Here is a 230,686-nt window from a genome sequence, read left to right as displayed (position 1 = left end):
CGCCTTCACCTAATGCACCTGCTTTTCTCTTTCTCATCACGGGACCGGATCTGCCCGAAGAGGGGATACAATATCTGTACTTTGCGAAGCAGATTGATAAACAACGGTTTCAACAGGATGCGATTAACCAACAGCTGATTGGAGCTGATATTCCTTTACAGCTGGAAGTAGACAGCATGGACAAGGTCGATATTATTCAGTCCGTAAGTTATCTCAATATAAGAGTGGATAAGGCAATGCCTTTTGTGTGGGTAGGAGCCGGTATTGTTATGTTGGGTCTGGTCATGGGTTTTTATTGGCATCATCGCCGCATCTGGATTCGTTTTGATGATAAACAGCTCACCTTGGGTGGACATACCAACAAAAACTGGTTTGGCTTCAGGCGTGAAGTTGCGGCCGTTTTGAAACAGATGAATCTGGAAGTTGAAGAGAAGTCGTTGGATAACGGGGGGAACCAGGCATGAGATTATTGGATTTCAGCAGCGACGCATTTATCGTATCTTTCTTTCTCTATTGTGCTGCATTCTTGTTATATGCTGTCGCGGTCATGGGCAAAAAATGGAGTAATCGTGATCCTCTGGACCATATGAATCGCTGGGGTAAAAGAGCTTTTATCGCTTCGACTGTCGCCTTGGCGGCACATATCGTATTTTTTGTAACCCGATGGGCTGGGGCAGGTCATATCCCGGTTAGTAACATGTATGAGTTCATGTCTTTTCTGTCCATGATGATCATGGTTGCATTTATTGTTGTATATGCCATATACCGCAAGTCATTACTGGGTTTGTTTGCTTTACCACTTACCATTATTATTATGGCGTACGCCGCTGTATTTCCTCAGGAGGTACAACCATTAATCCCGGCGCTTCAGTCCATCTGGCTGAAAATTCACGTGACGTTGGCGGCGCTTGGTGAAGCATTCTTCGCCGTGGGTTTTGCCGCAGGGTTCATGTATTTGCTCCGTACTGTTGATTTCAGTGGTAAGGACAAATCTTCAAGACGTCAACGAGGATGGGTTGAATTCACCCTGGTTACGATTGTTGTAGTCATCGGATTCATCGGAACGGTATTTGCCTTTCGTACAGCTGGTTACGAGGCGGTTTTTGTACAGAAAACGGTCAGCATTGACACAGAGGTACAGGAAAATAGTACAATAGAGAAAGTGATTTATCGCATGCCTCCGATTTTTGCACCATATAATAGCGAAGTGGAGAGCATGACACCGTTTCTTGGCATAAAAAAACCTTTACTTGAGACGCCTTCCTGGATGAACGGGGTAAATGCCGGGCGCAAGCTGAATACGGTGGTTTGGTCACTTATTGTAGGTCTGATCCTGTATGGAATTGTACGACTTCTTGTGCGCAGACCACTGGGACAAGCGTTACAGCCAATGATGGATGGAATCGATGCCGATGATCTGGATGAGATAAGTTATCGCGCGATTGCCATTGGTTTTCCGATATTTACGCTGGGAGCATTAATTTTTGCCATGATCTGGGCTCAGATTGCCTGGAGTCGCTTTTGGGGTTGGGACCCCAAAGAGGTGTGGGCATTGATTACATGGCTATATTATAGTGTGTATCTGCATTTGCGTTTATCCAGAGGTTGGCAAGGTCAGAAGTCTGCATGGCTTGCAGTTCTTGGTTTCCTGGTGGTTATGTTTACGCTGGTTGGAGTGAATCTGATCATTGCCGGATTACATTCTTATGCTGGAGCTGACTAGGACAGACTCGTATTGCAAAGGTTGAGTTTAGAAGCGGGAAACACAAACGTACCTTTTTATTGAAGGGTATTCAAATATTGTTCGTCAGATCGAACATAATAGAAGTGATGAGGAGTTATTGCAAAGGGGCTGGAGAGGCATGGCTGAACATGAGAATCGAATACTGGTCGTGGATGACGAAGAGAGAATCCGCAGGCTTTTGAAAATGTATCTTGAAAAAGAAGGTTATGAAATCGATGAAGCTGAGGATGGGGAAACTGCGCTGCGTAAAGCAACAGCAGGGGACTACGGTCTGATTTTGCTTGATGTGATGTTGCCGGGTATGGATGGAGTTGAAGTGTGTACCCGTCTTCGTCAGGTGAAATCAACGCCGGTTTTGATGCTCACTGCAAAAGGTGAAGAGATTAACCGGGTTCAAGGCTTCGAAGTTGGCGCTGATGATTATGTTGTAAAACCATTCAGCCCGCGTGAAGTGATTTATCGCGTCAAAGCGATTTTGCGTCGATCTTCCGCGACAGCTTATCTCTCCAAAGAGAGCAATTCGAGTAACAACATCGTGTTCCCGCATCTGGTTATTGAGCATGATGCCCACCGGGTAACCGCTGGTGGCGAAGAGATTAGTCTTACACCAAAAGAATATGAATTGCTGCACTACCTGGCAACATCTCCCGACAAAGTTTTCTCCAGAGAAGAATTGCTCAAAGATGTATGGAATTACGAATTCTTTGGCGATCTTCGTACCGTGGATACGCACGTGAAGCGTCTTCGCGAGAAACTTAACAAGGTATCGCCTGAATCGGCGGCCATGATTACGACGGTGTGGGGTGTGGGTTATAAACTGGAAGTACCGAAGTAGTTTTAGTTTCTGGAGATCACTGGTCGGGAAGTTATGGATCACTATTATCTGCCTTGTGGGTTGTGTACTTATAGCGCTGGGTCTTTTTTTGCTGCCCTACATTGATACGAACTTTGCAGAATCCGAATCCAGAGATATTAAGCGGTTGTTCACCTATATCTGTATAATCGGATTCAGTTTAACCACGTTTTTTGCATTGTTTCTATTCACTAAAATAACGCAGCCCATGCAGCAATTGATTCAGGCAGCCAATGCGATTCGCAAAGGGAACTACGGAACACGTCTCTCCCTGGTAACGAGTGATGAGATTGGTGAACTTGCCAACACATTTAATCATATGGCTGCCCAACTGGAAGATAATATTCGAAACCTTAACCATGAGAAGGAACATTTGGCGAGTGTGCTTCGCAGCATGACCGATGCGGTGGTTACATTTGATGGTGAAGGCAAAGTTATTCTGACGAATCCGCCTGGAGAGAAGATCATGCAGGCATGGTATGATCTCGATTGGGCAAAAATGGACGAAGGACAAGAATCCGAGCAGTCTGACAAGACTTCGCGTGATGTACCTGAGCCCCTTCTTCCTTTGTTCAGAATGGTGATGGAGCAAGGTGGGGACCAGAACTCCAATGTTCACGTACAGCAAGGTGTCTGGTCTGTTCAGATGGCACCGTTGTACGCTGACAGTGTTGTCAGAGGGGCTGTGGCTGTCTTAAGAGATGTAACAGAAGAAGTGCGACTGGAGAAAATGCGGCGTGATTTCGTAGCTAACGTATCTCATGAGATACGAACTCCGCTATCCATGATGCAAGGCTACAGTGAAGCCCTTCTGGACGGCATGGCAACCTCACCGGAAGAGAGCGAAGAACTGATCCAGGTCATTCATGATGAGTCCCTGCGGATGGGCAGACTGGTTAAAGACTTGCTTGATCTGGCACGGATGGAAGCTGGACACACGGACATGGTGATGAAGGAAGTTGACCTCGGAGAGCTACTTGAACGTGTATATCGGAAGTTCTCTGTGCGTTCAAAAGAACAGGGAATTCAACTGCACTTTGAGTTCGAACAATCAACCATTGAACTTCAACAAGCAGATGAGGATCGACTTGAGCAAGTATTTACGAATTTGCTGGATAATGCGTTCAGACATACACCTACTGGCAAAAATGTAATGATCTCAGCCGAGCGGGTCACTTATCTTCGTGCTCCATTTGTCAGAGTTTCTGTAAAGGATCAGGGTGTAGGCATCCCTTCATCCGACTTGCCATTTATTTTTGAACGATTCTACAAAGCAGACAAGGCTCGTGTTCGGGGAGAAAGTGCAGGTACGGGGCTTGGGTTAGCGATTGTGAAAAATATTGTTGATGCGCATCAAGGCATGATTACTGTCAATAGTGTACTTGGCGAAGGAACAGAGTTTATTTTGCAATTTCCTTTGGATTCATCGAAATAGCCTGAATTTCATACAAAAAGTGCGGAAACACCCTCTTAAGGAGGGTGTTTTTTTGTTGAAGACTACCGTTTAATCTTGTTCAACGTGGAACATGAATGGTCTTTTTTTGACTAAAAAGAGTGTCCAAGATAAATTTCCTTCTTATGTTACATAAGCTTGAAAAGCAAGCAAGATAGAGGAGGATTGAGTAAAGCATGTCCGATGATCGAAAAAGGGTCAATATTAAAGCATTCCTGGAAGGCAGATCTTTTAGAGCGGGCTCTCCGTTTATTCCAATAACCACAATAGAACTGGAGCAGTTTGAATCCATACTTCGTTCTTTGGCTGTGGCTATTCCTGCTGCAATCAGTCAGCCGACTTCAGCCAATATAATGTCTTTGCAGAACGCATTACGTCAGTTACTTACTTTTGTGAATCAATCCGGATTTCGTGCCGGGGTAAAGGCAGAATTACAAGCCGTATTGGAATTAACGATTGCAGGGTCAGAGGTTGTCCCTGTTCCTCTTATTAATCTCGCAGGTAACTTGCAAAACTTACTGGATGACTTGTTAAGTGTGACGTTGCTTCTGGAAGCACCACCTGCAGAAAAAGATAAACTTGTGGGATTAATTCGATCAATCTCCATATCATTAGGCCGGGCGACGACAACTCTTGGAACTGGAGGGATTACCGGACCAGCTGGTCCACAGGGAGTGCCAGGAGTTCCGGGGGTACCCGGTGTCCCGGGAGTCCCTGGGGTGAAAGGGGCTACTGGAACACCTGGAGGAATTGGCCCAGTCGGTCCACAGGGAGCACAGGGGTCGGCAGGAGCACCTGGTGTTGGCTTGAACAATATTACTGCATATGATCCTGCACTGGGACCAACTTATGCTCAAGGTCAAGTAGTAAGCTACGAGGGCAGTCTTTATGTTGCCAACGCAAACGGTCCCTTGGGTACACCCGGAAGTTCTCCAGACTACACTCTTTTGCTGTCAGGTGGAACGACGGGAGCAACCGGAGCTGGTTTGACAGGAGCCGTGGCATTTAATCCAGCACTCGCCCCGGGTTATCCAGCAGGTCAAGTCATTACGTATAACGGTAGTACTTACATTGCGAGTGTAGCTGGCCCTCTAGGAACACCAGGATCTTCATCAGATTACACATTAATCGCTGCTGCGGGGGCGAGTGGTGTAACTGGAGCCACAGGTGCAGGATTAAGTGGCATCGTGCCATTCGATCCCGCATTAGCCCCAACATATCCATCTGGACAGATCGTCACGTTTGGTGGCAGTACTTACATTACAAATGTCGCTTCGCCAACGGGTACGCCAGGAAGTTCGCCAGATTATACGTTGTTAGCAGGATCGGGAGTTACAGGTGCGACCGGAGCTACGGGCATCGGTCTCAATGGTGCAGTTCCGTTTGACCCTGCAGTAGCTCCAACGTACCCAGCAGGTCAGGTCGTTACCTTTAATGGCAGTACGTATATAACGACTGTGGCTTCTCCTACGGGTACGCCAGGTACTTCGCCAGACTATACATTGCTTGCAGGTGCAGGACCTACAGGAGCCACAGGTGCGTCAGGTGAAACGGGAGCTACAGGCGTAGGTTTGAGTGGCATTGTACCATTCGATCCAGCCGTAGCCCCAACTTATCCAGCGGGTCAAGTAGTAACGTTCAACGGCAGTACGTATATTACGAATGTAGCATCGCCAACCGGAACGCCGAGGACTTCACAGGATTACAGATTGCTTGCTGGAGCAGGAGCAACGGGAGTTACGGGAGCAACTGGAGTTGGAGTAACGGGAAGTACCGGAATCACAGGAGCATCGGGCGTAACAGGAGCGACAGGCGTAGGTTTGAGTGGTATCGTACCATTCGATCCAGCCGTAGCCCCGACGTATTCATCGGGTCAGGTCGTCACTTTCAATGGCAGTACGTATATTGCAAATGTGGCATCGCCAACCGGAACGCCGGGCACATCGCCGGATTACACGTTGCTTGCTGGGGTGGGAGCAACGGGTGTGACGGGTGCAACTGGCGTTGGAGTGACAGGAAGTACTGGTGAAACAGGAGCGACTGGTCTTGTGGGGTTGACTGGGGCGACAGGTGTAGGTTTAAGTGGTATCGTACCATTCGATCCAGCCGTAGCCCCGACGTTTTCATCGGGTCAGGTTGTAACGTTCAATGGCAGTACGTATATTGCAAATGTGGCATCGCCAACCGGAACGCCGGGCACATCACCGGATTACACGTTGCTTGCTGGGGTGGGAGCAACGGGTGATACAGGAGCAACCGGCGTTGGAGTGACAGGAAGTACTGGTGAAACAGGAGCATCAGGGGTAACGGGAGCGACAGGCGTAGGTTTGAGTGGCATTGTACCATTCGATCCAGCCGTAGCCCCAACTTATCCAGCGGGTCAAGTAGTAACGTTCAACGGCAGTACGTATATTACGAATGTAGCATCGCCAACCGGAACGCCGAGGACTTCACAGGATTACAGATTGCTTGCTGGAGCAGGAGCAACGGGAGTTACGGGAGCAACTGGAGTTGGAGTAACGGGAAGTACCGGAATCACAGGAGCATCGGGCGTAACAGGAGCGACAGGCGTAGGTTTGAGTGGTATCGTACCATTCGATCCAGCCGTAGCCCCGACGTATTCATCGGGTCAGGTCGTCACTTTCAATGGCAGTACGTATATTGCGAATGTGGCATCGCCAACCGGAACGCCGGGCACATCGCCGGATTACACGTTGCTTGCTGGGGTGGGAGCAACGGGTGTGACGGGTGCAACTGGAGTTGGAGTGACAGGAAGTACTGGTGAAACAGGAGCGACTGGTCTTGTGGGGTTGACTGGGGCGACAGGTGTAGGTTTAAGTGGTATCGTACCATTCGATCCAGCCGTAGCCCCAACGTATCCAGCGGGTCAAGTAGTAACGTTCAACGGCAGTACGTATATTGCGAATGTAGCATCGCCAACCGGAACGCCAGGGACTTCATCGGATTACACATTGCTTGCGGGCGCAGGAGCGACAGGTGTGACCGGTGCAACTGGCGTTGGAGTGACAGGAAGTACCGGAGCTACAGGAGCATCAGGGGTAACAGGAGCGACAGGCGTAGGTTTGAGTGGCATTGTACCATTCGATCCAGCCGTAGCCCCGACGTATCCAGCAGACCAGGTTGTAACGTTCAATGGCAGTACGTATATTGCGAATGTGGCATCGCCAACCGGAACGCCGGGCACATCGCCGGATTACACGTTGCTTGCTGGGGTGGGAGCAACGGGTGTGACGGGTGCAACTGGAGTTGGAGTGACAGGAAGTACTGGTGAAACAGGAGCGACTGGTCTTGTGGGGTTGACTGGGGCGACAGGTGTAGGTTTGAGTGGCATTGTACCATTTGATCCAGCCGCAGCCCCAACGTATCCATCGGGTCAGGTCGTTACTTTCAATGGTAGTACGTATATTGCGAATGTGGCATCGCCAACCGGAACGCCGGGCACATCACCGGATTACACATTGCTTGCGGACGCAGGAGCTACGGGAGTTACGGGTGCAACTGGAGTTGGAGTAACGGGTAGTACTGGAGCGACAGGTGAAACAGGAGCAACAGGCGTAACGGGATTGACTGGCGCAACGGGAGTAGGCGTAACAGGTGAAACAGGAGCCACGGGAGTCGGCATAACGGGAATAACCGGAGCAACTGGTGTCACGGGGGAAACCGGGGCCACGGGAGTGGGCGTAACAGGAAGTACCGGGGCAACAGGTGCGACTGGGGAAACAGGAGCCACAGGTATAACTGGAGCCACAGGAGTCGGTGTAACGGGAATTACCGGGGCAACAGGTGCGACTGGGGAAACAGGAGCCACAGGTATAACCGGAGCCACGGGAGTCGGCGTAACAGGAATTACCGGCTCAACAGGTGCGACTGGGGAAACAGGAGTTACAGGTATAACTGGAGCAACAGGAGTCGGTGTAACGGGAATTACCGGGCCAACAGGTGCGACTGGGGAAACAGGAGCTACAGGTATAACCGGAGCCACGGGAGTCGGCGTAACGGGAAGTACCGGAGCAACCGGTGTTACGGGGGAAACCGGAGCAACTGGTGCTACAGGTATAACCGGAGCCACGGGAGTCGGTGTAACGGGAATTACCGGAGCAACTGGTATCACTGGGGAAACAGGAGCCACAGGTATAACGGGAGCAACGGGAGTTGGCCTAACGGGAAGCACCGGAGCAACTGGTGCGACTGGGGAAACAGGAGCTACAGGAGCCACGGGAGTGGGCGTAACCGGAAGTACAGGAGTTACCGGAGCAACAGGTGCAACAGGAACATCTGTAACATCTAACTCGGCTTTTGCTGAGAACACTAATGGTACGATTGTTGTAATATTGGGTGGTACACTCGTTCCATTACCGAATAACCAAAATATTGGCACAGGTATAACCGTCAATGGGGCTAATGACACCTTCACGCTGACCAATGCAGGTCGTTACTATATCTCATACAAAATAAGTCTGACAGCTGCACTTGCTATCCAATCTCGGGTTTTACTTAACGGTACAGCTATTCCAGCGAGTGTAGTATCTCCAGTACTTTCTCTCAGTCAGCTGCAGTCTGACTTTATGGTCACCGTTACCGCTGGTTCAACAATACAGTTACAATTATTCGGGCTCGTTGGCACAGCTATTCTTTCTCCTCCGGGAGCTACACTAAACATTATTCAGTTAAGTTAAATTTTGTTTGCAAGCTTCATCACCGATATTTCAGCGGGTACACAACAAAAAAAGACGGGAACCACGAGGGTCCCGTCTTTCCTTTTACATATAGAAATATGTTTGATTATTCCAGAACAATTTCAACAGCAGTATTGATTTCTGGCAGCGCAGCAAGCTGCACAAGCACATCTTTTGGAACAGCTTTATCTACGGTCAGAATCATGATCGCTGCACCACCAATAATTTTACGTCCAACTTGCATGGATGCGATGTTGACATCGTTTTGTCCAAGCAGGGTCCCTACACGTCCGATAATACCTGGTTTATCGTTGTGGGAGATCAAAATTTGATGACTTTCCGGTGCGATATCTACCGGGAATTTGTCCAGACGAACGATACGCTCTCCATAACCTGCAAGCAATGTACCCGCTACACGACGTTCCTCAGCATCCTGAGTTGTAACCAATGTTACGGTAATCAGGTTAGTAAATCCTTTAGTTGCTGAGGTTTGGCTTACAACCACATTCAGATCACGGATTTTGGCCAGATGCATGGAGTTAACGATGTTGGCTTCCCCACCCAAATGTCTGGCGAGAATACCCTTCACAATGTAACGTGTGAGAGGAGAAGTATCTACTTCAGAAAGTTCACCAGCATAGTCAATCCGAATCTCCTGCACTGCATTTTGTGTAATCTGTGCTGCAAAACTACCCAACGTTTCACCCAGTTTGAAATACGGCTGCAATTTGTTCATCACGGTTGGTGCAACAGCCGGCATGTTAACTGCGTTTTTAAACGGTTCGTTACGCAAAATGTGAAGCACCTGTTCCGACACATCGATAGCCACGTTCTCTTGTGCTTCTACTGTGGATGCACCAAGGTGAGGCGTAACGATAATGCTTGGGTGATTCAGGAACGGGTGGTCAGCGGCTGGCGGCTCGCTTTCAAATACGTCAAAAGCTGCACCAGCAACAATACCTTGATCAATGGCTTCCACAAGTGCCATTTCGTCAACTACACCACCACGCGCACAGTTGATGATACGCATGCCTTTTTTCATCACTTCGAATTGTGGACGTGAAATCATATGCCGTGTTTCCGGTGTTAATGGCGTGTGAACGGTCATGAAGTCCGCATTCCGAATGATATCATCTACACTAGCAAGTTTCACTTGCAGCTTCTCGGCACGCTCCTCCGTGAGGAACGGGTCGTAAGCAAGAATGTCCATTCCGAATGCTTTGGCGCGCTTGGCAACTTCACTACCGATCCGTCCCATACCCAGTACACCGAGCGTTTTATTTCTTAATTCCACACCCAGGAAGGTTTTACGATCCCACGTACCCTGAATTGTTTTGGCATATGCCTGAGGAATGTGTCGTGCCAATGCCATCATCATGGCAAACGTGTGCTCACAGGTTGTGATGGTATTGCCATCAGGTGCATTAATAACGATGATACCGCGCTGTGTAGCAGCTTCCAGATCAATGTTATCTACACCAACACCTGCACGTCCGATCACCTTAAGGTTGGTACCAGCCGTCATAATACGATCTGTAACACGAGTCTGGCTGCGAACCAAGAGGGCATCATAATCACCAATAATGGCAACAAGTTCATCTTCACTAAGACCGGTTTTCTTCTCAACAACAACATCATTTGCATCCACCAGTTGCTGGATTCCCAGATCACTGATTGGGTCCGACACTAACACTTTGTACATGGTTTCTTCCTCCTTAGGTATGTGTATCTATATCGTCAAGGTCTGACCTCAGCGAAGAGGTATTCCTTAAAACCAGGTTGATTCTTCCGCCCAACAACGCGGTGTCGCAACAGAGGGGGAAGGTGAAGCAAATAGAGTGATCCCACAGATATCCTTTAAAATAAATCAAAAAACTCTCAATCCACATACTGCTTGCGCAATAAGGGACGAGAGTTGTCGTGGTACCACCCTAATTCACCGCCGTTTCGCAACGACAGTCTTAGCGGTCAATGAAGACCGAAGAGGATAACGGGTCTAAACCGATTGCACCTACTCCAATTTCAATGCAATAACTCAGGAGCGCTCAAGACCATTTGCCTGCCACCGATTCACACCTACCATCGGCTCTCTGTAAGACGAAGCAACGTCTTTTTTCCATCATCGTGTTTAACGTGACTAATTTTTTCATAATGTATCATGGCTGACATGAGCATGTCAATAGGCTTAAATGTTTTAAAATGTTTTGCAGATGTCTTTAGATTCACACATAAACAGAGTCACCATAAGTAATACAATAGTTAATATACCTACGACAAGAAGATGGACAGTAAGCTGTTTGGTGAACTGAATTTTACTGCTTTAATGAAGTAATGGCACGGACATAAAACCAGGACTTGGGGCAGGTCTTGAACCTATTTGGTTTTTTGGCTATCATTTAGTATACTATCCGATTGGACAACGTAATTGTTATCCATCAAATTTAACTCAAGAGGACAGACGCATCCGATGAAAAAATTCAAGTTTCCCAAGTTCAAGATTCAGAAGGCTGAGCCACAGCAGCTTACCGAGCGTTTGCTTTTAATCAATCTATACTTTACACAAGGTCTGACACTGATTATCGGAGTTGTGTGGATCTTATTGCAGAAACGAAACTTGTTAGATGTACTCGCTTGGCCTGATAATTACCAATTTATATGGTGGGGTCTTGGTCTTGCAGGAATTATGCTTGTTATGGACTTGGTACTGTCGTATGTTATACCTCAGGAAAGCATGGATGACGGTGGAATTAACGAGATGTTGTTCCGTGGGCGTCCCATCTGGCACATTGTATGTATAGCAGCCATTGTTGCTGTGTGTGAGGAATTATTATTCCGTGGAGCCATCCAACATGCCATCGGTCCTTACTGGACAAGTATTTTATTTGCAGTTATCCATATTCGTTATTTGCGCCACTGGATTCCAACAGGCTGGGTGTTTGTCTCAAGTTATGGATTGGGTTGGATTTACTTGCAGTCCGGCACATTATGGGCGCCTATATTGTGTCACTTTATTATTGATTTGGTGTCCGGATTAGCGATACGTTTTCGGAGGGGATCATGAATCAGCCATTAAGTAGAATGAAGACATATGGCAGTCAGCGCCATCGTCAATCGGATAAAAAAGAGAAATCCGAGCGTCAGGTGGCTTCTCAAGTAAGCATCGTTGCTGAAACGGCAGCAGCTGCTGAGGTTGGCGGAATCACACCAATTACTTCCGTTTCTTTACCTAGATCACAGCGCAAGCCTTATACAGAAAAACTGGAAAGTCCAGTACTTCCTCAAAGGGCACCATCACGCTCCAAAAAAACGTCAAATTCAACGGAAGAATCGATCCCCGAAGCGGGTTCGCTTCCTACACGAACAGAATTACATCCTTCACGTCGGTTAAAATTGAGCAAGAGGTTTGTCAATTCACTCATTTTTATTTTTGTCATGTTAACGATTAGTCTGGTTTGGTGGGGGGTTGAAGGGGCACCCGCTCTGAATACGTTCCTTCCCTTGCCGTGGTAATGCTTTTACTCACAGGTTTAATCATTTTGATGGGAGTTTTACTACTTTTTCATATGTGGTGTGAAGCCCACGTTCATCAAATGATTGAAGAAGAGGTTGAAGTGCCTCATCTGCCAACATCCTTTGATGGGGCTAAGATTTTGTATGTATCCGACACGCACAAGCGCAAGCTGAACCAGAAGGATCTGGCAAACGTTAAAAACAAGGTGGACTGGGTTCTGATCGGCGGGGATGTTGCGGAAAAAGGAATCTCATGGTCTCTAGTTAGACATAACATGAAAATTTTATCGAACATTGCTCCTTCATTTACGGTGTATGGCAACCATGACAAGAGGGCTGGTACCGCTCAACTTGCGCGTATCCTTCGGGAATCGGATGTTAAGCTCCTGCAGGATAATGTGGAATATCTGCAAAGGGGCAACGACAGATTGAGCCTGATCGGCATAGACTATCGTTCCAAACAGGGCGATGTATTACTACAGCAGATCGATAACCGTTTTTGCAAAATTGCTATCGTTCATGATCCTTTGCAGGCCCTGCGCTTGGAAGAAAATGCAGATCTTATTTTAAGCGGTCATACACATGGCGGACAATTGGTTGTACCATTTTTCGGACCTGTGTTCCTTAGCAAAGCGTATCGTCCCGTATCGAACGGGTGGTACTCCCTGAAGCGAAGTCCGGAGGACGTTTACCAAGAAGGCAAAATGCTTGTTAGCAGAGGATACGGTACAAATCATCTTCCTCTCCGACTAGGTTGTCCTGCGGAGATGCATATCATCACGTTAAGAGTGCCCACGGAAAAAGCACTCACAGAGAAACAGCCTTAATCCATTGGATCAAGGCTGTTTCATTTTAATGCGCAAAAGTACAATTTAACGAGCTTCCAATTCAATTGCACGCGGATCAACAAAGGAATATCCTTTCTTCTCGAGCTTGGTCAGCAATTCATCCAATGCTTCAACCGTCCATGGCAACTCGTGCATCAAAATGTTGCTGCCGGGATTTAACTGGTCCAGTACATTTTGGATGACTTTTTCCGGTTTGTCTTTGGTGCTTTTATCCCAATCGAGCGAACCATTAGACCAAGTCATATATAACATGCCATTTTTCTTCACAGCAGCCTTCAGTGCATCATTTCCCGACCCAAAAGGTGGACGGAAGAATTGCGGTTCCTCACCAATGGTATCCTTCACTATTTTTTGGACATCTGTAACCTGTTTTGCCGCCTCAGCGTTGGAGATTTTTTTGAGATCCTCATGATCCCAGGCATGATTGCCTACAATCTGACCCCGTTCATGTATGAGTTTGAGCAATTCCGGATGGCTTTTCACCCGGTAACCATTGACGAAAAATATCGCTTTAGCGTTATGTTTATCTAAAGTGTCGATTAGAGAAGTAATCATTTTTTCTTCTTTAGGTCCATCATCAAAAGTTAACAAGACCACTTTGTTTGGGCTCGCTTCATCGTTTGGTTTAATATAATAATTTTCATTCATATGATACGTTTTATCCACTTTCTCTTCTGTAGAAACCTTCTCCGAAGATTCAGGTTCTTCCTCTGTCGCAGTTGAATCTTCCGTGGAAGGTTCGGGCACACCAGTTTCGGGTTCTTCTGTTTCAGTAGGGTTAGAGTTATCTTGCTCTTCTTGAACCGTGGTAGTTGATTCGCCCGCTGGTGCTGAATTATCAGATGGTTTTTCTTCCGCTGTCCCACAAGCTGACAGCAGCAAACTTGCAGCAATGATCAATGCGGCTGTATGTCTGAACATGATTTCAACTCGCTTTCCTGTATTTATACGGAATGAGATCGCTCACTACCGCAAACACTAAATATGATTTTAACACTTGAAGGAGGTTGGTGTAATGAAGACGTCATCCTTTTTTTGGGGCATTGTCATTGGTGTTGCAGCCAGTTCATGGCTGTCCAAAGGCAAATTGCCCATGATGTCATCGGGTTCATCAAGAAATATGATGGATCAGGCAAAACATAAGATGATGGAAATGACTTTCCCGGGTATGGACGGGTTCACAAGCAAGCAAAATCAACATGGTGAATCCCACAAAAATCCGGCAGCAAAGACCGCAAGAGCAATCACACCGCAGGAAAAAGAAGCGAATATGAGCATGCTCAAAGATTTTATTCGCACCAATCCCGATGTGAAGCATGAAGTTGAGCAAATTTTAAGCCAAACAAACACAACAGTACCGGGTTTATAAACCAAAACCTCCAATTAGAATCATCCACAGTCTAGATTGGCTGTGGAATGATTCTTTTTTTGTCGATTTTACTTCGTGCATTTAGAGGTATAAAATGATAACATAACTACATAGATTTATTTTCAGCACATATTGTTTTGTGCTTCATAATCTGTTATAAGACTTGCTTATAAAGGGGAGATCCTGTATGAAAATAGAACGACTAAGTCACGATAAGATACGGATTTTCCTGACCTTTGACGATCTGAGCGAGCGCGGAATACAAAAAGAAGATATGTGGCAGGAAATACCTAAGGTTCATGAACTGTTCACTGAAATGATGGATCAGGCCTATTCCGAACTTGGATTTGATGCCACAGGTCCACTCGCTGTCGAAGTATTCGCACTTCCCGCTCAAGGGATGGTTGTCATTGTCACACGTGGAAAATATGATCCGCAACAATATGGTTCAGGTCATGAAGATGATCTTCCTGAAGAAGTATATGAAATGGAAGTTACACTCGAGCAAAGCGATTCCATCGTTTATGCATTCAAGGACTTTGAAGTGCTCATTGAAGCTGCACATATGTTGCGTCAGCATGTTACGGATGCTGGGAGACTTTATTCTTATAAAGACAAGTGGTTCTTGCATTTGGAGCCAGATGAGGTAGATTCCACCAAACATGCGGCATTGATTGCCTTGCTTGCTGAATTTGGCGAAGGATCCTCAGTTACTCCGGCAGTTATGGAAGAGTATGGTAAGGTTGTTATTCCTGCACAAGCGATTGATGTTATCTGCACCCACTTCAAACGCCAGGATTAATCTCTAGTTGTAATCGCGTCTTTAGTCAGAGGAGGGAATTTCGGTGCTTTTGTTTTCGGTCTTAGCGGCAGCAGTTGCTCCGGGTCTCGCCTTGTTAACATACTTTTACCTGAAAGACCGTTATGATTATGAGCCACTTCATATGGTATTGCGGGTTTTCCTCATGGGGATTCTGATGGTACTGCCTGTGATGATTATTCAGCGTGGCATGATGATATGGCTCGGGGATAATCCTTATCTTGAGGCCATTATGATCTCAGGTGGTGTGGAGGAATTCGTTAAATGGTTCGTACTTTATCATATCATCTATAATCACACCGAATTTGATGAGCCGTATGATGGGATCTTATATGCGGTCGCTGTTTCACTTGGATTTGCCACTGTTGAGAATGTGTTGTATGCCTTTGGGGGGAATGCATCCGTCTCAGCCATGTTCCTTCGGGCACTGCTCCCTGTTTCAGGGCACGCTATGTTTGCGGTAATCATGGGTTATTATATGGGTAAAGCCAAGTTTATCGGTGGTAAGAAAAAGCGGTGGTACCTGGTTCTTTCTCTGGTTTTACCTTTTTTCTGGCATGCATTGTACGATGTCATCATGAACACCATGCTGAACAATTGGTTGTGGTTTATAGCGCCGCTAATGGCGGGCCTGTGGTATGGGGCAATGGGTAAAATCACACGAGCTAATAACCGTTCTCCTTTTCGTTTTGTGAAGCGGGAGGAAGAGGTTAAATTATAAAAATAGGGACACACTGGTGGACATAAAGTGCATATTGCGCCTATGGCTCCGGTGTGTTTTTATTTTTACGGATAAACTCCCGGGGAATGACCAACAGAAACGGAGATCGTTGTGATGAGAATTAAAATTAAAATCAGATGCAAACAATGCGGTGAACGATTTACATTACGAGGCAAGAAAGAGCGGGGCCGAATTGAGACGGGATTCAAGCAGTGCCTATGTGATAACAGAGACCAGTTCGAAATTGAAGAAGAGGGCATGGCAACTGGGATTCAGCTGAATTAAAAGGAGGACCCAAACGGGACTTTAGCAGCCTGCTTGTGTAAGGACTGGAAATCGCATGCATAAGAGATCTTTCTTCGATCCACAATAGAGGTAGTGGTTTAGAAGAAAGGAGACTCTACGGATGTATAAACGTTTAAGTTCAGTTATGTTTCCGATATTTGCGGTTCTGCTGGTCGGTGCGCTCGTGTGGGGTTATCAGGAGAATCAGGAGAAGAATGCAATTCTGATCAAGGCAGAGAACCAATATCAGCGTGCCTTTCACGATTTATCTTTTCATATGGACAAATTGCATTCGGAGATTGGTAACACCTTGGCGGTTCACTCTACATCACAGGGGATGCATCGCAAAGGTTTGATGAATGTATGGCGACTCACCAGTGAAGCACAGAATGAGATCAACCAACTGCCACTCACCATGCTGCCATTTAACGAGACAGAGGAGTTTCTCTCACGTATTTCCAACTTTGCCTATCGGGCGTCGATGCGTGACTTGACGAACGAACCGCTAAGTGAGAAGGAAATGGGCAACCTGAAAAAGCTGTATCAGAATTCATCCGAGATTACCAAGAATCTGCAGGATGTGCAGCAGAAAGTCCTGACGGACCGATTGCGCTGGATGGATGCAGAGACTGCCATGGCAACGCAAGAGCAAACCATGGACAACACGATCGTTGATGGTTTTCGTACTGTGAACAAAAAGGTACAGGAATACCCGGAGCTTGATTGGGGGCCTTCCGTATCCAATATCTATGCAAAACGATCAGTCAAGAAACTGGGCGGTTTGCCGGTGACCAAAGAACAGATCCAGAGCAAGGCTGCAAAATTTTCTAATGCGGATAGTAGCAAAATCCAAGTGCAGGAGAACGGCAAAGGAACTGACTGGGAGTCCTACACTGCCACAATTGATCATGCCAACAATGGCAAACTGATGATGGATTTCACCCGTAATGGCGGAATGCTGATCTCTTACAGTGATACCCGTCCAATCGGAACCAAAAAAGTGTCTCGTCAGAATGCCATGGCTAAAGCAGATCAATTTCTAATGAACAAAGGTTATAAGGATATGAAGGCCGTAAACTACGACGAATATGGTAATCTGGGTAACCTTACTTATGTACGTAAGCAAGGAGACACTTTGATCTATCCTGAGAAAATGTCAGTTCGTGTAGGTTTGGATACAGGTGAAGTAACCGGCTTCCAGGCGAGTGACTTTGTCTACGAACATAATGACAAGCGCAAAATTCCGAAAGCAACGCTTACGGAGCAACAGGCGCGGAAAAAGCTTAACTCGGAGTTCGAAGAAAATTATGTTCGCAAATCCCTGATTGAGAATGATTACAGCAAAGAAGTATTGTGTTATGAATTCGGAGGGAAAATTAACGGTTCTCGTTACCGGATATACATTAATGCGAATACAGGAATGGAAGAAGCGGTTGAAGAGATCAAACCGGTCAATGCAACCTCATAAAAAGATGGATAATTTGAATTTTAAGCTGAGCGAATAACTGCGGCAGACCACGATGTGGTCTGTTTTTTCTTGTTCAATGTGAGAAAGGTCATGGTATAATAGTCCTCGTACATACGAAGATAAATACATAAAGTGGCGGTGAACAGCTTGTTTCCTAAAATAAATGAAATTTTATACATCCAGATTGCTTCTGCAGATGAAAAAGAGGAACACAAAGAATACAAATCACGCATTGCAGATATGGATGACACCAGTTTTCTGATTGAGGTCCCGATGCAACAAGGAAGCAGCCGTCTGAAAAGGCTCTTTTTCGGAGAAGAATTGTCCATTTCATATATTACGGAGGATGGGGTCCGGCATTATTTTAATACCTATGTCACGGGATTTGAGGAAGATGTGGTCCGTCTTGTCCGTATCCGCAAACCGCTTCCGAGCGATATATCCAAAATACAACGGCGCAGCTTTCTTCGTGTTCACGCAAATCTCGAACTGGCCATCCAGAGTGAAGATCTGACCCGTGCCGTCGGATTGACTGAAGATATTGGTGGCGGTGGATTGTCCATCTACGGCGAAACAGGGTTTTCAATAGCTGAAGGTCAAAAATTGAAATGCTGGTTGCTTGTTCCCTACCGGAATTCAACTATTGAACATGTGAATTTTGAAGCTGAAGTTGTGCGGATCAAAACCCTGGAAACCGGCAGACAGCTATGCATGCTGAAATTTGTCCAGATTTCAGATTCGGAGCGCCAAAAAATTATCAAGTTTTGTTTTGAACGGCAACTTGACTATCGCACGAAATAGGAATGTCGTGGCATAAAGAGAGGGAACTGCGGGTACCGTAATGAAAAAAACGGAGGTATTGCCTTGAATCATCGTCATGCAACCCGCAGATATGAACGACTTTATTATGTTTTCTCCAGGAGAATGGAACGAAAGGTTACGATTCTGATTACAGCCCTTCTAATCCTGCTTGTGCTATATCAATTGCTACTGTTGGTACCAGGCTTCAAAAAGAATTTGACCACCATTGACCGCCTGGAAGGAACGCCAATTGAAGTGCAAGCGGTGAATGATTACAAATGTCGTTGATTTGTCTGTTTTTGCATCCATGTGTAGAGTGTGGTATAATTTTCACGATGCAGGCAATGCCTGTTTTTTTATTGAGGTTTATCGTTTGAGGAGGAATGCCCCGTTGGCAAGCCAGAACACATCAGAGAACGGGAAAATGAACGTTGCAATTGACGGACCTGCCGGTGCCGGGAAAAGCACGGTGGCCCGATTGGTTGCAGAGGCGCTCGCGTATGTATACGTCGATACAGGCGCAATGTACCGTGCGGTAACCTTGCACATGCTTCGGAAAGATATTGCGCCGGAAGAAGTGGCACAGGTACTTCAGGAAGCCCAAAAGCTGGTCATTGATTTACAACCGGATCCCGACGGACAGAAAGTGTTCTGTAATGGGGAAGAAGTAACCTCGGAAATCCGCTCCCGTGAAGTGACGGGAATCGTGTCCCGATATGCGCAAATCGAGGGGCTGCGTACGCAATTAGTGGATACTCAGCGGCAAATGGCTTTGCGCAAGGGCGTCGTCATGGATGGACGCGATATCGGAACGACAGTACTGCCCGATGCGGAAGTGAAAATCTTCATGACTGCCAGTGTCGAAGAGCGTGCGCTTCGCCGCTTCAAAGAACTGGACCCCTCTGAAGGACTGACGTTGCAACAGCTGGAGCGAGACATTGCCACCCGTGACAGATTGGATGAGAATCGGGAAATTTCCCCATTGCGTTGTGCTGAGGATGCTATCGTCCTTGATACAACGGAGATGAACATTCATGAAGTGGTTGACAAAATCGTATCTTATTGCACAATGGTCAGAGGAGAGATCGGTCTATGATTTACACATTTTGCAGCACATTACTGCGGATCATTTATACCATTCTTTTCCGCTTGGAGGCCGTTGGACGGGAGAATATTCCGAAAGAAGGCGGCGTACTTTTATGTTCCAATCATATTAGTAACTTCGATCCTCCAACCGTTGGTATCAAAATTCGCCGTCAGGTGCGTTTCATGGCCAAAAGCGAATTGTTTGACATTCCGGTACTCGGCCGAATTATTAAAGCCGTGGGTGCTTTCCCCGTTAAACGTGGAGGTGTCAGCAAGGAATCCATCAAAACCTCACTCAATATTTTGCGTGATGGGCAAGTGCTTGGAATCTTCCCCTCGGGAAGCCGTCACAATGATGGAGGTATCGGCAAAAAAGGGGCAGCGAGTTTTGCTCTCCGCAGTGGCGCTACAGTTATTCCTACTGCTATTATCGGTAACTACAAAGTTTTTCGTAAGATGAAAGTTGTATATGGAGCACCAGTAAGTTTGGACGAGTTCAAGGAAGACCCATCTGGAGAAGCTCTGGAGAAGGCGACTGAAAAGATTATGTCCAAGATTAACGAAATGGTGCAAACGGGCGTGCCAAGCAAGTAATGGCTTCGTCGGTAGCTGAGTGCATGTTTCCATATTTTTGAGGGAGACTAAAGCTTGAGCACTCAGTGATGAAAGTGTTTTGAACTCTGCTACAGGCAGGTTTGAATATAATGGGGTTTTTGAATTGAGGAGGGTATTTGACATGTCGGAAGAAATGAAAAATCAAGAAGCAACCCAAGATGAGTTGGATCAATTCGTTTCCTTGAAAAAAGGAGATACCGTAAAAGGAACCATCGTCAAATTGGAAGATAACCAAGCCTATGTGAGCATTGGATATAAATATGACGGTGTCATTCCAATTCGTGAACTGTCTTCATTACATGTTGACAGCGCGTCTGACGCAGTAGAAGTTGGACAAGAAGTTGAAGCTAAAGTTCTTAGCATCGACGACGAGAAAGAAAAACTCGTTCTGTCCAAACGTGCAATCGACAGCGAAAACGCATGGGATCAATTGCAAAAGCATTTTGAAGACCAAGACGTATTCGAAGTTGTTGTAGGTGATGTTGTTAAAGGCGGTCTGGTAGCAGACGTGGGCGTACGTGGATTTATCCCGGCTTCCATGGTTGAACGCCATTTCGTTGAAGACTTCAGCGACTACAAAGGACGCACACTGCGTGTTAAAGTGAAAGAGATCGACCGTGAGAACAACAAAGTGATCCTTTCCCAAAAAGACGTACTGGAGCAAGAATTCGAAGCAAACAAAGCTACAGTAATGGCTGGTTTGCAAGAAGGTCAAGTAATCGAAGGTACAGTACAACGTTTGACTCAATTCGGTGCATTCGTTGATGTGGGCGGAGTTGACGGTTTGGTTCACGTATCCGAGCTGGCTTGGACACACGTTGAAAAACCATCCGATGTACTGTCTGAAGGTGATAAAGTTAGTGTGAAAGTGCTGAAAGTTGACCCTGAAAAAGGCAAAATCAGCCTGAGCATGAAAGCTGTTCAACCAGGTCCTTGGGAAACAGCAAGCGAAAAATTCAATTCCAGCGATATCGTAACAGGTGTTGTAAAACGTCTGGTAGACTTCGGTGCATTTGTTGAAATCGCTCCTGGTGTTGAGGGACTTGTGCATATCTCGCAAATCTCCCACAAACACATCGGCACTCCTCATGAAGTGCTGAAAGAAGGACAAGAAGTTCAAGTTAAAATCTTGGACATGAACCCTTCTGAGCAACGTGTAAGCTTGAGCATCAAAGAAACAGAAGAAGCTCCAGCTCAACCACAAAAATCAGAAAGACCTTCAAGAAACAACGCTCCGCGTGAAGAAATCAACAATCCAAACGTTTCCTTGAACAATCAAGGTATGAGCACTACGCTTGGCGAACTGTTTGGAGACAAACTCAGCAAATTCAAATAAGTTAACAATGCATGGTTCTAAGTTATATACTGCATATTTTGCTGAATAACAAAAGCAAGATCGGCGAGCCCAAGGCGGGTTCGCCGATTGTTTTTATTGCGAGTAATTTGGCATGAAACGTTAGCCAAGACATATCTTTTTTGCTATGATGAGTATCGTAAGTATGGACAGGAGGAGTGGAATGTATGGCAAGACCCGTTGTGGCAATTGTCGGACGACCGAACGTGGGTAAATCCACCATTTTCAATCGGATCATCGGCGACAGACTGGCCATTGTGGAAGACAAGCCGGGCATTACCCGTGACCGCATATATGGAATCGGTGAATGGAACGGTAAACCATTTAGTATCATTGATACAGGTGGTATCGAAATTGATGGTGAAGATGTAATCTTAAAATCGATTCGGATGCAAGCAGAGCTCGCTATTGAAGAAGCGGATGTTATTGTATTCATGTGTGATGCAAAAGCAGGTATTACGCAATCGGATGAAGAGGTAGCAGAGATGCTCTACCGCTCAGGCAAGCCTATTGTTGTAGCCGTTAACAAAGTGGATAATATCGGACGAAGTGAGCTCATTTATGAGTTTTATGGATTTGGTTTCGGTGATCCCATCGGCGTATCCGGAAGTCACGGTACAGGTGTAGGTGATTTGCTTGATGCAATTGTGGAGAAGCTACCAGAACTTGAGGAAGAGACTTACGATGAAGATGTCATTCGTGTAGCTCTGATCGGACGTCCTAATGTGGGTAAATCTTCACTGGTGAACGCTATTCTGGGTGAAGAGCGTGTCATTGTAAGTGATGTGGCTGGAACGACCCGGGATGCAATTGATACACCTTTTGAAAAAGACGGCCAACGTTACGTGCTGATTGATACAGCAGGTATGCGTAAGCGTGGTAAAGTATATGAAACAACTGAGAAATACAGTGTAATGCGTGCGATGCGTGCGATTGAGCGTGCAGATGTTGTTCTGATTGTCATTAATGGTGAAGAAGGCATTATTGAACAGGACAAGCATATTGCAGGATATGCATTCGAAGCGGGTAAAGCGTCATTGTTTGTTGTGAACAAATGGGACGTGGTAGAGAAGCATGACAAAACGATGAAAGAGTTTGAGAGAAAAATTCGGGATCACTTCCTGTTTATGACTTATGCTCCGGTCGTATTTTTGTCGGCCCTCACAAAACAACGCTTACAAAAATTGTTGCCGGTTGTGCAACGTGTAGCAGAGCAACACTCGTTACGTGTGCAGACCCATCTGCTTAACGATGTGGTGTCTGATGCGGTTGCCATTAATCCTCCGCCAACAGATAAAGGACGGAGAATGAGAATTAACTATGTGACTCAGGTTGCAGTTAAACCGCCGACCATGGTTATTTTTGTGAACGATCCTGAGTTGATGCACTTCTCATATGAGCGCTATCTGGAGAATAAAATCCGTGCAGCGTTTGATTTCGAAGGAACACCAATTCGCATATTTACTCGGAAGAAGTCCGACGAAAGTTAGGGGAGAAGTGTGTGATTTTACAAATCGCAGCGATTGTACTGAGTTATCTGCTCGGTTCGATCAGCTTTAGTGTCCTCCTTGCCAAAGCGATACGGGGGATCGATATTCGTCAGCACGGAAGCGGAAACGCGGGAGCTACCAATACATTGCGTATTTTGGGTAAAGGACCGGCAATTGCTGTTCTTTTACTTGACGTACTTAAAGGTGTTGCAGCTGTATGGATTGGAATCTGGCTGAGTGACGGTTCTGCCTGGATTCCTGCACTCAGTGGTATAGCAGCCATTGCAGGACATAACTGGCCGCTTTACTTCCATTTTCGTGGAGGAAAAGGCATTGCCACAGCCATTGGTGTTCTGGTGAGTCTTGCTTTCCTGCCTGCGTTATGTGCTGGGGTGATCGCCATTCTGTCTATTGTATTGACACGCTATGTTTCATTGGGGTCTCTGATTTTTGTAGCATTTACACCCATCTTTATCCTGGTATTACCCGGATATTCAATGAATATCTTCTGGGGGAGTCTGATTATTTGTCTGTTTGCGTTCTGGAGACATCGTACCAATATTGCGAAGCTCGCCAAAGGACAGGAAAATAAATTGGGATCGAAAAACCCTGGAGGGGGTAAACGAGTTGTCTAAAAAAGTTGCTGTTCTGGTCGCTGGAAGCTGGGGGACAGCTCTCGCCAGTGTACTCGCCGCCAATCAGTTGGACGTGATGATGTGGACACGTGGTGAAGACCAGGCTAACGAAATCAATAACAAACACACCAATACTCGCTATCTTCCGGATGCGGAGCTTTCAACACGGATTGAAGCAACAACTGATATGGAAGCTGCGGTGGAAGGTGCTATAGCTGTGTTAATTGTTGCGCCTTCATCAGCCATGCGTGCAGTTACGAACCAGCTTAAGGCGTATTACAAGCCTGAGATGTTAGTCATTCATGCAACCAAAGGTTTCGAGACAGAAAGCCTGAAACGGATGTCCACAGTCATTTCAGAAGAGCTTGAATGTGAGGAAGGACGTGTGGTTGTTCTTTCTGGCCCAAGCCATGCGGAAGAAGTGGTGAAGCGTTGTCCAACGACAGTGGTTGTAGCTTCACTGGATAAGGCATCTGCCGAGTCTGCCCAAGCTTTGTTTATGAATGCCTATTTCCGGGTTTACACGAATCGGGACATGATCGGCGTTGAGCTTGCAGGCGCATTCAAAAATATCATTGCTCTTGGTGCAGGCATGTCCGATGGTCTGCAATTTGGTGATAATGCCAAAGCCGCTTTGCTAACACGCGGTTTGGCAGAGATCACACGTATTGGTGTTGAGATGGGAGCAAATCCGCTAACGTTTTCGGGACTTGCCGGAATCGGGGATCTGGTTGTAACGGCTACAAGTCAGCACAGTCGGAACTGGAGAGCAGGTTCCATGTTGGGCCAGGGACAGAAGCTGGATGATGTACTGAAGTCCATGGGCATGGTGGTAGAAGGCATTCGAACTACGCAAGCTGCCTATTTCATCTCACAAAAATACGGTGTGCAAATGCCAATTGCGGATCAGTTATATCACGTTTTATTCCAGGAGAGACAGCCGCGTGATGCGGTTGAAGCCTTGATGGGACGTGACCCGAAGACTGAAATGGAAGTCATGAAGCTTGAAACCTGGGAGCAGTGGCATTCCTGATTGTAATCAGCCTAAACGTACCTTGTGAAATAAGAAGCTTATTCACCTTTTCTGTCGCAGACTCATACTATACACATGAGTATTGCCGGAGGAGGGGAGACGAATGGGTAACAACATTTCCAAAGATGCATTGAATGCAATCAACAAGAAAACGGGTAAAACGATAACGGAAGGTGCCGTTAAGAAATTGGCAAGCACGGTGAAACCAACGACGATTCAGAATGAAGCTCAGTTGCGCCAATTGATCAAACAAGTATCCGCCATGGCGAAAGTTCCGGTATCTGAGGATACGGTTAAGGATATTGTGAGTGCGGTCAAGAAAAGCGGATTGAATCCGAGCAGTATGGAATCGTTAATGAAAATGATGATGAAAAAATAATAGATCACACCTGCATGTGCAGGTGATCCAGTAAGACAAAAAGACGAGTCGGCTTCTGCCGGCTTGCTTTTTTGTCTTTTTTTTGGAAAGTTGAGCTGAATTTCGTGTTATAATGGTTGCAATTGTCACAGTGTCAGTGATGAATATCGGACTGAAGGGGAGACTGCTGGATTATGAGCGCAATGGACAAGATGTGGCTGTCATTGGTGGCCATCCTCATTATGGGATTATCTGTATTCCTGATTACGTTTGCTCGTGCCAAAACAAAGGGTATTGTACGGGGGATTCTTTCTCTGATTGCATTTTTGATTATGCTGATTGGCTTGTTCGGTGGAATCGCTTCTCTGACCTGATTTCCCATGCCTGAAGGATAACATCCGCATAAGCACATCATAAGAACTGACACAATGAACACGGATGAGGGGAGTGTGAGCCTATGGGGCCGCATGATACGGAGGGTCGGACAGAGCGTTATCCGGAATTACACGCGGCTTTGCTGGAAACGGCCAAAGCCTGGAACACACAGCCGCAGACATGGTTACTTGGAGGAAGTTGTGGGTTGCTGCTTCAAGGGGTGGAGTTGCAACAGGCTCCGAGAGATATTGATATCTATGCGGATGTTGCTGCTGCTAAGGAACTTCACCGAATCGCTCCGGGGGAAATGCTTGACGAGCCTACAGTGGACAAGACAGGACCTTATGCTTCTCTGCTAAGCCACTATCAGGTGGGTGAATGTGCGCTGGAACTGGTGGGTGGTTTCGAAATATGGGCTCGCAAAAGTTGGTACCGTATTGAGATTGAACATGTACTTGCTCCGCATGCACCAGTAGCACAAGTGGGTTCATATAGCCTGCGACTGATGCCGCTTGCGCATGAGCTGTTGTTTAATCTGCTGCGAGGTCGTGAAGATCGTTATGTCCCCATTGCGACACAGATGCGCGAGCAGCCAGATGCACATCAACCTATAATGATGCTTTTAAGTCAACAGAATGTATGGACAAGCCGCTTCAGAGCCGAAGTGGAAGAGCTTGTTGGCTTTACATGGCCCCAGTAGGTTGAGGGAGGAAAATGATGGACTATAAAGTTACTTTTTTACCTATGAACAAATCGATAGTGCTCAAACCAGGAGCAACACTTCTGCATGCAGCACGACGTGCTGGTGTCAAGATTACGACCCGATGTGATGGTAAAGCGGCTTGCCTGATGTGCAAAGTGAATGTGGATGAAGAACATCGGGCGGAACTGTATCCACCAACAGATGCAGAAAAGCGCAAGCTGGGTTCACTGTTGGAAGCAGGTACACGACTGTCCTGTCAGGCCAAGGTGTGTGGATCTCTATCGGTTCATGTTCCAGAGGACCCGCTGAAGGCAGCCATTCGGAAACAACTGGAACGTCAACAACAGGAAGACGACTGGTTCTGAGCGTTATGACATTGATTCTCTAATGAGTTATTCAAGGAGGACACGAATGATTAAGAACAAGCCAAAATGTGTGGAAGGAAGCAGACGGCAGCGTCTGAAACATCAGACGGGCGGTCTGCTGTTATTCCTGTTGTTTGCTTTTACAGCAAGTGGTTGTATGTATCCATCCCAGAGTAATTCGGACCCTAAGATAGCCTATCGGGAAAGCGTGAGCCGTATCCAGAGTGCGGTCGAGGCATTCCAGCAAGATGAGGGGATTTTGCCAATCATCAATGCAGATATGGAAACGCCAAAATATGAAAAGTTCAGAGTGGATCTGCCCAAGTTGAAACAACTGGGGTATCTGGATGAAATACCAGGGACTGCTTTTGAAAGTGGTGGGAGCGCTTACTTCCTTATTCAGGACGAAGAAGTGAATCCGACTGTTAAAGTGATGGATCTTCTGACCATACAGAAAGTAAACGATGTGCAACGAATGGTTAATCAATATAAGTCCGTACATAACAATAAGCTGCCAAGCGGGGAAGAACTGTATCCGGGGTTATATGCTGTGGATATGGAGCAGGCTGCTCAGGCAGGTACTCCTTCCATTACGCTGAATAGTGTATATTCAGGTCAGGCGTTACCTTTTATGATGGATGACGAAGGCAAGGTCTATGTGGATTATGCTTTTGACATTATGCAGGCGGTGGAAAAGTCTGACGTGTCTCCAACAGACACTGAAGATGTTCGGGATTTACTGGTGGAACACTCCTACTTCGTACCTGTAAAATCCGTTTTCTACGCTTGGAAAAATAATGCGCCGGTTGCCCAGCCCATAAAATAAGCATGGTTGCAATTCAAATGATTTAGCTGTATGACCACCATGCCTCTAATGGTTCAAAAAGAGATATTCCAAATAAGGGATATCTCTTTTTCTTTTGTCAGTATGAGCAATAACCGTCATAAAAGCTTCACGGATCACATAAAGTAGATTGAAATAAAGACGCGCAGTCCGAGATCGGGGGATTCTCCTAATGTCATCACCATAAGATAAAAAAACAAAAATACGCGTCATATTGCCGCATACGGATACATAAGATGATACTAGTCCAATTGCATGTACGAGTTAACGCCGCTCTCGCCGGTTTCATCAGAATGCAACGTTCGGCGGCGGACGACTTCCGGGCACTCACAAAGGCGGCTCTACCGTTGCAGGGATTTCAGTCTTCTGATTGAAAAAACGAAGCGGATGCTCTTTAGCATTTTTCCTTCGGAGTAATTTAGGGAGGGGATTTCATTGGAGAAAGTGGACATTTTTAAGGACATAGCTGAGCGGACCGGAGGGGATATTTATCTCGGGGTTGTCGGCGCAGTCCGGACGGGAAAATCAACATTTATTAAACGATTCATGGAAACCATCGTGTTGCCAAACATCACTAACGAGGCTGACCGTGGTCGAGCGGTGGATGAACTTCCACAGAGTGCAGCAGGTAAAACCATCATGACTACCGAACCAAAATTCGTACCAAATAACGCAGTCCAGATCAAGGTGGCAGAAGGACTTGATGTCAATGTGCGTCTTGTGGATTGTGTAGGTTACGCGGTGGAAGGAGCCAAGGGATACGAGGATGAGAATGGTCCACGCATGATCTCCACGCCTTGGTTCGAGGAACCAATTCCATTCCAGGAAGCCGCCGAGATTGGTACTCGCAAAGTCATTCAGGAGCATTCTACACTGGGTGTTGTGGTAACAACAGACGGCACAATCGCCGAAATTGCCCGCAGCTCCTATGTGGAATCTGAAGAACGGGTCATTGCGGAATTAAAAGAAGTGGGTAAACCATTTGTCCTGGTTATCAACTCCACTCGTCCTCGCAGTGAAGAAGCCCTGCAATTGCGGAGTGAGCTTGCTGCCAAATACGACATTCCGGTGATGACACTCAGTGCAGCGACCATGACGGAAGATGATGTGACGGGTGTACTTCGTGAAGTGCTCTATGAGTTCCCTGTGCATGAAGTGAATGTAAACTTGCCGAGCTGGGTTATGGTACTCAATGAGACTCACTGGCTGCGTAGCAACTACGAAAACTCCGTACGTGATACCGTTAAGGATATTCGCAGACTTCGTGACGTGGATCGGGTTGTCGCACAGTTCATGGAATATGAATTCATTGATCGCGCAGGCCTGAGTGGCATGAATATGGGGCAGGGTGTAGCCGAAATTGACCTGTACGCGCCAGATGAACTGTATGATCAGATTCTCGTGGAAGTGGTTGGCATCGAGATTCGCGGTAAGGATCATCTGCTGCAATTGATGCAGGAATTCTCGCATGCGAAGAGAGAGTATGACCGCTTTGCAGAAGCGCTGGAGATGGTCAAAACGACCGGATACGGCATTGCCGCTCCATCTCTCGCCGAGATGGCTCTGGATGAACCTGAGCTCATTCGTCAGGGTACCAAATTTGGCGTACGTCTGAAAGCAACGGCACCGTCCATTCACATGATCCGGGTTGATGTGGAATCGGAGTTCGCTCCAATCATCGGTACGGAGAAACAAAGTGAGGAACTGGTGAGATACCTGATGCAGGACTTCGAGAACGATCCGATCAAGGTATGGGATTCAGACATGTTTGGTCGTTCCCTGCACTCCATTGTGCGAGAAGGTATTCAGGGCAAGATTGCCATGATGCCGGATAATGCAAGGTACAAATTGCAAGAGACGCTGGGAAGAATCATTAACGAAGGTTCGGGCGGCTTGATCGCCATCATTCTGTAAGACATCAAAAGACCGTAAGGGGGCATCCCCTCGCGGTCTTTTTTACGTGATTTCTTTATTTTGGATGAAATGGATGGGAAGAATAGTACTTTTGAAAAAACTTAGCGAGTTTTAGCTTTAAATTGTTAAAACCCATTTACATACTAGGGATTAGCCGTTATATTAATATTCAACTATTGTGATCGAGATCACAGAGAGTGGACAGGGGGATACAGAGATGAAAAGAAAAGAGACAAAATGGGTATGGTTGAGTGTGTTATTAGTATTTGCATTGGCGTTGTCCGCTTGCGGAATCAAAAAAGAACCGGCAGCCACTCCGGCTTCGGGTGCATCAGATGATACACCAAAAACGGAAGCAGTCACAGGCCCTCTTAGTGGCAAACGGATCGCACTTATTATGGAATTCAATACAGGTACTTTCTCTCAGCAATATGTACAGGGTGTAAAAGAAGAAATCGAAAAATTCGGTGGAGAACTGACAACGTTTGTTGCCGATAATGACAAAGCAAAGATGGTATCCTTGCTTGATAGCGCTATTAACCAGAAGTTCGATGCCATTCTCACGGATCACGGGGATTCCCTATTAGAGCCAGGTGTGAAGAAGGCAGTAGAACAGAACATTCCAGTGGTTGTGTTCGACGCAGCTATTAGTGTTCCGGGAGCCACAGTCCTGTCGCAGGATGATCAGAAGATGGCTGAGCTGACACTGGAGCAAATGAAAAAAGATATCAATGGACAAGGCAATATTGTCAAAGTATGGGTAGCTGGTTTCGCACCGATGGAACGCCGTCAGATCGCATACGGTGAATTCATGAAAGCAAATCCGGACATCAAGGAAATAGCTACATTCGGTTCTGCACAGAACCCGGCGCTGGATACTCAAGCCAAAATGGAAGCTATTCTCAAGCAGTATCCAAAAGGTGAGATTACAGCTGTATGGACTGCATGGGATGAGTTCGCCAAAGGTGCAGCACGTGCGATTCAACAAGCTGGACGTGATGAGATCAAAGTGTATGGTATCGATATGAGTGACGAGGACCTGCAAATGATTCAGGACCCGAAAAATCCTTGGGTTGCTTCTGCTGCTGTTGATCCAACGGATATTGGACGCGTCCAGGTACGTTATGCTTATCAAAAACTGAACGGGGACGAGACGGAAGACGCAGTTGTTCTTAACCCGGTCTATGTTCAACGTGAAGCTCTTCCAGATAAACAAATCTCCACTTCGGAGCTGTCAGAGTTCGTTGAAGGTTGGGGTGGCAGCACACAAGGAATCAAGGACTGGATGAGCGAATACGGAATTACTGCTAAATAAGCAGCGTAAGGGAAGCGCGCCGCAAGGCGCGCTTTTTCAAACATAAATGAAGATATATGTGGTCTGGATGAAAAAAGGGATGCTCCCGGAAGGGAACGATTGGAGGTTAACATCATGAGCACTGCACCGATTCTGCTTCAAATGGAACATATCCACAAGCAGTTTTCAGGTATTCCTGCACTGAAGGATGTGAATTTCTCTGTAAAAGGTGGGGAGATTCATGCGCTGTTGGGTGCCAATGGTGCCGGTAAGAGCACGTTAATGAAAATTTTGTCCGGTGCCTATCCATTGGATCAGGGTACGATTCAGTTGAGTGGACAAGCGCTACATTTAAGTTCTCCAGGAGACGCAAAGGCAAGTGGGATTCACTGTGTCTATCAGGAAGTGGATGCAGCACTGGTGCCACAGCTGACGGCTGCGGAGAACATTATGTTGGATCAGTTGGCTTCATCTGCCGGGGGTTGGTGGAAAAGTCCACGAAAACTGCAACAGCGTGCGGTTGAGGCGTTGAAGCAATTAGGGGCGGACATATCTGTTCACCAGAAAGTGGCCGATCTGACACTTGCAGAAAAACAGATGATTTTGCTGGCACGGATTTTGATTCAGGATGCCAAAGTCATCATTTTTGATGAACCGACTGCACCGCTGAGCCAGGAAGAAACGGATGCATTTTTCCGGATTGTACATCTGCTGAAGGAACGGGGCGTAGCCTGCATTTTCATTACCCATCGTCTTGCGGAAGTGACAGGTCACTGTGATCGCGTTACGGTTATGAGAGATGGGCAACATGTATTTACCGGTGAAGCAAAGGGTCTGACGATCAACGATTTGGTTACACAGATGCTGGGCAAACCATTCGAAGAAGAATTTCCAAAGACAGAAGCGCCCGTGGGGGAAATGCTGTTGGAGGCGCGTGGGCTTCGTCGTGGAGTGAAGGTTAAAGGTGTTAACCTCTCTGTAAGCCGAGGTGAAGTCCTCGCTGTGGTGGGTCTGGTAGGCGCGGGTAAAACGGAAAGCTCTCGTTTGCTGATTGGTGCAGATCGGCTGGAGGGAGGCGAGATCCGGCTTAACAACCGTAATCTCCGTCTGTCTCAGCCTGCGGATGCGGCGGCTCTGGGGATTGTTTCTGTACCCGAGGAGCGACGTAAACAAGGAATCCTGATTCAGGAGAACGTGGAACGGAATTTAAGTCTACCTTTGCTAAGCCGTCTTAGTACATTAGGTTTCGTAAGCCGCAAGCGGGAACGTCTGAATGCAGAGTCATTGGTGAAACAACTTGGAATTAAAACATCGTCCGTGAAACAGGAAGTGAAATATCTAAGCGGTGGTAATCAGCAAAAGGTAGCGATTGGTAAATGGCTTAATGCGGATGCGGATGTATTTATATTTGATGAGCCAACCAAAGGCGTAGATATTGGGGCAAAAAGTGACATTTTCCGCATCATCAATGAACTGGCTTTGGCGGGCAAGGGTGTCATCTATTTCACCTGTGAACTGGATGAAGGCATGGGAATTGGTGACCGAATCGCTGTCATGTGCGAGGGTGTTATCGTAAAAGAGTTCAAACGAGGCGAGACTAACCAAGAACAGCTGCTATACTATGCAAGCGGTGGACAAGAGGTGCAATCATGAAGGATAAATCACTGGATTTTGCGTTCCGTTACGGGGCGATTATTGTCATCATAGGTGTTATCGCATTTTTCGGCATTAAATTGCCTTATTTCTTTACGTACAGTAACTTGACCGATATTTTGGGCTCGATCTCTATCGTTACGTTTGTAGCAATCGGTGTTACGTTATCTCTCATTGTTGATGGATTTGATCTCTCCGTAGGGGCGACTGTCTCATTAACTACCGTCGTTACGGCTTCGTTAATGATTTGGTATCAACAACCACTGGCAATCGTCATTATCGTGCCATTGATTATCGGGGCTGTAATTGGTTTACTGAACGCTTTGCTGATCGTAAAATTGCGTATTCCGGATTTGCTCGCAACCCTCGCCACGATGTACATCATCGGAGGTATTCACAAAACGTATGCACAGGGATACACCATTTATAATCACATGCAGTTCCCTGATGGAAGCAAAGCTGCGGGAGAGATGGACCCGACATTCCTGCTAATAGGGCAGGGTAAATGGCTTGGTATGCCGATATCGGTTATCATGCTACTTATTGCGGTAATAGGTGTGCATATCTTTTTGACGTATACGAAATATGGTCGCCAGATGTACATTACAGGTGGTAATGAGGAAGCTGCACGGTTGTCTGGAATCAAGGTGAAAAAGGTGCGTACACTCGCCTATGTAGCCGCTGGAGTGTTTGCAGCAATCGGGGGTATTATCTATGCTTCCAAAGTAGGATCTGGGCAAATTGATGCGGGATCACCGTTGTTAATGGAATCCGTAGCTGCAGTATTTGTCGGTTTCTCTGTGTTTGGTGCGGGTAAACCCAATGTCATCGGAACCTTCATTGGTTCGGTTCTGATTGGTGTACTTGTGAATGGTTTAACGATGATGAACGTACAGTATTTCACACATGATATTGTAAAAGGTGGGGTTCTCGTGCTTGCCCTGGCGGTTACATTTTACGTCTTAAACCGCAACCGGACTTGAAATTGTGGGCTGTCTGTATTAGTATGAAATTTGTTCGGCGTCTGAAATGCCCGTGGTTTCAGACGACATTCTGCCGAAAATGACTGTTGACCGCAGGCGGAGATTTGTGTTCAGCGCTCAAGATGTACGTAGATTTTTTGCGTATGAACGTATATTTCGCTATAAAACGGAAACACAGTATAACATTCAGGACATTGATACAGGAGGTGAAAAACAAATGAACAAATCAGACTTGATTACACACGTATCTGAAGCAACTGAATTGTCCAAGAAAGATGTAACGAAAGCGGTTGATGCCGTATTCGAAGCAATCTCTGAGGCTCTTCAAAGCGGAGATAAAGTACAATTGGTTGGTTTTGGGAACTTCGAAGTTCGCGAGCGCTCTGCACGTAAAGGACGCAACCCGCAAACAGGTGAAGAAATCGAAATTCCTGCGAGCAAAATTCCTGCATTCAAACCAGGTAAAGCGCTCAAAGACGGAATTAAATAAGATTTCTACATATTCCATATGTCGACAAAAAGACCGTGACTTGTTCACGGCCTTTTCTTTTGCCCTTTAACGATGATTTTTGCGGTTCATTCGTATAAGGCACAGGTTGACAAATGAAACAATCTTTATCATCATTAACGCTATCGAACGAAAGAAGGGGACATGCGTGATGGATCATCCAACCGGCAATGATTATATTGTAATTAAGGCAGAGGAAAATGGTGTCCAGGTGATCGGATTAACCCGAGGTCAGGATACACGTTTTCACCACACCGAGAAATTGGACAAGGGTGAAGTGATGTTTGCCCAATTTACCACCCATACTTCAGCTATTAAAATCCGGGGCAAAGCCACGCTGATTACCAAGCATGGACAGATTGAATCGGAGTAATGTACAGATTGAATATATTCAAATGAAGATTGCAGGCATAGCCTGCTTTTTTTCATTGTACAATGAGGTATGAGCCTTTACCGGACAGACTACACTAACAGGTAAAGGCAGGGAGGCGTATATGAAACCGCGGATGATTGTTACTGCTTCAATGCTGGCAACGGTTGCGGCGGTCTTTCTGCTTGTTGCGATACAAACCTTACATATGCGTACATGGGGCGGGGACAACGTACAGCCTGCCTCTGCATCACATCATCCAGTTCAGCTAACGAATGACAATCTGGTTGATGTGCTAAGTTCCATGCAACTATCAACGCCCATTGCAAGAGTGGAATGGAAACAGTCTATTTTGACGCTGGACCTCAAAGTTAAAGGAACGGGTACAAGTTACACTGAAATCTATGAGAACATGGCAGCTGTGGCGGATCTGGGCTTTCGGAGCTTGGATAACGTGGATCAGGTGTTGCTGCGTGTGATGGCAGAAGATGAATGGATGCATAAACGACATCTGTTACTTGCTGCTGATATTCGGCGTGGAGAGTGGCCTCTGTATGCGATTGAAACATTACGGAACTGGAAAAGTGCGGCCTTTTCAGATGAATTGAAGGACTGGTTTCATTTGATGGAGACCGAACTCTGGAAGAAGCAATTCGAAATGACAAGTCAGGGGTAATAGAATAGCAGGATTCAGTGCGTGCCCGTTCAACATATGCTATAATATATAAGATTGTAGTGCAGAAATGGTTTAACAATGTTAAGGCTCGGAGGCTGAGAATGAATTCATATCGCGTACCCCAACTAGCAAAGAAATATACGGATTACGACATGATTCGACAACATACGGAAATCCCATCATTTCCGGATAGCCGGGCACGTCTGTTGCAGGTATTTGTGGGCCGCACAGACGAAAAGGTGCATCAAGAGTTATATGCTCTTGCAACTTCGCTCGTTCAGCTGGCCATGGATACGCATGATCGAATCGATACCATTTCCGGTGAGCGGAGAGAGCAGGAGATGCGTTCACGCCAGTTGAATGTACTCGCCGGGGATTATTTGAGTAGCCGTTTTTACCAATTGCTTGCCCAAGCGGGCAGAATTGAAATGATTGGCAAACTCAGTGGTGCTGTATCCGGAGTGAACGCACGCAAGATGACGCTGTATGAACGGATGAAGAAGCTTCTCGTTTCGGCTGATGAATACTTGCGTGAAACGGTACAGCTGAGGATGCAGCTGTTTCTTTCATTTACAGGCATGATTCAACATAACGAAGAGTCATTATGGAACAGCCTGTTGACCGAATTCAGCTCCTGCGAAACGATCGTGGAAGAACTGAAGCGGATGAATGACGCAAAACAATATCTTCATAGCTATGCATACTGGCACATATACGAGCATGGTAATGACGATGAACGCAATGTGTTGCGTCAGTCTGAACCGGATGCACGTGCATGGAACGCTATGGTGCTGAAGCATAGGGTTGGTGAGGTTTTGCTGGACAAGCTTCGCGAGTGTACACACCGCATTCAACTGTTGTTGCAAGACGAGGAAGGGCGGATGGGCTTGCATGAGATACATGCAATTCTAGAGCCTTACCTGGCATATTTGCAGCCTTCACATGCGGCAGTAAGGGAAGATTGAGGGGGAGACAGACGAATGGGGAGCGGAGAGACCAAACCGAAAGAAGAATATGTCCATTCGGTTTTTCAGAGTATAGCCGGAAAATATGATGTCATGAATGATATTCTAAGTTTCCGCAGGCATAAGGCTTGGCGTAAATTCACCATGAAAAAGATGAATATGTCCAAAGGCGATACCGGTCTTGATTTGTGCTGCGGCACATGTGACTGGACGCTTGCTATGGCAGAGGCAAGTGAAACGGGGCACATGCACGGACTTGATTTCAGTAGCAACATGCTGGAGGTCGGCCAGACAAAGATCAATGCGGTGCAACGTCAAAAGCAGATTACCCTGACACAGGGAAATGCCATGTCACTTCCTTTTGAAGACAATTCATTTGATTATGTGACGATCGGGTTTGGGCTGCGTAATGTACCTGATCTCAGACAAGTGTTGTCTGAAATGAAACGTGTGGTCAAACCGGGTGGTATGGTTGTGTGCCTGGAATTGTCCAAGCCAACATGGCAGCCGTTCAAAGGCATTTATTATTTTTATTTTGAGAAGGTTTTACCGAATCTTGCGAAAGTGTTTGCTAAAAGTTTTGAGCAGTACAAATGGCTACCGGACTCACTGGCCATTTTTCCGGGAAGGCAGGAACTGGCAGATATCTTTGCAGAAACTGGATTACAACAAGTGCAGGCCTACCCTCTGACCGGAGGTATCGCGGCACTGCATATTGGAACCAAGGAGAATCAGCATGTTTAGGAAAATTCGCATTTTTTTAGAAATGATCAAGATTGAACACACGCTTTTTGCTTTACCTTTTGCATTTATGGGGGCGATCCTCGGCTCCATGGTAGTGAATGATACCTTCCCAAGCTGGATGCAGATCATGTGGGTATTGCTTGCGATGATCGGTGCACGTAGTGCGGCTTTTGGTTTGAACCGAATTATCGACCAAGCGATTGATGGCAAAAACCCGCGTACCGCGATGAGAGCCATCCCGGCAGGGCTGTTGAAAAATGGGGAAGTTGTTATATTTGTCATTATCTCATTTATATTGTTATTCTGGGCCTCATCCAATCTTAATGTATTATCGATGCAGCTGTTGCCTATTGCTGTGTTTATGTTGGTACTGTATTCGTACACCAAACGATTCACATGGTTATGCCACGTTGTTCTCGGAATGACGATTGGTTTGGCACCACTTGGTGGCTGGGTAGCTGTAACAGGAACGATGGATTGGACAGCGATTGTGCTGTACGTTACGATTGTGTTCTGGACAGCGGGTTTTGATATTATCTATGCATGTCAGGATCTGGATTTCGATCAGGGAGAGGGGCTTCACTCCATACCTTCCCGTTTTGGCTTGGTTAAATCCTTGCAGATCGCCAAGTTCTTCCATGTGATTACTGCAATTGGTTTTCTTGCGTTATTGTTGATGACAGATCTGAGCTGGTGGTATGGTGCAGGCATGTTGGTGACGTATGGAATTCTGTTCTACCAACACTATATTGTATCGCCTAATGATATGAGCCGTGTTCAAACGGCGTTTTTTACCATGAACAGTTTGCTTAGTTTAATTGTATTTACGTTCACTCTAATTGATCTGGCGGTGAAATAAATGGTGCAGCAGCCGGACAATAAACGACTGGTTGTCGGAATTACCGGAGCGAGTGGCAGCATATATGGCGTTCGATTAATTGAAACACTGCTTGATTTGGAATATAACGTTCATCTGGTCATATCCAATGCAGGGTGGCGTGTACTGAAAGAAGAATTGGACTGGGATGTGACGAATCGGGACGCGGTGCTGGAAGAAAAATTCGGCAACCGTGCCGGTTCTCTGACCTATCATCCTGTGAGTGATATAGGAGCCTCCATTGCAAGTGGTTCTTATCTGGCCGACGGCATGATTATCATGCCATGTTCGATGGGAACTCTTTCGTCCATCGCGCAGGGATCGTCGGATAATCTGATGTCTCGCGCAGCCGATGTTATGATGAAAGAGGGAAGAACATTGATCCTCGTACCACGTGAGACACCTCTTCATGCAATCCATCTGGAGAACATGCTGAAGCTTTCTCGTCTTGGTGTACGAATGATACCGGCTATGCCTGCTTTTTATTACAAACCTCAGACTATGGATGAGTTGATTCTGTTTTTGGTGGGGAAAGTGCTGGATAGCTTGCGCATCCCACATCAACTGTTTACAAGATGGGGAGAACCGGATGAACGGGGATAACGACTGAGTTCGATACAAGGCTGTTTTTTGCCAACGTGTTGCTCGGTTTATTTGTCCCCCGAATCCCGGGGTATTGGTGAGTGCTGATGGTGAGTCTTCATGAACCACAGTCTTGACCCATGCTCCGGCAACTTCTGTATTTTGTTTCAGAACAAGTCGCAGAGTTTAATTTTCGGGTGTCGGCTATGACATTCGGAGAAGAAAAACACGTTAGATTACCTTATAGAACAACACAAGCAAGAACGGTAAGCCGGGTTTTTCGTAATGCCTGCAGGCCCGACTTGCTGGAGGGGAAGGTAAGCATGAATTTATGGACTGACAATACGCTGATACGGGTGAACGAATGAAACTATTGGATATTTTCGGGTTGTTAAAAAAGGACATGGATTACATTGAGAAAGAATTGTATCGCAGTGTTCGAGGAGAACAGAAGCTGCTGAGTGAAACGTCACTTCATTTGCTCAAAGCAGGAGGAAAACGGTTGCGGCCCGTTTTTGTGTTACTTGGCGGGAAATTTGGTACATACGACATTGAACGTCTGAAGTTGGTTGCGGTTCCGTTGGAACTCATTCATTCCGCATCTCTCGTTCATGATGATGTTATTGATAATGCGGAGACACGCCGAGGCAAACCTACGGTGAAGTCAAAATGGGATAATCGGATTGCCATGTATACTGGAGACTATATCTACGGTAAGGCACTTGAAATGACTGCCGGATTATCCGATCCAGCGATTCATCGTATCCTTGCCAAAGCTATGGTACAGATGTCCATTGGTGAGATGGAGCAAATTCGCGACTTTTTCAATACGGGACAAAGTGTTCGTAACTATCTGCTGCGGATTCGCCGCAAAACAGCACTTTTGATTGCGGTTAGCTGTCAGTTAGGGGCATTGGCTACACGTGCGCCTGAACATGTATCTTCCCTGCTGTATACGTACGGATACAATGTGGGGATGGCTTTCCAGATTCAAGATGATGTACTTGATCTGGTAGGTACTGAGAAACAACTTGGCAAGCCACCTGGCAGTGACATGAAGCAAGGGAATATCACTCTTCCTGTACTTTATGCCTTGGAAGAATCCGATCTGCGGGAACCTTTGCTTAAGGAGATTTCCCGTGTCCAGCATGAAGAAGGACGGGCAAGTGCATCGGATGCAATTGGAATGATTCGCCAAAGTCAAGGAATTGCTAAAGCAGAAGCCCTTGCTGACCGATATATGAAGAAAGCGCTCGATGCTCTCGATCAGCTACCTAACATCAAGACGACCAAAAACCTGCGTGACATCGCTCATTTTGTGGTTAAACGTACGCATTAAACTTTGTATGACCTTCAACTCTCGGATTGCTCACACCCAAAGATGAACAGAACTGTGATATTCCTCATTGGGAGGATTTGGACATGTATGTTACAATCAGAGGGATTGCGTTTACATAGTGATTAACTTTGAACCGTGAGTGAGGAGTGAGCTGATGGATCGTACATTTTTGATGGTGAAGCCGGATGGTGTGCAGCGTGGATTGATCGGTCGAATTATTAGCCGTCTGGAAGACAAAGGATTTAAGTTGGTGGCAGGCAAATTGGTGCAGATGTCTGAGGATCAGGCAAAACGCCATTATGCTGAACATGAAGGTAAACCGTTTTTCGATGATCTGGTTCGTTTTATCACATCTGGGCCTGTATTTGCCATGGTGTGGGAAGGGGACGATATTGTGGCGCTTGCGCGCATCGTCATCGGAAAAACCAATGTGAAGGAAGCAGCTCCGGGTACCATTCGCGGAGACTTCGCCAGCCACACACCACACAATCTGATTCATGGGGCAGATTCACCGGAAAGTGCTTCCCGTGAAGCAGCAAATTTCTTTGCTTCAGATGAACTGGTGGTATACGACAAGAGCATCGCAGCCTGGTTGTAATTATTAGCCAAAAGGGTGATACACGATGCTGGAGCAAGAACAACTACTAGACCCGGATTACACCGGATTCATTCGTAAAATCAAAGAGAGCACAGGCATTGATCTTGCTCAATACAAGGAAGGCCAGATGAAAAGAAGGCTGACCACACTTCGCAACAAAAACGGGTTTCATACATTTTCTAACTTTTTTGAAGCTATGCAGAAAGATAAATCATTGTTTTACGAGTTCCTTGATCGTATGACGATTAACGTGTCGGAATTCTGGCGTAATCCCAATCGTTGGGAAGTGTTGCGGGACGAGATCCTGCCTGAGCTGCTGGGGTCCAAGCGTCGTGCTAAAGTTTGGAGTGCAGCCTGTTCAACAGGTGAAGAACCTTATACACTCGCCATGATTCTGGACACGATGGGCATTTTGAAGGACAGCTCCATTACGGCAAGTGATCTGGATGAAGGTGCATTGGCCAAAGCCAAGGAAGGGCGTTATATGGAACGCTCACTTAAGGATGTGCCAAAGGAAACGGCGAATCGTTACTTCAAGCAGGATGGCTTGGTATACCGTATTGATGAGCAACTCAAAAATTCGATCAAGTTCATGAAACAAAATTTGCTGGTGGACCGTTTTGACGATGGGTACGATCTGATTGTGTGCCGAAATGTCATGATCTATTTTACCGAGGAAGCCAAAAACCTGTTGTATCACAAATTTGCAGCAAGTTTGCGTCCAGGCGGTATTTTGTTTGTGGGCAGTACGGAGCAGATCTTCTCCCCGGGACAATATGGTCTGGAGACAGCAGAGACATTCTTCTATCGGAAAAAATAATGATAATGGTTGTTGAGCCGTCTGAAGCACATGTACATGTGTTCAGGCGGTTATTTGTATACCAAGTACAAGAAAGAGCCGACTTTCTTGTCAAAGCGGGTCAGCTATACTATAATAAGCAAAGAAATTATGGGATTTTAGCAATGTGAAGTTTAACAGTTTAAAGGGGGAACGTATTATGAGTTTACGCTATTTAACCGCAGGGGAGACGCACGGACCCCAATTGACCGCTATTATTGAAGGATTGCCAAGTAATTTGACGATTGATTTTGAAGAACTGAATTTCCAGCTTCACCGCCGTCAAAAGGGATATGGCCGTGGACGCCGGATGCAGATCGAGAAAGATCAGGCGAATTTTGTTGGTGGTATCCGTCATGGATATACAACAGGTGCTCCGGTAGCGCTGGTTGTTCAAAATAATGACTGGAAACATTGGCAGAATATTATGAATATTGAGCCGATTGAAGGCAGTGACGAAGAGAAACGTCGCGTTCATCGTCCTCGTCCTGGACACGCTGACTTGAACGGTGGACTCAAGTATAATCTCAAAGACTTGCGGAACGTACTGGAGCGCTCCAGTGCGCGTGAGACAACGGTACGTGTGGCATGTGGCGCCATTGCACGTCAATTCCTGGCTGAATTCGGAATCAAGGTAGCTGGACGTGTACTTCGTATTGGAGAGATCGAAGCTCCGTATCAGGACCTTCCGATTGATGAACTGATCGCAGTAACAGAAGCTTCCTCTGTACGTGTTACGGATGCTGAGACAGAAAAGAAGATGGAAGCTTACATCGACCAGATTAAACAAGAAGGCGATTCCATCGGAGGAATAGTGGAATGTATCGTTGAAGGTGTACCTATTGGCCTGGGTAGTTATGTTCAATACGATCGCAAGCTGGATGCACGAATCGCTCAGGGCGTAATGTCCATTAATGCATTCAAAGGTGTAGAGATTGGTATCGGATTCGAAGCCGGAGTCATTCGAGGATCACAGGTGCATGATGAAATCATGCATACGGACGAGCGCGGCTACCACCGGGCAACCAACCGTCTGGGTGGATTCGAAGGTGGTATGACAAACGGTATGCCAGTCGTTGTACGTGGTGTGATGAAGCCGATCCCAACGTTGTATAAGCCACTGCAAAGTGTTGATATTGATACAAAAGAAGCATTTACGGCTCAGGTTGAGCGCTCGGACGCTTGTGCTGTACCAGCAGCGAGTGTGGTTATGGAGCATGTTGTAGCTTGGGAAATTGCCAAAGCATTCCTGGAGAAATTCGGCGGCGATTCCATGGAAGAGATCCGTGCCAATGTTGCAAGTTATAACGCTCAACTGGAGAATTACTAATATGCGTCAGCTGACGGTACAGTTGGAGGAACGCTCATATCCGATTCTGATTGGCAGCGGCCTATTGGCACAAGCCCCTCAATATTTTGAGCAATATGGCTTGACCAAAAAAAGTCCGCTACTCATCATTACAGATGAAAATGTGGCTCCCAAATACTTGTCAGGTTTGGAGCAAACGCTACGTACGGCTGGTTATACAGTCGTATCGGCGGTTGTGCCCTCTGGTGAAACATCGAAATCTCTTTCGGTGTACCAGGATATGATGACCGTTGCGATCGAAGGTAAGTTGGATCGGAGTTCTGCGATTCTGGCCCTAGGTGGTGGGGTCGTAGGTGATCTGGCTGGCTTTGTTGCCGCTACATATATGCGTGGAATCAAGTTTGTTCAAGTACCTACAACGATTTTGGCGCATGACAGCAGTGTGGGCGGTAAAGTAGCTGTCAATCATCCGCTGGCCAAAAATATGATCGGTGCGTTCCACCAGCCCGAGCTAGTGCTCTATGATGTGGACACACTTCAATCCTTGCCACCACGAGATGTTTCGGCAGGTTTGTCAGAGATGCTGAAGCACGGGCTGATCCGTGATGCGGCTTTTGCACACTGGTGTGAGGAACATGCAGAGGAGTTGCTAGCGCTCAATCCCGAAGCGTTGGGATATGGTCTGGAGCGAGGTTGTGGTATCAAGGCAGAGATAGTATCCAGAGACGAGCGTGAAAATGGAGAACGTGCATTGTTGAACCTTGGACATACGATTGGTCATGCCATTGAAGCGATTGCCGGTTATGGAGAATTCCTGCACGGAGAAGCAATTTCCATCGGTATGGCTGGATCGGCATTGCTTGGTGAGAAGCTTGGTGCGCCAGCAGGGCTGTATGAAGATACGGTCCGCATGTTGCGTTCACTTCGCCTTCCAACAACGATGCCTGCTCATCTCGACACGGATGCATTAATGGAAGCGATGATGCATGACAAAAAGTTCCGTGAAGGTCATATGGTGTTTATCATTCCCGATCGGATTGGGGCTGCAAGAATTGTGAAGGACGTACCTGTGTCGGCAGTTCGGGACGTCATTGAAATGCTCAGGAAGGGAGAATAACAGCAATGGTCACACGGGGAATTCGCGGGGCTACAACAGTCACGCAGAACAACGAAGAACAGATTTTGAAAGAAACGGCTGTATTGCTGCAGGAGATCGTGGATCGCAATGAGATCCAACCGGAAGATATCTGTAGTGTGTGGATTACGTTAACTGGGGATCTGGATGCTGCTTTTCCGGCAAAAGCTATTCGCCAACTGGATGGCTGGGAACTCGTACCACTGATGTGTGCACTGGAGGTTCCTGTTAAAGGTGCCTTGGCGCAGTGCATTCGTTTCATGGTGCATGTGAATACAAACAAAGCTCAGAATGAAATCAACCATGTGTATCTGAACGGTGCACAGGCATTACGTCCGGATTTGGCAACACCTTCTGGCTCTTAAGTAGTGGGTTGTCAAACCGATCATAATGATGTATAGTGAGAACCAGTTGAGTAGAGTAGAGATTGAGCTGAGAGCAGCTGAGCTAGTGGAGTATATAGCAGAGTCCAGTGGGTGGTAACCGGGGCAACAGAAACCGGTCAACTGATTCACGGTACGTCGTGCTACGGAATAGGTAACAGGAACAGGGAAAACAAACGTGTCATAGGACATCTTGTTTTGATATATTTTGGTACAAACACAATCAATGTACTCTCCCATATTTTACGAAATATTGGAATGAGTAGTTGAAGTGTTATAACTAATTTATTTTCCCGATTGAATGATGTGAAATGCATCAATTCAGCGACCTGTGAATTAACCGAGAGCGAAGTATAGGGACTTGTTATTTATGAAGCATCACCCTGTTAAATACAGCTTATAACCAAACCTCTACCTGATGGTAGAGGTTTTTTTCGTATATTGAATTGCTTCTTCTACCCCTATAAGTTCAACTAAACTTTTACACAAAAACGGAGAGGACAGAAATAACCTGAAGAAGCGGAGCGTTCACATTTATCACCGGATTTTCCCTTTTGAAAGGGAATCAAAAAAATCTGGGGATAACAGTGATCGGAAGGTTGTTCTGTCATCGAAGTGCTCAGTGTAAACAATCTTTAGTTGAACTTACCTAAATCTGAAAGGACGTGATCTGATGATAACGCCAAACGTTAATCAAGTACTGAAAATGTCGAATGAGTATAATCTGATTCCGGTAGTCAAACGGATTCTGGCAGATATGGAGACTCCGATTCGAATATTCCGCCGTTATGCTGACAATGACCGTGCATTCCTGTTGGAAAGTGTAGAGGGGGGTATCCAATGGGCGAGATACTCGTTCATCGGTACAGATCCGTTCCTGATGATTTCGGCCAAGAAGGGTCGGATCGTTGTAGAAGAAGCAGGGGAAACTCGTGAATTGCCAGGCAAACCGATTGAAGAACTGAAAGCACTGCTGCGTAAGTATCGCAGTCCAAAAGATGATGAACTGCCACCATTCACAGGTGGGGCAATTGGTTTCTTTGGATATGATCTGCTCTCCTATTATGAGAAGCTTCCAGCCCACGCGCTGGATGACCTGAATATGGATGACATTCGTTTTATGTTCTGTGACCAGATTATCGTGTTTGACCATGTGAAGCAGCAGATGCTGCTCGTTGGTAACGTACACGTCAAGGACGGTGCAACGGATGACGAGATACGTCAAGCGTATGCAGTGACTTCGGAGAAGCTGGAGCAGACCGCAGAACGTTTGCAGCAGCAAGGACCAGGGGAGAACCTGAATCCGCGTTCCATTCCGGGAGACGTGGAACTGGGGGATATTCGCTCCAACCTCACGAAGGAGCAATTTATCGGTAATGTGGAACAAGCCAAAGATTACATTCGCGCAGGTGATATTTTTCAAGTGGTATTGTCCCAGCGTTTCCACATTGATACGGAAGTTTCTCCGCTCCACGTGTATCGTGTGCTCCGGACCCTGAATCCGTCACCTTATATGTACTACCTCAAAATGGATGATGAGATTATCGTGGGTACTTCGCCTGAAGCGCTGGTCAAGGTGGACGGGAATCGTGTGGAGACACGACCGATTGCAGGTACACGTCCAAGGGGGGCAACAGAAGCGGAAGATCGTGCACTCGCTGCTGATCTGCTCCAGGATGAGAAGGAACGCGCGGAGCATCTGATGCTGGTTGATCTGGGTCGTAACGATCTGGGCCGGGTATCCAGCTTCGGCAGTGTGAAGTGTGACATGTTCATGGAGATTGAACGGTATTCTCACGTTATGCATATGGTGTCCAACGTTACCGGCGAGCTTAGAGACGACAAGGATTTCTTCGATGCATTCCTCTCATGTTTGCCTGCGGGTACCGTATCCGGTGCACCGAAATTGCGTGCGATGGAGATTATCGCAGAACTGGAGAAAGAGGCACGGGGTGCATATGCAGGAGCGATCGGATACCTCGGATTCTCGGGTAACATGGATTCCTGTATTACGATTCGTACGATTATTTTCAAAAAAGGAAAAGCTTATGTACAGGCCGGAGCGGGAATCGTATGGGATTCTGTACCTGAGAATGAATATGAGGAAACGGTTAACAAAGCTAAAGCGTTGCTCAAAGCGATTCGAACAGCAGAAGCAATGTTTCCTGCCAAAGAAAAGGACAGCACGTTGAGACTGGCGAATGCAGACTACTTTGTCACACCAGCGGCCGCTAAGAACTGAGAGAGGAGAGACCGGAGATGAACATAAACCCAATAATGAATGAGAACCCTGTAACCCCCATTGCTGAGATTACTCGTGAGGAAGGCATGAAGAATGGCCTGGCGAAGATTTTGGAGGGCAGCCATCTGGAGCAAGCCGAAGCAAGAGATTTGATGTACTCGATTATGAGAGGTGAGGCAACGCCGGCTCAAATCGGAGGTTTGCTGATGGCGCTGCGGATGAAGGGGGAAACGGTGGATGAGATCACCGGTTTTGCTGAAGCCATGCGTGGTCAGGGTGGACGGATTCTAACGGATGGCAGCGGCTTGCTGGACACGTGTGGAACAGGTGGATCGGGTATTCACAAATTCAACATTTCCACAGCATCCGCCATTATTGCTTCGGCCGTCTCGGTTCGGGTCGCCAAACATGGCAACCGTTCAGCTTCAGGCAAAGCGGGTAGTGCAGATGTATTAGAGGCACTCGGTGTAAATATCCATCTGAACGGGGAGCAGGCCAGACAATGTCTGGATGATATCGGAATCTGCTTCTGTTTTGCCCAAGTATATCACCCTTCCATGCGACATGCGGCAGGACCAAGAAAAGAGCTGGGTGTTCGTACCATTTTCAACATGCTCGGACCTTTAACGAATCCTGCGGGAGCAGATCGCCAATTGCTTGGCCTGTATGATCGTTCCCGGACGCCGATGATTGCTGAAGTACTGAATCGTCTTGGTCTCAAAAGAGCGTTGGTTGTGGCCAGCCATGATGGTCTGGATGAAATCAGTATCTCGGCACCAACTCAGGTATCTGAACTTCGCAATGGTGAAGTGCACACCTACGATATTGATCCACGTGATATGGGTTTGTCTCTGCATCCGCTCGAAGCGGTGCTTGGAGGAGATGCGGCACAGAATGCCGAAATTATTAAGAGGATCTTCCAGGGTGAGCAGAGTGCCTATCGCGATGTCGTTCTGTTGAACGCCGGAGCGTGCATCTATGTATCCGGTCTTGCAGATAGCATTGCTGAAGGGGTGACACTTGCCGCAGAAGCGGTAGATTCGGGCAAAGCTGCCGGGAAGCTTGAACAGTTAATTCATACAACGGAGGCGTACAGTCATGTATCTTGATCGAATCGTTGCAACCAAACATAAAGAAGTTGAAGTTCTGGCACAGACATTTCGCATGGATGAAGCTATCCAAAAAATCGAACAACTACCTGCAACCCGGGGGTTTGAAAAAGCACTATCAAGCGGACGCAATCGCAAACTCGGCCTTATTGCTGAAGTGAAGAAGGCTTCGCCGTCCAAAGGGTTGATCCGTCCGGATTTTCATCCGGTAGAGATTGCTGCCGCTTATGAACGAGCAGGTGCAGACTGCATCTCCGTATTAACAGATGTGTCGTATTTTCAAGGGAGCAATGAGTACTTGCAGGCGATTCATCAAGCGGTGAACATTCCGCTATTGCGCAAGGATTTTATTATAGATGAACGACAGATTGCCGAGGCAAGATTGCTGGGTGCGGACGCGGTATTGCTGATTGCCAGTATTCTGACACCTGAACAGATTCGTCAATATCTGGAATTCGCCAAAAGTTTGGGGCTGGATGCCTTGATTGAAGTCCATGATCGAACAGAACTGGAGCAGGTATTGGAGATTCCGCAGGCAACACTTGTGGGCATCAACAATCGTAATTTGAAAACATTCGAAACCAGTCTGAACACAACACTGGATTTGATGGAATTGATTCCAAGTGGCGTTACCTTGATTAGCGAAAGTGGTATTGACGGACCAGAATCAACAGTACCTCTGATCCAGGCCGGTGTTCATGGTATTCTCGTAGGTGAGCATCTCATGCGCAAGGATGATGTCGAGGCGGCTGTATATGATCTGATGGGACCCAAATGATGAATACTTCCATACACGATGGCACAGGCGAAAGTATGTCAGAACTGAGAAACCCGCTGCCAGCGGCCGTAAAAATATGTGGACTTCAGGACGTTGAAGTGCTAAAATCGATGATAAACTTGCCTGTGGATTACATTGGTGTTGTTTTTGCCAAATCACGCCGCCGAATCGAACCCGAGCAGGCTGCTGCATTAAGAACGGTGTTGTTCGAATGGTCTACTTATGATCGGCCGAAGCTTGCGGGTGTATTTGTGAATCCTACGCTCGAAGAACTGGAACACATTATGGACATTGCTCAGCTGGATGTTATTCAACTGCATGGACAGGAGACTGCGGAATTTTGCCAGCAGGTGAAGCAGCGGTGGAATGCCAAAGTGTTCAAAGTTTTCTCTTTTCCCAAAGATGAAACGGGACCGGAAGCTGATGATGCAGCAATAAGGGCTCTTGATACTTATGATAAATTCGTGGATGCGATATTGCTCGATACCCATGATCCTCTATATGGAGGGGGCTCCGGCAAAACGTTTGCCTGGGAGCGAATCCCTGCCTATGCTGAATGGGCAAAAAGTCGCGAAATTGCTCTGTTCGTTGCAGGAGGTTTGCAGCCGGACAATGTACAACAACTAATACAGACATATGCACCTTTCGGCGTCGATGTATCCAGCGGCGTGGAGACTGAAGGTGTGAAGGATATTGCCAAGATTACAGCATTCGTAGAAAGGGTGAAGCAGGCATGACACATCAATTGCCGGATCAACACGGGCGTTTCGGTCACTTCGGAGGCCGCTTTGTACCTGAGACACTAATGAACGCACTTATTGAGTTGGAGGAGGCATACAGCCACTTCTCTGAAGATGAGGAATTTAACAAGGAACTGAACTATCTGCTAAGCGAGTATTCTGGACGTGAAACGCCATTGTATCATGCAGAGCAATTGTCACGCCGATTGGGCGGACCGAAAATTTATCTGAAACGTGAAGATCTCAATCATACAGGCGCGCACAAAATTAATAACGCCATTGGACAAGGTTTGCTTGCCAAACGGATGGGCAAAAAGAAAGTTATTGCCGAAACGGGTGCAGGTCAACATGGCGTTGCAACGGCAACCGTAGCCGCATTGCTTGGATTGGAATGCAAAGTATTTATGGGCGAAGAAGATACAGAGCGTCAACAGTTAAACGTATTTCGGATGAAGCTGCTCGGAGCAGAAGTGATTCCGGTTACGTCCGGAACACGGACACTGAAGGATGCTGGTAACGAAGCACTTCGCTACTGGGTCAGTAATGTGGAGGATACATTCTATGTGCTCGGATCAGTGGTTGGTCCTCATCCATATCCGATGATGGTGCGGAATTTCCAACGTGTGATTGGTGATGAGACCCGTCGTCAGATTCAGGAGATCGAAGGGCGTTTGCCGGATGTAATTGTAGCAGCTGTTGGTGGAGGAAGTAATGCGATCGGTATGTTCTATCCATTTATCGGCGATCAGGATGTGAAACTTGTTGGTGTTGAAGCCGCAGGCAAAGGGGTCGAAACCGAGTATCACGCTGCGACGATGACCAAAGGTACGCATGGTGTATTCCAGGGATCTATGAGTTACCTGTTGCAGGATGAGTATGGACAGGTTCAGCCAGCACATTCCATCTCGGCCGGACTTGATTATCCGGGTGTTGGTCCGGAGCATTCCTATCTCAAGGATATTGAACGGGCAAAATATGTACCGATCACGGATCAGGAAGCACTGGATGCCCTGCAACTCCTATGTCGGACGGAGGGAATCATTCCTGCTCTGGAGTCTGCACATGCGGTAGCCCAAGTTGTCAAACTGGCGCCTGAACTTACAGCAGATGATATTGTAGTCATTTGTCTGTCGGGACGTGGAGACAAGGATGTTGAATCGATCATGAAATACACGGGAGGTGACTTGGGATGAATCTGATGGACCAGACCTTCCAGCAATTGAAGGAACAGAATCGCACGGCACTTATTCCATTCTTAACCGTGGGAGACCCGGATGTGGATACAACGATTGATATCATCAAGGAGCTTGAACAGGCTGGAGCGGACATTTTGGAACTGGGTGTTCCCTATTCAGATCCGCTTGCAGATGGCCCAGTCATTCAGCGTGCTTCCGAACGTGCGCTGAAAAGCCAGATTACCATTCGTACTGTTATGGAAACTGCTGCAAAAGCTCGTAAGGCAGGTGTGAAACTGCCGTTTGTACTGTTCACCTATTATAATCCGGTATTGCAGACAGGACTGGATGTATTCTTTGATGAATTGGTCAAACACGATATTAGTGGCATGATCATTCCGGACCTGCCGATTGAGGAAGCGGAAGAGATGCGTGAACGGGCAAATCGTGCGGGTGTGCATCTGGTGCCGCTTGTTGCACCTACCTCTAATGCCCGGATTGAGCGGATTGTAACGGGAGCGAGTGGCTTTATCTATTGTGTATCATCCCTAGGGGTAACCGGAGAGAGAGCTTCTTTCTTTGATGGCGTTGAAAGCTTCATTGAGACGGTGAAAAGTCTGACAGACCTCCCTGTAGCGGTAGGTTTTGGTATCTCCAGTCATGAGCAGGTGGCACATTTCTCCCGCATCTGCGATGGCGTTGTTGTAGGTAGTGCCATTGTTCGTCAGGTGGAAGATTCGATTCCTCTGCTTGAAAATCCGGATACGCGTGCAGCGGGACTGTTGCAAATTCGCAACTTTGTGGCACAATTAAAGGGATAGAGATGTCCTGAAAGGACATCTTTTGGACACATGAGGTGCACGCTGATTCGTGTCTAACATTATTTCAATAACAGGAGGCGGTCGGGTTGAAACCGAAATCCCAGATTGTCAATCTGCCTGTGTACCAGCCGGGCAAACCGATTGAAGAAGTGAAACGTGAACTGGGGCTTGAACAAGTCATCAAGCTGGCCTCCAACGAAAACCCGTACGGCAGTTCTCCTGCCGCTCTGGAAGCCATTACGAAAGAAATGACTAATATAAGCATATACCCAGATGGTAGCTCGGTTGAGCTGACGGGAGTTCTTGCCAAGCATCTTGGCGTTGAACGGAACAACTTAATATTTGGTTGTGGTTCCGATGAGATTATTGCTTTGATCACAAGAGCTTTCTTCTTGCCGGGTGACGAGACCATCATGGCAGATCAGACATTTTCTGTATATAAAAGCAATGCAGATATTGAGGGTGCCGTGTCCATCGAAGTGCCTCTGAAAAATGGCACGCATGATCTGAGCGCGATGCTCGCGCAAATTAACGACAAAACCAAAGCAGTATGGGTGTGTAATCCAAATAATCCGACAGGTACGATTATCTCCGAGCAGGAACTTACAGCCTTTATGGACCGTGTGCCTGCTCATGTGATGGTCATACTGGACGAAGCTTATTATGAATTCGTAACCGATGAAGCATACCCGCAAAGTATACCATTGATCGAACGGTATCCGAACTTGGTCATCCTGCGGACATTCTCCAAAATTTACGGTTTGGCTTCGCTTCGGATCGGATATGGTATTGCACGTCCCGAAATTATTGATTTGATTAACCGTGTACGTGAACCGTTTAACACCTCCCGTTTTGGACAGGTTGCGGCAACCGCTGCACTACTGGATCAGGATTTTGTTCAAGAGTGCTCGAAGCGGAATGCAACGGATCGGGATTACCTGCAAAATGAATTTACACGGCTCGGATTGTCGTATTTCCCTTCACAGGGTAATTTCATTATGGTTGACCTGAATATGCCTTCGGCAATTGCGTTCCAATCCTTGCTCAAACAAGGCATTATCGTTCGCTCAGGATTCCACGTATACCCAACTTACATTCGTGTGTCCGTCGGAACATCAGAACAGAACCGTGCATTTGTCACGGCACTGGAGAACACGCTGGCTGAGAAGGCGGTAGCACGCCCTTAATACTGGCGATGAAAGAGTGAGGACCCATGAAACTAAAAATTGCAATGATTGGTGTAGGACTCATCGGCGGTTCACTGGCGCTCTGCTTCAAAGGCAAGCCAGATGTAACCGTGATGGGCTACGCCCACTTGGATGAACTGAAGGACAAGTACATAGCGAGCGGTGTAGTGGATGATGCTACGCTCTCTCTGGAAGAAGCGGTAGAGGATGCCGACTTTATTTTTTTGTGCGTTCCCGTAGGTTTGCTTGAATCCTATTTTGAAAAGCTCTCCAAGCTGCCATTGAAAAAAGGATGTATCATCACGGACGTAGGAAGCACTAAAGCTTCCATTGCCGCTTGTGCCGAGCATGTGCGGTTGACTGACGCTTACTTCATTGGTGGTCACCCTATGGCGGGGTCGGAGCGTGCAGGCGTAGATGCGGCCTCAGCCGTGTTATTTGAGAATGCATACTATGTCTTAACCCCTTCAGAACATGTACCTGAGGAAGCCTACAGCAGGTTGTCTGAGCTGCTTGCGTATACGCGGGCACAGATCGTGCGTGTGGAGCCTCTGCTGCACGATGACATCGTGGGGGCGATTAGTCATCTGCCACATGTTATTGCTGTTGCGCTGGTGAATCAGGTACGTGAATATAATGAGTCGAATCCACTGTATAAAATGCTGGCTGCAGGCGGTTTTCGGGATATTACCCGGATTGCGTCCAGTGATGCGATTGTGTGGAGAGATATCTTGCTTAGCAACCGTGATGTACTGCTGGGCTTGCTTAAGGACTGGAATAGCCAGATGACGGCCTTTACGGATATGCTGGAACATAAGAACGGTGAAGGTATAGAGGAGGCATTCCGTCAGGCCCGCGAGTTCCGCAGTATATTACCAGAACGACGCAAAGGCATGATTTCGCCGTTATTTGATCTATATACTGATGTTCAGGATGCACCGGGTATGATCGGTAAGATTGCAACTGAGCTTGGGGCGAATGATATCAACTTGAGCAACTTGGAGATTATCGAAAACCGGGTGGATGTGCCGGGCATTATGCGTCTGTCTTTCCGTCAGGAAGAAGATATGGAACGAGCCAAGACGTTATTGGATTCCTTAGGCTATCAAGTGTGGATATAAGACGAGAAAGAGGGCGAAAGCCCTCTTTTTTGTGAGGTTATATTGGAGTTGTTATTTGATTTTCAGTCACACAAAAAAAGGATGTATTATCCTGATTTACCGAAAGATATAATTAATTCAAACAATTTTACTGAAAGTGTTGACAAAATGAAAACGTATACATATAATAAGGGTACAGTATGGTTTCTCTCCACTCCTATCCAATAACTGTATTGCTCCACGTGAGCAATGGCCGCTTATGTAAGCGGTCTTTTTTTTGTCTTAAAAAGTTATGGGAAAGGCATTGATATGTTAATAGTTACATTTGAACTTACATCCTCTATTTACATCTCCCTCCTTAATCTGTTAGGATACCTTAGATCCAATAAATATCACATTTTTGTAACCTTTTCAGTATATCGTCCGTCTATATAAGCAAGGGTTACCAAAAAGGCTCAAAATGAAGTCATGAACGTGAAAATGACCGCATATGAATGACAGGTCGGGTTTTGCGGATGCCAATGGATTTGCCAGGATGATGCAGACCGTTGTACAATAAATACTGTTAATGTAGAAACGTTGGGGAAATTGCCATTACATAGGGGAATTTGGCGGGAAGGCCAGTTATGGCGCTGAACGCTTTTTATATGCGGTGAGAACCGCAACTTTTTTGTGCCTGTTCGGTAATACATGGATAGAGTCGAACGGGGAGAAGCACATGGATGGGCGAGGAGGGGTCGCACTCAAATGACGGATTCCCAGTTGATTCGAGAGATCAAGGAAGGTAACCTGGAGTTATATTCCGAGCTGATGAGTCGTTATCAGCGTAAAATACTGGCTTTCGTATATCATATGTTGAAAAGTTCCAATATGGAGCTGCTTGCGGAAGATCTCTGTTCTGAGACTTTCTATAAGGCGTTCCGCAGTCTGCACTCTTTCCGTGAGGTGGATGCCTCATTCTCAACCTGGTTATATACCATTGCGAGAAATACGGTACTGAGTGAGCTTCGCAAACAGCGCAGCGGAAATGTCCCACTTGAAGAGAGCGGGATTGTTCCCGTTGCTCCTTCGGAGAATGCACCGGAGTATGCTGTACTACGCAGCGAGCGGGTGATGCTGGTTAGGGATGCGATTAACAATTTGCCGGAGAAGCAGCGTTCTGCGATTATACTCCGCGAGTATGATCAACTAGACTACCAAGAGATTGCGAATATTCTTGGGCAGAGCGTCAGTTCTGTGAAATCGCTATTATTCAGAGCAAGATCAAGCGTAAAAACTCAATTGGAACCTTATTTCTTCGAACCGGTGTACGAGCCATATGAAGGGATGAAGAACCGATGAATTGCAATGAAGCCCAGGAACTGTTTGCACTGGTCTGGGACTTGCCGGAAACTCATCCTCAGCGGATTGCATTTCATGCTCATCTCGCTGGTTGTGATGAGTGCTCCGAGCAGTTTGAGGTCTGGGAAGAAGCTCAGATCTTGCTGCACAGCATTCCGGTTCCAGTGACAGAACAACAGGCAGAGAGAGTGAACCGTAACGTTATGGACCGGATCTACGCGGAGTCTCCATGGCTTCTGCCGGAAGAGGTAAAGGTTAATCGTTTCTCTGCTGTGATCCGCAAGCATATGTCTTTGTGGATCGCCGCGTTCCTGGCTATTTTTTTATGCAGCTTTCTGTATATGGCAATGTTTAAGCCAGACGTATCAGAAGCTGAGCAAACCAAGGTTGTTGCTACGGGTATTCTGGAGACAGGGGTTGCCGGAAGCGGACCATCGTCCTCTGGAATGTATCAGTACAACATGACTGGAGCGGACAGAGGAAGTATCATAGAACCTTTTGTTGTGAGCATGGGACCTGCTTATCCGCAGTATTGGATGGCCCTCTCTTTACTTGCAATAGGAATGGCGTTATTTTCTCTTGGACGTATGCATCGAACAACGAATAAACGCAAACAAGGTGCGAGTGCATAGGTAATAACCTTTCGTTCGCCGTGTGGAGAAATGAGGGATGTAAGTGCGAATCGGGCTTATTCGTCACGGTCTTACAGACTGGAATGCGGCGGGCCGTATACAGGGTCAGACGGATATTCCTCTGAATGGAGAAGGTCGTGAACAGGCAGAGCGCCTGGGAAGACGTCTGCTGACGGAAGAATACCAATGGGACTATATCATCACAAGTGGATTATCGCGGGCACAGGAAACAGGGGAGATTATCTCAAAGCTGTTGAATGTACCTTTGCTTGAGCCGGACGCACGGTTGAAAGAAAGGGCTTTTGGTCAGATTGAAGGTCTGACTTCAGAAGAACGGGTTGCCCGTTGGGGCCAAGCCTGGGAGACATTGGACTTGGGACAGGAGCAGGTAGCGGATATCCAGATTCGTGCACTGGCGTTTCTGGAAGATCTATGGTCTGCCTATCCGGACCAAAACGTGCTCATTGTCACTCACGGAGCTTTCTTGGCCAACCTGTTAACAGCTTTGTTTAAAGATCGGTATACAGAACGGATTGGAAACCTGTCACTGACGATCCTGGAAAAGGAACGTGATGACTGGAGTCCGCTGTTATATAATTGCACACGACATCTGTCTTTGGACACAGCGAAACAACCTGAGTAAGTTAACTTGGGTTGTTTTTTTGCGTTTTATGGGGAAATAAAGACTGTATATGATTTCAAACCTCTCATTTTTCTTCTGATTGACCAACTTGAGGCATAGTATGTTTTAAAACATAAAAGATTTCCAAAAAGAGGTTTAGATTATGGGAATTCCGTCAACGATGTTTACAAAACCAAACTATTTCAGGCTCCGAATCAGCAGTCGAAGTAGTTAACGGGCGAGGCGATGGACCCATGAATCTAGCGGATATGCTTACTTTTGCCGATATTGGCCAGCTTAATCGAATAGCAGACTATTACCAATGTGAATGCAAGCCCAATTCCAAACATGAACTCATCCAGAGTATTCTCACTACATTGGGCAGCAGACCTTTTTTTGAGCAGCAGGTACGTCAACTGAATCAAGCAGATCAGCGTTTTTTGAACAACTTGTTGTTTGACCCTCGCCAGTATTATGGTATGGAAGAACTCATTGCCATAGCCCGTCAATCGATGGACAAAAAGGAGAGTGAGGCTGGCGCGAGTCCACGTGATCTCATCGTTCGCTTCAATAAGAGTGGATGGTTGTTCAATGGGACAACGCAGCAGACCAGGTATTTGTATCAGGTACCCCAGGATCTGAAACTAAGATTCAGGGATGTGTTATCCACACGTCTGCGAGCAGGGATTACCAAAACAACAGAACCACCCATGTATCGGGATGAATATCATCTCTTAGCGGATGATCTCAAGTTGTTCCTGCAGTTTGTCCAGCAGCACGAAATTGCCCTTAACGCTGAAGGCATGATGTACCGTCGCTCTCAACAGCAGATTATGGAGCATCTGCACATTAGTGAGGAATTGGTGGGCAAAGGTGGATGGAGATTCGGATATGGCCGTTCCTTCAAGGATTACCCGGATCGTTTCGCACTTCTCTACGACTATGCATTTCACCATCGGCTGGTTCGTGAGGAGCAAGGCACGCTGAAGTTATCACCAGCTGGAGAAGACAAGCTGGGAGCTGAGAAAACAGCCGAAATGATACAGCTATTTAGGTTTTGGTTAAGATTGTATAAAGGTGCTATTCCCAATCTGTCCTCTATTGTATATTGGACAGGCGAATGTGCCCAAGAATGGTCAACCGCCGAGTCGCTGTTTCGTCAGATCGGTCCGTTCATTCAGCCGTTTTACTATGATACGGCCGAGGCCATCTATGATAACAGAATTGTTAAAATGATGTTGCATCTCGGCATGGTCCGTATTGGGGAACATGAGGAAGGCAGGACTATACAAATGACAGCCTGGGGCACACGTCTTGCTGCATCCTGTCGCTCTATCTCAGGAGACATTACGCCTATTATGTTTGACAAGTGAAGGACAAGTTGCTAAAATCACTCCCAAATTAAGGAGTGATAATAATGATAATTCCATACAAAGGTCTACAACCTCAGTTACACCCTTCGGTATATATGGCTGAAGGTGCAAAACTGATCGGTGATTTGAGAATGGGAGAAGAGTCTTCCGTCTGGTTCAATGCAGTCCTGCGGGCTGATTTGGCTCCTATTATCATTGGAAAGCGCTGTAATATTCAAGATAACGTTGTCGGGCATGTCAATACTGATCAACCTTTGATTGTGGGAGATGATGTCTCAGTAGGACATACAGCGATCATTCATGGTTGTTGTATTGGAACAGGATCATTAATCGGCATGGGAGCCATTCTGCTGAATGGAGCCGATATTGGCGAATATACGCTGATTGGAGCCGGTTCTGTTGTTACTGAGAATAGTAAAATTCCGCCCTATACTCTTGCTTTGGGGACACCTGCCAAAGTGATACGTGAGCTGACTGATGCCGATCTGGAGCGGATGTCCAGAACTTCACTGGGTTATGTTACCAAAGGAAAAGAATATAGGAGCTCTTAAATCCGTTTTGGAGGTGCATCCTATTGGATAAAATGAAAGTTACGTATGAAGTCATGTTGGGGCTGGCAGCTGAGATGGTGTGGGACGAAGCGCTTCGCAAACAGCGCAGCGAGAAGCTCTATTTGGAAATCGATAAAGCGTTAGCTACCGGAGACGAAGTAGCTTTCCGGAGTCTGACGGATGAACTGAGGACCATAAACTGATAGGCAAAATAGTTCCTTTCTGATATAAAAGGGAATGCGCAAAGGCGTATTTCCTTTTTTGATATGTGTAATTCCAAAATGAATGTCTGGATTTATAAGATATGGTCATATATAATATGGGAATAAAATGGATAGAGAGGGGATATAGGGAATTGAAATTCAGTGAGATGACTCAAGACAGCTGGGCTGAACTGCAACTCTATCTGGATACATGCCTTATTCCATACACAGCTCTTAGCGGTGAGCAGTCGCCAGTTGAAGCTACCGAGGCATTGGAGCGGCTGAGAGATTTTCTGGATCTGGTCGAAATTCCTTTCAAAGGGAGAATCATGACTTATCCAGCCTTTCATTATGCTAATTCGGAATTGTCAATGACATTAAATTCCTTGTCCGCACAGCTTAAATCCTCAGGATTCAAATATGTGGTTATTATGTCATCAGATGGTCATTTGGATGGCATGGAAATTCCAGCTGCTGATCTGGTTTTGAGTCGGTCCGTGTTAACTCGTGAGGTCGGAGAAGAAGGGATTGCGAGATTTGTAGGGGAAAAGATACGAGAGTTGTGGAAAAAATAGTTTTTAGCGACAAATGTGACAATTTTACAACAATTTTTTAATAACGCTTACAATTGAACCTTAAAAATGTGTGACAAATTCTTGACGGTGTTCTAGGGCTACTATATGATTATGTATGTTCTAGTAAGTCGTGGAATTTATGAAAATGAAAACGTTTGAGAGAGTTGGCTGAAAAAGGGGGTTGGAGACAGTATGAGCAGTGAGCATGACCACCACGAAGCTTCATTGAAATTGCCAAGCCGCATGGAGATGTCACGCAGGCAGTTTTTGACGTACACGCTTGGTGGAGCTACAGCCTACATGGCCGCCGGTGCAATCCTTCCTATGGTCCGTTTTGCGGTGGACCCGATTTTGCAACATAAGGGAGAAGGCACCTCTGTCAAAGTAGCTGAAATCAGCAAAATTACGAATGAGCCTCAAGAATTCACCTTTGAACTTAAACAACAGGATGGTTGGTATCTGAGTAATGCATCGTTAGTGGCGTGGATTCGCAAAGACGAGCAGGGTAAAATTTATGCACTCTCACCTATCTGTAAACATCTGGGATGTACAGTAGGCTGGAATAGTGACAAGCAGTACCCTGACGAGTATCATTGCCCCTGCCATGGCGCGCACTATGACAAGGAAGGGAAGAATCTTGCCGTAGCCCCCAAACCGCTGGATGAGTACGTAGTCAAGGAAGAGCAGGGTTGGGTATATCTGGGCGACATTGTTCCGAACACCCGAGTGAATTAGGAGGCGTGAACGCAGATGTTTAAAAATGTCTATGACTGGATTGACGAGCGTCTTGACATCACGCCAATCTGGCGGGACGTTGCGGATCATGAAGTTCCAGAGCATGTAAATCCGGCTCATCACTTTTCCGCATTCGTGTACTGCTTTGGTGGATTGACGTTCTTTATTACTGTTATTCAGATTCTGTCAGGCATGTTCCTGACCATGTATTATGTACCTGATATTATCAATGCCTACGCAAGTGTGGAGTACCTGCAGACCAAAGTAGCCTTCGGCCAAATTGTTCGCGGCATGCACCACTGGGGAGCCAGTCTGGTTATCGTAATGATGTTCTTACATACGATGCGTGTGTTCTTTACAGGCTCTTACAAGGCACCGCGTGAAATGAACTGGGTTGTCGGCATGCTGATCTTTTTCGTCATGTTGGGCCTGGGGCTCACAGGGTACTTGTTGCCATGGGATAACAAAGCCTATTTTGCAACAAAAGTAACATTGGAGATTGCTAACACGGTTCCTTGGCTAGGACCGATTATTAAAGAATTCCTGCAAGGCGGTACGATTGTTGGTGCACAGACACTAACCCGATTCTTTGCCCTGCACGTATTCTTCCTCCCCGCTGTGCTTCTGGTGCTTCTGGTCGGACACTTTATCATGATCCGCAGACAGGGCATTTCGGGACCACTATAAACTGAGAAGGGAGGAATCGCAATGGCTCACGGACATAAGAAGGATGATGAGGAAAAGGTTATCTTTGTCGGTGATTCACGGGTCCGTAAAGGGGCGGGATTCATTACCCCTCCTGATTACACGGCGTATCCCGGCAAATCAGAAGCCTTTATTCCCAACTTCCTGCTGAAAGAATGGATGGTTGGTGTCGTTGTATTGGTGGGGATTCTGGTACTAACGATCTCAGAACCTGCACCTTTGGGCTATCCGGCCAATCCGAGCGCATCCGTAATTCCCATGCCGGACTGGTACTTCCTTTTTCTGTATCAGTACTTGAAGTATCCATACGCATCGGGCGATTACGTTCTGCTCGGGGTACTGGGGGTCAGCGGAGTCGCTTTTGGAGCTTTGCTGCTGGCACCATTCCTGGACACAGGCAAGGAGCGGCGTTTCTATAAACGCCCAATTGCTTCATCACTGATGATTTTGTCGGTCATTTCTGTATTCTACCTGACAAATGTAGCGTGGACGCACTACGAGCATGAGTTGGAAGCAAGTGGACAGAAGCCTGAACATATTCAACGTGAAGAAGAAGCGCTGGAGAGGCGTGAACAGGGGCTCCCACCCGTTTCCAATGCACCTGGACAGCAAGAAGAAGTTGCGATCGTGGAACAGGATGATCCTGCAATGGAAACGTACAAGAAGGCCGGTTGTATTGGCTGCCATGCGGCTGATATGAAGGGCGCAAGTGGACCTTCACTTCGGGGTGTGGGTGACAAGCACAGCCAGGAAGAGATTCTGACCATTATCAAAGAAGGCTACAATGCAATGCAGCCTCAGTATAATAATGCTATTGCTCAAGGTGTTACGGATGAAGAGATTACTCATCTGACCGAATGGCTTGCGAAACAGAAAGCAGAACAGTAAAATCGAAATAACCAATGAAACCTGATCGTTTATGCGGTCAGGTTTTTTTGAAGTGTTTTTTTGGACAGCACTGTATCGTGCACAATATTGATGAAGGAAGGGGCAGGGAATGTGGCTTTATCGTATTTCTGGAGTAGAGAATTTCTAACCAATCGTTATTTCCTGTGGCTATTATTTTGGTGTAATGCGGTAGGAACGGTATACGGATACATCTGGTACGGAGAGCAAATGAAATTGACGCTGGCTGAGCAGCCGATGTGGCAGATCGTATTTGTGCCAGATAGCCCAACAGCGAGCTTGTTTTTTACTTTAGCGTTGTTATGGGTCTTGTACCCGCCACGGTCCATCATTATCAAACGGATCGGACATGTGATTCAGGCGCTTGCCGTGGTTACATCTGTGAAATATGGCGTGTGGGCCGTGTCCATTATTTTCGCTGGCTGGATGCAAGGCGGTACACAGCACTGGCAAGACTGGATGTTGATTGCTTCGCATAGTGCGATGGCCATTGAAGCTCTTATTTATGTACGCTTTTTCGGCTTCCGCTGGGCTTCCCTTGTCGTTGCAGGTCTTTGGACGCTGTTGAACGATACGATGGATTATACATATGATATTTACCCTTGGTTACCCGCTTCCCTCTATGATCATGTAGATGGTGTGCGTAATTTCACATTCGGACTGACACTGGTGAGCATTCTGTGCGCGTGGCTGGCCTTAAGACAAGCGAAACGAACCTGATATCCGATCTTGAGCTTGTTCTAACGAACTGTTTCCCGCCATACATTGGTGGTGGGAGGGATGTCCATGAAGAGAACGTTTGGGGTCAAAACTGGCTTATTGGTGGTATCGTTCATGGCTCTGCTGCTTTGGACGAACTTAGCATATCGTGTATCCGCGCAAAGTGAAGCATTAAATTCGAATTCAGATCAGCAAGTGTCCACAAGCAATTCAATTGCACAACTGAATGAGGAAGCAGCCATATTGTATCGTCAGGCGCTCGAGAATAATATTGAAGAAGTGCGAGGAAGCATTCTGCGTATCAGTAAAAGTTTGGAGCATATCTCCTTTGAGGGACAAACAACAGTCGAGGGCATTCACGCCTTGTCCGAAACCATAGTTGAAGTGAAACAAGCCGTTGTGAAGGTGAAAAATGACGACGCTTCTCTTCAACAGTCCTCTGCCAAGCTCAGACTTGCAGCAGATAGTCTCGCGAATCCAACCAAGCCTTTATGGCTTCAGTATTATAAAATCGTGAAAAACGATCTGGACGCTTTATCCGCTGCTACAAATCAAGGGCAAACTGCCGCCGTACTGGCAAACCGCTACACCGTTCTGGAGGAGCATTATGAGACGATTCGTCCTGCCGCACTGATTCGCCGTGAACCGTATGAAATTGCTCAGATGGACGCTTGGTTATCTCATACCAAAGGGCTTACCAATGCAAAGCAGCCAGATCTGGCTCAGTTAAAGAGCATGGTGGGCCATGGGGAGGAACTGGTGAACCAGTTGTTTGGTCGCGAGAAGGACGAGAGTGCCTTTGTACCGTTTGTACAGGGTCCTGATCGCAGGGCAGCCGGGCTGCTCATTAGTTCGGTCATTGTGGCGACGTTAAGTTACGCCGGATATCGTAAATATCGTGCGCAGCAGCAGGGGATTTTTCCTTTTCGGCGCTAATCGGATATGAACTTGATCCTAGTCTATAAATGGTATATAAAAAAAGACCTCTTTCCGCATGAATAGCCACGCTAACGGCTCTTCATGTAAAAAGAGGTTTTCTTATAGTTTCTGAGTACGTACATCAGCTTTCTTTGAAACCTTCGCCATGTACATCGTGAACATCGTTGATGATGACAAAAGCTCTCGGGTCAATGGAACGTACAATGGTCTGCAGACGCCTGAACTCTTGCCTGGAGATCACGCAGTAGGCCATGTGTTTGGCCTGTTTAGAGTACGCGCCAATGGCTGGAATGAGGGTGACGCCACGATCCATATCCCGTGTGATCTGGTCCGCAATCTCGGGTGCATGGTCACTAATGATCATAAATGCCCGGGCAGAATATGCACCTTCCTGAATAAAGTCAATGACTTTGGAGGCGATGAATACAGCTACAAGCGTATACAGAATTTTTTCTTTGGGGATGTAGATGAGAGAGAGCCCGATAATCACAAAATCGATGCCCAGTAATACTCGTCCCATACTCCACCCGTACTTCCGATTGAGAATACGAGCAATGATGTCTGAACCGCCCGTCGTTCCACCCCAACGAAATACGATGCCAAGACCGGCTCCAAGGGTAACACCTGCATATAGTGCTGCTAACAGGAGGTCATTCTCGGTATGTAATGGTTCAATCCAGCCCAAGTGAATCAACTTCTCAAACAACCATAGAAAAACGGTCAGTGCCCCAATTCCGATACCCGTATAGATCATCTGTCTGCCGCCCAAAATTTTGAGCCCGATCAGAAAGAGGGGAACATTCAGAATCAAGGTTGTAAGTGAAGGTGAGATGCCAAAAGCGTAATTGATCAGCACCGTAACCCCGGTGAGGCCACCTTCCATAAGCTGGTTGGGGATAATGAAATAGAGGAGCCCAAAGGCATATAAGGCTGTCCCCAGTACGATGGGAAGAACCAGTTTAACTTGAACCCAGGTTTTGGCAGTGCTCATAAGATCCCTCGCTGTAGATAAATTAGAATGAAGAACTAATCATTCCCATCTAGTATACCTGTTTATTGAATCTTTAAAAATGATTTGTCGCTGATGATGGTGGAAGTGAATCTAAATAACTGATATTATTAGGAACAAATACGACATCATTTCAAAAGGAGAATCCGTTCTCATGGAGAAAAGCATCGCAGAAATGCAGCGTGAGGTTGATCAGTATATCTCCCAGTTCAAGGAGGGGTATTTCAGTCCTCTGGCCATGTTGGCCCGGATGTCTGAAGAGGTTGGGGAGCTTGCAAGGGAAGTGAATCATGAGTTCGGTGAAAAGCCGAAGAAGTCTTCCGAAGCAGCCAATTCCATTGAACTTGAGCTTGGAGATATTTTATTTATCACGATTTGTTTTGCGAACTCGCTGGGAATTGATCTGGCCGAGGCACACGACAAAGTCATGCATAAATTTAACACCCGCGATGCCAATCGGTGGACTCCCAAAAACACCGATTAGGCGTAGATTACATATGCTGTACCATCACCCGATCGGGGAGGGTCAGCTTAATGATGAAACCGGAAGAATATATGCAGCAGGCTTACCGCTGTATATTGCAAAATGATTTTGAACAGGCGATTCGTTGGTTCGAGTCAGCCATTCACGCTCATCCAAAACATGCGGAGTTATATTACCGCTGTTCCATTACACACGCCCGCAGCAAGCATTTGGTTCCAGCGCTTGAATTCGCGCGCAAAGCAGTCGAATTGTCGCCAGGAACCGAAGAGTATATTTTGCATCTGCAGACGTTGGAAGCGAAACAATTGACCTCCAGAGCGAAGTTGTTGTTGGAGCAGGCGGGTATTGCAACACAGGAGCGCTATGTGGAAGCGTCTACGCTTCTGCAAGAAGCGGTCAAACTTGATCCGCTCTCAGTGGAGGCTCATGTTATGCTTGCGCTGGCTTACAGTGATTTGAATGAATTTGACTATGCAATTCAGGCGCTGCGTGAGGCAATTTTGCTGGACCCGCAGAATGGGCAACTGCATCAGATGTTACAGGAAATCAAGCAACGTATGAAATCCATTCAATAAGAATTCATTCTGCAAAGATTTCTTTCGAGTTGAAATGGATTCTACGATATGATCCAACATAGTGAGGAGATGCAGTCAATATGAGTGAAGTAATCAGAGTTGCCGTGATCGGAGCGGCTGGCCGTATGGGCCGTGAAGTTGTGAAATTGGTACTTCAGGACCCGGAATTGGAGCTTGCAGCGGCTGTCAACCGCTCCGGAGCAGGCACGGATGCAGGAACCCTTGTTGGTTTGCCAGCGTGCGGGGTGCTGGTGACTGATGATATCGAAATGGCTTTTGCCGAAACAAAACCTCAGGTTATGGTTGATTTTACAGTGCCGCAATATGCTTTTACACATACCGAGATCGCGATCCGTCATGGAGTCAGACCTGTCATGGGTGTTACCGGCTTTACGCCGGAGCAGATTGAACAGTTGGACAAGCAATGCCAGGACAAAGGAATTGGAGGGCTTATTGCCCCTAACTTCTCGATTGGTGCCATTCTGATGATGCGATTCGCAGCACAGGCTGCCAAACATATGCCAAATGTGGAGATTATCGAATATCACGGGGATCAGAAGCTGGATGCTCCTTCCGGAACTGCGATCAAAACTGCCGAACTGATTGCTGCCAATCGGGAAGAACTTCGTCAGGGTAATCCGAATGAGGAAGAAACGATTGAAGGATCACGCGGCGGTTATTACAACGGCTTCCGAATTCACAGTGTACGATTGCCTGGCGTATTCGCGCAGCAGGAAGTTGTTTTCGGAGACTATGGACAGTCACTCAAAATTCGGCATGACTCCTACGAGCGCGCAGGTTATATGCCTGGTGTTAAGATTGGTGTTCAAAAGGTTATGGAATATACAGGAATGATCTACGGATTTGACCACTTTATCGACTAAAGGAGATTGTCATGTTGAAAATAGCATTTATTGCCCATGATCGTAAAAAAGAAGAGATGGTTAACTTCGTGACGGCATATGAGCCTGTTTTTACGGACCATCAATTGTATTCTACAGGAACAACAGGCCTTCGTATTATGGAAGGAACGTCTCTGAAGATTCATCGATTCGAATCAGGCCCACTGGGCGGAGATCAGCAGATTGGAGCTTTGGTTGCGCAAAATGAGATGGATCTGATTATTTTCCTGCGCGATCCACTGATGGCACAACCTCACGAGCCGGATATTAATGCGTTGCTGCGTCTTTGTGATGTGCAGGGAATTCCACTTGCCACCAATATCGCTACCGCTGAGATTCTGGTTAAGGCTCTGGATCGTGGTGATTTTGCCTGGAGAGAGCTGGTACATAAATACAAGCCGGAGGCTGGATTGAATTCGGGTGATTCCGAATGAGTCTGGATATTCTCATCTTTGGAGCACATGCAGACGATGCGGAGATTGGTATGGGTGGAACGATTGCCAAACATACCGCTGCTGGCTTGAAAGTAGGCGTGTGTGATCTGACTCGTGCTGAGATGTCTTCCAACGGAACAGTAGAGCGCAGAACCGAGGAAGCGGAGCAAGCCTCCCGCATCCTCGGTCTTTCGTGTCGAACGAATCTGGGGCTTCCTGATCGTGGCTTGTATCTTACTCCTGAACATGTACAGGCGGTAACGGCTGAGATACGGCGTCATGCCCCTCGGATGGTGTTTGCTCCGTATTGGGAAGATCGTCATCCGGATCATGTCAATTGCAGTAAGCTTGTGCAGGAGGCTGTATTTAACGCCAAGCTTCGCAACTACATGCCGGACATGCCTGCCGTGCAGGTGAAGGAACTTTATTTTTACTTTATTAATGACATCGGGCCTACGGATTTGATTGTTGATATTACGGAACACTATGAGCAAAAAGAAACATCATTGCTCTCTTATCGTTCCCAATTCGAACTGGGAGACGGAGCGGTCTCGACGCCATTGAATCAAGGGTATATTGAACGTGTAAGAGCCCGTGATTCCTTGCTCGGACAACGCAGTCTCATCCCGTTTGCAGAAGGTTTTGCTACAATTACACCTTACGTGGTTCCTCAATTTGGCCCGGGTGCCCAATAAGCGATTTCACATTTTACGTTTAATGAAACGAAGGGTTTCATTATTCCATTGCATTATATCAACCTGCATGAAGCGGGAGATCAAAGGAGCGTCCACAGGATGGATAAAAAGCTAAAAATCGGCATCACCTGTTATCCGTCCCTCGGCGGGTCTGGCGTTGTCGCAACGGAACTGGGCAAATTACTTGCCGAACAGGGGCATCAGGTTCATTTTATTGCCAACAGTATCCCGTTCAGACTGGGTACGTTCCAGAAAAATATTTTTTATCACGAAGTTGAAGTAAATGATTATTATGTTTTCCGTTACCCTCCGTATGACCTGTCCCTGGCAACAAAGATGGCTCAGGTGGCTAAGTCACAGCAGCTGGATCTGCTGCATGTTCATTACGCCGTTCCACACGCAGTATGTGCCTTTCTTGCGAAACAGATGGTAGGGGACGGCCTTAAAGTGGTTACCACGTTACATGGAACAGATATTACGGTTCTGGCTCAAGATGAATCTCTGAAGGATCTGATCCGTCTAGCCATTAATGAAAGTGACGCGGTTACTGCCGTATCACAAGATTTGATTCGGGAAACGGTCGAATTGCTGGATATTCAGCGTCCAATCGATCTAACCTATAATTTTATTGACAAACGAATATATTATCCGCGGGATGCTGCCAGTCTGCGAAGAGACTTTGCTGCGCCCGACGAAAAAATATTAATGCACATCTCCAATTTCCGACCGGTGAAGAGAACTCAGGATGTGGTAGAGGTCTTCCGTCAGGTACAGGAGCAGGTTCCTGCCAAACTGTTATTTGTTGGTGAAGGACCTGATTTGCCGAAGATGCAATGGAAAATTAATGATCTCGGGTTGAATGATAAAGTTCATTTCCTTGGCAAACAGGATGACATTGCTCAGGTCATTTCCATGGCAGACGTGTTGATGCTTCCATCGGAGAAGGAAAGTTTCGGACTTGTGGCGCTCGAAGCAATGGCTTGTGGCGTACCCACGATCGGTTCACAGGCCGGAGGAATTCCGGAACTGGTCTTACATGGTAAGACGGGGTATTTATCCGCGATCGGGGATACACAATCCATGGCCGAGAACACCATCCGTTTATTGACGGACGATCGTTTGGCTGCGGAGTTCAGGGAAGCATGTCTTCAGCGCGCGCATCACGACTTTTGCAATGATGCTATTCGGCATGAATATGAACAGATATATTACCGGGTGTTAGGAAGGGAAGTTCCGAATCTGAAGCCGGTTTGCGGTTAATCATTTCTTTGATTAAATCATACTGTGCATACCACAACAGGCAAGAGAAGAGGTGATATGTGGTGGTTCAATGGACACAGGTAGATCGTAAAATGGCAATGCAAAGTGAGAATGTACTCACAACATTAAACAAACATGGTTACAAGGCATATTGGGTAGGTGGTTGCGTTCGTGACGAATTGCTGGGACGAGTTGTAGACGATATGGATATCACGACATCTGCTTCTCCAGAGCAAGTCATGGAACTGTTTGACGATTGTATTCCTACAGGTTTACAACACGGTACGGTTACCGTTCGTTCGGGCGGTTATTACTTTGAAGTGACCACGTTTCGAACAGAATCCGAATATCAGGATAATCGCAGACCTGCTGCGGTTCAATTTGTTCAAGATATCAAGGAAGACTTACAGCGGCGTGATTTCACGATGAACGCTCTTGCCATGGATGTCACTGGGACAATCGTTGACCCATTCGGTGGACAGGCAGATATCAAGGAAGAGCGAGTCAGATGTGTGGGTTCTGCGATGGAACGATTTGGTGAAGATGCACTGCGGATGCTCCGCTGTGTCCGGTTTGCTTCCGTATTTGATTTCAAAATTGCCCATAACACGTGGAAAGGTCTTGTAAGGCAGAAAGACCTGCTTCAACATATAGCAATGGAACGGGTACGTACCGAGATGGTAAAAATGATGTCGGGACCGCATCCTTTAAGAGGGTTGGAGCTGTTATACAGAAGTGATGCGCTTGCGCACATCAAAGCGCCAGTTATCTCGGCGCGTTTTAACAAGACGTTGTTATCCAATCTGGAACAATTGTCAGGTGAGCATGTGTTGCTCCGCTGGTCACTCATCCTGATTGCTGGTGGTTATAGCAAGGATGAAGCAGATGTATTATTACGTCAGTGGACATTCTCCAATGAACATCGTTCTCGTATAACAGGGGTCCTTCAGGTGGAACAGTTGATTCACACTTCCGTTCAGGAGCCGAAGGATACGGTCAGTCTCCGTTCCGATTGGATCGTTACTGTTCTGGCTTGTGGCGTTCAGGCGGCGGATGATTGGCTTCGAATACAGTCTGCACTACCAGCAGGATGGCGGAATCAGTCCGAACAGGCAGAAATACAGGTTGTTTTGGTTAAAGAGGTTGCAGCCGAATGGAGTCAATCGATCCCTGTGCATGACTTGAAAGAGCTGGATATCACAGGGGAACAAGTGTTACAAATGGTGCAGCGCAAAGGTGGGCCTTGGCTGGGTCAACTGATGAAACATTTGTTACGAGAAACAGCGATTGGAACGATAGCGAATCAGCATGAAGCACTAAGTGCCGAAGTGAAGCGGGTGGTTCAAGATGACCAAACATGAAGATCTGTTACATATGTTATTAAATGCAGAAGGACGATTCGTATCGGGTGAAGAGATCAGTCGTAATCTGTCCATCAGTCGGACCGCTGTGTGGAAACATGTGAACAAGTTGCGAGACATGGGTTATGAGTTTGAAGCTGTATCCCGCAAAGGATACCGTCTGGTAACGAAGCCGGATAGCATTGACGCTACTGCCCTCCAATTGGCACTGGATACAACCGTATTTGGCCGTAAGGCTGTTTTGTTGGCTTCGACCCTGTCTACGCAAGGGGATGTTCTCAAGCTAGCTGAGCAAGGGCAGGCAGAAGGTGCTGTGGTCATTGCGGAAGAACAAACAGGAGGAAGAGGACGTTTCGGTCGACAGTGGTTCTCTCCTCCGGGTAAAGGAATCTGGATGAGTGTCCTGTTACGCCCTGATCTACCACTTCAGCATACGCCCCAGCTAACTTTATTAACAGGAGTGGCTGTATGTCGTGCCGTTCGAGCTTGTTCAGGAGCTGATGCGGGCATTAAATGGCCAAATGATGTGTTGATTGACGGACGCAAGGTATGTGGCATATTGCTTGAATCCACGGTGGAAGATCATGAAGTCAGATACTGTATTGCAGGTATAGGTGTTGACGTGAATTTTGATCCAGAGGATTATCCGGAAGATCTTACAACTATAGCTACTTCGCTCAAGATGGAGACGGGTCATCCCGTTGATCGCACCAAACTAACGGCTGCCATTTTGACGGAGCTTGAACAGTTGTATTATTTGTATCAAAAAGAAGGATTCGGCGTGATCTCAGCACTATGGGAGGCCCTGTCCGTATCGATGAATCGAGAGATTACTGTGACGAATCCTCATGGTGTCATTGAAGGGAAGGCAATTGGTCTTGACCCTTCTGGTGCACTTATCGTGGCGAAGCACGATGGAGAACATACACTAATCATCTCTGGTGAGATTTCCTGGAAATCATAAACAATTTGTCGAATTTTCACTGGTAAAATGAACATAAGACGTGAAGTTTGAGCAGAACTTTGGTATACTGTGTTCGTGAGGCGATATCGGCTAATGCAGACCGAATTGCACTCCCGTAACAGTAACCTTTGTTCTGCTTTGATGTGTTGTTTTATACAAGCAGACCGCAGTGCCAGAATGAAATACGTTTAAGTGAGTTGTTGGATTCTGCTCTGAGCCGAAGAGGACCGAGACAGAAGGGACGATCGCAAGTGACTCTTTTTTGACTTTTCGGGACTTTTTAGTGGAAAACTAAAAGGTTTTTTTGTTGCGTTTATTTGAAAAGAAGAAAGGAGCCATGAGAGAAAATGGCGAACAAACAAGCGTTGAATATTGTGAAAATGAAAAAATATAAGCAGGATGGCGTGCCACTTACCATGATCACGGCTTACGATTATCCAACGGCGCTCCTCGCAGAGGAAGCAGGTATCGATCTGATCCTGGTTGGTGATTCACTTGGTAATGTAGTACTGGGTTATAACTCGACGCTTCCGGTGACCATCGACGACATGGTGTACCACACACGTTCCGTAGTGCGCGGGGCCGAGAAAACGTTTATTGTGGCTGATATGCCTTTTATGACCTATCATGGCAGCGTGGATGAGACCCTTAAGGGTGTACGTCGACTGATGCAGGAGGGGCAAGCCCATGCGGTTAAAATGGAAGGCGGAGTTGAGATAGCGGACACCGTCAGAGCAGTCGTGCAAGCAGGCGTGCCTGTTCTTGGACATATTGGACTGACACCTCAATCGGTTAATCAGATTGGTGGTTACCGCATTCAGGGCAAGGATGCAGCGGATGCAAAACGTCTGATGGACGAAGCCAAAGCTCTGGAAGCTGCAGGCGCGTTTGGCATTGTGCTTGAACTGGTTACGGAAGAAGTTGCACGGGCGATCTCGGAGGAACTGTCCATCCCAACCATCGGAATTGGAGCAGGACGAGGTTGTGATGGTCAGGTACTGGTATTCCACGATGTGGTTCAATACGCCTCTCCGTATACGCCCAAACGATTTGTCAAAACCTATGGAGATGTGGGTACATTAATCAGAACCAGCATCGAAGCTTACGTGAAAGAAGTGAAAGATCGTTCGTTCCCGGCCGAAGAGCATGTATTCAATGCTGCGGATGGTGTTCTGGATCAACTGTACGGCGGACAACGCAAGGAAAAGGTGGGGAATAACTCATGAAAGTATTACGGACAATCGCAGAGTTAAGACAGGAACTAAGCTTGAAGCGTCAAGCGATTCGGTCCAGTGCGTCCGTTGTAGGTCTGGTACCAACAATGGGTTATCTTCATCAAGGTCATGCAAGCTTGATGCAGGCAGCCAGACAACAGAGCGATATCGTGGTATTAAGCATATTTGTTAATCCAATTCAATTTGGCCCTAATGAAGATTTTGACAGCTATCCGCGGGATGAAGCCAGAGATGTGGAAACAGCACGTTCACAAGGAGTGGATATCGTATTTATTCCCTCTGTTGAAGAGATGTATCCACAGGCAACGCAAACGACGGTATCTGTCTCCAAATTGACGGAGCGCTTATGTGGCGCTTCACGTCCAGGACATTTTGACGGGGTAACGACCGTAGTCTCCAAACTCTTCAACATCGTACAGCCACAGCGTGCATTTTTTGGAATGAAAGACGCTCAGCAGGTTGCGGTCATTCAACAGATGGTGAATGATTTGAATATGCCTGTAGAAATTGTACCCTGTCCGATTGTTCGCGAAGAGGATGGTCTTGCCCTCAGTTCACGTAACGTCTATCTTAGCGCTGAACAGCGTAATCAGGCTCTAGTTCTGTCGAAGGCACTGCGTGCAGCTCAAGAAGCTGCAGATACAGGTGTAGCTATTAACGCCGCAGATATCCGTCGTATTCTGCGCGAGCAGATTGCAAGCTCACCGCTTGCTGTTATCGACTACGCCGAGATTCAGGCTTTTCCAAGTCTGGAGCCGCTCGCAGATCAGGAAGAAGTTCAAGGACGTGACGATCTGCTCATCGCACTTGCGGTGAAATTCGGAAAAACAAGATTGATTGACAATATAAGGTTGCAAAAATCGGAGGTACTGTCCCATGTTTAGAACACTGATGAAATCCAAAATCCACCGGGCTACGGTAACGGAAGCCAATTTGAACTATGTGGGTAGCATTACCATAGATGAAGACTTGATGGAAACATCCGACTTGATGGAAAACGAAAAAGTGCAAATTGTGAACAACAACAATGGTGCACGTCTGGAAACTTATGTGATTCCAGGACCACGCGGAAGCGGGGTCATATGTCTTAACGGCGCAGCTGCACGTCTGGTGCAGCCTGGAGATAACGTCATTATCATTTCTTACGCCATGATGTCGCAGGAAGAGGCAAATACTCACAAACCAACCGTTGTGTTTGTAGATGGACAGAATAAACCTGTACAAACGATGAAACAGGAAGTCCACGCAACAATTATGTAATCGACTGGTAAGGAGAATGAAATCGGCCCTTGAAGCAAAAAATGAGTACAGGTCACTGCACTAATCCATTTTTTCAAGGGTGGGGATGCATCGATGTTCCAGCATGTTTTCGCAGAAATGAACGACATGTTAGATGAAATTATCAAGAGCTATCCTTCCGCTGAAGGCCTGAACAAACAAGAATTGCTGCAAAAGTGGAATTTGCTTAAGCGGATGAGTGACGGAATGCTGGATGAATGGCTGATGTTTGAAGAAAAGATGAGCCAGGTGAGGGAGCGAGAGATGGATAAACCTGCTTCCCTTGAACCGGAACAGGAAGCTGTTACCGCTCTGCCTGAACTCCATCTGGAATGTTTCAGTCGAGGTCAGGGTTATTTCAAATTACAGATGTATCCGCAGGCGATCATGCAGTTCTCCCGGGTTGTGACCGACCATCCGGAGAGTGCATTGACTCGTTTTTACCTGGCGCTCGCGTATCTGAATCTGGAACAAATGGCGGAAGCCGGGACACATTTGCAGCAGATCATGTACCTTAAGGGTTCACCTCGCTTAAAAGGGCTTGTATGTAACGCTCTGGGCTGTATTCAAGCCAAGCTTGCAAATCCCGAAGCTGCATGTTCACTCTTTGCACAGGCCCTTCAGTATGACCCGACATTGACCGAACCACTGTACAACATGGAAGCTTGCAGGTTGAACAGGGGAAAATTGCAATATGCTAATCAGCTGACGACCCTTCATTAAGCGGGAATTCGGCGACAAAAAACGGTGTTCCCTCCTTTGGCATAGCGGCGGGGACACCGCTTTTTTGTCAGTTAATTTTCAAATCCCCTTTTTTTTGCTATGCTGTAACATAGACTGGAATGGAAGGGACCGTACATTGCAATGAAATTTGCCGTATTGGATTTCGAAACAACCGGCACGCAGTCCGACGGTGAGATTATACAGGCCGGACTTGCCATCATAGATCATGACTACAGCATAACTCAAATATATAGTTCTTATGTGAACCCTGGTGTACCGATTCCCCCGTTTATTTCGGGGTTGACGGGTATTACCGATGAAGATGTGGCGGACGCTCCTTCACTCGAAGAGATGATGATGGAGATGGTTCCGCTGCTTAATGATGTGGTGCTTGTTGGACACAACGTCGCTTTTGATTTTCACTTTTTGCAGAATGCTCTCGACCGTTGCGGTTATTTGCCGTTCACTGGCCGCATTCTGGACACGATTGATTTTCTGAAGATTACATTCCCATCACTGGGTTCTTATCAACTCGGTTATGTGTCTTCCGAATTTGGATTTCAACATGATCGCCCTCACCAGGCAGACAGTGATGCACTGGCGACAGCCTATGTGTTGCTCAAGTGTCTGGATGAGTTAAAGGAATTACCGCTCATAACGATTCAGCGCCTCAGTGACCTGTTTTCACCAGAAGACAGTGACTTGGGTTGGTTTTTGGACGGAATGCGCAGTGAGAAGGAAGCAGAGCCGATTCAGGATCTGGACGGACATACCTATTATCGTCAGCTTGCTCTTAATGTAAGTGATTGGACTGATATTGGTGCACCACGCGATGAGCGGGAGGCTAACCCCCTCGATGGTGTAAGCTTCGAACAGTTTATGGACCAGGTTCGGGAGAACCTGAAGGATACGCTGGATCATTACGAAGAGCGTGAAGCGCAGACTCAGATGTTCAGCAGTGTAAGGCAAGCCCTGGATGAAGAGAAACATCTCTTGATCGAAGCAGGAACGGGTACCGGTAAATCTCTAGGGTATCTGTTGCCTGCTATATACGAAAGTGTGAAGCAAGAACAGAAAGTTATGGTCAGCACGCATACGATCAATCTGCAGGAGCAATTGAGAGAGCGAGACATTCCGATGCTGACCCAAGTGGTTCCGTTCCCGTTTAAGGCTGCTGTATTCAAAGGACGTGGACATTACCTGTGCCTGCGCAAATTTGAACACAAAATCAATAAACGTGAATTCGCTACACCCAAAGAGGATTATTTCACAGCGGCTCAGATGATTGTCTGGCTTACACAGACCGAAACCGGAGATGATGAGGAACTTAACCTTAGCGGACGCGGAGGGGACTTCTGGGAGACGGTACAGAGCGAATCAGAGTCTTGTCTGGGAAGATCATGTCCATGGTTCCGCAAATGTTTCTACCATCGTGCCAAACATGAAGCAGGGTTGTCTGATATCGTAATCACCAATCACTCCAAATTATTTACGGATGTGAAAGCCGCGCATCAGCTGCTGCCAGCCTATGAGAGTCTTGTGATTGACGAGGCACATCATCTGGAGGATGTCGCTGGTAAACATCTTGGAATGCATATGAAATATTTCACCTTGGTTCATACACTGACCCGCCTATTTAAAGACAGTCGTAATGGTCAGCTGCCTATGCTTCGTTCGCAGTTATCCGGGCATGAAAATTCGGTGCAATGGGGCTCTATGGTGGATCAGATGTTCCCGCTCGCTCTTGAAGTTAAGGAGCTGTGGGATCGTATGAGCGATGCCTTGTTTGGTCTGTTGCCTGAACGAAGTGATGCTTCACCGGGAGAAACGGGGCAATTTTCACTGCGTCTGAAAGCATCTCAGAAACCTGCAAAATGGCAGGAGTTGCAGGATCTGGAGAACCAGATCTATGTGACTCTGGGCGATTTGGTTCGCAAAGGGGACAAATTGCTGCTTGAGGTGAAAGAAGATCAGGATGATTATCAATCGGATAGTTTGATCACGGACATTACAGGATTACTGAAAGATCTGACCACATTGAAGGAGAATCTACGGTTCTTCATGCGAATGGATGACGCCAAAACGGTGTACTGGATGGAAGCCAGCGGTCAGTTCCGCAGTAAATCTCTTCAGCTGTATGCCGTACCTGTAGATGTCAGTGCCCAACTTAAGGATTTATTTTTTGACAAAAAGAAAAGTGTTGTGCTTACATCGGCTACGCTCTCGGTAGATAAGTCATTCCAGTTCATGATTGAGCAGCTTGGCTTACAGGAAGCCTCTGAGAATAATCGGCTGTTAACGTCGATGCTGCCGTCACCTTTCAACTATCGCGATCAGGCACTTCTGGTGATTCCGCGTGATTTCCCGAGTGTGAAGGGAAGTGTGGGTGATGCGCACTTTGTTAATATGCTGGTGCAATCACTTGCAGAGACGGCAATTGCTACGCGTGGACGCATGATGGTTCTGTTTACTTCATACAAGATGTTGCGACAGGTCTATGATCCGCTGAAGGAGGCACTGTCTGGCAACGACATCTCGTTGCTTGGTCAAGGCGTTGACAGTGGAAGTCGTTCCAAATTGACTCGCAGGTTCCAAGATGCCAAAGCTACGGTACTTCTGGGCACAAGCAGCTTCTGGGAGGGTGTAGATATCCCGGGAGAGGCGCTAACCTGTCTCGCTATTGTGCGACTGCCGTTCCAGCCACCGAATCATCCGTTGGTGGAAGCCAAGAGTGAGTTGCTTCAGGAACAGAAGAAAAATCCGTTCATGAAACTGTCCGTGCCACAAGCGGTCATTCGTTTCAAACAGGGATTTGGCCGATTGGTGCGTACAGCAAAGGATAGAGGCATTGTGATTGTATATGATACACGGGTGATTGAAGCGTATTATGGTAAATTCTTTTTATATTCATTACCTGGTCCCAAAATGGAGCATATGCTCACGGAGCAGATGGTTCCACGAATTACCGAGTGGTTGGAAAAACCTGCTAATGAACAAAAATAATGGTTTTTTGTTCGTTATATCATTGCATGACACTATTGTTTGGAGTTAAACTTTATTAGATATTCCCAGATCCGATTTAAGTAGTTGCACGCAAGAACTTATAACCTAAATTACAAGGAGCATTCTGTATAAAATGTCACGTTTATCTTTGAGTTTATACAGAATGCTCATCTTTTCATTTATTATTTTATCGTGGCCTTGGTAAGGGGGAGCAAGAATGAAATCGGATAAAATTTCGGAAGCGGTGGTACGACGTCTGCCTGTATACTTGCGTTATTTGAACGAGTTGCATCAGCGTGAGGTGGCTACTGTTTCTTCTCAAGAGCTTGGACAGAGGCTGGATCTGAATCCGGCGCAAATTCGTAAAGACCTGGCTTACTTCGGTGATTTTGGTCGTAAAGGGATCGGGTATGATGTATCCTATTTGATCGAGAAAATTCGTCACATTCTCAAGATTGATCAGCAAATTAATGTAGCTCTGGTAGGCGCGGGTAATCTAGGTCAAGCCTTGTCCAACTACAACGCATATCTGAAAGACAACATGAAGATTGTTGCTGTATTTGATGCATATGGACCGAAGATTGGTAGTCAAATCAACAGTTTGACGGTAAAACCAATGGATGAATTGACGGAAGCGGTTAAAACGGATAACATCCGCATTGGAATTATCACTGTTCCGGATACGGAAGCCCAAAATGTAGCCGATCAGCTTATTGAATCTGGAATCGAAGCGATCCTTAATTTTGCACCAACCATTCTAAAAACACCGCCGCATATCCGCATTCACCATGCTGACTTTACAACGGATCTGCTTAGTTTGGCCTATTACTTGGAGACTGGAAAGGACGACGAGGAAGATGACAACAAATAGATGGGTAATCCACAACGGCAAATTTGCCGTTAATGAAGGCACAACATGGAACGTGGTTCACGGATACATGGTTGTTGAGAATGACAAGATTGTGCATATTGGTGAGACATTGCCGGATGAAGACAAAAATTGTACCAAAGTGGATGGAAAAGGATTGTTCTTCCTGCCGGGTCTGATCAATACGCATGGTCATGCAGCAATGTCGTTGCTCAGAGGGCACGGAGACGATCTTGCGTTGCAAGTATGGTTGCAGGAAAAAATGTGGCCGATGGAAGCAAAAATGACTTCACAAGACGTATATTGGGGAACTTCGCTATCTGTGCTTGAAATGTTGAAAGGCGGAACTACAGCTTTCCTGGACATGTATGATCACATGGATCAAGTGGCCAAAGTTGTGGAGCAATCCGGCGTTAGAGCAGCACTGGCACGTGGTGTAATCGGGCTGTGCTCGGAAGAAGAGCAATTGCGGAAGCTGGAGGAGTCGGCAGCGTTTGCACGTGAGTGGAATGGACAGGCAGATGGTCGCATTACAACCGTAATCTCGCCACACGCCCCATATACATGCCCTCCTGACTACATAGAGAAGCTTGTACAGGTCGCGAATGACCTAAACCTTCCTCTTCATACACATATGTCTGAAACGCTTCGTGAAGTGGAGCAGAACGTGGCTGATTATGGACTGCGTCCTGTGGCACATCTCGAGAAACTGGGATTTTTCTCCCGTCCATCTCTGGTTGCACATGCGGTGCATCTTAATGACGAAGAGATTGAAATTTTGGCCCGTCATGATGTGGCTGTATCCCATAACCCGGGAAGTAACCTGAAACTCGCTTCCGGTGTTGCGCGGGTACCTGCATTGCTGAAAGCAGGAGTTACCGTGTCACTCGGAACAGACGGACCAGCAAGTAACAACAACCTGGATATGTTCGAGGAAATGAGACTGGCTGCATTGATCCACAAAGGTGTATCTGGTGACCCGACAGCAGTACCAGCAGGCGAAGCGTTACTACTCGGAACGTCATATGGTGCCAAATCCATCTTCTTGAACAATACCGGAGCGCTTCAGGTCGGCATGAAGGCTGACTTTATCGCCCTTGATATTGAACAGGCACATTTCTATCCACATACAGACCTGATCTCACATACGATCTACTCGGCTTCTGCCAAAGATGTTGAGCACGTATGGGTGGATGGAAAACAAGTGGTGAAACATGGCGAATGTCTGACGCTGGATGAAGAACGCATTTTGCGTGAGTCTCAATTGGCATTTGATGGTCTGCTTGCTCGTTAATTGCAGGACAGCATCATAGGGAAAGGAAGTTCGGCTTTTGAAGAAAAAAAAGAAGTGGATATGGATTTCGCTGCTTGCACTGGTTCTGATTCTGTTTGGACTTCAGCGTTATTACGTCTATGTCACGCAGGACCAGCGCAAGGAAGAAGCGCTCGCTATAGAGGCAGCACAGAAGCAACTGGGCATTACATCCTATGATGAATTGCGCAAGTACATCTGGGGAGACAAAGAAGGCTCTGACAACATCTACTGGACCCTGATCGGCAAAAATAAGGATAACCAGGATGTTATGGTCTGGGTTAAATTCGATGCAAACAATCAACCGGCTAAGGGTGCAAACGCTGTACACAGTGAGCTGCTGCAGAATGGAATGTCCGAAGCGCAGATCCGCAATCGCTTCAGTTCTGAAGTTCCTGCCGGTGAGATTAAGCGAATCATGCCCGGAGTTGTGAATGGAATATATGTGTGGCAAGTGTATTATAAAGACGGTACGCATAACCACTATCGCTTTTATCGTTTTAGCAACGGAGAACAGGTGGACCTGGTCTACACACTCCCGAACAGCTAGAACAAATAGAGTGACATAACTAGAGAATTTAAAGAAATAAAAGAACCGGCAGACGGATATCCGACTGAACCGGTTCTTTGTGTTGTCTGTAAACATTTTTGATTTAAATAGTTAAAATTAATAATTTATTCATATTTTCGCCTTCGAAATTGTATATACGATGTGATATACTCAGATATGTACTCAAAGTTACATTCAAAAACAAACAAACCTGTCGAAATTCTCGCAGGAGTCAATGTGCACATATTCGTATATACCAATAAGCCAGTAGGTTAGGCCAAAATCTGGGAGGGGTAATTCACTTGAAGCTAAAAGTATTGCCTATTGCTTTAACTGCCGTCATTTCAGCCGTTGTGTTGTTTGGAGGTTGGTTTGTATATCGTCAGGTGGCCGTGCAGAATCCGATTGAAAAGATGGTTACCCAGTACGATGGAGTAAATGACGTTCAATTAACTATTAACCGCAATGACGTACAATTGAAACTTGATCTGCAACCTGATGTTGATTTGGGCAGACTGGTACAATATATTCACAAAGAAGGACAGACCCTGATTGGAACACGTTCACTAAAGTTGGATGTTGTGGATCATTCCAGTGAAGCACTGGAGAGCTGGTGGGGGGATGCGATGTTTACTGTAGCTCAGGCGATGGAGAACAAGCAATACACTGAGATTACACCAACGTTGTCAAAGATGGCGACGAATGGAATGAAGGTAAATACAGCGATGGATGACAACAACGTATATGTCAGTCTCAGAGACGGAGATGCCAGCAAGTTTATTATTCTGCCGCGTGTGCCCGGTCAGATAGGAGTGTGGCCTAATGCCTAAGTGGACAAAAGAAGTTGCCATCGGATTTTTTCCCGTATTGATTATTTTCCTTGCATTTACTGGTGTTAATATTGTTCCGATCCTGATTGCAGCAGTGCTTGTCGGAGCTTTGCTGTTCATGATGCAAATGCGTGGCGGGATTACAGTAGGCGCTGCACAGGAACGTAAACGCAAGAAAAAAGGACCTTCCAAGCTTACTTTTGAAGAAATTGGCGGACAGGACAGTGCCAAGCAGGAATTGCGTGAAGCGCTTGACTTTCTGATCAAACATGAAGAAATACGGAAGTTTGGGATTCGCCCGTTAAAAGGGATCTTGCTGACGGGCCCTCCAGGGACAGGGAAAACGTTGATGGCCAAGGCTGCTGCCCATTACACCGATTCTATTTTTGTAGCAGCATCGGGTAGTGAGTTCGTGGAAATGTATGTTGGTGTGGGTGCCAGCAGAATTCGGGATTTGTTCAAGGACGCGAGAACCCGTGCCACCAAGGAAAATAAGGAAAACGCTATTATCTTTATCGATGAAATCGATGTCATCGGGGGGAAACGTGAGGGTGGTCAACAGCGTGAATATGATCAGACCCTGAATCAGCTCCTGACGGAAATGGATGGAATCTATTCTTCCGATACGCCAAGAATTCTGGTTATCGCTGCAACGAACCGTAAAGAGATGCTGGATAGCGCCCTGACGCGACCGGGACGTTTTGACCGTCACATTCAAGTGGACTTGCCTGACAAAAAGGGCAGAAAGCATATTTTGGAACTGCATGCGGTGAATAAACCTCTGATGAAGGAAGTTAATCTGGAGAAGACAGCGGAAGAATCATATGGTTTCTCTGGTGCACAACTCGAAAGTGTGATGAACGAAGCGGCAATATACGCCATGCGGGATGGGCTGTTGAACATCGAACAGCGGCACTTGTCTCTGGCTATTGATAAAGTCATGATGGGTGAAAAGACAGACCGTGAGTCCAGTGTGGAAGAGAAGAAAAGGGTCGCCATTCATGAGTTGGGACATGCCATTATGGCTGAACTTGTTCGTCCAGGCAGTGTTAGTCAGGTGGCACTCAGTCCGCGTGGTCAGGCGCTGGGATATGTCCGTCATAACCCGCAACAGGAACAGTTCCTATATACGAAGCGCTTCCTGGAAGAGCAGATCATGATTGCACTCGGAGGAGCAGCTGCGGAGGAAATGTACTACGGTGGTCGTTCCACAGGTTCACGCAATGACTTCGATCAGGCAACCAATGTTGTGCAGACGATGATGGCTTCCGGATTGACTTCACTTGGGATTGTGAACATGGATATGGTGACAACCGAGGAACTGATGAGAGAGAATAAATTAATTCTGCAAGAACTGATGGAACAGACAAAGCGGTTGCTTGAAGAACAACGGACAATTTTCGACAATTCACTCGACATCTTGATTCGTGAGGAAGTTTTGTCTGGCGAACAATTTCGTTGTCAATTTCGTGACAGTGCCCTTCTACCAGCATAATTTATTTATGCTGGTTATTTTTTTTTACATTTCACTCGTGCTAAGATATTATTATATGTTGGGTCGAAATTTGTAATTTTCGGCGAACAGGGTACAATAGAGAAATAGAGAACCGAAAGGATGGAGCAGAACCATGTTTTTCAAAAAAATAGGAGTTGTCGGCGGCGGTACGATGGGGCAAGGTATTTCCCAGATGCTCGCAGCCAAAGGACTTGATGTGCTTCTCGTGGAGCATACAACACAAAAGCTGGATCATGCATATGACATGATCGAAACCAATCTGGATAAACAACTTGAGAAATGGGCGATTACAAAAGCGGAGAAGAAATTGATTCTTTCCCGTATTACCAAGGTAGCTCATTTAGCTGAACTTGGAACTTGCGACATGGTCATTGAGACAATTTCAGAGGATCTGGATGCGAAAAAAGCAGTATTCAGCCAACTGGACCAAGTTTGTCCAAGCAATGTCATTCTGGCAAGTAATACATCCACGCTGAGTTTGACCGAGCTTGCAAGCTCGACCAAATACCCAGAGCGTGTTATTGGTATGCACTTTATTCACCCGGTATCCCGGGTTGATCTTGTAGAGATTATTCGTGGACTGAAAACTTCGGATACAACATTCGAAGAGACCAGACGTTTTGTTGAAGAAGTAGCGGACAAAAAAGGAGTCATGATTTATGAATCCCCTGGATTCGTAACTTCTCGCTTGATCTGCCTGCTGATTAACGAAGCGTTGCATGTATTGCAAGAAGGTGTTGCATCTGCTGAAGATATCGATGATGCAATGCGTATCGGATACAACTTCCAACATGGACCACTCGAAATGGCTGACCGTTTCGGATTGGATTCTGTTGAAGCTGCACTCGAAAGAATGTTCCGTGAATTCGGAGAATTGAAATATCGTCCTTCTACAGTCCTGAAGAAAATGGTGCGTGCAGGACACCTGGGTGCCAAAACAGGCGAAGGATTCTTCAAGTACGACAAGGATGGTGACCGACTGTGAAAGTACTCGTAATTAATGCGGGGAGTTCCTCGCTCAAATATCAACTGTATAATATGACTGACGAATCTGTACTGGCTAAAGGTCTGGTAGAGCGGATCGGAATGGATTCCTCCATTCTGACACACAAACCGACAGGCCGTGAGGATGTTACAGAAGTTAGTGAAATCTTGGAACACACAACAGCGATCCGTAAAGTCATTGATATTTTGACTCACAAAGAAAATGGTGTACTGGATTCTGTAAGTGAAATTCAAGCTGTTGGACACCGTGTTGTTCACGGTGGTGAAGCATTTAAAGAATCTGCATTGGTAGATGATGCTGCCAAAGCTGAAATTCGTCGTTTGTTCGACTTGGCTCCACTTCATAACCCTGCAGCAATGATGGGTATTCGTGCGGCTGAAGCCAATATGCCTGGTGTTCCACAGGTAATGGTCTTTGATACAGCGTTCCATCAGACGATGCCGGAAAAAGCTTATCTGTATGCTATTCCGCGTGTGCTTTACAAAAAATATAAAGTACGTCGTTACGGCGCACATGGTACTTCCCATGATTTCGTAAGCAAGGCTGCTGCTGAGTATCTGGATCGTCCATTGGAAGATTTGAAAATCATCACTTGTCACGTGGGTAACGGTGGCAGTGTAACAGCAGTTAAAGGTGGCGTATCCGTGGATACTTCGATGGGTATGACTCCACTTGAGGGACTGATGATGGGAACACGTAGTGGTGACCTTGATCCAGCCATCGTACCTTATGTAATGAACAAGGAAGAACTGAGCGTAAGCGAAGTAAACTCCATGTTGAACAAACACAGTGGATTGCTTGCGATCTCCGGAATCAGCAGTGACATGCGTGAGATTACGGAAGGTATGGAGAATGGCGATGCCAACTCCACGCTTGCTTTTGAAATGTACGAATACCGTCTGCGTAAATACATCGGCTCATATGCAGCTGCAATGAACGGTGTAGACGTGATCGTCTTTACGGCTGGTGTAGGTGAGAACTCCGTTGTACTTCGCCAAAAAGTATGTGAGCAGCTCACTTATCTGGGTGTTGAACTGGATGAAGCGCTGAATGCCATTCGTTCCGGCGAACCGCGCCGGATCACAACAGCGAATTCCAAAGTGGAAGTTCTCGTTGTGCCAACAAACGAAGAATTGGTCATTGCACGTGATACACACCGAATCGTATTGAATTCTCAGTAATCTAACTGTAAAGTAAATATAGAATGACAAGGAAGTGCAGAGGACAGGCATAAGCCTGCCCGCTGCATTTTCAAATTCAGGAATCAAGGGGAGATATGGGCATGAATACGAATTGTGTAATTCGTAATGTGAACGAGCATGTGGGTGAAACCGTAACAATCGGTGCCTGGATTAACAACAAACGTTCCAGCGGTAAAATTCAGTTTTTGCAGCTGCGTGATGGAACCGGATATATCCAAGGGGTTGTTGTAAAAAGTGAAGTTAGTGAAGAGATCTGGAACAATGCAAAAAGCCTGACCCAAGAAAGCTCTTTGTATGTTACAGGTATTATTCGTGAAGAACCTCGCAGTGCGTCCGGTTACGAGATGACTGTTACAGGGGTTGAGATCATTCACCTGACTGAAAACTATCCAATTACGCCTAAAGAGCATGGTGTTGATTTCTTGATGGATCATCGTCATCTGTGGCTTCGTTCCACGAAGCAGCGTGCTGTTATGGTGATTCGTGCAGAGATTATTCGCGCTGTTCAGCAGTTCTTTGATGGTAACGGATTCACACAAGTTGATCCTCCGATTTTGACACCATCGTCTGCGGAAGGAACAACTAACCTGTTCCACATCAAATACTTTGATGAAGATGCTTATCTGACACAAAGTGGTCAATTGTATATGGAAGCTGCAGCCATGGCGCTGGGCAAGGTATATTCCTTCGGTCCAACATTCCGCGCAGAGAAGTCCAAAACACGTCGTCACTTGATTGAGTTCTGGATGATTGAGCCGGAAATGGCATTTGTAGATCACGAGGAAAGTCTGCGTGTACAAGAGAAATTTATCGCTCATGTCGTTCAATCCGTGGTGAAGAACTGCCGTGCAGAACTGGAATCTATCGGTCGTGACGTATCCAAACTCGAAGGCATCGTAGCGCCATTCCCGCGTATTACGTACGATGAAGCGATTGAATTCCTGCATGGACAAGGCTTTGATATTCCTTGGGGAGAAGACTTTGGTGCACCGCACGAAACAGCAATTGCTGAGAAGTACAACACACCGGTCTTTATCACACATTACCCTGCTGGAATCAAGGCATTTTATATGAAACCAGATCCGAATCGTCCTGAAGTTGTCCTCTGTGCGGATATGATTGCACCAGAAGGCTACGGAGAGATTATTGGCGGTTCGCAGCGTATCGATGATCCGGAATTGATGCAACAACGTTTTGAGGAGCACAATCTCTCGGATGAAGCTTACCAATGGTATCTGGATTTGCGTAAATACGGATCGGTTCCTCACTCCGGTTTCGGTCTGGGATTGGAGCGGACGGTAGCATGGATCTGTGGATTGGATCATGTACGTGAAACAATCGCATTCCCACGTATGCTCTATCGTCTGTACCCTTAATGCTTAACCGGGGAGCGTCTATGGAAGACACCACATCCAAAGCATGGTTGGATGGAGCAGCTTATGGCATGACTTCGGGTACAGCCCATCTGCCGTATGCCTTGTTACGTTATTATCACCAGCTTGGCCTATCAGATGCAGAAGTTCTTCTTCTGATTCAACTGCTAGGGTTCCGTCAGGCGGAGTTCAATGAGTTTCCGACGCTTGAAGAGCTTGCGGCGCGCATGGGACTTGCACCTGAAGGCATTGCCAGAATGTTGCAACGTCTGATGAGGGATAGGTATATTGCTATTGACGAGCACCGTGACGAAGAACGGGACATCCAGTACGAGCGATATGATTTACATGGATTATATGCCAAGCTTGCAGCATGTACTGCTGAAGAAGTAGCCGCATTCCGTGCGGAGCAGCAGCGCAGCAATACAGCACGTCAAGATTCGAACAGTGTTCAAAAAGAAGAGGAAGAACGGAACATGTTCTCCATTTTCGAAAAAGAATTCGGACGTCCGCTCTCGCCAATGGAGTGTGAGACGATATCCGGCTGGTTGGATCAGGACCGTTATCAAGAGGAATTGATTCTAATTGCTCTGAAGGAAGCGGTTTTTGCAGGCAAAGTACATTTCCGGTATATCGATCGAATCCTGCTTGAGTGGAGTCGCAATCGTGTCAAGACCGTTCAAGACGCGAAGGCGTACACACAGCGGTTTCGTAATGGTGGACGTTAATTCCAGCGTAGGCAGGGACAAGAAACAGGCCAGAAGTCATTCTGTGCCTGTTTTTTTTGGATTATAGATTGGATGAGTGATCAGCAACATCAACCTTTCAGGCAATGAATTCATTTTGTTTTACAAAAATTTGATAGATCACGCAGGGGTTAACACACAAGCTGTCGTCTATAGTATTGGAGAGGAGGGGAGAGTTATTGATGAAGCGCGCGTAATCGAACAAATCCGACAAGGAGATACATCTCAGATGCGTACTCTGATCGATAAGTATAGCCAACATGTATACCATGTGGCCTATTCCGTACTCAGGAACGATCAGGAAGCACAGGATGCAGCTCAGGAGGCGTTCATACAGATGTATAAGTCTCTCCCCGACTACCGTTCTGAAGGTTTCAAAACGTGGTTAACCCGAATTGCCTTTCACAAAGCGATTGATGCCAAACGCAAGCTGGGCAGACGAGCTGCTGAGGATCCGGGTGGAGAAGAAAAAATAATCAATATGCCCGGACGGGATGAAGACGTTCTTACCCGTCTCGTTCGTGAAGAACGTCAGGATAAACTTCGTGAACGAATTAATCAGTTGCCTGCTCAGCATCGTGACATTATCACTGCGTATTATCTAAGCGAAAAAAATTATGAGCAGATTGCCAGTGATGCACAGGTGGCTGTGAAGACTGTGGAATCCCGCTTGTATCGTGCCCGGCAGTGGATTCGAAAACATTGGAAGGAGGATGAATGGCGTGAGTAAACAGGAGAAGTATACCGCTGCGCAATGGACTGATTATATTGAAGGCCATATGAGTGAAACTCAAGCGAACCGAATGGAACAGCTTCTGCTGGAAGATCCGGATGCAATGGACATCTATTTGGAAGCGCTCGGTATCCATGGGGAATTGCCTCCGTTGCCTGACCCGGCAGGGTTTGCGGATTCAGTCATGCATCGGATTGAGGGCATTCAATCCTCTAAGTCTCAACGTAAATCCCGCGCTGGACGAAACCGGCGCTGGCTTGAACATAAAGTGTTTCATTATGCGGTAGCAGCCTGTCTGACATTGATCTTCCTCTCATCTGGACTTTTTGACAAGGTAGCCCCTTATCACAAGTTCCAGGATGGCGACCACAGAGGGTCTTTCACCGAGAAATGGACGGAGACAGCCACTTCATGGCTGGATAACTTCAAGCCTAAACCATAAATGGTTTCGCATTGCCTGAAAAGAAAGGATGACGACTGTGCACTCAGATCGTAACAAATTACTCGCATTTCTATTAAACCTGATACCCGGTCTTGGTTTCATGTATTGGGGACGGGCCGCAAGGGCTGTGATTTATCCATTGCTTTTCTTCGGAACAGCTGTTGGCTCATTCATGCTAGCAATGGTCACTAATGATCAAGATTTAATGATTATCGGTGCCCTCGGTGCTGCTTTTTTCTGGGGGATCAGTATGCTGGACATGATTATTGTTCTGCTCCGTGCGCCTTCTGCACGAGATGCTCATTATAGGGGATACGGTGCGCCTTATGGAGCTCCTCCACACCAAGGAGCACCCTACCAGGGAGCATACATGGGTCAGCAAGGGCCTATGGAGCAGATGAATGAAGATGAGCTACATCAACATCCAGGTGGTGAATATGGCCATCCTGAAGGGCCCTATGGTCAACCCATGTACCAAAAAGGCAGTGAGGGTGAACGATTCTTCACCATTTTGCTCTCATTTGTTCCGGGATTGGGCCATCTTCATCTGGGTTTGTTGCATCGTGGGTTGTCGTTCCTGATGGCGTTCTTTGGTTCATTTGCCATGATGGTTTTTGTGGCTTCGATCACCAATGAATCGGTGTTTCTAATGTTCTTACTCATTCTGCCAGTAATTTGGGTATACTGCATGTTTGATGCGGTGCAGCATGTCCACCGTAAGCAAGCTGGTGAGATACTGCAGGATCGGACATTATTCGAAGAATTGGAGATGGGCAGAGTAGCCGGACGACGTAGCAAAGTGCTTGCAACGCTGCTTTCCGCTTTTCCAGGTGCGGGTCATCTCTATCTGGGATTGCAAAAAAGAGGCATGCAATTAATGTTCCTGTTCCTTGCAAGCATCTATATTCTGGACCTGCTTCATTTATCGGTGTTCCTGTTCATGATTCCGTTGATCTGGTTCTACAGCTTCTTTGACGGGCTACAGTGTTCCAGTCGCTATGGACGCGAGCCTTTGGTTGATCAACCGATCTTCAAGGACTGGGCCCGTCATCAGCGTCTGATTGGATTCGGGATTGCCGCGCTGGGTCTATATTACCTGGCGATCCGTCTTGTCATTCCACAGCTGAATGAGCTCTTCCCTAATGCATTCATGACGTATGAGATCCGTTCCTATCTGAACACCGTCATTGTATCTTTGCTGCTCATTTTTGGCGGCTTGAAGCTGCTGTTTGGCAAGAAGAGGGGGACGGGGATCCATAGTGCTGCTCATCGAAATGATGAGGGAGCAGACAGTCTCTTTTTATTCAAGGATCGGGATGATCGACTGTAGAGTGACCTAAAGATTATTTACACTGACACTACGATGACAGAGCAACCTTCTAATCGCTGTTATCCCTTAACATAAAAACACGCCAAGGGCTATGTATATCAGCCTCTGGCGTGTTTTTTGTTATCCAGCTTTGATTTCGAATAAATGATTGCTATTTCGTAGCGCCCTTCAGCAGAAGTTGACGGTACATCACTTCGAACAGGAACTCGAACGCTTCCAGATGACGTTTCGCTTCAAAAGCATCTTTACCCCACGCATATATGCCGTGGTTCCGAAGTAAGATCCCTGGTACGTTGGCATCAAGTACACCTGGCACCAATTCAGCGATAGATGGAATATCTGCAAAGTTAGGCAGGACGGGTACACGAATCTCCGCATTTTCTTCCCAGATGTTGAAAGCCTTGATCAATTCAATTCCTTGAATCGGTACGTGTCCATCTGCTCCAAAGAATTCGCTAATCAGGTTGTTAAACACGGTATGCACGTGGAATACAGCACCACAACCGGTCAAACGATAGATTTCACAGTGAATCAACGTTTCGGCACTTGGTTTCAACGTTGTTGTCTCAATCGCTTTGCCGTGTTTGTCCACAAAAAGGAAGTCTTCCGGTGTGCGAAGAGATTTGTCTTTGCCTGAGGCGGTAACCGCAAAATAAAATTGCTCCGGATCAAAGTCTCCTACACGCATCGACAGATTGCCACTTGTTCCGGGGAACCAGTTACGACTGGCGAACAACGCTTTAATATCAGCCAGTTCTTCCAGGACCTGACGTTTGTGTTCCAATGTAATCTTTTCAAAGCCCATCGTTTACAGCACTCCTTGTGTTTGCTTCTGTTTCATATCTTCGATGATATCGTAAAAAGTAACGAATGGCACATGGTCCACACCAAGTTCAATACATTTGTCCGTTAAAATGGAGCGGGAGTAGACGAGATCGGCAATTTTGGCACCTTCAAAATCTGTCAGACTGTCTCCAATAAGAATTCGATTGTATTGTTCTTCCGGGAAGGTACGAATCACTGTTGTTTTGCACATGCCGCAGCCATTCTCACAAGGAGGCTGGCAGGGATTCGGCCATTCAATCTTAATGGTTTCACCCGAGAAGTCAGCTCCATTGCAATAGACATGATCCTGCGGGATATGAAATGGTGCGAGTAACGGTTCAATGAAAAAGTCCATACCCCCGCTGGTTACATTGAATTCGATCCCTTCGCTGCGAACGTAGTCAAGAAACTCGCTGAATCCTTCACGGATGTCCGCTTGTCCAAGCACAAATTCCACAATTTCATCTTTCTGCGGTGCAGGCAACAGAGCAAACATGGCTCCAACACCTTCACGAAGCGAGATTTTTTGCTCAATCGTATCTTTCATAATCGCTTCAATGCCCTCAGGTTTGAAATGTTTCATGATCGCTACGATGTTGTCCGAGAGCGTAATCGTACCGTCAAAGTCACAGAAAATGACTGTTTTCTTACCACTTCTCATCGTTCGCCACCCCACAGGTCCAATGCGCTTTTCAGCTCCGGATGCTCGGTTGCATATTGCGCAAGTGGAATGGAACGCTGAGCTGCCTCAATGGCTTGCAGGAATGCACGTCCGCCTGCCTCAGTGCCCATAGGATGTCCATGTATACCGCCACCAGCATTAACGATGACATCTGTACCAAAGTCGCGCAAAATGAGTGGTACAAGGCCTGGATGGATGCCGGCTGAAGGTACGGGCATACTGGTTCGTACAGGCAGATCAGCTGTCAGTAATTGCTCCGTGATCGCCATATTTTCTTCCTTCGGCATCGTAACCGAACCATAAGGAGAAGGGAAGAGCACCAGATCGGCACCCGCTAGACGCATCAACTGGCCTAGTACAACCGAAGCCGACATGCCGTAATGTGGTGAAGGATACAGTGCACCTGCAAGAGCAGGGTGCGCCATAATCGGCACATTAATATCTGGATCACTACTGAGTTCATGCAGGACATCATATCCGTAGGACAATACGTTGAATAGCAGTGCATTGGCTCCTGTACCAATAGCGCGTTCAGCTTGCTGTTTCAGACGAGATGTTGGTCCTGTAAGATTGGTTGCATACAGAAGTTTCTTGCCGGTCTCCTGACGTGCCTGTTCGGCAGCTTTCATGCAGACCTCGACTCTTTTTTCGATGGGTGTCAATTTATTCTCAAACAGGATCTCATCGTCCTTGATCAAATCAACGCCGCCAAGAGCCTGACGAATAAATTGTTCACGCAGTTCGTCTGCATTTAGCCCAATAACTGACTTAAAGATACTCATTAACAGTGGACGATCATGCACACCAAGCAGATCACGAACACCATTCAGTCCAAACTTGGGTCCAGGGAATGCACTGAGGAAGCCATCCGAGAAACCAAGCTTTGTTAGTTTGATCCGGCCATCCATTGAGATTTTGCCAAAGACCGTCACGAGCAAAGCAGGTATATCACGGCTGAAGTTAACATCAGGATATCCAATGGTAATATCAGCGTAACGCTCACCCACAGCCATTCCTTCAGCTTCATGGACTTCTACGCTGATGACTTCGCCCAGATGCTTCTGCATCGCTTCACGCTGGGCTTGTGGCAACTCCGTCCAGCTACCCACGGTCATGCCAATCGCGATGGACTGAGCTTTCTTGCGAAAGTCTGCATGATCATCATGCAGACGATATGTGGCTGTGCACATGTTATTCATTTTAGATCCCCTTCCAAAGCAGCTCCCATCTCCCGTGAGCGCTCTGCACAGCGGTTGACGGCTGCGATTACATTTTCAAAGAAATCTCCTTCGTCCAGCGTTTTCAGTGCTGCCTGGGTTGCCCCTCCCGGGGATGTCACATCACTACGAAGCTTCATTGGTTCCAAACCGGTTTGTTGTACCATACGTGACGCGCCAAGCACCGTCTGAACAGTGAGATCACGAGATTGCTGGCTGGATAAGCCACCACGAATACCTGCGGCAATCATGGCCTCCATTAAATAGTATACATAAGCAGGGCCGCTTCCGGAAATCCCTGTGAGCACTTCGAGTTTATCTTCAGGCACAATGGTCACGATTCCAACTGCTTCAAACATGGTCATGACCGTACTGCGCTGATCATCCGTAATCTCCGCAGAGAAGGCAAGACCGGTTGCCCCAAGTCCGATGGTACTGGATGTATTTGGCATGGTTCTGGCGATCGGCTGTTTACGACCGAGCAAGGACTGCATCGTGCGGATTGATAATCCGGCAATGACAGATACGATCAGTTGATCAGGTGATAACAGTGGACCCAGTTCGCGCAGTGCTGCGGCAGCATCTTTGGGTTTCATACAGAGTACAATGACCGGAGTGGAGGCAAGGTGATCCAAGGATTGCGAGGCCGTTCCGGTATGTACAGCATAACGGGTGCTGAGCTCCTCCTGACGTTTCTGGTTGCTGCGGTTCAGCATCGTAATATCCTGAGGACGAACGACCAGGCGGGAGATCAGTCCGCGCACGATGGCTTCAGCCATCGCGCCTGCTCCGTGGAAAGTAATCTTCTGTTGTAGTAACGTCTGTTGCTCTTGACTCATATTTATCGTTCCTCCTATATAACTGGTGCTGAGATATTATTGACGAATCTGTCCATTGCCTGTAATCCGATATTTGGTTGACGTCAGTGCTGGCAGTCCCATCGGTCCACGTGCATGCAATTTCTGAGTACTGATCCCGATTTCGGCTCCATAGCCAAATTCAAATCCGTCAGTGAAACGTGTGGACGCATTGTGATAGACGGCTGCTGCATCCACATCATGCATAAAACGCTCTGCATGGGCTGTATCCCGGGTTACGATACACTCGGAATGTTTGGTTCCGTAATGTGCGATGTGCTGCATCGCTTCATCCAGATTCTTGACCACACGGATATTTAAAATATAGTCGTTGTACTCGGTCGCATAGTCTTCCTCGGTTGCCTCAAGAGCGGAAGGGACAAGACGGCGTACCGTGTCGCAACCTTTCAAAATCACATTCGCCTCACGGAATTGTTCGGCAAGAGCAGGCAGGTGCTCTTCCGCGTATGCGGCATGTAGGAGTAACGTTTCCATGGAGTTACATACAGAAGGACGTTGTGCCTTGGCATTGATGGCAATTTCGGCTGCCATGACCGGATCGGCTGTTTCATCCACATAGGTATGGCAGATGCCAGCCCCAGTTTCGATGACAGGTACGGTTGCATTGGCAACCACATTACGAATGAGCGAAGCCCCGCCTCGTGGAATAATAACGTCCAGTAATCCGTTCAGTTTGAGCATTTCATCCACGGAAGCACGATCTGCATCCTCAACCAGTTGCAGCGCATCAGCAGGCATGTCTGTGGTTGTGAGTGCCTGATGCAGTACCTCGACAATTTTGCGGTTGGAGGACAAGGCAGAGGAGCCGCCGCGCAGAAGCACCGCATTACCTGTTTTGAGACATAATCCGGCTGCGTCCACGGTTACATTAGGTCGAGCTTCGTAGATGATACCGATCAGACCAATCGGCACTCTAAGTTTTTCAACATGTAATCCGTTAGGACGGGTAAATGTCTCCAATACTTCACCGACTGGATCAGGGAGATCCGCAATCTGACGTAATCCTTCAGCAATGCCAACAATGCGCTCTTTATTGAGGGCGAGTCGATCCAGCATGGATTCCGGCGTACCTTGTTCTCTGCCGCGTTCCAGATCTTCGGCGTTTGCCGTAATGATGGAATCCGTTTCCTTAATCAAAGCATCTGCCATGACACGCAGGGCCGTATTTTTCTGTTCTGTATTCAATCGGTTCAGCTGTGGAACCGTTGCTTGGGCTTTGCTGGCTTTTTCTCTCACTTCACTCATCTTAATTCCTCCTCATATATATAAAGTTGAGTATTTCAACCACTATATAGCTTCAAGTTTATTTTAAGGTAATCCATTCGTCTCTATGAATAACTTCAAGTCTGTGGATGCTGGCAAGTCGTTTCATCACATCTCCACTGGGAAGTCCGGCAATGAGTCGAAGCTGGTCATCATCATAATTGACAATACCGCGACCGAGCAAGGTTTCATCCATTCCAATGACCTCTACGACGTCTCCGGCATGGAATGTTCCCAGTACTCGCTTGACCCCTACAGGCAGAAGACTATGGCCCCCATGGACAAGTGCTTCTTCAGCACCATCATCCACAACGACGGTTCCCAGCGGAGTAGACATGAAGCCGAGCCACTGCTTTTTACGAGATAGTGAAGCGAGTCGTGTCTCAAAGTAAGTTCCTTTGCCCGTGCCATCAACCGCCTTCTGCATATCTCCGGGTTCTTTCACACTTCCCACGAATACAGGTACGCCTCCACGTGTAGCAACCTTGGCTGCATCAACTTTGGATCGCATTCCGCCTGTACCAACCGTTGATCCTGAACCGCCGGCAAAAGCGTAGATCTCAGCCGTTATCTCGGGGATACGGTCGTAACGAACGGCAGAAGGATCTTTACGCGGATCTGCGGTGTACAGTCCGTTGGTATCGGTAAGAATGATCAGATGCTGTGCCTTCACCAGGTTCGCAACCAATGCGGACAACAGATCGTTATCACCAAACTTCAATTCATCCACCGAAACCGTATCATTCTCATTAAAAATCGGAATCACTCGCTGTTTGAGCAGCTCTTCTACGGTCATGCCTGCATTACCCATGCGTTTACGACTGTGAAAGTCTGTACGAGTTAACAGAATTTGCGCCGTAGTAACGCGGTGCGCTGCAAAAGCCTGTTGATATGCCTGCATCAGTAATGCCTGCCCAACGGCCGCTGCGGCTTGTTTCTCATGTAGCAGTTTGGGGCGCTGAGGATAACCGATCTCCCGGAATCCGGCCGCTACCGCTCCAGAGGTGACCAAAAGCACTTCATGGCCCTGATCAGCCAATGCTGCAATTTCTCCGGCAAAAAAAGTGATCGAACTGCGATCCAGACCGCCTTCTTCCGTTGTAAGCGAGCTGCTTCCAATCTTAACTACAATACGTGAAGTCATGGTTTCACTTCCTTAAACATGATTAATAAGTGCTTCTGGAGCAGGCTTTTGCGGGTACAAAAAAAACTCCCGCCCTTTAGTTAAAAAGGACGAAAGTTCGTTACTTCCGCGGTACCACCTTTATTGATGATTAGATCATCCGGCTTCATGCCCTGTAACAGAAGGCACTGTCCTGTACGTAACAGGCCGCTCAGGGGTAGGTTTCAGAGAAGAGTCGCGGTAAATTCTTTCAGCAGGGTGGAATTTACTCTCTGGGCGCGACTGATATTCTCTTACTGGTCCCGTCATCACGTTTCGTTCAATATTTCTTATAACATACCATGGAAAGTTGGCATATGCAAAGGGGTTATTGTCCTGTAAATTACTTGAATAAATTCAGCTTGCCAATCCGCTCCACAGCTTCGCGTAATCGGTTTTCATCACTTAGCAGTCCTGCGCGCACATAGCCTTCACCATGTGAACCAAAACCAATACCTGGGGCTACGGCCACCTTGGCTTCTCGCAGTAACAAGTCTGCAAATGAAGCGGAGGTATGACCGGCAGGTACAGGCAACCAGCTGAAGAATGAACCTGCGGGTTTCGTAGCTTGCCAGCCAATCGAGGAAAGAGCGTCATAAAACGTATTGCGACGCGATTCGTAACGTGAAACCAGCGAGGCAACACATTCCTGGGAGCCAGTAAGTGCTTCCGTTGCGGCAGCTTGAATCCCACCAAAAAGACTGACATAGATATGATCCTGAAGCAGATTGATTTTAGAGACAATCTCTGCGTTACCGAGTGCGAATCCAACACGCCATCCAGCCATATTGTATGTTTTGGATAACGTATAGAACTCAATACCGACTTCTTTGGCACCAGGGGCTTGCAGGAAACTGACTGGACGATGTCCGTCGAATCCAATTGCACCGTAAGCAAAGTCGCTGGCTACTACGATTTGATTTTGAATGGCGAATTCTACCGTATCTTCGTAGAACGAAAGGGGGGCCGTTGCTGACGTTGGGTTGTTGGGGTAGTTCAGGAACATCAGCTTGGCCTTTTCCCGATCTTCGGCTGTAACAGCTTCATAATCCGGCAGGAATGCGTTGGACTCGAGCAAAGGCATAAATGACATGTTTGCTTTGGCGAGCGCAACACCAGACCAGTAATCCGGGTAGCCGGGATCTGGAACGAGAACGGTGTCGCCGGGGTTAAGCAGTACCTGTGGTAACTGAACCAGACCTGTTTTGCCTCCGAACAGAATGGCTACTTCAGTCTCGGGGTCCAGATCAACGTTGTAATCTTCCTTATAACGTTTGGCGACAGCTTCCTTCAGGAAAGAGTGCCCTCTAAAAGGGGAGTATTTGTGGTAGAGGGGATTCTCAGCCGACTCTTGCAGTGTTTTCACAATATGAGGTGGTGTAGGTGTATCCGGGTTCCCCTGACCCAGATTGATCACGTCATGTCCACTTGCGATTTCACGATTTACATTTTGAACAAGGGTAGCAAAAAATTGCGTTGGCAGCTGTGTCATCACATCAGAAGTCGGTATCTTAAAAGCTGAACGAGCAGATGTATGGTCTGAATGGGTCATTAGATTCATCACTCCGGTTTATTAAAAATGGCAAATAGTTCTCATTAATTTATCACGCCAATCCCGAGCTGTATAGAGGGAAATGCACTTGAATATACAGTACATAGGAGCAAAGAGCGGAGTATTGTACAAAACTGAAAGTGCTCATTTAGTTTTGTCCATTGAGCTGAGAGAAACCATGTTTTATGATAATATCCGATAATGATAATCAATATCATTAATTTCTAGCACAACGCACATGATACAGGGGGAGAAATAGAAATGAAAAAGGGCATACGAAATACGGGAGTATTATTAACGATCACATGGTTATCCATCCTGCTACTGGCTTGTGGAAATCAGGCTGCAACACCTGCTGCTGGCGCAGATGATTCCAAAGCAGCCACAGAAACCACAGAGACCCAAACTGCAACGAAAGAGACGAACGAGGGCGAGACCCGGATATTCAAAGACTGGACTGGCCATGAAGTTGAGATTCCTGTAAATCCGAAGCGAGTTATCTATCATGGAGAAGTTACAGGGGATCTGCTCGCGCTTGGTGTAGTTCCTGTCGGCATACTTCGTCAAGAGGGAACCGTATTTGATGATCAGGTTGCTCAGTCAGAAGATGTAGGATTTCCGATCAGTGTGGAAAAGGCGTTAGACCTGAATCCCGATCTGATTATTTTCTCCAACAGTGACGAGGCTCAATATGATCAGATCGCAAAGGTTGCACCCACGGTTACATTTGATTCGTTTGGTTTAATAGAAGATCGCATGCGTATCCTTGGCGATTTGTTGAATAAGAAACAAGAGGCAGAGGATTGGATTACGGCTCATCAAAAAGCGACGGAAGAGATGTGGACGCAACTTCATGAGAACGGATTAAAAGAAGGGGAGACTGCTTCGGTATTCACCATGTATCCCGGGAATCGTCTGTTTGTCATGGCGGGTGCAGGATTGCCACAGTTGTTATACGGAAAAGACGGGCTGAAGCCAACCGCGGAAATCCAGAAAGTATTGGATGAAGACATGGGATTTGTAGAGATTTCAACTGAAAAATTATCTGAATTTGCCGGTGATCGGATATTTATTCTGGATCCTGTGACCGACGATGCGAAACAATCCACCAAGGAATTGCTGGATAGTACAATCTGGAAGAACCTGCCTGCGGTGAAAGAAGGAAAAGTATATCGTTTTAATATCGTAAAAGCTTCTAGTGATGCTCTTTCGAGGGAGTGGCTGTTACAAGAGCTGCCAAAACAGATGATCCAATAATGGTGACGAGCTAGTGAGGCAGCAGTAACACCTTTGAGTAATGCAGTTATAAAAAAAGTGAAAGGGGCCTTCAACATTTCGTTGAACGCTCTTTTTTGCTGATTAAACTCATATCTGGATTATTGACCATCGCTCGCTTATAATCAGACCATACAGAATGATTGATAATTATTCTCATTTCAGAAAAACGAGGTGAACCGACATGCAGGCTTTGGATGCCGATGGGGGAGCGTTGTTCTTTTCAGCATTCATGTTTCGCCTGGATCATCTGGTACGTCGAATTGAACTACCTGAACAGGTGATGCTGGAAGTTGCTTGCGAGAAACATGCGTTCCTGATCTGCGAAGAAGGGGATGGGCGTTTATATATTGGACATGAACAGTTTCCATTTACTACGGGATGTGTTTATCCGCTTTCTCCGGGAGAGGGGTACCAGATTGAACATCGTAATAACTCGGATTTGAAATATATTGTGATGGCTTTTGATGTTATTCATGTGCTGACGGGTGATCCCGAGCTCTTTACCCGTCCTGTATTTGAACACAGAAACCAATTGAATGGTTATCCCTATGCTCCGTTAAGTGGGCTGCTTGAGCAAATGTATGTCACTCGGAAGTATAAAACAGATGCCGAATACAGTCATTTGAATGCACAGTTCCAAAAATGGATGGAGATGATCATTACCCGGTACACTTCTCCAAAGACGGAACAGAGTATGGAAGCCAGACTACACAGTACGATTCAGTATGTGGACGACCATTATGGTGAAGAAATCACTGTACAGAAACTGGCACGTCTTGCGGAGATCAGACCAGTACAATATACGACCCTTTTCAGACAACTCACAGGTCACAAGCCGCTCGATTATGTGAATCATGTACGCATCAAACATGCCAAGGAATGGCTTCGTAAATCAGATGAACCACTTCGGGATATAGCAAGTCGCGTGGGCTTTAAGGATGAGTATTATTTCAGCAGGCGTTTTCGCCAAATGACCGGATTATCTCCTCGTCAATATGACAGATCAATTCAGCAGCAGACATTAGTACATGATTGGTTGGGTCATGATGTGAATATTCCAGTAAACCCGGAGCGAATTATGTATTACGGAGATTCGGCAGGGGATCTGCTGATGCTGGGCATTCAGATATTGGGAGATCAGACCTATGACGCGGTTGCTCCGGTTAATGTGGAAGCAGCTGTTATCATGAAGCCGGATTTGATTATTTTTGATAGCAGCAATGAACAGCAATATGAACAACTTTACCGGATTGCACCGACGCTTGCTTACAATTCACATGCCACCCTGGAAGAACGAATGCGCAGATTGGGCAATTGGTTTGGCAGACAACCTCAGGCTGAACAATGGTTAACCTCCTATGCGGAGCGTACTGAGCAGATGTGGGCGAAGATCCATACTGTGATTGAAGAGGGGGAAACGGCATCCGTATTTACATACCATCGGGGTGCAAGATTATTTGTTATGGGCAATATCGGTCTGGCGCCTATGTTATATCATCCAATGGGATTCAGGCCAGTGACCAAAGTGAAGGAAGCACTTGCGGCAGGCAGAGCCTATAAGGAAATTTCGGCTGAAGCGGTACGTCAGTACGCGGGAGATCATGTGTTTGTTATGCTGCCTGAGGAAGTTGTGGCAAGGCGGGCTACAGAGATGCTAATGGAAAGTCACAGCTGGAGGACCCTTCCTGCCGTGCAGAATGGGCGGGTGTACGCTGTGGATGAGTCGACCTGGAATGTGGGTGATGCGCTCACGAGCGATCGATTGCTGACCCTGCTGCCTGAGTTGTTGTGTGCAAGTTCATAACAAAAACAGGCTTGCGGTACTCAAGAGGATCAAGCTATGATAGCAGGTATTACGGTTCAGAGGAGTGCTTGTCATGACAGAAAAAAAACAGGGAGAAATGCGTGTAGCCCTGATTCAGGGCGATATTCAACTCGGAGACCCTGAGGCCAATCATAAACATATGCAGGCGTTGCTTGAGCGTGCGGTAGAACAGTATCCGGATCTGGGGCTGGCTGTGTTACCTGAGATGTGGAATACCGGATACGCTTTGACTCAAATTCATGAACTCGCTGACCCGGAAGGCCAGAAATCTCGGGAATGGCTGTCTGCTTTTGCTCAAAAACATCAAATTTCCATCGTTGGGGGTTCAATTGCCGAGAAACGGGATGGTCAAATATACAATACAATGTACGCGTATGATCATGAAGGAAAACAGGTCACTCGATACGATAAATTACATTTGTTTCGTCTGATGGACGAGGAGAAATATTTACAGCCTGGTGCGGAACCTGAAATTTTTGAACTGCAGAACGGTCTTACAGCGGGTGCTTCGATCTGTTATGACATCCGGTTTCCGGAACTTGCCCGCACCCTTGCTTTAAATGGTGCCAAGGCATTGATTGTTCCGGCTGAATGGCCGAACCCTCGTCTGCACCACTGGCGTACGTTGCTTACGGCACGAGCGATTGAGAATCAGATGTATGTGATTGCCTGTAACCGTGTGGGAAAAGGGGGAGAGACTGAATTTTTCGGACATTCCCTCATCATTGATCCTTGGGGTGAGATTGTGGCTGAAGGTGGCGAAGGGGAAGAGATCGTGACCGGAATTATTCGTCCATCTCTGGTAGATGAGGTTCGCGGCCGTATTCCCGTATTTGAGGACCGTCGACCTGGCGTTTATTTTGGCGAAAAATAAAAAAGCGGAATAAAATTTTCGCAGAAGTGTTTATTCTTCCATGACGCGGGTAATGATAACTATCCCGTCACCAAGGAGGATGATCAATCAATGGACAACCATGTGAAAGATACGCTCAGGAGACTGGAACAGGATAACACAAGGGAAGATCACTTAAGGGCATTCTTAGAGAATGGAGCAGGAGGGCTATCACCCCCTGATTCAACTGTTCAGGACGAAGGCCGTGTAATGAATCAGCAAAACAGGCTGACAAGCGATCGTAATTTGCGTAAATAAACCGCCAAACATGAAGTTTTCTTATGTACGTTTCTACGTTAACATTTTAAATAAGCATCGAAAACCAAACAACTTAACAAGCAACATTGTACTGTAACCAGTTACTGTGATTGCAATGTAAGAACTCTATCCTACGGATGCGGGAAACGAGATACGACAAAGGCTTGGCCCATAGGGGTCAAGCCTTTGTTTTGGTTCAGTACCATATGCCTCCATATCCATAGGAACAATTCATTAGTCTCCTTGAGACAGTTCGGCCACAGTCTGTTGAAACGTATGGATGAATGCCTCGGCTGCCTTCGACAGCACTCTGCCTTGACGATAAGCCACAACAAGTGTTCTGCTGGGTGTTGGCTCAGCGAGTGGGACGTATACAGGCACGAATTCACTGCGCGGGGCACGGGCGATAAAGCGTGGAACCAGGGTAATACCCATACCTGTGGCGACAAGCGACTGAACGGTTTCAATATTGGTGCTCTCAAACACAACTTGGGGATCAAAACCAGCCTGCTCACAGAGATCAAATGTAAGTTTGCGGAAGCCCTGTCCTTTTTTCAATACAACAAAGGGTTCATCCCGAAGCTCTTCAATTCGCACAGGAAGCGGATGTTCCGGATCTGCCCTGCGTGCCAAAGGGTGATTCGGGGGAACCGCCAGATCAATCTTTTCCTCTCCAATGGTAACATAGGCGAGACTTGGCTCTTGTAAAGGAAGAGATAACAGGCTGAGATCAGCTTTGCCGCTTGCTGTCAATTTCTCAAGCGTAAGCCCGGAGTCTTCCAATAAGGTAACCTCAATCTCGGGATAAGCTTGTTGAAACGCAGGAAGCACGTGTGGGAGCAGGTGTGAGCCTGTGATTGGCATGCTGCCTACAACGACTTTACCTTTGCGAAGCTGGGAGATATCGGACATTTCCTGACGCAATAGCTCCACAGCATCTACGATCTTCTGGGCTTGCTCGACAAACGTAACACCCGCATGGGTTAACTCCACGGTACTGGTATTACGCTGAAACAGCAGCACACCCAATTCTTTTTCCAATTTGGATAATTGCTGGCTTAATGAAGGCTGGGCAATATGCAGCTTCTCTGCTGCCCGGGAGAAATTTCGTTCGGCCGCAATTTGCAGCGTATATTGAAGTTGTCTGAATTCCATCGTCATTGGTCATTCCTTTCGTTATGCCACCATTATATCATTACAGATGAAGAAATCATTAATTTCGCTTAACCGCTTGCACTCCATCAGAAGAGTTGATATACTGATTTTGAAAACGCTTAATAAGAACCACTTACCCGGGTAAAACAAAATCAACGTTTTCATGTGTGCCAGTTTCAAGTGTTAGTACAGAACCATTTTAAATATTCATATTCTTTTTCGTTTATATAATTGAATAACAATTCATCCAACGATGGCATGTTACTGTTCGGCAGGCAAGACCTAGATTGGGTGGGAAGAGTTTCTTTTTTCCTACCCTTTTTAGGTCTTTTTTTGTTCCCATCAAGAAAAAATGGCGGAGGTGCACCATGAATCACAAACAATTAGCCCAATCGATTATGGAGCTGGTCGGTGGCAATGATAATATCAACACGTTAATTCATTGCTCTACCAGGCTCAGACTTACCCTGAAGAATCCGGATATGGCGAAGACCCAAGAAATTAAGAGCCTTGATGGTGTTATTGGCGCAGTGAATAGCGGCGGGCAATATCAGGTTATTATCGGTAATGACGTCGCGTACGTCTACAATGAACTTGCCAAGATAATGGATACTCGGCAATCAAACGAAATTCAGGAGAAACAAAAAGCGGATTATAGCCCCAAAGGACTGTTTAATACTTTTGCCAGTGTCATTGCAGGCATTTTCCAACCTATTATCCCAGCCATTGCTGCCTCGGGCATGCTTAAGGCACTGTTGCTACTGGCGACCGTGACCGGCCTGATGTCTAAAGAGAGCCAGACATATACCGTTTTGAGTGTCATGTCTGATGCTGCCTTTTACTTTCTTCCGATTTTACTGGCTTATTCCAGTGCAAATAGATTTAAAACCAACCCCTTTGTTGCCGTTCTGTTTGGTGGAATCATGTTACACCCGAATATGATTGGTTTGCTTGGCGGTGAAGATCCGGTGTCCTTTATTGGCATACCTGTTGCATCCGTTCAATATGCGACATCCGTGGTACCGATTATTTTAACGGTCTGGTTCATGTCTTACATTGAAAAGTTCGCGGACAAGATCTCACCAGGGCCGGTCAAAATTTTCCTTAAACCTTTGATTGTTATTCTCATTGTTGCTCCAGTTGCCCTGATTGTACTTGGACCTCTGGGGATGTATCTCGGAACGGGAATGTCCAACCTGATCTATTGGATTCAGGATAAGATTGGATGGTTGACCGTTGTCATTATGGCTATACTGATGCCTCTGATTGTCATGTTCGGTATGCATAAAGTATTTTATCCTATTATTTTCGCAGCCTTGGCTTCACCTGGATATGAAACACTGGTGCTGGTTGCGATGCTGGCATCCAATATGGCGCAGGGAGCAGGCGCACTGGCGGTGTCATTCAAAACCAAAGACATCAAGCTGAAACAAGTCGCTTTGTCTGCAGGAATTTCAGGTGTATTCGGTATCACGGAACCTGCTCTGTACGGTGTACATTTAAGGCTCAAGAAAACGCTGTTTGCCTGCATGATCGGCGCCGGAGTCGCTGGGTTGTTCGCAGGTATTGTGAATCTCAAGGCATATGCTGCCGTGGGTCCGGGGATTGCATCTATGCCTATGTTTATCAGTGAAGATCATATGAATATTATCTATGCGATTATTACCATGCTGATCTCTGCCATTGTCGCGTTTGTCGCCGTATATGTCATTGGATTTCAGGATGTTGTTCCAACAGCAGAGTCGGTGGCAGGCAGTCCTACAAACCAAGCAAGAGGTGAATCTGAAATCAAGCCATCCACAGGGATCAAATCGAAAAAGATCGTTTTTGCTCCTTTGGAAGGTAAAGTTCTGCCATTAAGTGAGGTGAAGGACGAGGCCTTCTCGCAAGAAGCGATGGGACAAGGTATGGCCATTCAGCCAAGTGTTGGCAAGGTGTTTGCCCCGTTTGATGGTACCGTTGAGACGGTGTTCCGTACCAAACATTCCATCGGTCTGAGATCGGTAGAAGGGGTTGAACTTCTGATTCATGTCGGATTGGATACGGTGAAACTGAAAGGCCAGCATTTTGATGTAAAAGTGAACGAAGGAGAACAGATCTCTCATGGTCAGCTCCTGATTGAATTTGATCTTGAAGCTATACAAGCCGCAGGTTATGACACCACGACCCCTGTAATTGTTACCAATTCCTCGGATTATCTGGAGGTGCTGGGCAATGAATCTGCGGCGACAACAGGACCGGGGAAACCATTAATTACGGTGTTATAACCCGCTGAAATATGAATGAAAGGCAGGCAGCCTGATATGGAAGTCATAAAAATACTGAATTCGAGCATTGTTCTTGCCAGACGTGTTGAGGATGACAAGGAAATTATTGTGATGGGAAAGGGCATCGGCTACAGGAGCAAACCGGGAGATATCGTGGGAGAGGATGAGATCGAGAAGATCTATGTCCTTGAAAATGAAACGATCTCTTCAGATCTCACCGCCCTGATGAAGGAAACACCAAAAGAATATCTGATTCTGGCTGATGAAATCATCTCCCACGCGAAACATACATTGTCCCGCCATCTGAGTGATCATCTCTATGTCGCATTAACAGATCACCTGTATATGGCCATGAAGCGATTCAAGGACAATATGACGATCCAGAACCGAATGTTGTGGGAAGTGAAAAAGTTCTATCCGCAGGAGTTCAATATCGGGTTGCATGGTCTGTCTCTCATTCAAAAACAGCTTGGACTCTCCCTGCCTGAAGAGGAAGCGGCGAATATTGCCTTTCATCTCGTTAATGCGCAGCAAAATGATGACAATATGAATCAGGTCATGCTGATGACCAATACAGTTAAGGATGTACTCAATATTATCAAAATTCACTATCAAGTGGAGCTGGACACACACAGCATCAACTATTCACGCTTTTTGACCCATTTGCAGTTTTTTATTCAACGGCTTTTTGAGCATAAAACATTAAACACACAGGATCATGAGCTCTTTGAGCAGATCGCGAATAAATATCCCCAGGAAGAAGCCTGCGTACTGCTAATCAAGGATTATATTGAAGCCCGGTTTGAACATACGATCTCCAATGAAGAGATGATGTATTTGATTATTCATATCAATCGGGTCATGAGTCGCAATTGAGCAAGAATGAAAGAGTCACAGAGATAATCCAAGGAGGAATACACAATGACCAATACAATAAGAACGTTTCCAGAAGATTTTCTATGGGGAGGAGCGATTGCTGCCAATCAGGCAGAAGGGGCGTGGAATGTAGATGGCAAAGGTCTATCTACAGCCGACATTGCTATCTATCGAAAAGGTGTAGCCAAGAGTGAATATAAGAAACACAATGCGATCAATGAAGAACAGATCAAAACTGCGATGGAGTCTACCTCGGACAGAGAATATCCGAAACGCAGAGGCATTGATTTCTACCACCGTTACGAAGAGGATCTCGCCCTGTTTGGGGAAATGGGACTCAAAACGTTGCGACTATCCATTGCATGGACCCGAATTTTCCCAAATGGCAACGAAAATGAGCCGAATGAAGCCGGTTTGCAGTTCTATGACCGCGTTATTGATGGCATGCTGAAACAAGGGATTGAACCATTGATTACGTTGTCACATTATGAGATGCCGATGTATCTGGTGAATCACCATGGTGGATGGACGGATCGGAAAGTCGTCGAGTATTTTGTTCACTTTTGTAAAACCGTGTTCACCCGTTATAAGGATAAAGTGAAGTATTGGATTACATTTAATGAAATTGACAGCATTGTTCGTCATCCGTTTACGAGTGGTGGTATTGTTCCGGAGCGTTTCGAAAATGTGGAGCAGGCCGTATATCAGGGGTTACACCATCAATTTGTAGCGAGTGCGCTCGCAGTGAAATACTGTCATGAGATCATTCCCGGTTCCCAGATCGGATGTATGCTTACCAAACTGACGACGTATGCTCACACATGTAATCCCGAAGACGTACTCGTTGCTTCCCGGGATAATCAATTCAATCTTATGTTTACGGACGTACAGGTGCGGGGAGCGTATCCGTACTTTACGAAGAGATTTTTTGCCGAAAAAGGGATTAACCTGGATATGCTTGAGGGGGATGAAGAGATTCTGAAAGTACACACTGTGGACTTTATCTCATTCAGTTATTATATGTCCCTCGTATCAAGTGTGGATGGCGACCGATTGGAGCAGGTGAGTGGCAATACAACTGGAGGGGTGAAGAACCCGTATCTACAAACGAATGATTGGGGCTGGCAGATTGACCCGGTAGGTCTGCGCATCTCACTGAATGAACTGTATAGCCGTTACGAGGTACCTTTGTTTATCGTTGAGAATGGTATTGGAGCGGTAGACACGATTGAAGCTGATGGTAGCATTCAGGATGATTATCGTATTGATTATTTCCGTTCTCACATGGAACAGATGCATGAAGCGATTCTGGACGGTGTTGAACTGCTCGGCTATACCAGTTGGGGAGTGATTGATCTGATTAGTTATTCTTCTTCAGAGATGGAGAAACGATATGGCTTTATTTATGTAGATCAGGATAATGACGGCAATGGAACACTGGAGAGAAAACGCAAGAAGAGTTTCTATTGGTACAAAGATGTGATTGCGAACAACGGTTTGTAATACAGTAGTCGGACAAGCGCTCTCTATAGAAGGCGTTGATATGATCATTTTCATTTCATAACAGAAACTAGCAAAGCAGCTCTGGATTCAGGGCTGTTTTTTTATGTTCTAGATAAAAAGCATTGACAGCGAAGCAGCGGAAACGTAGTATAAGACTTATCTGATAATGATAATTGTTATCAATTTAGACCTCTGCGATGAGCAGTGGTTTATTTGTCTTTCTCTTATTATAGGTTAAACCTATTACATCTATAGATATTATATCTTGGAACAATGAAGGACGGGGTGATATATTTATGTCATTCAAGAGCTTCACTTTTTAAAGAAAACAGAGGCTCTTCCAAGGACCGAACTTATAATGAGGTGAAAATGATGAGTAAAAAAACGATGTTTGAGAAAATTTGGGAAAATCACGTAATTCATCAAGAAGAAGGCAAACCAAGCATACTGTATATCGATCTGCATCTGGTGCACGAAGTAACTTCTCCACAGGCATTTGAAGGTCTTCGTCTGAGCGGACGTAAAGTTCGTCGCCCTGAACTGACATTTGCAACAATGGACCACAACGTTCCAACGAAAGACCGTTTCAACATTACAGATCCTATCTCCAAACAACAAATTGATACACTTTCGCAAAACTGCCGTGATTTCGGCGTGAAATTGTATGATCTGGACACGATTGATCAAGGCGTTGTACACGTTATGGGACCTGAACTGGGTCTGACTCACCCGGGTAAAACGATTGTATGTGGTGACAGTCATACGTCCACACACGGTGCGTTTGGCGCACTGGCATTCGGAATCGGAACAAGTGAAGTTGAGCATGTTATGGCAACTCAATGTTTGCAACAAGCAAAAGCCAAAACGATGGAAGTTCGTTTTGTCGGCAAACGTAACCCGGGTGTAACCGCAAAAGACATGATCCTCGCAGTCATCGCCAAATACGGTACAGACTTTGCAACAGGTTATGTTATTGAGTACACAGGCGAATCCATCCGTGAGTTGAGCATGGAAGAGCGTATGACGGTCTGCAACATGTCCATCGAAGGTGGAGCAAGAGCAGGATTGATCGCTCCGGATGAAACAACATTTGAATATCTGCGTGGACGTGAATACGTACCAGCGGATGCGAAGTTTGATGAAGCTGTAGAAGGTTGGAAACAGCTTGTAACCGATGAAGGTGCCGAGTTCGACCATGTGGTTGAAATCGATGTGGAGACATTGATTCCGCAAGTAACTTGGGGAACAAGCCCAGGTATGGGAACCGACATTTCGTCGAAAGTTCCTGTTCCGGCTGAATTGCCTACAGAAAACGAACGCAAAGCGGCTGAAAAAGCGCTTGAATATATGGGACTTGAACCGGGAACACCAATCGCCGAGATTCCAATTGATTATGTATTTATCGGTTCTTGCACCAACGGACGGATCGAAGATCTGCGTGCAGCAGCACAAGTGGCTAAAGGTCACACGGTATCCAGTCAGGTTACAGCAATTGTTGTACCAGGCTCAGGACGTGTTAAAATTCAGGCTGAACAAGAAGGTTTGGATAAAATCTTTACGGAAGCTGGATTTGAATGGCGTGATGCGGGATGCAGTATGTGTCTGGCGATGAACCCGGATGTATTGAAGCCAGGTCAACGTTGTGCTTCGACGTCCAACCGTAACTTTGAAGGACGCCAAGGACGTGGAGGACGTACGCACCTGGTATCTCCGGCAATGGCAGCAGCAGCAGCGGTTAAGGGTCACTTTGTGGACGTACGGGACTGGAATTTCAAAACAGAAGCAGCGATCTAATCTATAACAGACAGAAGGGAGAACGTTTAATATGGAAGAATTCAAAACATTACAAGGCATCGTTGCACCGGTAGACCGGGTCAATGTAGATACAGACGCAATCATTCCGAAACAGTTCCTGAAACGGATTGAACGTACCGGATTTGGACAATTTTTGTTCTATGAATGGCGTTTTGATGAAGAGGGCAACAATAATGCTTCCTTCGAAATGAACAAACCTCGTTATGAAGGGGCATCCATCCTGATCTCACGTGCCAACTTTGGCTGTGGATCTTCCCGTGAGCATGCGCCATGGGCAATTATGGACTATGGATTCCGTTGTGTGATCGCTCCATCTTTTGCAGACATTTTCTATAATAACTGCTTTAAGAACGGAATCTTGCCAATCAAGTTGTCAGAAGAGCAAGTTGAAGACTTGTTCCAACGTACAGCGACACATGAAGGCTATGAGATGAATGTAAGTCTGGAAAACAAAACGATTACTGATGCATACGGACTGCATATCGATTTTGATCTGGATGAGCATCGTCGTCAATTCCTGTTGCAAGGATTGGATGATATCGGTCTGACTCTTCAACATGATGATGAAATCGCTGCTTACGAACAACGCCACGCGGCAAAACTGTTCGGTTAATCGTTAAAGTATCGCATAACAGAAAGCTTCTGCCTCGCCAAAGGGACCTTATTCCCATCGGTGAGACAGAAGCTTTTTGTAATTTTATAAGCTAAATTAGCTTTTTAAGTCAGCTATACATAGAACTCCTGATTTTTCTTAACCGAATACTTCAACAGATACAATAACAGCTGCCTAAATAGAGGACTCTAAAAATCGATTACTGAGGTGAATCCAAACGGTCGTTTTTTGTATTCTGAAAATAGACATAGATATAACAAGCCAAATGCACGAAATTCACTAGTGACCATACCATAAGCCATATGATTGGAGTTGATAGGGTAGTCCAGATGCCAAACCAAGGCAGCACACGTCCTCCGCCGATAAACGTAACCAAGGGGGACAGAGATAAGATAATTAGAACCGGGATCAGTCTTCCGACCGTGATCAGAATCAATTTGCTGATCGTTAGGCGGTGGTTGTTCCGAAGTATGTGGAAATAGCCGTAGATGCCCCATGCAAGCGTAGCGATGATCAGCGCAATCATAATCGTTTCCATATTCCGACCGTTTACAAAAGAGGTTTGGGGTTCTCGGCCCCTCATAATATCCGCTATTCCATCAATAAATGCAGAGTAATTCACAGAAGCGTTTATACCAGAATTAAACATTACGGCAATGCCCATTTGCTCGTTCAAATAAACCAGTTCTTCTGACTTGTAAGTCCATAAAATGCCGCTGTGGGAGATCGTTTGACCGTTAGATGCATCTTGGTCTGCAAGCCAGCCCATGCCGTACGGACTGATATCTCCTGCGGTATGATATTGTTTCATCAGCACAGGGGAAACGAGGCGGCCATTATATTGGGAAAGCATCCATAGGGACATGTCCTCTGCGGTTGAAACGATGCCGGCGGGGCCCTCAATGAACCAAAGCGGTTCGGATTGACTTATAGCGCGTCCCAAGCTCAGGTAATGTCCTAGAGGGATAGTATTATTCTCATAGAATTGCTGCGTTGTATTGACACTGAAGGTATGATTCATTCCTAACGGTTCAAAAATATGTTTTTTCAGATAATCCGAAAAGCGCTCTCCGCTAACACTTTCCACGAGGTTCGCCAGCAGCACGTAATTGGGATTATGATAGCTGTAGGCTGTTCCGGGGATATGGGCAAGTTGAACCGTGTTTAATAATTGGTTCGTTTCAGCCAACGATTGGAATTGCGGAGTCTTTGTCATATCGGGATTTATCTTGTCATTAAGACCACTCGTCTGATTCAGTAAATGACGGACCGTGATATCAAGAACACGGGGGTCATGGGGAGAAAGCTCGGGAAAATAGGAAGCGTAAGTCGCATCCAAGTTGATCCGACCCTTGTCTACTAGCTGCAGAACAGCCAATGCAGTAAAGGACTTGCTTAGTGAAGCAATGGGAAAAGGGGTGTTGCCCGTAACCTTCTGGCCATCCGCAAATGTCCCGTAGCCTTTTGCGTAAAAGACCTCATCGTTATTGGCAATCGCCAGTGAAGCAGCCTTAATGTGATTGGTCTTCATGCTCCGATTCATATATTCGTCGATCTCCTGCAGAACTTCTGTCCTGTCTCTGGCTTCATTGGCGGATAAGGGGGACGCCCACGCGGTACATAACAACAAACAGCTAATTGTGATATACATTCTTTTTTTCAGTTTTAGCATGATAACACTCCTTGAATTCAAGATAAGGAGATGTTATCAGATCATTTTCAACTATTTATCAACTTGGGTCCTAATACTTGCCGTGACGCTTCCACCTCCGTTAGGACCGTTTGCAATCCGAAGACTACCTTCATGTTTTTCGCAAAACACCTTGCAAACGTAAAGGCCCAGCCCGCGATGTTCGCTCGCATCCCATACTTCGCCTCGGTAAAAAGGGAGTATAGCCTTACTCAGGGCTTCGTCAGAGAAACCAGGACCGTCCTCTGAGACGGTAATCTTCATAATGCCTCCCTGAACGTCATAATGGACGTTCACTTGACTGGCTGCGTATCTCGCCCCATTAGCCACTAGATTCTCAAAAATCTGCATGACGAGATAGGGATCTACATGTACTGAGGCATTATCATATTCCACGGAAGAAATGAAACGAATACCGAACTGTTTCGCGATTTGTTCAGCGCTGCCATCCAGCAAAGCCGTCAATGAGATCGTATCCATCGATTGGAAGTTCAACGGCACATCCTCCAGCCTCTGAATGGAGTTCATGGCCTCTGCATAACTCTCCAGACGCAAGATGTGAAGGTTCATAGTATGGATCAAGTCCAGCACCTTTTCTTCCGACAACTTCTTCTCGGGAAGATAGGTGGCAAGAAGCTCGGCGTTTCCTTTTAACACGGACAGGGGTGTTCTCAGATCATGGGCAAAAATAGCATTGATCTGCTTGCGCTCTTCAACCGAACGCCAAAGTGTCTTAAGGTTTTTTTCCAATTGTGAGCGCATGTTTTCAAATAGCGTGATCAGCTCGCCCATCTCATCCTGGCTGTCATAGGAAATGCGGAAGTCTAGATCGTTGGCTGAAATGTTCTCGGATGCTCGTTTTAATAGCTCCAGCGGACGTTTTAGCTTCCATCTGTAAAATAGAACGGCCATGGTGACAATACCAGTCGCTACGGTGAGCAGAACCGCCGTGACGAGGGAGGGCATCACCCAATCCGTATCTCCGAAACGCAGCCGCAGGTTCTCCGCCCAAGCAAACTCCATGGTTATAACGGCCAGCACGGCAATGAGTGTGACCACACACAACAGCATAAAAGAGTGCAGTAAGGACAATCGCTTTAAAAACAGGAGTCTAGTCATGAACTTGGCCATTTGTAGCCTACTCCCCAAACGGTCTCGATTTGATTATCACAGCCGTATTCCTTTAATTTGTAACGAATTCGCCGGATATGCTCTGCGATGACGTTACTGTCACCTTGCTCGTCCATGCCCCAAATCTTTTCGTATATGCGTTCCTTTCCAAACACCATATCAGGATGCGTGGACAGCAATTCGACAATATCAAACTCTTTTTTGGGCAGTGAAATTCGCTTATCCAGGTAGTAGAGCTCCCTGGCCGTATAATCAATGACCAATTCATTGTTAAACCTTACCGAAGATTTAGTTTGGATTCGTTGTTCCCTGCGTATATGTGCTTCGACCCTGGCGCCCAACTCGCGAATGCTGAAAGGTTTCAGGATATAGTCATCGCCTCCGGCACGAAATCCTGCTATTTTATCAGCATCTTCGATTCGAGCCGTTAAGAATAAGATCGGGCAAGAGACAAAGTCGCGAATTTTTTCACATAATTGAAGGCCGTTCTGTTCAGGCATGTTGATATCTAACAAAACGAGATCGGGTTGTTTTTCCACTTTCCGCAGCGCTTCACGGCTGTCCTTGGCCGTCATGACGGAATAACCGTTAATTTCAAAATAATCAGTCAGTAGCTTTCGAAGATCTGCTTCATCGTCCACGATCAGTATTTTAGGCATCAAGGCTCAGTCTCCTGTATTCAAGTATTTGAACTCAGCATAGCAAAAATGGATGAGAAATGTAATTTCCATATGATTTCGGGTACTGGACGAATGGAGAAAGTAACCTTTTTGCCACTCAGTTTCCGACTAAATATGACAACGTTGTAACCGGATGATCAGACAATATCTGATAAACTGATTAGTAGATTATGGAAGGTTACATATTGTCATTGATGTTACGCTGCAGAGAATCAGGTCGGATGTTCAAAAGACAAAAAGAATGGTGGATGAGGTATGAAAAAATGGTCGGCAGCAGTCGTTTTTCTTCTGTTCCTATGTTTATTCCCAATCATGGCCCATGCAGACACCACTCCATCGATTGTACTCGACGGTGTAATCATTAACCAGCAGACGGGTGCACCTGCAGAGAATATCGGGAAAACGGTCATGGTTCCAATTCGAATTGTATCCGAGAACCTGGGTTATAAGGTGAAGTGGGAGAAGGAAACTCAGTCAGTCCTGGTTCAAAAAGGAAACAGCATGATTCAAATGACGGCTGGCAAAGATGCAGCAACAGTGAATGGAAATGTGGTGAACCTGGATTCGCCCCCACTAATCAAACAGGGAACTACGCTTGTTCCGTTACGCTTTGTTGGGGAAGGCATGGGTCTGCGTGTTGGCTGGGACAATGGAACCAAGACAGTAAGCCTATTTAGTATTCCTCCCGTAGTTGAAACGGAAGGTGACAGTGACCCCGTCGAGGCACCAGTCCCGGATGGTTTGACAGAACTTCAAGGCATCAGCTTCAGCGGAGATCGCTTAGTTGTAGCAACCAACGGTAATATTAGCCCCAAAGTATCCAGTATTGGTGGGCCAGACCGAATTATTGTTGATCTGCCTTCAGCGACATTTTCTGAGGAATTCATTCAGGGACAAGCCTCTAACCCGGATGGCAGTGGACAGATTCTCGTTACGGATTCATCCATAGTCTCCAAAGTCCGGTATGCCATGTTCAGTAAATCGCCTTCTACCGTGCGTGTCGTTCTGGATCTGAATCAGACGGCTACAGCCAAATGGTCTGTTGGAGACAACAATGTCTTGCTCGTTGACCTGACAGCCACGATTGGAGAACCGACAAGCCAACCGGCAGTACCTACCAATGATGGCAAAACGATTGTGGTCATTGATCCGGGACATGGTGGTCGTCAATCGGGTGCAGTGAGTTTGTCAGGAGCTTATGAGAAGGATTTCAATCTGGCTGTAGGGCTGAAGGTACAGGCAATTCTTCAACAATACCCAAATATTCAAACAGTCATTACACGCCAGGATGATACAGAACTTTCGCTCAAACAGCGTGTGGATATTGCAGAATTGAATCAGGCAGATGTTTTTGTATCCATTCATGGAAACAAATTCACTACACCGGTACCAAACGGCATTGAAACGCTCTACAGTCGTAAAGAAAGCAAGACATTGGCTGATACTCTTCACAAATATGTGTTGCCGGTAACAGGACTTAAGGATCGTGGGGTTAAAACGGCTAGTCTGCATGTGACGCGTGAAACAACCATGCCTGCTGTGTTACTTGAACTTGGTTTTTTAAGTAACCCTACCGATGAAGCAGTTATGCTCACGGAAGAATACCAGGACAAATGTGCACAGGCGATTGTGGACGGAATTGTTGAATTTTTGGGACTGTAAGTTGAGTTGTGCGCAAATATGAAGGTTAGGGTATTACGTTGTTTGGAGATGTATACTTGATAAATAAGGAAAAAAGAAGACATTAAAATGTAAAAAAAGCTTGATCTGACAACGTTTTTTTTCTGTTATGTTGGAATATATTCGCAACTTTTGAGAGCGAAGGGCGTCTAATAGGTGTCTGGTAATGCCCAAGCGGTCAGTCGGAGTTGGAAATGACAACATGCGGCAAAAAAATATGAGAATGGTAGGGGTGAAGGATGAAGAAGTTCGGTTTTTTGGTACTGTTATTTGTCTTTGGGCTCGTATTCCCGGGCTATAGTCACGCAGCAACAGACACGAAAATTATCCTAGACGGAAAAGAAATCGTACAGCCATCGGATACAAAAGCGGAAATTATCAACAGCAAGGTGATGGTTCCGATCCGGGTTGTGTCTGAAAATCTTGGGTATAGCGTGGAGTGGAAGCAGCAAACGCAAACGGTGACTATTAGCAAAGACAACACTGCCATGCAGATGATTGTTGGACAGAAGACGGCAACGGTGAACGGCAGTAACGTAAACCTGGATGCCCCGCCACTCGTGAAAAATGGTACTACGCTCGTACCTCTCCGATTTATTGGTGAGGAAATGGGTCTTAAGGTGGGTTGGAACAATACCACGAAGACGGTAACATTAGTTACCCAGAATTCAGGTTCCGGAAACGGGACAACCACACCTCCGAACTCTGGCAATGAAGGCGGAGGATCGGATCAGGAAGGTCTTGTACTGGTGAACGGCATCAGCTTCAGCGACAACCGCTTCATGATTGCAACAAGCGGAAGTACGAAGCCGAACGTCTTCACGATGACAGGACCAGATCGAATCGTTATAGACTTGCCGGATACCGCATTTGCTGATTCGTTCAGTGAAGGACAGGCTCTAGACAGCAACCAGAATGGACAACTCGTCGTTAGCGGCTATCCGGATGTGTCGAAGATTCGTTACTCGTTATACAGCAACAGTCCATCTACAATTCGTTTTGTAATCGATCTGTCCAGTTCAAAAGGGTACAGTGTGCAAAATGATTCCGGACTGGTTATGATTAACCTCGACAATCAAAGTGGTACTCCTGCTCCTCCGGTTGGTAATAATGGCAAAAAAGTTGTTGTTATCGATGCAGGTCACGGAGATCAGGATCCTGGGGCAATCGGTGTAACTGGTAAACGTGAAAAAGACTTCAATCTGGCAATGGCTCTGAAAGTGGAAGCCTTGTTGAAAAAAGAATCCAAAATTGACGTTGTGTTAACGCGCAGCGATGATACATTTTTGGCATTGAAAGAACGTGTGAAGATTGCACAAGACATAAAAGCGGATATCTTCATCTCCATTCATGCTAACAGTGGCCCTACTGCTGCGAACGGTGTAGAGACATTCTATACACGCTCCAACAGCAAAGCACTTGCTACAGTGATGCACAAGTATCTTTTGCAGTCTTCCGGACTGAAAGATCGTGGAGTGAAAACGGCAAGTCTCCATGTAACCCGTGAAACGACAATGCCAGCAGTTCTGCTGGAAGGTGGATTCCTTAGCAATAAGAGCGACGAAGCAGCCCTGTTCACGGAGAGTTTCCAGAACAGTGTAGCCAAAGGTATTGTTGCAGGAATCAAGGAGTATCTGGGAATTCAATAAGGGACAAGCCCTTATGTTGAGGAGGCGGAGTTAGAATGAACAAGAAAATATGGATTGCAGCCTTGCTGGTAACAGTTATGGCAGTTGCTGCTGGATGTGGAAGCAAGCCAACAGCTGCTCCGAATCAGACGCAAGGCGCAGGAACTGAAACTAATGTGACCGAGGTTGAAGGCGAAACAATTACCGAACCGGCAACCGCTGAACCTGAAGAGAACACAACACCTACAGAATCCACGGAAGGCAGCTCAGAGGAAGTGACCACTCCGCCTAGCGGAACGTCTACTGAAACACCAGCAACTTCGGAAAGTAATGAAAAGAAAACGATCACTGTATTCTATACGGATGAAGAAGAACTGGAGTTGCACAAAGCTTCGGCTGAGATTTCATACGCATCAGATGATGCCAAATATAAAGCTGCCTTTGAATCACTGCAACAGAGCAAAGACGCTAAACTTGTTCCGCTGTGGTCTAAAGAAATTGAATTGAAGTCTGTTCAGTTCAAGGATGGAGCTCTTACGCTGGATATTCATATGCCAGATACGGCACGTCTTGGAGCAGGTGGAGAATCGTATGCGCTGGATGCTCTAAAACAAACGTTCTTCCAGTTTGATGAAGTAAAATCACTTGATTTACTGGTGGATGGTCAGCAAACGGAGAGTCTGATGGGCCATGTGGATCTTGAACATCCAATGACAAGATCCGAATAGGCTGTACAGCTTGCTGTTGTACCGTGAATCCACGGAATATGGGTCGTTTTACATGAGAGAGGGGAATCATAGGTGACTTTTAAATATAACAATCCATCACACTCTAAAAAAGTAGTATCAGCCGTGCTTGCAGGCATGATGGCCCTTAGCGCCGGCGGAGCTGCCATGGCAGCAGAATCAACAGAAACGGGGCAGGGTCAGACTGCTGCAATAATAAATACGGCTGCACCAACTGGTTTGTTCAGTGACATCAAGGTCGGATACTGGGCTGAAAAACATGTGTACAAACTGGCATATCAAGGCATTCTTCTCGGTAACAACGGCTTGTTCCGTCCAGGAGACGCGGTAACACAGCAAGAAGCCGTAACGATGGCAATCCGTTTTATGAATCAAGAGGGCCAGTTGAATACCGACACGGCTGCGGCATTACCGACAAACATGGAAGTGGGAAATTATTTCAAGCCATATGTCGCGCTGGCACTTCAACTGGGACTGATTGACAAAACGGAAGAATCAACGGTGGATGTATCCAAGACATCCTGGGGTCAAAAACCGGCTTCACGGGAATGGATTACGAAATTGTTAATCCGTTCATTGGACAAGGATGCTGAAGCGAAGGCACAAAACAATCAATCTACCGGATTTGCTGATAATGCAAGTATTTCCGAAAGTGGTAAAGGTTATGTTAATCTGGCTGTTAGCCTGGATCTGGCCAAAGGTGTGGAAGGCAACAAATTCAATCCAACCGGTTCCGTAACCCGTGCTCAACTGGCTACCTTCTTCAGTCGTGGTGAATCGTTAACGGATACAGCGTACCCGAACACATCCACGGGTTATGTGACAGGATTGAAAGATGGGCAGATCACGCTGGTTGTGGACGGCAAAGCCGTTAACTTCGCAGTGAACAGCAGTACACCTTACTTTACGAAAGACAGTGAAACTCGTGTTTCCTCCACAGATGTGAAGCTATATACGAAAGTTATGGTTGTAGGTTCTGCAGGTGGGGCTTCCTATGTGGAAGTTGTTGATGCTACACCGCAGGTGGAAAGTGTTGAAGGTACATTTGCACGTTCATTGTCTGGTAATAAAATTGGTATCTTTGTGGGCGAGAATTACGAAACGTACAGTTATGATGAGGCAACTGCATTCATCGATCAGAATGGTAATGCAATCAAACTATCCGATATTACGGCAGATAGCATCATCGAAGTACTGCGTGAGACGTTCTCGACTGACAAAAAAACAGTTGCTATTCGTGTGAAATCCGGCATTGTTAACAAGAGTGACAATGGCGTAGTTGCTGAAGTATCCACTTCTGGCAAAACGATCAAACTTGTCAATGCAGCGGGTGCAACAGAGCAGTTTGCATACAATGACAATCTGCTTATCACATATCAAAACCGTATCATGTCAGTGGCTGATCTCAAAGCCGGCAGTGCCGTGAAATACACCGTAAAGGACAGTGTCTTGCAAACTATTACATTGTCTCAAGGTGTGGAGCAATCTGTGCGCGGAACATTGGTTGAGATCGGTGGCAACCAGTCCACGTTAACGTTCAAACGTGAAGGGGGTTCCCTTGAGGCGAAACTGCTGACTGAAAAGCCAGAAGTCATTATCAATGGCATTCAGGATGCAACGCTGAATGATCTCATCACGGATGCAACGAACGGGGATCAGGTGGAGTTGACATTGAACTCTGACGACCAGGTAACGCGTATTCAGGTGATTGGACGTCAAATGGAACCTATGAACGGAGTAACGGTTGTATCTTACAACAGCAAAACAAAGGTACTTACCGTGTTGGACAACAACAAGAAACCGTTTGTATTTACATTGGATGAGAAAACCAAACTAGATTACAATACGACCAAACCTACACTGGCTGGTCTGGAGTCATTCTTAAATGATGGCCGCAAATTGGATCTGACCTATGTGGGAACACGTGCATTGTCCATTAAAGTGATTTACAAGTATGAAGGTACGATCAGCAACATTGATACTTCTGGCAAGAAAATCAGTGTGTTGTCTGGTAATCAGACGATTACAGTGCCTTATACTACAGCACCTACGGTTGAAATCTATAACAAATCGGGCGCAAGTCTGGGAGATTTGAAGATTGGTGACAAAGTGACCGTAACGCTTGGAGCAAATCAGGATGTAGTGCAGAAGGTTGCACTGAACACTGTGGCTCAATTCGAAGTGGTTGCCTTGGAAGCAAATAGTCGTATTCGTGTAAAATCCGATCTGTTGACAAGTCAGTTCTACGTGGATCAAGCCGTACTGACAGGAGAGAGTGGTCAGACGATCACGCCTTCACAACTGACAGCAGGCAACCTGATTAATGTAACGTTTGAAGGAGCTACGCCAAAAGCGGTTCAAGTCGTGAAGCGTACGCTGGCTGAAGTTACAGCGGTGGATGCTTCATCTGTAACGCTCAAACAGTTTAACGGCCAGACTGAAACCGTGCCTGTTAGCGGTTCTGTTAAAGTCGTGAAATCTGGCTCTACCTTAGCTTCACTGACGAGTCTTACGGTTGGAGATCGTGTCGAAATGACAAAAGATACGGATAATTCAACACGCTTCAGAGTGCTGACTGTCATGAGTAAACAATTCTGGTCTTATGATGGTGTAGGTAACCAGATTTTGGTTAAACGGGAAACAACAACAGACACGAACTATCGTTTTGCACTCGGATCAAGTGTATTTGTTCACCAGGGTGACAATACTTTAAGCGTGCAATCTCTCAGAGATAATGATAATATTGTATTGTATCTCCTGAACAATGTTATTTTGGAGATTCAAAAACAGTAATCGTTTCTTTTCGAGGATCAAAAGAATGACCGTCTTGATACGGGATCTTTCCCGCATCAAGACGTTTTTTTTGCAAGCTTTTTGAGATCCCCGCAAAGTACTTGGATGAAGCTTCGAAGTAAGGCTCCGCAGAGTGGGGTCATTTTGTGGGAGGTAGCTCTTCATGAATGCAGCGACGGTTAGACATATACTCGAAACTATGGAAGCAATGTTTCCTGATGCACATTGCGAATTAAATCACAGCAATGCATTTGAATTGACGGTAGCTGTCCTTTTGTCTGCCCAGTGCACGGATGAAACGGTGAACAAGGTAACCGCAGATTTGTTCCAGAAGTACAGAAGCCCAGCAGATTATCTGGCGGTTCCTCTCGAAGAGTTGGAACAGGATATTCGGCGAATCGGTTTGTACCGGAACAAGGCCAAGCATATTCAGAACATGTGCCGAATTTTAATAGAGCAGTATGGCGGTGATGTACCGCAGGAACATGATCAGCTTGTGACGCTACCAGGTGTCGGGCGGAAAACCGCGAATGTAGTTGTTTCCAATGCGTTTGGAGTACCGGCAATTGCGGTAGATACTCATGTTGAACGTGTATCCAAGCGGCTGGCGCTTGCAGGTTGGGATGACTCCGTACTTGAAGTCGAAAAGAAACTAATGAAGCGCGTACCCCGGGATGAGTGGACTTTAACTCACCACCGGTTTATATTTTTTGGACGCTACCATTGCAAGGCACAGAACCCTGCGTGTCATATCTGTCCATTGCTGGACATATGCAGGGAAGGGAAAAAACGTATGAAAACGTCCCAAATCAGGAAAGATAAGGAACGTGTCACCACCCGAAAACGAAAAATAAATTAATGAGCAGAAAAGGATGAATAATCATGAAATGCATTTCCGTGTACACTGACAATTTTGAGGCCTTCTCCGATATCTTTGAACAAATCGTTGAACAGGAAATGGCTGAAAATGAAGAAAAAGAAGTAGAAGGCATCACAGTAAGCCACTCTGGCGATGTGCCTGAACATTATCTGGAGCGTATGTCCGTTAAACCAGAAGTTGTTGTTATGAGAGACAAAGGCAGAGACATTACAATTCTGCAACATGGACAAGTATTTGAAATCTTGCTGCCTTCCATGGAGAACGCAGTTTCATAAGAAGTGATTACACTATTGTTTCTGTTGTATTAATGTCATGAGGATTGTTGTGGTTACGGTGATCGCATCGCATTCATGCAACAGACACTTGGCGTAAGCATTTGCTAAATACCGAGTATAAAACGTATTACAGATAAAACCGACTTGTTCGGTTTTATTTTTTTTAGATTATAGAACGTATACGTTCATTTATGTATATTCAATTCCAACCGTTCAAATTCAAACTTGATAATGTTAAAATAAATGTTGTAAAAGAGATAGACGTCGAAACCGATGTCAAATTAGAGGAGCCAGGGGGAAGGCCAGTCATGTCCAGAACAGATTACCCAAAAGAAATGGCCAAACCTCTGCTTCCGCTGCGTGAAGCGATGGAGCAGACAGGGGACCATACGGCTGTACAGGCTATAACGGATTTAATCAGCAAGGCGGAAATGAAACATCTGACGATTGCGTTCTGTGGTCATTTCTCTGCAGGCAAATCGAGTCTCATCAACAGTTTATGCGGTAAACGGGTCCTGCCTTCAAGTCCCGTGCCAACAAGTGCAAATGTGGTATCCATACGTAATGGTAAGCCAAGAGCGCTTATTTATACTACGCCAAACGTAAGCGCTGACAATGGAGCAGGAACACTTGAAGTTTCTCCAGAGGAATTGGAGGCGTATTGCAAAAATGGTGGAGCTTACAGCTCAATTGAGGTATGGGATGATATTCCTCTGCTGAAAGATGATGCTGTCCTGCTGGATACACCAGGTGTGGATTCAACAGATCGCGGACATAGTCTCGCAACCCATTCAGCGCTTCATCTGGCGGATGTGGTGTTCTATGTCATGGACTATAATCATGTCCAGTCCGAGACAAACCTTTCATTTGCCAAGAGTCTGTCGGATTGGGGCAAACCGTTGTTTTTGATCGTGAACCAGATCGACAAGCATCGGGAGCGTGAGCTCTCTTTTGACCAATATACCGAAGGTGTCGAAGCTATATTTGCGGCCTGGGAAGTCAGATATGACGGACTGTTGTTTACTTCCCTCCGCGACAAGCAGCATCGCTACAACCAGTGGGATGTGCTTCCGGAACTCATTGGACACATGATGCAAGAGAAGGAAGCGTTAATTACGCACAGTTTGGCAAGTTCGGCCAGTCATGTAACGGAGCAACATCTGACGAGAGAAGCGGAGAAACGTGAAGACGAAGAGAATTCCCTGCTGGATGAGATTGGTGGCAAGGAAGGAATTGAACGTTTGGAACGAGAGTTGGAGCTTCTTGATCAACAAGCAGCAGACATTCGTACGGGGCCTTCGCGAGTGCGTGAGAAGTTCCGGGCGGAGCTTGAACCTCTTCTGGCAAATGCAAATCTTACACCTGCGGATATTCGTGCGTCTGCTGCTGCCTATTTGGAGAGCCGCAAACCAGGTTTCAGGGTAGGTTTATTGTTCTCAGGTGGCAAAACCGAGCAGGAGAAACAACGCCGTGCTTCTGAGTTGGTCAGACTGTTACAGGATCAGACTTCCGGACAAGTTGAGGTACATATTCGTACGATGCTTAGACAGCTCGGTGAATCCCATCAGCTATGGGGAGCGGAGTGGGAGCAAGCGCTGAATACGGAGCTGCCTGCTGTAGATGAAGCACTATTGGAGATGAAACGCAGTGCCAGTGCAGAGGTATCTCCAGAGTATGTGATTCAGTTCAGTAAAGATGTGCGGGGCGAGATTGAGGCCCGCTATCGCAAGTCGGCCATGATGCTGGCCGACCGCATGCTGGAAGCGCTGGCAGCGCAAGGCGAAGCCGCGCTCCAGGCGCTGGACGCCAGCCGCGCAGCGCTGCTGGCGCAATCCGCGGCGGCGGCGCGCTACACGGCGCTCCAGCGCAGCGCCGCCGCAGAGGCAGCAGGGCTGCGCAGCCTGCTGCCTGATGCGGGCCCCCTCCCCTCCGGGCTATTGCCGGAGGTGAAGGGCCCGCACGTGCCCGCGGTGCCTGAACCGGGTGAAGCTCCCGGTTCGCATGCGGGCACGTCAACGTCTGTGGCTGCGCAGCCACAGACGCCTGAGGCACCGCCAGCGCAGCGCACATCCGCAGCGGCGGTGCCTGGGCCATCGTCGGCGGCTGGCGCTGAACGCCGCCGGCGCCTGGACGCAGCAGCGGCACGACTCGAAGCCGCTGCTGCGCTGGTGGAGCCGTACCCCGCCATGGGGTCGGCGGTACGGGATCTGCGTGCACGCGCGGCTTCGCTTGCGGGTGGCACGTTCACTTTGGCGCTGTTCGGAGCATTCAGCGCCGGCAAATCCTCCTTCGCCAACGCGTTGCTGGGCGAAGCTGTACTACCGGTCTCGCCGCATCCAACGACAGCGGCGATTAACCGAATCATGGCTCCTGCCGGTGGCGCGGAGCATGGAACAGCCCGGGTCCGCATGAAGACCCGGGACGCCTTCCAGGAAGACCTCGCCTATTCCTTCCGATTGCTCGGACTCGGTGAGCCTGGAGCGGAGTGGCAGAAGCGAGTACGCTCCCTCTCACCACAGGATGTACACCCCGCTGGGCGCCCGCATTACAGCTTTTTGCAGGCCGCAGCAGCCGGCTGGGAAGAAACAGCGGACCAGTTAGGTCAGGATGTGCTGGTGGATCTGGACGGTTATCGTAACTTTGTCGCAAACGAGAAAAAGTCCTGTTTTGTAGACAGTATCGATCTCTACTACAGTTGCGATGTGACTGAACAAGGCATTGTATTGGTAGACACACCAGGAGCAGACTCCGTGAATGCTCGTCATACGGGTGTAACCTTCAATTATATGAAGAATGCGGATGCACTCATTTTTGTAACGTATTACAACCATGCTTTCTCCCAAGGAGATCGCCAGTTCCTGAATCAGTTGGGACGTGTTAAAGATAGTTCTGCCATGGATCAGATGTTCTTTGTTGTGAATGCCAGTGACTTGTCTTCCTCTGAGGAAGAACTGGAGCAGGTTCTCGATCATGTGAGCACCCAACTGCGCAGTAATGGAATTCGGGCACCACGACTCTTCCCGGTATCCAGTATACTGGCGATGGAAGGCAAGATGGCAGGGGATTCGAAGCTACTTGAGCAATCCGGTTTTATCCGTTTTGAGGAAGAGTTCAACCAATTTGCAGGCAGAGAATTAGCCGATCTTGCTGTAGGTGGAGCTTCCGAAGAGATGGCACGTGTCATTCAGCGGTTGAAGAAGCGTGCCGAGGATGCAGCTCAGGGTGAGGAAGTATTGCAGCAGCGGCGGGATGAACTGGAGACGATCCAGGGACAGTCACGCCAGCGCATACAGCGACTTGCAGAGCGATCCATGAAGGAAGAACTGTCACAGGAAACAGCAGAATTACTCTTCCATGTGCGGCAGCGGCTTGCCTATCGCCTTGGTCTATTCATGGCAGAAGCATTCCATCCATCCGTACTTAGGGAGGATCGAGGCAATCTGAAGATGGCTTTTGCAGCCTGTGGACGTGAACTGTTACGCATGATTGCCATTGAACTGGAGCAGGAACTGCTTGCTACCACCCTCAGACTTGAACAGGCAGGTCAGACCTGGCTGATGAAGCAAGTTACGGATTGTATAGACGAGGTGAGACAGTTATCTGGAGGCGTGGATGTGTCACTGCCACTGAACGAACGCTGGAGTACACCTGTGCTTGAAGAAGTTCGTCTGGAAGAACCGTCCGGATGGAAAAACTATTTGAATTATTTCCGCAATCCGAAACAGTTCTTCGAAGGGGATGGACGTCAGCGGTTACAGGAGGCACTTGATCCTGTCCTCAAACAGATGATCATTGAAGTTCTCCCTGCTGCACAAGACAAGCTGATTCAGTTTTATGACAACCAGCTTCTTCAATCTTTGCAACACCAATCTCGTCAGTTGGAAGAACGTCTGGACGAGGCGGTAAGTGGAATTCAAGATACACTGGAGAGCGGAATTCCGGCGGAGCAATGGACCAGCTTGTCTAACCAACTGGAACAGATTGAACGCAGTTAAAATCACGGCATAACGCGTATTCTCTGGAAGTCTTTGTAAAACAAAATGAATGATACAGCAACACATTGAAAATGTTGCGAAAATCAACCCAAAAAGGCCCCTGCCGAAAAGGCATATAGGGAGCCTTTTTTTGGTACGAACAACCTGAAATAAAGAGAATATTCAAACATTTGATTGAAAGGTGGGTATTTACCTTCGTTAATGCGTCAATAAGCTGAAAGCAGGCAGAATATGGTCTGTTATTCGCTTTGCCGCGAATGGGGTACGGTGATAAACTTCATAAATGTTCATAGTATTTTTGAACGACATAAGAGGAGGAGAAACATGGATGTTCTTAGGCAACTGCAAACCTTTTTTTGGGAAAAGAGAACGTATTTATTTGTATCAATCTTGTTCCTCGCCTTAGCGACCGCACTTGGGTTGGTGTATCCGTACATGCTGAGGATACTGATTGATGATATTATTGTTCCGCGAACTTTTGAAGACGTTCCCATCATTGCTTTGACTGTGTTAGGTGTAGTTATTTTGAAAGCGGGAATGCAGTTTTTACACGGCTTTTTTGGAGGACGCTTGGGTAACTTCCTGGCGTACAGACTTCGTAACGCATGTTACGAAAAGCTTCAATTTTTATCCTTCCGTTATTATGATACGGCCAAGACAGGTGATCTGATGTCCCGCCTCACGGGAGATTTGGAAGCCATCCGTAACTTTATCGGATTTGGTTTCGCCCAGATTCTCAACATGGTTTTGATGGTCGTATTCGGCGCAATCATGATGATGACCATGAGTTGGCAGCTTACGCTGTTCACGCTCATATGCATCCCATTACTTGCCTTCGTTGCGCTGAGATTCGAATCCAAAATTCACCCTGCGTTTCAGGAGATGCGGCTGGCGCTCAGCTCATTGACGACAGCGGTACAGGAGAATATCACTGGTGTACGTACGGTAAAATCCTTTGCACGTGAGCCTTATGAAGTAGAGAAATTCTCTACACGTAATGAACGTTACAAGACAAATCAGATTCATGCCGCAACATTGTGGAGTCGTTATTTTCCGATCATGGAGATTCTTGCTTCGGTGAGTATCGTGCTGTTGCTGATAATCGGTGGAAGAATGGTTATACAGAAGACGCTGACACTCGGTGAACTCGTTGCCTTTTTCAGTTTGATCTGGTACATAATCGGTCCAATGTGGAACCTTGGGTTCCATATCAACAACTATACGCAATCCAAAGCTTCAGGTGAACGGGTGCTCGAACTGCTTAATACGCCAGTGGATGTGGAAGAAACGGAAGATCCGGTCATTGTGGAGGCAGACCAGGTGAACGGCCATGTGACATTTGAATCCGTTACCTTTGCCTACGGCAACAAAATGCCAGCGGTAACCGATATTAATTTTGATGCTGCCCCCGGTTCTGTAATCGGTTTCCTCGGGGGTACAGGGTCAGGTAAATCGACCATCATTCAGCTTCTGATGCGTGCCTATAACGTCAACTCGGGAACGATCAAGCTGGATGGCAAAAACATTAAAGATATAGGTATTCGCAGTTTGCGGAGTCAGATCGCTTCTGTCTTCCAGGAAACATTCCTGTTCTCATCCAGCATTCGCAATAACATTTCCTACGGGCTTAAGAATGTCACCATGGATGAGATCATCCGTGCAGCCAAGCTGGCCAAGGCTCATGACTTCATTATGGAGTTCCCGGATGGATATGACACGGTGGTTGGTGAGCGCGGTATGGGTTTATCGGGTGGACAGAAACAGCGGATTGCGATCGCAAGGGCTTTGCTGAAAAATCCGAAAATTCTGGTACTAGATGATGCAACCAGCGCCGTGGACATGGAGACAGAACACGAAATTCAGTCCGGTTTCCAGGAAGTTATGCGCGGCAGAACGACATTTATTATTGCACACCGGATATCTTCACTACGACATGCAGATGAGATTCTGGTGCTCGATGAAGGTCGCGTGGTACAACGTGGCAAACATACCGAACTCATTGAAGTGCCTGGACCATACCAGGATGTTTATAAAATTCAATATGCAGATTATATTGCCCGCGGTAAGCGGGAGGCTGGGGAGCAGGTGAATTCATGAGTGCCGAAACGATAGCAGACAGGCGCGAGGCAAAAGTGGCCTCTGAGAAGAAACTGAATGAACGATTTGTGTATCAGGATGATGAAATTATTGAAAAACCGTTTAACTGGAAAGAGTTCGGACGTTTATTTGCATACATGAAACCTTATGCAAAACAACTGTTACCACTCGTTATTCTAATGATGATCTTGGGTACCATTACGAAATTGTCCGTACCTTTTCTGATCAGTCTGGCGATTGACCGGGCCATCGCACCGGCAACGGGGTTGCCAAGCATGACTATGCTTTATCTTATCGCAGGCTCCATATTTGTGTTGTATCTGATTCAATGGGCAGCCAATACGTACCGGATCAAACTGACGAACATTATCGGACAGCGCGTTATTTATGATCTTCGCTCGGATCTGTTCAAGCATATCCAGAAGCTGTCCTTTAACTTTTTTGACAAAAGACCGGCAGGTTCGGTACTGGTTCGTGTTACGAATGATATTAACTCCCTTCAGGATCTGTTCACCAATGGTGCAGTTAACGTCATGATCGACTGCGTACAGTTGCTCGGGATCATTGTGATCTTGCTGTTGATTAACTGGAAACTGGGTCTTGCCGTGATCATTACGGTGCCAATCATGTTCATCATCTCGACCAAACTGCGGGTGCTGATCCGTCGGGCTTGGCAGGATGTGCGTATGAAGAACTCTCGGATTAACTCCCACTTGAATGAATCCATTCAGGGGATTCGAGTGACTCAGGCTTACACACAGGAAAAAGAGAACATGAAGTATTTTGACAACATGAATCTGTCCAGCAAAAAGTCATGGGATAGAGCATCAGCGATGAACCAGGGCTTTGGACCGCTGATTGAGATTACCGGTGGATTCGGTACATTAATCCTTTTCTGGTTTGGTGCTTATCTGATTCAGGAAGGTCAGTTGACTGTGGGATTACTTGTTGCTTTTGCCAACTATGTCGGCAACTTCTGGGACCCAATCAACCGTCTGGGACAGATGTACAATCAGTTGCTGGTTGCGATGGCATCATCGGAGCGTATCTTCGAATTCATGGATGAAAAACCAAGTATTGCGGATAAACCAGGTGCCAAGCCACTTCCTTCTATTAAAGGAGATATCGCATTCGAAAATGTGGTGTTTGAATACGAGAAGGGCAGACAGGCGCTGAAAGGGATCAGCTTCTCGGCGGCTGCGGGACAATCGATTGCACTTGTTGGTCATACGGGCTCGGGTAAAAGTACAATCATCAATCTGATCAGTCGTTTCTATGATATATCCGGCGGACGTCTCACCATTGACGGACAGGATGTGCGGGATGTAACGGTAGAGAGTTTACGCAGCCAGATCAGCATTGTATTACAGGATACCTTCATCTTCTCGGGTACAATTCGTGACAATATTCGATTTGGACGACTGGATGCAACGAATGAAGAGGTGGAGGACGCAGCCAAAGCAGTCAATGCACATGAGTTCATCATGAAGCTGCCTGGCGGATATGATACTGAAGTCGAGGAACGCGGGAACGTATTATCCATGGGACAGCGACAACTGTTATCCTTTGCCCGTGCGCTGCTTGCTGATCCACGCATACTGATTCTGGATGAAGCTACAGCCAGTATTGATACGGAGACAGAGCTTAAAATCCAGGAAGCGTTGAAGGTGCTGTTGCAGGGAAGAACGTCCTTTATGGTCGCTCACCGTCTCTCAACTATCCGGAATGCAGATAACATTATCGTCCTGGATCATGGTGAAATTAAAGAAGAGGGTAACCATGAGCAGCTGATCCAAAAACAAGGCGTCTATAATGGATTAATAGAAGCTCAATACAGATTTTTGTGATGAAAATGAAAACTTCGGATGCTTGTGAAGCGTCTGAACACCTATGAATTTATAACACTCTGGTGTTCTATAGCCTGATCCTTCAATAATAAGTGCATCTTATTCATTGAAGACAGGTTAGAGGATAGCCGGAGTGTTTTTTTTATTCGTTAGTGTGGTATGTTATATTTTTGAAGACTGAAATCAATACAATCGTTCATGGCTGGAGGGAGATCAATGCAGATGGACAACAACGAAATAAATTCAAAGCATTTGGATCACCTGGATCATATGAATTTTAGGCTCCTTCACGTGAATTATACGAGTGATCCTGCGACGGAGTGGCTTCTGAGGAAACACTTCATTGAAACATACATGTTATTATTTGTAGCCAGTGGGCAAGGGTGGTTAAAGATAGATGGCAGTTTCATCGAATTGAAGGCGGGCGGACTGTATGTAGGCTTCCCGGGGCAACTGGTTGAGGCAAATGTGCATTCGTTGGATGAAAGAGGCGTGTATCACATGAGTTTTGATGTCATGTACGCACTGGAGCAGGAGGGTGGAACAGCCCTTGAAATGATGAAGCAACTTTTACGTAATGAAGTGAATGGCGAGGTCAGCTCATCTTCACCCATTGCTGTTGGCGTGATCTGTCAGATGATTTACCACCACACGTTGAAGAAGGATGGTTTGCAAAGGTACTATGGTCAGATTCGTTTTCAGGAACTGTTGTATACCATGTTTTACGACGTGGCCTGTGCCGAAAAGACGGATCCGGCTTCACCAATTGAACATGTCAAAGGTTACATGGAGCAGAATTATTCGAAGAGATTAACCATTGAGGATTTAGCAAATGTGGCACGAATGAGCCCTCGACATTTCATGCGTTTATTCAAGAAAAGGTATGGGTACAGTCCTGTTGACTATTTGACTCTATACCGAATTAAACAAGCCCAGATCTTAATGAGAAATGATCACAGTTATCGACTCAAGGATGTGGCATCGTACGTGGGTTATCAGGATGAGACGTATTTCCGGCGTAAATTCAAGCAAATCTCTGGCATTCCACCAGCAGCGTTTATACGTAATAGCAAACAAAAAATTGCTGCAGTTCATTCTGTGAGCATTGGTATACTGCTTGCATTGCAGATCATTCCCTGTGCCGCGCCGGCAAGTCATCCGTGGACATACTATTACCGACGTAAATATGAAACGGACAAAGTTATGCCACTCGCAGAGAGTGAGACCACCTGGCTGGAACAGCTTCGATTAGTTAAACCTGATTATATTATTACTGTTGGGACGGAGTCTGAGGATTTGCAAAGACAGCTTCAATCCATTGCTCCGGTGTGTGACCTCCCGTGGGAAAAAGGAGATTGGAGAGAGCATTTGAGATATGTTGCAAGCTTTTTGGACAGGTCGGATATTGCAGAGGTATGGCTTCAAAGATATGAAGAGAAGGCAACGACCATAAAGAATCAGCTTGAGGATTTCATACGAAAAGACAGATTAGTTGTACTCAAAGTTCATGGTGAAGCGTTGCAGATGTTAGGCCCAAGGAGCATTGCTTCCGTTTTTTACGTTGATATGCAAATGGAGGGTCCTGAAGGAGTTGAGACTTATTGGGAACGTGGCACAGTAACCATTAGGGAGTTGTCTGTTCTCAACGTTGAAAGAATATTACTGATTGTGGGTGATGATGAGACATCCAGGCAGACATGGTCTGCTGTACGTAAGTCTGAAGAATGGCTTGCGTTGTTAGCGGTACAGAATGGCAGAATGGATATCCTGTTGTCGAGCGTCCTGCTGGACTACACTGCGTTTACCCATGAGCTTATGTTGGATGAAATATTAAAGTTATGGCAAGATCGTCCATAGCAAAAAGTCTGAATAGTCAATATCATGCCTGAACATATTTTATTATACTACTCCTATATCGTAATGATAATGATAATTATTATTAATTAGACGTTGTCATAACTAAATGCCATATAGGGGGTACATAAAGAATGAGATTCAGATGGTTAACGGTACTATGCACCATGATGTTGGTGCTCATTATTTCGGCTTGCGGTGCAGCAGGCAACGAAGCATCCTCGAGCGAGGGTCAAGAAGCGGGTACCGCCAATTCTTCAACAACAGAAGCCAGTCAGGTGAAAAAAGTGAACACGGAAATGGGAGAAGTTGAAATTCCGGTGAACCCACAAAAAATAGTTGGTTTGTCCGTTGTATATCCAGAATTTTTATATTCTCTTGGCATCGTACCCATTGCTGTACAGAACTACCATGAGGATTTTCCTTCTTACTTGCAAGAGCCATTCGCAAACACGATGAAAATGGGAATAGGAAGAACGCCTAACTTTGAAGCCCTGATGGAGGCAGCTCCGGATTTGATTATCGCCCCTGACTGGTGGTCCAAAAAGGACTATGATCAGCTTACTCTGATAGCACCTACCGTACTTTTGCCACAGCGTGATGATTGGCGCGATGAACTGCGGGATATGGCCAAAATTTTGGACAAAGAAGAACAGGCAGAAAAGGTGATTCAGGATTTGGTGGATAAGGAGAAGGTAGCTGCTGCCAAATTGGATAAGCTGATTGGTGAGGAGACTGTTCTCTACATTAGAGTGATGGAAAAAGAAATCGTCCTTCATGGGGAGAACCTTGACCGAGGAAACTTTGTCCACAAACGATTGGGAATGAATCCACTTCCTAATTTCCCGAAAGATCAAACAGCCATGTCCGTATCCTTGGAAGTACTGCCTGAATACGACGCAGATCATCTGATCGTTCAGCTGGATGATGAGACTAATCCGGAAATTAAAAAGAAATTTGAAGATATGTTATCTTCATCGTTATGGAAAAATCTGAAAGCAGTCAAGCAGGACCACGTCTATATGGTAGGTGGCAAGGAATGGTTCAATCTGGGAATGTCTCCACTTGCCGATGAATATGTCATTGATGATATTGTTGCTGCTTTTGAAGCAAAAAACAAATAAAGCAAACGGGTAAAGTGACATGTATCTCGAATTCATAACTAAATTAACAAGGTGTGTTTAAAATGAATGAAGAAGATATCTATGATGTAACCATCATTGGAGGCGGCCCTGCTGGCATGTATGCAGCTTTTTATGCAGGGATGCGTGATATGAGAGTTAAGATCATTGACGGCAAAGACCAACTTGGTGGTTTTCTGCATACCTATTCCGAAAAAACTATTTGGGATGTGGGTGGCCTGCCACCAATGAAGTGTTCAAAGTTGATTGAGTATCTGGTTCAGCAGGCGAATACCTTTAATCCAACGGTTGAATTGAATTGCAAAGTAGATCGGTTCGCTCGACTGGACAACGAGATTTTGGCTCTGTATACTGCTGAAGGCGACATACACTATACGCGTACAATCATTGTTGCAGTGGGCCGCGGTATCGCAGAAATTCAAAAATTGGAGCTTCAAGAGCCAATGGAATGTGAGTATGAAAATCTTCATTACACCGTGCAAAATCCAGAACATTTTTCCGGGAAGCGGGTGCTCATTTCAGGAGGAGGCAACAGTGCAGTAGATTGGGCAATTGAACTTGCTCAACTTGCACGGAGCGTAGTGGTCGTCCACCGAAAAAATGAGTTTCGTGCAATGGAACGCAATGTTAGTGAGATGAACAATGTAACGGATGTCAGAACACCATATAGCATCACACGGCTTCATAATCATGGTGAACGTATCCATCAGGTTGTAATTACGCATATGGAGAGTCAGGAAAATGTATTGTTAGATGTGGATGAAGTCGTAGTTAGTCATGGATATAAAAGCAATTTAAGTGATCTTGCCAGTTGTGGCTTAGAAATGGACGATGGAATGGTTCTAATGAGTCACCATGCACAGACGAGTCTGCCGGGTGTTTTTGCTGCAGGGGATTGTGCAACTCACGATAGCAAAGTCAGACTTATTGCCGGAGCCTTCAACGATGCGATTTTAGCTGTAAATAGTGCGAAAAAATACTTGACTCCAGATGCTCCCATGATGGCGTACGTCTCCTCCCATAATGAAATTTTCAGAGAAAAAAACAAGCAAATCCCAAGGTTCTAAACTTTGGGTTTGTTTGCTTATTCATGTTCACTGGAATATTAAAATCTACTCTTTTGACATTTCCTTAATTATGGGAGGAATGGAAGGAGTATCGAATCTGTAAGCGGTAATTGTAAAATTTGATCGAAAAAACACAAAAAATCTTGTAAAATTCACAAGAAAAATAAGGGACACTCTTGCAATCTTTAACCAAAACCCCGAAAATAGAGAGACAGATATAGAAGATTTCTCTTTGGGAGGATTGGAAAGAACATGTGGGGTGCTCCTTTTACGGCTCAAGCCAAAAAAATGCTGCTACTAGGCAGTGGAGAATTGGGAAAAGAGGTCGTTATTGAGGCCCAACGACTGGGAGTAGAGACGATCGCTGTTGATCGTTATGAGAACGCACCTGCAATGCAGGTCGCGCACCGGTCTTACTGCATCGACATGCTGGATGCCGAAGCTTTGAAACAATTGATCCGTAAAGAAAAACCTCATTACATCGTACCTGAGATTGAAGCTATTGCAACAGAAGCTTTACTGGAGCTTGAGGAAGAGGGATTTTGTGTAGTACCTACTGCCCGAGCTGCACGTTTAACGATGGATCGCGAAGGCATCCGTCGCCTTGCAGCCGAACAATTGAAACTTCCGACAGCTGATTACCTTTTTGCGGACAACCTGGAACAACTTCAGGAAGCCGTACGTAAGCTTGGCACACCTTGTGTCATTAAACCATTGATGAGTTCTTCCGGCAAAGGGCAGAGTGTATGCCGAACACCGGACGACGTGGAGGATTGCTGGAACATTGCTCTTTCGGGGGCTCGTGGCAAATCCGTTCGTGTTATCGTGGAGAGCTTTGTGCAATTTGACAGTGAGATTACATTACTCACCGTTAGGTCTGTATCAGGCACCGTATTTTGTCCTCCGATTGGTCATATTCAGAAGGATGGGGATTATGTCGAATCCTGGCAACCTCATGCAATGACTCCTGAGCAATGGCAGCAAGCTTGTCATATTGCCAAATCCGTCACGGATGAACTTGGCGGGTATGGACTGTTTGGAGTGGAATTGTTCCTCACATCGGATGGGGTTGTGTTCAGCGAGGTATCTCCTCGTCCGCATGACACAGGTATGGTTACAATGGTGACGCAAGACAGTTCCGAGTTTGCGCTGCATGTACGTGCAATTCTTGGTTTTCCGGTCACAGGTGTACATCTGTTGACACCGGGAGCTTCAGCAACGCTGAAGGCTAATGATGAAACATCTGACTTTACTGTAGGCGGGATTGAAGAAGCACTGGCACTTCCTCGTACTCAGATTCGTGTATTTGGCAAACCTGAGACCAAAGTAGGACGCCGAATGGCTGTAGCCTTAAGTGCTTGCCAAGATGTGGAAGAAGCTCGTAAAACAGCGGTGCAAGCCGCTAATATGCTGAAAGTGGAGGTAAATCATGTCCAATAATGTTGAGGCCCCTGTACTGATGATCCGAGAGTGTGAGCTACGAGATGCTGAAGCGGTAACGGGACTGATGCGAGAGGTCAGCTATCCGACAACAACCAATGTCATGAAAGAACGTATTGAATGTTTGGAAACCAATCCAAACGCATGCATGCTTGTTGCCGAAGTGGATGAACAAATTATTGGTGTGATTGGCTTGCAATGTGTGCAAAGTCATGCCTATCCAGAACCTGCCGCACAAATTACTTCCCTGATTGTAGGTCAAGAACATCGTGGTGGTGGGATTGCCCGTCGTCTGATGGCTCGTGCCGAAGATTGGGGCAGACAGCAAGGTGGTAAACAACTGTTTGTCACGGGTGCAAACCGTGAAGTGACTTCAACAGCGTACTCTTTTTATGAGCACATTGGTTTTCAGAAGAGAGGCTATCGGTTCAGTAAAGTTCTTCTATAGTATAAATAAAGTTTCTTCTATTGCATGGAAATTCTCATGATATCCTGATCTGCACATTCTGGTGTGGTGAATGATAAATAGATGGTGAAGCGACATTCGACTAGCCTTTTTAGTCCGAATGTCTTTTTTTTATGCTTTTGTCAAATCTGATACATTCTAAAAAAATGACAAAAAAGTTACTTTTCCATATTTTATAGGTTCACAATCTCCTGTTGAATTGATATACTGCTAGAGTATTAATTACAAAGTTGTAATAACTAATCTTAAGGAGATGAATGAATTTGAAAAAGAAATGGATGAAAACTGTCGTAACGAGTAGTCTGACAGCCGTACTGGCCGTAGGGGTAATGCTTCCTGCTTCCGCGTCTGCTGCAGATTCAACATATAAGACTATCACAACGTACAAAATTACAAGCACAGACAGCTTGAAAGCTTATATTGAGAAATGGCTCAAACAAAATGGATACACCGTATCCGAGGGGCAAATTGTAGAGAAACCTGCTACGCAGCCTGATCAAACGACAAAACCTGCTGAGCCGACCACAAAACCAACTCAACCAACAACAAAACCTGCTGAGCCTACAACTAAGCCGGAGCAACCGACTAAACCAGCACAACCAGCTCAAGAAGAAAAACCGGCAACTACACCGGCAAAAGATCCTTCAAACACAGGTAACACAGGTAACAATACAAGTAATAATGGTAGCGAAAGCACACAATCCGACTTTGCTACTCAAGTTGTAAAACTTGTGAACGCTGAGCGTGCTAAAGCAGGTCTGAACGCCCTGACTTCAGATGCACTTCTGGACAAAGTGGCTGTTGCCAAAGTAAAAGATATGAGCAACAACAACTATTTTGATCACCAGTCACCTACGTATGGTTCTCCGTTTGATATGATGAAACAATTCGGAGTAACTTACAGCTATGCAGGTGAGAACATTGCCAAAGGACAAAAAACACCTCAGGAAGTGGTTACAGCTTGGATGAATAGTGAAGGTCACCGTGCCAATATTTTGAGCAAAAACTTTACGCATATCGGTGTAGGTTTCTACAACGGATACTGGGCACAAGAGTTTATCGGTAAGTAATCGATTTATAATGAAGAAAGTATGAATTTCTTTTCCAAAAGGTTATGCCAGTACACAGTTTAAATCTGTGTATGGTATAACCTTTTTTCCGTAAAATGACATAAGGAAAATGAATTCTGCGAATATAGCGCCAAAATTTGCAAATTAACGACAGAACATTTATGTTATTTAGGAATAGCATCATTAGGGCGTGTCTGAAAACTCCGAAGTAAGCGGATTTTCAGACACGCCTTAATGTAAAGTCATTATAAATGATAAAGCACCCGGACTGGTGTACATGAGCGGAGATGTGATGATGAAAAAGAAAAAAAGCCTTGATTCAGCACCATGGATCTGGAGAACTGTTAGTACAGTATCCATCTTGGCAACTTTGTTGTTGTTATTTGGATTTGGATACGCCATAAAAGACGTGATTTTTCCCGAGGGAGATTCCGCATTGACTACAGGACAGGAGACAACCGTACCACCTAAGAATAACGATGGGCAAACGGCTGTCGTGGACGATGGCAAGATTCGGATGGCCGTCATCGGTGATTCCCTGGCAAGAGGCACGGGGGATGATGAAGGACTCGGTTTTGTGAGACGTGCAGGCAACCTGCTTAAAGATAAAGGATATGACGTTCAGGTTCTTAATAATCTGGGTGTAAACGGTTTGAGAACAGATGCTTTATTGGAAAAACTCGATGAGCAAGGTGTACGTTACGTTCTGCAGCAGTCCAATTTTATTTTGCTCTCGATCGGTGCAAATGATTTGTTCCAGGGAGGACAAGTTCTACAGGGGGAAGATGCGCCAACAGCAGAGCAGCTGGCAGCGGCTTTGCCGGAAACGTCGAAGCGCCTTCAAGAGATATTGAAGAAAGTCAAAGAAATTAATCCCGATGCACAGATTGCGTACATAGGGCTGTACAATCCATTTGGAGATGTGAAGGAACTCGAGAAGCCGGGTAATGCAGTGGTTGCTGCATGGAACGATGCTGCGCTGGCTATTTTGAACAATGAGGACAAGATGACACTGGTCCCTACATTCGATTTATTTGAAAATCATCTGGGGGAGTATCTCTCGTCAGATCATTTCCATCCCAACGGACAAGGTTATGAGCAAATTGCAGTTCGGATTGCACAGGAATTCCAGGCAGATACATCGGCAGAAGGGAGCGGAAATTAAATGGCAGAGCAGCAGTATGATTCCGTCTTGTCTGTACAGCATCTGAAGAAGCGGATTGGACGCAAGTGGATCATTAAGGACGTTACATTTGACGTGAAACCGGGTGAAATTTTTGGATTTCTCGGTCCCAACGGTGCCGGAAAAACAACAACGATACGGATGCTGGTGGATCTGATCAAACCAACAGAAGGGAAAATTAAAGTCTGTGGTTATGATGTGAATCGGGACCCTGAGCGTGCTTTGAAGTATGTAGGCTCCATTGTTGAAAATCCGGAGGTATATACATATCTGACAGGGTGGGAGAACCTGGAGCATTTTGCCCGCATGCAACCAGGTGTGGACAACGAGCGCATTCAGGAAGTTGTAGATATTGTGCGTCTGGATCAGCGGATTCACGATAAAGTTAGAACATACTCATTGGGTATGCGTCAACGGCTTGGTATTGCACAAGCGCTGCTTGGGCGACCGCGTCTGCTCATTCTGGATGAACCGACAAATGGCCTTGATCCAAAAGGCATTAAGGAACTTCGTGTCTTTATTAAGCAACTTGCCAGTGAAGGTATGGCTGTATTTGTCAGCAGTCACTTGTTAAGTGAGATTCAGCTTCTCTGTGACAGAGTAGCCATTATCAGTGCTGGGCGTGTGCTTGCCGTTGGAGGTGTAAGCGAACTGATTGAAGATCATTCCAAGTTGGCCATATGGCACATTTCACCACTGGAGCAAGGCAAAAAGATGTTGCTGGATGCAGGCATTACTCTGGTAGGTAGACCTGCGGATGTGATGGATGATACCATTGTGGCGGGCCTTGGTCCTAACGCTGTGGTTGCCGAGATGCATGAAGATCGAATTCCTGATCTGGTGCAGCAGATGGTTCAAGCAGGTATTCAGGTTGAAGGGGTACAGCGGATTCAGCCTACGCTTGAACAACTATTTTTAAAAATGACAGAAGGTGAATCCATTGAGTAATATCATGCCGCTGATTCGCAATGAAACGATTAAGATGGTGAAGAAAAAACGGCTTTATATTATATTTATTGTACTTGCGGTCCTCGTACCGATGTTTACGTATGCCCAGATGAAATCTGCGGAGAATAATCGTGACAAGTTTGGCGGCGATTGGCGTCTTGAACTGCAACAGGCCATCACAGACAATCAAAACTCGCTTGGTAGCGATCGGGTGCCTGAAGAGTACAAAAAATATAGAACAGTATATATCCAGCAGATGCAGTATTATCTTGAAAATGACATCAATCCCAAAGAACCGGGCGGTGTTACCTTTACGCGGGAGTTCATGAACAACGCAGTTGGATTGTTTATTCCACTGTTAATCATGGCTATTGCTTCAGATCTTGTTTCCGGTGAACGTACGACAGGTACGATTAAAATGCTTTTAACGCGTCCGGTTAGACGCTGGAAAGTGCTTCTGAGTAAATTAATTACGCTGATTATGTTTGTTTCAATCATAGTGGTATCAGCCTACATTATATGTTATGTCATATCGGGTGCGGTCTTTGGTTATAAAGGCTTCAACATGCCCATCTTCACAGGATTCAAAGTTGTGGGAACAGATGTCGATATGTCGGCAGTGCATGCTGTAGACCAGTGGCTGTATATGCTTATGCAGGCAGGGCTGATCTGGTTTGTGAGTGTAATTGTGGCTATGCTTGCATTTATGGTATCCGTGCTTGTGCGCAGTACTGCTGCAAGTATCGTTATCATGATGGCCGCGCTGATTGCAGGAACAATCTTGACAAGTATGGCAGCATCTTGGCAGACAGCGAAGTATCTGTTCATGGTTAACCTCGAACTTCCGAATTATTTGTCTGGCGGATTACCTCCAATCGAGGGTATGAATTTAGGTTTTTCCCTTATTGTGCTTAGTGTTTGGGGCATTGCTTCACTCATTGTGTCATTCCTTGTCTTTACGAAACGGGATATCTTGAATTAAAATGGACAAGGATAAGAAAACATCTGTTTGCATTTTAGGCATTTTTTTAGTTGCAAGTTAAGAAGGGGGAGCATGAATGGTCGAGCAAATCGATATGTCGGCAGGTTCGACAGGCGGAGGACAGGGGTCTTCAGGCTACGACGCGGACGACATTCAAGTACTTGAAGGGTTGGTAGCGGTACGGAAACGGCCGGGGATGTACATCGGCAGCACCAGCACTTCAGGTTTACATCATTTGGTATGGGAAATTGTCGACAACGCTGTCGACGAACATCTCGCCAAATTCTGCTCCAAAATCGATATCACGCTGCATAAGGACGGTTCTATTACGGTTCAGGATAACGGAAGGGGAATTCCGACAGGTATACATAAAACAGGGATTCCTACTCCCCAGGTCGTGTTTACGATTTTGCACGCAGGCGGAAAGTTCGGTGGATCAGGATACAAAAAATCAGGCGGTTTGCACGGTGTAGGTGCGTCAGTTACAAACGCATTGTCTGAGTGGCTTGAAGTCGAGATTTTCCGTGATGGCAAGATTCATCGTCAGCGATTCGAGTATTGGAAGGACAAAAAAGGGATTGAACATGTCGGTGAACCGGTCTCCGGTCTCGAAGTGATGGGCAATACCAATCGGACAGGAACAAAAGTTACATTTAAACCGGATATTCGGGTGTTCCAGAGCGGCATTCAATTCAATTATGATACATTGGCAGAACGTCTTCAGGAGATTGCTTTTCTGAATTCGGGTCTGAGAATTGTGCTCAAGGATGAACGTTCGGGCAATCAGGATGAATACATGTATGAAGGCGGAGCAAGCCAGTTTGTTGCTTTTCTTAACGAAAATAAAGATGTGTTGCATGATGTTATTCACTTCTATGCGGAGAAGGATGACATTGAAGTCGAAGTGGCAATCCAGTATAACGCGGGTTATACGGAAACACTGGCTTCGTTCGTGAACTCAATCCCTACTCGGGGCGGCGGTACTCATGAGACCGGATTCAGGGCTGCGTATACCCGTGTAATGAATGATTACGCGCGGCGTACCAGCATGATCAAGGAAAAAGATAAAAATCTCGAAGGTAATGACCTGCGTGAAGGTATGATGGCCGTCATCAGTGTCAAAATGTCAGATGTTGAGTTCGTAGGTCAGACCAAGGATCAGCTCGGCAGCGCTTCCGCTCGAAGTGCAGTGGATTCGGTCGTGTCCGAAAATATTCAAAGGTTTCTGGAAGAAAACCCGCAGGTAGCTCAAACGTTAATTCGCAAAGCGGTTCAAGCCTCCAGAGCCAGAGAAGCAGCTCGCAAAGCACGTGATGATATGCGTACAGGCAAGAAACGCAGTGAGAGTTCCAACCTGAACGGCAAACTAACGCCGGCGCAATCAAAGGATTTTACCCGAAATGAGTTGTTTATTGTTGAAGGGGATTCCGCAGGTGGTTCTGCCAAACAGGGACGTGACTCGAAGATTCAGGCTATTCTGCCGCTCAAGGGAAAACCGCTCAATCCGGAAAAATCGAAGCTGGCTGATATTCTCAAAAATGAAGAATACCGCGCTATTACAGCGGCGATCGGGGCGGGCATTGGAACCGAATTTGCAGTTGAAGACAGCAATTATTCCAAAATTATCATTATGACCGATGCTGATACCGATGGTGCACATATTCAGGTGCTGCTGTTGACCTTCTTTTATCGTTATATGAAGCCTTTAATTGATGCAGGCAAAGTATATATTGCTCAGCCGCCATTATACAAACTTACTCGTAAGTCTGGTAAGCTTGCGACAGTTCGATATGCATGGACGGATGAAGAGCTGGCTAATTATATGAAGGAATTCGGTAATAATGTTGAGCTTCAACGTTATAAAGGACTAGGTGAAATGAACCCGGATCAACTGTGGGAGACCACAATGAATCCGGAAACTCGCGCGATGCTGAAGGTACAGATTGTTGATGCAGCAAAAGCAGAACGTCGTGTATCTACGCTCATGGGTGATAAGGTTGATCCGCGTAAACGCTGGATTGTAGAGAACGTCGACTTTACAGAGTACGAAGAATAGAAGGTGCTTGGAATGAGTCCATCAGAACAATTTATGCCGGCCTTTCTCGAAGAGGTCGTTGGGGACCGTTTCGGTCGCTACTCCAAATATATTATTCAGGATCGAGCCATTCCGGATGTCCGGGATGGGTTGAAGCCAGTACAACGGCGTATTCTGTACGCCATGTACGATTCAGGTAATACGCCTGACAAGACTTACCGCAAGTCTGCCAAAACCGTTGGGGACGTAATGGGTAATTATCATCCACATGGTGACTCATCCATCTATGAGGGCATGGTGCGGATGGCTCAGCCATGGAAAATGGGCCATATGCTCGTGGACGGTCATGGTAACTGGGGATCACAGGATGATGACCCGGCAGCGGCAATGCGGTATACGGAGGCCCGTTTGTCGCCCATCGCGATGGAGATGCTTCGCGATATCGAGAAACGGACGGTTCTGTTTAAGGATAATTTTGATAATACGGCCAAAGAACCGGTTGTATTGCCATCCCGTTATCCGAACTTGCTGGTTAATGGTGTCAGCGGTATTTCCTCCGGATTTGCAACGGAGATCCCTCCACACAATTTGCGTGAAGTCATTGATGCTTCAATCGCTGTGATGGAGAAACCGTCGATTGAGCTGGACGAGATCATGATGTTTATGAAGGGTCCTGACTTTCCAACAGGCGGATTGATTATGGGCGGTGACGGCATTCTGGATGCCTATCGCACAGGTAAGGGACGGATCTATATCCGGTCCAAAACCGAGATTGAAAACATGCGCGGTGGCAAACAGCAGATCGTCATTACCGAGATCCCTTATCAGGTCGTGAAGTCTCGTCTCGTTACAGCGATGGAGAACATCCGACTTGAGAAGAAGGTTGAAGGTATTGCTGAAGTGCGTGATGAGAGTGGACGTGAAGGTCTGCGAATCGTGGTTGAGCTGAAAAAAGAAGCGGACGCACAAGGTATTTTGGCTTATTTGCTGAAGAAAACCGACTTGCAGGTCACCTATAACTTCAATATGGTGGCGATTGTGAATAAAGCACCTCACCAATTAGGATTGAAGTCGATCCTCGAGGCTTACATTGCCCATCAGCGGGAAGTTGTAACATTCCGTACCCGGTTTGAGCTGGAGAAGGCGCAAGACCGTGCACATGTGCTCGAGGGCTTGGTAAAAGCACTTAACATCCTTGACGAGGTCATTGCAGCGATCAAAGCGTCGAAGAACCGGCAGGATGCTCAGAATAACCTGATGTGGATGTTTGGATTCACGGAACGCCAAGCGGATTCCATCCTTACTTTGCAATTGTACCGTTTGACGAATCTGGAGATTAATTCTCTGGAGAAGGAACTCGGTGATTTGATGAAAAAGATTGCACAACTACAATCCATTCTGGATAGTGACCGCAAGCTCATCGGAGTCATCCGCAAAGAATTGATGGAGATTCGTGATAAATACGGCATAGACCGTCGTTCTGCGATTCAGGGTGAAGTGGAAGAACTCAAGGTTAATCTCGAAGTACTTGTGAACGCGGAAGATGTATTTGTTACATTATCCAAAGAGGGATACGTGAAACGTACAGGCATGCAGTCCTTTACACGTTCTGGTGGTGAACGAAGCGGAAGTGGAGTAAAAGACGGCGATTATATCGCTCAGGTTCTGGAAGTAAATACACTTGAGAATCTGCTTGTCTTTACGAGGAAAGGTCAGTATTTCCTGTTACCTGTTCATCAGGTACCTGAATTCAAGTGGAAAGACCCGGGCACAGCCATTGTGAACGTAATTCCTCTTGCGAAAGATGACCGTATTGCAAGTGTGCTTGCTGTGAAATCCTTTGAAGAGCCGAATCACAGTCTGGTCTTTGTCACACGAAGAGGACAGGTGAAACGAACGGAACTGAAGGATTATGTTACCAAACGTTCCGGTGCAGTTGCGGCTTGTAAAGTGGGCAAGGACGATGAAGTGTTATCTGTACATCTGAGTACAGGTGGTCAAGATATTATGTTGATTACAAAAGAAGCCATGGCGATTCGTTTCCGAGAGGATGAGGTCAATCCAATGGGACGTGTATCCGGTGGTGTTCGTGGTATTCAGTTAAGAGATACAGATGAAGTTGTATCGGCTCTATGGGTAGAAGGAGATGAAGGTGAAGTTGCCGTGTTGTCCGATCTGGGATATGGTAAACGATCATTACTTCTGGATTACGCTATACAGAGCCGTGGAGGCAAGGGGCTTGCCACATTCGAGTTCAAAGAAGGCAAACGTGTGAAACCGAATGGTAGCCGTATTGTTGGAGCGTTTTATTGCAAAGAGCAACGTAAGATCACTGTAATGACCAAGGAAGGCCAAGTGTTCCCGATCTCTTCGGAAGGTGTTCCGATTACAGAGCGCAAACATATTGGCAAGCTGATCGTTCATGTAGACAAACAGGACGAGATCGTTGAACTTCTAAGGGACTTTAATGAGAATCAACCAGCAGCATCTTCATAAAAACAAACAAACGAGACTTTTCGCAGAACAGCTAATCCTGTCATGCGAGGAGTCTTTTTTTGTTGTTCGAAGGCGGATTAGAAGAGGGCATTCATGCGAAGTTTAACAACCTTCGTCGATTACGGTCGATCGCTAGGAAATTGAAAAAAGGCAGCAGGAATGCGGCTTTGGAGCGCGAAAACTTAAGCAGGTGAAGTGATAACCGGTTGCAGAGAGGAGCGATGGAAGATGTATAATTCCGATTTTGCCAAGTGCTGGTCCAGGTTGACCAAAGATTATAAATTGCATATGGATCAAGAGCTGGCACCCTCATTAACAGAGGCTCAGCTGGCTGTTCTGGAGGTACTTGAAGATCATCAGAAAATGAAACCTTCGGATCTGATTCCTTATCTGTCTACTACGCCAGCTGCTGTAACCATGCTGCTCGATCGAATGGAGAAGAATGATCTGATTCGCAGGAATCGGGATAATCAGGATCGACGCATTGTGTGGGTATCTCTGTCAGAGAAAGGAAGAATGGAGACAGAGCGGGGAATCACCATCCGTAATGAATTCATGAACTCTGTTCTCAGTAACATTTCGATGCACAATCAACAATTGCTGGTATATCTGTTAGGCAAAATGACAACACCCAAGACCAAAGAGCCTGCCTTATCTACTTCGGTATGATACCATGCTGATTCTGAATAACCATAGGAGTGCCTGCTCGTTTCATGCAGGAGCCCTATGGTTATTTTATTTACAAATTACATATGATACACACTGTGTCCAGGTTAGTTGAGTAAAAACATGGATGTAACACAGTTAGTATGTCCTAATATTATTTTTGTGAATTCATATGTAAAGAGTTGACTATGTAAATATTTTTGTTATAATAAATAATTGTTCCCCTGATATTTCGTGTACGAAATATTATATTCCAAAAGTAAAAGGGTGAAACAATGACTGATACGTATGAAGTATTCTATATTATTAATTCGTTCCGCCAAGTGAATCAAATGCTTTTTCGAGCATTTTGGAATGAAAACAAGGAGATCGAGCTGACTTCGATTCAGTTTATGGTGTTATCCATCCTGAGGGAGCGTCCTTCCATTGGCATCAATGAAGTGGCTGAGCTATGCCATATGGGCAGCAGTTCCATGAGTGCTGTTGTGGAGCGACTGGTCAAAGGGGAGTATATCGTTCGGACACGTTCGGATGCTGACCGCCGATCCGTTAAGCTTCAGATCACGGACAAAGGGGAACAGGCCCAACAGGAAACGCACCATTTGTGGATGGAAAGAGTGTCACCCATTCTGGATATATCGAAGGACGACCTTGAGCACCTACTTAGAATTCATAGTCAAATGATTGAAAAGTTAGAAGGAAGAGAGATGAACAACATATGAGTACGACTACTGCTGCAGCTCCATCCTCAGCGATGGACAACATCAAGAAAGGCCCGATTGTAGCGGCATTGTTAATTGGTGCCTTTGTGGCATTCCTGAACCAAACCCTGATGAACGTAGCGCTTCCTAAAATCATGGAAGACCTCGCGATCAATGCAAACAAAGCCCAATGGTTAACCACGGGTTACATGCTTGTGAACGGTGTACTGATTCCGGTTACGGCATATCTGATTGCCAAATTTTCAACGCGTCAAATTTTCATTACAGCCATGACTCTATTTACCATAGGTACATTAGTCTGTGGTCTTAGTCCAACCTTCACCATTCTGATGGTAGGTCGTGTCATTCAAGCGGCAGGTGCAGGTATTCTGATGCCTCTCATGACCGTTGTATTCCTGACCATCTTCCCGATTGAGAAACGCGGTCAGGCCATGGGAACCATGGGGATTGCGATGATTCTGGCTCCTGCGATTGGGCCTACACTTTCAGGTTATGTGGTTGAGCATTATTCCTGGAGATTGTTGTTCTACATCATCTTGCCATTCTCTATAATTGCAACGGCAATTGGTATTGCTTTTGTTAAAAACGTAACACGTCAATCCAGACCTAAACTGGATTATCCAGGCGTTATTTTATCTACACTAGGTTTTGGTAGTTTGCTGTACGGATTCAGTGATGCGGGTACCGATGGATGGGGCAGTGCAATTGTCATTGGATGTCTCGTCGTAGGTGCGATATCCCTGATTCTGTTCGTTATTCGTCAACTGACAACAGATCATCCGCTCCTTGAGTTCCGTATTTTCAAGTACAACATGTATACATTAACAACAATTATCAACATGCTCGTGACCATGGCGATGTTTGCAGGTATGATCCTGCTTCCTATTTTCCTGCAAAATATTCGTGGATTCTCACCAATTGAATCAGGACTTCTGATGATGCCCGGTGCGATATTGATGGGGATTATGTCTCCAATTACAGGTCGCATATTTGATAAAGTGGGCGCACGCTGGCTTTCGGTTGCAGGTCTTGCCATTACGGCAATTACAACTTTTGGACTGAGTCGTCTGGCAATCGATACTACCTACGGCTACATGATGTTTATCTACACGGCTCGTATGTTCGGTATGTCGATGCTGATGATGCCAATCCAGACAGCAGGTCTGAATCAACTGCCTCAACGTCTGAACGCGCATGGTACAGCGATGTCCAATACATTGCGTACAGTTGCCGGTGCGATCGGTACAGCCATTCTGGTTACTATCATGAGTAGTAAGCTCAAAACACATCTGGCGGATGCAGTGGCTGCTGGCCAAGTTGACCCTAATAATAAGACAGCGATGTTAGCAGCTACAGCAGATGCAACGATTTACGGCGTTAACTATGCATTCATCGTGGCTACCGGAATGACCTTAGTTGCTTTGATCATGGCGTTCTTTATTCGGAAAACAAAACCAGCTGTTGAGCCTGTTACTGTAGAACAGGAAAAAGCGACGGCTACAGCATAACGAATATCAGATAAAACCAAAAAGAGAACTCTAGCAGTCGAAGGGGTAACCCTAACTGCCTGAGTTCTCTTTTTTTGGTGTGCGCGATAGGAGGAGAGTACTTTTATTATTCGGGCTGGATCGTTGGATCAATAAGAAATACAGGATCGGGCTCATGACCGAACTGTTTGAGATTAATGGTTCCGTTCAGTTGAAACTCCACACCTTCGCTAATCAGTTCTGTTTCCTGCATCATGCGCGAGTGTTCGTCCGGTATGGAGATTTCTCCTTTTGCATTGACGACACGGTGCCAGGGCAGACGTTCCTTGCGGCTCATCGAGTGCAGAATACGTACGACTTGTCTCGCGGCTCTTGGACTCCCGGCATGGGCTGCAATCTGACCGTAAGTCATCACTTTACCTTCGGGAATCGCCGCGATGATCGCAACGACTTGTTTGGTAAACGGGGTCATCATGATGTCTCCTCTCTGTATTTTAGGTATACAGCTGAAAATATAAGAAAACGTGTCGTTCAGATACAGAATCTGAACGACACGTGATATGGACAGATCTAACCTGATCTTCTGTATTTATAGAGGTTGTCCAAAAGCGTTTTGGTACACGACAGCGGGCCATTCTGCCCAGGGGAATTCTCTTGCAGGCAAAGATTGCAGAATAACTTCTTCCTTAGTAACTGGATGAGGAAAAGCAGCAATCGCAGACCATAGAGCAATCTGTTGCCCGGGTTTATTCACGCTTGCGCCGTACTTCTGATCCCCGTACAGAGGGCAGCCGATTTCTTTCATTTGCACTCGAATCTGATGAGATCTGCCGGTGTGCAGTTCGATATGGACGAGGCTGTAACGGTCTGTCTCGCCGATAACACGGTAATCCAGAACGGCATCCTTACCGCCAGCCGTACCTTTAGGTACAACAGTAACAGTATTTGTACGTGCATCTTTCAGGAGCGTGTGTTTTAACGTTCCCTGCTGTGCAGGCAACTTGCCATGTACAACAGCCGCATATATTTTACGGAAATGACGTCCTCGCACAGTCTCGGACAATCTCGAAGCTGCTTTGGATGTCTTGGCAAAGATCATTGCCCCTCCAACCGGACGATCAAGTCGGTGTACTAACCCGAGATAGACATTGCCAGGTTTGTTATATCGTTCTTTCAGATCTTGCTTCAGCAATGTAAGCAAATCTGGATCACCTGATGCATCTTCCTGGGTAGGTACATTGACCGGCTTCGTAATACCTAACAGATGGTTGTCTTCGAACAGAATCGGAATTGCATCGTGATCATGCCGATGTTCTGACATGATTAAGACTCCCAACGGCCCAGAATACCACAAGGCAGATCTAGACCACTGCGTGTGATCGGCAGACCAATTTCACCTGCAGTAATGTCACCGCCGTACTGAGCAGACATCGTCATGGTCAACATGTTGCGCAGAACCGTAGAGGAAATGCCCGTAGTGTAAGAGTTAACCAGCATGAATAATGGATTATCCGACAAGATCGTCATACACGACTTCAAGAAAGGATATAGGTTCTCTTCCAGTTTCCATGTCTCTCCATTAGGGCCTCGGCCATATGAAGGAGGGTCCATAATAATGGCGTCGTAACGATTTCCGCGACGTTGTTCCCGTTGTACGAATTTGAATACATCATCTGTAATAAAACGAACAGGGCGATCAGCCAGTCCGGATAATTGAACATTTTCCTTGGCCCATTGAACCATGCCTTTAGCTGCATCCACATGTACAACAGAAGCGCCAGCGTATGCTGCGGCTACCGTTGCTCCACCTGTATAGGCAAACAGGTTCAAGACAGAAATAGGACGTCCTGCATTGGAGATTTTATCCATCATCCAACTCCAGTTGGCGGCTTGTTCAGGGAATAGGCCAGTGTGCTTAAAGCTGGTGGGTTTAATGTGGAATTTCAGGTTTTCATATCCGATCGTCCAGCGCTCGGGAATGGGCTTTTTCATATCCCAGTTACCGCCACCGGAAGAGCTGCGATGGTAGTGACCATGCACCTGACGCCATTCATTGGTTTCTTGCTCAAGGGGCCAGATAATCTGTGGATCGGGTCTGCGTAAAATCACATCTCCCCAACGCTCCAGTTTCTCGCCGCCTCCTGTATCGATTACTTCATAGTCCTTCCAATTCTTAGCTACGTACATAATGATTTATCCATCCTTCAAAAGTCATTTGGATACTATTGTACAACAAAAAAGGGCTTGTACGCCAGTTGGGGGACGGGAGTGTACCATATACTGAAAAACAAAGATAACCAAAAATTTAATTTGACAATGATAATCATTATCACATATGATTTTGTTAATCCAAAATTCATTCTTTCTTCATAGAGAGAATATAACATGATCAAGTTAAAGTGAGGGAAAAATAGATGGCTAAATTGTTAGTGGCTTATGCAAGCATGACAGGAAATACAGAAGAAATTGCAGAACTGATTGTGGAAGGAATTACACAGGGAGGCCACGAGGCAGACCTGAAATCCGTTACGGATTGTAATGCATCTGATGTATTGGACTATGACGGATTCATGATCGGTGTGTACACTTGGGGAGACGGGGAGTTGCCAGATGAATTCCTTGATTTCTATGAGGAGCTGGATGAGCTTGACCTGAGTGGTAAGAGGGCTGCGGTGTTTGGTAGTGGTGACACCTCGTATGAGCAGTTCTGCGGTGCAGTTGATCTCGCGGCTGCCAAGCTGCAAGAGCGTGGGGCGGAGGTATCTCCAGAGCTGTTGAAAATTGAATATAGTCCGCTTGAGCAGGAGAAGGAAACATGCCGTGACTTTGGCAAACGCTTCGCTGCTGCCGGATTACAGGTATCCTAAAGATCATGTTAAGACATAATGTTCAGGCAGCGATGCCAGTCGGAAGGAATGACCTTCCTGAACGTCTGCTTGAAGATTATAGATTGGAAGAAATGCTGCGCAGCCCACACCGATTCATCCGCCCTGAACCAGTGTCTGAGCAGCGTCTTCCACTGCAATGGAGGCACCGTGTACAATATGCGGTGAGCCATGCGGTCAATGCTTTTTACAGTCTCGACCCCGATGTTCGCAAAGAGGTACCCGTACAGTATTTACTTGAGAAGTGGTGGCCCAGAAAGACGGATGGTTTCGAATCTGTTCTCCATTACTGGGATGTGAAGAACAAGATTACGGATGAATTGTCACTCGCCATTGCAATGAACGATGATCTGAAGCATCCAGCCATTCTTTTTGAACAGTGGAGAACGGAGTTACCTTCATTATCCATGCATTTGTCGATGATATTTCAGGCGGCCTGGCAACCAGAAGGCTGGGATTCGCTGCTTATTCAGAAATATATGGTTGTCCATGATCCAAACGTAGTTGAGGCGTTTCAGCATATGGCCAGTGCATTCTGCTGGGAAGCCTTCGGAAAATTACCGGGTATGATCGAGATATACTGCTTGTTGGAAGGACGCAAAATTAGGTACATCCCTGGACGCCAGTCTCTGATCCGTTCCATGGACTACATTCGCTTGATACGTGACAGCATGCCTCAAGCAGAAGTGTTGGAGTCAGAACAGTTTACGACGCGTGATAAAGCGCGCATCCACGAAGAGGTAGATCGCTGGAGAACGGAAGCCATTGAACCGAAGAAAACATGGTTGATGTGAAGACAGTTGAAGGATAACGATATATCATGCAGATAGAGGAGGGGAAGTTGCCATGTCTACCGGTCTAAGTCAAGATATAAGCAGCCGCAAGAGACGTGCAGGAACTTGTGAATTCAGTCCGTTGCCAGTACCCCAGTCGGTTATACGAAAGTTGCTTGATGAAGCAGATCCTTCATTATATGTAATGAGTTCAGAACCTTGGAGGTTTATGTTGTTTGCAGGCGAAGGACGACAGCTTTATCTGGAAGCGGTCAGACAGAGCTATCCACCCCATCTGGCTGATCGCTACGGCGATTGGGCTACATATCAATACACGGAAGCAATTCCAACCCATCTGGTTGTCGTGGCGCCTAGAAATGCCCGTGAGGATGATCTTCTGCCGGCCAAAGCCTGGAGCAAACGTTTTAGTATTCTGGCTGCGGAACAGGGTTTGAATGCTGTCTGGAAGATCAATGATTATCAACAACATCCTGTGTTTATGAATTTAATGGGTTTGACAAGTGAAGAGAAGGTGCTGGGGGTCTTTCATATCGGTTACGGAGACCAGCCTGCATTGCGGGATATGGATGCAAGCAGACCAGCCTCTGAACTGATGACGGTATATGACCATCTGGTCTAAAAAATGATTCATTAGTTCTCTTATTTGCTGGTGTTGAATAGAAAATCACGAACGAGCTGACGATTCGTCTGATCTTTGTTGTAGACGGAGAACAACCGATTGGATACCGTAAGGACATTGCCAAAAAAGAATCGTTCGAATTGGGTCTGTCTGCCCCCGAATGAACCAGACCCAAGCTCCCAGATCAGGCGGAACAGAGCGTTGCGTTCGTGAGAAGCCATATCGTTCCCTTTCAGATATATATTCAGTGAAGGAGCGATATCGGATTGAAACTCTTCTTCCTGAGGGATCATAATCACCCCGCTCGAACCCAAGAGTTGCAGAATTTCAATCATCTCAGGATAAAGTTTCGGAAAAAGGAGATTGGCTGCCATCAATGGTTTGGGTGCAGGTAATACAAATCCGCGCCCATCTGGGATGGCACCTGCCTCCGCGGCCAAGGCCAATGCTTTTAACGATTCAAGACCTGCGAACACACGTGCAGATTTCTCTATAACATGTGCTTCCGTATTCAGATCCAGCGTATCCGTGAGAAGCTGGATTGTACCGAGAACAAATTCCGTCTTGGCAATATAACGACACAATACCTGATGACCTGCGTGAATATGAAAGTTACTACCACTGAAGAGACGCGAGGAGATTTCCTCACTTCCTGCAAAAAATATTCGTTCATGCGGAACGAGCACCCGGTCAAAGATGACGATATTGTCCATTTCTTCATATCTGGAACTCAGGGGATAATTAGTGTGGGATTCGGCTGCGTAGGTATCCCTGCACACCAGACTGATTCCCGGAAGATCATTGGGGACAGCAAAAGAGAATGCAAATGGATTTTCGTCATCAAATGGGGCGGGAGAAGGTGACGGATAGACAAAAATCTCATCCGATGTGGCAGCTTGTGTAGCCATCATGAATGCTCCGCTAATAATGAGACCTTCCTCGGTGCGATCTACGACCTTTGCAGCAATAGCATCCTCAGTAGCATCCAGTTGCCCTGAGATTTTGCTGGCATATGGCTGAATGAAGGCATGGGATAACGTGATATCATGATCACGGCAGTACGCATAATAATTTTTGAGATTTTCTGCATATTGGGGAGATAGTTCGTTCAGGAGATCGGCACCTGTGTAAAAGGACATTATGGCAGTATTCATGTAATCGGGTGAGCGACCAAGAAAGCCATGATGCACGTTTGCCCAAATATTCATCCCTTCCCGTCGTTTACGGAGGTCATCGGCACTGGTTGGAGGCAGGAAGGATATCCCCACAGGTTTGCCGTCTGCCGGGGAGGCATAGGTCATCGTTTCTGCAAATTTAGAATCCGATTGCAAATCATACATGTGCATCTGAGTCTCCATTAAGCCAGCAAATGCTACATGTTCAGAGCGTTTTCCAGTAATAAGGTTACCTTTGTACCAGCAAGGGACGGACTGTGCATCAATTCGTTCGCGATACTGTGTGCCACTTTTAACAGGCATTGTTATTCACCTCTTGGTTCTAATCGTTCATGGGCATACTGACTTCTTACGTAGTGTACGTAGGTCATCTGTCCAATGTGCATTGAAGAGGTGAGAAGGATTTTTACAGAATAGGGCTTGATAATAATTATCATTCTTGTTACAATAGACAAAGAAAAAAGGAACCGGTAAGGGCTCCTTTAAGTGGATCAATTGAAATTACCTATTTTACTTCAAAAGTCTTACAGTCTGTTTCAGCAGACTGACTTGCTTCTTTGTTACTGTGACTCACAATGTAGATCGAAGAAGCGTTACATTTGTTCTCTTGAGCCCAGTGACGACAGGAATTAACTTCACACAATACGTCTTTTGCCATGATTGATAACCTCACTTTAATTGGATTACAGTCGTTGGTATAAAGAATCCGGATATAACAAGTTGCCGCTTGTCAATCTGGAAAATTTTGTTGCTCTCACGAAATTCGGAGGGCTTTTTTGCGTTATACACAACGATGCACACTTAGAATAGCAAATTTTATTGAAGCTTGCAACCAAATGCCCCCCTCTGTGGCAAAATAGTGGACGTGCTGTGGTTATATTTGCAAAAAGGCAGTAGTATGTTATTATTTAATAGTAATAATTACGATTAAACATCTAATTGATTCTATATAAATTGAACTAAACATTTACACGAAAACGGAGAGGGCAGAAAGAACCTGAAGAAGCGGAGCGTTCGCCTTTATCCCCGGATTTCCCCTCTAGGGAAATAATCAAAAAATCTGGGGATAACAGCGATCGGAAGGTTGTTCTGTCATCGAAGTGGTCAGTGTAAATATTCATTAGTTCAACTTAAATAACTTGAATCATGGACTGAAACCATAAATGAAGGAGCAAGTGTATACATGAGCAAAATAAACCATATGAACCGGATTCCCCGCGCGAAAGGGATCGATATGGCTGCTTTTTACACGCCGAAAGAGTGTAGACGCAAAGCCCAGCATATTGTATTTTCCGCAGAAAATGAGCGTATCATTAACGAATTTATCACCATTCTAGGAATGAAAGAGAAGTTCAGAGAGCATGATGTATCAATCCCCAACAAAATGGTCATGTTCGGGCCTCCCGGTACGGGTAAAACATTAACGGCATCACATCTGGCGGAGCGCCTTGATCTGCCATTGGTTCTTATGAGATTAGATGCGATCATTCATAGCCACCTTGGGGAGACGGGGAGTAACGTACGTAAGTTATTCGAATATGCACGAATGAATCCCTGTGTGTTATTTCTGGATGAATTTGATGCCATAGGCCGGACACGTGAGAGCAATGATGAAGTGAAAGAGATGGCTCGTGTCGTCAATACGTTATTGCAATGTCTGGACGAATTCGATGGGGACAGCATTCTGGTGGCTGCAACGAATCTGGAAACCCAACTGGATCACGCCATCTGGCGGCGGTTTGATACCAAGATGACCTACGGTATGCCTGATGATTCAAGTCGCAAATTGTATATCAGCAAATTGGTAGGGGCATTTGAACAGGAGACTCGGCTGGAAGATTACATATGTGAACGCTTGGCAGGGTGCAGTTATGCGGATATAGAGCAGATTGTTTTGAAAGCAAAGCGGAAAGCAATCATTGCCAGTAGTGTGCTTCATAAGCAACTGATCTCGGATGCTTACGATGAATACAGACCACGTGTATTAGAGTGTTGATTGCTTCCATTCTGGATAAAGCAACAAGGAACATGTTGAACTAGCCCAGTCTCCTGAATGGAGTTCTGGGCTAGTTGTCATGTTAGCGAGGTGCGTTATACTTTAACGGCTGCTCCGTATGCTTTTTCTGTATTCATGGCTTCTTGTGTTGCAGTCCAGCGTGGCAGGCTTAATCTGAACATGCTGCCTTCCGGGCTGCTGGAGACAAGTGTCAGTTCACCGCCCTGTTCCTGAGCGAGTAGGCGGCTATATGTTAATCCTAGACCCAGACCGCGGTTACGACGTTTTTTGAGTTCTCCACGATAGAAACGTTCGAAGATTTTGGGTTGTTCTTCGGCTGCGATACCTGTGCCGTGGTCCTTAACATCAACGTACAGCATCTGTTCTTCTGTACTTAGATAAATGTCGAAGACAGCTTTCTGTTCAGGAGCTGTGGCATGAAGTGCGTTATTAAGCAAATTGACAATGATCTGCTGAATGCGGAGAGCATCCCCCATGGTAAAGAAGTTAATTGGAGGGGCATGCAGCTGAACCTCTGGCATTTTGTCCTCATACGCAATCTTCCACTGATAGATGATCTCACCGACCAACAGCTTCAGATCCGTCCGTTCCTTGCGAACGGCAACACTTCCTGCAGCCATGGCATTATAGTCAAGCAAATCTGCGACCATTCGCTCCATGCGTTCAGATTCCTTCAAAGCGATATCCAAAAATTCTTTTCCTTCCTGTGGACTCACGACATCGTCACGTACTGCCATAACGAGCCCTTTGATGGAAGTTACCGGTGTCTTGAGTTCATGACTTACCCCTGCCAGCGAAAGTGTACGCCATTCTTCAAGTTGTTGGAGACGAGTGGCCATATCGCGAAATGAATTTACAAGTTCATTAATCTCACGTTCTCGTGTATTCAGATCAAGACTCACATCATAATTGCCACCTCGAATCTGTTCAGCGGCATAGGCGACCTGACGAATCGGTCTGGATAACTTTTTGGACAGGAGATAGATTGTAAACCATCCACAGAGGATTAGCCCTCCGAGGATTAGAGCCACGAACCATATCGTCTCTGGACCAAATGTAATGGATTGTTTGGACTGCATGACCCACACTTTGCCCAAGGTTTGATCGCCCTCGGATATGTTGACCGTTACACCTGCATATTTGTTGTTTCGAGGTTCAAGATAATCGTCTGACAGTCGATAATGCACATCTTTTTGCTCCATTTTAGGCTGGGAAAAGATCAATTGATTGTTGTTGTCCAAGATCATGACACAAAAATAATTATCTGTGTTGAATAGTTTCTCTCGCTTGGTTACCAGTCTGTCCAGATCGGGTGGAACCCGAAGCATATTATTTTCACTGGTCACTCGATCGGCAATCTCCAGTCCAAGCAGTTCTGCGGTTTTGAGGCTTTTCTCAATGGAAGTTGTCCGAATCCAGTAGAGTGCCCCTGCCACAATAATCGTGAAACCAATGCACAAAATGAGAAAATATCGCAGTGTCCAGTGTGACAGAATGGATATCGTGCGTTTGGGTTTCTTCTGTTTCAGTTGGCGATCCAAAATTGATACCCCATTCCTCGCAACGTCCGAATTTCTCCCGTCTCTGGCGACCAATGGGAGAGGGCTTGACGTAGTCGTTTAATCGATAGATCCACAGCACGGTCACTGCCATCATAGTCCATCCCCCATACCTGTTCAATAAGATGATCTCTGGTAAATGTACGATTCGGATAATCGGACAGGAAGAACAGTAACGACAGGTCACGAGGTGTGAGTGCAACCTCTGCTCCGTTCAGCAGCACCTGTTTAGCAGCAAGATCAATGACGAGATTTCCAAAGGAACGCTTCTCTTTGCCACCTGAGGTCCAATGTGGATTACGGCGCAACACCGCATTAACTCTGGCGACCACTTCTTCCGGTACAAAAGGTTTGCTCATATAATCGTCAGCACCGGCATTTAGTCCGTTGAGACGGTCTGAAATGTCATCCAGTGCAGTTAGCATGATCACGGGACAAGCACTTTTTTCACGAATAATCCGCAGCAGATCCCATCCGTCCATTCCTGGCAGCATCACATCAAGTAATACAAGGGAAGGCGTTACGGTATCAAAAAGGGTAAGTGCAGTCGGTCCATCTGCTGCATGATGAACTTCAAATTCTGCTTTTCTCAGATAAGCAGCCAGTACTCGTGCAATAGCTTGTTCATCCTCGACGATGAGTATGGATTTCAAGAAAAGCGGTCTCCTTTCATTTCATAAGCTTGTGTACTGATTTTACATGAGCAAGAGCATAAAGCCAATCCTGTATTCGGGTTTAGAAAAAATCAGGAACTTGTCGTATCTTGACTTCTTCCTGACACATTCGGTTGATATGATCCATATCAACAAGCAATCTAAACCATAATATACTGGAGGAAACATACAGATGAACAAGAAAGCAAAAGCATGGCTTATTACAGGTGTGGCGGCGGTTGTCGTAATCGGTGGCGGTGGTTACTATATCACCAATAGTTACTTGGGGAACAACGTGGAGATTGAGCAGGTGCTTCCTGCGAGCACAGCGACATCGACAACAGCTGTAGATAGCACAGGAACGCCTGTAGCCAATGAAACTGCAGGAGCAGAGCAACTGAATGGAGACTGGAGCATCAGCGAAGGTTCCAAAGTATACTTCTCCGTAACCACATCGCAGGAGACCGTTAACTTTGTGGACGATAAGGTAACAGGCAATTGGACCATTAATGTAGACGATGCTGCTCAGATGAAGGCAGAAGGACAGATCGAGATGGACGGAATTGATTCCGGGAATGGACAACGTGATGGTCACGTGAAGCAAGCCGATTTCTTCGACGTCGCTACATATCCACAAGCTACATTTACAGCGACTTCATTCGAAGGGGTACCTGCGGAATGGCCTGTCGGTCAAACGGTTGATATCAAAATGAATGGTACGATTACGGTTAAAGGTATTGAAAAAGAAGTAACTTTTGACGCAAAAGCTGCTTATGAGAATAATGCAGTATTGTTGTCGGCGACATCGATGGTAACGTTCGAAGATTTCGGAATGGAAAATCCACACTCCGTTGTGCTCTCGACAGAAAATGATATTCAGGTACAGCTTGAATTGAAACTTTCCAAATAAGTGTAGCAACGATCGTATATCTAAAAATCTGTTCTGTTCTGCCTTACGGTGGACGGGCAGATTTTTTCGTTTCTTTTACAGAATGGTGTGATCGATATAGCTCAAATGTAACTGTCACAGGATCATATTGTTAAAATAACTGCTGTTTCCTTTGGATTATGCCGTGTCGCCTACCGCTATTAAGCGCTTACAATGAGGAGGATTCATAACATTCATTGATCCATGCACAATCAAACACAAAAAGGGGGAGATCAAGAGTGAACAAGAGGTACATAAGCGGGTGTCTGGTATTACTGATGCTATTCTGTGATCTGGGGTTGATGGTTCGTCCAGCGGCTGCAGAAGATGCAAAAGTGAACGTGGCACTTAACAAGGCGGTTACGGTAAGTGAGCAAGATCTATTGTATGAGGGACAAAAAGAAAAGGCGGTGGATGGTGATGTGAATACTCACTGGAGTGCGAGCTCACCTTCTTCTGAGAGCAATCCTCATTGGTTGACCATAGACCTAGGTGCGCCATATGAGCTTTCTGGAGCGGAGTTGACTTGGAAGGACAAAGACCAAGTTGTAAAATATTTGATTGAAGTATCTGATGATGGTAACAACTGGTCAACTGTTTTGGACCAAACGACTAATGAAATAAAACAGACTGTCGCCAGTGAAGTATTCCTGACCAGTACACCTGTCCAGTATGTGAAGGTCACGATTCCGTACTATGCGGGAGCAACTTGGTGGCCCGGGATATCCGAGCTTAAAGTCTGGGGAGAAGAGGAAGAAATTGATCCAGCAAATATTACCGGATACAATGCTGTTCAGGTCAATACAGTAGCTGGGGTTGCACCTGTTCTGCCTACAAAAGTGACAGCGAAGTATCTGAACGACAAATCTGGTTCGGTTCCAGTAGAATGGGACAGTATCGACCCTTCAGAGTACGCAAATGCGGGCAGCTTTACCGTGACGGGTGCAGTATATGGAGCCCCTGTTCAACCGGAGGCCACTGTAACAGTTGGAGGATATCGGACGGATTACGTAAGAGGAGTGGATATTTCCACGTTAACCGCCATTGAGGCTAATGGAGGGAAGTATCTGGATAGTAATGGCACTGAAAGGGACTTGCTTGATATCCTGAAGGATCGTGGTGTCAATTACGTGCGCCTTCGTCTATGGAATGACCCGCAGAAATCCGGCGGCTATAACGATAAGAAAGATGTAATTGAGCTAGCCGCACGGGTGAAAGCAAAAGGTATGAAAGTACTGCTTGATTTCCATTATTCTGACGAGTGGGCTCATCCGGGACAGCAACTTCGTCCTAAAGCTTGGGAAAGTTATACTTTCGATCAATTGAAACAAGCCGTATATGATTATACGTATGAAGTTGTAAGTGAGATGAAAGCCGCAGACGCTATGCCTGATATGGTACAGATTGGTAACGAGATTAACAGTGGTGTGTTGAATGGATTCAACAGTAAGGTAAACCCTCAGGAAAATTATGAATTGTTACAACGAGGCGTTGATGCCGTGCGCGCCCTTCAAGAAGAGGACCAGCATGTTCAGATTATGATCCATCTGGCTGAGGGTGGTAAAGCACAAATGTTTAAGGATTACTTTAGTGAACTAGAGAGTCGTGGCCTTGATTACGATATCATCGGGTTATCCTATTATCCGTTCTGGCATGGGACATTTTCCGATGTGCAGAAGACGATGAATGAAGTATCTGACAAGTTCGAAAAAGACGTGATTATTGCCGAGACATCGTATCCATTTTCATATAAAAACGGGGATGCACACGGTAATATCATTGGATCGGATGAAGCGCTTCATGTTGGGGGAGCAACATTCCCTGCAACGGTACAGGGGCAATATGATGCTATTGCTGGCATTATGGATATGATTGCTGACGTACCTGAGAATCGCGGAGCCGGTTTCTTCTATTGGGAGCCTGCATGGATTGCAGCGGATGTAGGCTGGATTGATTCCGAGGGAGATGCATGGGAAAATCATGCCATGTTCGACTATGATGAATTTCCGGGGAATGGTGGATACTCCTACGAAGGACGTGCCTTGCCATCACTGGATGTTTACAAGCGGGGGCTAGAAAATGTACCTGCGGATCGTCAGCATTTAGCGGCTGCAATTACACGTGCCAAAGGTTTGGTAGCTCCGGATTTTGAAGAAACGAGCTGGAACTCACTTGCTCCTGCGATTAAGGCAGCAGAGGATGTGTACAACCAAGCGTATACATCAACTGGAGTGACGCAATCGGACACCAATTCTGCAACAGCTGTGCTCGAACAAGTTATGTTGCAAATGAACGTGATCCCTGCAAAGAGGGATGCTCTCCAATCTAAGCTGACTGATGCTCAGACATATCAGGAGTCGGATTGGTCAGCTTTAACTTGGGATATTTTTGCCAAGGCTCTTGCTAATGCAGATAAGGTTATGAAAGATCCTAGAGCAACCCAGACTGAAGTGAATGCTGCAGAGAAACGGTTGCGGGATGCGATAAGCGGATTATCCGATGTAGATAAAACAAAATTGGCTCTGCTTATCGGTGAGACGCAACAGCAAAACGAATCTTCGTATACTCATCGTAGCTGGCAAACATTAATGGATGCATTAGAGAATGCAATCACAGTGAGAGATAATCAAAATGCAGTGCAAGCTGACGTGAATCAAGCGTACGAAGCACTGCAACAAGCGAATCAAAGTCTCGTTCACTTGGAAGCATTAACTACAGATAAGGCAGCGACGGCTTCAACAAGTGCAGGTACGGGGGACAATCAACCCAACTCCCCAGAAGGTGCAATTGACAGCAATCCCAATAGTTCATGGGGAACAGACCAGAGTAAGGGTAGCTGGTGGCAAGTGGATTTAGGGCAAGTTGCTAATCTTCGCAAGATCGAAATGTCGATGTGGAGTGGCGGAATCAAATATAAGATCGAAGTGTCTAATGATAACAAAAATTTTGTGAAAGTAGTTGATACCTCGAGCGACGTTGTCGTTTCAACAGCGCCAAGACACGTGTTCTCGAATAATACAGAAGCGCGTTATATTCTTGTAACGATTACAGAAGGTCCAGAATGGGTAGGGTTTATGGATTTTGAAGCATACGGTACGTTCCCGGCAGACAAAACTGCACTACAAGCTACTGTAGATACCGCTGAGAAATTAAAACAAACCGAATACACGACATCAAGCTGGAATGTATTCAGTAAGGCACTTTCTGAAGCGAAGGCATTCATTCTGGATGTTGAATCTTCAACGCAAGATGTGAGCAATGCGGATCGTGCGTTACAAGATGCTGTGAGTAAGCTTGTACGTCAAGATGTAACACCTGGCCCTGGCCAGCCATCACAACCAAGTGTACCATCACAACCTTCCAACCCGGGAACAGCTCCTTCAACGGGGAATCCGGCTGTAACACCACCGGTTGAACCTGGTAATCCGCCAGTTAAGGGTCTAATAACGGTAAAAGGAACAGCAACCGGGGATGACAAGTATTCGATTCGTCCAGATGCATCTCAATTAACTCAGGCACTGCAATCCGTGGATGCAGGAAATCGTACGTTGGAACTGATTGCAGATGTGCCTGACACAGCCAAGACAGTCACATTCCAATTGGGTGCAAGTCAACTTGCGGCATGGATTCGTTCCGAGGAAGTAAAATCTCTGGATGTAGTCGTAGGACAGACTACCGTTCGTGTTCCTCTAAGATCACTCCCGCTAATCATTGCGGAGACTGCGGGAACGTTCGACATCGTAGTTGCAAAAGGATCGACAGATACACTGTCCACATCTCAAAAAGCAGCGATAGGTAATCATGCAATTGTTGATGTGAATTTGTTAATGAACAATAAGCCATTGCAATGGACAAACAGAGCGGTTGAAGTTGCTCTATCCAATGTGGAGCAACCTAAAAAGAATGATGTAGTTATGGTTGTGCATTCAGTATCTCCAAGCGGAGAAATGAAGCCCGTTACGTACTCCAAGTACGATGACAAGACAAAAACGATGGCGTTCAAACCGCTGGAATCCGGCAGTTATGTCATTGCAGAAGTTGAAGTGCCATTACTTGATCTGCAAAATCACAATTGGGCCCTCCAAGAAGTGCAGAACCTATACGGTAAGGGAATTATTACGGGGATGAGTGCAACTCGTTTTGCCCCACAAGGTGAACTGACCAGAGCACAATTTTTGCAAATGATTATTAAAGGTATTGGTGATACACGTAAGCCGGATCCATCTATTTCGATCCCAACAGATGTGAAGGATGGGCAGTGGTATGCCGATTCAGTACGACTTGGAATTGAAATGAACATTATTCAAGGCCGAGCAGATGGAAGCTTTGGAGCCAATGAACGTATTTCACGAGAAGATATGGCCGTTATGTTAAATCGAGTGCTGCAGGTTGTGCAACATGATCAGGATGCGACCAATTCTCTACAAGGAGATATGGTGTTTGTAGACAATGCTGAGATCGCCGGATATGCAAAAGAAGCTGTAGCCTCGATGCAACAACTTGGACTGTTAAACGGCATGCCTGATGGTACGTTTGCTCCGAAAGAAACAGCAAACCGTGCACAAGGGGCTGTTGCAGTCGCCAGACTGATGGAACAACTGTATTAGAAAATAACAAAGCAGGTAAAGAGATCGGATCATATGATCCGGTCTCTTTATTTTTTGCGGAAAAAATGGGGGTTCAGACTTCATCCCTTTCTCTAAATAGGCATATGAACATTTTGTTAATGTCGTATTGACAATATCAAATCCATTTGTTATCATTTCGATAATATCAAAACGACAATATTAAGAAATGGGGAATGATCCATGTTTGGATTCCGATTTGTGAAATTTCAACCCAGTGAGTATGTCATGAAAGTGAAAAATGGTGAAATACAGCGTCAAGGTGTGGGATTGTCCTTCTATTATTATGAGCCGACCACATCGGTAGTGGTTCTACCCGTATCCTCGGTGGATGTACCGTTCATGTTCGAAGAGATTACGGCGGATTATCAGACGGTTACTGTGCAAGGGCAGCTAAGTTATCGCATTGTGGATTATCTGAAAATAACCCAAAGCCTGAATTACACGTACAATTTGCGCAAGAATCGGTATATCTCCGACGACCCCGGCAAGCTGGATCAACGGGTGATCACCACAGCCAAAGTACTGACCAAGAAACATCTGGAGCAAATGCCGCTGAAGGAGGCCATTCAATCCAGTGAACGGCTGGCGAGCAGCATGAAACGCGAGGTTGTGCAAAGTGAAGAGTTGGAGAAACTGGGCGTTGAGCTGATGAGTCTATCGATACTTGCCATTCTGCCTAATAAAGAGACGATGCGTGCATTGGAAGCACAAGCGCGGGAAGATATTTTGCGTCAGGCAGACGAAGCACTCTATGTGCGTCGCAATGCATCCATTGAACAGGAACGTCGAGTGAAAGAGAACGAACTGAACACCGAAATTGCCGTAGAGACAAAGAAACAGCAGATTCGTGAGACCCAATTACAGGCAGAACGCTCGGTGAAACAGAAACAAAATGAGATGGAGCAGGAGCAGCTTCAGTTCAATACAGCGATGGAGGAACGCAAGCAGCAACTGATTGAGTTAACCATTGCCAATCACAATGCCGAGGCAGATGCAAAAGCCTATGAGATTGCTGCCGTGATGAATTCATTGCAAAATGTACAGCCAAATGTACTGCAAGCAATGGCGAATATGGGCATGAATTCTGATAAGCTGATCGCACTTGCATTCCAGGAACTGGCTGAAAATGCGGGCAAGATTGGGCAACTTAATATCTCGCCAGATCTGTTGCAGGGATTGATGTCTCCTGCGCAGGGCAGAGATCACGGAGGTCGAGCGAGATGAGATTAGGAAGAAGAGAGCAAGCAGAGCAGGCAGGGAAATCAGTACGTCAGCAGGCCACGGCAGATGATCGGATGAGTGAACACAAGCTGATTCTGGTGAAACGCCGGACCCGACTGGAAGAGCTGGTGGTTCGATATAACACGGTGCAGCAAGCTCAGTTCTATATTGAACGTCTGGGCGCAGACTTCAGTGATTATATGGAGGAAGACCGTCGTTATCGGCTATCTGTGCAGCAGGCACAGCAGCAACTGGGTCAATTGGGACGGGTTCAGACGATTGATCGAGAACATGTGCCCAATTTTATCTTTGGAGATCAGGATATCGTGGTCGTGGTTGGACAGGATGGGCTTGTAGCCAACACCCTCAAATACGTAACCGAGCAGCCGCTCATCGGTGTGAACCCGGACCCGATGCGGTGGGATGGCGTGTTATTACCTTTTACCGTGGAGGATCTGAGCTTCATTGTTCCTGATGTCATTCGAAAGCAACGAACATTAAAAGAAGTCACTCTCGCCAAAGTGGAACTCAATGATGGACAGTATCTATATGGTGTCAATGATCTGTTCATTGGTCGGAAGACACATGTATCGGCGCGTTATGAAGTGCGTTTGGGTACATCGACAGAACAACAATCCTCCAGTGGCATCATTGTATCCACAGGCATGGGATCGACAGGCTGGTTTAAAAGTGTGCTGGCGGGAGCCACGGGCATTGTTGGATCGGCGGCATGGCAGAACCTGAATTCCGAAGCGGAGGTCGCTGCAGCATCGGCATCCATTCATGGAAGCAGGCAAGATCTGAATCATTTTAACTGGGATGCGCCTTATTTATATTTTTCAGTACGTGAACCGTTCCCGAGCCGGACGACTGCGGCCAATCTGGTGTTTGGACAGATTCATTCGAAGCAACCATTGCACATTGTATCCCAGATGCCGGAGGACGGTGTTATTTTCAGCGATGGGGTCGAGCAGGATTTTCTTGAGTTTAATTCAGGAGTGGAAGCCATCATTGGGTTGGCAGAGAAGAGGGGACGTCTCGTGGTCTGACCCTTTATTTTCAAGCCGTTTCCGACTAGAATGGGTAACTAGATGTGATACACTGACGTCAGGAAACGGAAAGAGGGTTAACGATGCAGTCGATATTGTTGGTTGAAGATGATGCCAAGTTAGCTGGATTGCTGGCGGCTTATCTGACCCGAAATGGATTCCAGGTACAGGTCATAGATGATTTTCGTCATGTACTGGATGAATTTGTGGAAATGAATCCGGACCTTGTGCTGATGGATGTGAATTTGCCTCAATATGATGGATACTACTGGTGCAGGCAGATACGCACACATTCCATATGTCCCATTTTATTCATATCGGCTCGTGATAGCGGTATGGATCAGATTATGGCGTTGGAACATGGAGCGGATGATTATATTACAAAACCTTTTCAATATGAAGTCGTTCTTGCCAAAGTACGAAGTCAGCTGCGTCGAGCCTATGGTTCTTACGCTGCTGTTCAGCAGGAAGTAACAGTGAAGAATGGTCCCATGATCCTCTATCCTGAGCGATTTGTACTGGAGTATGAGGAACGTTCAACAGAACTGACACAGAAGGAAGCGATACTGGTGGAAGCACTGATGGCAAAGGCAGGTCGAGTTGTCAGCCGGGAAAAATTGCTGGAACAGATGTGGGAAGATCAGCATTTTATCGATGATAATACGTTGAATGTCTATATTACACGTGTTCGCCGGAAGTTGAAGGAACTGGGTGCAGAAGAGATTTTGGAGACGGTTCGCGGAGCGGGTTATCGAGTGTTGGAACTGGATTCATCCTCACAGGGGAAAGGAAAATGAGACTTTTCCTGAAAGACCACCTGATGTTAGTCGGATTTTATGTGTTACAGATGCTGCTGGTCCCGTGTGTCTACTGGCTCTCTGGGGAGGGCCGCCCGATGAAGATTGTCCTCTATGGCATGCTGATCAGTACTGTTGTGCTGTTGGTCTATCTGGTCATACGTTACCTCCAGCTGCGAGCGTATTATCGTCTACTTCAACAACCACGTAAACTGGTAAACGAGCCTTTCCAAACGCTTGGAAATTCGATCGTGGCGGAAGCCATCCAGGAATTGTTACATGAACTGGAGCGTAATCGGCAGAACGAGATGGGTCAGTTACGTACTAGCAAGGAACAGCAGGTGGTATTCATGAATCGCTGGGTTCATCAGATGAAGACCCCGTTGTCCATTATCCAACTGACCTTGGAAGATGTGGACGATGAGACGGCTGGCAGTATTCAGGATGAGCTGGATAAGCTGCGCAAAGGACTTGAAATGGTCTTGCATTCATCAAGGCTTGAACAGTTTGAAGGGGATTTTCGTGTGGAGCTGTTGTCTTTGCAAGAAGTGCTTCGGAGTAGCATTGCAGAGAACCGACGTTTGTTTATTCGCAGAGGCATTACGCCGGATATTCGTATGGAGGACGACCTTCAGATATATAGTGACTCCAAGTGGCTGCGGTTCATGTTCACCCAGATTCTGACCAATGCCGTGAACTATTCCGATAGCAAATCAGGCAAAAAAGTGATCATTACAGGCTATAAGCAGGAAGAACGTACAATCCTGGACATTCAGGATGAGGGAATTGGCATCTCGTCCGAAGATATTCATCGCGTGTTCAATCCCTATTTTACAGGCGAACGGGGCAGGCAATACCACGAATCAACGGGAATGGGATTATATCTGGTCCGTGAGATCAGTAACCGCCTGGATAACCGTGTCGAGTTGTTTTCCGAGCCGAATGAGGGAACGTTGGTTAGATTCAGCTGGATTCATTCGAAATATCCGAAGTGAAGAGCGCTTTGCCCATGGGCGAGGTGCTTTTTTAATGCACAGAATTGTGATAGAGGAGGTAGGGGAACAAAACCTTAAACGGGCTGTAAGAGAAGTTTAAGGTAATTCGATAGCACCGTTAGGGGAGGTCGGTTAGGATAAGAATAGAATTAACGTATAAAGAATGATGGATCAGGAGGGAATTACGAATGGAAATGTTACAGGTATCGGGACTGAACAAAGTATATCAGGGCAAAGTGCAGACTCAGGCCCTTAGTGATATTCATCTGACAATCAAGCAAGGTGAGTTTGTGGGTATTATGGGCCCGTCGGGTAGTGGCAAAACCACATTGTTAAACATGGTCTCCACCATTGATGAACCCAGCTCAGGCAAGGTGCTGATTAATGGCATGAACCCCTTTGATATGAAAAAGAAAGAACTTGCCATGTTCCGACGTCGGGAACTCGGATTTGTCTTTCAGGATTTCAATCTGTTGGACACGCTGACTGTTGCAGAGAATATTGTACTTCCATTGACACTGGACAAGGTCAAACTAAAGGAGATGGAGAGCAGACTACATCGCATTACAGCCAAGCTCGGGATTGATCACATTCTGGATAAACGAGCCTACGAAATTTCGGGTGGACAGCGACAGCGGACAGCCATAGCGAGATCCATGATTAATATGCCTTCGATTGTTTTGGCGGATGAACCCACCGGTGCCCTGGATTCTACGTCATCCCAAGCGGTCATGGAGTCGCTTGAACAGATTAACCAGCAGGAGAAAACGACCATTATGCTGGTTACGCATGATCCCCTTGCTGCAAGTTATTGCAACCGAATTGTGTTCATCAAGGACGGAAAACTGGCAGCCGAGGTACACCGCGGAGATAATCGACAGACGTTTTTCCAGCGGATCATTGATACTTTATCCTTCTGGGGAGGGAATTCACATGAGCTTTCCTCAATTCGCGTTTAACAATATTCGCCGGAATGGGCGAGCGTATATTGTTTTTTTTCTAAGTAGTGTATTTATGGTCATGATCTTCTTCGCTTATGCGGTGTTCATTTATCATCCGTATGTGACAGAGTTGCCGATGGGTGACACAACCGCTACGGGAATGCAGATCGCTTCGATTATCGTATATGTGTTTGCATTTTTCTTTGTTATGTATTCCATCAGTGCTTTTCTCAAATCACGGAATAAAGAGTTTGGCATTCTGACCATACTTGGTGCCGAGCCCAGGCAGATTCGGAGATTGGTCATTCTGGAGAATATGTTGATCGGATGCCTGTCCATTATTGCCGGGATCGGCGGAGGTATGTTGTTGTCCAAGCTGTTCCTGATGTTAACCACTCGTTTTATCGGGATGGATGATCTGCCTTTTTATTTTCCCGTGAAAGCGATTCTGATTACGATTGGGGCCTTTCTGTTATTATTTTTCTGCATTTCACTCTTCACACTGGTTTTTATCGGAAACAAACAGACGTTAGAACTTTTGACGGGGACCAACAAACCTAAAAAAGAGCCGAAAGCTTCATGGTTCTTCTCACTTCTGGGTTTTGCATTACTTACAGTAGGTTTTGTGGTACTCCGCAGCGGGTTAAATGGCGGAACCATCCTGATTGCAGCTGTAACAGGGATAGCCGGGACGTATTTTTTCTATTCACAACTTTCCGTGCTCATCATCCGTTTATTGAAGCGTAATCGTAAAACCGTATGGCATGGTACACGTCTGTTATGGATCTCAGAGATGAGTTATAAAATGAAGGATAATGCCCGCATGCTCTTTATGGTGACCGTGGTGATTGCGATTGCTTCAATGAGTGCAGTTGTAATTTTGTCACTGGATCAGGAGAACCGGGAGCAGTTTACAAACAACGATTTTGCAATTCAATACAACGTATTCAGACCAACAGAGCAATTGGATATGAGTGCTATTGATTCGAAACTTGAAGCCGCAGGCTTGGATTATCAGCAAATGTATCTGGAGTACTTCTGGTCTGATGCGGATCAGAGTGCTGTCTCGGTCATGCCGCTCAGTCATTACAACCGATTCAATACAATCCTAGGAAAAAAGACATTCCAATTGGATTCAGACTCAGCATTGTTCGTAGATTCACGTAATGAGAAGGATCAGGCTCAGATTGATCGAAACAGATTTCGCAATTATGCGGAAGGAGACACTTTGACTCTGAATCTAGAGGAAGGTTCATTGCAAACAAGAGTTACAGCTACGGATGTAGAGCCAAGGTTCGCAACTCTGATCTATTCTACAGGTGTAGTCGTTCTATCGGATGAGAAGTTTGAAGATGTCACACAACAGATCAAAAGAAACAGGTTATCTGGCAAAGTTCTGTATCAGATTCCGGCATGGGGTCATGCTGTACCTGACCGTCACTCCTCGGAAGCCATGGTTAGCGATCAGCTACTGTCGTCGGCAGATACCATTCGAAGCGATAATGCTTCTTCGGATGAGAATTACTCCGGATTTCTGACCACTCGATATGGAGATTTTGAGAGATACAGACAGGGTACAGCACTCTTTACCTTTCTGGGCATATTTATCGGATTAATCTTCTCCATCTCTTCCGCAAGCTTTCTGTATTTCAGACTGCATACCGATCTTGAAGCGGATGGAAGGATGGTGCATTCTCTTTCGAAAATGGGTCTCAGTTTCCAGGAAATGAAACGATCATCCACCGTTCAGATTGCTATTCTGTTCTTTTTACCGATCGGGGTAGCTATCATTGAAACTCTGGTCGTGGTTAAGCCATTTCTTACTGAATTCGGGATTACCAATTATACGATGCCGGTGTTGACTGTATTTGGTGCCTTTGTACTTGCACAGACGTTTTATTTCATCATTATACGTTCGAGATATATCACTTCTCTGCGCAAAATGATGGTGTAACCATCTTAGAAACAGACGGTCATTAGGACCGACCATGATTTGTTCATTGCCCGCATTTTCTTGATTCAGATCAAGGAAACGCGGGCTTTTTTGCGATAAGATGAATGCATTCACAGATTATATTATCGAGGAGGACGATTATGATGACTATTACATCATTGCAAGAAGTCAAAACATTCAGTGAGGACCGTTTCACGAAACGGGTTTTATTCCAACAGGGTGGTGGAGTGACCTTTGTACTTCATTTTCTGCCAGGACAGCAGCTTCCCGTTCATAAACATCCGGGCACAGACGTTATTTTGCTGGTGGTCGAAGGCACAGGTACACTTATTCTGGATGGAAAAGAACAAGCGGTGAAACAAGAGGATGTGATTCATTGCGGCGGTGAAGTAGAGTTCGCATTCCATAATACAGGAGATCAGGAGGTTCGTTTGTTCGTGGTGTTAAATAAAGTACCATCAGCATCGTATGCAAAGGACATCTAAGATCTAATATCAAGGAATCTATAAAATGATTCACTGATTGGCACCAATATTAGGGAAACTCTATTCTGGAGTTTCCTTATTTATTATTTTTCAAGAATACGCTGCTCCAACATTCGTCCTTCTAGCAATCTCCGGGGTGTATACCAAGTGTATGTTCCCATCGCAAAACAAAAAGCATACTTGGGTCTGAGAACATCAGATTTAAGTACGCTCTTCGTATTCCGCCAGCAACTTGTTCATTCATCCGGTCTATAGTCATTCTGCCTAGAAGTATCCCAGCATTTCCTTGGCTTCATTCGACATCAGCTGTGGAGACCACTGTGGCTCCCACACGACTTGAACATCAATATCGGTCTTATTTGTATTTTCCTGCAAAACCCATTTCACCGCACCAACGATGGTATCGTGCAGCGGACAACCTGGTGTAGTTAACGTCATCCGTACATGTACTCGTTCAGCTTCTTCCCTTACTTCATACACCAGACCAAGGTCAACGATATTAACACCTAATTCAGGGTCATATACTTCCTTGAGACATTCTAGCAAATGCGTGGTTTGTTCCATCATGTTCACTCTCCAATCCACCTTATTTATGTTAACGTCGGAATACCAAAGTAATATTTGTTATATAAACAATGGAGACAAGAGACAAGATCGTCCCTCCAACCATCATGACCTCTGCCAGATTAATCAGAATTCCACTGACTAGCAGAAGGCTTCCAGCCACCATGGCGATCATCCCCCAATTGACGTTCCGTTCACTCAGCATACCAGCCATTAGCGGTGTTCCGGGTCTGCCTGCCTGCTTGCCGTATTTGTGGGTCCACCACAGAAAAGGTACGATTTTGGAGGCATATCCGAGTATGGTGAGGGATACCCAGCCCCCGAGATATACCCATCCAGACAATAGAACAACACGTGGATGGAGCAGCAGTTCGGTTCCTTGTGCAGAATAGATCAATAGGGCGACAGCATACACGGCAAAGGCACGACTTACATACACAGACCAGCGAATACCCGGACCTGGGTTACTTTTGTGCCTTTTCTCCTGAATTTGCTCCAAGTGATACACATAGAAGAGAAGGGCGGCGGTTAGAAGTAAGAGCGCAAGCCAGAGCAAGCCTCCCTTGATACCTGTCAGAAATGCGACAACACCTGTAATTACAGCTGCATTCCACAGAACCAGGACCACTTTTTGCAGTCGAATGGAATAATCGTGGGACAGGTAGAACATCGGAAGCATTTTGTAACTGAAGCCGGTAATTAACATGCCAAACCAGCCAAGTGTTCCCATCCAGATATGTGCGCCGAATAAGCGTTCATGCAGACTATTCCAATCACCAAAGGCAAAATTCAGACCCATCAGCATACCGGAAAGCCCGGTTAGAACCAGATAGAGACAGGAACATGCGGCACTGATTGTTACCGGATTCCATTGTGAGGCACGGAAGAGGGTAACAGCCATATTCCATCCGAACAACAGGATGCCAGAGAGCGCGAGTGTCGCAGAACCGGCAATCCAGATGACATCTGCACGAATGAAGCCGTATAACATGCCTACGATTCCGATACTGAACAAGAAATAATGACAATAACCGAGAACCAGACTGTAGATATTGGCTTGCAAAATAACATGTATCAACTGATAAACGGCACCCATAGCGAGCATGGTTGCCCACCCGAGTACAAACAGATGGGCATGAAACCAGCCTTCGGGTCCTCTGAGTTCATCACCAAGCCAACCTGTCAGCGAGAGCAGAGAGAAGGCGTGATACATTACAAATCCAAAGATGCCCGTGATGATAAAAAGAAACGGCAACCTGGACATGGCTTTCGCCTCCTTACCCTTTTTCAATTCTCACTTTGGCTGTGCCATCGGCTTGATCTTCAACCGTGTAGGTGCAACCGAGATTGTTCAACTCTTCAATCAGGAATACAGGTACACGGTCATTGTGAATCAGTACGACTTCCCCAGGTTTGCAACGCTCCAGAGCCGCAAGTGTTCGCATCATGGGCTGTGGCGGTTCCAATCCGCGATTGTCCAATATAACTTTGGGTGCCTGTGGAGTTTCAATGTTTGCAATCGCAACAACTTGCTCCTCCGGATGTCCTTTGCATGAAGCTGATTCTTCATCTGAATCGGGTTCCGAATTAACTTCTGATCCAGATAAAACCATTGCAGAAATTACCTTTGCACCGGTTTTATTTTTTTTGTGCACAAACGTGGTAACCCAGTGATCTGAACTCCTGCGTTCAGATGTGCTGGAATACCCTTTCATCTTGAGAATACCGAGCAGAGGCGTCGGCTTGAATGGAGCATGTAGTACAAAGACATCTTCATGCTGAAGGCTTTTGACCGTGTCCATGATCAGCTGAAACGGCTCCAACTTTTTACTCAGATGAGTGCGTACATCCAATTCAACAATATGGACATCAGATGGAGACATGTGCGTTCACATCCGATCCTGCGCTAGCTACATCCGCCTGTTGTACCAACTGTAGAGATGATTCATAAAGGGCGGCCATTCCACCGTACAGCGCGTAGAAGAATGACTCCGGCGCATCGAGGGAAAAGGACAGATAGGCTTTGGGGTCCATGCCGAGTACACGCTCAAATAGTCTTGCACTGTCATAGGCGTAAAAACAGAAGTGAGTATATTCGAACACAGGCATTTTTTCGTAAATGGTAACAATCTCTTGCGCATATTCGGCCTGCTCACGCTGTGCTATCTGCACCATGGTTGTGGCATCTTCCAACCTCAGCGTGATGCGAAGTGTAGTATTGTCAATGATTTCAACGTGGGCCATAGCGGGTTCAGCTCCAATTCTATAGTTTGCTGATCTTGACCTGGAAGGTTGTAGGGCCCTGCTCAATATACTCCCAGTTGAAGCCATCAGGATGTGTGGACTGGAACTGGAATCGAAGTGGCTTTGGATCGTGATCATTGATGAGCAGCATGGATTCCTGTGGTTGCAACTGATCAAACGTTTCGAAAATAACTTTATGTTTCAAATGCGGTGGATACTCCGTGGCATTAATGGTTGCTGCGTATGTGTTCATGTGTCATTCCTCCAAATAGGGATAGTGTGGTGCTGCAATTTGATTATAGAAAACGTGAAGAGGGGTCTGTGTGAGCAGGCTCACACATTTCTTTTTGCCATAATTTAGACTTATTTAGACCAGAATCCTGTTTGGAAAAGGGTTGGTGAGCATATATAGATGTGCAACTGTGCGCTATGTTTCACTTCTTGTGATATTTTGCACAGTTCAGCGAGCGAGACATCCTTATATTTAGCGTCAAGATGACACTGGATGAGAGAAAACAGCTTTCTCCTTCGGCTGATGTGAATACAGCACCCTTGAGAAGGGAGGTACGTGTATGGAATCAAAATTAATGGACCCGTTTGGAAGAAAACATGATTACTTAAGAATTTCGGTTACGGATCGTTGTAATCTCCGCTGTGTGTATTGCATGCCAGAGGAAGGAATGCAGTTTGAACCGACAGAACGAATCCTGTCCTATGAAGAAATCACGTCCATCGTTAAGGCGCTTGCTCCATTGGGCATTCGGAAATTGCGTTTAACTGGAGGGGAGCCTCTTGTTCGTAAGGGGCTGGATCAACTGATTGCGATGTTGTCCGCTATTCCAGGAATTGAAGATATCGCATTGACCACCAATGGCATCTATTTGGCAGCTTATGCGGATCTGCTGAAGGCTGCGGGGCTAACACGGGTGAACATAAGCCTGGATTCTTTGAAGCCAGAACGATTCGCAAGCATTACCCGAGGCGGCAAGGTGCAGCGTGTGCTGGACGGCATTAAGGCCAGCCAAAAAGCCGGATTTCATCCGATCAAGCTGAACGTGGTGCTGATGAAAGGCGTGAACGACGATGAAGTGGAAGACTTTCTGAGGATGACCCGGGATGAACCCATTCATATTCGTTTTATCGAGTACATGCCTATTGGTGAAAGTGGAGAAGGTTGGAGATCTGGGTATATGCCCCTCGAACATGTGCTGGAAACATGCGGAGCACGATGGGAGTACGAAAGCTGTGGAGAGATTTATGGGAATGGACCAGCAGATAGTTATCGCATTGTGGGAGCTGCCGGAACCTTTGGTCTGATTCACCCGGTGAGCAGCCATTTCTGCGGAAATTGCAATCGGCTTAGGCTGACAGCAGACGGAAATATCAAACCTTGTCTCTACTGGTCAGATGAGTTCAATGTTCGTCCACTCGTAGGTGATGACAAGGCGGTGCAGGATTTATTTTACAAGGCGCTCGGAGCCAAACCCGAGACACATGACATGTTAAAAGCCTTAAATGGGCAACAGATTGACGGCACACCAACGCTGCGACATATGTCGCAAATCGGAGGTTAGCAACAGCGGTTCAGGATTCGACTTGCATCAACAGGTCATATATGTGGGAGGACAACAATGAGTAACAAAAGCATGCCCTGGATGGGCAAACTCAAATATTTTGCCAAACGTGAAAAAAGTGCGGAGGGCTGGAGTGAGATGTCCCCGGTCAACCGGGATTGGGAAGATATCTACCGCCGCCGCTGGCAGCATGACAAAGTGGTGCGTTCCACACACGGCGTCAATTGTACCGGATCATGCAGCTGGCAGATCTATGTGAAAGACGGCATTGTTACTTGGGAAACGCAGGCTACCGACTATCCTTCAACCGGACCGGATATGCCGGAATTTGAACCACGAGGTTGTCCGCGTGGAGCGAGTTTCTCATGGTATCTGTACAGCCCGCTACGTGTCAAACATCCTTACGTACGTGGTGCGCTGCTGGACATGTGGCGTGATGCGCTTCAGACACATGGTGACCCGGTTCAAGCGTGGTCCAGCATTGCGGATGATCCGGCCAAAGTGAAAAGATACAAATCGGTACGTGGTAAAGGTGGATTAATTCGCGCGTCATGGGGTGAAGTGACACAGATTATTGCCGCTTCGCTAATTCATACGATCAAAGAATATGGACCGGATCGGATTATTGGTTTCTCTCCAATTCCTGCCATGTCGATGGTCAGTTATGCAGCAGGGTCGCGCTTCCTCTCCCTAATGGGATCACCATTGCTCAGCTTCTATGACTGGTATGCGGATCTGCCGCCGGCTTCACCTCAGATCTGGGGCGATCAAACGGATGTGCCGGAGAGCAGTGACTGGTACAACTCGGGATACATTCTGGTATGGGGCTCGAATCTGCCAATGACGCGGACACCGGATGCCCACTTCCTGGCAGAAGCACGTTATCGGGGAACGAAAGTGGTGTCGATCAGCCCGGACTATGCGGAATATGTGAAATTTGCAGACACATGGATGTCGGTAAAACAAGGAACGGACGGCGCTCTGGCGATGGCTATGGGCCATGTCATCCTGAAAGAGTTTTATATTGAAAAGCCTACGGACTATTTCATGCAATATGCCAAACAGTATACGGACTTTCCAAATCTGCTGATTGTGGAAGAAAAGGACGGCATACACACAGCAGGCAGATTTCTCGTTGGGGAAGACCTGGGTATTACGGGCAACAATATGGCATGGAAAACGCTTGTATACGATGAGAACAGTGGAACCTATGCGATGCCAAAAGGAAGTTTGGGATTCCGTTGGGGTGAAGAAGGCACATGGAATCTCAAAATGGAACAGGTGGAGAACGGTGAGCCGATTGATCCAAGACTATCCATGCTCGGAGTCCATCATGATCTCGTAACCATTCAACTGCCGTACTTTGATGATGAGGGAAAACATGTCATGAAGCGGCAGATTCCTGTACGCCAGATCTGGCTGGGGGACAGATGGATTACGGTAACAGCCGTATACGATCTGGTACTTGCCAAATACGGAATTGAACGTGAAATGACACGTTCTGCGGATTCAGCAGAAGTAGTCACTGGTGCGGAGCAGTTGAGTGTACGTGTTCACCGTGAAGACGACATCTTGAATGCATCACAGGTAAAACCATTCACCCCAGCGTGGCAAGAGAAAATCACTGGTGTGGACCAAGAGACTGTAGTACAGATTGCACGTGAGTTTGCACAAAATGCGATCGATACCAAAGGGCGTTCCATGATCATCATGGGAGCCGGTATTAATCACTGGTACAACTCCGACGTCATCTATCGCGCCATCATTAACTTAATACTGATGACAGGCTGTCAGGGTGTGAACGGTGGAGGTTGGGCGCACTATGTTGGTCAAGAAAAACTGCGTCCGGCTGAAGGCTGGCAGACGATTGCCTTTGCTCGTGACTGGACCGGACCTGCACGTCTGCAGAACGGAACATCTTTCTTCTACTTTGCGACAGATCAATGGAGATACGAGGAGACCCAAGTAGGAGAATTGACTTCGGCGCTTGAGGGTGAACCGCGGTTCCAGCATGTGGCTGATTATAATGTGATGGCTGCGCGTATGGGCTGGCTTCCATCTTATCCACAATTCAATCGTAACTCAATTGATCTGCATCAGGATGCACTGCAGGCTGGAGCAACGACGAAGGAAGAGATCGGTGCTTATGTAGCCTCTGAATTGGAGAACAAAAATCTGAAGTTCTCAATCGAGCAACCCGATGATCCAGCGAACTTCCCGCGTGTACTATTTGTCTGGAGAGCGAATCTGATCTCAAGTTCCGGCAAAGGACATGAGTATTTCCTCAAGCATCTGCTCGGTGCAACGAACGGATTGCTGAATGATGACGATCATGGACTGCGCCCGGAGCATGTGGAATGGGTGGATGAAGCACCGGAAGGCAAACTCGACCTGATGATCAATATGGATTTCCGGATGGCAGGTACGGCGATGTATTCCGATATTGTTCTGCCAGCAGCGACCTGGTATGAGAAAAGCGATCTGAGCAGTACGGATATGCATCCGTTCGTTCATCCATTTAATCCGGCTGTAGCCACGCAGTGGGAATCCCGTTCGGACTGGGATACCTTCAAGGAAATTGCACGTGTATTCTCCGAGATGGCTGCGCAGCAATTTGATGGTCCACAGAAGGAGATCATAGCTACACCGCTGTTGCATGATTCACCAGATGAGCTTGCCCAACCGTACGGAGAGATCAAAGACTGGAGCGCGGGAGAATGTGAAGCAATCCCGGGGAAAACGATGCCGCATATTCAGGTCGTGGAACGTGACTATGCTGCCGTATATAACAAAATGATCAGCCTTGGACCTGTGGTGAAGGATAAACCAATCGGTACCAAAGGCATATCCTGGTCTGCCAGTGAAGAGTATGAAAAACTCAAGGGCATCCTGGGCGTGCATCGTAAAGATGGCGTTGGACAAGGATGTCCGGATCTGAGCACAGACCGTAATGTTGCTGAGGCCATTCTGACCTTGTCCAGTACAACGAACGGCAAGATGGCTGTGCGTGCGTGGGAAGCGCTTGAACAGAAAACAGCATTGCATCTGAAAGATTTGGCTGAGGAACGGTCTGAGGAATGTTTTACGTTTGACGAGATCACTTCCAAACCGAAAACGGTCGTTACCTCGCCTGCATTCAGCGGATCGGAAAAAGGCGGACGAAGATATTCGCCATTCACCACCAATGTGGAGCGCCTGATTCCATGGCGTACATTGACGGGCAGACAGCAGTTCTATATTGATCATGCGATGCTCCGCGAGTTCGGAGAGACATTAGCGACATTTAAACCTGTGCTGAAGCATACACCGTTCCATCCAAACAGCAAACGTCCGATCGAAGGGGGAAAGGAGATTGTCCTGAACTACCTGACACCGCATAATAAGTGGTCGATCCACAGTATGTACTATGATGCGCTGCCGATGCTGACGTTGTTCCGAGGTGGCCCGACAATCTGGATGAACTACGAAGATGCAGAAGAAGCCGGACTGGTTGACAACGACTGGATCGAATGTTTCAACCGTAACGGAGTAGTCGTTGCCCGAGCCGTAGTGACCCACCGTATTCCTCGCGGCATGGCATTCATGTATCACGCTCAGGACCGTCATATTAACGTTCCGGGCACCAAAATATCACAGACACGTGGGGGGACGCATAACAGTCCGACACGTATTCATGTGAAGCCCACCCATATGATCGGTGGTTATGCCCAGTTAAGTTATGGCTTCAACTACTATGGTCCGACAGGCAATCAGCGTGACCTCAATGTCATCATAAGAAAACTGCAGGAGGTGGATTGGCTTGAAGATTAAAGCACAAGTCAGTATGGTCATGAATCTGGACAAATGCATAGGGTGTCATACATGTAGTGTTACGTGCAAAAACACCTGGACCAATCGTCCAGGTGCAGAATATATGTACTGGAACAATGTAGAGACCAAACCAGGGGTGGGTTATCCGAAACAATGGGAGGACCAGGAGCGTTATCGCGGTGGCTGGGAGATGAAGAATGGCAAACTGGAATTGAAGTCCGGCACACGGGCAAGACGCTTGCTTAACATTTTCCATAACCCGGATCAGCCTACCATTGATGATTATTACGAGCCATGGACCTACGAGTATGAGAAACTGACGAACAGCCCGGAGAAAAAACATCAGCCTGTAGCAAGACCGAAATCCCAGATTACCGGTGAATATATGAATCTGGAGTGGGGACCTAACTGGGAGGATGATCTGGCAGGTGCCCATGTAACCGGGATGGAAGACCCCAACATGAAGGGTGTCGAGGATTCGATCAAGATGGATTTTGAACAGGTATTTATGATGTATCTGCCACGGATCTGTGAACATTGCCTTAACCCAGCCTGTGTGTCCTCCTGTCCTTCCGGAGCGATGTACAAACGGGAAGAAGACGGGATTGTACTGGTTGACCAAAATGCATGCCGCGCATGGAGATTCTGTGTTTCGAGCTGTCCGTACAAAAAGGTCTATTTCAATTGGCAGACAAACAAAGCCGAGAAATGTACGCTATGTTTCCCGCGGATTGAAGCGGGTCTGCCAACGATCTGTTCCGAAACCTGTGTGGGACGTATCCGCTATATCGGCCTGATGCTGTATGATGCAGACCGTGTTGAAGCTGCTGCTTCCGTTGAAAATGACCAGGATCTCTATGAATCCCAGATGGATATTTTCCTTGATCCGAATGACCCTGAGGTGATTCGCGAAGCGCGTGAGGCAGGAATTCCCGAGGATTGGATTATTGCAGCGCAGCAGTCCCCTATTTATAAAATGGTTATCGACTGGAAAATTGCGCTCCCGCTTCACCCTGAATACCGTACCATGCCAATGGTATGGTACATTCCACCGCTTAGCCCGATTACCAATCGGGTAGAGGGACAGGGAAGTTCACTGGAGGCTAATGATATTTTCCCTGCGATTGATAACATGCGTATTCCGGTGGAGTATCTTGCCAATCTGCTTACAGCAGGAGATACGGATCGAATTCGTGAGGTCCTGCGGAAGATGGCCGTTATGCGCATTCACATGCGTAATCAGCAGACGGGTAAGACCAGTGAATCGGCATTGTTGGAAAGAGTAGGCATGGATGCGCAGGAAGTGGAGGACATGTACCGACTGCTCGCGATTGCGAAGTATAATGATCGTTTTGTCATCCCGCCAGCCCACCGTGAGGAAGTGGAAGATCTCTTCAGCGAACAGGGCAGCTGCGGACTTGATTTTGCAGGTGGTCCTGGTTCTTGTGGGGTATTTTGATGGGAAAGGAGACAATGACAACGATGACGATCGAACCCAATGAGGGAACAGGTCAGGCTCTGGTTTACGATTCGAATACGAGAAGAATGGTCTGTAAACTGATCTCCTACCTGTTGCAATATCCGGATACAGCATGGAGAGAAGGACTGCAAGGAGTGAAGGAAGCTATACAGTCCATTTCCGATGAGATGGTGAACCAGATCTTGCTGACATTTGTAGATGAAGCACAGGCGGTAAGCTCGATTGAGTGGCAGGATGCCTATGTTCGTACATTCGATTTTGATAAAAAGTGTAACCTCTATCTCACGTATGCTCTTCATGGCGATGAACGGGATCGGGGCCCGGCTCTGATTGAATTGAAACGCAGATATGAAGCTGCGGGATTTTATATGGAAGTGAGTGAGTTGCCGGACTATTTGCCTATGGTGCTTGAATTTGTAGCTGAGGCTCCCGAGGAAGATGCCTTAGGGGTGCTCTCCAGTTGCCATAAGGCGTTGGTCACAATGAGCGAAAGCATTACGGGACAGAACAGCCCATATGGACCATTGCTCAGTCTGATGTTACAGGTCATTCCTGAGCCTCCTGCCCCTGATGTGCCAGAACAAGAAGAGACAGTTAACCAACAACCTGCAGATCTTATGCAGATCGCTGCCCAGATGAGGAGGGGGAATCGGTGAGTACACTGGAACTGTTGTTATGGGGCGCTCTTCCCTATATGGTCATTGTTTTCTGTATTACGGCGACAATCTGGCGTTATGTGACGAATCCTTTCAGTTGGACGTCCAAGTCCAGTGAGATGTTGGAGAAACGCATGCTAAAATGGGGCAGTTTACTCTTCCATATTGGGATATTCGCTGTAATCTGTGGACATATTGCCGGTTTGCTTGTTCCAGTGGAGTTCTATCGCTGGATTGGACTGAGTGATGAAGGATATCACTTGATGGCTATCGCAGGAGGACTGCCTGCGGGGATCATTGCATTGGCAGGTGCTGTCATTTTGCTGGTTCGCCGTTATGTTGCTCGCAGAGTGCGGGCGACAAGCAGCATCGGGGATTGGATGGCACTTGCCATGTTGATCATAGTCATTGTCACCGGAATACTGGCGACCTCGGCTAATGCGGTGAATCACACAGGTTTTGACTATCGAACAACGATTAATCCGTGGTTGCGCGGTCTGATCGTATTCCAGCCTGATCCCGTTCTGATGCAGAATGTACCGATGAACTTCAAAGTACACATTCTGCTTACCTTTGTACTGTACTGCGTGTTTCCATTTACACGTCTGGTTCACATGTTGAGTATGCCACTGGGTTATCTGAAACGCAGTTATGTGCTGTATCGCAGAAGAGATGGTGCTGTGTATCCGAATCAGGAACAAAAAAAGGAAAGGGCGATGTAGATGCAACATAAAGGAAAGGTTCAACTGCCCTTGCAAACGGCAAGTCTGGTTCTGGGTTTCATGGTATGGGTTATCCTGTCATCTCTGATGCCATTTATTAAAGAAGATATTGCGCTTACGTCTTCCCAGCTTGCGTGGGCGACAGCGATTCCCGTATTGATCGGATCGATTGCCCGTATTCCGATTGGTTATTGGACGAATCGATATGGAGCACGCAATATTTTCATGATCAGCTTTGTCCTGCTGCTGGCTCCGGTATGGTGGATTAGCCGTGCGACGTCGTTCAGTGATCTGGTGATTGGTGGATTGTTCCTCGGTATTGGGGGAGCTGTCTTCTCCGTCGGTGTAACTTCACTGCCCAAATATTATCCGAAAGAGCGACATGGATTTGTTAACGGGATCTACGGAATTGGTAACCTGGGTACAGCACTGTCTGCATTCGGAGCCCCGCTGATCGCTGATCGTATGGGATGGTCTACGACGGTTCTGCTCTACAGTATTTTGCTATTAGGGATGGCGGCGCTGAATTTCGTTCTGGGTGACAAACAGGAAGTACGAGTTAACGCTCCTTTAATGCAGCAACTGAAGGCCATATCACGCAACAATAAACTATGGTTGCTCTGCTTGTTTTATTTTCTGACATTTGGCTCGTTCGTGGCATTTACGGTGTACTTGCCGAATTTCATGGTTAGTCACTTTCAGATGGATAAAGTCGATGCAGGTATTCGTACAGCGGGATTCATTCTCGTTGCAACCATTATGAGGCCCGTGGGAGGTTGGCTTGGAGATCGATTTAATCCATTCAAAATATTAATGTTTGTGTTCGGCGGATTAACGATCGCAGCGATTGTATTATCCTTCGCGCCATCATTCTATATCTACACGATTGGATGTCTGACTGTGGCATTATGCGCAGGGACAGGTAACGGAACCATTTTCAAATTAGTGCCAATGTATTTCGTCAAACAACCAGGTGTAGCGAATGGAATGATCTCCGCTATGGGGGGACTGGGTGGATTCTTCCCTCCGTTGATGTTGACTTTGTTGTACAGCATGACCGGTCATTATGCCATTGGTTTCATGGCTTTGTCTCAGATTGCGTTGGTCAGTCTTGTACTTGTGATCTGGATGTTCTACCAGGAGAAACTCCAGTTATCTGCGAGCATTCTGGAGAGTACCATTGAAGCTATTCTGATCACAGATACGAACAGCGTTATTACATCCGTGAACCCGGCCTTTACTGCGGTCACTGGTTATAGTGCTGAAGAGGCGGTTGGACAGAAGCCAAGCCTGCTGAAATCCGGTAAACAGGACAAACGTTTCTATGACCAATTATGGCTGGAATTACGTGAAAAAGGATATTGGCAAGGCGAGATCTGGAATCGGAAGAAAAACGGAGAGATCTATCAGGAATGGCTAAGTATTACGGCAATCCGTAATGAGGCAGGCGATGTCAAATATTATGCGGGCATGTTCAGTGACATGGGCAGGCCAGAGCTCACAATCGCCTGATACATGTATCGGTAATTGTGCATACAGCAAGAGACCTTAACATCAATTGCAGGCGTTAAGGTCTCTTTTTGCACACAGAGATTGGTGTAAGAACTTGGAATAACCCCAGTAGAGCTGGGCGGTCAGGCATCCCTTTGTTGCTTCAATGCTTGTAAATCAAGAATGATAATTCGGCTGCGATCCACTTCGATCAAATGCTCTTTTGTAAGCTGATTCAGAAGCCGATTCGCTGTTTCCCTTGTTGTACCAATGGAATTGGCAAACTCCTGGTGTGTCATGGGCAGGTTGATGATAATTTGGTCTCCATGCGTCTGTCCGTGTTGTTCTGCGAGCATGAGAAGGAAGGAAAGCACGCGGTTGCGCACGTCCTGACCAGAGAGTACCTGCAATTTATCCTGTAATTCTCGTATTTTGTCTCCGAGTACACGCATGATTTTGATCGCAATCGATGGAGTGCTCAGCATTAAACGTTCGAACAGTCTGACGGGTATGGCCAGTAATTCGGTAGGTGTAATCGCTTCAGCGGTAGCCGGATAGGGGTGTGCGTTAAAAAAGCCGGTGTGCGGGAACATATCTCCTGTTTTGAGAAAAGAGACAATCTGTTCATGTCCGTTCTCATCCGTTTTATATGCTTTTACGATGCCGGTACGAATGAAAAAAACAGCTTCTTTTTCGCTACCTTCGCTAAAAATGACCGTTTTCTTATGAATGCTTCTGGAAATGGCGATATCTTCGACCTGCATTAATTCTTCTGGACTAAGGTCCTGAAAGATGGGGAACTGTTGTAGAAACTCCGCTGCTGAATCTTTGTTTACCCTGCTCATGAGAATCTTTCCTCTCTGTGTTCATATTTCTAACTTCGATATCATTCAATCCTAGGAGGTTAACTGTGAGGTGAAAACCAATACGCATTCAATCGTTATCCCTCATGAACATGGCGGCTGGGCCATGGTTAGTGTGCCTTTTCTGGTAGGTGTGATTGCAAGTGGTCCGCACTGGCTGCATGCGCCCTTATTTGTAGCTTGGCTTGGATTATATCTAACCGCGTATCCCTTACTACAGTCTTTGAAAAAGAATGCCAATCGACATCGTCTCTACAAGTGGGCGGCAATCTACGGTACAGTGGCTCTAATCTGTCTGATCCCACCCGTTCTGGGTCAGATCTCACTATTATTCTTTGGCCCGGTACTGGCTGGCTTGTTGCTGGTGAACATCTGGCATGTGAGACACAAAGTAGAACGCTCGCTTACCAATGACCTGTGTGCCATGCTGGTATTCTCTCTAGGGGGAGCAGCTGCTTATCTCATAGGAGGCGGGCACTGGGACTATGGAATGGCAATCGTCGTTTTGTTTTCTTTCTTACATTTTACAGGAAGTACGTTCTTTGTGAAATCAGTCTTTCGAGAGCGAACGAATAAGCGATGGCTGATGCTAACTCGCATGGTACATATCCTTCTAATTATCATACCGATGGTGATCGGATATCCATGGATGTCTTTGGCGTATATCTATTCCGCTGTACGCACCTTCATATATGCAGGCAGAACACTGCGTCCTATGAAGGTCGGTATCATTGAAATTATTGGAGCCGTACAGTTCCTGATCTGGTCTGTTCTGTTGTAAACCGCATCATTTCATCATAGCGTGATTTTTGAACACAGCAGGTGATATAGGTCACAACGTCACAGGATTGTTTTTGATTCGTCGGCAAGGGTTAATGGAATGATAGAAGATTATTGAACAAGAGAGGGGTCGACCCGGATGTGGACTGCATTCATGTGGGGCGGCATCTCTGCCTCAGCGGTTGTCATTGGTGCACTCGCAGCCCTGTTTCTAAAGATTCCTAAACGAGTCATCGGATGGATCATGGCTTTTGGGACAGGTACATTAATCGGGGCAGCTACCTTTGAACTACTCGGAGATGCGCTGAATGATGGGGGGATTATCCCTACAGCCATTGGTTTTACGGCAGGTGCCGTCGTGTATACCTTGTTTGACCTGCTCATCTCGGCAAAGGGTGGGGCAGGGCGTAAACGCTCGGGAAGGTCAGGAGACTCGAATCAAAGCGGCTTGGGGATCTTTGCAGGCACAGTAATGGACGCTATCCCGGAATCCATCATGCTTGGAGCCAGCTTGCTGGCTGGTAACGGTGTCAGTGTGGTGCTGGTGGTATCCATTTTTGTCAGCAACATCCCTGAAGGTCTGTCGAGTACGGTTGGATTGCAGGGTAGCAAGTACAGTCGTGCGAAAATTATGTTGATGTGGTTAAGTGTATTGCTGATCTCCGCGTTTGCAGCTCTGGGTGGATATCTGTTTCTCGAGCAGCTTCCTGAGGAGATGGGTGCAGCAATTGGTGCATTTGCAGGTGGTGGAATCATTGCGATGATCTGCTCGACGATGATGCCAGAAGCCTTTGAGGAAGGCGGCCCTGTCGTGGGTTTGATTGCATCCATGGGATTGCTCGTATCACTGTTGTTGGATCTGTAGATGACAGAATACGTTTCCGATCGCTGTCCACTACATAGTCGTGTAAATATTAGTTAAATCTATATAAAAAGAGTATCCGAACAGAGTGGTTTCTGATCGGATACTCTTTTTATTATTCAGACAAAAGATAATCTTAGTGGTTGCTGGAACAACTTCCTCCACACCCGCAAGCCTCTTTACCCAGTTCATTCGCTTCGGGTAGACGGTTCATTTCCACGGATTTCGTGAAATAGTGACTGATCTGCTGATGCAGCTGGCTGAACTCGCGCTGTGCATAGATGAACCGTCGAATGAGGGGATGATCATAAAGAGCGCGTTCTTCCTCTTCATATACCTGAATTTCAGAGGCAAGCAACTCAATATTTTGCCGTTCTTTCTCCTCCAGTGCCTGATGTTTCTCCATAAAACGCTCATACTGGGCTGTGGCCTGTTCATCTGCTGCAAACTGATCAATCATGTCCCGCATCTCTTTGTATCCTTCATCTTGTAACAGTAGTGAACATAACTCCTGCATTTTGTGCATAATGATCTGTTTGTCCAATTTAACAACCGTATTCATCGCAAAACCCTCCTGTAGATCTTTTCTTAACTGTATACGCTAACGTAAGCCCGCACTGTGACGATACTCACATCTGATGTGAAATATAATACTTGTCCAAATACGCTGTTATTCTGTCATCTCAGTGTTATTGTCAAATCTTTAGTTCAGTGAGTAACCTTTTCCCTAAGCTGCTCCAGTTGAAGAATAAGGATGCAGTTTCCTGTAACCTGAAGTAGCCCCTGAGTTTGCATCATGGTAAGTTTGCGACTTAGTGTTTCAGGTGTAATCCCGAGTAACAGAGCCATATCTTTTTTGAAAACAGGCAAGCGGATCTCATGCCTTGCATGATTTCGGGTATGGAAATACAAAAGCAGCTTGGCAATCTTCTGTTCCGTTGTCATCGCACTGAGCGAACTGTTCCATTCATCTGTTTCACGCAGAAGATTGGAAATGGCAAGCAGGAAATGGTAAGCAAGCTTCGGATCATGTTCAAGTAACTGGTCAAAGTCATGCTTGCTGATAGAGCAGATGGCTGAAGGCTCCAGAACTTCGGCGTTCGCGGCATGTGGTTTTTGGTGTAACAGGGAATCTTGTCCGAAGAAATCACCGGGAAACAGAAACCGAATAATATGTTCCTTGCCATTTCCATTGTATTTGGATAACTTCACACATCCCTGGTGGACCACGTAAAGCGTATCTGAGCGTTCGCCCTCCTGAACGACAACTTCGCCTTTGTTATATTTGCGGGTATGCAGAAGGGAGATCAGCAAGGCAGCTTCGGATGGATCAAGATGCTGGAACAGAGATACTTTGGAGAAACAGGCATCCTTCGCTTCGTGTGTACAGATCATCGTTTAATCACCTCGAATGGTTCAGGATAGGTATAGCCATTATCTATTGTTATGTCTCAGTGAGACATCGTGGGTCCACCATGATCCGTACCATCCTTGGTCACACGCAGAACAGCGGCAGCGCCTTTGGCTACATGGTTGAACTGATGGGTTACAATCGCATAATCACCTTCTTCGGTCACGGTGAACTCTACGACAGCTCCACCACTTGCGGGAAGCATAACCGTCTGTATTCCATACTGGATGTTGCGTGGATTCCCATCGGTATACACACGGTCCATAATGGTACCCACAACGTGGAAGGATGAGACTTCATTGGGTCCGGCATTACTGACATAGATTCGCACCGTATCTCCTACTTTGGCTAACAGGGGATGTTTTACTAATCCATAGTCATTACCGTTAAATACGACATAATCCGGTTCCCCGTTCAAAAAAGCTTCATAATCATGCTCTTTGTACCATTCACTCTGAACAAGGGTATACTCACGATCAACCAAGTCATCGGAAGGATATCCAGCCTTGGGTTCAACAATAATCATGCCGTACATCCCGTTTGCGATATGGGCAAGAACCGGTTTGGTTCCACAGTGATACATGAATACACCTGGTGAGGAGGTTGAGTAGGTGAACGTGCCTTCCTCGCCTGGCATCACATCAATAAATTTGCTGCTTGGAGCAGCATGTACAGCGTGAAAATCCATGGAGTGAGGCAGGCTGGAATCTTTATTTTTTAACGTGAACACCAATGTATCTCCCTCGGTCACTCGTAGGACGGGTCCGGGAACGGTACCATTAAATGTCCAAGCGTTGTAGATCACTCCTTCGGAGATTTCGACATCTGTAACCTGAGCCGTCATTTCAATATATACCGTAGTACCTTCTCTGCGAATGATCGGGTCCACCGGGGGTTGACTGACCGCAGAGGAGGAGGAGGAGACTTCATCGTGGTGAACAGGTTTAACCGTATCAGTTGAACTACAGTGAGAGAGCGTTGCTGTGAATATAGCGAATACGAGTGACCATTTATATACATTCAGTAAGGAGAACATAGTTGCACAACCTTTACTCAAGTGATGTTTTTCACAATCTAAAAAACAGGTTTTCTTTCATTTCAGTAGTTATTTAGTTATAGATTACGTTATTGAGGTGGGGACGGGTGTGATGAGGCACACACTTGGGTATGTCGTATTAGAGGCATTTCCAACAATCTGTCTTCCATTCTTGTGCTGTGGAACGGAGTTTCATATAATTTTAGAGAGATGGATTGGTAAATGTTGAGTATTCTAACGCAATGTGTGTCATAGTTTCAGGGAGAAGGGTGGATACAGGATGAAACGTTTCGAAGATGAAGGTGCGTATAAGTACAGTTTTTATTCGGTTCTTCGACGGGGAGAGCGGATTGATGTGAAATGTCCCAAATGCGGTGGGCACGCTTCGATTGAACAACGGAATGATCAACTGGGATGGAAGTGTTTCGAATGTTACGCTCAAGCTTTTGAAGAACCAGTATATCAATATAAAGCCAAGGGGAATTGTGCTGTATGTGAACGCTGGTTCAACGTGGAAGTCACAGACGAGAAAAAGACGTCTCACCGATCAACGCATGTAGAATGTCCGCATTGTGGTTCTGTGAATCAGGTTGAATTACACGCCACGCCGACATACCAAAGGTGTTTTTCCGAGATTTGTGCAGGGAAAGATCCTGTGTTCGAGCTGGAATTATACTTCCTGGATGAGTTCAGAGGAAAAATAATATGGGCTGTGAATCGGGAACATCTGAATTATCTCATCGCTTATGTCTCCGCAGATCTGCGTGTGAAATACGGAAATATGCCTATACGAACGGCTTCACATAGTATTCCGGCTTATATCAAAGATGCGAAGAACAGGGATGTGGTTGTTCGTACACTGTCGAAGCTTCAGCACAAGACTGGATGAGAATGGAATTGAAGATGAAGCGTTAAAGCCGCAAGGAGAGAAGATATGAAACTACGAGTTAAACTTACTATTTTTGCAGTCATTCTGGGTATGTTGATGATTCCGGCTTATTTTATTTTACAGACATTTGGTGTATTTCAAAAAGAGACAGTATTATCTGACTATGCTCTCGCCGTTGATGTTAATGGGAAGTCCTATGAAGCCTGGCCACTGATTAACAGTTTTGCAGCGATGGACAAAGAGGAAGATAACCGTCAGTTTTATTACCGGATCGACATGAGTCATCTCCAATACCTGTTTAATCTGGCCTATCAGGAATATGATGTGAAGCCCGGCGGGGACAATCCGTATCTGGCTGGTACTTTAAACTATCAACGAACAGATCACAACTATGTGCAGACCGAGAGGCAGTATGAGAACGCCAACGATTTTACAACGGTTTTGAATCTGTATGATCAGGATGGGCAGGTGATCTACACCTACAATAACACCGGCAAGGGAGATAAACAGCTGGTGGAATCCATTATTCATCAGGGAATGAGCCGTTCTACGAATGGTGGCGGCGGTGAAGCTGTTCGCGATCCTTATATTAATATTACGGCGTTATTTCGCGACAAGTTAAATATCGATGTGAAACTGACGGTGGATGAGGATCACAAAGTGGTTACCATTCGAATGAACAAATCGGAGGCGAGACGATGAATGAGTATGGTGTACAACACGGACCTGTTTATCTGGAAGGATTAATTAGGAAAGAAGAGGACATAAAGTCCGATGAAGTGGAATGGAAAGGCAAACTTCAAACGAGTGATGGTCATGATAAATTCCATATTTTTTATTATGGTGACTTGACCGAAGATGATCTGATTACCTGGCATGATTCGACACCGCTTCTTGTATATGCGGAGCATACGGTCACGGGTGAGCGCTATCTGCTCATTGATACCGCCAAGCACGGATATGATGCCATGTTATGTGAGACCTATTCGGAAGAAGCACTACATGACAGACCCCTTCGTCCTTACCTGGATGTTGAAGGAGAGGACATCTTTAAAGTTGAGTTGACGGCCTACTACAATGTGCCTTGGGATGACGAGTTTGGCGAAGATGTAGATGAAAATGGTGCATATGAACTGATCACGGGAGAACTCATGCATTTTGATCAGGTCAAGCGTGATGGATATGATGCCTTTGCCATTCGCATTCTGAATCGTAAAGGAGTATGGACTGAAATTGTACAGGAAGAATTGGCTTAGATCCTGTAAACGAATGAACCAAACTGAGATGGGAGATGTCGAAAAATGTATATTGTATCCCGTGTACTTAAGCCGGTTCCAACAGAGGAACTGGATCACTTTGAACAACAGCACGGCATCTCGCTACCTTTATCATACCGCACCTGGATTGAGCAATACGGGGAAGGTACATACACGGGTTGGATGAATGTGCAGAGACCTGACTCGGAAGTGTTGAAGCCTTTTGTGGAATATGATTTTTGGATACATACGGATGATTCGCCTATAAGTCAGCATCAACTTGAACAGTGCATCTCCATCGGCAGTTCTGTAGATGGAGATTTCCTTGCTGTTCATCCGGAAGTTGAGGGGCTGCTGTGGCTACCACGTCATGATGAGAATATCACCTTATGGACATGCTCGGAGACTGAATTTGGTGAAACGTTGGACCGGATCTATTGTGGGTATTATCATCAGGATAAACCGATAACGCCACTATACTTTGAACCGTGGAATGAGCTGCGGAAACATACGTTTTACCATTTTTCAGGGACAGAACAGGGAAGCTCCATGAAGGAACTCGCCGATACATGCAAAACAGAATTTAATTGGGATGCTGTGTTGGAGAATGAGTACATGTGCAAGATGTTCATGGTGTCGATGGGAGGATATTTACGATTTAACTATGCAGCTGGGAGAGAAGTTGCCCTGTTCTATGAAGAAAAGAATGGTGCGGAGGAGGCGACGGATAACGAAATCAGTATGTTCTTGCAGGCACATCATTGTACGGCATATGAATAGGGGCAGAGTGGAGGGACACCTATGAGTTGGTTAAAGGAAGACATTGCGGAACAATGGCGCAATGAAGGCAAGCGTTATGCAAGGGATGTCAATGCATTTGTCCGGAGAAGTATGCAGGGAGAGCAACCGGATGAATCCGAGTTGGAGGTAGACTCCAGAAGCGGAATGAGTACTGAAGTATTCCAGATGGTTAGACAGGCCAATCTCCACGGTGACCTGGAGGTGCTCCGACGTGAGCTGCCAGCAGCGACGTGGCCACTGAATGAGGCGTTTCAGGCTTCCATGCAAGCGGTCAAAGTTGTAGGTTATCTGAACGAGGAAACAATTGTATGTAATACGGGAATTTTCACGGAGAATAGTCAGATATATACGATGGATCAGCACGGATGGCAGTTGATCTCTCCATATACTTTTGCAGGTTGCTCATCGGATGGACTTGACTTTGCGCTTGCAGGACCAGATGGGATACGTATCATTCGTCAGCCAGATCGCAAGTTGGAAGGACAGGAGATAGCGACATATCGATGGGAAGATATTCAAGCCCGGATACAGTCGGCATTACCTCGGATTGAATCACTTGCGGACTGTGAGCATCCCGAACGGACACTTGAAGGACTTATACCTATGGATGAAGGCAGAGCACTACTTATACATTCAAGATACGGGATATATCTTGTCACACAAGCCCAGGTGACCTTGCTTCATCCCGATCTGGCAGAGATCGAAGAGTATGAGCTAGAGGATACACAGATAGATATGGGGCATGCAGCGGTATCTCGGGATGGTCGATGGATTGCATATGGTAGCCAAGGGAGCAATCATATGGTGATGGACCGCCAGCTGAACAAGACATACTCTCTCTATCCAGAATCGAGCTACCCTCATTATGCAGCATTCACCAGTGATAACCAGACCGTCTTGTTTAACGCATGTCATTTCTATAACGGGGTCACGATACAAGTCCCGCTGGAATCAATTGCAGGCAACGAAACGAAGGAAGATTGGCCAGTGATGGATGAGAATGCACGTGTGTATGCAGCAGTGGAAATAGAGTCAGGCATGGTACTTGGAGATGCATATGGTTACCTGTATTGTGTGAATGGCGAGGGTAAGGAAGTATGGCGCCATTTTGTGGGTAGTACGATCTATTCTCTCGCCGTATCACCAGAGCGATCCAAACTTGCAGTTGGCACATATGGTGGCATGCTGCATCTGCTTGATCTTTGTTCCAAAGAAATGGACGAGTACGGGATCGGTACAGGCACTCTTCGTGAGTTGGAGCGGTATGTGTTGTGGCGTGGAGAAGAACCTCTGCGCTGGTGAGGCAGCATTTTACCTAGTTAGGGGTGAAGGAATGGAACGTGAAGAGGCTGTAACGTTATTAAAATGTCACTCCTTTTCCTATGATGATCTGAGTCATCCTAAGATGGAGAACGGTTTTATTGGCAGTCTGCGGCCCTTTCGTGGACAATTAATTGAGGAGAATTTTCATGAGTTGATGGAGATATTGCGGGTTTTGGCACCCGAACTTGCACGGCCTTCACTGGATCGGGAAGTCATGGCATGTCTATGGGGAATTACTCACATGGCACGTGCTTGGGCCGTTGAACCTGAGGGTATGCTTCGCAGCAACAACCTCATTTCGGACGAACAGGTGGCATTGATGGAACAATGGCTTAATTTGTTATCTTACGCAGTCATGATTCTGATTGAAGGCGGCGGAGAGGAAGAAGCGTTTTGGGAATATCATCAATATCTACAAGAAGTGAAGAACTGAGTTAGGGGAGGTGTGGTGAGATTGGACCCGAATGTATCATTAAACGTGTTAATGGACGAGTTGAATCACTTGTTAGATGAGAGAATACAGGATCAAGAGATTCGGCAATTGTTTGAAGAATATCAACATCGGGAAGGTGCATCCGAGGAAAGTCTGGATCTATTCGAAAAGGAGTATGGCATCCGGCTGCCTGGCGATTTTCGTGCCTTTTACCAAAGGAAAGACGGCAGTGGCTACGGGTTGCATGTGCTGTACCCGGGTGATGCCGAGACGGGCCGATGTACGCCATTTTATCTGATGTCATTGGAAGAGATTCGAGAGACCAAACAATACTTCTGTGAAGTAGATGAGAAGTTGGAAGAGTATTATTCTGCGGAGGAGATCAGCCAGTTGGACCCGGAGATCAAGCCATACCTGTTCCACAAACAATGGATTCCTTTTGCAACAATCGCGGGAGGTTCACTGTATCTGATGCTCGATTTTGATCCAACGGCGGAAGGGACGTATGGGCAGATTATTATGTATGTACACGATCCGGACTTTGTTTATTTCCTAACGCCTACTTTCACTGATCTGCTCGTTATGTCGAACCGTAATTTGAAGATGATGGATGAGATCACGTATTAAAAGTCCTGCACGATTAGACAATTCCTTCAATAATAAAGAAGCTGCCGAAGCAACTCCTTTATCTGATATGAACCAGTACTTTGAATAAGTCTAATGATTACCACTGAAAGAAACGATGTCCGTGAAATCCTCCGCCTGGAGGTCCACCGTGCCCACCAGGTCCACCGCCGTGAGGTCCGCCGGGATAGCCACCTCCAGGGAAAGGACCATGGTGCCCACCTGGGTAACCACCGCCGGGATAACCGCCTCCTGGATATCCACCATGCCACCAAGGACCACCGATCGGATACGGTAGTGGAACAGGAACGATGGGCGGGTATGGATAGGGATAAGGGTAAGGATACGGTGGGGGTGACGGATAATAAGGGTAAGGATAACCCGCAGATTGCGGGGATGAAACTGAACCAGGGCCGTATGCCATGTAATAAGCCTCCAATGACTGGATTGATGATATCAGCCTATGCCACAGTGGTTTCAGATGATACAGCAGATTGAAGATTAATGAATAATGAATAATGAGTAATGAGGGGGAACCTATGGTAGCCGTAGCTTTTCACACTGATCCAAGAGGAACTGCCTATGAACTGTTGATTGACGAATTGATCGAGAAGGCAGATCGTTTTGTGCTGGTAGACAGACAAAGGTACGAAGAGAATGAGATACCGGAAGTAGTTCGTGTGTTAGAGAGATTGCAGCCCTATCTTGTGGAACGTGCTACGATGGAAGAGATGATGCTGAAAAGCGGAGCCTATTATTCCGAAGGCACCTATTATACATATCGCTGTACGCCGGAATCGGGTCAAGTGCTCAAAGAAGAAGCCAATCGTTTTCATGATTGGTGTTACCCGTCATTGCCGGACGATCTTTGCTTTATGACAGAAGACGGAAATGATTATTTTTTCTCGGTTGCCCATGAGCATATGTATGGCATGAGGATTACATACAAAGAAGCGAGTGAACTTATGGAGCGGATTCCAGGGTTGTTCTTTGAATTGGACCGTCATAAGGAAATTGATCATCTTCTGGACGATGCGATCAGGCATCAGACCGATAAGCTGGATATCAGCTTACATGGTTTAAGTGAGCTTCCCGAACGAATTCGGGAGTTGAAGCACTTGAAGGAGTTGACGATTTTTGAGCAGAATCTGTACTCACTCCCTGCAAGTCTGTTTGAACTTACTTCATTGGAAAGATTGGTCATTACAACGCTGGATCTGGAGTGTATTCCGGCAGAAATCGGGAAATTGAAGCAACTTCAAGAATTAAGAATTTATTGTGGCAGCCCTTTTGAATCTGCACCTGGTTGGAGGCCCAAACCACAAACTGAGTTGGGATTAAATTGTATTCCGCCTGAGATTGGTGAATTAAGTGAGCTGAAGTATCTGGAGATAGTATATTCCGGGATACGTGAACTTCCTCCCGAGTTGGAAAGACTGAAGAATTTGCGTGCTTTACTGGTGACGAATGCACTAATTGAGGGAACTCCGGATGTTGTCACAAGAATGCACTGGCTGGAGTATGTAGACTTAATGAATATTCCATTTGGAACCCATTGGGAAGAAGTCTGGGAAATGAAAAAGAACATGTAACAAATAGAGCCCTGCTCGGGATGTCCGAGTCAGGGATATTTGTTATGCGATGAGAACTTGGCGGAAATGGGCTCACGTATCTGGGCGCTGGGCATAAGCTGGCATATAGGTTATGACCTAAACCGAGAGCGAAGGGCAGGCGTTTTATTTTGGCAACCTCATACATGGATTACACTTTACCAACCACCGAATTTACTTACGATTTGAGCAATAACCCGTTATTCAAGAAGGATGAGAACAACTATATTAACGCTCTTTCCATCAAGCAGTTAAACACACTGGGCAATGCTTCTTTACTGGATATTTTCCTCAACACGGGCAATGTGGTTGAACCACATACGCATCAGAATGCAACGGAGTTGGTATACTGCATCAGCGGTGCGGCCGTCGTGTCCCTCATTAATCCGTTCACCAATGAATTGCTTCATTTCCCGATTACTCCAGGGCAGGTGGCTAATGTACCTCAAGGTTGGTGGCACTATGAAATGGCTACTGTAGATCATACGCACTTACTGGCGATCTTCGATGCACCTGTGCCTGAAGCGATATTTGGCTCAGACATCTTGCGTCTTACCCCTGCGAATGTTCTGGCTCATACGTACTGTCTGGACGAGACAAAAATTCAAGAAGCGCTCGCCCCCATCCAAAAAACAGTGATTATTGGCCCGCCGGCAGATTGCCAGGCTTCAACTGCCCCTGCCTCTAACAGTGCTCCAAATGTGAATCATCAGCCTTACGTAATGCCGAATGTACAACCCAATGTACAGCCAAACATGCAACCAAACACACAACCCAACATGCAGCCAAATATGCAACCTTACGTGAACCGTCTTCCGTACTGGGGCACTTGGGTTGATCCACGTATCATTCATGAGCCGGGCTGTCCGTACTATAGAGAGCTTCCTGTGAATACGAATAATCAAGAGGAAAGATAATGTTTATGAGGCAAGGTTTATCTAATACACATAGGTACTTCAATTAAATTAGGTATAGCAAAAGAAGCGTCCGCAAAGGAACGCTTCTTTCTTTGATTAAAGGTGTCTTCAAACCTGCTGAAAGCAGATGCATACCTGAACGTGTTTAGAGCGAAGTATGAAGCGCTAACGAATCGAAGGCATCTTAATCAAGGATTTGAAGCGTGCCTAGAAATCTAAAGAATCTGAGACACCTTATATCAGAATAAACAGCCGTATGAAATGTTTTTATCGGGGGATTTTGGGAAGTAAAGTGTCTGATGTTCCTTACAATTTTAAATGAGGACCTAGAGGCCAAATAAGATGTCCTGAGTTCCTAAGAAAATGTTCAACTAACATTTACACGATAACGGAGAGGGCAGAAATAACTTGAAGAAGCGGAGCGTTCGCCTAAAAGCTTTCTAAAAGAAAGCTACATCGGAAGCCTACGCTATCACCGGATTTTCCCTATGAAAAAATGGAATAAAAAAATCTGGGGATAACAGCGATCGTAAAGTTATTCTGCCATCGGAGTGCCAGTGTAAATATATTCATTAGTTGAACTTATATACTATCTATTTACGACGTGTAATTTCGTCCCAAGCCAAGCTCCGTTAACAATTGACGATAAGCAATCGAAGTACGGTCTGCGGGAATATGGGCCTCGGCATGCAGATCAAGGGGCAGATCCTCCGGTTTCTGTGACTCGACCATCTCGCGGTCTTCTTCAAATACCTGTAAGTTGAATTTGATTGTGTCTTCAATCGGAGCGTCTTTGTCAAAGTTGCGTGTGATTGGACAGAATAAACGTGTATAACGGGCAGAGATCGGCGAAGCACAATTCAGAATATTTAGCTTGTCGTCTCCTGGGAAATGTACCGTAAGAGAAGCCGCAAAGGGTGGAAAAACCCGAAACTCGCGCAGCCATTGGAAACCTTCAGGTGCAACAAGATCTTGCCCTTTGCCATAGTTACTCACCGTACTCCAATACTCGGCCAGTAACTCATTACCTTCGCGTTTTACTTTGTATTGGGGGACTTCTGTGTTGTTTCGATCACCAAACGTTTCGGTATGCACATAGGCAAAATGGGATACATCCAGGAATCCCTCCATTTGTCGTCCAGAGGAACCAGCAATGTCAAAGTTGGGTGGCAAAATATTGATATAATACGGATCATCCCATCCAGGGAAGGAGGGGATCTGTTCTTCCTTTCCCGCTAAAGTGGTCCAGATCAAGCCATAACGTTCGACTGCCGGATAGACGATAAGTTTGAGCTTAGGCGAGATCTTGGAACTTGGGTGCGCAGGAACTACGGTACATTTTCCTTCACAATTATAACGAAAACCGTGATAAGGGCAGACAATCTCGCCATTTTCTACCCAGCCTTTGCTAAGTGGAGCCCCGCGGTGAAAACAAAGATCCTTGGCTACCACAATCTGATCATTACTGCGGTAGAGAACCAGCTTCACGTCGAGTAATTGAGCAGCCAGGGGTTTGTCTGTTACTTCGGTTGCTTGGGCTACCGGGTACCAATATTGGGATAATACATGCCAGTCTTCTGCGGTGAACGTACACACTCTAGGCAATTCGGACGTCACATTACGGTTTGCGTTGGAAGTTATCATAGGAAACACTCCTTGCCGATATGAATAAACGATTCTCTTTTTATGTTAGAAAAGTTAACTTGGTTAGCCGTATGTTACTACTCTTTTGGTCGATATATCAATATAGGTAACTTGTTTTTGTTTGAAATCACAAATAGATCAGTAAAAACCGTACATGGATACGGGGAAATCCGGATTTTTCTTACGTTAGATGTTAATTGTAAAAAGAGAACAACCTTTCAGTATGTTTTTCCATTACTGATTATTGACTCCAAGGAGGTTGTCCTGCCATCAGAATCTCAGTGTGAATATTCGTTAGTTGAGCTGACATCCTTGTGAGCATAAAAAGATTTTCGCAAAGAATGTCACAGATCCCAACCGTCATTTGTCTACAGTATGTAAACCAAATGACGGAGGCGAATAAGAAATGAATTTAAGAACGAATTACAGAGTAGCTAGTCCAGGTGCTTTTAAAGCGATGATGGCGATGGAGCAATATATATCCGGGCAATTTGAAAATAAAGTATTGTATGAGCTGTTAAAAATCCGAGTGTCCCAGATTAATGGCTGCGCCTTTTGTCTCGATATGCATGCCAAAGATCTGATGAAACTGGGAGATTATGCGGATCATATTTTATTGCTGAGTGTGTGGCGTGAAGTGGCTTTCTTCACGGATCAAGAACGTGTTATGCTGGAGCTGGCTGAAGCGGTGACCCGAATCTCGAAACACGGTGTACCCCTTGCGTTGTACGATAAGGTTCGTGAACATTTCAGTGAATCCGAACTGGTGGATCTGATCCTGGCCATTAACACGATTAATAACTGGAACCGGATTGCGATCACAACTGGAATGTATCCGGGTTGCTTTAACTAAAAATACACGCACCATGCCAGAGGGGGCCATTCTTATGAATTCCAATCTCCACGCCAATGAGCCAGATGTGTCTTCTCTGGATGTTGGTGAGTTGTATATTCGTTATAAAAAATATGCATTTTCCATAGCTTACCGCATGCTGGGTAGTGTGGTAGAAGCTGAAGATATTGTGCAGGATTGCTTTGCGGGGATTCAGAGCACGTCTGCTCAGGATATTCGTAATCCCAAGTCCTACATCGCCAGATTGATTGTGAACCGAAGTTTGAATCTGCTAAATTCCGCCCGTAATCAGCGGGAAAGTTATGTTGGTGAGTGGCTGCCAGAGCCGATGGGTGACAGTGAAGAGGCGAACATGCCAGAGGAAACGATGGAGAAAAAAGAGCTGATCTCCTACGCCTATCTGGTCATGTTGGAGCGTCTATCGCCCATGGAACGGGCTGTTTTTGTCCTTCGTGAAGCGTTCCGATATGATTATTCCGAAATAGCGGATTGGCTGGGCAAAACGGAGACTAACTGTCGTCAAATCTTTAGCCGCGCCAGACGGAACTTGCCTGAAAGACTTCCGCCGATCGAGCAGAGTGATGCAGATATGATAGCTAAAGGTGAATTGCTGAGCCGTTTTACATCGGCTTTCCTTCGTTATGACGTCTCTGCCATGCTGGAGTTACTGGCGGATCAGCCTGTATTTACAGCAGATGGCGGTGGCGTTGTGCATACGGTTATGAGAACAATGAACATTCACAAAGGTGTGCTTGCACTCCTGACCTCACGGCGAGTCCTTACGCGATTGCGTGAAAGGGAATGGGTACCGATGTGGATTAATGGCGAACTTCAACTCGCGTTGATGAAAGAAGGGCAGTTGTCCGAGGTACTCTGTTTGGAGTTGGACACTTCCGGAGAGCGGATTGAGGGCGTGTATCTCGTTGTAAATCCAAACAAACTTACATCAATAGAAACTTCAACTCTTTGATCCAAACGTAAGGACTTGATATGTAAATTTAAAAGCGGCAACCTCTGTCTCGAGGACTGCCGCTTTTTTGGCGTTCACATTTTGCGATTCAGCACCCGATTATTCACGGGCAAATTGTTGTTGAACAGGTTCAATGATTGCTCTGACTTCAGGTGTAAGCTCATCATTGTTCTGATTGAGAATCAGTAAAATCTTTTCCATAGTGTCCAGAAGAACACTCTGCGTATCGGGCTCCCGCTTAGCCAAAGCTTTCTCGTAGGCCTGTTTCACCTCAGGGTCCATGGTGCGAATTTCTTCATCCGTGTACCAATCATAAGCAGGTGTGTTGTCACTTCCGTAAAACAGATAATCCACAAATAACCCTTGCTTCACTGCTGTTGTACGATTGGAATTCGGAAAGTTGTTCAAAAAGGCTTCTTTCTCCAATGCACGCTGGATTAATTCGTTCCAAGAGATGATAATGCCCCCATCTGAAGTTGTCATTTGGTTGGACTCGGTAGCCATAATATCAATGTATGCAGCAATATCAGCCTTTACAAAAGGTTTGAACTTTTGATATATCTCATAATTGATGATGGGGTAATACAAGCCTTCACTGGTTTCCAGTTTGAACCCGAGATCAGATGCTTCCTGCAGAAGTTTCTTCACGGTCGGATCTTTAATTTCTTTGAGCAGACGACTATATGTAAGCTTCTGTTCGTAACCAAGTTGTTCATGGGCTTGAGATATGGCCTGTTGAAATTGTTCCGTATACATTTGGTAATCCATATCAGCCAATTTCACGTTCTGCATGTTCTCAAGTTGCAGCGTCATTAATGTGGCCTGCCAAGGGCTGACTTTATCGATATGATTCATCAGGTATTTACGCGCTTTAACCAGACTTTCTGTGGACTTCAATGCCTCTGTTCGATAGGTTTGGAATTGATGATACACCGCTTTGGAAGCGGGGACAGATGCAGCCAGTGTTGTTGAAGGTGTGATTATTGCGCCAATGGCAGTACAGCCAAGAGCCGTAGCCAGTAAACCCAGTTTAGCAGGTTGCTTCCATCTCATTTGTATACCTCCCCATTAATGAAGAAAAAGCCATTTGAATTTTCTTATAACCGCATTTTACCGTATTTTATATGTATGATCCGTATGTTGAATATGTAAGTTCTGTCTTTGATTAAACCAGTTTCTGGTAGGCGAATCAAGTGTCTTCAGTAGGAAAATGATTACAAATAATGAAAGAACAGCCCCTAAAAACCCGAAAGGGTTCAAGAGACTGTTCTAGGTATTCGATCATTATCTTCTAATTAATGAAGTGGTTTATTACTACTATTAGGCATCTGAGGTGCTCCGGTTGCTGGAATATATGCCTGAAGCATCTGTTGTGTATCACTTTGAGTGAGTTGAGGTACTTGGTAATAGGCGTTTTTATTCTGGAACATGAAAATTTCATAGGCCATCTCGATAAAATGCTGGATCTGCGAAGCGACGACTCGGCGAACCGTTCCATTTGTGATCTCGTTGCAGGTCATGCCGAGCAGACTGGCATGTGATTTGATCAGTCCCAGCATATGACCGCTAATTCCGGCATCCTTTACATCGGCCAAGCTCTGATTTGGCTTTTTCGGTGCTGATGGCTTAAGGCCATATACCGGTGGTACGATGTTGGGGATCATGTAGGTTGCCGTCTCTTCATGAGGCTTCTGTCCGGATGCAAAACACTCTGCTGTCAGATTGTACTGGGATAAGATGAAATTGTACTGCCGGTCGAGAATGCCAATCAGTTCCTGGCTCTGCACAAATGTACGTAAGATCATGTATTGATCCAGGACGTTAATGGTGGAGGACAGAATCTCATGCACGTCGAACATCTCATGCCCGCCATGATTCATGTTAGGGGTGACATTTGGATTGGTGTTTAATGTAGGTTGTACTGCATTCTGAGGGTTCATGGAATTTGGATTCATTGTAAATTTGATTCTCCTTTGGTAAATGGTATGATTCTAGTATGCTTGGAGCGTAGTAAAATTATGTACATAAGTGAGGTCAGAATCATTGAGAAAACTGAATTATATTCGCATATTTATTTTCCTTAGTGTGGTCACAATAGTAACGCTAGGGTTGTACTATGTAGCCGCAGATTGGCTGGATCAGCGTTATTTCCGCTTCCTGATCTGGAATCTGTTCTTGGGCTGGATTCCTTTTGTGTTCTCTTATGTAGCCTATCTTCTAAGTGATGTGAAATGGAAAGGTGCCGCATGGCTTGCAGTCGCTAGTGGTCTGCTGTGGTTGTTGTTTTTCCCGAACTCCTCTTATATTGTTACGGATCTGGTTCATCTGACAGCGAGAAGTTCCCGGTATTATGTTGGGAACGGAGTGGACTACACGTATTGGTACGACTTAAGTGTTGTATTAATGTTTGTCTGGACTGGACTCCTGCTTGGATTCCTGTCGATGTATCAGCTTCAGGAAGTGATCTATCACCGAATTGGACGCTCGGCATCCTGGATCTTTGTACTGGCTGGCTGTGCTTTGGGAAGTTATGGGGTCTTGCTTGGACGTGTATATCGACTGAATAGCTGGGATGCACTGACGAATCGCGAGACGCTGATTGAGCTGATGCACGAAAGTGTAAGCCGTCCGTCTCTGGCGTTTTGCCTGTTTTTTGGCACGTTTATCACTACAATCTATGCCACATTGTATTATCTGATCAATACGAGGGCTCCCCGTGAAACGAAGAAGAGTACAGGAAGTCCCGAATCGGACCTGCAAGCGTTACGCTAACTCATGTTTTCTTAAGGCCGAACTCATTAGATCTAATCTTAATGTATATTGCTTAAAGGGCTGTTCCAAGTCATACACTGGCTATCGGAACAGCCCTTTAACATTGGGTCGAGCGGAGGATGTTCTGAAAAAGATATCTCTACTTATCAGAGATTAGCTGAAGGATTGTTTTCACAACCAGTTCAGGTTCATCATGAATAATCATATGACCACTGCGGGTAGCCACAATGAGCTGACTATCCTTCGATATATTCAACATGTTACGTTGTCCCGATTGCCATATGGATTCGAGCTTCTGCCCAATGTCAACCGGAATCCCTGCACTAGCATAGTCTTGAGGACGTCCGCGTGCAATGATACGTACAGGGATTGATCCAAGACGTTGGCCACGAATGGCATCTTCTGTTGAATGGGCAAGTAGGGCTTCTTCTTCTTTGGCTTGAAAATAGGAAGGGGTAGCAATCACATTAACAAAAGTATCCCGATCTTGCTTGGCAACCAGACCATCAAGCATAAAGTCTTGAAATAATCTGAAAGCGCCAGATACCTTCAGTAAAGATAACAAGGACGCAGACGGGTTTCCCTGAAACTGAGCCTGTTCCAACAAAGCCTTTGTGTTCCGTTCATCATCCTCAGGTCGCGCATCAATGAGGACAAGGCTCTGAACCTCATTTGAATAGGTCTGTGCAAAGAGTCTAGCATACATACCCCCAAGAGAATGACCTACCATAACGTAAGGGCCGCGTATGTTCTCCTTCTCCAGAGCAGCATGTAAATCTTTGACGATATTTGCACCTGTACGTTCTGTAGGTGCAGATTCGCTCCAGGCATATCCTGAGCGATCATACGTGACCACCGTTGCATGTTGGGCTAGTTCCACAGGAATGTCTCTCCACGACAAACTGGTTTCACCACTTCCAGCCTCCATAAGTATGGTCGGTGAACCATTGCCTTGTTTATGAATGTGTAGTTGGTAACCGCCGACTTGAACTAACGTACCTGGAGGTGGAAAGTCCTTTTTGGCGTGCGAGGAAGCAAACCACTCATAGAGGAATGCGGCACCTATCAGTAGTAGCATTGTGCAGAACAACCTTACTATGAAGGTGAAAACTCTGAAATTCTTGCGTGTTGAGGCTGGGGTAGTTGTATGCATGATCTTATGAATTCCTCTCCTACAGCTGTTTTATATATTAATACAATGTATTAAAAAAGATTATAGCACACTGTATTACAAAAAGAGAAGTTTGATGTATAATGTTGTCATGCCAAAAATCGTAGATCATGAAGCTCAAAGGAAAATCGTTGCTGATGCAGCAATCCGGGTCATTCAAGTGCACGGACTGGAGCATGCTACAGTTCGGAATATAGCAAAGGAAGCGGGACTATCTGTAGGTTCCATGCGTCATTATTTTGCCACACAGGCCGAATTGTTCACCTTTTGCATGAATCTTTTTGCAGAACGTGTACAGAAAAGGGTGGAGGCGTTACAGATGAGTGGATCTGTACTGCAGGATATGAAGAATCTGCTCTTGCAATTTCTCCCGTTGGACGATGATAGAATGATGGAAATGGAGGTCTGGTTTTCGTTTACAGCCAAATTATTGGTGTACCCCGAATTAAAAAAGTTAAGTGATCAGATGCATCAGGGGATGTATCGATCGGTTCAATGGGTGATAGAGGAGTTGCAGAAGCAAGGGATGACACATCCTGAACTGGATGCCGAGATGGAGATAGAGAAGTTATATGCTCTTGTGGATGGGCTCGCCATTCATATCCTAATGCAACCAGATAGACTTACGGTAAAACGAGTGGAACAAGTGATTGAACAGCATTTGAGCATGCTATGTCAAACTTAATCTTACGTTGTCTGAAGAAGGGTTATTTCCTTTTATAAGGGAGTAATCCTTCTTTTTATGAAAGTTTGGCAGGTATGCAGGATATGACGAAGAATTAAGAATGAGAATGTAATGAATACATAGACAAGTAGGTGAACAACAAAATGTTGAATGCAGTAGAGCTGACAACAAAAGTAGAAGAAGTCATGGAACGCGTGAATTTTTCGGGTGTTGTATTACTCCAGCAAGCCGGGAAAACCCTTTTGAATATGAAACGTGGTTATGCCAATCGCAGTGAAGAACTTGCCAATCAGGCGGATACACGCTTTGGAATTGCATCTGGATGTAAGATCTTCACGGCAGTGAGTGTATGCCAACTAATTGAAGCGGGCAAGTTGTCTGCGGATTCCAAGCTTACGGATGTATTGGATGTGGAGTTTCCACTGTGGGACAAAGGGATCACCATCCAGCAGTTGTTAACACACACGTCAAGCATTCCGGATTATTTCGATGAAGAAGTGATGGATGACTTTTCAGAATTATGGACAGACAGACCCGTCTACGCGATGCGGCGGCTAAGTGACTTTCTGCCCATGTTTCAGCATCTGCCAATGAAGTCTGCTCCGGGTGAACGTTTTCATTACAATAATGCGGGTTTCATTGTGCTGGGGCTTATCGTGGAACAACATTCAGGACTGTCGTTTACAGATTATGTGGAAGAACATATTTTCAAAAGGTGTGGCATGAAGGACTCCGGTTACTTCGTAACAGATCAGCTCCCGCGTAACACAGCTTTAGGGTATATCGATCATGAAGATGGCTCTTGGAATACTAATATGTTCTCCATTCCTGTCAAAGGTGGATCGGACGGTGGAGCCTATGTTACGGCACCGGATATGATTCGATTTTGGGGTGCTTTGCTGGGTCACCAATTGTTGAATGAAGAGACAAGACGGCAGTTATTAACTCCACATGCTCATCAAGAGGATGAAGAGTACTATGGGCAGGGTATCTGGATTGACCGCAAGGGGGAAGACATTTTCAAATTTCATGTCATGGGGTTTGATCCAGGGGTGTCGTTCATGTCTTCCGTGTATCCGGACTATGACCTACAACTGGTTGTGCTCTCTAATCAAGAGTCTGGTCCGTATCCAATAACAATTGCTATCGAAGAAGCTTTGGCATGACGAATAACCCTCAACCTATGGTCAGGTTATGGCCACAAGGTTGGGGGTTAATTGATCGAACAGGAAAGAAGGATTGCCTGCGTTTATAACATTTTCCATAGCTCAGGGGCAATTAATCGAGGGAAAACATCCAGCGGAGGTTTCTCTTTCTTTCGTTTGTCATTGGTTAACACCGTAACAAGTTCGAGCTCTGGGACAATATATACATACTGACCACCAAATCCTCGCGCGTAATAATAATGGAGATTGGGTTGGTCGTCTTCAGCAGCAATATTTTCGGAGTCAGACCTTTCGTTCGGATAGACATCCACCCACCAATGCCAAGCATAACTGCCGCGATTCGGTGGAGTGACTGTAATGAAAGGTTGTGTCGAACGGGAAACGAGATCACTTGAAATGAGAGACTCACCCTCCCACATACCTTGCTGTAGAAACAGCTGACCGAATTTTAGCAGATCTACGGGTAACATCTTAAGACCGAATCCGCCAGTATGTACACCTTGAGGGTCACTTTCCCATTCATAATCCTTAATTCCCAGCGGTTCAAAAAGATAACGTTCTGCGAACTCGGCTACGTTCATACCTGCATTTTGCATCAGGATGGCGGATAGGATCTGTGATACTCCTGAGTTGTACTCCATATATGTACCCGGTACATGGCTTAAGCGTTGTTCCAATGCAAAATCCACCCAATGATCGGTGCGGGTCATGCGAGGGAATGAATTCTGCCCGCCGAACTCGTCCCAGTTGAATCCGGCTGTCATGGTAAGCAGTTGTTCCAGCGTGATCGAAGGTTTACGCGGATCAGGATCGGATGTCAACTGTGGGAAAAAAGTAGAGACTGGGGCTGATGCCTCTGGTAACAAGCCTTTATCCATCGCTATACAGATGAGGGCGGATAGCACACTCTTGGTACATGAATTGATTTTTGCAATATCAGTCGCAGCCTCTTGGTTGCGGTAGTGTTCGTACATAATCTCACCGCGCACGCTGACGAGGCAGCTTCGCAGATCCAGCGGCGGAATGATTTGTTGCAACTTGGATGACAGTGATGAAGGATTCATAGTGTCCTTTCTGTACGGTTGATTTGTTATAGGATTTTGTAGAAATAGGTGTCCATTATCTTAGCATACTCCCGAGGTAGGGCTCAACAAGCGCTACATTATTATGTCAAAGCAAGCATGCAAAATGCGATATCCTATGAAAGCTATAAGAATCATATGCGAATATCGCATAAATTCCCAGCATTGTCTGTCAATCTTATATAATTGTCATGAGAAGAGTACCAGACATGTATAAGAGAAAGGGGTCTGTGATGTGGGAAATATTATAGAAGAATTATATTACGGTAACCTGAGACCAGAAGAGAATATTGTTCCTAAAGATTCGGAGTATCGTTCTATTAATAAGGAGATTACAGCTTCTATCGAAAAATTTCAGAGAAAGCTTTCGGAGGATGACTTTAAACAACTCGAGGTATTGTTTGATATGATGGATCAAGTTCACTCTATTCATTCAAGAGAGGCTTTTGCCAGTGGTTTCAAAATTGGGACGTTGATTATGATCGAGAGTGGATACTCAAGCTAATATTTTGATTTTTCACAACATGTGGTTATATAGTTAACCTCTTTCCTATGAACATATGGAAGAGGTTTTTACTATTATGAACATGCCAATATAGAAAAAATATCATATGAAAAATGAACTATGTTAGTGCGTATTAAGGTTAGAAATGGTAAAATATCAATGCCTAAACATGGAACAAGTAGATGAAAGATAATTAAATATAGGAAATAGTGTAGAATCAGTGTTTTAGCAAAAGAACTTTTTAGTAAATTATAGTAATCTAATACTGAATTGAGGAATTAAACATGGCGATTATTGACGTAATTAAGTATGATGGCTCACCTGATGTGTTTGCTTGGAAACATCCCGAGACTGAACTGGGAACATGGACCCAGTTAATTGTGAATCAATCTCAACAAGCAATTCTTTTCAAGGATGGAAGAGCGCTTGATATGTTTGGACCCGGAAGGCATACGCTGAGTACTGCGAATATCCCAATCCTGAACCGACTCGTTAACCTTCCGTTCGGAGGAAAGTCACCTTTTGCAGCAGAAGTATGGTATGTCAATCAAGTAAGCGCATTGGACGTTAAGTGGGGAACGGCGAATCCGATTCAGATCCAGGATCCCAAGTATAATATTATTGTTCCCGTAAGAACATTTGGACAAATGGGAATTAAAATTTCGGATTCACGAAAATTTTTGGTCAAGCTTGTGGGAACACTGCCTGAGTTTAACCAAGTGAATATGATTAATTACTTCCGTGGGTTGATTATCATGAATATTAACTCCATGTTGTCTTCATATCTAATACATAGAAAAGTAAGTGTTTTGGAGATCAATGCATATATCGCTGAGATATCACGACATTTTGCAGATACGATAGCTTCTACTTTTGAAGAATTTGGTATTGAGTTAATCAACTTGTATATTCACAATGTCAATCTCCCCGAAGAAGACCCTTCAGTCATTCGATTAAGAGAAGCGTTGGCACGCAAAGCTGAGATGGATATCATTGGGTACACATATCAGCAAGAACGTTCGTTTGATACGCTTGAAGGTGCAGCGAAGAATGAAGGAAGCATGCAGTCAGACATCATGGGCGCAGGGCTTGGTATGGGGATGGGAGTTGGTCTGGGGGGTTCTTTCAGTGGCGAGATGTCCCAGATGTCTAAAGTGATGTCTACGAAGGAAACGCCTGCAGTAAGTATATGTAAGCAGTGTCATCATCCGAACCAGGAGAACAGCGCTTTTTGCAGCAAATGTGGCAATTCATTAGCCGAACAATCCGCAGCAACAACAGATTGCAATAATTGTGGACATGCCTTGCCAAAGGGAACCAAATTTTGTCCTAACTGTGGTGACAAATACCATGCATGTCCTTCATGTGGGGCGGATAATGCAGAGAACGCATTGGAATGTATCCAATGTGATCAACCGATGCCTAGCCCATGCCCAAATTGTAACCATATGAATTCCGGTCATACAAAATTCTGTGGCAACTGTGGCACAAGTTTAAGCTTGAAATGTAGTCGGTGCCAACATGAGGTAAAACCCGGCCAGAAGTTCTGTCTCGATTGCGGAAACAATCTGCAAGAAGGAGGACAGGTATAGTGATGGTAAAACGGAGCAATCTCTTGATTTTGGATGTCGTCTATTTAATATGCATGTTAGTATCATCAATCGTTTCTTTTACGCTGTATAATCATGCGCTTCTATCGTTTTCTTTTTGGATAAATCTCGTTGCTTCTTATGTAGCGATTACGGCTATTTGGATATACGCACGGTTCATCATGCAAAATATGGATCGGTTTAAACGGTTTGTTCCAGGTTACACAGCTTTAGGTGTAGTATTGGTTATTTATCTGATATGTGTGATGATCTACACGTTGGTAACAGGTTCAGCAGATCATGCGCTTCGCTGGTTCGTATTGTTACATACGGTAACGATTGCGATCGCAATTATTTTGTGCGGAATCATTATGATCTATATTCAGAGTGCGCGTCGTCATGAAACAGATGAACATACAAAAATCGCAAACTTACAATTAATCGAAAAAGCTTTACAGCAATTGCTTCATACCATGGTGCAACATCCCGTCCTAACTGTGGAAGAAGAGCGCAAAACCGTTCAATCATTAATTGAACTTGTAAAGTATAGTGACCCAATCACTCCGGATTCCCTTGAGAAAAATGACCGCCAGATCTTGCTGGACATTGAATTGATGAACAGTGAGCTTGCAAATCAGTACGAAGCAGGGGAATTGGTAAATAGTGAACGTTTTGCTTCGCAACTATCCCAGTTAAAGTTCCGTTTGAAAGAGCGCAATCAACAGATCTTGACAAGCAAATCATAAATTGCAGGAGGAAACGCGGTGAAAAGATTTTTTGGAATTATATTCATTATGCTTTCGTCTCTGACGATCTTGTTATCTTTAATATTAATATCCGAGGGAACAGAAACGGCCATTATCAGTACGATAATTCTTTTTATCCCTGGGGTTATCGTACTTGTTACGGGAATTAAAATGTGTGGTCGGCCTAAATCTCGTTCTAACACTAATCAATATTACGAAGATCAGCATCATGAGAAATATGACGAGGCACCTCAAGAATATGTAGCCGTGAATTGTTCAGGGTGTGGAGCCAAGGTAAAGGTATATCCTACTTTGTCTGCGGATTGTGAGTATTGTGGAACGACAATGAGGATCTCTTAGTCGTAGCTAACATAAATAGACTTTAACAGTTTTAGCGGACGGATACTTGTAGTGTGTCGGTTAGGCGTAGAGTTTGTTTGGGAGGAATCAAATTGAGGAAGTTTTTCGGGCTCATTTTTATGGTGTATGCTATTGGCACACCCTTTGCTTTTTTCAATGCAGACAATCACAAAAGTGGGGATCTATTTGGCATAATTGGAGTTATTATCGTTGAATTTTTATTTTTGTTTTTTGGTATTAAATTGCTTAGGAAAAAACGTGTTAGTAAAAAGCGTGTCCCGGAACGAAAGTTTTATGGGGGAGACTATGGAGGTCATCTTGATCGCGAAAATCCGGATCCGCGTACTTATTCAAGCTACAATAGCAACACCGTGAGTTACAGTAGTCATAATACAATTAACTATACAGAGATCAATTTTTCAGATAAGGAAAACACTGAAGAGAAAGTCGATGAGAAAGTTGAAGAGACACAAAGGCCTATTTCAGTGAGTTGCCCGGGGTGTGGGGCGAAGGCAAAAGTACTTCCTAAGCAATCAACGGATTGCGAGTATTGCGGAACAACAGTTGTAGCAACTTAGAACGGTTTAGAATTGATACAGAAAGGGTTAAGCCTGATTCCTATGGAGTCAGGCTCTTTATCTCTTCAATTTTGAATCTAAAAGACCCTCAAACGTTCAAATACGTCATATAATTCCACGTGAGTTACCTTAATGTGGCCCCTTTAATGAAACGTTTCGAATTTACATTTATTAATAATCCATATTATATTCAGTATTTGTAAGCGTTCTATTTTCTTGTTTACGGAAATGGGAAATTTATGATAACATATACACGAAACGTTTCGAATCCATTTGAAGGGAGAAAATCATGAAAAAAGTAAAACAATTCAGCTTTATTTTAACTTTTTGTCTGTTAGCTAATCTAGCTTTAACTCCTATGGCTTCAGCAGGTGACTCAAGCAATTTAATTGGATTTCGAGCAGAATTGAAAGCGATTGCATATAAGACTTATACGTTTTTTGAGGACTATACGGATCAGAACACCGGCTTGACTTACGATGAAGTACGGCACACTGAAAACGGGATAGAAGAAGCTAAACGTACCTCGCCCACAAACATCGCAATGTATATGATGAGTACCGTTTCAGCGCAACAATTGGGCATTATTTCAAAGAAAGAAGCTGTACATCGCCTGCAAACAACTATAAATTCCCTCGAAAAGTTAGAAAAGTGGAACGGCCTATTTTATAACTGGTATAACACAGATGACGGATCAGTGAAGAAAGATTGGGGCCAATTTATTTCCCAAGTCGATAATGGCTGGTTATCCGCTGGTTTAATTGTTGTTGGGCAAGCCTATGAAGAACTTCATGGGGAAACAAGCAAGTTGGTTACAAATATGAATTATACTCCGCTATATGATCCTGAAGTCGGCCAATTCCGCGGAGGTTATGATGTGGCTGAAGGCGCGCTGACGGATCACCATTATGGGATGTTTTATACGGAACCACGTGTAGGCAGCTATATTGCTATTGGGAAAGGTGACGTTCCCCAAGATCATTGGTGGAAGATGTATCGCACATTACCTCAAGAATGGGATTGGCAAGCTCAGATTCCTCAAGGCAAATCCGTTAAGTATGATGGAGTGGATGTGTTTGAAGGAAGTTATGTATACAAGGATAAAAAGTTCGTGCCAAGCTGGGGAGGCAGCATGTTTGAAGCTCTTATGCCCGGTATGGTCATAAAGGAAAAAGACCTGGGTACTCAAGCTTTGGGATTGAACAACCAGCGTCATGTCGAATTGCAGATCGAATACGCCAAAGAAAAAGGGTATGCCGCATGGGGCTTTTCACCTTCTGCAACTCCTACAGGTTACAGTGAGTTTGCAGCAACACCGTTGGGTACCTCAGGTTATAAAGATGGAGCAACGGTAACAGCACACGCATCATTCCTTGCCTTGGATTATTCCCCTGAAGCTGTTCGAAAGAACATTAAAGCTTTAAAGAACTTCAAAATGTTTGGCAAATATGGGTTCTATGACTCAGTCAATGTTGAAACGGGAGAACTTGCAAAAGCTTATCTGGCACTGGATCAAGGGATGATTATGGTGTCGATCGCCAATTATCTTCAAGATGGCGTTATACGCGATTATTTTCACAGTGATGTGATAGGGCAGACGCCAGAAAAATTATTGAAAAAAGAAGTGTTTTCCATTCAATGAAGAAGAAGAGAACTTGCCATACCGATTGTGCAAATGGAACGAAGCAGCGTGTTTTCTGCTTCGTTCCATTTGCATTTGTCGACCATTGGGCCATTTAAAGTTAATTAGACAATCATAACGCAATGGCTTGCCGTTCACTTGATGAAATAGTCATCAAAACTTGAAGACAATGCGGACTGGAGAGGTAATAAACAGCAAATGTTCTCATTCCTGCTTCGTGACCGTACACGCAGTATACATCTCCAACATTGGGGATCATGTTATGCTCCTTTCGTTCTGCATCAATCGATGCTAAGCTACTTGTAAACCCAGTATTTTGCAGAACTGATGATAGATGAATTATATCAAAGTCATTCAGAGACTACCATTTTGGGATAGAGTCGAATAGGCTTGAATACTTTTATAAAAAGGAACGATGTCTATGGACACAAGTATGAGCCGTAACAAAAAAACTGGGTGAGTTTTTGAAATCACGGAGAAGCCGCATTCAACCGTAACAAGTTGGATTGTCGGGATCTTATGGACAGCGAAGAACACCCGGTCTACGGCGGGAAGAAGTCGCGGTATTATCTTTCTATTCTCCGGCATACAGTACAACAATGAGATGTATGCCCAAGGAGGAGAAATGATCGTATGATGAATCCGATTTTACAAGCCCCGAATGTTCCGCTGGCAGCCGATTCCAATGCGGTTGTCAATTATCAGAGGGATTCACGCAACTACGTAACCCAGTTGTTTGGAGAACAGCTGCCGACCCTTGTGAATGGTTTCTTCAACGTGTACTTAAGCAAAGGAATTATTGTGCAGCCGCACTGGCACACCAATGTCACGGAGATGGTTGTGGTCATCACCGGTGAAATTACAGCGTCAGTCTTCAATCCGTTTGCGCGTGAACGATTGACATATCGTCTGAAACCAGGTCAGGTTGTGGTATTCCCGAAAGGCTGGTTTCACTGGTTTGTCGCTGAGACAGATGATGTATATGTATTAACAATCTTTGATCAGCCAACGCCTGATATTGTGTTTGGAGCGGATTTCTTGGCAGCTACACCGCCGGAGGTGGCTCACCGTGCGTACTGTTTGGATGAGGAGGCATATGCGAGAGCTGTTGCTTCCATTAAAAATGATGCGATTCTGGGCCCACCAATAGGATGTGATACGCAGGTTTCTGATCAATCGACTTCACCTTCCAAGACGTCCGTGTCACCATCCAATAAACAGAAGTCTTAATTCAAGATTCCATATTCATTATCAAAGTACAAAGCCTGTAACTGGAGAATAACAGTTGCAGGTTTTTTGACGTCTTGATGTAATAATCGTTAGTATAGTATGAACATCCAACAAAAATGGAGGATTCATGAATGAACATGTCAGAAATGAGAACGCTTGAAACTGCAATGAGTTATGCACCGATTTTGATGTTTGACAGAGCCGAACCCTTTTATCCTGATTTTGTTGGCATTTCGGTGTTGCATCAATCCGGGCCTTCACCATCGTTCAGAAGGGACATTAAGTTTCCGACCGAGGCAGTACAATATGTAATTGAATATGCAATCTGGTGGGATTATGAGATTGGACATCTGTATGAAATGGAGCATGTATGGGTTTATGTGGGTCATGACGGAGAGGTAGTAGACTGTGAAGCCAGCTTTCATGGGAAGGTGCTGCGTGGATTGTTGAAGGAACGGGTCAATGTGGTTGGACATCATGTATGCTTGTACTCGCAGCCTGGCAAACATGCTTTCTCACCACTTCCGGTTGTATTTGAGTTACTGCCAAACCTGTATAGTGCAGCAGGTGCCGAAGCTGGATGTGATGGGCTACTTGTGAATGAGTTGTTTCAAGATTATTTTGAAACAAATGAACAGATCGATGCTCAGGTAGAGCGTTATCTACAGACCAAAGCGTTTATACCTACCATGGAGTTCGAAGAATATTTACTAAAACCGGAGATATTCATGACGTGGGATAACCTGTTTGGTATTATTCCGCACAGGATTAAGGACCGCTTAATTGAACTGGAGAAGTTGTATAACACATAAGTAGTTAGTTTTAAACGGGTTATATGTAATTTAAAGTTTTTTTTTTGCTCCAAAACCAAACTTTGTTGATTCGGGTTTGGTTTTTTTATGGGAAAATGGACTCAGTATAAGTAATCATTTATTAGACTTAGGTCTTGAAATGTTGAGTGTGTACAGCAAAAATACATCATTTTTTTAAGTGGGAAGTGATATTTGTTAGACGCAAGAACTATACAACTTCTTATGTAAATATAAGAAGATCATGCCACATGAAATTTTGTATGGAGATATATGTGTAAGTCAATGCAGAAAGTTGATTATACGCATATATGTAAATTTAAAAAGAAATTTAATAGGTAAAAAGTGTATTTTATATTAAAAAGAAGATTCTTTGTATCTGAAATAAAATTCATAATAGTGTAAATTTATAGAAATAAAAATCTTCTATTCAGTTTTAATATATTTATGTCGAAATAGATCGTAAGTTGTCTGGAGCGCGATCTAGAGAAGGGTTTACCAAGCGTTATATACATAACTGGACACTACGATGCCTAGGAGGAGATTACATGAAGTGGTTTGGAAATTTGAAAACAGCAACAAAGATTATCTCAGCGTTTTTAATTGTGTCGATAATCATTGCGGCGCTTGGCGTCTACTCTGTAGTAACATTGAGAAGTACGAATGAACGAATGCAAGCGATGTATAACAACAATCTAATCTCTGTAAAAGAATTATCCTCTGCTCAGATTGATTATCAAAGAATGCGCGTGAACGTGCGTGATTTAAGCTTCGAAACCGTCGAAACTGAAAAAACTCGGATCACGGAGAACATCGCTTCGATCCGTCAGAGTGTGAATGATCGCCTGACCATCTATCGTCCGCTTGCAACAACCCCTGAAGAAATAGAGTTACTCCGTAATTTTGATGCAGAATATCCAGGATATTTAACAATGTTTGAACGAGCAACTAATCTGGCTGTCGCAGATGATCAAAGTGCCTTTAATACCTACCTTGAAATTGAGCTTAAACCACAAGGGGACAAAATTGTTGAGCTCCTTACCAATTTGATCGAGCTTAATGAAAGTTTGGCTGAACAGGCGAATATACAATCTCAGGCTGCCTATTCACAAGCATTTAAAGTAACGATAATTCTTGTGGTTCTGTCCGTACTCTTCAGTATTCTCATTGGATATATCATCTCTCGCTCCATTTCGAAGCCACTCATGGCCATGCTGGGTCTAGCTACGGAAGTTGCCAACGGAAATCTGACCCTTAAATCAAACATCTCCAGCAACGATGAAGTGGGTCAACTAGCTGCGGCACTGAATCAGATGGTCGATAATCTGAAAGAGTTAATTAACAATATCGTGTTGAACTCCCAAAGTGTTGCTGCTTCTTCAGAACAGATCTCAGCAAGCACACAGGAAATTGCGAGCACCAGCACGAGCCAATCCAGTGAGGCGGGAAATATCTCCGAATTGTTCAAGGAGCTTTCACTTGCCATTAACTCCGTCGCTGCAAGTGCGGAAGAAGCGGCTGAACTGTCCAACGATACGGTGAAGACTGCTCGTGAAGGTGGACTTGTTGTACAGACTTCATTGGAAGGTATGCAAGCTGTTAATACAAAAATGACCAAGCTTGAAGATGATTCTCGGAAAATCGGTGACATCATTGAAGTAATTGACGATATCGCTGAGCAGACCAATCTGCTTGCGCTGAATGCGGCAATTGAAGCGGCACGTGCCGGAGAACAAGGACGAGGATTCGCTGTAGTAGCAGATGAAGTCCGGAAGCTTGCCGAACGAAGCGGCGAGGCGACCAAAGAAATTACAGCCATCATCAAAGCGATGCAGGAAAATACGAGACAAAGTGTACAGGCAGTAGCAGCCAGTGTTGAGCAGTCTTCCATGACTGGACAGGCTTTTGATCAGATCATTGATATGGTCAATAACTCCTCACAGAAAGTAAATGAAATTGCTGCTGCATGTGAAGAAGAAGCAGCCCAAGCCGCAGAGGTGATGAGCTCTGTTGAATCCATCTCGGCTTCCAGTGAAGAATCTGCGGCTGCATCAGAAGAGACGGCGGCAACGTGCCAGTCTCTGGCACATCTGGCGGAAGAGCTGGCGAATTCGGCAGCTGCCTTCAAAACAAATTAATAAAATTGAATTGAGGGTGAATTGATGTCTTCACTTCAGAAGGAACAATATATTGAACTGTCTGTAGGTGCAGAGACTTGCGCCATTCGAATCGAAGAAATTCACGAAATTATTAAAATGCTCAGCATTACAGATATCCCATTCAGCCGCCCAGAGATCAAAGGGGTAGTTAATCTGCGTGGCAAGGTTGTATGTGTGATGAGTCTGCGGAACCTGTTGGGTATGACGGACGAACCGGACACCAGAGTGACGCGCATTATCGTAGTTCGACATCAGGAAGAATATATTGGCTTGATCGTTGATCGCGTGAACAAGGTAACCACATATTCGGACATACATCCGCCAACCGGTGGATATGGTCGTAACCGTGAAGATTTATTCCATGGGGTGGGTCAACAGGAAGACAAGCTTGTGGGCATTTTGAAACTGGACGAAATATTGGGCGGTTAGGGAGGTATATACGAATGATGGATTTGTCTGCCTACCGTGACATCTTTATCGAAGAACTGAATGATCAACTGGAACGTATGGATCAGTCTTTATTGGCATTGGAGCTTACGCCTTCTGTAGAGCTGGTTCAGACGCTGTTTCGGGCAGCCCATACCATCAAGGGATCGGCATCCACAATGGATTTTCGTGAATTAAGCGACCTCACGCATGAAGTGGAGTATGCCCTTGAATGGGTCCGGGAGAAAAAACCGGAGATGACTTCGGAGCTAATTGATACGTTGTTCCGCTCTTTGGACGCCATGAAGGTGCTTCGTGATCAGTACATCCGTGGGGAAGCCTATGCAGATTTTCGAGCAGTAGTAAGAGAAATAAAGGATTTAATTCAGACCCCGACAGTAGTTGGGCAACTTAAAACACCTCAATTGCAACCAGCAGAGTCGATTATGGCACAGGTAGCTATTGTGTCAGGCAAGCAGTTATTGTCCATTCATGTTGTGCTGGAGCAGAAGTGCATGATGAAAGCGGCCAGATATCATATTTTACGACAACGTATTGAGGACATCTGTGGTACGGTTGTCGCTACTTCGCTTATGGAGAGTCAACCGGGCGCGCAGAATGAAGATGATCATTATGGTCAGTTCATCATCATCGTAGCAACGTCGAAGGATTCCCAGCAGCTTAAGGCAGATCTGTCTTCAGACTCGGATATTCATATGCTGGAGATTGATCCATATCTGTTGGAATCCAATGAGGTTGCAGCGACTTCTGCACCACTTGAATTAATCTCTGAAACAGAGCAAACGAAACAAAGCTTGCCTACCGTGAATCCAACTGGGCCGGATGAGAAAGTGAAGGCTGCTCAACCTACAGTTCGTGTGAGTGTTGAGCGTCTGGACCATTTGATGAATTTGGTCGGTGAACTGTTAATTGATCAAACATCCCTTGCAGATCTGAGTGGATCGGGTGCGCGTAAGGAGTCTTCACCACTCATCCGGAGTATTAGTGGTGTATCCGATCATATGGGTAGGGTGATCAAGGAACTCCAAGAAGGTGTAATGAAGACACGGATGTTACCTATTGATCAACTATTCAGTCGCTTCCCGAGATTGGTTCGTGACCTATCGCAGAAGCTGGGTAAGGATCTGGAACTGGTTATTCAAGGTGGAGAGACCGAGCTTGACCGGATGATCATTGAAGAATTAAGTGACCCGCTGATCCATCTCATCCGCAACAGTGCTGATCATGGTATTGAAAGTGTAGAGGTGCGTGCGGAGAACGGTAAGCCGTCCAAAGGACGTATTACATTAACTTCGTTTCACGAAGAAAATCATGTCGTCATTCGTTATTCGGATGATGGCAAAGGTATCGATGGTGAGAAGATCAAAGCTTCCGCTTTGGGCAAAGGTATCATCAGTGAGGAACAGGCTGCACGTCTATCAACACAGGAAGCTGTTCATCTCATATTTGAGCCCGGTTTCTCCACAGCTTCTTCTGTCAGTGAAGTATCGGGGCGCGGCGTTGGAATGGACATCGTGCGTAGCCAGATCGGGCGTCTCAACGGTATCATTGATATTGATACGGAGGTTGGTGTTGGCACCACGTTTACGATTCGTCTACCGCTTACTTTGGCGATTATTAAAGGTCTGTTAGTCAAAGTATCGGGTCGTGTTCTAATCTTGCCGATGTATAATGTTGCTGAGATTGTTCGAATTTCACCTGAAGATATTCAGATGATCCAGGGACAACAAGCGATCCTGAATCATGGACGAATTGTACCTTTTCACCGACTGTGCGACAGGCTCAACTATCCACGAACGGACCGTAAATCCAAAACCATTCCACTGGTGATCGTGCGTTCCGTTGATAAAATTGCAGCTTACGCAGTAGATGAGATTATAGGAAATCAGGAAGTCGTTATAAAGACGCTCGGTACGTATCTGGGAGCGATGAACCATCTTTCTGGCGCAACGATTCTCGGTAATGGTAAGGTTGCCCTTATATTGGACGCGTCCTATCTGGTGAGTCTTTAATCGTTAGATAAACACAAACATTATGCAGGCCAAAAAGCCTCATCATCCTTAACTGGATGGTGGGGCTCTTTGTTGTACCTTTTGACATTGTGACCACTCAGGATTTGAAAATGAGATCCATAAACCGGTTGGCAGCCAGAGAAATTGGCATATTACGTTTGGTCATAATCCCCACATGGGAAGGGGGGAGCGGGACATCAAGCTGAATTTCGAAGAGAGAACCTTCCTCCAACTCTTTGGATATAAATTCACGTGTGACATAGGAAATCCCCAGTCCTCGACGCGCAAACTCAATCAACAGATCAACGCTACCAACCTCAATCTCAGGTTTCAACGTGTAATTATAACTGTTAAACAACTCGGTTATAGCCATACGAACCCGGCTGTTCCGGGAGAAGAGGATCAGTTGATGCTCCAGAAGCATCTCAAGTGTCATGACTTTACCCTTCAACTGAGCATAACGTTCCCCAGCTACAAAACAGTCCTTCAACTGAATACTTTCCCTGACTTCTAGCTGTGGATCAACAATGGGCATCCGAACTACACCAAGGTCGATCTTGCCTTCTTTCAGAAACGTAATGACTTCCGGTGTGGTTCCATGACTCAGATGTAGCTTGATGTTAGGGTACAAGGTGTGGAATTCCTCTAGATATGCCAGCATGTAATGCTTGAACAGGGAGTCACTGCCACCAATCCGGAGTTCTCCATTGTCGAGATTCTTCAGTGCGGCCATTTTTTCTTCCGCAAGTGAGATCAGAATCTGGGATTGTTCAATATAGGAATATAGACTGGCACCTTCCTGTGTCAACGCTACACCCTTGGAATTTCGATAAAACAAGGTAAGACCAAAGCTCTCTTCCAATTGCTTAATGGCATGACTGACGCTGGGTTGAGTGATATACAGTGCTTTCGCAGCCTGTGTCAAACTTCCCGTTTTGGCGGCCCAATAAAAGACTTTATATAGTTCGTAATTTGTTGTCATAGATGTGGTCTATAGCTCCTGTGAAATATATTAATTACTTGTATAGCTATAAAACGTATTATAGTGTAACTACAACAAAGAAACCAGAGTTACTTGGAAGGAGAACGGTAAGATGGAACCAACTACCATTGTTTTATTTGGTGCAACTGGCGATTTAGCCAAAAGAAAAATATATCCTGCCTTATATAACTTATATCTTGAGCAGAAGCTTCCTGAAACCTTCTCATTGATTGGTCTGGGGCGTAGAGATTGGTCTGATGAATTCTTTCAGGCACAAGTGGAAAAATCATTAAATGAATTTTCCAGACGCCAAGCTGATCCTGAAGTTGTGAAGTCATTTGTGAAAGCTTTCCGCTACAGTGTATTGAATATAAGCCATAAGGAAGATTATATAAAGCTGTTGGGATTAGTTGAACAAAGAGAAGCTGAGCTTGGCATACCGTCCAATCGCTTGTTTTATCTCTCGGTTGGTCCTGAATTTTTCGAACCGATTGCCGAGAACATTCAAGAAAGTGGACTGGGTTCCACAGAGGGCTGGAAACGTCTCGTCATCGAGAAGCCATTTGGTCACGACCTGCAGTCCGCTAGAGACCTTAATCGCAAATTAAGCGAATCGTTCACGGAGGAAGAGATTTATCGGATTGACCACTATTTGGGCAAACCGATGGTACAGCGTCTGGAGACGTTGCATCAGAGTAACCCAATCATGAAGGCGTTATGGAACAACCGTTACATCTCCAATGTGCAAATTACAGCGAATGAGACTGTAGGTGTCGAAGAACGTGCATCCTATTATGATCATGTTGGTGCAGTGCGAGACATGTTCCAGAATCATATGTTGCAATTGCTCATGATGATGGCGATTCAGCTTCCTTACAACAGTACTTCCGAAAAAGTTGGATTGAAGAAAAAACACATTATGGAATCGATCCAGCCGTTACAAAAACAAACGGTGGGCGCAAACATCATCCGTGGACAGTATGCAGAAGGCAACATTCAAGGTAAATCGGTTAATGCTTATACTGCTGAACCAGGTGTAGCCGAAAATACGATGAATGACACATTCATTGCTGCCAAATTGCAAATTGATGATTTCTTCTGGCGTGGTGTTCCGTTTTACATTCGCACGGGTAAAAGAATGAAGGAGAAATCAACACGTATCGTGATTGAATTCAAAGAACCTTCAGGACAGACAAATGTGCTGAAAAACAAAGGTTCCAAGCCAAACCTGCTCGTCATTGAGATGAGTCCGGATCAGAGCATGACATTGCAACTGAATGCAAGTGATCCTGAGAATAAAGGTGAATTCAAACCGGTTCACATCGATCTTTCTCCGGATAAAGGTGACCTCGCGGAAGCTTACGAGAATCTGATTCGTGATGCTTTGCTGGGTGATCCAACTTTCTTTGCCCACTGGGATGAAGTAGAATTGTCATGGGCGTGGGTGCAGCCAATTCTGGATGCATTCCAGGAAAATCTGTTACCACTTCACCTGTATCCTGCGGGTAGCTATGGACCGGCTGAATCAGATGTTATGCTTGAAGAAGAAGGTCACCACTGGTGGTTTGATGAGCCGGCGGATCAGGAGTCTGTAGTTACAGATAGCATCCCCTTGGCAGTTAATGCAAATCTCTAAACCAAAATAAAAAATATATCTGGAGGTAATTAAATCATGAAATTTTTTATCGATACAGCTAACGTGGAAGATATCCAAAAAGCATACAAAATCGGCGTATTGTCTGGTGTAACAACAAACCCATCTTTGGTAGCCAAAGAAGGCGTGAAATTCGAAGATCGTATTGAAGAAATCTTGCGTTTGGTACCTGAAGTGGAGTCCGTTTCTGCGGAAGTGACACCAGATGCACTTACTGCTGAAGAAATGATCGCACAAGCAGACGAATTGATCAAAATTAACAACAGCGACAAAAACATTACGATCAAATTGCCAATGACACTTGCAGGACTTGAAGCTTGCCGTTACTTGACCAAAAAAGGCGTGAAAACCAACGTAACGTTGATCTTCACTGTGAACCAGGCACTTCTGGCTGCTCGTGCTGGTGCAACATATGTATCCCCATTCCTGGGACGTCTTGATGATATCTCCGAAGATGGCGTACAATTGGTTGCCAAAGTTGCTGAATTGTTCCGTACACATAACCTGGATGCACAGATTATTGCTGCTTCTGTAAGACATCCGGATCACGTTACACGTGTAGCGATGGCTGGAGCACATATTGCTACTGTTCCATTCTCCGTCATTGAACAGATCTCCAAACACCCGCTGACAGATCAAGGTATGGACAAATTTGCAGCAGACTGGAAAAAAACAGTACAATAATCTATAACCATTCATTCGTTTCAACTTACTATATAAATAATGGAGTATTGGGAGGACATAATGAGTAAACAACAGATTGGTGTTATTGGATTGGCAGTAATGGGTAAAAACCTGGCTTTGAATATTGAAAGCAAAGGTTTCTCGGTATCGGTATTTAACCGTTCCCCGGAGAAAACGAACGATCTTCTGAAAGAAGCAGAAGGGAAAAACCTGACAGGTGCGTTCACTATTGAAGAATTCGTGGAATCCCTGGAGTCTCCGCGTAAAATTCTGATCATGGTACAAGCAGGTAAAGCAACAGATGCAACGATCGAGCAACTGCTTCCTCATCTGGATCAAGGCGACATTATTATCGATGGAGGTAATGCGTACTTCCCTGACACACAACGTCGCAGTAAAGAACTGGAAGGAAAAGGTTTCCGCTTCATCGGAGCAGGTGTATCCGGTGGTGAAGAAGGCGCACTGAAAGGCCCGGCAATCATGCCAGGCGGTCAGGAAAGTGCTTATCAGTTGGTAGAACCGATCCTTACAGCGATCTCTGCCAAAGTTGGCGATGACGCTTGCAGCACATATATCGGACCAGACGGTGCCGGACACTATGTGAAAATGGTGCATAACGGTATCGAGTACGGAGATATGCAGTTGATTGGTGAAGCTTATCACTTGCTCAAATCCGTATTGAACGTTTCCGTTGAAGAGTTGCATGAGATCTTCACCGAGTGGAATCAAGGGGAGCTGGACAGCTACCTGATCGAAATCACGGCAGATATCTTCTCCAAATATGATCCGGAAACAGGAAAACCAATGGTTGACGTTATTCTGGATGCTGCTGGGCAAAAAGGAACAGGTAAATGGACAAGCCAAAGTGCACTTGACCTCGGCGTACCATTGTCCATGATTACAGAATCCGTATTTTCCCGTTTCTTGTCTGCAATGAAGGACGAGCGTGTAGCAGCTAGCAAAATCCTGAATGGACCAGCGACTGAAGCGTTCTCCGGCGACAAAAAAGCATTCATCGAGAACGTACGTAAAGCGCTGTTTGCAAGTAAAATCGTATCTTATGCACAAGGATTTGCACAAATGCGTGCAGCTTCCGATGAATACGGCTGGGATCTGAAATACGGTAACATTGCCATGATCTTCCGTGGTGGTTGCATCATCCGTTCGCAGTTCTTGCAAAACATTAAAGAAGCATATGACAAAGATGCAGAACTCAAAAACCTTTTGCTGGATCCTTACTTCCAAAACATCGTTGAATCTTATCAAGGTGCATGGCGTGAAGTTATAGCGGCTGCTGTAAAACAAGGTATTCCGGTACCTGGCTTCTCCAGCGCTCTTTCTTACTACGACAGCTACCGTACAGAGCGTTTGCCAGCAAACTTGCTGCAAGCACAACGTGACTACTTCGGTGCTCACACATTCAAACGTGTGGACAAAGAAGGTTCATTCCACTTCCAGTGGATGGACACAAACGAGTAATTTTAATTCCGAAAATAAAGCATTCCTGCGGTTGTCTTTGAATTTAACTATTCAGGGCGACTGCAGGAATGCTTTTTCTGGTTTATGGTACGAATTTGAATATCATCAAATTGTAATAAAATGTACCTATCTGGCTTTTGCAAACAGGTGATCTGACCCTTCAACTACGTTATACTTGTTCAGACGGACTTGTGTCCTTGATGAAAATTCAGAATACAACTTATTGACGTGGAGGTTAGACCGGGAATGTTTGTATTAGCAGGTATATTGTTTTTGGTTGTATATGGTTTATTAGTGTTCTACATAGGCTGGAGCGGTTGGAGTTGGATGAAACCTGTCGTGTCCGCCAGATTTCGGTGGTTGTATATTATTGCGCTTGTATTCCTTGCCACTTCCTTCATATTGGCACGATTATTTGGAAGCATCTCGTTCCTCGGTATCATCGGTTCTTACTGGCTGGCAATCTTCTCGTTGTTATTGTTGATCCTGCCCGTCGTCCACCTCACGATGTGGTTGCTGAGATTAACCCGTATTCCAAGACATCACACACAGAAATGGGCGGGAGTTGTTACGCTGGTGCTGTTAGTGTCCACATTGGGTTACGGAATTTTCAACGCTTACAGCCCTGTAGTGAGAACGTATAATATCCAGATTGATAAAAAAGTAGAAGGTGTAGACAAGCTCAACATTGTCATGGCTGCCGATATGCACTTCGGACTTCTATCTGGCCCTGCACATGCCAAACGCATGGTGGAGGAAATTAATGCACTGAAGCCGGATCTGGTGCTGTATCCTGGAGATATTATTGATGACAATCTGGATATGTACCTCAATAGCGGAATCGCCGATATTATCAGTGATATTCAGGCCCCATACGGCGTCTATGCTTCACTCGGAAATCACGATAAGTTCGATGGTCCGATTGAAGATCTGATTGCTGCGCTGGAGAAGAGCAACATGCAAGTTCTGTACGATGACAAGATCGTGCTGAATGACAAGATCACCCTCATTGGTCGGAAAGACCGAACAGAGAAGGATCGGGCAGAAGTAGCTACTTTAATGCAAGGCACTGATTTGACCCAACCGGTACTTATGATGGATCATCAGCCGTATGATCTGGATATTGCGGAGCAGAATAATGTAGATCTGGTCGTATCTGGTCACACCCACCGTGGTCAGATTGCACCTGCTCAGTTCATTACACAAGCGATTTACGAGAATGATTGGGGTTATTTGCAAAAGGGTTCTATGCACTCCATCGTAACCTCAGGATTTGGCTTCTGGGGACCTCCAATTCGTACTAGTAGTCGTTCGGAGATTGTACAGATTAATGTGACGTTCCAGTAATGATGAAAGGCCCTTCGAAAGAAGGGCCTTTAGTTTGTTCGAAGCAGTGAGTTGGATAACGACGTTTGAATCTGCATCAAAATGCGAATATTAAAACATATGAACCCTTAAACGTGGAAGCGTAGGTAAAAGACTCATGTAAGGGAATGAAGTGGAATAGAGCGGTATTATTTTTGGGTTGACACCGTTTTCAGGTTATGATAAATTAGTTCCGAGGCTTGTTACCGGTAATGCGGGCAAAACCACTATGGAAATGATTTTATTATTTCTGTTTTGGTTTTGCCCTTTTTTATTCCTCAAAAAAAACCAGGTGGGTCCATAATGATTATTAAACAGATATTTAATAACAATATTGTCAGTACCGTGGATGACAAAAATCAGGAACTACTGATCCTCGGCCGGGGTATCGGATTTAAGTTCAAAGCAGGCGATGAGATTGATGAAGAGCGGATTGAGAAGGTATTTCGTCTTCAGGATGCATCAATCTATGAGAAATTCAAATCCATCGTAGCTGAAGTGCCGATTGAGATTCTGCAGGCAACAGATGATATTGTGACACTGGCACGAACGCAATTGAACAAAACCATCAGTGACGGGATCTATGTCTCGCTGTCTGATCACATTCACTTTGCTGTTCAACGCTTGGAAAAAGGAATGATTACTCGTAATCCACTTTCTTGGGAAGTTCAGCACTTCTATAAGGCGGAGTACGATGTGGCCAGAGAAGCACTGACCTTGCTGAAGGAAAGACTGGATATTGAGTTTCCCAAAGATGAAATCTGTAATATTGCCTTGCATTTTATCAATGCGGAAGTCAATGATTCCATGAACGATGTTACCCATCTGATGCAGCTGTTGCAGGAGATTATGAATATCATCAAATATCACTTCAACGTCGAATTGGATGAAGATAGCGTCAATTATTTCCGCTTCATCACCCATTTGAAATATTTCTGTCAACGTGTCATTACTCATTCTTCACATGATGATGCTGAGGAATATTTATATGAAGTGGTTCGGAAAAACTATCCGGAGACATTCAAATGTATCGGCAAGATCGAGACTTTTATCCATAAGAACTATCAGTATGACATGACTCACTCTGAGCAGTTATATCTAACGCTCCATCTGGAACGTTTGATGAAAACCAAGCGGGACGAAAAGTCCACGCAATAGAATCAAATTACAACTGGATATCCTATGGGCTTGTTACTGTTCAATCAGGCAATACCCGAATGAGATGGCGCCATCCAAATGCGCTAGATTCGTTCGGGTATTTTTTATTGGAAAAATGAGGAGGAAAACATCATGAAACATCAGGAAACGGCGCAGGAGATCATTAAAGCCGTTGGGGGAACAAACAATATTAACTCGGTGTATCACTGCGTCACACGTTTGCGCTTTGATCTAAAAGACAACGAGAAAGTTGATAACGGCTCACTCAAGAAACTGGATAAGGTCATGGGAACGAATATTTCCGGAGATCAATTCCAAGTCATTATTGGTAATGATGTGGCAAAAGTATTCGATGCCATGGTGAAGGAAAATCCGGCAATCCAGCAAACTACAGAAAAGAAAGAGCCAAAGTCGGATAAAAAACAAAATGTCGTGCTGAAAATTTTTGAAACAATCGCAGGTGTCTTTGCTCCGATGCTCCCAGCGATTACTGCGGCAGGTATGCTCAAAGGATTACTTGCACTATTCGTGTCCGTAGGTTGGATGTCTGCCGGAACGGATACGTATCGTATTCTTTCAGCCATCGGTGACGGCGTATTCCACTACCTGCCTTTACTGATTGCAGTTAGCGCTGCTCGTAAATTCGGCAGTAACCCGTTTGTTGCGATTGCACTAGGTACTGCACTCATGTATCCGGACATGACAGCATTGTTATCTAGCGGTGAATCGGTTGGATTTTTGGGAATCCCGGTTACAGCAGTAAGTTATGCTTCATCGGTTATCCCGATTCTTCTTGCAGTATGGTTGATGTCCTATGTTGAGAAATGGGTTGACCGCGTTATCCCTGCTGCACTCAAGCTGCTGCTTGTGCCGCTGATTACCTTACTTGTTATGGTGCCGGTAACGCTGATTGCGATCGGTCCATTGGGTACATTTGTAGGTAGCGGATTGTCTGGCGGCATCAACTGGCTGCTGAATGAAGGCGGATTGATTGCAGGTATTGTTCTTGGCGGCGCGATGGCGCTCATTATTATGACAGGAATGCACTATGCACTTGTGCCGATCATCCTGAGTAATATCGCTACACTGGGCTTCGATAAATTCTTGCCATTGACCTTTATCTCCAATATGGGTCAGGCTGGTGCAACACTCGGCGTATTCTTCCGGGCAAAAGATAAAAAACTCAAAACCGTGGCATTGTCAACGAGCTTCACCGCACTCATGGGTGTAACGGAGCCAGCAATGTACGGGGTTAATATGAAATACAAAAAACCATTTGCTGCAGCCATGATTGGTAGTGCAGTGGGTGGCGGATTCGCCCTTGCTTTTGGCGCGAAAGCGTATGTACTTGCGGGTAACGGTGGTCTCCCAGGACTTCCTTCCCTGATCGGACAGACCTTCTGGTATTCCTTTGGGGGTATGATTTTAGCCTTTATCGTGGGTGCAATCATGTCTACGATATTTGGTATTAAAGAAGAAGAAGGAGACGCTGAGGCGTTGGCTCAATTCTCACCGGGTGCTTCTACAGCACCAGCGAAAGCTGTTTCCAACAATGCAGGAACCGTGAACGTGGACGACATGGGCGATCCAACACCAACGAGTGATGCGATAGCAGTTGCACCGATGACAGGGAAGTCCATCCCGCTCAAAGAAGTCAACGATCCAACATTTGGTGATGAATTGATGGGTAAAGGTGTGGCATTTGTTCCAACGGTGGGTGAATTGGTTTCTCCAGTGACAGGTACCATCAAGAATGTGTTCAAAACAAAACATGCGATCGTTGTCCGCAGTGATAACGGAATGGAATTGTTGATTCATGTTGGAATTAACACGGTGAAGCTGCGTGGACAGTATTTTGATGCACATGTTGCTACAGGAGCACGTGTACAGGCTGGAGACAAGTTACTCACGTTTGAACTGGCCGAGATTGCAAAAGAATACGATATCACAACCGCTATGGTTGTTACCAATACGGCTGATTACAAGCAGGTTCTACCTGTGAAATTGGGCGAAATCACGATGGGTGAAGACGTCTTGAAAGCTGAGATCTAAACGGTCCGTCTTAGGACTAACAATATCAACAAAAGAAGGAGAGATTCGAATGATTAATCGACAAGGATTCCCGGAAGGTTTTCTATGGGGCGGCGCTATTGCCGCCAACCAGGCTGAAGGTGGATTTGACGCTGGCGGCAAAGGATGGTCGACAGCGGACATGGTTCCTTATTTTGAGAAAAAGGACTACACCAACCTTAGAGAACTGATGCATGTTACCAGTGCAACGGTAGAGAAAGCAATGTCACATCATAGTGCAAAAGGTTATCCGAAGCGTTACGGGATTGATTTTTATCACCGTTTCAAAGAAGATATTGCACTCTTCGCAGAGCTGGGCTTCAAGACATTCCGTCTGTCCATCAACTGGCCACGTATTTTCCCAAATGGTTATGATGCCGAGCCAAATGAAGAGGGATTGCGTTTCTATGACGAAGTGTTCGATGAACTCCGTAAATACAATATTGAACCGCTTGTAACACTCTCGCATTATGAGATGCCTATGGCACTTGTTCTGAAATATAATGGCTGGGCTGGCCCCGAAGTGATTGGACATTTTGTAAGATATGCGGAAACCGTGATGACCCGATACAAGGACAAAGTCAAATACTGGTTGACGTTTAATGAGATTAACACAACGATTATTGAACCGTTCACAGGTGGCGGTATTATTGAAGACCGAGTTGAGAACACGATACAGGCTTCTTATCAAGCACTTCATCATCAATTTGTAGCCAGCAGCCTGGTGACAGAGAAAGCACGTCAGATTAACCCGAACTTCCAGATCGGATGTATGCTTGCGCGTATGATTCACTACCCGGCGACGTCGAAGCCAGAGGATGTGCTGCAAGCACAGATCGATAATCAGCTGAACCTGCTGCATACAGATGTACAAGTTCGTGGTAGTTATCCAACGTTTATGGCTCGGTATTGGGCAGAGAACGGGATTACCATTGCCATGGAACCTGGGGACGAGCAGATCCTGCGTGAGCACACGGTTGATTTCATCTCGTTCAGTTATTACACATCCTTGGTGTCCGCAGTGAACCCAGAGGAATATGGAGTGACGGGTGGTAACCTGTACAGTACAATTAAGAACCCGAATCTGGAGCGTACCGAGTGGGGCTGGCAGCTTGATCCGATCGGCCTGCGCGTTGCACTGAAAGAGCTGTATGACCGATATCAACTGCCATTGTTTGTTGTAGAGAACGGCCTTGGCGCCAAAGATACCGTTGAAGCAGACGGTTCCATCAACGATGATTATCGTATTGATTATCTGAGAAAACATATCACACAAATGAAAGAAGCCGTTATGGATGGTGTGGACCTGATGGGATATACCAACTGGGGAGCGATTGATATCATCAGTGCATCCACTTCGGAAATGTCCAAACGTTATGGCGTGATCTACGTGGATCAGGATGACAACGGACAAGGCACATTGAATCGGTATAAGAAAAAGAGCTTTGGCTGGTACCAAAAAGTCATTGCCTCGAATGGCGAGAACTTGGAATAGATTAATCTATAAAGGCACTCCGGGCGTAGCTGGTATTACGGCGCCCGGGCGCCTTTTTTATATGATCAGGTAGAATTCTCATCAAAGCTATTGGTATTTCAAGGTAAAAAAGATGACTACATAACATACTGGATGGTATACTGTGATCGTATTGGGGGAGGGATAACCATGAAGAAGCCTATTATTGCTGTAGATATGGATGACACGATATGTCATCTGGTCAAGCGGGCTATATATCACAACAACCTCAACTTCCCGACCCATCCGTTGCGCTATGAGGATATGATTCATTGGGATACGTCCCATTTGCGTCATCCAGAGAGCACGCATGATGTATTTTATGGTCGGCCGGGTCTGTTCGAGGAATTGGAATTATACGACGAGTATGTAGTAGATGAGATGCGAAAGCTGAACGATGCTTATGATGTCATAGTCGTAACGGCAGCAGAACCAAGAACAGTTGTTGAGAAGTGGAACTGGCTCCAGCAGCACATGCCTTTTATAACCGCAGAACAGTTTATTACATGCAAAAGAAAAAACTTGCTTGGTTTCGATCTGCTCATTGATGATGGAGCACATAACCTGATTCCAGCGCATGAGGAGGGCAAAAAGGTCATTTGTATCCCACATCCGTGGAATATACAGGAGCGTGAGCGATACAACTTTCCGTTGATGTCTTCATGGAAAGAGGCCAAGGCTTACATAGATGAAGTGTTACAGGTTGTCGGTGTCTGAAAGTAAATCTTATTGTCCAGAGTGCTGTGCTCTGGATTTTTTGCGATAGGCGAGAGGTGTTTCGCCTGTTATTTTTTTGAATGCAGCATAGAATGAATCCATATCCCGATATCCAATCAGCTCTGCAATCAGACTGACTTTGTGCTGTGAACTCTTTAGAAGTTCGCAGCTTTTTTGTATACGCAGGTGTTGCAGGTGGCTACTAAAGGTCTGTCCAGTATGCCGAAGAAACATTCGTCCAATTTGCTTCTCGCCCCAGCCCGATATACGGACCAGATCAGACATCCGAATACGATTGCTTAGGTGTTCCTTGATATAGTGAACGATGTAATCAAAACCTGTGGAATGATGCTCTTCATCATGATCCTTTTGATAAAGTTGTCTGTAGGTCATCAATACCAACTGGCTCACCAAGGTGTATAACATGGTAGACGAACCGATTCCCGGAACGGAGGATTCACGGTACAGCTTCACCATTAGCTCTTCAATCCGGTCGTTGTGATCCACAACGGATATATAAGGAACCTGATTTTGTGCCAGATCCATCAGATGTTGAATGATTTCTTTTTCCTGAATGATTGCTGTCAGCGTGTGGATCAATTCAGCATTAAATAAGCAATTATATAGAATTAACGGATGCTCGGTTACGTTGGTGCTTACAGGACGAAAGACATGAGGAACGCCGACAGGAATAACAAACAGCATCCCCTTTGTCACCGGAATGATATCTTCACCGATATGATGAAAGCCCTTTCCTTCGGCAACATAACTATACTCAATAAAATCATGTGCGTGAAATGGAAGTACAAAATCTTCAGAGCAACGATTGACAAAAAGTTGCAGATGATTATGCAGAAAGTATTCGCTTTTCATGAGTTGTACAGATGAATTCACAAGCAACCTCCTCGCACAGATGGCTGAATCACCGGATGAAATAGTCCTGATTACCGGGTATTTAGGGCAACAGGATCGATATAATTATATCGTAACCCCGAATGGGAAGCCAAGATAGAAAGGACGATCTGCTAATGTTCAACGTTAGTCACCTTCGCTGTGAGTATAGAATCAATCCGATAGGCCTTGATGTCCAATCACCGCGTTTAAGCTGGCAGCTGCAATCCGATCGTCGGAACTGCATGCAATCCGCTTACCAGATTCAGCTGTCATTGACAGAAGATTTTGATGGAATTGCATGGGATTCTGGCGAGATAAGTACGGATCAATCCATACATGTGGAATTAAACCATTTTCAGCCTTCTCCACAAACGCGATACTATTACCGGATTCAGGCATGGGATGATGCAGGAAGTGATTCGGGCTGGTCCGAATCGGCTTATTTCGAGATGGGACTTATGGATAGTCATAATAAGTGGCAAGCAGAATGGATCACAGCTCAACCATCAGATGATGGAGATACGTCATGCCCGCGTATGCGCAAGCAGTTTAATGTGAAACAACCTGTTACATCTGCAAGAATATATGTAACAGCACTTGGATTATACGAGTTGCATATGAACAACACAAGAGTAGGAGAAGATTATTTTACACCTGGTTGGACCTCTTATCGTAAGCGATTACAATATCAAACCTATGATGTAACTCATCTACTTCAGGATGGGCAGAACATATTAGGCGCTTATCTGGGTGATGGCTGGTACCGGGGATATCTTGGCTGGAACAAAGAACGGGAGATATTTGGTTCAACGTCCGCATTGCTGCTGGAACTGCATATGAAATACGCAGATGGTTCGGAGGAATGTATCCTATCCAATGGGGAGTGGACGGCTGCTCCTAGTGCCATTCGTATGTCGGACATCTATATGGGGGAGACGTATGATGCACAAATGGAGTCTGATTGGTTTGATTCATCTCAGACGAATTGGGAACCTGTGAACGTACTGGATCATCCCAAAGATATCATCGTTGCGCAGGAGAACGTACCCGTTACCCAAGTAGAACAGCTACAGCCAATCGCTTTGTTAACAACCCCACAGGGAGATCGTGTAATTGACATGGGGCAGAATATGGTGGGATGGGTGAGATTCAGCATTCAAGGTGAGGCGGGTCATACGGTTGAGTTGCATCATGCAGAGATATTGGATCATGAAGGCAACTTCTACACCGATAATCTTCGCACCGCCAAGCAGTGTATTCGCTACACCTGCAAGGGGGATGGAGTGGAAACATTTGAACCGCATTTTACGTTCCAAGGGTTCCGTTATGTTAAGCTGGTTAACTTTCCGGAACACGTTCGTCTGGATGAATTCACCGGAATAGTGCTGCACTCGAATATGGAGCAAACAGGTCAGTTCTCATGCTCCAGTCCGCTGGTAAACCAACTGCATCACAATATATTGTGGGGGCAAAAGGGGAATTTTCTTGATGTGCCGACAGACTGTCCACAGAGGGATGAACGGCTCGGATGGACCGGCGATGCACAGATGTTTGTCCGGACGTCTTCCTACCTGATGAATACGGCACCCTTCTTTACCAAATGGCTACGGGATCTGGAAGCGGATCAGGGAGAAGATGGAGGTATTCCATTCTTTGTTCCGGATCTGAGAAGTTCGACCTCAGAAGGGTGGGGAGACACCAGTCATTCCTCCGCCGCTTGGGGTGATGCTGCAGTCATCTGTCCTTGGACCATCTATGAGATGTATGGGGATGCCAGATTACTGGCCGAGCAATATGAGAGTATGAAGCGGTGGGTTGAATACATTCATGTGCAGGGTGACAATCCGTATCTGTGGAACACGGGATTCCACTTTGGCGATTGGCTGGGACTGGACTCCAAGCCCGATAGTTATGTCGGCGCAACGGACACGGATTATGTGGCAACTGCATTTTATGCCTATTCGGTGTTGTTAACTCAAAAGGCAGCTGAGGCACTTGGAAAGACAGATGATGCTGAATATTACAAGCAGTTGCATACAAACATTGTTCATGCGTTTCGAAATGAATTCGTGACTCCAGCCGGCAAAATTGCTGTTCCGACGCAAACAGCACATGTTCTTGCGCTTCAATTTGACCTGCTGGACGCCACTGCTCGAACTCGTGCTGTTGATCAATTGGCAAAACTCGTGAAAGAGGCGGGCAATCATCTTACTACAGGTTTTGTGGGCACACCTTATCTGAATCCGGTTTTGAGTGATGCAGGTCTTCACGACCTGGCATATACATTACTTTTTCAAGAGGATTATCCGTCCTGGTTATATCAGGTGACTCAAGGCGCAACGACCGTCTGGGAACATTGGGATGGGATCAAAGAAGATGGCAGTCTCTGGAGTGCTGATATGAACTCATTTAACCACTATGCGTACGGAGCGATTGGAGAATGGTTGTACCGTTACGTTGCCGGCATTCGGTCCGATGAACATCAGCCAGGATTCCGAATGGTGCAAATCGAGCCGCAACCGGGACCTGGACTGGATTGGGTGGAAGCGAGTTTGGAGACGATGTATGGTCAAGTTGCTTCAAGCTGGCACCGGCTGGCGGAGGGTGAAATGGAGATTCGGGTGCATATTCCCGCCAACACGAGAGGTACGGTACGTCTTCCTGGAGCAGGTGCACAGATCGTGCTGGAACAAGGGAAACCGTTGGATCAGATAAGTGGAGTTCAGGGTATTCAAAACATTGGAGACGATGTTGAAGTCACAC

Annotated in this window: 212 protein-coding genes, 1 pseudogene and 2 other annotated features (2 of these 215 cut by a window edge); of the genes and pseudogenes, 175 read left to right on the top strand and 38 right to left on the bottom strand. The window is 45.9% G+C overall.

The genetic code is table 11. The features are described from left to right. From MKY66_RS19150 to MKY66_RS19130, 5 genes are all read left to right on the top strand, one after another. Positions 1-464: the final stretch of a cytochrome c biogenesis protein ResB gene (locus MKY66_RS19150; protein WP_076215888.1), read on the top strand. The gene continues 1,210 nt to the left of window position 1, outside the view; the window shows 464 of its 1,674 coding nt (coding positions 1,211-1,674); its start codon lies beyond the left edge, outside the window; the stop codon is at positions 462-464. Beyond that, the gene (ccsA, locus tag MKY66_RS19145; protein WP_076215891.1) at positions 461-1,723 is read left to right on the top strand and encodes a cytochrome c biogenesis protein CcsA; all 1,263 of its coding nucleotides are present in this window, start codon (positions 461-463) and stop codon (positions 1,721-1,723) included. Before MKY66_RS19150 ends, ccsA begins: the two co-directional genes overlap by 4 nt. A 139-nt stretch (positions 1,724-1,862) precedes the next feature. Then, positions 1,863-2,579, top strand: coding sequence for a response regulator transcription factor (locus MKY66_RS19140; protein WP_017687664.1), 717 nt, complete (start codon positions 1,863-1,865; stop codon positions 2,577-2,579). 55 nt (positions 2,580-2,634) lie between these two features. Further along, complete coding sequence (locus MKY66_RS19135; protein WP_305956084.1) at positions 2,635-4,032, top strand: ATP-binding protein; 1,398 nt, start codon at positions 2,635-2,637, stop codon at positions 4,030-4,032. Positions 4,033-4,226: 194 nt separating this feature from the next. Beyond that, positions 4,227-8,747: a collagen-like repeat preface domain-containing protein gene (locus tag MKY66_RS19130; protein WP_339805631.1), complete on the top strand. Its 4,521-nt coding sequence runs from the start codon at positions 4,227-4,229 to the stop codon at positions 8,745-8,747. A gap of 106 nt (positions 8,748-8,853) precedes the next feature. Here the strand turns inward: MKY66_RS19130 and serA are convergent, their stop codons facing one another. Beyond that, complete coding sequence (serA, locus tag MKY66_RS19125) at positions 8,854-10,449, bottom strand: phosphoglycerate dehydrogenase (protein WP_076209897.1); 1,596 nt, start codon at positions 10,447-10,449, stop codon at positions 8,854-8,856. 199 nt (positions 10,450-10,648) lie between these two features. Beyond that, positions 10,649-10,879 (bottom strand) — a binding site (T-box leader). 335 nt (positions 10,880-11,214) lie between these two features. Between serA and MKY66_RS19120 the strand changes: the two genes are divergently transcribed. The 3 genes from MKY66_RS19120 to MKY66_RS19110 are packed head-to-tail and all read left to right on the top strand — an operon-like array spanning position 11,215 to position 13,084. Then, positions 11,215-11,808 carry a type II CAAX endopeptidase family protein gene (locus MKY66_RS19120; RefSeq protein ID WP_036607728.1) on the top strand — a complete coding sequence of 198 codons (594 nt, stop codon included), beginning with the start codon at positions 11,215-11,217 and terminating at the stop codon, positions 11,806-11,808. Then, entirely contained in the window at positions 11,805-12,257 is a 453-nt protein-coding gene (locus MKY66_RS19115; RefSeq protein ID WP_076209898.1) for a hypothetical protein, read from the top strand. The genes MKY66_RS19120 and MKY66_RS19115 overlap by 4 nt, the downstream gene beginning before the upstream one ends. 53 nt (positions 12,258-12,310) lie before the next feature. Then, positions 12,311-13,084 carry a metallophosphoesterase gene (locus MKY66_RS19110; RefSeq protein WP_339805628.1) on the top strand — a complete coding sequence of 258 codons (774 nt, stop codon included), beginning with the start codon at positions 12,311-12,313 and terminating at the stop codon, positions 13,082-13,084. Between the two features lie 45 nt (positions 13,085-13,129). Here MKY66_RS19110 and MKY66_RS19105 read toward each other — a convergent pair whose 3' ends face one another. Continuing rightward, positions 13,130-14,026 (bottom strand): polysaccharide deacetylase family protein, encoded by an 897-nt coding sequence (locus tag MKY66_RS19105; RefSeq protein WP_076209899.1) that lies wholly within the window; start codon positions 14,024-14,026, stop codon positions 13,130-13,132. 94 nt (positions 14,027-14,120) lie between these two features. Between MKY66_RS19105 and MKY66_RS19100 the strand changes: the two genes are divergently transcribed. The 55 genes from MKY66_RS19100 (at position 14,121) to MKY66_RS18830 (ending at position 62,046) form a co-directional block, all read left to right on the top strand. Beyond that, the gene (locus MKY66_RS19100) at positions 14,121-14,474 is read left to right on the top strand and encodes a hypothetical protein (RefSeq protein WP_047843572.1); all 354 of its coding nucleotides are present in this window, start codon (positions 14,121-14,123) and stop codon (positions 14,472-14,474) included. 187 nt (positions 14,475-14,661) lie between these two features. Then, positions 14,662-15,276: a genetic competence negative regulator gene (locus MKY66_RS19095; protein WP_076209900.1), complete on the top strand. Its 615-nt coding sequence runs from the start codon at positions 14,662-14,664 to the stop codon at positions 15,274-15,276. A gap of 43 nt (positions 15,277-15,319) precedes the next feature. Then, positions 15,320-16,015 (top strand): glutamic-type intramembrane protease PrsW, encoded by a 696-nt coding sequence (gene prsW, locus MKY66_RS19090; protein ID WP_076209901.1) that lies wholly within the window; start codon positions 15,320-15,322, stop codon positions 16,013-16,015. 114 nt (positions 16,016-16,129) lie between these two features. Beyond that, the gene (locus MKY66_RS19085) at positions 16,130-16,300 is read left to right on the top strand and encodes a hypothetical protein (protein WP_165980215.1); all 171 of its coding nucleotides are present in this window, start codon (positions 16,130-16,132) and stop codon (positions 16,298-16,300) included. A 121-nt stretch (positions 16,301-16,421) separates the two neighbouring features. Beyond that, positions 16,422-17,768 carry a germination protein YpeB gene (gene ypeB / locus MKY66_RS19080; RefSeq protein WP_076209902.1) on the top strand — a complete coding sequence of 449 codons (1,347 nt, stop codon included), beginning with the start codon at positions 16,422-16,424 and terminating at the stop codon, positions 17,766-17,768. Positions 17,769-17,915: 147 nt separating this feature from the next. Continuing rightward, the gene (locus MKY66_RS19075; protein ID WP_076209903.1) at positions 17,916-18,569 is read left to right on the top strand and encodes a flagellar brake domain-containing protein; all 654 of its coding nucleotides are present in this window, start codon (positions 17,916-17,918) and stop codon (positions 18,567-18,569) included. 63 nt (positions 18,570-18,632) lie between these two features. Next, complete coding sequence (locus tag MKY66_RS19070; RefSeq protein WP_076209904.1) at positions 18,633-18,857, top strand: hypothetical protein; 225 nt, start codon at positions 18,633-18,635, stop codon at positions 18,855-18,857. Positions 18,858-18,960: 103 nt separating this feature from the next. After that, a complete protein-coding gene (gene cmk / locus MKY66_RS19065; RefSeq protein ID WP_076209905.1) occupies positions 18,961-19,665 on the top strand; it encodes a (d)CMP kinase in 705 nt (234 codons plus the stop codon). Continuing rightward, positions 19,662-20,249 (top strand): lysophospholipid acyltransferase family protein, encoded by a 588-nt coding sequence (locus MKY66_RS19060; protein WP_076209906.1) that lies wholly within the window; start codon positions 19,662-19,664, stop codon positions 20,247-20,249. The genes cmk and MKY66_RS19060 overlap by 4 nt, the downstream gene beginning before the upstream one ends. A gap of 142 nt (positions 20,250-20,391) precedes the next feature. Further along, positions 20,392-21,606 carry a 30S ribosomal protein S1 gene (gene rpsA / locus MKY66_RS19055; RefSeq protein ID WP_036607712.1) on the top strand — a complete coding sequence of 405 codons (1,215 nt, stop codon included), beginning with the start codon at positions 20,392-20,394 and terminating at the stop codon, positions 21,604-21,606. Between the two features lie 185 nt (positions 21,607-21,791). Then, entirely contained in the window at positions 21,792-23,114 is a 1,323-nt protein-coding gene (der, locus tag MKY66_RS19050) for a ribosome biogenesis GTPase Der (RefSeq protein ID WP_076209907.1), read from the top strand. An 11-nt stretch (positions 23,115-23,125) separates the two neighbouring features. Further along, complete coding sequence (gene plsY / locus MKY66_RS19045) at positions 23,126-23,749, top strand: glycerol-3-phosphate 1-O-acyltransferase PlsY (RefSeq protein ID WP_076209908.1); 624 nt, start codon at positions 23,126-23,128, stop codon at positions 23,747-23,749. Beyond that, positions 23,742-24,782, top strand: coding sequence for an NAD(P)H-dependent glycerol-3-phosphate dehydrogenase (locus tag MKY66_RS19040; protein ID WP_076209909.1), 1,041 nt, complete (start codon positions 23,742-23,744; stop codon positions 24,780-24,782). Before plsY ends, MKY66_RS19040 begins: the two co-directional genes overlap by 8 nt. A 103-nt stretch (positions 24,783-24,885) precedes the next feature. Then, positions 24,886-25,161 carry a stage VI sporulation protein F gene (locus tag MKY66_RS19035; RefSeq protein ID WP_017687687.1) on the top strand — a complete coding sequence of 92 codons (276 nt, stop codon included), beginning with the start codon at positions 24,886-24,888 and terminating at the stop codon, positions 25,159-25,161. 173 nt (positions 25,162-25,334) lie between these two features. Further along, a complete protein-coding gene (locus tag MKY66_RS19030) occupies positions 25,335-25,514 on the top strand; it encodes a DUF2768 family protein (RefSeq protein WP_036607705.1) in 180 nt (59 codons plus the stop codon). Between the two features lie 83 nt (positions 25,515-25,597). Then, positions 25,598-26,215 (top strand): hypothetical protein, encoded by a 618-nt coding sequence (locus tag MKY66_RS19025; RefSeq protein ID WP_076209910.1) that lies wholly within the window; start codon positions 25,598-25,600, stop codon positions 26,213-26,215. 17 nt (positions 26,216-26,232) lie between these two features. Then, a complete protein-coding gene (locus MKY66_RS19020) occupies positions 26,233-26,583 on the top strand; it encodes a 2Fe-2S iron-sulfur cluster-binding protein (protein ID WP_076209911.1) in 351 nt (116 codons plus the stop codon). A 46-nt stretch (positions 26,584-26,629) separates the two neighbouring features. Continuing rightward, positions 26,630-27,409, top strand: coding sequence for a hypothetical protein (locus MKY66_RS19015; RefSeq protein WP_076209912.1), 780 nt, complete (start codon positions 26,630-26,632; stop codon positions 27,407-27,409). A 453-nt stretch (positions 27,410-27,862) separates the two neighbouring features. Then, positions 27,863-29,341 (top strand): stage IV sporulation protein A, encoded by a 1,479-nt coding sequence (gene spoIVA, locus MKY66_RS19010; protein WP_036607700.1) that lies wholly within the window; start codon positions 27,863-27,865, stop codon positions 29,339-29,341. Positions 29,342-29,558: 217 nt separating this feature from the next. Beyond that, a complete protein-coding gene (locus tag MKY66_RS19005; protein ID WP_076209913.1) occupies positions 29,559-30,656 on the top strand; it encodes a sugar ABC transporter substrate-binding protein in 1,098 nt (365 codons plus the stop codon). Between the two features lie 114 nt (positions 30,657-30,770). Then, positions 30,771-32,288, top strand: coding sequence for a sugar ABC transporter ATP-binding protein (locus MKY66_RS19000; RefSeq protein ID WP_076209914.1), 1,518 nt, complete (start codon positions 30,771-30,773; stop codon positions 32,286-32,288). Next, complete coding sequence (locus MKY66_RS18995) at positions 32,285-33,271, top strand: ABC transporter permease (RefSeq protein WP_017687695.1); 987 nt, start codon at positions 32,285-32,287, stop codon at positions 33,269-33,271. The genes MKY66_RS19000 and MKY66_RS18995 overlap by 4 nt, the downstream gene beginning before the upstream one ends. A 217-nt stretch (positions 33,272-33,488) precedes the next feature. Beyond that, a complete protein-coding gene (locus MKY66_RS18990; RefSeq protein ID WP_024630670.1) occupies positions 33,489-33,761 on the top strand; it encodes an HU family DNA-binding protein in 273 nt (90 codons plus the stop codon). A 169-nt stretch (positions 33,762-33,930) separates the two neighbouring features. Beyond that, positions 33,931-34,152, top strand: coding sequence for a trp RNA-binding attenuation protein MtrB (gene mtrB / locus MKY66_RS18985; protein ID WP_017687697.1), 222 nt, complete (start codon positions 33,931-33,933; stop codon positions 34,150-34,152). Positions 34,153-34,273: 121 nt separating this feature from the next. Further along, positions 34,274-34,825 (top strand): hypothetical protein, encoded by a 552-nt coding sequence (locus MKY66_RS18980; protein ID WP_076209915.1) that lies wholly within the window; start codon positions 34,274-34,276, stop codon positions 34,823-34,825. A gap of 101 nt (positions 34,826-34,926) precedes the next feature. Continuing rightward, positions 34,927-35,790 (top strand): heptaprenyl diphosphate synthase component 1, encoded by an 864-nt coding sequence (locus MKY66_RS18975; RefSeq protein ID WP_076209916.1) that lies wholly within the window; start codon positions 34,927-34,929, stop codon positions 35,788-35,790. Between the two features lie 15 nt (positions 35,791-35,805). After that, positions 35,806-36,534 carry a demethylmenaquinone methyltransferase gene (locus tag MKY66_RS18970; protein ID WP_036607690.1) on the top strand — a complete coding sequence of 243 codons (729 nt, stop codon included), beginning with the start codon at positions 35,806-35,808 and terminating at the stop codon, positions 36,532-36,534. Beyond that, positions 36,527-37,393, top strand: coding sequence for a UbiA-like polyprenyltransferase (locus MKY66_RS18965; RefSeq protein ID WP_076209917.1), 867 nt, complete (start codon positions 36,527-36,529; stop codon positions 37,391-37,393). The genes MKY66_RS18970 and MKY66_RS18965 overlap by 8 nt, the downstream gene beginning before the upstream one ends. After that, positions 37,394-38,014, top strand: a complete 621-nt coding sequence (locus tag MKY66_RS18960) for a flavin prenyltransferase UbiX (RefSeq protein ID WP_076209918.1) — start codon at positions 37,394-37,396, stop codon at positions 38,012-38,014. It abuts the gene before it with no gap. A gap of 343 nt (positions 38,015-38,357) precedes the next feature. Beyond that, positions 38,358-39,332: a polyprenyl synthetase family protein gene (locus MKY66_RS18955; RefSeq protein WP_017687703.1), complete on the top strand. Its 975-nt coding sequence runs from the start codon at positions 38,358-38,360 to the stop codon at positions 39,330-39,332. Between the two features lie 154 nt (positions 39,333-39,486). Continuing rightward, positions 39,487-39,930, top strand: a complete 444-nt coding sequence (gene ndk, locus MKY66_RS18950) for a nucleoside-diphosphate kinase (protein WP_017687704.1) — start codon at positions 39,487-39,489, stop codon at positions 39,928-39,930. Between the two features lie 25 nt (positions 39,931-39,955). Continuing rightward, positions 39,956-40,750, top strand: a complete 795-nt coding sequence (locus MKY66_RS18945) for a protein-glutamate O-methyltransferase CheR (protein ID WP_047843560.1) — start codon at positions 39,956-39,958, stop codon at positions 40,748-40,750. Positions 40,751-40,928: 178 nt separating this feature from the next. Further along, complete coding sequence (gene aroC, locus MKY66_RS18940) at positions 40,929-42,098, top strand: chorismate synthase (RefSeq protein ID WP_017687707.1); 1,170 nt, start codon at positions 40,929-40,931, stop codon at positions 42,096-42,098. 1 nt (position 42,099) lies between these two features. Next, positions 42,100-43,194 carry a 3-dehydroquinate synthase gene (aroB, locus tag MKY66_RS18935; protein WP_076209919.1) on the top strand — a complete coding sequence of 365 codons (1,095 nt, stop codon included), beginning with the start codon at positions 42,100-42,102 and terminating at the stop codon, positions 43,192-43,194. 5 nt (positions 43,195-43,199) lie between these two features. Continuing rightward, complete coding sequence (aroH, locus tag MKY66_RS18930) at positions 43,200-43,577, top strand: chorismate mutase (protein ID WP_036607677.1); 378 nt, start codon at positions 43,200-43,202, stop codon at positions 43,575-43,577. Between the two features lie 691 nt (positions 43,578-44,268). Then, on the top strand, positions 44,269-45,837 hold the full coding sequence (gene trpE / locus MKY66_RS18925; protein ID WP_076209920.1) for an anthranilate synthase component I: 1,569 nt from the start codon (positions 44,269-44,271) through the stop codon (positions 45,835-45,837). A gap of 68 nt (positions 45,838-45,905) precedes the next feature. Further along, a complete protein-coding gene (gene trpD, locus MKY66_RS18920) occupies positions 45,906-46,946 on the top strand; it encodes an anthranilate phosphoribosyltransferase (protein ID WP_091034830.1) in 1,041 nt (346 codons plus the stop codon). Beyond that, positions 46,936-47,724: an indole-3-glycerol phosphate synthase TrpC gene (gene trpC / locus MKY66_RS18915; protein WP_076209921.1), complete on the top strand. Its 789-nt coding sequence runs from the start codon at positions 46,936-46,938 to the stop codon at positions 47,722-47,724. Before trpD ends, trpC begins: the two co-directional genes overlap by 11 nt. Before the next feature lie 35 nt (positions 47,725-47,759). Beyond that, a complete protein-coding gene (locus MKY66_RS18910) occupies positions 47,760-48,461 on the top strand; it encodes a phosphoribosylanthranilate isomerase (RefSeq protein ID WP_076210319.1) in 702 nt (233 codons plus the stop codon). Then, positions 48,458-49,657: a tryptophan synthase subunit beta gene (trpB, locus tag MKY66_RS18905; RefSeq protein WP_017687714.1), complete on the top strand. Its 1,200-nt coding sequence runs from the start codon at positions 48,458-48,460 to the stop codon at positions 49,655-49,657. The genes MKY66_RS18910 and trpB overlap by 4 nt, the downstream gene beginning before the upstream one ends. Next, entirely contained in the window at positions 49,654-50,460 is an 807-nt protein-coding gene (gene trpA, locus MKY66_RS18900; protein WP_076209922.1) for a tryptophan synthase subunit alpha, read from the top strand. The genes trpB and trpA overlap by 4 nt, the downstream gene beginning before the upstream one ends. Positions 50,461-50,546: 86 nt before the next feature. Beyond that, positions 50,547-51,647, top strand: coding sequence for a histidinol-phosphate transaminase (gene hisC, locus MKY66_RS18895; protein WP_076209923.1), 1,101 nt, complete (start codon positions 50,547-50,549; stop codon positions 51,645-51,647). 26 nt (positions 51,648-51,673) lie between these two features. Next, complete coding sequence (locus MKY66_RS18890; RefSeq protein WP_017687717.1) at positions 51,674-52,768, top strand: prephenate dehydrogenase; 1,095 nt, start codon at positions 51,674-51,676, stop codon at positions 52,766-52,768. Positions 52,769-53,494: 726 nt separating this feature from the next. Beyond that, the gene (locus tag MKY66_RS18885; RefSeq protein WP_062835180.1) at positions 53,495-54,088 is read left to right on the top strand and encodes a sigma-70 family RNA polymerase sigma factor; all 594 of its coding nucleotides are present in this window, start codon (positions 53,495-53,497) and stop codon (positions 54,086-54,088) included. Then, positions 54,085-54,720, top strand: a complete 636-nt coding sequence (locus tag MKY66_RS18880; RefSeq protein WP_076209924.1) for a zf-HC2 domain-containing protein — start codon at positions 54,085-54,087, stop codon at positions 54,718-54,720. The genes MKY66_RS18885 and MKY66_RS18880 overlap by 4 nt, the downstream gene beginning before the upstream one ends. A 43-nt stretch (positions 54,721-54,763) precedes the next feature. Next, positions 54,764-55,363, top strand: a complete 600-nt coding sequence (locus MKY66_RS18875) for a histidine phosphatase family protein (protein ID WP_076209925.1) — start codon at positions 54,764-54,766, stop codon at positions 55,361-55,363. A 233-nt stretch (positions 55,364-55,596) separates the two neighbouring features. Beyond that, positions 55,597-56,715: a hypothetical protein gene (locus MKY66_RS18870; RefSeq protein WP_076209926.1), complete on the top strand. Its 1,119-nt coding sequence runs from the start codon at positions 55,597-55,599 to the stop codon at positions 56,713-56,715. A gap of 44 nt (positions 56,716-56,759) precedes the next feature. Then, positions 56,760-57,266, top strand: a complete 507-nt coding sequence (locus MKY66_RS18865; RefSeq protein ID WP_036607653.1) for a gamma carbonic anhydrase family protein — start codon at positions 56,760-56,762, stop codon at positions 57,264-57,266. A gap of 23 nt (positions 57,267-57,289) precedes the next feature. Further along, positions 57,290-57,469: an IDEAL domain-containing protein gene (locus tag MKY66_RS18860; RefSeq protein WP_017687723.1), complete on the top strand. Its 180-nt coding sequence runs from the start codon at positions 57,290-57,292 to the stop codon at positions 57,467-57,469. 167 nt (positions 57,470-57,636) lie between these two features. Beyond that, the gene (locus MKY66_RS18855) at positions 57,637-58,044 is read left to right on the top strand and encodes a DUF2487 family protein (protein WP_339805605.1); all 408 of its coding nucleotides are present in this window, start codon (positions 57,637-57,639) and stop codon (positions 58,042-58,044) included. 192 nt (positions 58,045-58,236) lie between these two features. Next, the gene (locus MKY66_RS18850) at positions 58,237-58,779 is read left to right on the top strand and encodes a ubiquinol-cytochrome c reductase iron-sulfur subunit (protein WP_017687725.1); all 543 of its coding nucleotides are present in this window, start codon (positions 58,237-58,239) and stop codon (positions 58,777-58,779) included. A 15-nt stretch (positions 58,780-58,794) separates the two neighbouring features. Beyond that, the gene (locus MKY66_RS18845) at positions 58,795-59,466 is read left to right on the top strand and encodes a cytochrome b6 (protein ID WP_017687726.1); all 672 of its coding nucleotides are present in this window, start codon (positions 58,795-58,797) and stop codon (positions 59,464-59,466) included. A 21-nt stretch (positions 59,467-59,487) separates the two neighbouring features. Next, positions 59,488-60,372 (top strand): menaquinol-cytochrome c reductase cytochrome b/c subunit, encoded by an 885-nt coding sequence (locus tag MKY66_RS18840; protein ID WP_076209928.1) that lies wholly within the window; start codon positions 59,488-59,490, stop codon positions 60,370-60,372. A 111-nt stretch (positions 60,373-60,483) separates the two neighbouring features. Then, positions 60,484-61,110 (top strand): DUF1405 domain-containing protein, encoded by a 627-nt coding sequence (locus MKY66_RS18835; RefSeq protein WP_076209929.1) that lies wholly within the window; start codon positions 60,484-60,486, stop codon positions 61,108-61,110. Positions 61,111-61,176: 66 nt separating this feature from the next. Then, entirely contained in the window at positions 61,177-62,046 is an 870-nt protein-coding gene (locus MKY66_RS18830; protein WP_076209930.1) for a sporulation protein YpjB, read from the top strand. Between the two features lie 124 nt (positions 62,047-62,170). On the opposite strand, the gene MKY66_RS18825 is transcribed toward MKY66_RS18830, so the two are convergent. Further along, entirely contained in the window at positions 62,171-63,040 is an 870-nt protein-coding gene (locus MKY66_RS18825; RefSeq protein WP_076209931.1) for a YitT family protein, read from the bottom strand. Positions 63,041-63,212: 172 nt separating this feature from the next. Here MKY66_RS18825 and MKY66_RS18820 point away from each other — a divergent pair, with 172 nt between their 5' ends. The 25 genes from MKY66_RS18820 to MKY66_RS18700 all read left to right on the top strand — a co-directional run bounded on the left by MKY66_RS18820 (position 63,213) and on the right by MKY66_RS18700 (position 87,880). Beyond that, a complete protein-coding gene (locus tag MKY66_RS18820) occupies positions 63,213-63,542 on the top strand; it encodes a nucleotide pyrophosphohydrolase (protein WP_017687732.1) in 330 nt (109 codons plus the stop codon). 50 nt (positions 63,543-63,592) lie between these two features. Next, a complete protein-coding gene (locus MKY66_RS18815) occupies positions 63,593-64,117 on the top strand; it encodes a tetratricopeptide repeat protein (protein ID WP_083656981.1) in 525 nt (174 codons plus the stop codon). Positions 64,118-64,197: 80 nt separating this feature from the next. Continuing rightward, positions 64,198-65,001, top strand: a complete 804-nt coding sequence (dapB, locus tag MKY66_RS18810) for a 4-hydroxy-tetrahydrodipicolinate reductase (protein ID WP_076209932.1) — start codon at positions 64,198-64,200, stop codon at positions 64,999-65,001. An 11-nt stretch (positions 65,002-65,012) separates the two neighbouring features. Then, positions 65,013-65,453, top strand: coding sequence for a methylglyoxal synthase (gene mgsA / locus MKY66_RS18805; RefSeq protein ID WP_017687735.1), 441 nt, complete (start codon positions 65,013-65,015; stop codon positions 65,451-65,453). After that, the gene (bshB1, locus tag MKY66_RS18800) at positions 65,450-66,148 is read left to right on the top strand and encodes a bacillithiol biosynthesis deacetylase BshB1 (RefSeq protein WP_076209933.1); all 699 of its coding nucleotides are present in this window, start codon (positions 65,450-65,452) and stop codon (positions 66,146-66,148) included. Before mgsA ends, bshB1 begins: the two co-directional genes overlap by 4 nt. A 99-nt stretch (positions 66,149-66,247) precedes the next feature. Further along, complete coding sequence (gene bshA / locus MKY66_RS18795; protein ID WP_076209934.1) at positions 66,248-67,408, top strand: N-acetyl-alpha-D-glucosaminyl L-malate synthase BshA; 1,161 nt, start codon at positions 66,248-66,250, stop codon at positions 67,406-67,408. A gap of 62 nt (positions 67,409-67,470) precedes the next feature. Continuing rightward, on the top strand, positions 67,471-68,769 hold the full coding sequence (locus MKY66_RS18790) for a CCA tRNA nucleotidyltransferase (RefSeq protein ID WP_256704173.1): 1,299 nt from the start codon (positions 67,471-67,473) through the stop codon (positions 68,767-68,769). Then, a complete protein-coding gene (locus MKY66_RS18785) occupies positions 68,756-69,733 on the top strand; it encodes a biotin--[acetyl-CoA-carboxylase] ligase (RefSeq protein WP_076209935.1) in 978 nt (325 codons plus the stop codon). Before MKY66_RS18790 ends, MKY66_RS18785 begins: the two co-directional genes overlap by 14 nt. A 347-nt stretch (positions 69,734-70,080) precedes the next feature. Then, a complete protein-coding gene (panB, locus tag MKY66_RS18780) occupies positions 70,081-70,959 on the top strand; it encodes a 3-methyl-2-oxobutanoate hydroxymethyltransferase (protein WP_076209936.1) in 879 nt (292 codons plus the stop codon). Next, entirely contained in the window at positions 70,956-71,852 is an 897-nt protein-coding gene (gene panC / locus MKY66_RS18775) for a pantoate--beta-alanine ligase (RefSeq protein WP_076209937.1), read from the top strand. Before panB ends, panC begins: the two co-directional genes overlap by 4 nt. Continuing rightward, the gene (gene panD, locus MKY66_RS18770; protein ID WP_017687742.1) at positions 71,845-72,228 is read left to right on the top strand and encodes an aspartate 1-decarboxylase; all 384 of its coding nucleotides are present in this window, start codon (positions 71,845-71,847) and stop codon (positions 72,226-72,228) included. The genes panC and panD overlap by 8 nt, the downstream gene beginning before the upstream one ends. Before the next feature lie 93 nt (positions 72,229-72,321). After that, positions 72,322-72,969, top strand: a complete 648-nt coding sequence (locus MKY66_RS18765) for a tetratricopeptide repeat protein (protein ID WP_036607621.1) — start codon at positions 72,322-72,324, stop codon at positions 72,967-72,969. Positions 72,970-73,110: 141 nt separating this feature from the next. Then, a complete protein-coding gene (gene dinG / locus MKY66_RS18760) occupies positions 73,111-75,972 on the top strand; it encodes an ATP-dependent DNA helicase DinG (protein WP_076209938.1) in 2,862 nt (953 codons plus the stop codon). A gap of 217 nt (positions 75,973-76,189) precedes the next feature. Next, the gene (locus MKY66_RS18755) at positions 76,190-76,843 is read left to right on the top strand and encodes a redox-sensing transcriptional repressor Rex (RefSeq protein ID WP_076209939.1); all 654 of its coding nucleotides are present in this window, start codon (positions 76,190-76,192) and stop codon (positions 76,841-76,843) included. Beyond that, positions 76,830-78,134 carry an amidohydrolase gene (locus MKY66_RS18750; RefSeq protein WP_076209940.1) on the top strand — a complete coding sequence of 435 codons (1,305 nt, stop codon included), beginning with the start codon at positions 76,830-76,832 and terminating at the stop codon, positions 78,132-78,134. Before MKY66_RS18755 ends, MKY66_RS18750 begins: the two co-directional genes overlap by 14 nt. A gap of 37 nt (positions 78,135-78,171) precedes the next feature. Beyond that, positions 78,172-78,702: a DUF5590 domain-containing protein gene (locus MKY66_RS18745; RefSeq protein ID WP_076209941.1), complete on the top strand. Its 531-nt coding sequence runs from the start codon at positions 78,172-78,174 to the stop codon at positions 78,700-78,702. Between the two features lie 302 nt (positions 78,703-79,004). Further along, the gene (locus MKY66_RS18740; protein WP_076209942.1) at positions 79,005-79,532 is read left to right on the top strand and encodes a hypothetical protein; all 528 of its coding nucleotides are present in this window, start codon (positions 79,005-79,007) and stop codon (positions 79,530-79,532) included. Then, positions 79,525-81,027: an AAA family ATPase gene (locus MKY66_RS18735; protein WP_076209943.1), complete on the top strand. Its 1,503-nt coding sequence runs from the start codon at positions 79,525-79,527 to the stop codon at positions 81,025-81,027. The genes MKY66_RS18740 and MKY66_RS18735 overlap by 8 nt, the downstream gene beginning before the upstream one ends. Positions 81,028-81,160: 133 nt before the next feature. Beyond that, positions 81,161-82,033: a 3-hydroxyacyl-CoA dehydrogenase NAD-binding domain-containing protein gene (locus tag MKY66_RS18730; RefSeq protein WP_017687750.1), complete on the top strand. Its 873-nt coding sequence runs from the start codon at positions 81,161-81,163 to the stop codon at positions 82,031-82,033. Further along, entirely contained in the window at positions 82,030-83,235 is a 1,206-nt protein-coding gene (locus MKY66_RS18725; RefSeq protein ID WP_076209944.1) for an acetate kinase, read from the top strand. The genes MKY66_RS18730 and MKY66_RS18725 overlap by 4 nt, the downstream gene beginning before the upstream one ends. Before the next feature lie 101 nt (positions 83,236-83,336). Continuing rightward, positions 83,337-84,632 carry an asparagine--tRNA ligase gene (gene asnS / locus MKY66_RS18720; RefSeq protein WP_017687752.1) on the top strand — a complete coding sequence of 432 codons (1,296 nt, stop codon included), beginning with the start codon at positions 83,337-83,339 and terminating at the stop codon, positions 84,630-84,632. 20 nt (positions 84,633-84,652) lie between these two features. Continuing rightward, the gene (locus tag MKY66_RS18715; protein ID WP_083656982.1) at positions 84,653-85,357 is read left to right on the top strand and encodes a DnaD domain-containing protein; all 705 of its coding nucleotides are present in this window, start codon (positions 84,653-84,655) and stop codon (positions 85,355-85,357) included. A 130-nt stretch (positions 85,358-85,487) separates the two neighbouring features. Next, positions 85,488-86,105 (top strand): RNA polymerase sigma factor, encoded by a 618-nt coding sequence (locus MKY66_RS18710; protein ID WP_339805591.1) that lies wholly within the window; start codon positions 85,488-85,490, stop codon positions 86,103-86,105. Continuing rightward, complete coding sequence (locus MKY66_RS18705) at positions 86,098-86,550, top strand: hypothetical protein (protein ID WP_083656984.1); 453 nt, start codon at positions 86,098-86,100, stop codon at positions 86,548-86,550. Before MKY66_RS18710 ends, MKY66_RS18705 begins: the two co-directional genes overlap by 8 nt. A 28-nt stretch (positions 86,551-86,578) precedes the next feature. Next, positions 86,579-87,880, top strand: coding sequence for a multi-tm2 domain protein (locus tag MKY66_RS18700; RefSeq protein ID WP_083656985.1), 1,302 nt, complete (start codon positions 86,579-86,581; stop codon positions 87,878-87,880). Positions 87,881-88,031: 151 nt separating this feature from the next. On the opposite strand, the gene MKY66_RS18695 is transcribed toward MKY66_RS18700, so the two are convergent. The 7 genes from MKY66_RS18695 to MKY66_RS18665 form a co-directional block, all read right to left on the bottom strand. Continuing rightward, positions 88,032-88,685, bottom strand: coding sequence for a methylthioribulose 1-phosphate dehydratase (locus MKY66_RS18695; RefSeq protein WP_036607600.1), 654 nt, complete (start codon positions 88,683-88,685; stop codon positions 88,032-88,034). 3 nt (positions 88,686-88,688) lie between these two features. Then, entirely contained in the window at positions 88,689-89,366 is a 678-nt protein-coding gene (locus MKY66_RS18690; RefSeq protein WP_076209948.1) for a 2-hydroxy-3-keto-5-methylthiopentenyl-1-phosphate phosphatase, read from the bottom strand. After that, complete coding sequence (locus MKY66_RS18685) at positions 89,363-90,586, bottom strand: 2,3-diketo-5-methylthiopentyl-1-phosphate enolase (protein ID WP_076209949.1); 1,224 nt, start codon at positions 90,584-90,586, stop codon at positions 89,363-89,365. Before MKY66_RS18685 ends, MKY66_RS18690 begins: the two co-directional genes overlap by 4 nt. Next, positions 90,583-91,443, bottom strand: coding sequence for a pyrroline-5-carboxylate reductase (proC, locus tag MKY66_RS18680; protein ID WP_036607595.1), 861 nt, complete (start codon positions 91,441-91,443; stop codon positions 90,583-90,585). Before proC ends, MKY66_RS18685 begins: the two co-directional genes overlap by 4 nt. A gap of 36 nt (positions 91,444-91,479) precedes the next feature. After that, entirely contained in the window at positions 91,480-92,727 is a 1,248-nt protein-coding gene (locus tag MKY66_RS18675; protein ID WP_076209950.1) for a glutamate-5-semialdehyde dehydrogenase, read from the bottom strand. 58 nt (positions 92,728-92,785) lie between these two features. After that, complete coding sequence (proB, locus tag MKY66_RS18670; protein WP_076209951.1) at positions 92,786-93,889, bottom strand: glutamate 5-kinase; 1,104 nt, start codon at positions 93,887-93,889, stop codon at positions 92,786-92,788. Positions 93,890-93,971: 82 nt separating this feature from the next. Further along, positions 93,972-94,186 (bottom strand) — a binding site (T-box leader). Positions 94,187-94,250: 64 nt separating this feature from the next. Further along, positions 94,251-95,459, bottom strand: a complete 1,209-nt coding sequence (locus MKY66_RS18665) for a pyridoxal phosphate-dependent aminotransferase (protein WP_076209952.1) — start codon at positions 95,457-95,459, stop codon at positions 94,251-94,253. A gap of 261 nt (positions 95,460-95,720) precedes the next feature. Between MKY66_RS18665 and MKY66_RS18660 the strand changes: the two genes are divergently transcribed. From MKY66_RS18660 to MKY66_RS18645, 4 genes are all read left to right on the top strand, one after another. Next, complete coding sequence (locus MKY66_RS18660; protein ID WP_076209953.1) at positions 95,721-96,716, top strand: ABC transporter substrate-binding protein; 996 nt, start codon at positions 95,721-95,723, stop codon at positions 96,714-96,716. A gap of 202 nt (positions 96,717-96,918) precedes the next feature. Beyond that, positions 96,919-98,541: an AraC family transcriptional regulator gene (locus MKY66_RS18655; protein WP_076209954.1), complete on the top strand. Its 1,623-nt coding sequence runs from the start codon at positions 96,919-96,921 to the stop codon at positions 98,539-98,541. A 73-nt stretch (positions 98,542-98,614) separates the two neighbouring features. Continuing rightward, a complete protein-coding gene (locus tag MKY66_RS18650; protein ID WP_076209955.1) occupies positions 98,615-99,436 on the top strand; it encodes a carbon-nitrogen family hydrolase in 822 nt (273 codons plus the stop codon). 90 nt (positions 99,437-99,526) lie between these two features. Next, positions 99,527-99,712, top strand: a complete 186-nt coding sequence (locus MKY66_RS18645; RefSeq protein ID WP_017687767.1) for a hypothetical protein — start codon at positions 99,527-99,529, stop codon at positions 99,710-99,712. A gap of 234 nt (positions 99,713-99,946) precedes the next feature. Here MKY66_RS18645 and MKY66_RS18640 read toward each other — a convergent pair whose 3' ends face one another. Further along, positions 99,947-100,867, bottom strand: coding sequence for a LysR family transcriptional regulator (locus tag MKY66_RS18640; protein ID WP_076210328.1), 921 nt, complete (start codon positions 100,865-100,867; stop codon positions 99,947-99,949). 368 nt (positions 100,868-101,235) lie between these two features. Here MKY66_RS18640 and MKY66_RS18635 point away from each other — a divergent pair, with 368 nt between their 5' ends. From MKY66_RS18635 to leuD, 5 genes are all read left to right on the top strand, one after another. Next, on the top strand, positions 101,236-103,134 hold the full coding sequence (locus MKY66_RS18635) for a beta-glucoside-specific PTS transporter subunit IIABC (protein WP_076209956.1): 1,899 nt from the start codon (positions 101,236-101,238) through the stop codon (positions 103,132-103,134). A gap of 36 nt (positions 103,135-103,170) precedes the next feature. Then, the gene (locus tag MKY66_RS18630) at positions 103,171-104,010 is read left to right on the top strand and encodes a PRD domain-containing protein (protein ID WP_076209957.1); all 840 of its coding nucleotides are present in this window, start codon (positions 103,171-103,173) and stop codon (positions 104,008-104,010) included. A gap of 45 nt (positions 104,011-104,055) precedes the next feature. Then, positions 104,056-105,513, top strand: coding sequence for a glycoside hydrolase family 1 protein (locus tag MKY66_RS18625; protein WP_076209958.1), 1,458 nt, complete (start codon positions 104,056-104,058; stop codon positions 105,511-105,513). A 372-nt stretch (positions 105,514-105,885) separates the two neighbouring features. After that, entirely contained in the window at positions 105,886-107,307 is a 1,422-nt protein-coding gene (gene leuC / locus MKY66_RS18620) for a 3-isopropylmalate dehydratase large subunit (RefSeq protein ID WP_036607575.1), read from the top strand. A gap of 31 nt (positions 107,308-107,338) precedes the next feature. Next, complete coding sequence (gene leuD / locus MKY66_RS18615) at positions 107,339-107,941, top strand: 3-isopropylmalate dehydratase small subunit (RefSeq protein WP_076209959.1); 603 nt, start codon at positions 107,339-107,341, stop codon at positions 107,939-107,941. A 199-nt stretch (positions 107,942-108,140) separates the two neighbouring features. Here the strand turns inward: leuD and MKY66_RS18610 are convergent, their stop codons facing one another. From MKY66_RS18610 to MKY66_RS18600, 3 genes are read right to left on the bottom strand one after another with little or no spacing between them, the layout of a single operon-like run. Beyond that, complete coding sequence (locus MKY66_RS18610; protein WP_076209960.1) at positions 108,141-109,613, bottom strand: serine hydrolase domain-containing protein; 1,473 nt, start codon at positions 109,611-109,613, stop codon at positions 108,141-108,143. A 51-nt stretch (positions 109,614-109,664) separates the two neighbouring features. After that, positions 109,665-110,750, bottom strand: a complete 1,086-nt coding sequence (locus tag MKY66_RS18605) for an ATP-binding protein (protein ID WP_256704175.1) — start codon at positions 110,748-110,750, stop codon at positions 109,665-109,667. After that, complete coding sequence (locus MKY66_RS18600) at positions 110,747-111,421, bottom strand: response regulator transcription factor (RefSeq protein WP_036607568.1); 675 nt, start codon at positions 111,419-111,421, stop codon at positions 110,747-110,749. Before MKY66_RS18600 ends, MKY66_RS18605 begins: the two co-directional genes overlap by 4 nt. A 276-nt stretch (positions 111,422-111,697) precedes the next feature. On the opposite strand from MKY66_RS18600, the gene MKY66_RS18595 reads away from it, so the two are divergent. The 23 genes from MKY66_RS18595 (at position 111,698) to MKY66_RS18485 (ending at position 144,962) form a co-directional block, all read left to right on the top strand. Further along, a complete protein-coding gene (locus MKY66_RS18595) occupies positions 111,698-113,104 on the top strand; it encodes an N-acetylmuramoyl-L-alanine amidase family protein (protein WP_076209962.1) in 1,407 nt (468 codons plus the stop codon). A gap of 257 nt (positions 113,105-113,361) precedes the next feature. Next, the gene (locus MKY66_RS18590) at positions 113,362-114,771 is read left to right on the top strand and encodes an N-acetylmuramoyl-L-alanine amidase family protein (RefSeq protein WP_076209963.1); all 1,410 of its coding nucleotides are present in this window, start codon (positions 113,362-113,364) and stop codon (positions 114,769-114,771) included. A 35-nt stretch (positions 114,772-114,806) separates the two neighbouring features. Beyond that, on the top strand, positions 114,807-115,478 hold the full coding sequence (locus MKY66_RS18585) for a GerMN domain-containing protein (protein WP_076209964.1): 672 nt from the start codon (positions 114,807-114,809) through the stop codon (positions 115,476-115,478). Between the two features lie 72 nt (positions 115,479-115,550). Further along, positions 115,551-118,289: an S-layer homology domain-containing protein gene (locus MKY66_RS18580; protein WP_076209965.1), complete on the top strand. Its 2,739-nt coding sequence runs from the start codon at positions 115,551-115,553 to the stop codon at positions 118,287-118,289. 163 nt (positions 118,290-118,452) lie between these two features. Beyond that, positions 118,453-119,148, top strand: a complete 696-nt coding sequence (gene nth / locus MKY66_RS18575) for an endonuclease III (protein ID WP_036607558.1) — start codon at positions 118,453-118,455, stop codon at positions 119,146-119,148. Positions 119,149-119,171: 23 nt separating this feature from the next. After that, on the top strand, positions 119,172-119,444 hold the full coding sequence (locus MKY66_RS18570) for a hypothetical protein (protein ID WP_017687779.1): 273 nt from the start codon (positions 119,172-119,174) through the stop codon (positions 119,442-119,444). A 308-nt stretch (positions 119,445-119,752) separates the two neighbouring features. Next, complete coding sequence (locus MKY66_RS18565; protein WP_076209966.1) at positions 119,753-123,439, top strand: dynamin family protein; 3,687 nt, start codon at positions 119,753-119,755, stop codon at positions 123,437-123,439. A gap of 324 nt (positions 123,440-123,763) precedes the next feature. Beyond that, a complete protein-coding gene (locus MKY66_RS18560) occupies positions 123,764-125,536 on the top strand; it encodes an ABC transporter ATP-binding protein (protein ID WP_076209967.1) in 1,773 nt (590 codons plus the stop codon). After that, a complete protein-coding gene (locus MKY66_RS18555) occupies positions 125,533-127,383 on the top strand; it encodes an ABC transporter ATP-binding protein (RefSeq protein ID WP_036613270.1) in 1,851 nt (616 codons plus the stop codon). The genes MKY66_RS18560 and MKY66_RS18555 overlap by 4 nt, the downstream gene beginning before the upstream one ends. Positions 127,384-127,737: 354 nt before the next feature. Continuing rightward, a complete protein-coding gene (locus MKY66_RS18550) occupies positions 127,738-129,240 on the top strand; it encodes an AraC family transcriptional regulator (protein ID WP_339805566.1) in 1,503 nt (500 codons plus the stop codon). 131 nt (positions 129,241-129,371) lie between these two features. Further along, the gene (locus MKY66_RS18545; protein ID WP_076209969.1) at positions 129,372-130,361 is read left to right on the top strand and encodes an ABC transporter substrate-binding protein; all 990 of its coding nucleotides are present in this window, start codon (positions 129,372-129,374) and stop codon (positions 130,359-130,361) included. A gap of 62 nt (positions 130,362-130,423) precedes the next feature. Further along, the gene (locus tag MKY66_RS18540; protein WP_076209970.1) at positions 130,424-131,446 is read left to right on the top strand and encodes an NAD(P)/FAD-dependent oxidoreductase; all 1,023 of its coding nucleotides are present in this window, start codon (positions 130,424-130,426) and stop codon (positions 131,444-131,446) included. 252 nt (positions 131,447-131,698) lie between these two features. After that, complete coding sequence (gene purT / locus MKY66_RS18535) at positions 131,699-132,886, top strand: formate-dependent phosphoribosylglycinamide formyltransferase (RefSeq protein ID WP_076209971.1); 1,188 nt, start codon at positions 131,699-131,701, stop codon at positions 132,884-132,886. Then, a complete protein-coding gene (locus MKY66_RS18530; protein WP_076209972.1) occupies positions 132,876-133,334 on the top strand; it encodes a GNAT family N-acetyltransferase in 459 nt (152 codons plus the stop codon). Before purT ends, MKY66_RS18530 begins: the two co-directional genes overlap by 11 nt. Before the next feature lie 281 nt (positions 133,335-133,615). After that, on the top strand, positions 133,616-134,422 hold the full coding sequence (locus tag MKY66_RS18525) for a CAP domain-containing protein (RefSeq protein ID WP_083656987.1): 807 nt from the start codon (positions 133,616-133,618) through the stop codon (positions 134,420-134,422). 292 nt (positions 134,423-134,714) lie between these two features. Further along, a complete protein-coding gene (locus MKY66_RS18520; RefSeq protein ID WP_256704176.1) occupies positions 134,715-135,587 on the top strand; it encodes a GDSL-type esterase/lipase family protein in 873 nt (290 codons plus the stop codon). Then, positions 135,588-136,553 (top strand): ABC transporter ATP-binding protein, encoded by a 966-nt coding sequence (locus tag MKY66_RS18515; protein ID WP_076209975.1) that lies wholly within the window; start codon positions 135,588-135,590, stop codon positions 136,551-136,553. It abuts the gene before it with no gap. Next, on the top strand, positions 136,546-137,535 hold the full coding sequence (locus tag MKY66_RS18510; protein WP_036613298.1) for an ABC transporter permease: 990 nt from the start codon (positions 136,546-136,548) through the stop codon (positions 137,533-137,535). The genes MKY66_RS18515 and MKY66_RS18510 overlap by 8 nt, the downstream gene beginning before the upstream one ends. Positions 137,536-137,611: 76 nt before the next feature. Next, complete coding sequence (gene parE, locus MKY66_RS18505; RefSeq protein ID WP_076209976.1) at positions 137,612-139,591, top strand: DNA topoisomerase IV subunit B; 1,980 nt, start codon at positions 137,612-137,614, stop codon at positions 139,589-139,591. 12 nt (positions 139,592-139,603) lie between these two features. Beyond that, the gene (gene gyrA, locus MKY66_RS18500; protein WP_076209977.1) at positions 139,604-142,066 is read left to right on the top strand and encodes a DNA gyrase subunit A; all 2,463 of its coding nucleotides are present in this window, start codon (positions 139,604-139,606) and stop codon (positions 142,064-142,066) included. Positions 142,067-142,294: 228 nt separating this feature from the next. Continuing rightward, positions 142,295-142,735, top strand: a complete 441-nt coding sequence (locus MKY66_RS18495; protein WP_036613306.1) for a MarR family transcriptional regulator — start codon at positions 142,295-142,297, stop codon at positions 142,733-142,735. A gap of 272 nt (positions 142,736-143,007) precedes the next feature. Beyond that, on the top strand, positions 143,008-143,454 hold the full coding sequence (locus MKY66_RS18490; RefSeq protein WP_076209978.1) for a MarR family transcriptional regulator: 447 nt from the start codon (positions 143,008-143,010) through the stop codon (positions 143,452-143,454). After that, a complete protein-coding gene (locus MKY66_RS18485) occupies positions 143,451-144,962 on the top strand; it encodes a DHA2 family efflux MFS transporter permease subunit (protein WP_076209979.1) in 1,512 nt (503 codons plus the stop codon). The genes MKY66_RS18490 and MKY66_RS18485 overlap by 4 nt, the downstream gene beginning before the upstream one ends. Before the next feature lie 106 nt (positions 144,963-145,068). Here the strand turns inward: MKY66_RS18485 and MKY66_RS18480 are convergent, their stop codons facing one another. From MKY66_RS18480 to MKY66_RS18470, 3 genes are all read right to left on the bottom strand, one after another. Beyond that, on the bottom strand, positions 145,069-145,413 hold the full coding sequence (locus MKY66_RS18480; RefSeq protein ID WP_036613313.1) for an MGMT family protein: 345 nt from the start codon (positions 145,411-145,413) through the stop codon (positions 145,069-145,071). Positions 145,414-145,530: 117 nt separating this feature from the next. Further along, a complete protein-coding gene (locus MKY66_RS18475; RefSeq protein WP_076209980.1) occupies positions 145,531-146,262 on the bottom strand; it encodes an RNA pseudouridine synthase in 732 nt (243 codons plus the stop codon). Positions 146,263-146,264: 2 nt separating this feature from the next. Beyond that, positions 146,265-147,128, bottom strand: a complete 864-nt coding sequence (locus MKY66_RS18470) for a class I SAM-dependent methyltransferase (RefSeq protein ID WP_017687801.1) — start codon at positions 147,126-147,128, stop codon at positions 146,265-146,267. 227 nt (positions 147,129-147,355) lie between these two features. Between MKY66_RS18470 and MKY66_RS18465 the strand changes: the two genes are divergently transcribed. Genes MKY66_RS18465 through MKY66_RS18455 form a run of 3 tightly spaced genes read left to right on the top strand, consistent with a single transcriptional unit; the run spans position 147,356 to position 149,239 of the window. Continuing rightward, positions 147,356-147,808 carry a flavodoxin gene (locus MKY66_RS18465; protein ID WP_076209981.1) on the top strand — a complete coding sequence of 151 codons (453 nt, stop codon included), beginning with the start codon at positions 147,356-147,358 and terminating at the stop codon, positions 147,806-147,808. 5 nt (positions 147,809-147,813) lie between these two features. Next, positions 147,814-148,620, top strand: coding sequence for a hypothetical protein (locus tag MKY66_RS18460; RefSeq protein ID WP_076209982.1), 807 nt, complete (start codon positions 147,814-147,816; stop codon positions 148,618-148,620). A 52-nt stretch (positions 148,621-148,672) separates the two neighbouring features. After that, positions 148,673-149,239 carry a nitroreductase family protein gene (locus tag MKY66_RS18455; RefSeq protein WP_076209983.1) on the top strand — a complete coding sequence of 189 codons (567 nt, stop codon included), beginning with the start codon at positions 148,673-148,675 and terminating at the stop codon, positions 149,237-149,239. 20 nt (positions 149,240-149,259) lie between these two features. Here MKY66_RS18455 and MKY66_RS18450 read toward each other — a convergent pair whose 3' ends face one another. Both MKY66_RS18450 and MKY66_RS18445 read right to left on the bottom strand, forming a co-directional pair. Further along, on the bottom strand, positions 149,260-150,717 hold the full coding sequence (locus MKY66_RS18450) for a 4-hydroxyphenylacetate 3-hydroxylase N-terminal domain-containing protein (RefSeq protein WP_076209984.1): 1,458 nt from the start codon (positions 150,715-150,717) through the stop codon (positions 149,260-149,262). Positions 150,718-150,919: 202 nt separating this feature from the next. Continuing rightward, positions 150,920-151,072 (bottom strand): DUF1540 domain-containing protein, encoded by a 153-nt coding sequence (locus tag MKY66_RS18445; RefSeq protein ID WP_076209985.1) that lies wholly within the window; start codon positions 151,070-151,072, stop codon positions 150,920-150,922. A 525-nt stretch (positions 151,073-151,597) separates the two neighbouring features. On the opposite strand from MKY66_RS18445, the gene MKY66_RS18440 reads away from it, so the two are divergent. Then, positions 151,598-152,410 (top strand): ATP-binding protein, encoded by an 813-nt coding sequence (locus MKY66_RS18440; protein ID WP_076209986.1) that lies wholly within the window; start codon positions 151,598-151,600, stop codon positions 152,408-152,410. Between the two features lie 95 nt (positions 152,411-152,505). Here the strand turns inward: MKY66_RS18440 and MKY66_RS18435 are convergent, their stop codons facing one another. Then, positions 152,506-153,972, bottom strand: coding sequence for a HAMP domain-containing sensor histidine kinase (locus tag MKY66_RS18435; RefSeq protein WP_076209987.1), 1,467 nt, complete (start codon positions 153,970-153,972; stop codon positions 152,506-152,508). Continuing rightward, on the bottom strand, positions 153,957-154,643 hold the full coding sequence (locus MKY66_RS18430; RefSeq protein WP_036672909.1) for a response regulator transcription factor: 687 nt from the start codon (positions 154,641-154,643) through the stop codon (positions 153,957-153,959). Before MKY66_RS18430 ends, MKY66_RS18435 begins: the two co-directional genes overlap by 16 nt. A 193-nt stretch (positions 154,644-154,836) precedes the next feature. Between MKY66_RS18430 and MKY66_RS18425 the strand changes: the two genes are divergently transcribed. The 9 genes from MKY66_RS18425 (at position 154,837) to MKY66_RS18385 (ending at position 167,641) form a co-directional block, all read left to right on the top strand. After that, positions 154,837-155,553 (top strand): YceI family protein, encoded by a 717-nt coding sequence (locus MKY66_RS18425; RefSeq protein ID WP_076209988.1) that lies wholly within the window; start codon positions 154,837-154,839, stop codon positions 155,551-155,553. Between the two features lie 257 nt (positions 155,554-155,810). Next, positions 155,811-160,178 (top strand): glycosyl hydrolase 53 family protein, encoded by a 4,368-nt coding sequence (locus MKY66_RS18420; RefSeq protein WP_076209989.1) that lies wholly within the window; start codon positions 155,811-155,813, stop codon positions 160,176-160,178. A 201-nt stretch (positions 160,179-160,379) separates the two neighbouring features. Next, positions 160,380-161,423, top strand: a complete 1,044-nt coding sequence (locus MKY66_RS18415) for an SPFH domain-containing protein (protein ID WP_076209990.1) — start codon at positions 160,380-160,382, stop codon at positions 161,421-161,423. 71 nt (positions 161,424-161,494) lie between these two features. Beyond that, a complete protein-coding gene (locus MKY66_RS18410) occupies positions 161,495-162,469 on the top strand; it encodes a sugar kinase (protein WP_076210330.1) in 975 nt (324 codons plus the stop codon). An 83-nt stretch (positions 162,470-162,552) separates the two neighbouring features. After that, positions 162,553-163,266, top strand: a complete 714-nt coding sequence (locus MKY66_RS18405; protein ID WP_076209991.1) for a response regulator transcription factor — start codon at positions 162,553-162,555, stop codon at positions 163,264-163,266. Next, positions 163,263-164,261 carry a sensor histidine kinase gene (locus tag MKY66_RS18400; RefSeq protein WP_076209992.1) on the top strand — a complete coding sequence of 333 codons (999 nt, stop codon included), beginning with the start codon at positions 163,263-163,265 and terminating at the stop codon, positions 164,259-164,261. Before MKY66_RS18405 ends, MKY66_RS18400 begins: the two co-directional genes overlap by 4 nt. Before the next feature lie 188 nt (positions 164,262-164,449). Next, entirely contained in the window at positions 164,450-165,220 is a 771-nt protein-coding gene (locus MKY66_RS18395) for an ABC transporter ATP-binding protein (RefSeq protein ID WP_076209993.1), read from the top strand. Then, positions 165,195-167,156 carry an ABC transporter permease gene (locus MKY66_RS18390; RefSeq protein ID WP_076209994.1) on the top strand — a complete coding sequence of 654 codons (1,962 nt, stop codon included), beginning with the start codon at positions 165,195-165,197 and terminating at the stop codon, positions 167,154-167,156. The genes MKY66_RS18395 and MKY66_RS18390 overlap by 26 nt, the downstream gene beginning before the upstream one ends. Before the next feature lie 140 nt (positions 167,157-167,296). Further along, positions 167,297-167,641: a cupin domain-containing protein gene (locus tag MKY66_RS18385; RefSeq protein WP_305956053.1), complete on the top strand. Its 345-nt coding sequence runs from the start codon at positions 167,297-167,299 to the stop codon at positions 167,639-167,641. A 264-nt stretch (positions 167,642-167,905) separates the two neighbouring features. Here the strand turns inward: MKY66_RS18385 and MKY66_RS18380 are convergent, their stop codons facing one another. The 5 genes from MKY66_RS18380 to MKY66_RS18360 are packed head-to-tail and all read right to left on the bottom strand — an operon-like array spanning position 167,906 to position 170,702. Next, the gene (locus MKY66_RS18380) at positions 167,906-168,208 is read right to left on the bottom strand and encodes a metal-sulfur cluster assembly factor (RefSeq protein ID WP_143760293.1); all 303 of its coding nucleotides are present in this window, start codon (positions 168,206-168,208) and stop codon (positions 167,906-167,908) included. A 28-nt stretch (positions 168,209-168,236) separates the two neighbouring features. Beyond that, positions 168,237-169,469 (bottom strand): hypothetical protein, encoded by a 1,233-nt coding sequence (locus MKY66_RS18375; protein WP_076209996.1) that lies wholly within the window; start codon positions 169,467-169,469, stop codon positions 168,237-168,239. A gap of 13 nt (positions 169,470-169,482) precedes the next feature. Continuing rightward, entirely contained in the window at positions 169,483-170,088 is a 606-nt protein-coding gene (locus tag MKY66_RS18370) for a DUF2249 domain-containing protein (RefSeq protein WP_076209997.1), read from the bottom strand. Continuing rightward, the gene (locus MKY66_RS18365; protein WP_076209998.1) at positions 170,075-170,449 is read right to left on the bottom strand and encodes a hypothetical protein; all 375 of its coding nucleotides are present in this window, start codon (positions 170,447-170,449) and stop codon (positions 170,075-170,077) included. Before MKY66_RS18365 ends, MKY66_RS18370 begins: the two co-directional genes overlap by 14 nt. A 19-nt stretch (positions 170,450-170,468) precedes the next feature. Then, positions 170,469-170,702, bottom strand: a complete 234-nt coding sequence (locus tag MKY66_RS18360) for a DUF2249 domain-containing protein (RefSeq protein ID WP_036613358.1) — start codon at positions 170,700-170,702, stop codon at positions 170,469-170,471. A 319-nt stretch (positions 170,703-171,021) separates the two neighbouring features. On the opposite strand from MKY66_RS18360, the gene moaA reads away from it, so the two are divergent. Genes moaA through MKY66_RS18330 form a run of 6 tightly spaced genes read left to right on the top strand, consistent with a single transcriptional unit; the run spans position 171,022 to position 180,203 of the window. Next, entirely contained in the window at positions 171,022-172,023 is a 1,002-nt protein-coding gene (moaA, locus tag MKY66_RS18355; RefSeq protein ID WP_076209999.1) for a GTP 3',8-cyclase MoaA, read from the top strand. A gap of 57 nt (positions 172,024-172,080) precedes the next feature. Further along, the gene (locus MKY66_RS18350; RefSeq protein ID WP_076210000.1) at positions 172,081-175,833 is read left to right on the top strand and encodes a nitrate reductase subunit alpha; all 3,753 of its coding nucleotides are present in this window, start codon (positions 172,081-172,083) and stop codon (positions 175,831-175,833) included. Then, complete coding sequence (gene narH / locus MKY66_RS18345; RefSeq protein ID WP_076210001.1) at positions 175,823-177,292, top strand: nitrate reductase subunit beta; 1,470 nt, start codon at positions 175,823-175,825, stop codon at positions 177,290-177,292. Before MKY66_RS18350 ends, narH begins: the two co-directional genes overlap by 11 nt. Further along, entirely contained in the window at positions 177,292-177,969 is a 678-nt protein-coding gene (gene narJ / locus MKY66_RS18340; protein WP_143760294.1) for a nitrate reductase molybdenum cofactor assembly chaperone, read from the top strand. Before narH ends, narJ begins: the two co-directional genes overlap by 1 nt. Next, the gene (gene narI / locus MKY66_RS18335; RefSeq protein WP_076210003.1) at positions 177,966-178,691 is read left to right on the top strand and encodes a respiratory nitrate reductase subunit gamma; all 726 of its coding nucleotides are present in this window, start codon (positions 177,966-177,968) and stop codon (positions 178,689-178,691) included. Before narJ ends, narI begins: the two co-directional genes overlap by 4 nt. Beyond that, positions 178,692-180,203 carry a nitrate/nitrite transporter gene (locus MKY66_RS18330; protein WP_076210004.1) on the top strand — a complete coding sequence of 504 codons (1,512 nt, stop codon included), beginning with the start codon at positions 178,692-178,694 and terminating at the stop codon, positions 180,201-180,203. 122 nt (positions 180,204-180,325) lie between these two features. Here MKY66_RS18330 and MKY66_RS18325 read toward each other — a convergent pair whose 3' ends face one another. Continuing rightward, positions 180,326-181,027, bottom strand: a complete 702-nt coding sequence (locus MKY66_RS18325; RefSeq protein ID WP_076210005.1) for a Crp/Fnr family transcriptional regulator — start codon at positions 181,025-181,027, stop codon at positions 180,326-180,328. A 70-nt stretch (positions 181,028-181,097) separates the two neighbouring features. On the opposite strand from MKY66_RS18325, the gene MKY66_RS18320 reads away from it, so the two are divergent. Together MKY66_RS18320 and MKY66_RS18315 are read left to right on the top strand one after the other, a co-directional pair. Further along, positions 181,098-181,826: a YwiC-like family protein gene (locus tag MKY66_RS18320; protein ID WP_256704177.1), complete on the top strand. Its 729-nt coding sequence runs from the start codon at positions 181,098-181,100 to the stop codon at positions 181,824-181,826. A 138-nt stretch (positions 181,827-181,964) separates the two neighbouring features. Then, a complete protein-coding gene (locus tag MKY66_RS18315; protein ID WP_076210006.1) occupies positions 181,965-182,690 on the top strand; it encodes a hypothetical protein in 726 nt (241 codons plus the stop codon). Positions 182,691-182,823: 133 nt separating this feature from the next. On the opposite strand, the gene MKY66_RS18310 is transcribed toward MKY66_RS18315, so the two are convergent. From MKY66_RS18310 to MKY66_RS18300, 3 genes are all read right to left on the bottom strand, one after another. Continuing rightward, positions 182,824-183,249, bottom strand: coding sequence for a YlbF family regulator (locus MKY66_RS18310; RefSeq protein ID WP_076210007.1), 426 nt, complete (start codon positions 183,247-183,249; stop codon positions 182,824-182,826). Positions 183,250-183,395: 146 nt separating this feature from the next. Further along, positions 183,396-184,082, bottom strand: coding sequence for a Crp/Fnr family transcriptional regulator (locus tag MKY66_RS18305; protein WP_076210008.1), 687 nt, complete (start codon positions 184,080-184,082; stop codon positions 183,396-183,398). Between the two features lie 56 nt (positions 184,083-184,138). Continuing rightward, positions 184,139-185,134, bottom strand: a complete 996-nt coding sequence (locus MKY66_RS18300; RefSeq protein ID WP_076210009.1) for a multicopper oxidase domain-containing protein — start codon at positions 185,132-185,134, stop codon at positions 184,139-184,141. A 280-nt stretch (positions 185,135-185,414) separates the two neighbouring features. Between MKY66_RS18300 and MKY66_RS18295 the strand changes: the two genes are divergently transcribed. From MKY66_RS18295 to MKY66_RS18265, 7 genes are read left to right on the top strand one after another with little or no spacing between them, the layout of a single operon-like run. Beyond that, on the top strand, positions 185,415-186,023 hold the full coding sequence (locus MKY66_RS18295) for a hypothetical protein (RefSeq protein ID WP_076210010.1): 609 nt from the start codon (positions 185,415-185,417) through the stop codon (positions 186,021-186,023). A 45-nt stretch (positions 186,024-186,068) separates the two neighbouring features. Then, entirely contained in the window at positions 186,069-186,725 is a 657-nt protein-coding gene (locus tag MKY66_RS18290; RefSeq protein ID WP_076210011.1) for a hypothetical protein, read from the top strand. Further along, positions 186,722-187,279, top strand: a complete 558-nt coding sequence (locus tag MKY66_RS18285) for a hypothetical protein (protein WP_076210012.1) — start codon at positions 186,722-186,724, stop codon at positions 187,277-187,279. Before MKY66_RS18290 ends, MKY66_RS18285 begins: the two co-directional genes overlap by 4 nt. Before the next feature lie 45 nt (positions 187,280-187,324). Then, entirely contained in the window at positions 187,325-188,059 is a 735-nt protein-coding gene (locus MKY66_RS18280) for an SMI1/KNR4 family protein (RefSeq protein WP_076210013.1), read from the top strand. Positions 188,060-188,080: 21 nt separating this feature from the next. Continuing rightward, positions 188,081-189,382 (top strand): hypothetical protein, encoded by a 1,302-nt coding sequence (locus MKY66_RS18275; RefSeq protein WP_076210014.1) that lies wholly within the window; start codon positions 188,081-188,083, stop codon positions 189,380-189,382. A 31-nt stretch (positions 189,383-189,413) separates the two neighbouring features. Beyond that, entirely contained in the window at positions 189,414-189,836 is a 423-nt protein-coding gene (locus MKY66_RS18270) for a hypothetical protein (protein WP_076210015.1), read from the top strand. A 21-nt stretch (positions 189,837-189,857) separates the two neighbouring features. Continuing rightward, positions 189,858-190,463: an SMI1/KNR4 family protein gene (locus MKY66_RS18265; RefSeq protein WP_256704179.1), complete on the top strand. Its 606-nt coding sequence runs from the start codon at positions 189,858-189,860 to the stop codon at positions 190,461-190,463. Positions 190,464-190,560: 97 nt separating this feature from the next. Here the strand turns inward: MKY66_RS18265 and MKY66_RS18260 are convergent, their stop codons facing one another. After that, positions 190,561-190,884, bottom strand: coding sequence for a hypothetical protein (locus tag MKY66_RS18260; RefSeq protein WP_076210016.1), 324 nt, complete (start codon positions 190,882-190,884; stop codon positions 190,561-190,563). A gap of 94 nt (positions 190,885-190,978) precedes the next feature. Here MKY66_RS18260 and MKY66_RS18255 point away from each other — a divergent pair, with 94 nt between their 5' ends. Then, positions 190,979-192,052, top strand: a complete 1,074-nt coding sequence (locus MKY66_RS18255) for a leucine-rich repeat domain-containing protein (RefSeq protein ID WP_339805542.1) — start codon at positions 190,979-190,981, stop codon at positions 192,050-192,052. Positions 192,053-192,201: 149 nt separating this feature from the next. Further along, a complete protein-coding gene (locus MKY66_RS18250; protein WP_076210018.1) occupies positions 192,202-192,987 on the top strand; it encodes a cupin domain-containing protein in 786 nt (261 codons plus the stop codon). A gap of 597 nt (positions 192,988-193,584) precedes the next feature. On the opposite strand, the gene MKY66_RS18245 is transcribed toward MKY66_RS18250, so the two are convergent. Then, positions 193,585-194,631 (bottom strand): aromatic ring-hydroxylating dioxygenase subunit alpha, encoded by a 1,047-nt coding sequence (locus MKY66_RS18245; protein WP_076210019.1) that lies wholly within the window; start codon positions 194,629-194,631, stop codon positions 193,585-193,587. Positions 194,632-195,037: 406 nt separating this feature from the next. Here MKY66_RS18245 and MKY66_RS18240 point away from each other — a divergent pair, with 406 nt between their 5' ends. Next, on the top strand, positions 195,038-195,484 hold the full coding sequence (locus tag MKY66_RS18240) for a carboxymuconolactone decarboxylase family protein (RefSeq protein WP_076210020.1): 447 nt from the start codon (positions 195,038-195,040) through the stop codon (positions 195,482-195,484). Between the two features lie 34 nt (positions 195,485-195,518). Further along, a complete protein-coding gene (locus tag MKY66_RS18235) occupies positions 195,519-196,454 on the top strand; it encodes a sigma-70 family RNA polymerase sigma factor (protein ID WP_076210021.1) in 936 nt (311 codons plus the stop codon). 99 nt (positions 196,455-196,553) lie between these two features. On the opposite strand, the gene MKY66_RS18230 is transcribed toward MKY66_RS18235, so the two are convergent. Further along, on the bottom strand, positions 196,554-197,507 hold the full coding sequence (locus tag MKY66_RS18230) for a hypothetical protein (RefSeq protein WP_076210022.1): 954 nt from the start codon (positions 197,505-197,507) through the stop codon (positions 196,554-196,556). A gap of 242 nt (positions 197,508-197,749) precedes the next feature. Further along, positions 197,750-198,334 (bottom strand): spore coat protein, encoded by a 585-nt coding sequence (locus MKY66_RS18225; RefSeq protein ID WP_256704199.1) that lies wholly within the window; start codon positions 198,332-198,334, stop codon positions 197,750-197,752. Positions 198,335-198,497: 163 nt separating this feature from the next. Here MKY66_RS18225 and MKY66_RS18220 point away from each other — a divergent pair, with 163 nt between their 5' ends. Then, entirely contained in the window at positions 198,498-199,226 is a 729-nt protein-coding gene (locus MKY66_RS18220) for a DUF1361 domain-containing protein (RefSeq protein ID WP_076210023.1), read from the top strand. A 139-nt stretch (positions 199,227-199,365) separates the two neighbouring features. On the opposite strand, the gene MKY66_RS18215 is transcribed toward MKY66_RS18220, so the two are convergent. Continuing rightward, positions 199,366-200,304 (bottom strand): alpha/beta hydrolase, encoded by a 939-nt coding sequence (locus MKY66_RS18215; protein WP_083656988.1) that lies wholly within the window; start codon positions 200,302-200,304, stop codon positions 199,366-199,368. Between the two features lie 184 nt (positions 200,305-200,488). Between MKY66_RS18215 and MKY66_RS18210 the strand changes: the two genes are divergently transcribed. Both MKY66_RS18210 and MKY66_RS18205 read left to right on the top strand, forming a co-directional pair. Further along, positions 200,489-201,082 carry a TetR/AcrR family transcriptional regulator gene (locus MKY66_RS18210; RefSeq protein WP_076210347.1) on the top strand — a complete coding sequence of 198 codons (594 nt, stop codon included), beginning with the start codon at positions 200,489-200,491 and terminating at the stop codon, positions 201,080-201,082. 143 nt (positions 201,083-201,225) lie between these two features. Next, the gene (locus MKY66_RS18205; protein ID WP_076210025.1) at positions 201,226-202,248 is read left to right on the top strand and encodes a serine hydrolase; all 1,023 of its coding nucleotides are present in this window, start codon (positions 201,226-201,228) and stop codon (positions 202,246-202,248) included. 83 nt (positions 202,249-202,331) lie between these two features. Here MKY66_RS18205 and MKY66_RS18200 read toward each other — a convergent pair whose 3' ends face one another. Beyond that, positions 202,332-203,312, bottom strand: coding sequence for a serine hydrolase (locus MKY66_RS18200; RefSeq protein ID WP_076210026.1), 981 nt, complete (start codon positions 203,310-203,312; stop codon positions 202,332-202,334). A gap of 253 nt (positions 203,313-203,565) precedes the next feature. Between MKY66_RS18200 and MKY66_RS18195 the strand changes: the two genes are divergently transcribed. From MKY66_RS18195 to MKY66_RS18145, 11 genes and pseudogenes are all read left to right on the top strand, one after another. After that, positions 203,566-203,835: a DUF6809 family protein gene (locus tag MKY66_RS18195; protein ID WP_076210027.1), complete on the top strand. Its 270-nt coding sequence runs from the start codon at positions 203,566-203,568 to the stop codon at positions 203,833-203,835. A gap of 284 nt (positions 203,836-204,119) precedes the next feature. After that, positions 204,120-205,427: an SPFH domain-containing protein gene (locus MKY66_RS18190; RefSeq protein WP_076210028.1), complete on the top strand. Its 1,308-nt coding sequence runs from the start codon at positions 204,120-204,122 to the stop codon at positions 205,425-205,427. A 179-nt stretch (positions 205,428-205,606) separates the two neighbouring features. Further along, positions 205,607-206,170 carry a hypothetical protein gene (locus MKY66_RS18185; RefSeq protein ID WP_339805534.1) on the top strand — a complete coding sequence of 188 codons (564 nt, stop codon included), beginning with the start codon at positions 205,607-205,609 and terminating at the stop codon, positions 206,168-206,170. 437 nt (positions 206,171-206,607) lie between these two features. Beyond that, positions 206,608-207,108 (top strand): hypothetical protein, encoded by a 501-nt coding sequence (locus MKY66_RS18180; protein WP_339805531.1) that lies wholly within the window; start codon positions 206,608-206,610, stop codon positions 207,106-207,108. Between the two features lie 289 nt (positions 207,109-207,397). Further along, positions 207,398-208,750: a glucoamylase family protein gene (locus MKY66_RS18175; RefSeq protein ID WP_076210032.1), complete on the top strand. Its 1,353-nt coding sequence runs from the start codon at positions 207,398-207,400 to the stop codon at positions 208,748-208,750. A gap of 452 nt (positions 208,751-209,202) precedes the next feature. Further along, positions 209,203-209,322 (top strand): annotated as a pseudogene (locus MKY66_RS18170) (XRE family transcriptional regulator); the annotation flags it as partial. Positions 209,323-209,383: 61 nt separating this feature from the next. Further along, entirely contained in the window at positions 209,384-209,980 is a 597-nt protein-coding gene (locus MKY66_RS18165; protein ID WP_076210033.1) for a cupin domain-containing protein, read from the top strand. 131 nt (positions 209,981-210,111) lie between these two features. Then, positions 210,112-210,792 (top strand): hypothetical protein, encoded by a 681-nt coding sequence (locus MKY66_RS18160; RefSeq protein WP_076210034.1) that lies wholly within the window; start codon positions 210,112-210,114, stop codon positions 210,790-210,792. Between the two features lie 545 nt (positions 210,793-211,337). Then, positions 211,338-212,927 carry a methyl-accepting chemotaxis protein gene (locus MKY66_RS18155; protein ID WP_076210035.1) on the top strand — a complete coding sequence of 530 codons (1,590 nt, stop codon included), beginning with the start codon at positions 211,338-211,340 and terminating at the stop codon, positions 212,925-212,927. Positions 212,928-212,951: 24 nt separating this feature from the next. Beyond that, on the top strand, positions 212,952-213,377 hold the full coding sequence (locus tag MKY66_RS18150) for a chemotaxis protein CheW (RefSeq protein WP_076210036.1): 426 nt from the start codon (positions 212,952-212,954) through the stop codon (positions 213,375-213,377). Between the two features lie 14 nt (positions 213,378-213,391). Next, positions 213,392-215,407 (top strand): chemotaxis protein CheA, encoded by a 2,016-nt coding sequence (locus MKY66_RS18145; RefSeq protein ID WP_076210037.1) that lies wholly within the window; start codon positions 213,392-213,394, stop codon positions 215,405-215,407. Between the two features lie 97 nt (positions 215,408-215,504). Here MKY66_RS18145 and MKY66_RS18140 read toward each other — a convergent pair whose 3' ends face one another. Beyond that, positions 215,505-216,389 (bottom strand): LysR family transcriptional regulator, encoded by an 885-nt coding sequence (locus MKY66_RS18140; protein WP_036672843.1) that lies wholly within the window; start codon positions 216,387-216,389, stop codon positions 215,505-215,507. Between the two features lie 112 nt (positions 216,390-216,501). Here MKY66_RS18140 and zwf point away from each other — a divergent pair, with 112 nt between their 5' ends. From zwf to MKY66_RS18100, 8 genes are all read left to right on the top strand, one after another. Continuing rightward, positions 216,502-218,025, top strand: coding sequence for a glucose-6-phosphate dehydrogenase (gene zwf, locus MKY66_RS18135; protein WP_076210038.1), 1,524 nt, complete (start codon positions 216,502-216,504; stop codon positions 218,023-218,025). 36 nt (positions 218,026-218,061) lie between these two features. Continuing rightward, on the top strand, positions 218,062-218,727 hold the full coding sequence (gene fsa / locus MKY66_RS18130; RefSeq protein WP_076210039.1) for a fructose-6-phosphate aldolase: 666 nt from the start codon (positions 218,062-218,064) through the stop codon (positions 218,725-218,727). Between the two features lie 60 nt (positions 218,728-218,787). Further along, positions 218,788-220,206, top strand: a complete 1,419-nt coding sequence (gndA, locus tag MKY66_RS18125) for an NADP-dependent phosphogluconate dehydrogenase (RefSeq protein ID WP_076210040.1) — start codon at positions 218,788-218,790, stop codon at positions 220,204-220,206. A gap of 246 nt (positions 220,207-220,452) precedes the next feature. Beyond that, positions 220,453-221,553 (top strand): metallophosphoesterase, encoded by a 1,101-nt coding sequence (locus MKY66_RS18120; RefSeq protein WP_076210041.1) that lies wholly within the window; start codon positions 220,453-220,455, stop codon positions 221,551-221,553. 321 nt (positions 221,554-221,874) lie between these two features. After that, complete coding sequence (locus MKY66_RS18115) at positions 221,875-222,729, top strand: PRD domain-containing protein (RefSeq protein WP_036613466.1); 855 nt, start codon at positions 221,875-221,877, stop codon at positions 222,727-222,729. 132 nt (positions 222,730-222,861) lie between these two features. Further along, a complete protein-coding gene (locus tag MKY66_RS18110) occupies positions 222,862-224,781 on the top strand; it encodes a beta-glucoside-specific PTS transporter subunit IIABC (protein WP_076210042.1) in 1,920 nt (639 codons plus the stop codon). A 49-nt stretch (positions 224,782-224,830) separates the two neighbouring features. Continuing rightward, positions 224,831-226,294: a 6-phospho-beta-glucosidase gene (gene ascB, locus MKY66_RS18105; RefSeq protein ID WP_076210043.1), complete on the top strand. Its 1,464-nt coding sequence runs from the start codon at positions 224,831-224,833 to the stop codon at positions 226,292-226,294. Positions 226,295-226,462: 168 nt separating this feature from the next. Further along, on the top strand, positions 226,463-227,029 hold the full coding sequence (locus tag MKY66_RS18100; RefSeq protein WP_076210044.1) for a hypothetical protein: 567 nt from the start codon (positions 226,463-226,465) through the stop codon (positions 227,027-227,029). Between the two features lie 9 nt (positions 227,030-227,038). On the opposite strand, the gene MKY66_RS18095 is transcribed toward MKY66_RS18100, so the two are convergent. After that, positions 227,039-227,923 carry an AraC family transcriptional regulator gene (locus MKY66_RS18095; RefSeq protein WP_076210045.1) on the bottom strand — a complete coding sequence of 295 codons (885 nt, stop codon included), beginning with the start codon at positions 227,921-227,923 and terminating at the stop codon, positions 227,039-227,041. Positions 227,924-228,057: 134 nt separating this feature from the next. On the opposite strand from MKY66_RS18095, the gene MKY66_RS18090 reads away from it, so the two are divergent. Further along, positions 228,058-230,686, top strand: the 5' portion of a protein-coding gene (locus MKY66_RS18090; RefSeq protein WP_076210046.1) for an alpha-L-rhamnosidase. 92 nt of this gene lie beyond the right edge of the window; the window shows 2,629 of its 2,721 coding nt (coding positions 1-2,629); its start codon is at positions 228,058-228,060; its stop codon lies beyond the right edge, outside the window.

The sequence above is a fragment of the Paenibacillus sp. FSL R5-0766 genome (assembly GCF_037971845.1).
In the GTDB taxonomy this organism is placed as follows: Bacteria; Bacillota; Bacilli; order Paenibacillales; family Paenibacillaceae; genus Paenibacillus.
Note: the sequence above shows the minus strand (reverse complement) of the source record. Positions and strands in the feature narration are given on the sequence as shown.

Bases quoted from the DNA above. Each gene is read 5' to 3' on its own strand.
- MKY66_RS18850 (WP_017687725.1), top strand. From the start codon at position 58,237: ATGAGCAGTGAGCATGACCACCACGAAGCTTCATTGAAATTGCCAAGC.
- MKY66_RS18150 (WP_076210036.1), top strand. From the start codon at position 212,952: ATGTCTTCACTTCAGAAGGAACAATATATTGAACTGTCTGTAGGTGCA.
- MKY66_RS18275 (WP_076210014.1), top strand. From the start codon at position 188,081: ATGAGTTGGTTAAAGGAAGACATTGCGGAACAATGGCGCAATGAAGGC.
- serA (WP_076209897.1), bottom strand. From the start codon at position 10,449: ATGTACAAAGTGTTAGTGTCGGACCCAATCAGTGATCTGGGAATCCAG.
- bshB1 (WP_076209933.1), top strand. From the start codon at position 65,450: ATGAGTCTGGATATTCTCATCTTTGGAGCACATGCAGACGATGCGGAG.
- trpB (WP_017687714.1), top strand. From the start codon at position 48,458: ATGACACATCAATTGCCGGATCAACACGGGCGTTTCGGTCACTTCGGA.
- MKY66_RS19015 (WP_076209912.1), top strand. From the start codon at position 26,630: ATGATTAAGAACAAGCCAAAATGTGTGGAAGGAAGCAGACGGCAGCGT.
- asnS (WP_017687752.1), top strand. From the start codon at position 83,337: ATGAATACGAATTGTGTAATTCGTAATGTGAACGAGCATGTGGGTGAA.
- MKY66_RS18910 (WP_076210319.1), top strand. From the start codon at position 47,760: ATGTCAGAACTGAGAAACCCGCTGCCAGCGGCCGTAAAAATATGTGGA.
- MKY66_RS18210 (WP_076210347.1), top strand. From the start codon at position 200,489: ATGCCAAAAATCGTAGATCATGAAGCTCAAAGGAAAATCGTTGCTGAT.
- MKY66_RS18605 (WP_256704175.1), bottom strand. From the start codon at position 110,750: ATGACTAGACTCCTGTTTTTAAAGCGATTGTCCTTACTGCACTCTTTT.
- MKY66_RS18495 (WP_036613306.1), top strand. From the start codon at position 142,295: ATGTATAATTCCGATTTTGCCAAGTGCTGGTCCAGGTTGACCAAAGAT.
- dapB (WP_076209932.1), top strand. From the start codon at position 64,198: ATGAGTGAAGTAATCAGAGTTGCCGTGATCGGAGCGGCTGGCCGTATG.
- MKY66_RS18205 (WP_076210025.1), top strand. From the start codon at position 201,226: ATGTTGAATGCAGTAGAGCTGACAACAAAAGTAGAAGAAGTCATGGAA.
- MKY66_RS18175 (WP_076210032.1), top strand. From the start codon at position 207,398: ATGAAAAAAGTAAAACAATTCAGCTTTATTTTAACTTTTTGTCTGTTA.
- MKY66_RS18470 (WP_017687801.1), bottom strand. From the start codon at position 147,128: ATGTACGTAGCTAAGAATTGGAAGGACTATGAAGTAATCGATACAGGA.
- MKY66_RS19100 (WP_047843572.1), top strand. From the start codon at position 14,121: ATGAAGACGTCATCCTTTTTTTGGGGCATTGTCATTGGTGTTGCAGCC.
- MKY66_RS18990 (WP_024630670.1), top strand. From the start codon at position 33,489: ATGAACAAATCAGACTTGATTACACACGTATCTGAAGCAACTGAATTG.
- MKY66_RS18695 (WP_036607600.1), bottom strand. From the start codon at position 88,685: ATGGGCTTTGAAAAGATTACATTGGAACACAAACGTCAGGTCCTGGAA.
- moaA (WP_076209999.1), top strand. From the start codon at position 171,022: ATGGAATCAAAATTAATGGACCCGTTTGGAAGAAAACATGATTACTTA.
- MKY66_RS19095 (WP_076209900.1), top strand. From the start codon at position 14,662: ATGAAAATAGAACGACTAAGTCACGATAAGATACGGATTTTCCTGACC.
- MKY66_RS18690 (WP_076209948.1), bottom strand. From the start codon at position 89,366: ATGAGAAGTGGTAAGAAAACAGTCATTTTCTGTGACTTTGACGGTACG.
- MKY66_RS18630 (WP_076209957.1), top strand. From the start codon at position 103,171: ATGGAAGTCATAAAAATACTGAATTCGAGCATTGTTCTTGCCAGACGT.
- MKY66_RS18285 (WP_076210012.1), top strand. From the start codon at position 186,722: ATGAATGAGTATGGTGTACAACACGGACCTGTTTATCTGGAAGGATTA.
- proC (WP_036607595.1), bottom strand. From the start codon at position 91,443: ATGAGTCAAGAGCAACAGACGTTACTACAACAGAAGATTACTTTCCAC.
- MKY66_RS18600 (WP_036607568.1), bottom strand. From the start codon at position 111,421: ATGCCTAAAATACTGATCGTGGACGATGAAGCAGATCTTCGAAAGCTA.
- proB (WP_076209951.1), bottom strand. From the start codon at position 93,889: ATGACTTCACGTATTGTAGTTAAGATTGGAAGCAGCTCGCTTACAACG.
- MKY66_RS18660 (WP_076209953.1), top strand. From the start codon at position 95,721: ATGAAAAAGGGCATACGAAATACGGGAGTATTATTAACGATCACATGG.
- MKY66_RS18515 (WP_076209975.1), top strand. From the start codon at position 135,588: ATGGCAGAGCAGCAGTATGATTCCGTCTTGTCTGTACAGCATCTGAAG.
- MKY66_RS18100 (WP_076210044.1), top strand. From the start codon at position 226,463: ATGAAGAAGCCTATTATTGCTGTAGATATGGATGACACGATATGTCAT.
- MKY66_RS18305 (WP_076210008.1), bottom strand. From the start codon at position 184,082: ATGATCTGTACACACGAAGCGAAGGATGCCTGTTTCTCCAAAGTATCT.
- MKY66_RS18715 (WP_083656982.1), top strand. From the start codon at position 84,653: ATGGAAGACACCACATCCAAAGCATGGTTGGATGGAGCAGCTTATGGC.
- purT (WP_076209971.1), top strand. From the start codon at position 131,699: ATGTGGGGTGCTCCTTTTACGGCTCAAGCCAAAAAAATGCTGCTACTA.
- trpA (WP_076209922.1), top strand. From the start codon at position 49,654: ATGAATCTGATGGACCAGACCTTCCAGCAATTGAAGGAACAGAATCGC.
- MKY66_RS18270 (WP_076210015.1), top strand. From the start codon at position 189,414: ATGGAACGTGAAGAGGCTGTAACGTTATTAAAATGTCACTCCTTTTCC.
- MKY66_RS18330 (WP_076210004.1), top strand. From the start codon at position 178,692: ATGCAACATAAAGGAAAGGTTCAACTGCCCTTGCAAACGGCAAGTCTG.
- MKY66_RS18665 (WP_076209952.1), bottom strand. From the start codon at position 95,459: ATGACCCATTCAGACCATACATCTGCTCGTTCAGCTTTTAAGATACCG.
- MKY66_RS18555 (WP_036613270.1), top strand. From the start codon at position 125,533: ATGAGTGCCGAAACGATAGCAGACAGGCGCGAGGCAAAAGTGGCCTCT.
- MKY66_RS18325 (WP_076210005.1), bottom strand. From the start codon at position 181,027: ATGAGCAGGGTAAACAAAGATTCAGCAGCGGAGTTTCTACAACAGTTC.
- MKY66_RS18160 (WP_076210034.1), top strand. From the start codon at position 210,112: ATGAACATGTCAGAAATGAGAACGCTTGAAACTGCAATGAGTTATGCA.
- MKY66_RS18215 (WP_083656988.1), bottom strand. From the start codon at position 200,304: ATGCTACTACTGATAGGTGCCGCATTCCTCTATGAGTGGTTTGCTTCC.
- MKY66_RS18260 (WP_076210016.1), bottom strand. From the start codon at position 190,884: ATGGCATACGGCCCTGGTTCAGTTTCATCCCCGCAATCTGCGGGTTAT.
- MKY66_RS18565 (WP_076209966.1), top strand. From the start codon at position 119,753: ATGTCCAGAACAGATTACCCAAAAGAAATGGCCAAACCTCTGCTTCCG.
- MKY66_RS18650 (WP_076209955.1), top strand. From the start codon at position 98,615: ATGACAGAAAAAAAACAGGGAGAAATGCGTGTAGCCCTGATTCAGGGC.
- MKY66_RS19060 (WP_076209906.1), top strand. From the start codon at position 19,662: ATGATTTACACATTTTGCAGCACATTACTGCGGATCATTTATACCATT.
- MKY66_RS18120 (WP_076210041.1), top strand. From the start codon at position 220,453: ATGTTTGTATTAGCAGGTATATTGTTTTTGGTTGTATATGGTTTATTA.
- MKY66_RS18295 (WP_076210010.1), top strand. From the start codon at position 185,415: ATGAAACGTTTCGAAGATGAAGGTGCGTATAAGTACAGTTTTTATTCG.
- MKY66_RS18405 (WP_076209991.1), top strand. From the start codon at position 162,553: ATGCAGTCGATATTGTTGGTTGAAGATGATGCCAAGTTAGCTGGATTG.
- MKY66_RS19085 (WP_165980215.1), top strand. From the start codon at position 16,130: ATGAGAATTAAAATTAAAATCAGATGCAAACAATGCGGTGAACGATTT.
- MKY66_RS18480 (WP_036613313.1), bottom strand. From the start codon at position 145,413: ATGACCCCGTTTACCAAACAAGTCGTTGCGATCATCGCGGCGATTCCC.
- MKY66_RS18765 (WP_036607621.1), top strand. From the start codon at position 72,322: ATGTTCCAGCATGTTTTCGCAGAAATGAACGACATGTTAGATGAAATT.
- MKY66_RS18450 (WP_076209984.1), bottom strand. From the start codon at position 150,717: ATGCCTGTTAAAAGTGGCACACAGTATCGCGAACGAATTGATGCACAG.
- ascB (WP_076210043.1), top strand. From the start codon at position 224,831: ATGATTAATCGACAAGGATTCCCGGAAGGTTTTCTATGGGGCGGCGCT.
- MKY66_RS18640 (WP_076210328.1), bottom strand. From the start codon at position 100,867: ATGGAATTCAGACAACTTCAATATACGCTGCAAATTGCGGCCGAACGA.
- MKY66_RS18445 (WP_076209985.1), bottom strand. From the start codon at position 151,072: ATGGCAAAAGACGTATTGTGTGAAGTTAATTCCTGTCGTCACTGGGCT.
- MKY66_RS18880 (WP_076209924.1), top strand. From the start codon at position 54,085: ATGAATTGCAATGAAGCCCAGGAACTGTTTGCACTGGTCTGGGACTTG.
- MKY66_RS18995 (WP_017687695.1), top strand. From the start codon at position 32,285: ATGAAGGATAAATCACTGGATTTTGCGTTCCGTTACGGGGCGATTATT.
- MKY66_RS18110 (WP_076210042.1), top strand. From the start codon at position 222,862: ATGAAACATCAGGAAACGGCGCAGGAGATCATTAAAGCCGTTGGGGGA.
- MKY66_RS18200 (WP_076210026.1), bottom strand. From the start codon at position 203,312: ATGAATCCTTCATCACTGTCATCCAAGTTGCAACAAATCATTCCGCCG.
- MKY66_RS18830 (WP_076209930.1), top strand. From the start codon at position 61,177: ATGAAGAGAACGTTTGGGGTCAAAACTGGCTTATTGGTGGTATCGTTC.
- MKY66_RS18155 (WP_076210035.1), top strand. From the start codon at position 211,338: ATGAAGTGGTTTGGAAATTTGAAAACAGCAACAAAGATTATCTCAGCG.
- MKY66_RS18975 (WP_076209916.1), top strand. From the start codon at position 34,927: ATGAATTCATATCGCGTACCCCAACTAGCAAAGAAATATACGGATTAC.
- MKY66_RS18485 (WP_076209979.1), top strand. From the start codon at position 143,451: ATGAGTACGACTACTGCTGCAGCTCCATCCTCAGCGATGGACAACATC.
- MKY66_RS18365 (WP_076209998.1), bottom strand. From the start codon at position 170,449: ATGGCCCACGTTGAAATCATTGACAATACTACACTTCGCATCACGCTG.
- MKY66_RS18585 (WP_076209964.1), top strand. From the start codon at position 114,807: ATGAACAAGAAAATATGGATTGCAGCCTTGCTGGTAACAGTTATGGCA.
- MKY66_RS18560 (WP_076209967.1), top strand. From the start codon at position 123,764: ATGGATGTTCTTAGGCAACTGCAAACCTTTTTTTGGGAAAAGAGAACG.
- MKY66_RS18235 (WP_076210021.1), top strand. From the start codon at position 195,519: ATGAATTCCAATCTCCACGCCAATGAGCCAGATGTGTCTTCTCTGGAT.
- MKY66_RS18225 (WP_256704199.1), bottom strand. From the start codon at position 198,334: ATGAATCATGGCGGGCATGAGATGTTCGACGTGCATGAGATTCTGTCC.
- ndk (WP_017687704.1), top strand. From the start codon at position 39,487: ATGGATCGTACATTTTTGATGGTGAAGCCGGATGGTGTGCAGCGTGGA.
- MKY66_RS18550 (WP_339805566.1), top strand. From the start codon at position 127,738: ATGTTATTATTTGTAGCCAGTGGGCAAGGGTGGTTAAAGATAGATGGC.
- MKY66_RS18730 (WP_017687750.1), top strand. From the start codon at position 81,161: ATGTTTTTCAAAAAAATAGGAGTTGTCGGCGGCGGTACGATGGGGCAA.
- mgsA (WP_017687735.1), top strand. From the start codon at position 65,013: ATGTTGAAAATAGCATTTATTGCCCATGATCGTAAAAAAGAAGAGATG.
- MKY66_RS18870 (WP_076209926.1), top strand. From the start codon at position 55,597: ATGAATCTAGCGGATATGCTTACTTTTGCCGATATTGGCCAGCTTAAT.
- leuC (WP_036607575.1), top strand. From the start codon at position 105,886: ATGAGTAAAAAAACGATGTTTGAGAAAATTTGGGAAAATCACGTAATT.
- MKY66_RS18140 (WP_036672843.1), bottom strand. From the start codon at position 216,389: ATGACAACAAATTACGAACTATATAAAGTCTTTTATTGGGCCGCCAAA.
- MKY66_RS18755 (WP_076209939.1), top strand. From the start codon at position 76,190: ATGAAATCGGATAAAATTTCGGAAGCGGTGGTACGACGTCTGCCTGTA.
- zwf (WP_076210038.1), top strand. From the start codon at position 216,502: ATGGAACCAACTACCATTGTTTTATTTGGTGCAACTGGCGATTTAGCC.
- MKY66_RS18815 (WP_083656981.1), top strand. From the start codon at position 63,593: ATGATGAAACCGGAAGAATATATGCAGCAGGCTTACCGCTGTATATTG.
- MKY66_RS18455 (WP_076209983.1), top strand. From the start codon at position 148,673: ATGTCTACCGGTCTAAGTCAAGATATAAGCAGCCGCAAGAGACGTGCA.
- MKY66_RS18230 (WP_076210022.1), bottom strand. From the start codon at position 197,507: ATGAGATGGAAGCAACCTGCTAAACTGGGTTTACTGGCTACGGCTCTT.
- MKY66_RS18590 (WP_076209963.1), top strand. From the start codon at position 113,362: ATGAAGAAGTTCGGTTTTTTGGTACTGTTATTTGTCTTTGGGCTCGTA.
- MKY66_RS18440 (WP_076209986.1), top strand. From the start codon at position 151,598: ATGAGCAAAATAAACCATATGAACCGGATTCCCCGCGCGAAAGGGATC.
- MKY66_RS18820 (WP_017687732.1), top strand. From the start codon at position 63,213: ATGGAGAAAAGCATCGCAGAAATGCAGCGTGAGGTTGATCAGTATATC.
- MKY66_RS18310 (WP_076210007.1), bottom strand. From the start codon at position 183,249: ATGAATACGGTTGTTAAATTGGACAAACAGATCATTATGCACAAAATG.
- MKY66_RS18415 (WP_076209990.1), top strand. From the start codon at position 160,380: ATGTTTGGATTCCGATTTGTGAAATTTCAACCCAGTGAGTATGTCATG.
- MKY66_RS18785 (WP_076209935.1), top strand. From the start codon at position 68,756: ATGACCAAACATGAAGATCTGTTACATATGTTATTAAATGCAGAAGGA.
- MKY66_RS18655 (WP_076209954.1), top strand. From the start codon at position 96,919: ATGCAGGCTTTGGATGCCGATGGGGGAGCGTTGTTCTTTTCAGCATTC.
- MKY66_RS18970 (WP_036607690.1), top strand. From the start codon at position 35,806: ATGGGGAGCGGAGAGACCAAACCGAAAGAAGAATATGTCCATTCGGTT.
- nth (WP_036607558.1), top strand. From the start codon at position 118,453: ATGAATGCAGCGACGGTTAGACATATACTCGAAACTATGGAAGCAATG.
- gndA (WP_076210040.1), top strand. From the start codon at position 218,788: ATGAGTAAACAACAGATTGGTGTTATTGGATTGGCAGTAATGGGTAAA.
- rpsA (WP_036607712.1), top strand. From the start codon at position 20,392: ATGTCGGAAGAAATGAAAAATCAAGAAGCAACCCAAGATGAGTTGGAT.
- narJ (WP_143760294.1), top strand. From the start codon at position 177,292: ATGGGAAAGGAGACAATGACAACGATGACGATCGAACCCAATGAGGGA.
- gyrA (WP_076209977.1), top strand. From the start codon at position 139,604: ATGAGTCCATCAGAACAATTTATGCCGGCCTTTCTCGAAGAGGTCGTT.
- MKY66_RS18280 (WP_076210013.1), top strand. From the start codon at position 187,325: ATGTATATTGTATCCCGTGTACTTAAGCCGGTTCCAACAGAGGAACTG.
- MKY66_RS19110 (WP_339805628.1), top strand. From the start codon at position 12,311: ATGTGGTGTGAAGCCCACGTTCATCAAATGATTGAAGAAGAGGTTGAA.
- MKY66_RS18570 (WP_017687779.1), top strand. From the start codon at position 119,172: ATGAAATGCATTTCCGTGTACACTGACAATTTTGAGGCCTTCTCCGAT.
- MKY66_RS19130 (WP_339805631.1), top strand. From the start codon at position 4,227: ATGTCCGATGATCGAAAAAGGGTCAATATTAAAGCATTCCTGGAAGGC.
- MKY66_RS19035 (WP_017687687.1), top strand. From the start codon at position 24,886: ATGGGTAACAACATTTCCAAAGATGCATTGAATGCAATCAACAAGAAA.
- MKY66_RS18115 (WP_036613466.1), top strand. From the start codon at position 221,875: ATGATTATTAAACAGATATTTAATAACAATATTGTCAGTACCGTGGAT.
- MKY66_RS18245 (WP_076210019.1), bottom strand. From the start codon at position 194,631: ATGATAACTTCCAACGCAAACCGTAATGTGACGTCCGAATTGCCTAGA.
- MKY66_RS18945 (WP_047843560.1), top strand. From the start codon at position 39,956: ATGCTGGAGCAAGAACAACTACTAGACCCGGATTACACCGGATTCATT.
- MKY66_RS18520 (WP_256704176.1), top strand. From the start codon at position 134,715: ATGATGAAAAAGAAAAAAAGCCTTGATTCAGCACCATGGATCTGGAGA.
- MKY66_RS18675 (WP_076209950.1), bottom strand. From the start codon at position 92,727: ATGAGTGAAGTGAGAGAAAAAGCCAGCAAAGCCCAAGCAACGGTTCCA.
- MKY66_RS18425 (WP_076209988.1), top strand. From the start codon at position 154,837: ATGAACAAGAAAGCAAAAGCATGGCTTATTACAGGTGTGGCGGCGGTT.
- MKY66_RS18965 (WP_076209917.1), top strand. From the start codon at position 36,527: ATGTTTAGGAAAATTCGCATTTTTTTAGAAATGATCAAGATTGAACAC.
- MKY66_RS19020 (WP_076209911.1), top strand. From the start codon at position 26,233: ATGGACTATAAAGTTACTTTTTTACCTATGAACAAATCGATAGTGCTC.
- MKY66_RS18735 (WP_076209943.1), top strand. From the start codon at position 79,525: ATGCCTAAGTGGACAAAAGAAGTTGCCATCGGATTTTTTCCCGTATTG.
- aroB (WP_076209919.1), top strand. From the start codon at position 42,100: ATGCGTCAGCTGACGGTACAGTTGGAGGAACGCTCATATCCGATTCTG.
- MKY66_RS18255 (WP_339805542.1), top strand. From the start codon at position 190,979: ATGAGTAATGAGGGGGAACCTATGGTAGCCGTAGCTTTTCACACTGAT.
- MKY66_RS18400 (WP_076209992.1), top strand. From the start codon at position 163,263: ATGAGACTTTTCCTGAAAGACCACCTGATGTTAGTCGGATTTTATGTG.
- MKY66_RS18370 (WP_076209997.1), bottom strand. From the start codon at position 170,088: ATGTCTCCATCTGATGTCCATATTGTTGAATTGGATGTACGCACTCAT.
- parE (WP_076209976.1), top strand. From the start codon at position 137,612: ATGGTCGAGCAAATCGATATGTCGGCAGGTTCGACAGGCGGAGGACAG.
- MKY66_RS18185 (WP_339805534.1), top strand. From the start codon at position 205,607: ATGCAAAATATGGATCGGTTTAAACGGTTTGTTCCAGGTTACACAGCT.
- MKY66_RS18360 (WP_036613358.1), bottom strand. From the start codon at position 170,702: ATGAACACATACGCAGCAACCATTAATGCCACGGAGTATCCACCGCAT.
- MKY66_RS18885 (WP_062835180.1), top strand. From the start codon at position 53,495: ATGACGGATTCCCAGTTGATTCGAGAGATCAAGGAAGGTAACCTGGAG.
- ccsA (WP_076215891.1), top strand. From the start codon at position 461: ATGAGATTATTGGATTTCAGCAGCGACGCATTTATCGTATCTTTCTTT.
- MKY66_RS18890 (WP_017687717.1), top strand. From the start codon at position 51,674: ATGAAACTAAAAATTGCAATGATTGGTGTAGGACTCATCGGCGGTTCA.
- MKY66_RS18980 (WP_076209915.1), top strand. From the start codon at position 34,274: ATGAAACCGCGGATGATTGTTACTGCTTCAATGCTGGCAACGGTTGCG.
- aroC (WP_017687707.1), top strand. From the start codon at position 40,929: ATGAGTTTACGCTATTTAACCGCAGGGGAGACGCACGGACCCCAATTG.
- MKY66_RS18465 (WP_076209981.1), top strand. From the start codon at position 147,356: ATGGCTAAATTGTTAGTGGCTTATGCAAGCATGACAGGAAATACAGAA.
- panC (WP_076209937.1), top strand. From the start codon at position 70,956: ATGAAAGTATTACGGACAATCGCAGAGTTAAGACAGGAACTAAGCTTG.
- MKY66_RS18610 (WP_076209960.1), bottom strand. From the start codon at position 109,613: ATGCTAAAACTGAAAAAAAGAATGTATATCACAATTAGCTGTTTGTTG.
- MKY66_RS18700 (WP_083656985.1), top strand. From the start codon at position 86,579: ATGACGACTGTGCACTCAGATCGTAACAAATTACTCGCATTTCTATTA.
- MKY66_RS18635 (WP_076209956.1), top strand. From the start codon at position 101,236: ATGAATCACAAACAATTAGCCCAATCGATTATGGAGCTGGTCGGTGGC.
- MKY66_RS19025 (WP_076209910.1), top strand. From the start codon at position 25,598: ATGGGGCCGCATGATACGGAGGGTCGGACAGAGCGTTATCCGGAATTA.
- MKY66_RS18190 (WP_076210028.1), top strand. From the start codon at position 204,120: ATGGCGATTATTGACGTAATTAAGTATGATGGCTCACCTGATGTGTTT.
- MKY66_RS18595 (WP_076209962.1), top strand. From the start codon at position 111,698: ATGAAAAAATGGTCGGCAGCAGTCGTTTTTCTTCTGTTCCTATGTTTA.
- MKY66_RS18530 (WP_076209972.1), top strand. From the start codon at position 132,876: ATGTCCAATAATGTTGAGGCCCCTGTACTGATGATCCGAGAGTGTGAG.
- MKY66_RS18315 (WP_076210006.1), top strand. From the start codon at position 181,965: ATGTGGACTGCATTCATGTGGGGCGGCATCTCTGCCTCAGCGGTTGTC.
- der (WP_076209907.1), top strand. From the start codon at position 21,792: ATGGCAAGACCCGTTGTGGCAATTGTCGGACGACCGAACGTGGGTAAA.
- MKY66_RS18855 (WP_339805605.1), top strand. From the start codon at position 57,637: ATGACTCAAGACAGCTGGGCTGAACTGCAACTCTATCTGGATACATGC.
- MKY66_RS18865 (WP_036607653.1), top strand. From the start codon at position 56,760: ATGATAATTCCATACAAAGGTCTACAACCTCAGTTACACCCTTCGGTA.
- MKY66_RS18300 (WP_076210009.1), bottom strand. From the start codon at position 185,134: ATGTTCTCCTTACTGAATGTATATAAATGGTCACTCGTATTCGCTATA.
- MKY66_RS18375 (WP_076209996.1), bottom strand. From the start codon at position 169,469: ATGTCCAGGTTGCCGTTTCTTTTTATCATCACGGGCATCTTTGGATTT.
- MKY66_RS19115 (WP_076209898.1), top strand. From the start codon at position 11,805: ATGAATCAGCCATTAAGTAGAATGAAGACATATGGCAGTCAGCGCCAT.
- MKY66_RS19005 (WP_076209913.1), top strand. From the start codon at position 29,559: ATGAAAAGAAAAGAGACAAAATGGGTATGGTTGAGTGTGTTATTAGTA.
- MKY66_RS18840 (WP_076209928.1), top strand. From the start codon at position 59,488: ATGGCTCACGGACATAAGAAGGATGATGAGGAAAAGGTTATCTTTGTC.
- ypeB (WP_076209902.1), top strand. From the start codon at position 16,422: ATGTATAAACGTTTAAGTTCAGTTATGTTTCCGATATTTGCGGTTCTG.
- dinG (WP_076209938.1), top strand. From the start codon at position 73,111: ATGAAATTTGCCGTATTGGATTTCGAAACAACCGGCACGCAGTCCGAC.
- MKY66_RS18390 (WP_076209994.1), top strand. From the start codon at position 165,195: ATGAGCTTTCCTCAATTCGCGTTTAACAATATTCGCCGGAATGGGCGA.
- MKY66_RS18490 (WP_076209978.1), top strand. From the start codon at position 143,008: ATGACTGATACGTATGAAGTATTCTATATTATTAATTCGTTCCGCCAA.
- bshA (WP_076209934.1), top strand. From the start codon at position 66,248: ATGGATAAAAAGCTAAAAATCGGCATCACCTGTTATCCGTCCCTCGGC.
- MKY66_RS18960 (WP_076209918.1), top strand. From the start codon at position 37,394: ATGGTGCAGCAGCCGGACAATAAACGACTGGTTGTCGGAATTACCGGA.
- MKY66_RS18540 (WP_076209970.1), top strand. From the start codon at position 130,424: ATGAATGAAGAAGATATCTATGATGTAACCATCATTGGAGGCGGCCCT.
- MKY66_RS18380 (WP_143760293.1), bottom strand. From the start codon at position 168,208: ATGATGGAACAAACCACGCATTTGCTAGAATGTCTCAAGGAAGTATAT.
- MKY66_RS18460 (WP_076209982.1), top strand. From the start codon at position 147,814: ATGTTAAGACATAATGTTCAGGCAGCGATGCCAGTCGGAAGGAATGAC.
- MKY66_RS18395 (WP_076209993.1), top strand. From the start codon at position 164,450: ATGGAAATGTTACAGGTATCGGGACTGAACAAAGTATATCAGGGCAAA.
- MKY66_RS19000 (WP_076209914.1), top strand. From the start codon at position 30,771: ATGAGCACTGCACCGATTCTGCTTCAAATGGAACATATCCACAAGCAG.
- MKY66_RS18165 (WP_076210033.1), top strand. From the start codon at position 209,384: ATGATGAATCCGATTTTACAAGCCCCGAATGTTCCGCTGGCAGCCGAT.
- MKY66_RS18955 (WP_017687703.1), top strand. From the start codon at position 38,358: ATGAAACTATTGGATATTTTCGGGTTGTTAAAAAAGGACATGGATTAC.
- MKY66_RS18290 (WP_076210011.1), top strand. From the start codon at position 186,069: ATGAAACTACGAGTTAAACTTACTATTTTTGCAGTCATTCTGGGTATG.
- MKY66_RS18475 (WP_076209980.1), bottom strand. From the start codon at position 146,262: ATGTCAGAACATCGGCATGATCACGATGCAATTCCGATTCTGTTCGAA.
- MKY66_RS19140 (WP_017687664.1), top strand. From the start codon at position 1,863: ATGGCTGAACATGAGAATCGAATACTGGTCGTGGATGACGAAGAGAGA.
- MKY66_RS19030 (WP_036607705.1), top strand. From the start codon at position 25,335: ATGAGCGCAATGGACAAGATGTGGCTGTCATTGGTGGCCATCCTCATT.
- MKY66_RS18545 (WP_076209969.1), top strand. From the start codon at position 129,372: ATGAGATTCAGATGGTTAACGGTACTATGCACCATGATGTTGGTGCTC.
- mtrB (WP_017687697.1), top strand. From the start codon at position 33,931: ATGGATCATCCAACCGGCAATGATTATATTGTAATTAAGGCAGAGGAA.
- MKY66_RS18625 (WP_076209958.1), top strand. From the start codon at position 104,056: ATGACCAATACAATAAGAACGTTTCCAGAAGATTTTCTATGGGGAGGA.
- MKY66_RS18685 (WP_076209949.1), bottom strand. From the start codon at position 90,586: ATGAATAACATGTGCACAGCCACATATCGTCTGCATGATGATCATGCA.
- aroH (WP_036607677.1), top strand. From the start codon at position 43,200: ATGGTCACACGGGGAATTCGCGGGGCTACAACAGTCACGCAGAACAAC.
- panD (WP_017687742.1), top strand. From the start codon at position 71,845: ATGTTTAGAACACTGATGAAATCCAAAATCCACCGGGCTACGGTAACG.
- MKY66_RS18240 (WP_076210020.1), top strand. From the start codon at position 195,038: ATGAATTTAAGAACGAATTACAGAGTAGCTAGTCCAGGTGCTTTTAAA.
- panB (WP_076209936.1), top strand. From the start codon at position 70,081: ATGGCGAACAAACAAGCGTTGAATATTGTGAAAATGAAAAAATATAAG.
- MKY66_RS18750 (WP_076209940.1), top strand. From the start codon at position 76,830: ATGACAACAAATAGATGGGTAATCCACAACGGCAAATTTGCCGTTAAT.
- MKY66_RS18845 (WP_017687726.1), top strand. From the start codon at position 58,795: ATGTTTAAAAATGTCTATGACTGGATTGACGAGCGTCTTGACATCACG.
- MKY66_RS18350 (WP_076210000.1), top strand. From the start codon at position 172,081: ATGAGTAACAAAAGCATGCCCTGGATGGGCAAACTCAAATATTTTGCC.
- MKY66_RS18145 (WP_076210037.1), top strand. From the start codon at position 213,392: ATGATGGATTTGTCTGCCTACCGTGACATCTTTATCGAAGAACTGAAT.
- MKY66_RS19120 (WP_036607728.1), top strand. From the start codon at position 11,215: ATGAAAAAATTCAAGTTTCCCAAGTTCAAGATTCAGAAGGCTGAGCCA.
- MKY66_RS18410 (WP_076210330.1), top strand. From the start codon at position 161,495: ATGAGTGAACACAAGCTGATTCTGGTGAAACGCCGGACCCGACTGGAA.
- fsa (WP_076210039.1), top strand. From the start codon at position 218,062: ATGAAATTTTTTATCGATACAGCTAACGTGGAAGATATCCAAAAAGCA.
- MKY66_RS18645 (WP_017687767.1), top strand. From the start codon at position 99,527: ATGGACAACCATGTGAAAGATACGCTCAGGAGACTGGAACAGGATAAC.
- leuD (WP_076209959.1), top strand. From the start codon at position 107,339: ATGGAAGAATTCAAAACATTACAAGGCATCGTTGCACCGGTAGACCGG.
- trpE (WP_076209920.1), top strand. From the start codon at position 44,269: ATGATAACGCCAAACGTTAATCAAGTACTGAAAATGTCGAATGAGTAT.
- trpC (WP_076209921.1), top strand. From the start codon at position 46,936: ATGTATCTTGATCGAATCGTTGCAACCAAACATAAAGAAGTTGAAGTT.
- MKY66_RS18385 (WP_305956053.1), top strand. From the start codon at position 167,297: ATGATGACTATTACATCATTGCAAGAAGTCAAAACATTCAGTGAGGAC.
- MKY66_RS18825 (WP_076209931.1), bottom strand. From the start codon at position 63,040: ATGAGCACTGCCAAAACCTGGGTTCAAGTTAAACTGGTTCTTCCCATC.
- MKY66_RS19105 (WP_076209899.1), bottom strand. From the start codon at position 14,026: ATGTTCAGACATACAGCCGCATTGATCATTGCTGCAAGTTTGCTGCTG.